At 57.1% G+C, this 227,093-nt stretch carries 230 protein-coding genes, 1 tRNA gene and 1 pseudogene (2 of these 232 only partly in view); 81 read left to right on the top strand and 151 right to left on the bottom strand.

What is annotated here, in order from left to right; genetic code table 11:
* Nucleotides 1-551, bottom strand: the 5' portion of a protein-coding gene (locus tag KIN_RS17470; protein ID WP_243144965.1) for a DMT family transporter. 346 nt of this gene lie to the left of the window's left edge; 551 of the gene's 897 nt are visible here — the first part of the coding sequence; its start codon is at nt 549-551; its stop codon lies beyond the left edge, outside the window.
* Nucleotides 552-818: 267 nt separating this feature from the next.
* Between KIN_RS17470 and KIN_RS17465 the strand changes: the two genes are divergently transcribed.
* The gene (locus KIN_RS17465; RefSeq protein ID WP_159809476.1) at nt 819-1,307 is read left to right on the top strand and encodes a hypothetical protein; all 489 of its coding nucleotides are present in this window, start codon (nt 819-821) and stop codon (nt 1,305-1,307) included.
* 160 nt (nt 1,308-1,467) lie between these two features.
* On the opposite strand, the gene rpoC is transcribed toward KIN_RS17465, so the two are convergent.
* The 8 genes from rpoC to secE form a co-directional block, all read right to left on the bottom strand.
* Entirely contained in the window at nt 1,468-5,706 is a 4,239-nt protein-coding gene (rpoC, locus tag KIN_RS17460; RefSeq protein ID WP_159809474.1) for a DNA-directed RNA polymerase subunit beta', read from the bottom strand.
* Nucleotides 5,707-5,755: 49 nt separating this feature from the next.
* Nucleotides 5,756-9,892, bottom strand: coding sequence for a DNA-directed RNA polymerase subunit beta (gene rpoB / locus KIN_RS17455; protein WP_159809472.1), 4,137 nt, complete (start codon nt 9,890-9,892; stop codon nt 5,756-5,758).
* Nucleotides 9,893-10,132: 240 nt separating this feature from the next.
* The gene (rplL, locus tag KIN_RS17450; protein ID WP_159809470.1) at nt 10,133-10,516 is read right to left on the bottom strand and encodes a 50S ribosomal protein L7/L12; all 384 of its coding nucleotides are present in this window, start codon (nt 10,514-10,516) and stop codon (nt 10,133-10,135) included.
* 69 nt (nt 10,517-10,585) lie between these two features.
* Nucleotides 10,586-11,104: a 50S ribosomal protein L10 gene (rplJ, locus tag KIN_RS17445; RefSeq protein ID WP_159809468.1), complete on the bottom strand. Its 519-nt coding sequence runs from the start codon at nt 11,102-11,104 to the stop codon at nt 10,586-10,588.
* A 241-nt stretch (nt 11,105-11,345) separates the two neighbouring features.
* Complete coding sequence (gene rplA / locus KIN_RS17440; protein ID WP_159809466.1) at nt 11,346-12,047, bottom strand: 50S ribosomal protein L1; 702 nt, start codon at nt 12,045-12,047, stop codon at nt 11,346-11,348.
* On the bottom strand, nt 12,047-12,472 hold the full coding sequence (rplK, locus tag KIN_RS17435) for a 50S ribosomal protein L11 (RefSeq protein ID WP_159809464.1): 426 nt from the start codon (nt 12,470-12,472) through the stop codon (nt 12,047-12,049). Before rplK ends, rplA begins: the two co-directional genes overlap by 1 nt.
* 102 nt (nt 12,473-12,574) lie before the next feature.
* Nucleotides 12,575-13,108, bottom strand: a complete 534-nt coding sequence (gene nusG / locus KIN_RS17430; protein ID WP_159809462.1) for a transcription termination/antitermination protein NusG — start codon at nt 13,106-13,108, stop codon at nt 12,575-12,577.
* A gap of 244 nt (nt 13,109-13,352) precedes the next feature.
* Nucleotides 13,353-13,547, bottom strand: coding sequence for a preprotein translocase subunit SecE (gene secE / locus KIN_RS17425; protein ID WP_159809460.1), 195 nt, complete (start codon nt 13,545-13,547; stop codon nt 13,353-13,355).
* Between the two features lie 155 nt (nt 13,548-13,702).
* Between secE and KIN_RS17420 the strand changes: the two genes are divergently transcribed.
* Nucleotides 13,703-14,239 carry a hypothetical protein gene (locus KIN_RS17420; protein ID WP_159809458.1) on the top strand — a complete coding sequence of 179 codons (537 nt, stop codon included), beginning with the start codon at nt 13,703-13,705 and terminating at the stop codon, nt 14,237-14,239.
* Here KIN_RS17420 and KIN_RS17415 read toward each other — a convergent pair.
* Nucleotides 14,236-14,853 carry a hypothetical protein gene (locus KIN_RS17415; protein WP_159809456.1) on the bottom strand — a complete coding sequence of 206 codons (618 nt, stop codon included), beginning with the start codon at nt 14,851-14,853 and terminating at the stop codon, nt 14,236-14,238. The two genes, KIN_RS17420 and KIN_RS17415, sit on opposite strands and share 4 nt — an antisense overlap.
* A 200-nt stretch (nt 14,854-15,053) precedes the next feature.
* Nucleotides 15,054-15,129, bottom strand: a tRNA-Trp gene (locus KIN_RS17410).
* Between the two features lie 447 nt (nt 15,130-15,576).
* Between KIN_RS17410 and KIN_RS17405 the strand changes: the two genes are divergently transcribed.
* Nucleotides 15,577-15,837, top strand: coding sequence for a hypothetical protein (locus KIN_RS17405; protein WP_159809454.1), 261 nt, complete (start codon nt 15,577-15,579; stop codon nt 15,835-15,837).
* Nucleotides 15,838-15,923: 86 nt separating this feature from the next.
* Here the strand turns inward: KIN_RS17405 and tuf are convergent, their stop codons facing one another.
* From tuf to KIN_RS17390, 3 genes are all read right to left on the bottom strand, one after another.
* Nucleotides 15,924-17,099 carry an elongation factor Tu gene (gene tuf / locus KIN_RS17400; RefSeq protein ID WP_159809453.1) on the bottom strand — a complete coding sequence of 392 codons (1,176 nt, stop codon included), beginning with the start codon at nt 17,097-17,099 and terminating at the stop codon, nt 15,924-15,926.
* 105 nt (nt 17,100-17,204) lie between these two features.
* Nucleotides 17,205-17,843 carry a hypothetical protein gene (locus KIN_RS17395; protein ID WP_207710144.1) on the bottom strand — a complete coding sequence of 213 codons (639 nt, stop codon included), beginning with the start codon at nt 17,841-17,843 and terminating at the stop codon, nt 17,205-17,207.
* A 96-nt stretch (nt 17,844-17,939) separates the two neighbouring features.
* Complete coding sequence (locus KIN_RS17390) at nt 17,940-20,246, bottom strand: DNA topoisomerase IV subunit A (protein WP_373281676.1); 2,307 nt, start codon at nt 20,244-20,246, stop codon at nt 17,940-17,942.
* Between the two features lie 151 nt (nt 20,247-20,397).
* Here KIN_RS17390 and KIN_RS17385 point away from each other — a divergent pair, with 151 nt between their 5' ends.
* The 6 genes from KIN_RS17385 (at nt 20,398) to KIN_RS17360 (ending at nt 24,329) form a co-directional block, all read left to right on the top strand.
* Nucleotides 20,398-20,679, top strand: coding sequence for a hypothetical protein (locus KIN_RS17385; RefSeq protein WP_159809449.1), 282 nt, complete (start codon nt 20,398-20,400; stop codon nt 20,677-20,679).
* Nucleotides 20,680-20,778: 99 nt separating this feature from the next.
* Complete coding sequence (locus tag KIN_RS17380; RefSeq protein WP_159809447.1) at nt 20,779-21,612, top strand: SDR family NAD(P)-dependent oxidoreductase; 834 nt, start codon at nt 20,779-20,781, stop codon at nt 21,610-21,612.
* A gap of 82 nt (nt 21,613-21,694) precedes the next feature.
* On the top strand, nt 21,695-21,904 hold the full coding sequence (locus KIN_RS17375) for a twin transmembrane helix small protein (protein ID WP_159809445.1): 210 nt from the start codon (nt 21,695-21,697) through the stop codon (nt 21,902-21,904).
* Complete coding sequence (locus KIN_RS17370) at nt 21,905-22,477, top strand: cob(I)yrinic acid a,c-diamide adenosyltransferase (RefSeq protein ID WP_159809443.1); 573 nt, start codon at nt 21,905-21,907, stop codon at nt 22,475-22,477.
* Between the two features lie 164 nt (nt 22,478-22,641).
* On the top strand, nt 22,642-23,403 hold the full coding sequence (locus KIN_RS17365; protein ID WP_159809441.1) for an electron transfer flavoprotein subunit beta/FixA family protein: 762 nt from the start codon (nt 22,642-22,644) through the stop codon (nt 23,401-23,403).
* Entirely contained in the window at nt 23,403-24,329 is a 927-nt protein-coding gene (locus KIN_RS17360) for an electron transfer flavoprotein subunit alpha/FixB family protein (protein ID WP_159809439.1), read from the top strand. The genes KIN_RS17365 and KIN_RS17360 overlap by 1 nt, the downstream gene beginning before the upstream one ends.
* Before the next feature lie 64 nt (nt 24,330-24,393).
* Here KIN_RS17360 and KIN_RS17355 read toward each other — a convergent pair whose 3' ends face one another.
* A complete protein-coding gene (locus KIN_RS17355) occupies nt 24,394-25,209 on the bottom strand; it encodes a DUF6473 family protein (RefSeq protein ID WP_159809437.1) in 816 nt (271 codons plus the stop codon).
* 161 nt (nt 25,210-25,370) lie between these two features.
* On the opposite strand from KIN_RS17355, the gene KIN_RS17350 reads away from it, so the two are divergent.
* Complete coding sequence (locus tag KIN_RS17350; protein ID WP_159809435.1) at nt 25,371-26,246, top strand: 3-hydroxybutyryl-CoA dehydrogenase; 876 nt, start codon at nt 25,371-25,373, stop codon at nt 26,244-26,246.
* Here KIN_RS17350 and KIN_RS17345 read toward each other — a convergent pair.
* The 7 genes from KIN_RS17345 to KIN_RS17315 form a co-directional block, all read right to left on the bottom strand.
* Nucleotides 26,243-27,133, bottom strand: coding sequence for a lysophospholipid acyltransferase family protein (locus KIN_RS17345; RefSeq protein WP_243144964.1), 891 nt, complete (start codon nt 27,131-27,133; stop codon nt 26,243-26,245). The two genes, KIN_RS17350 and KIN_RS17345, sit on opposite strands and share 4 nt — an antisense overlap.
* A 6-nt stretch (nt 27,134-27,139) precedes the next feature.
* Nucleotides 27,140-27,409 (bottom strand): HPr family phosphocarrier protein, encoded by a 270-nt coding sequence (locus KIN_RS17340; protein WP_159809433.1) that lies wholly within the window; start codon nt 27,407-27,409, stop codon nt 27,140-27,142.
* Complete coding sequence (locus KIN_RS17335; RefSeq protein ID WP_159809431.1) at nt 27,402-27,800, bottom strand: PTS sugar transporter subunit IIA; 399 nt, start codon at nt 27,798-27,800, stop codon at nt 27,402-27,404. The genes KIN_RS17340 and KIN_RS17335 overlap by 8 nt, the downstream gene beginning before the upstream one ends.
* Before the next feature lie 37 nt (nt 27,801-27,837).
* Nucleotides 27,838-28,707 (bottom strand): RNase adapter RapZ, encoded by an 870-nt coding sequence (rapZ, locus tag KIN_RS17330; RefSeq protein WP_159809429.1) that lies wholly within the window; start codon nt 28,705-28,707, stop codon nt 27,838-27,840.
* Nucleotides 28,704-29,126, bottom strand: coding sequence for an HPr kinase/phosphorylase (locus KIN_RS17325; protein ID WP_159809427.1), 423 nt, complete (start codon nt 29,124-29,126; stop codon nt 28,704-28,706). Before KIN_RS17325 ends, rapZ begins: the two co-directional genes overlap by 4 nt.
* Nucleotides 29,127-29,175: 49 nt before the next feature.
* Nucleotides 29,176-30,843 (bottom strand): sensor histidine kinase, encoded by a 1,668-nt coding sequence (locus tag KIN_RS17320; protein ID WP_159809614.1) that lies wholly within the window; start codon nt 30,841-30,843, stop codon nt 29,176-29,178.
* A gap of 78 nt (nt 30,844-30,921) precedes the next feature.
* Nucleotides 30,922-31,623, bottom strand: a complete 702-nt coding sequence (locus tag KIN_RS17315) for a response regulator transcription factor (protein ID WP_159809425.1) — start codon at nt 31,621-31,623, stop codon at nt 30,922-30,924.
* A 307-nt stretch (nt 31,624-31,930) separates the two neighbouring features.
* On the opposite strand from KIN_RS17315, the gene KIN_RS17310 reads away from it, so the two are divergent.
* Nucleotides 31,931-33,529, top strand: coding sequence for a phosphoenolpyruvate carboxykinase (locus KIN_RS17310; RefSeq protein ID WP_159809423.1), 1,599 nt, complete (start codon nt 31,931-31,933; stop codon nt 33,527-33,529).
* A gap of 21 nt (nt 33,530-33,550) precedes the next feature.
* On the opposite strand, the gene KIN_RS17305 is transcribed toward KIN_RS17310, so the two are convergent.
* Nucleotides 33,551-34,318: a sulfite exporter TauE/SafE family protein gene (locus KIN_RS17305; protein ID WP_159809421.1), complete on the bottom strand. Its 768-nt coding sequence runs from the start codon at nt 34,316-34,318 to the stop codon at nt 33,551-33,553.
* 160 nt (nt 34,319-34,478) lie between these two features.
* On the opposite strand from KIN_RS17305, the gene KIN_RS17300 reads away from it, so the two are divergent.
* Together KIN_RS17300 and KIN_RS17295 are read left to right on the top strand one after the other, a co-directional pair.
* A complete protein-coding gene (locus tag KIN_RS17300) occupies nt 34,479-36,170 on the top strand; it encodes an acyl-CoA dehydrogenase family protein (RefSeq protein ID WP_159809419.1) in 1,692 nt (563 codons plus the stop codon).
* A 35-nt stretch (nt 36,171-36,205) separates the two neighbouring features.
* Complete coding sequence (locus tag KIN_RS17295) at nt 36,206-36,592, top strand: META domain-containing protein (protein WP_159809417.1); 387 nt, start codon at nt 36,206-36,208, stop codon at nt 36,590-36,592.
* Here KIN_RS17295 and recO read toward each other — a convergent pair.
* The 12 genes from recO to folK all read right to left on the bottom strand — a co-directional run bounded on the left by recO (nt 36,585) and on the right by folK (nt 45,619).
* Nucleotides 36,585-37,301: a DNA repair protein RecO gene (gene recO / locus KIN_RS17290; RefSeq protein WP_159809415.1), complete on the bottom strand. Its 717-nt coding sequence runs from the start codon at nt 37,299-37,301 to the stop codon at nt 36,585-36,587. The genes KIN_RS17295 and recO overlap by 8 nt on opposite strands.
* The gene (locus KIN_RS17285) at nt 37,301-37,630 is read right to left on the bottom strand and encodes a DUF1491 family protein (protein WP_159809413.1); all 330 of its coding nucleotides are present in this window, start codon (nt 37,628-37,630) and stop codon (nt 37,301-37,303) included. The genes recO and KIN_RS17285 overlap by 1 nt, the downstream gene beginning before the upstream one ends.
* The gene (era, locus tag KIN_RS17280; protein ID WP_159809411.1) at nt 37,627-38,538 is read right to left on the bottom strand and encodes a GTPase Era; all 912 of its coding nucleotides are present in this window, start codon (nt 38,536-38,538) and stop codon (nt 37,627-37,629) included. Before era ends, KIN_RS17285 begins: the two co-directional genes overlap by 4 nt.
* On the bottom strand, nt 38,531-39,214 hold the full coding sequence (gene rnc / locus KIN_RS17275; protein ID WP_159809410.1) for a ribonuclease III: 684 nt from the start codon (nt 39,212-39,214) through the stop codon (nt 38,531-38,533). The genes era and rnc overlap by 8 nt, the downstream gene beginning before the upstream one ends.
* Before the next feature lie 14 nt (nt 39,215-39,228).
* Nucleotides 39,229-40,011, bottom strand: a complete 783-nt coding sequence (gene lepB / locus KIN_RS17270) for a signal peptidase I (protein ID WP_159809408.1) — start codon at nt 40,009-40,011, stop codon at nt 39,229-39,231.
* 55 nt (nt 40,012-40,066) lie between these two features.
* On the bottom strand, nt 40,067-40,480 hold the full coding sequence (gene acpS, locus KIN_RS17265; protein WP_159809406.1) for a holo-ACP synthase: 414 nt from the start codon (nt 40,478-40,480) through the stop codon (nt 40,067-40,069).
* Complete coding sequence (locus KIN_RS17260; RefSeq protein ID WP_159809404.1) at nt 40,477-40,917, bottom strand: hypothetical protein; 441 nt, start codon at nt 40,915-40,917, stop codon at nt 40,477-40,479. The genes acpS and KIN_RS17260 overlap by 4 nt, the downstream gene beginning before the upstream one ends.
* Complete coding sequence (locus KIN_RS17255; protein ID WP_159809402.1) at nt 40,914-41,657, bottom strand: pyridoxine 5'-phosphate synthase; 744 nt, start codon at nt 41,655-41,657, stop codon at nt 40,914-40,916. The genes KIN_RS17260 and KIN_RS17255 overlap by 4 nt, the downstream gene beginning before the upstream one ends.
* Before the next feature lie 87 nt (nt 41,658-41,744).
* Entirely contained in the window at nt 41,745-42,398 is a 654-nt protein-coding gene (locus KIN_RS17250) for a DUF2062 domain-containing protein (RefSeq protein WP_243144974.1), read from the bottom strand.
* Between the two features lie 43 nt (nt 42,399-42,441).
* On the bottom strand, nt 42,442-44,565 hold the full coding sequence (locus tag KIN_RS17245; protein ID WP_159809398.1) for a RelA/SpoT family protein: 2,124 nt from the start codon (nt 44,563-44,565) through the stop codon (nt 42,442-42,444).
* Nucleotides 44,566-44,595: 30 nt separating this feature from the next.
* Entirely contained in the window at nt 44,596-44,949 is a 354-nt protein-coding gene (gene rpoZ, locus KIN_RS17240; RefSeq protein ID WP_159809396.1) for a DNA-directed RNA polymerase subunit omega, read from the bottom strand.
* Nucleotides 44,950-45,019: 70 nt separating this feature from the next.
* A complete protein-coding gene (gene folK / locus KIN_RS17235) occupies nt 45,020-45,619 on the bottom strand; it encodes a 2-amino-4-hydroxy-6-hydroxymethyldihydropteridine diphosphokinase (RefSeq protein WP_159809394.1) in 600 nt (199 codons plus the stop codon).
* Between the two features lie 98 nt (nt 45,620-45,717).
* Between folK and KIN_RS17230 the strand changes: the two genes are divergently transcribed.
* The 7 genes from KIN_RS17230 to rnhA all read left to right on the top strand — a co-directional run bounded on the left by KIN_RS17230 (nt 45,718) and on the right by rnhA (nt 50,305).
* Nucleotides 45,718-46,281 carry a LabA-like NYN domain-containing protein gene (locus KIN_RS17230; RefSeq protein WP_159809392.1) on the top strand — a complete coding sequence of 188 codons (564 nt, stop codon included), beginning with the start codon at nt 45,718-45,720 and terminating at the stop codon, nt 46,279-46,281.
* Nucleotides 46,282-46,519: 238 nt separating this feature from the next.
* On the top strand, nt 46,520-47,167 hold the full coding sequence (locus KIN_RS17225; protein ID WP_159809390.1) for a VPLPA-CTERM sorting domain-containing protein: 648 nt from the start codon (nt 46,520-46,522) through the stop codon (nt 47,165-47,167).
* 77 nt (nt 47,168-47,244) lie between these two features.
* Entirely contained in the window at nt 47,245-48,195 is a 951-nt protein-coding gene (gene ispH / locus KIN_RS17220; RefSeq protein WP_159809388.1) for a 4-hydroxy-3-methylbut-2-enyl diphosphate reductase, read from the top strand.
* The gene (locus tag KIN_RS17215; RefSeq protein WP_159809386.1) at nt 48,192-48,806 is read left to right on the top strand and encodes a LysE family translocator; all 615 of its coding nucleotides are present in this window, start codon (nt 48,192-48,194) and stop codon (nt 48,804-48,806) included. Before ispH ends, KIN_RS17215 begins: the two co-directional genes overlap by 4 nt.
* Nucleotides 48,803-49,273 carry a DUF3429 domain-containing protein gene (locus KIN_RS17210; protein ID WP_159809384.1) on the top strand — a complete coding sequence of 157 codons (471 nt, stop codon included), beginning with the start codon at nt 48,803-48,805 and terminating at the stop codon, nt 49,271-49,273. The genes KIN_RS17215 and KIN_RS17210 overlap by 4 nt, the downstream gene beginning before the upstream one ends.
* A complete protein-coding gene (locus KIN_RS17205; RefSeq protein WP_159809382.1) occupies nt 49,270-49,860 on the top strand; it encodes a class I SAM-dependent DNA methyltransferase in 591 nt (196 codons plus the stop codon). The genes KIN_RS17210 and KIN_RS17205 overlap by 4 nt, the downstream gene beginning before the upstream one ends.
* Nucleotides 49,853-50,305: a ribonuclease HI gene (gene rnhA, locus KIN_RS17200; protein ID WP_159809380.1), complete on the top strand. Its 453-nt coding sequence runs from the start codon at nt 49,853-49,855 to the stop codon at nt 50,303-50,305. Before KIN_RS17205 ends, rnhA begins: the two co-directional genes overlap by 8 nt.
* Nucleotides 50,306-50,799: 494 nt before the next feature.
* On the opposite strand, the gene fmt is transcribed toward rnhA, so the two are convergent.
* The 4 genes from fmt to def (KIN_RS17180) are packed head-to-tail and all read right to left on the bottom strand — an operon-like array spanning nt 50,800 to nt 53,154.
* Nucleotides 50,800-51,699, bottom strand: coding sequence for a methionyl-tRNA formyltransferase (gene fmt, locus KIN_RS17195; RefSeq protein WP_159809378.1), 900 nt, complete (start codon nt 51,697-51,699; stop codon nt 50,800-50,802).
* Nucleotides 51,696-52,190, bottom strand: a complete 495-nt coding sequence (gene def / locus KIN_RS17190; protein ID WP_159809376.1) for a peptide deformylase — start codon at nt 52,188-52,190, stop codon at nt 51,696-51,698. Before def (KIN_RS17190) ends, fmt begins: the two co-directional genes overlap by 4 nt.
* A complete protein-coding gene (gene def, locus KIN_RS17185; RefSeq protein ID WP_159809374.1) occupies nt 52,187-52,639 on the bottom strand; it encodes a peptide deformylase in 453 nt (150 codons plus the stop codon). Before def (KIN_RS17185) ends, def (KIN_RS17190) begins: the two co-directional genes overlap by 4 nt.
* Nucleotides 52,636-53,154 (bottom strand): peptide deformylase, encoded by a 519-nt coding sequence (gene def / locus KIN_RS17180; protein ID WP_174239140.1) that lies wholly within the window; start codon nt 53,152-53,154, stop codon nt 52,636-52,638. The genes def (KIN_RS17185) and def (KIN_RS17180) overlap by 4 nt, the downstream gene beginning before the upstream one ends.
* 96 nt (nt 53,155-53,250) lie before the next feature.
* Here def (KIN_RS17180) and KIN_RS17175 point away from each other — a divergent pair, with 96 nt between their 5' ends.
* Complete coding sequence (locus tag KIN_RS17175; RefSeq protein ID WP_159809370.1) at nt 53,251-54,420, top strand: MalY/PatB family protein; 1,170 nt, start codon at nt 53,251-53,253, stop codon at nt 54,418-54,420.
* 103 nt (nt 54,421-54,523) lie between these two features.
* Nucleotides 54,524-55,483, top strand: coding sequence for an L-malyl-CoA/beta-methylmalyl-CoA lyase (locus KIN_RS17170; protein ID WP_159809368.1), 960 nt, complete (start codon nt 54,524-54,526; stop codon nt 55,481-55,483).
* 14 nt (nt 55,484-55,497) lie between these two features.
* Here the strand turns inward: KIN_RS17170 and KIN_RS17165 are convergent, their stop codons facing one another.
* Entirely contained in the window at nt 55,498-56,334 is an 837-nt protein-coding gene (locus KIN_RS17165) for an AraC family transcriptional regulator (protein WP_159809366.1), read from the bottom strand.
* Between the two features lie 120 nt (nt 56,335-56,454).
* On the opposite strand from KIN_RS17165, the gene KIN_RS17160 reads away from it, so the two are divergent.
* Nucleotides 56,455-57,417, top strand: a complete 963-nt coding sequence (locus KIN_RS17160) for an acetyl-CoA carboxylase carboxyltransferase subunit alpha (protein ID WP_159809364.1) — start codon at nt 56,455-56,457, stop codon at nt 57,415-57,417.
* Here KIN_RS17160 and KIN_RS17155 read toward each other — a convergent pair whose 3' ends face one another.
* Both KIN_RS17155 and KIN_RS17150 read right to left on the bottom strand, forming a co-directional pair.
* Nucleotides 57,418-58,026 carry a pyridoxamine 5'-phosphate oxidase family protein gene (locus tag KIN_RS17155; protein ID WP_159809362.1) on the bottom strand — a complete coding sequence of 203 codons (609 nt, stop codon included), beginning with the start codon at nt 58,024-58,026 and terminating at the stop codon, nt 57,418-57,420.
* Entirely contained in the window at nt 58,023-58,766 is a 744-nt protein-coding gene (locus KIN_RS17150) for a lysophospholipid acyltransferase family protein (protein WP_159809360.1), read from the bottom strand. Before KIN_RS17150 ends, KIN_RS17155 begins: the two co-directional genes overlap by 4 nt.
* Nucleotides 58,767-58,944: 178 nt before the next feature.
* Here KIN_RS17150 and KIN_RS17145 point away from each other — a divergent pair, with 178 nt between their 5' ends.
* Nucleotides 58,945-59,754 (top strand): zinc-ribbon domain-containing protein, encoded by an 810-nt coding sequence (locus KIN_RS17145; RefSeq protein WP_159809358.1) that lies wholly within the window; start codon nt 58,945-58,947, stop codon nt 59,752-59,754.
* A gap of 2 nt (nt 59,755-59,756) precedes the next feature.
* Here KIN_RS17145 and KIN_RS17140 read toward each other — a convergent pair whose 3' ends face one another.
* Genes KIN_RS17140 through KIN_RS17130 form a run of 3 tightly spaced genes read right to left on the bottom strand, consistent with a single transcriptional unit; the run spans nt 59,757 to nt 63,974 of the window.
* Nucleotides 59,757-62,360, bottom strand: a complete 2,604-nt coding sequence (locus tag KIN_RS17140; RefSeq protein ID WP_159809356.1) for a TIGR02302 family protein — start codon at nt 62,358-62,360, stop codon at nt 59,757-59,759.
* Nucleotides 62,361-62,394: 34 nt separating this feature from the next.
* Nucleotides 62,395-63,660, bottom strand: a complete 1,266-nt coding sequence (gene lysA / locus KIN_RS17135; protein WP_159809354.1) for a diaminopimelate decarboxylase — start codon at nt 63,658-63,660, stop codon at nt 62,395-62,397.
* On the bottom strand, nt 63,660-63,974 hold the full coding sequence (locus tag KIN_RS17130; RefSeq protein WP_159809352.1) for a DUF2834 domain-containing protein: 315 nt from the start codon (nt 63,972-63,974) through the stop codon (nt 63,660-63,662). Before KIN_RS17130 ends, lysA begins: the two co-directional genes overlap by 1 nt.
* A gap of 194 nt (nt 63,975-64,168) precedes the next feature.
* Here KIN_RS17130 and KIN_RS17125 point away from each other — a divergent pair, with 194 nt between their 5' ends.
* The 3 genes from KIN_RS17125 to KIN_RS17115 all read left to right on the top strand — a co-directional run bounded on the left by KIN_RS17125 (nt 64,169) and on the right by KIN_RS17115 (nt 68,558).
* Complete coding sequence (locus KIN_RS17125; RefSeq protein ID WP_159809350.1) at nt 64,169-65,821, top strand: electron transfer flavoprotein-ubiquinone oxidoreductase; 1,653 nt, start codon at nt 64,169-64,171, stop codon at nt 65,819-65,821.
* A 108-nt stretch (nt 65,822-65,929) separates the two neighbouring features.
* Nucleotides 65,930-67,639, top strand: a complete 1,710-nt coding sequence (locus KIN_RS17120; protein WP_243144963.1) for a tetratricopeptide repeat protein — start codon at nt 65,930-65,932, stop codon at nt 67,637-67,639.
* 1 nt (nt 67,640) lies between these two features.
* Nucleotides 67,641-68,558, top strand: coding sequence for a 4-(cytidine 5'-diphospho)-2-C-methyl-D-erythritol kinase (locus KIN_RS17115; RefSeq protein WP_243144962.1), 918 nt, complete (start codon nt 67,641-67,643; stop codon nt 68,556-68,558).
* Here KIN_RS17115 and KIN_RS17110 read toward each other — a convergent pair.
* Nucleotides 68,555-69,556, bottom strand: a complete 1,002-nt coding sequence (locus tag KIN_RS17110) for a polyprenyl synthetase family protein (RefSeq protein ID WP_159809346.1) — start codon at nt 69,554-69,556, stop codon at nt 68,555-68,557. The two genes, KIN_RS17115 and KIN_RS17110, sit on opposite strands and share 4 nt — an antisense overlap.
* A gap of 66 nt (nt 69,557-69,622) precedes the next feature.
* Here KIN_RS17110 and KIN_RS17105 point away from each other — a divergent pair, with 66 nt between their 5' ends.
* The 3 genes from KIN_RS17105 to KIN_RS17095 all read left to right on the top strand — a co-directional run bounded on the left by KIN_RS17105 (nt 69,623) and on the right by KIN_RS17095 (nt 70,852).
* Nucleotides 69,623-69,838 (top strand): putative signal transducing protein, encoded by a 216-nt coding sequence (locus tag KIN_RS17105; protein WP_159809344.1) that lies wholly within the window; start codon nt 69,623-69,625, stop codon nt 69,836-69,838.
* Nucleotides 69,839-69,841: 3 nt separating this feature from the next.
* A complete protein-coding gene (locus KIN_RS17100) occupies nt 69,842-70,594 on the top strand; it encodes a tRNA1(Val) (adenine(37)-N6)-methyltransferase (protein WP_159809342.1) in 753 nt (250 codons plus the stop codon).
* Nucleotides 70,595-70,687: 93 nt separating this feature from the next.
* Nucleotides 70,688-70,852 carry a YdcH family protein gene (locus KIN_RS17095; protein ID WP_159809340.1) on the top strand — a complete coding sequence of 55 codons (165 nt, stop codon included), beginning with the start codon at nt 70,688-70,690 and terminating at the stop codon, nt 70,850-70,852.
* A 62-nt stretch (nt 70,853-70,914) separates the two neighbouring features.
* On the opposite strand, the gene gcvA is transcribed toward KIN_RS17095, so the two are convergent.
* Nucleotides 70,915-71,850, bottom strand: a complete 936-nt coding sequence (gene gcvA, locus KIN_RS17090) for a transcriptional regulator GcvA (protein ID WP_159809338.1) — start codon at nt 71,848-71,850, stop codon at nt 70,915-70,917.
* A gap of 108 nt (nt 71,851-71,958) precedes the next feature.
* Between gcvA and KIN_RS22585 the strand changes: the two genes are divergently transcribed.
* Nucleotides 71,959-72,090, top strand: coding sequence for a hypothetical protein (locus KIN_RS22585; RefSeq protein ID WP_279285282.1), 132 nt, complete (start codon nt 71,959-71,961; stop codon nt 72,088-72,090).
* A gap of 69 nt (nt 72,091-72,159) precedes the next feature.
* On the opposite strand, the gene phbB is transcribed toward KIN_RS22585, so the two are convergent.
* The 3 genes from phbB to KIN_RS17075 all read right to left on the bottom strand — a co-directional run bounded on the left by phbB (nt 72,160) and on the right by KIN_RS17075 (nt 75,170).
* Entirely contained in the window at nt 72,160-72,885 is a 726-nt protein-coding gene (phbB, locus tag KIN_RS17085) for an acetoacetyl-CoA reductase (protein ID WP_159809336.1), read from the bottom strand.
* Between the two features lie 130 nt (nt 72,886-73,015).
* Nucleotides 73,016-74,191 carry an acetyl-CoA C-acetyltransferase gene (locus KIN_RS17080; protein ID WP_159809334.1) on the bottom strand — a complete coding sequence of 392 codons (1,176 nt, stop codon included), beginning with the start codon at nt 74,189-74,191 and terminating at the stop codon, nt 73,016-73,018.
* Between the two features lie 148 nt (nt 74,192-74,339).
* Nucleotides 74,340-75,170, bottom strand: a complete 831-nt coding sequence (locus KIN_RS17075; protein ID WP_159809332.1) for an EAL domain-containing protein — start codon at nt 75,168-75,170, stop codon at nt 74,340-74,342.
* Nucleotides 75,171-75,276: 106 nt separating this feature from the next.
* Between KIN_RS17075 and KIN_RS17070 the strand changes: the two genes are divergently transcribed.
* On the top strand, nt 75,277-75,861 hold the full coding sequence (locus KIN_RS17070) for a DNA-3-methyladenine glycosylase I (protein ID WP_243144961.1): 585 nt from the start codon (nt 75,277-75,279) through the stop codon (nt 75,859-75,861).
* A 9-nt stretch (nt 75,862-75,870) separates the two neighbouring features.
* Here KIN_RS17070 and KIN_RS17065 read toward each other — a convergent pair whose 3' ends face one another.
* The gene (locus KIN_RS17065; RefSeq protein ID WP_159809330.1) at nt 75,871-76,410 is read right to left on the bottom strand and encodes a CBS domain-containing protein; all 540 of its coding nucleotides are present in this window, start codon (nt 76,408-76,410) and stop codon (nt 75,871-75,873) included.
* Between the two features lie 310 nt (nt 76,411-76,720).
* Here KIN_RS17065 and KIN_RS17060 point away from each other — a divergent pair, with 310 nt between their 5' ends.
* On the top strand, nt 76,721-78,457 hold the full coding sequence (locus tag KIN_RS17060; RefSeq protein WP_159809328.1) for a BCCT family transporter: 1,737 nt from the start codon (nt 76,721-76,723) through the stop codon (nt 78,455-78,457).
* 95 nt (nt 78,458-78,552) lie between these two features.
* Here the strand turns inward: KIN_RS17060 and KIN_RS17055 are convergent, their stop codons facing one another.
* The 13 genes from KIN_RS17055 to KIN_RS16995 form a co-directional block, all read right to left on the bottom strand.
* Entirely contained in the window at nt 78,553-79,803 is a 1,251-nt protein-coding gene (locus KIN_RS17055; protein WP_159809326.1) for an Hsp70 family protein, read from the bottom strand.
* A gap of 137 nt (nt 79,804-79,940) precedes the next feature.
* Entirely contained in the window at nt 79,941-81,086 is a 1,146-nt protein-coding gene (locus KIN_RS17050) for a TRAP transporter substrate-binding protein (protein ID WP_159809324.1), read from the bottom strand.
* 22 nt (nt 81,087-81,108) lie between these two features.
* Nucleotides 81,109-82,143, bottom strand: a complete 1,035-nt coding sequence (locus KIN_RS17045; RefSeq protein ID WP_159809322.1) for a type 2 periplasmic-binding domain-containing protein — start codon at nt 82,141-82,143, stop codon at nt 81,109-81,111.
* A gap of 57 nt (nt 82,144-82,200) precedes the next feature.
* Nucleotides 82,201-82,341 carry a hypothetical protein gene (locus KIN_RS17040; RefSeq protein WP_159809320.1) on the bottom strand — a complete coding sequence of 47 codons (141 nt, stop codon included), beginning with the start codon at nt 82,339-82,341 and terminating at the stop codon, nt 82,201-82,203.
* A gap of 70 nt (nt 82,342-82,411) precedes the next feature.
* Nucleotides 82,412-83,362 carry a DUF5996 family protein gene (locus KIN_RS17035; protein ID WP_159809318.1) on the bottom strand — a complete coding sequence of 317 codons (951 nt, stop codon included), beginning with the start codon at nt 83,360-83,362 and terminating at the stop codon, nt 82,412-82,414.
* A 94-nt stretch (nt 83,363-83,456) separates the two neighbouring features.
* A complete protein-coding gene (pqqE, locus tag KIN_RS17030) occupies nt 83,457-84,536 on the bottom strand; it encodes a pyrroloquinoline quinone biosynthesis protein PqqE (protein ID WP_159809316.1) in 1,080 nt (359 codons plus the stop codon).
* Nucleotides 84,533-84,814: a pyrroloquinoline quinone biosynthesis peptide chaperone PqqD gene (gene pqqD, locus KIN_RS17025; RefSeq protein ID WP_159809314.1), complete on the bottom strand. Its 282-nt coding sequence runs from the start codon at nt 84,812-84,814 to the stop codon at nt 84,533-84,535. The genes pqqE and pqqD overlap by 4 nt, the downstream gene beginning before the upstream one ends.
* Nucleotides 84,811-85,566 carry a pyrroloquinoline-quinone synthase PqqC gene (pqqC, locus tag KIN_RS17020; protein ID WP_159809312.1) on the bottom strand — a complete coding sequence of 252 codons (756 nt, stop codon included), beginning with the start codon at nt 85,564-85,566 and terminating at the stop codon, nt 84,811-84,813. Before pqqC ends, pqqD begins: the two co-directional genes overlap by 4 nt.
* A complete protein-coding gene (gene pqqB, locus KIN_RS17015) occupies nt 85,563-86,459 on the bottom strand; it encodes a pyrroloquinoline quinone biosynthesis protein PqqB (protein WP_159809310.1) in 897 nt (298 codons plus the stop codon). The genes pqqC and pqqB overlap by 4 nt, the downstream gene beginning before the upstream one ends.
* A 23-nt stretch (nt 86,460-86,482) precedes the next feature.
* Nucleotides 86,483-86,584, bottom strand: a complete 102-nt coding sequence (pqqA, locus tag KIN_RS17010) for a pyrroloquinoline quinone precursor peptide PqqA (RefSeq protein ID WP_159809308.1) — start codon at nt 86,582-86,584, stop codon at nt 86,483-86,485.
* A 93-nt stretch (nt 86,585-86,677) separates the two neighbouring features.
* Complete coding sequence (locus KIN_RS17005; protein WP_159809306.1) at nt 86,678-87,103, bottom strand: response regulator; 426 nt, start codon at nt 87,101-87,103, stop codon at nt 86,678-86,680.
* Nucleotides 87,104-87,215: 112 nt separating this feature from the next.
* Nucleotides 87,216-87,821, bottom strand: coding sequence for a response regulator transcription factor (locus KIN_RS17000; RefSeq protein ID WP_159809304.1), 606 nt, complete (start codon nt 87,819-87,821; stop codon nt 87,216-87,218).
* Nucleotides 87,811-90,084, bottom strand: coding sequence for an ATP-binding protein (locus KIN_RS16995; protein ID WP_159809302.1), 2,274 nt, complete (start codon nt 90,082-90,084; stop codon nt 87,811-87,813). Before KIN_RS16995 ends, KIN_RS17000 begins: the two co-directional genes overlap by 11 nt.
* Nucleotides 90,085-90,509: 425 nt before the next feature.
* On the opposite strand from KIN_RS16995, the gene KIN_RS16990 reads away from it, so the two are divergent.
* Nucleotides 90,510-91,262 carry a Crp/Fnr family transcriptional regulator gene (locus KIN_RS16990; protein WP_159809300.1) on the top strand — a complete coding sequence of 251 codons (753 nt, stop codon included), beginning with the start codon at nt 90,510-90,512 and terminating at the stop codon, nt 91,260-91,262.
* A gap of 81 nt (nt 91,263-91,343) precedes the next feature.
* On the opposite strand, the gene KIN_RS16985 is transcribed toward KIN_RS16990, so the two are convergent.
* The 20 genes from KIN_RS16985 to fdhF all read right to left on the bottom strand — a co-directional run bounded on the left by KIN_RS16985 (nt 91,344) and on the right by fdhF (nt 115,168).
* Nucleotides 91,344-93,527, bottom strand: coding sequence for an NADP-dependent isocitrate dehydrogenase (locus KIN_RS16985; RefSeq protein ID WP_159809298.1), 2,184 nt, complete (start codon nt 93,525-93,527; stop codon nt 91,344-91,346).
* A 335-nt stretch (nt 93,528-93,862) separates the two neighbouring features.
* Complete coding sequence (locus KIN_RS16980) at nt 93,863-94,333, bottom strand: GNAT family N-acetyltransferase (protein WP_159809296.1); 471 nt, start codon at nt 94,331-94,333, stop codon at nt 93,863-93,865.
* Between the two features lie 265 nt (nt 94,334-94,598).
* The gene (locus tag KIN_RS16975; RefSeq protein WP_159809294.1) at nt 94,599-95,432 is read right to left on the bottom strand and encodes a LysR family transcriptional regulator; all 834 of its coding nucleotides are present in this window, start codon (nt 95,430-95,432) and stop codon (nt 94,599-94,601) included.
* 66 nt (nt 95,433-95,498) lie between these two features.
* Nucleotides 95,499-96,245, bottom strand: a complete 747-nt coding sequence (locus KIN_RS16970) for a proteasome-type protease (RefSeq protein WP_159809292.1) — start codon at nt 96,243-96,245, stop codon at nt 95,499-95,501.
* A 30-nt stretch (nt 96,246-96,275) separates the two neighbouring features.
* Entirely contained in the window at nt 96,276-97,079 is an 804-nt protein-coding gene (locus KIN_RS16965; protein ID WP_159809290.1) for a transglutaminase family protein, read from the bottom strand.
* Between the two features lie 3 nt (nt 97,080-97,082).
* On the bottom strand, nt 97,083-98,024 hold the full coding sequence (locus KIN_RS16960; protein ID WP_159809288.1) for an alpha-E domain-containing protein: 942 nt from the start codon (nt 98,022-98,024) through the stop codon (nt 97,083-97,085).
* Nucleotides 98,025-98,028: 4 nt separating this feature from the next.
* Entirely contained in the window at nt 98,029-99,456 is a 1,428-nt protein-coding gene (locus KIN_RS16955; protein WP_159809286.1) for a circularly permuted type 2 ATP-grasp protein, read from the bottom strand.
* Nucleotides 99,457-99,587: 131 nt separating this feature from the next.
* Nucleotides 99,588-99,752, bottom strand: a complete 165-nt coding sequence (locus KIN_RS16950) for a hypothetical protein (RefSeq protein WP_159809284.1) — start codon at nt 99,750-99,752, stop codon at nt 99,588-99,590.
* Between the two features lie 82 nt (nt 99,753-99,834).
* Nucleotides 99,835-101,472: a peptidoglycan-binding domain-containing protein gene (locus KIN_RS16945; protein WP_159809282.1), complete on the bottom strand. Its 1,638-nt coding sequence runs from the start codon at nt 101,470-101,472 to the stop codon at nt 99,835-99,837.
* 18 nt (nt 101,473-101,490) lie between these two features.
* A complete protein-coding gene (locus KIN_RS16940) occupies nt 101,491-102,708 on the bottom strand; it encodes a phenylacetate--CoA ligase family protein (protein ID WP_159809280.1) in 1,218 nt (405 codons plus the stop codon).
* Nucleotides 102,709-102,845: 137 nt separating this feature from the next.
* Nucleotides 102,846-103,673, bottom strand: a complete 828-nt coding sequence (locus KIN_RS16935; protein WP_159809278.1) for an ABC transporter ATP-binding protein — start codon at nt 103,671-103,673, stop codon at nt 102,846-102,848.
* A gap of 12 nt (nt 103,674-103,685) precedes the next feature.
* A complete protein-coding gene (locus KIN_RS16930) occupies nt 103,686-104,882 on the bottom strand; it encodes a patatin-like phospholipase family protein (RefSeq protein WP_159809276.1) in 1,197 nt (398 codons plus the stop codon).
* Between the two features lie 144 nt (nt 104,883-105,026).
* Complete coding sequence (locus tag KIN_RS16925; protein WP_159809274.1) at nt 105,027-106,301, bottom strand: ABC transporter substrate-binding protein; 1,275 nt, start codon at nt 106,299-106,301, stop codon at nt 105,027-105,029.
* Between the two features lie 68 nt (nt 106,302-106,369).
* The gene (locus KIN_RS16920; RefSeq protein WP_159809272.1) at nt 106,370-107,446 is read right to left on the bottom strand and encodes a branched-chain amino acid ABC transporter permease; all 1,077 of its coding nucleotides are present in this window, start codon (nt 107,444-107,446) and stop codon (nt 106,370-106,372) included.
* Nucleotides 107,447-107,842, bottom strand: coding sequence for a hypothetical protein (locus KIN_RS16915; protein ID WP_159809270.1), 396 nt, complete (start codon nt 107,840-107,842; stop codon nt 107,447-107,449). It abuts the gene before it with no gap.
* Nucleotides 107,843-107,845: 3 nt separating this feature from the next.
* Nucleotides 107,846-108,841, bottom strand: coding sequence for a branched-chain amino acid ABC transporter permease (locus KIN_RS16910; RefSeq protein WP_159809268.1), 996 nt, complete (start codon nt 108,839-108,841; stop codon nt 107,846-107,848).
* 95 nt (nt 108,842-108,936) lie between these two features.
* Nucleotides 108,937-109,491: a hypothetical protein gene (locus tag KIN_RS16905; RefSeq protein WP_159809267.1), complete on the bottom strand. Its 555-nt coding sequence runs from the start codon at nt 109,489-109,491 to the stop codon at nt 108,937-108,939.
* Nucleotides 109,484-110,305 (bottom strand): ABC transporter ATP-binding protein, encoded by an 822-nt coding sequence (locus KIN_RS16900; protein WP_159809265.1) that lies wholly within the window; start codon nt 110,303-110,305, stop codon nt 109,484-109,486. Before KIN_RS16900 ends, KIN_RS16905 begins: the two co-directional genes overlap by 8 nt.
* The gene (locus KIN_RS16895) at nt 110,302-112,233 is read right to left on the bottom strand and encodes an AMP-binding protein (RefSeq protein WP_159809608.1); all 1,932 of its coding nucleotides are present in this window, start codon (nt 112,231-112,233) and stop codon (nt 110,302-110,304) included. Before KIN_RS16895 ends, KIN_RS16900 begins: the two co-directional genes overlap by 4 nt.
* A 169-nt stretch (nt 112,234-112,402) precedes the next feature.
* Nucleotides 112,403-115,168 carry a formate dehydrogenase subunit alpha gene (gene fdhF / locus KIN_RS16890; RefSeq protein WP_159809263.1) on the bottom strand — a complete coding sequence of 922 codons (2,766 nt, stop codon included), beginning with the start codon at nt 115,166-115,168 and terminating at the stop codon, nt 112,403-112,405.
* Nucleotides 115,169-115,354: 186 nt separating this feature from the next.
* Between fdhF and KIN_RS16885 the strand changes: the two genes are divergently transcribed.
* Nucleotides 115,355-116,410, top strand: coding sequence for a saccharopine dehydrogenase (locus KIN_RS16885; protein WP_159809261.1), 1,056 nt, complete (start codon nt 115,355-115,357; stop codon nt 116,408-116,410).
* A gap of 1 nt (nt 116,411) precedes the next feature.
* Nucleotides 116,412-117,554 carry a saccharopine dehydrogenase C-terminal domain-containing protein gene (locus KIN_RS16880; RefSeq protein ID WP_159809259.1) on the top strand — a complete coding sequence of 381 codons (1,143 nt, stop codon included), beginning with the start codon at nt 116,412-116,414 and terminating at the stop codon, nt 117,552-117,554.
* On the opposite strand, the gene KIN_RS16875 is transcribed toward KIN_RS16880, so the two are convergent.
* From KIN_RS16875 to KIN_RS16850, 6 genes are all read right to left on the bottom strand, one after another.
* Entirely contained in the window at nt 117,551-117,868 is a 318-nt protein-coding gene (locus KIN_RS16875; protein WP_159809257.1) for a DUF3775 domain-containing protein, read from the bottom strand. The two genes, KIN_RS16880 and KIN_RS16875, sit on opposite strands and share 4 nt — an antisense overlap.
* Before the next feature lie 66 nt (nt 117,869-117,934).
* A complete protein-coding gene (locus tag KIN_RS16870) occupies nt 117,935-118,666 on the bottom strand; it encodes an SDR family NAD(P)-dependent oxidoreductase (RefSeq protein WP_159809255.1) in 732 nt (243 codons plus the stop codon).
* Nucleotides 118,663-119,226: a DUF3833 domain-containing protein gene (locus tag KIN_RS16865; protein WP_159809253.1), complete on the bottom strand. Its 564-nt coding sequence runs from the start codon at nt 119,224-119,226 to the stop codon at nt 118,663-118,665. Before KIN_RS16865 ends, KIN_RS16870 begins: the two co-directional genes overlap by 4 nt.
* A 5-nt stretch (nt 119,227-119,231) precedes the next feature.
* Complete coding sequence (locus KIN_RS16860; protein WP_159809251.1) at nt 119,232-120,473, bottom strand: MFS transporter; 1,242 nt, start codon at nt 120,471-120,473, stop codon at nt 119,232-119,234.
* Nucleotides 120,470-121,228, bottom strand: a complete 759-nt coding sequence (locus KIN_RS16855) for a DUF1365 domain-containing protein (RefSeq protein WP_159809249.1) — start codon at nt 121,226-121,228, stop codon at nt 120,470-120,472. The genes KIN_RS16860 and KIN_RS16855 overlap by 4 nt, the downstream gene beginning before the upstream one ends.
* The gene (locus tag KIN_RS16850) at nt 121,225-122,520 is read right to left on the bottom strand and encodes an NAD(P)/FAD-dependent oxidoreductase (RefSeq protein WP_159809247.1); all 1,296 of its coding nucleotides are present in this window, start codon (nt 122,518-122,520) and stop codon (nt 121,225-121,227) included. Before KIN_RS16850 ends, KIN_RS16855 begins: the two co-directional genes overlap by 4 nt.
* A gap of 250 nt (nt 122,521-122,770) precedes the next feature.
* On the opposite strand from KIN_RS16850, the gene KIN_RS16845 reads away from it, so the two are divergent.
* Nucleotides 122,771-123,283 (top strand): sigma-70 family RNA polymerase sigma factor, encoded by a 513-nt coding sequence (locus tag KIN_RS16845; protein ID WP_243144973.1) that lies wholly within the window; start codon nt 122,771-122,773, stop codon nt 123,281-123,283.
* Between the two features lie 6 nt (nt 123,284-123,289).
* Nucleotides 123,290-123,946, top strand: a complete 657-nt coding sequence (locus tag KIN_RS16840; RefSeq protein ID WP_159809245.1) for a ChrR family anti-sigma-E factor — start codon at nt 123,290-123,292, stop codon at nt 123,944-123,946.
* 27 nt (nt 123,947-123,973) lie between these two features.
* Here KIN_RS16840 and KIN_RS16835 read toward each other — a convergent pair whose 3' ends face one another.
* From KIN_RS16835 to KIN_RS16795, 9 genes are all read right to left on the bottom strand, one after another.
* Nucleotides 123,974-125,218, bottom strand: coding sequence for a DNA recombination protein RmuC (locus KIN_RS16835; protein ID WP_159809243.1), 1,245 nt, complete (start codon nt 125,216-125,218; stop codon nt 123,974-123,976).
* Nucleotides 125,215-127,041, bottom strand: coding sequence for a DNA mismatch repair endonuclease MutL (mutL, locus tag KIN_RS16830; protein ID WP_159809241.1), 1,827 nt, complete (start codon nt 127,039-127,041; stop codon nt 125,215-125,217). The genes KIN_RS16835 and mutL overlap by 4 nt, the downstream gene beginning before the upstream one ends.
* Nucleotides 127,042-127,092: 51 nt before the next feature.
* Nucleotides 127,093-128,403, bottom strand: a complete 1,311-nt coding sequence (locus KIN_RS16825) for a M16 family metallopeptidase (RefSeq protein WP_174239138.1) — start codon at nt 128,401-128,403, stop codon at nt 127,093-127,095.
* The gene (locus KIN_RS16820) at nt 128,400-129,743 is read right to left on the bottom strand and encodes a M16 family metallopeptidase (RefSeq protein ID WP_159809239.1); all 1,344 of its coding nucleotides are present in this window, start codon (nt 129,741-129,743) and stop codon (nt 128,400-128,402) included. The genes KIN_RS16825 and KIN_RS16820 overlap by 4 nt, the downstream gene beginning before the upstream one ends.
* Nucleotides 129,744-129,830: 87 nt before the next feature.
* Nucleotides 129,831-130,343, bottom strand: a complete 513-nt coding sequence (locus tag KIN_RS16815; protein WP_159809237.1) for a DUF3035 domain-containing protein — start codon at nt 130,341-130,343, stop codon at nt 129,831-129,833.
* A 36-nt stretch (nt 130,344-130,379) separates the two neighbouring features.
* Nucleotides 130,380-130,847, bottom strand: coding sequence for a signal peptidase II (lspA, locus tag KIN_RS16810; protein ID WP_159809235.1), 468 nt, complete (start codon nt 130,845-130,847; stop codon nt 130,380-130,382).
* A gap of 4 nt (nt 130,848-130,851) precedes the next feature.
* Entirely contained in the window at nt 130,852-132,435 is a 1,584-nt protein-coding gene (purH, locus tag KIN_RS16805; RefSeq protein ID WP_159809233.1) for a bifunctional phosphoribosylaminoimidazolecarboxamide formyltransferase/IMP cyclohydrolase, read from the bottom strand.
* Between the two features lie 28 nt (nt 132,436-132,463).
* On the bottom strand, nt 132,464-134,212 hold the full coding sequence (locus tag KIN_RS16800; protein ID WP_243144960.1) for a heparinase II/III family protein: 1,749 nt from the start codon (nt 134,210-134,212) through the stop codon (nt 132,464-132,466).
* A gap of 65 nt (nt 134,213-134,277) precedes the next feature.
* On the bottom strand, nt 134,278-135,588 hold the full coding sequence (locus KIN_RS16795; RefSeq protein ID WP_159809231.1) for an RsmB/NOP family class I SAM-dependent RNA methyltransferase: 1,311 nt from the start codon (nt 135,586-135,588) through the stop codon (nt 134,278-134,280).
* A gap of 38 nt (nt 135,589-135,626) precedes the next feature.
* On the opposite strand from KIN_RS16795, the gene KIN_RS16790 reads away from it, so the two are divergent.
* On the top strand, nt 135,627-135,809 hold the full coding sequence (locus KIN_RS16790; protein WP_159809229.1) for a DUF1674 domain-containing protein: 183 nt from the start codon (nt 135,627-135,629) through the stop codon (nt 135,807-135,809).
* Nucleotides 135,810-135,818: 9 nt separating this feature from the next.
* Here KIN_RS16790 and KIN_RS16785 read toward each other — a convergent pair whose 3' ends face one another.
* Together KIN_RS16785 and dapB are read right to left on the bottom strand one after the other, a co-directional pair.
* Entirely contained in the window at nt 135,819-136,184 is a 366-nt protein-coding gene (locus tag KIN_RS16785; RefSeq protein ID WP_159809227.1) for a dihydrodipicolinate reductase, read from the bottom strand.
* Between the two features lie 78 nt (nt 136,185-136,262).
* Nucleotides 136,263-137,063, bottom strand: a complete 801-nt coding sequence (gene dapB, locus KIN_RS16780) for a 4-hydroxy-tetrahydrodipicolinate reductase (protein WP_159809225.1) — start codon at nt 137,061-137,063, stop codon at nt 136,263-136,265.
* Nucleotides 137,064-137,141: 78 nt separating this feature from the next.
* Between dapB and rbfA the strand changes: the two genes are divergently transcribed.
* From rbfA to KIN_RS16755, 5 genes are all read left to right on the top strand, one after another.
* Nucleotides 137,142-137,537 (top strand): 30S ribosome-binding factor RbfA, encoded by a 396-nt coding sequence (gene rbfA, locus KIN_RS16775; RefSeq protein ID WP_159809223.1) that lies wholly within the window; start codon nt 137,142-137,144, stop codon nt 137,535-137,537.
* A gap of 1 nt (nt 137,538) precedes the next feature.
* A complete protein-coding gene (gene truB, locus KIN_RS16770) occupies nt 137,539-138,447 on the top strand; it encodes a tRNA pseudouridine(55) synthase TruB (protein WP_159809221.1) in 909 nt (302 codons plus the stop codon).
* A gap of 185 nt (nt 138,448-138,632) precedes the next feature.
* Complete coding sequence (locus KIN_RS16765; RefSeq protein ID WP_159809219.1) at nt 138,633-139,103, top strand: hypothetical protein; 471 nt, start codon at nt 138,633-138,635, stop codon at nt 139,101-139,103.
* A 39-nt stretch (nt 139,104-139,142) separates the two neighbouring features.
* Nucleotides 139,143-139,649, top strand: coding sequence for a DUF1643 domain-containing protein (locus KIN_RS16760; protein ID WP_159809217.1), 507 nt, complete (start codon nt 139,143-139,145; stop codon nt 139,647-139,649).
* A complete protein-coding gene (locus tag KIN_RS16755; RefSeq protein WP_159809215.1) occupies nt 139,646-140,530 on the top strand; it encodes an alpha/beta fold hydrolase in 885 nt (294 codons plus the stop codon). The genes KIN_RS16760 and KIN_RS16755 overlap by 4 nt, the downstream gene beginning before the upstream one ends.
* Nucleotides 140,531-140,603: 73 nt before the next feature.
* Here the strand turns inward: KIN_RS16755 and KIN_RS16750 are convergent, their stop codons facing one another.
* On the bottom strand, nt 140,604-141,245 hold the full coding sequence (locus KIN_RS16750; protein WP_159809213.1) for a LysE family translocator: 642 nt from the start codon (nt 141,243-141,245) through the stop codon (nt 140,604-140,606).
* Nucleotides 141,246-141,571: 326 nt separating this feature from the next.
* Between KIN_RS16750 and KIN_RS16745 the strand changes: the two genes are divergently transcribed.
* Nucleotides 141,572-143,044, top strand: coding sequence for a DUF1963 domain-containing protein (locus KIN_RS16745; RefSeq protein ID WP_159809211.1), 1,473 nt, complete (start codon nt 141,572-141,574; stop codon nt 143,042-143,044).
* A gap of 217 nt (nt 143,045-143,261) precedes the next feature.
* On the opposite strand, the gene KIN_RS16740 is transcribed toward KIN_RS16745, so the two are convergent.
* From KIN_RS16740 to KIN_RS16730, 3 genes are all read right to left on the bottom strand, one after another.
* Nucleotides 143,262-144,227 (bottom strand): SGNH/GDSL hydrolase family protein, encoded by a 966-nt coding sequence (locus tag KIN_RS16740; RefSeq protein WP_159809209.1) that lies wholly within the window; start codon nt 144,225-144,227, stop codon nt 143,262-143,264.
* 89 nt (nt 144,228-144,316) lie between these two features.
* Nucleotides 144,317-145,204 (bottom strand): YghX family hydrolase, encoded by an 888-nt coding sequence (yghX, locus tag KIN_RS16735; protein ID WP_159809207.1) that lies wholly within the window; start codon nt 145,202-145,204, stop codon nt 144,317-144,319.
* A 60-nt stretch (nt 145,205-145,264) separates the two neighbouring features.
* Complete coding sequence (locus KIN_RS16730) at nt 145,265-145,735, bottom strand: Lrp/AsnC family transcriptional regulator (protein WP_159809205.1); 471 nt, start codon at nt 145,733-145,735, stop codon at nt 145,265-145,267.
* A gap of 105 nt (nt 145,736-145,840) precedes the next feature.
* Here KIN_RS16730 and KIN_RS16725 point away from each other — a divergent pair, with 105 nt between their 5' ends.
* Entirely contained in the window at nt 145,841-146,626 is a 786-nt protein-coding gene (locus tag KIN_RS16725) for a phenylalanine 4-monooxygenase (RefSeq protein WP_207710143.1), read from the top strand.
* Between the two features lie 33 nt (nt 146,627-146,659).
* On the opposite strand, the gene KIN_RS16720 is transcribed toward KIN_RS16725, so the two are convergent.
* From KIN_RS16720 to rpsO, 3 genes are all read right to left on the bottom strand, one after another.
* Nucleotides 146,660-147,469 (bottom strand): spondin domain-containing protein, encoded by an 810-nt coding sequence (locus KIN_RS16720; protein WP_159809201.1) that lies wholly within the window; start codon nt 147,467-147,469, stop codon nt 146,660-146,662.
* Nucleotides 147,470-147,695: 226 nt separating this feature from the next.
* Entirely contained in the window at nt 147,696-149,834 is a 2,139-nt protein-coding gene (pnp, locus tag KIN_RS16715; RefSeq protein ID WP_159809199.1) for a polyribonucleotide nucleotidyltransferase, read from the bottom strand.
* A gap of 178 nt (nt 149,835-150,012) precedes the next feature.
* Nucleotides 150,013-150,282: a 30S ribosomal protein S15 gene (rpsO, locus tag KIN_RS16710; RefSeq protein ID WP_159809197.1), complete on the bottom strand. Its 270-nt coding sequence runs from the start codon at nt 150,280-150,282 to the stop codon at nt 150,013-150,015.
* 546 nt (nt 150,283-150,828) lie between these two features.
* Here rpsO and KIN_RS16705 point away from each other — a divergent pair.
* Entirely contained in the window at nt 150,829-151,386 is a 558-nt protein-coding gene (locus tag KIN_RS16705; RefSeq protein WP_159809195.1) for a hypothetical protein, read from the top strand.
* Between the two features lie 213 nt (nt 151,387-151,599).
* On the opposite strand, the gene KIN_RS16700 is transcribed toward KIN_RS16705, so the two are convergent.
* The 10 genes from KIN_RS16700 to KIN_RS16655 form a co-directional block, all read right to left on the bottom strand.
* Entirely contained in the window at nt 151,600-152,250 is a 651-nt protein-coding gene (locus KIN_RS16700) for a peroxiredoxin (protein ID WP_159809193.1), read from the bottom strand.
* A gap of 64 nt (nt 152,251-152,314) precedes the next feature.
* Nucleotides 152,315-153,733, bottom strand: coding sequence for a pyridoxal phosphate-dependent decarboxylase family protein (locus KIN_RS16695; protein ID WP_243144959.1), 1,419 nt, complete (start codon nt 153,731-153,733; stop codon nt 152,315-152,317).
* A gap of 137 nt (nt 153,734-153,870) precedes the next feature.
* Entirely contained in the window at nt 153,871-154,518 is a 648-nt protein-coding gene (locus KIN_RS16690) for an RluA family pseudouridine synthase (protein WP_159809191.1), read from the bottom strand.
* 40 nt (nt 154,519-154,558) lie between these two features.
* Entirely contained in the window at nt 154,559-157,000 is a 2,442-nt protein-coding gene (locus KIN_RS16685) for a GcvT family protein (RefSeq protein WP_159809189.1), read from the bottom strand.
* Between the two features lie 52 nt (nt 157,001-157,052).
* Nucleotides 157,053-157,523 carry a DUF2867 domain-containing protein gene (locus KIN_RS16680; RefSeq protein WP_159809187.1) on the bottom strand — a complete coding sequence of 157 codons (471 nt, stop codon included), beginning with the start codon at nt 157,521-157,523 and terminating at the stop codon, nt 157,053-157,055.
* Complete coding sequence (locus KIN_RS16675) at nt 157,520-159,967, bottom strand: GcvT family protein (protein WP_159809185.1); 2,448 nt, start codon at nt 159,965-159,967, stop codon at nt 157,520-157,522. The genes KIN_RS16680 and KIN_RS16675 overlap by 4 nt, the downstream gene beginning before the upstream one ends.
* Before the next feature lie 10 nt (nt 159,968-159,977).
* Nucleotides 159,978-160,352 (bottom strand): GFA family protein, encoded by a 375-nt coding sequence (locus KIN_RS16670; RefSeq protein WP_159809183.1) that lies wholly within the window; start codon nt 160,350-160,352, stop codon nt 159,978-159,980.
* A 13-nt stretch (nt 160,353-160,365) separates the two neighbouring features.
* Nucleotides 160,366-160,938, bottom strand: a complete 573-nt coding sequence (locus tag KIN_RS16665; RefSeq protein WP_174239137.1) for a helix-turn-helix domain-containing protein — start codon at nt 160,936-160,938, stop codon at nt 160,366-160,368.
* Nucleotides 160,939-160,996: 58 nt separating this feature from the next.
* Nucleotides 160,997-161,461, bottom strand: a complete 465-nt coding sequence (gene msrC, locus KIN_RS16660) for a free L-methionine (R)-S-oxide reductase MsrC (protein ID WP_159809181.1) — start codon at nt 161,459-161,461, stop codon at nt 160,997-160,999.
* A 9-nt stretch (nt 161,462-161,470) separates the two neighbouring features.
* Entirely contained in the window at nt 161,471-162,643 is a 1,173-nt protein-coding gene (locus KIN_RS16655; RefSeq protein WP_159809179.1) for a thiolase family protein, read from the bottom strand.
* An 86-nt stretch (nt 162,644-162,729) separates the two neighbouring features.
* On the opposite strand from KIN_RS16655, the gene KIN_RS16650 reads away from it, so the two are divergent.
* The 3 genes from KIN_RS16650 (at nt 162,730) to KIN_RS16640 (ending at nt 165,457) form a co-directional block, all read left to right on the top strand.
* Nucleotides 162,730-163,089 carry an STAS domain-containing protein gene (locus KIN_RS16650; protein ID WP_159809177.1) on the top strand — a complete coding sequence of 120 codons (360 nt, stop codon included), beginning with the start codon at nt 162,730-162,732 and terminating at the stop codon, nt 163,087-163,089.
* Entirely contained in the window at nt 163,070-163,564 is a 495-nt protein-coding gene (locus tag KIN_RS16645; RefSeq protein WP_159809175.1) for an ATP-binding protein, read from the top strand. Before KIN_RS16650 ends, KIN_RS16645 begins: the two co-directional genes overlap by 20 nt.
* A gap of 312 nt (nt 163,565-163,876) precedes the next feature.
* On the top strand, nt 163,877-165,457 hold the full coding sequence (locus KIN_RS16640) for a gamma-glutamyltransferase family protein (protein WP_159809173.1): 1,581 nt from the start codon (nt 163,877-163,879) through the stop codon (nt 165,455-165,457).
* Nucleotides 165,458-165,460: 3 nt separating this feature from the next.
* Here the strand turns inward: KIN_RS16640 and hspQ are convergent, their stop codons facing one another.
* Entirely contained in the window at nt 165,461-165,790 is a 330-nt protein-coding gene (gene hspQ / locus KIN_RS16635) for a heat shock protein HspQ (protein ID WP_159809596.1), read from the bottom strand.
* An 85-nt stretch (nt 165,791-165,875) separates the two neighbouring features.
* Between hspQ and KIN_RS16630 the strand changes: the two genes are divergently transcribed.
* Together KIN_RS16630 and KIN_RS16625 are read left to right on the top strand one after the other, a co-directional pair.
* The gene (locus KIN_RS16630; protein ID WP_159809171.1) at nt 165,876-166,757 is read left to right on the top strand and encodes an AEC family transporter; all 882 of its coding nucleotides are present in this window, start codon (nt 165,876-165,878) and stop codon (nt 166,755-166,757) included.
* Nucleotides 166,758-166,841: 84 nt separating this feature from the next.
* Nucleotides 166,842-167,426: a transglycosylase SLT domain-containing protein gene (locus KIN_RS16625; RefSeq protein WP_159809169.1), complete on the top strand. Its 585-nt coding sequence runs from the start codon at nt 166,842-166,844 to the stop codon at nt 167,424-167,426.
* On the opposite strand, the gene KIN_RS16620 is transcribed toward KIN_RS16625, so the two are convergent.
* The 4 genes from KIN_RS16620 to KIN_RS16605 all read right to left on the bottom strand — a co-directional run bounded on the left by KIN_RS16620 (nt 167,423) and on the right by KIN_RS16605 (nt 173,452).
* Nucleotides 167,423-168,019, bottom strand: a complete 597-nt coding sequence (locus KIN_RS16620; protein ID WP_174239136.1) for a LolA family protein — start codon at nt 168,017-168,019, stop codon at nt 167,423-167,425. The two genes, KIN_RS16625 and KIN_RS16620, sit on opposite strands and share 4 nt — an antisense overlap.
* Nucleotides 168,020-168,089: 70 nt before the next feature.
* On the bottom strand, nt 168,090-170,786 hold the full coding sequence (locus tag KIN_RS16615; protein WP_159809165.1) for a DNA translocase FtsK: 2,697 nt from the start codon (nt 170,784-170,786) through the stop codon (nt 168,090-168,092).
* A 15-nt stretch (nt 170,787-170,801) separates the two neighbouring features.
* Nucleotides 170,802-171,983, bottom strand: coding sequence for an aminotransferase class I/II-fold pyridoxal phosphate-dependent enzyme (locus tag KIN_RS16610; RefSeq protein ID WP_159809163.1), 1,182 nt, complete (start codon nt 171,981-171,983; stop codon nt 170,802-170,804).
* A 137-nt stretch (nt 171,984-172,120) separates the two neighbouring features.
* Nucleotides 172,121-173,452, bottom strand: coding sequence for an amidase (locus KIN_RS16605; protein WP_243144958.1), 1,332 nt, complete (start codon nt 173,450-173,452; stop codon nt 172,121-172,123).
* A gap of 47 nt (nt 173,453-173,499) precedes the next feature.
* On the opposite strand from KIN_RS16605, the gene KIN_RS16600 reads away from it, so the two are divergent.
* Nucleotides 173,500-174,762, top strand: coding sequence for a UbiH/UbiF/VisC/COQ6 family ubiquinone biosynthesis hydroxylase (locus KIN_RS16600; protein WP_373281673.1), 1,263 nt, complete (start codon nt 173,500-173,502; stop codon nt 174,760-174,762).
* On the opposite strand, the gene KIN_RS16595 is transcribed toward KIN_RS16600, so the two are convergent.
* From KIN_RS16595 to KIN_RS16575, 5 genes are all read right to left on the bottom strand, one after another.
* The gene (locus KIN_RS16595; RefSeq protein WP_159809161.1) at nt 174,759-174,941 is read right to left on the bottom strand and encodes a Trm112 family protein; all 183 of its coding nucleotides are present in this window, start codon (nt 174,939-174,941) and stop codon (nt 174,759-174,761) included. The two genes, KIN_RS16600 and KIN_RS16595, sit on opposite strands and share 4 nt — an antisense overlap.
* The gene (locus KIN_RS16590; protein WP_159809159.1) at nt 174,938-175,579 is read right to left on the bottom strand and encodes an LON peptidase substrate-binding domain-containing protein; all 642 of its coding nucleotides are present in this window, start codon (nt 175,577-175,579) and stop codon (nt 174,938-174,940) included. The genes KIN_RS16595 and KIN_RS16590 overlap by 4 nt, the downstream gene beginning before the upstream one ends.
* 26 nt (nt 175,580-175,605) lie before the next feature.
* Entirely contained in the window at nt 175,606-176,523 is a 918-nt protein-coding gene (gene trxA / locus KIN_RS16585; RefSeq protein ID WP_159809157.1) for a thioredoxin, read from the bottom strand.
* 49 nt (nt 176,524-176,572) lie between these two features.
* On the bottom strand, nt 176,573-177,361 hold the full coding sequence (locus tag KIN_RS16580; RefSeq protein ID WP_159809155.1) for an exodeoxyribonuclease III: 789 nt from the start codon (nt 177,359-177,361) through the stop codon (nt 176,573-176,575).
* A 212-nt stretch (nt 177,362-177,573) separates the two neighbouring features.
* Nucleotides 177,574-178,260: a response regulator transcription factor gene (locus tag KIN_RS16575; RefSeq protein ID WP_159809153.1), complete on the bottom strand. Its 687-nt coding sequence runs from the start codon at nt 178,258-178,260 to the stop codon at nt 177,574-177,576.
* A gap of 162 nt (nt 178,261-178,422) precedes the next feature.
* Between KIN_RS16575 and ribA the strand changes: the two genes are divergently transcribed.
* On the top strand, nt 178,423-179,499 hold the full coding sequence (gene ribA, locus KIN_RS16570) for a GTP cyclohydrolase II (RefSeq protein WP_159809151.1): 1,077 nt from the start codon (nt 178,423-178,425) through the stop codon (nt 179,497-179,499).
* Nucleotides 179,496-179,999, top strand: coding sequence for a L,D-transpeptidase family protein (locus tag KIN_RS16565; protein WP_159809149.1), 504 nt, complete (start codon nt 179,496-179,498; stop codon nt 179,997-179,999). The genes ribA and KIN_RS16565 overlap by 4 nt, the downstream gene beginning before the upstream one ends.
* Here the strand turns inward: KIN_RS16565 and KIN_RS16560 are convergent.
* Complete coding sequence (locus KIN_RS16560; RefSeq protein WP_159809147.1) at nt 179,984-180,640, bottom strand: YggS family pyridoxal phosphate-dependent enzyme; 657 nt, start codon at nt 180,638-180,640, stop codon at nt 179,984-179,986. The two genes, KIN_RS16565 and KIN_RS16560, sit on opposite strands and share 16 nt — an antisense overlap.
* 116 nt (nt 180,641-180,756) lie before the next feature.
* Complete coding sequence (locus KIN_RS16555) at nt 180,757-181,755, bottom strand: porin (protein WP_159809145.1); 999 nt, start codon at nt 181,753-181,755, stop codon at nt 180,757-180,759.
* 264 nt (nt 181,756-182,019) lie between these two features.
* Here KIN_RS16555 and KIN_RS16550 point away from each other — a divergent pair, with 264 nt between their 5' ends.
* The 5 genes from KIN_RS16550 (at nt 182,020) to KIN_RS16530 (ending at nt 187,210) form a co-directional block, all read left to right on the top strand.
* A complete protein-coding gene (locus KIN_RS16550) occupies nt 182,020-182,496 on the top strand; it encodes a DUF3576 domain-containing protein (RefSeq protein ID WP_243144956.1) in 477 nt (158 codons plus the stop codon).
* A gap of 73 nt (nt 182,497-182,569) precedes the next feature.
* Complete coding sequence (gene leuS, locus KIN_RS16545; RefSeq protein WP_159809141.1) at nt 182,570-185,110, top strand: leucine--tRNA ligase; 2,541 nt, start codon at nt 182,570-182,572, stop codon at nt 185,108-185,110.
* Nucleotides 185,097-185,582: an LPS assembly lipoprotein LptE gene (gene lptE, locus KIN_RS16540; RefSeq protein WP_159809139.1), complete on the top strand. Its 486-nt coding sequence runs from the start codon at nt 185,097-185,099 to the stop codon at nt 185,580-185,582. Before leuS ends, lptE begins: the two co-directional genes overlap by 14 nt.
* Nucleotides 185,582-186,604: a DNA polymerase III subunit delta gene (gene holA, locus KIN_RS16535; RefSeq protein ID WP_159809137.1), complete on the top strand. Its 1,023-nt coding sequence runs from the start codon at nt 185,582-185,584 to the stop codon at nt 186,602-186,604. Before lptE ends, holA begins: the two co-directional genes overlap by 1 nt.
* A gap of 18 nt (nt 186,605-186,622) precedes the next feature.
* Nucleotides 186,623-187,210 carry a glutathione S-transferase family protein gene (locus KIN_RS16530; RefSeq protein ID WP_159809135.1) on the top strand — a complete coding sequence of 196 codons (588 nt, stop codon included), beginning with the start codon at nt 186,623-186,625 and terminating at the stop codon, nt 187,208-187,210.
* On the opposite strand, the gene KIN_RS16525 is transcribed toward KIN_RS16530, so the two are convergent.
* Nucleotides 187,186-188,382: a TIGR03862 family flavoprotein gene (locus KIN_RS16525; protein ID WP_159809133.1), complete on the bottom strand. Its 1,197-nt coding sequence runs from the start codon at nt 188,380-188,382 to the stop codon at nt 187,186-187,188. The genes KIN_RS16530 and KIN_RS16525 overlap by 25 nt on opposite strands.
* Nucleotides 188,379-189,701 (bottom strand): mechanosensitive ion channel family protein, encoded by a 1,323-nt coding sequence (locus KIN_RS16520; RefSeq protein ID WP_159809131.1) that lies wholly within the window; start codon nt 189,699-189,701, stop codon nt 188,379-188,381. Before KIN_RS16520 ends, KIN_RS16525 begins: the two co-directional genes overlap by 4 nt.
* Nucleotides 189,702-189,770: 69 nt before the next feature.
* Between KIN_RS16520 and KIN_RS22485 the strand changes: the two genes are divergently transcribed.
* A complete protein-coding gene (locus tag KIN_RS22485; protein ID WP_243144972.1) occupies nt 189,771-190,073 on the top strand; it encodes an HNH endonuclease family protein in 303 nt (100 codons plus the stop codon).
* On the opposite strand, the gene KIN_RS16510 is transcribed toward KIN_RS22485, so the two are convergent.
* The gene (locus KIN_RS16510; RefSeq protein ID WP_159809129.1) at nt 190,070-190,687 is read right to left on the bottom strand and encodes an enoyl-CoA hydratase/isomerase family protein; all 618 of its coding nucleotides are present in this window, start codon (nt 190,685-190,687) and stop codon (nt 190,070-190,072) included. The two genes, KIN_RS22485 and KIN_RS16510, sit on opposite strands and share 4 nt — an antisense overlap.
* Before the next feature lie 80 nt (nt 190,688-190,767).
* Here KIN_RS16510 and KIN_RS16505 point away from each other — a divergent pair, with 80 nt between their 5' ends.
* The 5 genes from KIN_RS16505 (at nt 190,768) to lpxK (ending at nt 195,487) form a co-directional block, all read left to right on the top strand.
* Nucleotides 190,768-192,114, top strand: coding sequence for a TldD/PmbA family protein (locus KIN_RS16505; protein ID WP_159809127.1), 1,347 nt, complete (start codon nt 190,768-190,770; stop codon nt 192,112-192,114).
* The gene (locus KIN_RS16500) at nt 192,101-192,886 is read left to right on the top strand and encodes an inositol monophosphatase family protein (protein WP_159809125.1); all 786 of its coding nucleotides are present in this window, start codon (nt 192,101-192,103) and stop codon (nt 192,884-192,886) included. Before KIN_RS16505 ends, KIN_RS16500 begins: the two co-directional genes overlap by 14 nt.
* 65 nt (nt 192,887-192,951) lie before the next feature.
* Complete coding sequence (locus KIN_RS16495; RefSeq protein ID WP_159809123.1) at nt 192,952-193,197, top strand: DUF4170 domain-containing protein; 246 nt, start codon at nt 192,952-192,954, stop codon at nt 193,195-193,197.
* Between the two features lie 17 nt (nt 193,198-193,214).
* Nucleotides 193,215-194,504 (top strand): 3-deoxy-D-manno-octulosonic acid transferase, encoded by a 1,290-nt coding sequence (locus KIN_RS16490; protein ID WP_159809121.1) that lies wholly within the window; start codon nt 193,215-193,217, stop codon nt 194,502-194,504.
* Complete coding sequence (lpxK, locus tag KIN_RS16485) at nt 194,504-195,487, top strand: tetraacyldisaccharide 4'-kinase (protein ID WP_159809119.1); 984 nt, start codon at nt 194,504-194,506, stop codon at nt 195,485-195,487. Before KIN_RS16490 ends, lpxK begins: the two co-directional genes overlap by 1 nt.
* Here lpxK and KIN_RS16480 read toward each other — a convergent pair.
* The gene (locus KIN_RS16480; RefSeq protein WP_159809117.1) at nt 195,484-196,137 is read right to left on the bottom strand and encodes a DsbA family protein; all 654 of its coding nucleotides are present in this window, start codon (nt 196,135-196,137) and stop codon (nt 195,484-195,486) included. The genes lpxK and KIN_RS16480 overlap by 4 nt on opposite strands.
* 10 nt (nt 196,138-196,147) lie before the next feature.
* A complete protein-coding gene (locus KIN_RS16475) occupies nt 196,148-196,690 on the bottom strand; it encodes a DUF721 domain-containing protein (RefSeq protein ID WP_159809115.1) in 543 nt (180 codons plus the stop codon).
* A 79-nt stretch (nt 196,691-196,769) separates the two neighbouring features.
* Here KIN_RS16475 and mutY point away from each other — a divergent pair, with 79 nt between their 5' ends.
* A complete protein-coding gene (gene mutY / locus KIN_RS16470; RefSeq protein ID WP_159809113.1) occupies nt 196,770-197,828 on the top strand; it encodes an A/G-specific adenine glycosylase in 1,059 nt (352 codons plus the stop codon).
* Between the two features lie 53 nt (nt 197,829-197,881).
* On the top strand, nt 197,882-199,012 hold the full coding sequence (locus tag KIN_RS16465; RefSeq protein WP_174239135.1) for an alkane 1-monooxygenase: 1,131 nt from the start codon (nt 197,882-197,884) through the stop codon (nt 199,010-199,012).
* A gap of 83 nt (nt 199,013-199,095) precedes the next feature.
* On the opposite strand, the gene KIN_RS16460 is transcribed toward KIN_RS16465, so the two are convergent.
* The 3 genes from KIN_RS16460 to KIN_RS16450 form a co-directional block, all read right to left on the bottom strand.
* Nucleotides 199,096-200,196: a site-specific DNA-methyltransferase gene (locus KIN_RS16460; RefSeq protein WP_159809109.1), complete on the bottom strand. Its 1,101-nt coding sequence runs from the start codon at nt 200,194-200,196 to the stop codon at nt 199,096-199,098.
* Between the two features lie 105 nt (nt 200,197-200,301).
* Entirely contained in the window at nt 200,302-200,922 is a 621-nt protein-coding gene (gene rnhB / locus KIN_RS16455) for a ribonuclease HII (RefSeq protein ID WP_159809107.1), read from the bottom strand.
* 61 nt (nt 200,923-200,983) lie between these two features.
* Nucleotides 200,984-201,466: a hypothetical protein gene (locus KIN_RS16450; RefSeq protein ID WP_159809105.1), complete on the bottom strand. Its 483-nt coding sequence runs from the start codon at nt 201,464-201,466 to the stop codon at nt 200,984-200,986.
* 138 nt (nt 201,467-201,604) lie between these two features.
* Here KIN_RS16450 and KIN_RS16445 point away from each other — a divergent pair, with 138 nt between their 5' ends.
* Both KIN_RS16445 and KIN_RS16440 read left to right on the top strand, forming a co-directional pair.
* Nucleotides 201,605-201,895: a hypothetical protein gene (locus KIN_RS16445; protein WP_159809103.1), complete on the top strand. Its 291-nt coding sequence runs from the start codon at nt 201,605-201,607 to the stop codon at nt 201,893-201,895.
* Complete coding sequence (locus tag KIN_RS16440; RefSeq protein WP_174239134.1) at nt 201,867-202,568, top strand: winged helix-turn-helix domain-containing protein; 702 nt, start codon at nt 201,867-201,869, stop codon at nt 202,566-202,568. Before KIN_RS16445 ends, KIN_RS16440 begins: the two co-directional genes overlap by 29 nt.
* Before the next feature lie 2 nt (nt 202,569-202,570).
* On the opposite strand, the gene KIN_RS16435 is transcribed toward KIN_RS16440, so the two are convergent.
* The 4 genes from KIN_RS16435 to KIN_RS16420 form a co-directional block, all read right to left on the bottom strand.
* On the bottom strand, nt 202,571-202,972 hold the full coding sequence (locus KIN_RS16435; RefSeq protein ID WP_159809101.1) for a chemotaxis protein CheD: 402 nt from the start codon (nt 202,970-202,972) through the stop codon (nt 202,571-202,573).
* Between the two features lie 137 nt (nt 202,973-203,109).
* Nucleotides 203,110-203,757 carry a CheB methylesterase domain-containing protein gene (locus KIN_RS16430; RefSeq protein ID WP_159809099.1) on the bottom strand — a complete coding sequence of 216 codons (648 nt, stop codon included), beginning with the start codon at nt 203,755-203,757 and terminating at the stop codon, nt 203,110-203,112.
* A gap of 207 nt (nt 203,758-203,964) precedes the next feature.
* Nucleotides 203,965-204,930: an imelysin family protein gene (locus tag KIN_RS16425; RefSeq protein WP_159809098.1), complete on the bottom strand. Its 966-nt coding sequence runs from the start codon at nt 204,928-204,930 to the stop codon at nt 203,965-203,967.
* A 1-nt stretch (nt 204,931) separates the two neighbouring features.
* The gene (locus KIN_RS16420) at nt 204,932-206,455 is read right to left on the bottom strand and encodes a di-heme oxidoreductase family protein (RefSeq protein ID WP_174239133.1); all 1,524 of its coding nucleotides are present in this window, start codon (nt 206,453-206,455) and stop codon (nt 204,932-204,934) included.
* 107 nt (nt 206,456-206,562) lie between these two features.
* Here KIN_RS16420 and KIN_RS16415 point away from each other — a divergent pair, with 107 nt between their 5' ends.
* Together KIN_RS16415 and KIN_RS16410 are read left to right on the top strand one after the other, a co-directional pair.
* Entirely contained in the window at nt 206,563-207,000 is a 438-nt protein-coding gene (locus tag KIN_RS16415; protein ID WP_159809097.1) for a hypothetical protein, read from the top strand.
* Between the two features lie 106 nt (nt 207,001-207,106).
* The gene (locus KIN_RS16410; RefSeq protein WP_159809095.1) at nt 207,107-207,577 is read left to right on the top strand and encodes a Dps family protein; all 471 of its coding nucleotides are present in this window, start codon (nt 207,107-207,109) and stop codon (nt 207,575-207,577) included.
* Between the two features lie 46 nt (nt 207,578-207,623).
* On the opposite strand, the gene KIN_RS16405 is transcribed toward KIN_RS16410, so the two are convergent.
* From KIN_RS16405 to KIN_RS16385, 5 genes are all read right to left on the bottom strand, one after another.
* Nucleotides 207,624-207,881, bottom strand: coding sequence for a DUF1289 domain-containing protein (locus KIN_RS16405; RefSeq protein WP_159809093.1), 258 nt, complete (start codon nt 207,879-207,881; stop codon nt 207,624-207,626).
* A 62-nt stretch (nt 207,882-207,943) separates the two neighbouring features.
* Nucleotides 207,944-209,203, bottom strand: coding sequence for an imelysin family protein (locus KIN_RS16400; RefSeq protein ID WP_159809091.1), 1,260 nt, complete (start codon nt 209,201-209,203; stop codon nt 207,944-207,946).
* A 16-nt stretch (nt 209,204-209,219) separates the two neighbouring features.
* The gene (locus tag KIN_RS16395; RefSeq protein WP_207710142.1) at nt 209,220-209,714 is read right to left on the bottom strand and encodes a hypothetical protein; all 495 of its coding nucleotides are present in this window, start codon (nt 209,712-209,714) and stop codon (nt 209,220-209,222) included.
* Nucleotides 209,711-209,887 (bottom strand): hemin uptake protein HemP, encoded by a 177-nt coding sequence (gene hemP, locus KIN_RS16390; protein WP_159809089.1) that lies wholly within the window; start codon nt 209,885-209,887, stop codon nt 209,711-209,713. Before hemP ends, KIN_RS16395 begins: the two co-directional genes overlap by 4 nt.
* Nucleotides 209,884-210,036 (bottom strand): hypothetical protein, encoded by a 153-nt coding sequence (locus KIN_RS16385; protein ID WP_159809087.1) that lies wholly within the window; start codon nt 210,034-210,036, stop codon nt 209,884-209,886. Before KIN_RS16385 ends, hemP begins: the two co-directional genes overlap by 4 nt.
* Before the next feature lie 172 nt (nt 210,037-210,208).
* Between KIN_RS16385 and KIN_RS16380 the strand changes: the two genes are divergently transcribed.
* Nucleotides 210,209-211,864: an ABC transporter permease gene (locus tag KIN_RS16380; protein ID WP_159809085.1), complete on the top strand. Its 1,656-nt coding sequence runs from the start codon at nt 210,209-210,211 to the stop codon at nt 211,862-211,864.
* Between the two features lie 64 nt (nt 211,865-211,928).
* On the opposite strand, the gene KIN_RS16375 is transcribed toward KIN_RS16380, so the two are convergent.
* Both KIN_RS16375 and KIN_RS16370 read right to left on the bottom strand, forming a co-directional pair.
* Nucleotides 211,929-212,906 (bottom strand): extracellular solute-binding protein, encoded by a 978-nt coding sequence (locus tag KIN_RS16375; RefSeq protein ID WP_159809584.1) that lies wholly within the window; start codon nt 212,904-212,906, stop codon nt 211,929-211,931.
* 245 nt (nt 212,907-213,151) lie between these two features.
* Nucleotides 213,152-214,831: an FAD-dependent oxidoreductase gene (locus tag KIN_RS16370; RefSeq protein WP_159809083.1), complete on the bottom strand. Its 1,680-nt coding sequence runs from the start codon at nt 214,829-214,831 to the stop codon at nt 213,152-213,154.
* A gap of 252 nt (nt 214,832-215,083) precedes the next feature.
* On the opposite strand from KIN_RS16370, the gene KIN_RS16365 reads away from it, so the two are divergent.
* Nucleotides 215,084-217,444: an alginate lyase family protein gene (locus KIN_RS16365; protein ID WP_159809081.1), complete on the top strand. Its 2,361-nt coding sequence runs from the start codon at nt 215,084-215,086 to the stop codon at nt 217,442-217,444.
* 113 nt (nt 217,445-217,557) lie between these two features.
* On the opposite strand, the gene KIN_RS16360 is transcribed toward KIN_RS16365, so the two are convergent.
* Nucleotides 217,558-219,486, bottom strand: coding sequence for an acyltransferase family protein (locus KIN_RS16360; RefSeq protein ID WP_159809079.1), 1,929 nt, complete (start codon nt 219,484-219,486; stop codon nt 217,558-217,560).
* A 607-nt stretch (nt 219,487-220,093) separates the two neighbouring features.
* On the opposite strand from KIN_RS16360, the gene KIN_RS16355 reads away from it, so the two are divergent.
* The 4 genes from KIN_RS16355 (at nt 220,094) to KIN_RS16340 (ending at nt 223,812) form a co-directional block, all read left to right on the top strand.
* Nucleotides 220,094-220,741, top strand: coding sequence for a hypothetical protein (locus KIN_RS16355; protein WP_159809077.1), 648 nt, complete (start codon nt 220,094-220,096; stop codon nt 220,739-220,741).
* 98 nt (nt 220,742-220,839) lie between these two features.
* Entirely contained in the window at nt 220,840-221,676 is an 837-nt protein-coding gene (locus KIN_RS16350) for a polysaccharide pyruvyl transferase family protein (protein ID WP_159809075.1), read from the top strand.
* A gap of 155 nt (nt 221,677-221,831) precedes the next feature.
* Nucleotides 221,832-222,494, top strand: coding sequence for a hypothetical protein (locus KIN_RS16345; RefSeq protein ID WP_159809073.1), 663 nt, complete (start codon nt 221,832-221,834; stop codon nt 222,492-222,494).
* Between the two features lie 34 nt (nt 222,495-222,528).
* Nucleotides 222,529-223,812 carry a glycosyltransferase family 4 protein gene (locus KIN_RS16340; protein ID WP_159809071.1) on the top strand — a complete coding sequence of 428 codons (1,284 nt, stop codon included), beginning with the start codon at nt 222,529-222,531 and terminating at the stop codon, nt 223,810-223,812.
* 68 nt (nt 223,813-223,880) lie between these two features.
* On the opposite strand, the pseudogene KIN_RS16335 reads toward KIN_RS16340, so the two are convergent.
* A pseudogene (locus KIN_RS16335) lies at nt 223,881-224,594 on the bottom strand (DDE-type integrase/transposase/recombinase); the annotation flags it as partial.
* A 72-nt stretch (nt 224,595-224,666) separates the two neighbouring features.
* Here KIN_RS16335 and KIN_RS16330 point away from each other — a divergent pair.
* The 3 genes in view from KIN_RS16330 to KIN_RS16320 are tightly spaced (at most 11 nt apart) and all read left to right on the top strand, a layout consistent with a single transcriptional unit that may run on beyond the window.
* Nucleotides 224,667-225,716, top strand: a complete 1,050-nt coding sequence (locus KIN_RS16330) for a glycosyltransferase family 2 protein (RefSeq protein WP_159809582.1) — start codon at nt 224,667-224,669, stop codon at nt 225,714-225,716.
* An 11-nt stretch (nt 225,717-225,727) separates the two neighbouring features.
* The gene (locus KIN_RS16325) at nt 225,728-226,741 is read left to right on the top strand and encodes a glycosyltransferase family 2 protein (RefSeq protein ID WP_159809069.1); all 1,014 of its coding nucleotides are present in this window, start codon (nt 225,728-225,730) and stop codon (nt 226,739-226,741) included.
* Nucleotides 226,738-227,093: the beginning of a hypothetical protein gene (locus KIN_RS16320; protein WP_159809067.1), read on the top strand. Its footprint extends 781 nt past the window's final position; only the first 356 of its 1,137 coding nucleotides appear in the window; the start codon lies at nt 226,738-226,740; its stop codon lies off the right edge, out of view. Before KIN_RS16325 ends, KIN_RS16320 begins: the two co-directional genes overlap by 4 nt.

Below are 227,093 nucleotides of genomic sequence, written 5' to 3'. Positions count from 1 at the left end.
GTGACGGCCAACGAAGACGTCTGCGGATTGAGCTTGCGGGTCAGCACATCACGCACCGTCGCGCCCAAAACGGCAAGAAGCGCGTATCCGGCATGGATCGAAAAGCCATCAGCATCGGGTCGCACGATGATGAGCACCCCGACAAAACCCGCGAGAATTGCCGCGAACCTGCGCCAGCCAATTTGCTCAGATAGGAACATCCAGGCCGCGAATGTTACTGTCAGCGGCAACACCTGAAGGATGGCGCTGACATTGGCGATGGGCATGTTGAAAAGCGCCGCGAAAAAGAACACGGCTGCGAAGGCCTCGGCCCCTGATCTCAGCAGAACAATCCGCAGTTCCTGCTTTGGCAATCTCAACAGAGCGGGGCTGCGCAGCAGGAGAAATCCGCCGATTAGCAGTGTTGTCAGGACGCCGCGTAGAAAAATAACCTGAAACAGAGGCACTTCGCCTGCCAGCGCCTTCATACAGGCGTCGTTCACCGTGAATGCGGTCATTGCCCCAGCCATATAGAGGGCACCACGCGTATTATCGGTCATCGGGGCAGACATTGCGGCGCCATCCTTAGGCGGCATAAGGCACCGCGCATTTGAATAAACTGGCAGCTTTCGGCCAGCTTCGCGTCACGTAACGTTATTCGAAATGGAACGCTATCCCCGCTCGTATATTTCGAGCTGTGTTTTCAGGGTGTTCTAGGCATTCTCAGGGATCTGCTTGCCCTTTGAAGGCCGAATTTCTTGGAAACTTTCTGCTTGAGTGGGTGTTTCTCCCCCACGATGACCGCTTGAAATGCGGGCTTTAAAAGAAAGGAAAGCGTTATGCTCAAGAGTTTCATTTCCACAGGCCTTGTCGCTGGTACGTTGCTTGCGGGGACCTCCGCAATCGCGCTCACAGATATTGAGAGCGTGGATGTCAGTGTCGATCTTGAAGCCATCCAAAATGAGAAAGCAGCGCTGTACTGGACGTCCATTGCCGACGACCTTGAAACAGCAATTATCCAGCGCATAACGGACCGCATCGCCGACAAAGGCACGACAGTTGAGATCGACATAGATGAAGTCTCTCTGGCCAATACCTTTGAGTCCGTGCTTGATCTGGAACAGTCCACTCTTGTCGGTATGGTAGAAGTTGACGATTATCCCAACGCCGGCAAAAATCAGGAATATCAACTGACGGTCAGCTATCTTCAGGCGCAGCAGTTTTTTCCCGAGAACGTCGACATCTCAAAGATTACGGCGGATAGCCCCGAGTACTATGAAGGAATGATAGCGGCTTTTGCAGATCGCGTGGTCGAAAAGCTGCCCTGAGGGGTGGCCTATGTGCTGACGGCGTACCAGTGACACTGGCTTCGACCTGAAATGCTAAGAGCGGTGGCTGTCAGCAGCCACCGTTTTTTATTATCGATGCAGATCCAAAAAAAGGCCCCGCTTTTCTGCGGGGCCTTTTTGTTTTGTCCAAAGCCAGAACCTACTCGTCGCGGCTCTCGGCAGTATCCATCGCGGACTCCGCGATATCGGACATTGCGGCCTCGTCCGGTGCGGCCAGCGCAAGCGCTGCTTCCGCTTCGGCTTTACGGGCTTCAATAACGACGTTGTCACGATCCTGAGCGATCCGGCGCATTTTCTGCGTCGCACCACCTGTACCGGCCGGGATGAGGCGACCCACGATGACGTTCTCTTTGAGACCGATCAGCTTGTCCCGCTTCCCTTGCGTGGACGCTTCCGTCAGAACGCGCGTAGTCTCCTGGAATGAGGCCGCCGAGATGAAGCTGCGGGTCTGCAGCGACGCCTTGGTGATACCCAGCAGGATCGGCTCGCCTGTTGCGGGCTCGCCGCCCTTCGCGACCGCCTTCTCATTCGCTGCGTCGAACTCTGCCTTGTCGACATGTTCGCCCTTCAAAAGTGTGGTCGTCCCGGAGGACTGAATTTCCCACTTCTGCAGCATCTGGCGTACGATGACTTCGATGTGCTTGTCGTTGATCTTAACGCCCTGCAAACGATAGACGTCTTGGACTTCGTCGATCATGTAATCTGCCAGCGCCTCGACACCCATGATGGAAAGAATGTCATGGGGTGCCGGGTTACCGTCCATGATGTAATCGCCCTTCTGGACGAAATCACCTTCGGCAACCGGGATGTGCTTACCTTTCGGCACCATATACTCGACCTTTTCCATGGTCTCGTCCGCAGGCTCAATCGCAATCCGACGCTTGTTCTTATAGTCCTTGCCAAACCGCACATAACCATCGATTTCCGCAATGATGGCGTGGTCTTTGGGACGACGTGCCTCAAAGAGTTCGGCCACTCGCGGCAGACCACCGGTGATGTCCTTCGTCTTGGCACCTTCCCGTGGGATCCGTGCCACAACATCACCGGCTTTGATATCCTGCCCATCTTCAATGGACAGAATTGCATCAACCGACATCGGATAAGTTGCCGGGTTGCCGTTCTCAAGACGAACAGGTTCCCCATCTGCCCCTTCGATGATGATCTCGGGCTTAAGATCATTACCACGCGGTGCAGTACGCCAGTCGACCACGATCTTCTGGGTCATACCCGTTGCATCATCAGTCTCGTCGCGCACAGCAATGCCGCTGATCAAGTCAACGAAACGGGCCTTACCGTCTTTTTCGGCGATGATCGGCAGGGTGTAGGGATCCCATTCGAACAGCTTGTCGCCGCGTTTGACCTTTGCGCCATCCTTGACGTGGATTTTAGAGCCATAGCCGATTTTGTGCGTGGCACGCTCAACACCGTTCTCGTCGATGATAGCCAGAGACATGTTGCGGCCCATAACGACCTGCTCACCCGCCTCATTGCCAAGCAGGTTTGTGTTGGTGAAAGACACCGTACCTTCTTGGCTGGCTTCAAGGAACGACTGCTGACCACCTTGAGCAACACCACCGATGTGGAACGTCCGCATCGTCAGCTGTGTACCCGGCTCACCGATGGACTGCGCCGCGATGATACCGACGGCCTCGCCTACGTTCACCTGTGTACCACGTGCAAGGTCGCGACCGTAACACTTGGCACATACACCTTCTTCGGCTTCACAGGTCAGCGGGCTACGCATCCGAACGGTCGCGATGTCGGCTGCATCAATGGCATCCGCCTTGCGCTCGTCAATCAACTCACCCTCGGCCACCAGAACTTCATCCGTGCCTGGGACAAGCACATCTTCAGCTGCAGTTCGGCCCAGAAGACGCTCGCCGATCGAAGCCACAACCTCACCGTCGTTGATCGCCGCAGACGCGGTGATTGAGATGTCGGTTCCGCAATCCGGCATGCGCACGATGCAATCCTGCGCAACGTCCACAAGACGACGGGTGAGATACCCGGAGTTCGCAGTCTTCAAAGCAGTGTCTGACAGACCTTTCCGCGCACCGTGTGTCGAGTTGAAGTACTCAAGAACGGTCAGACCTTCCTTAAAGTTCGAGATGATCGGCGTCTCGATGATCTCGCCGTTTGGTTTGGCCATCAGACCCCGCATCCCACCGAGCTGCTTCATCTGTGTCACGGACCCACGCGCACCTGAGTGCGCCATCATGTAGACAGAGTTGGGTTCGGCCTCAGACCCATCCGCGTCGCGTTGGGTTGAAGAGATCGAGGACATCATCGCGTCGGTGACCTGATCGTTACACTTCGACCAAGCATCGATCACTTTGTTGTACTTTTCGCCCTGAGTGATCAGGCCATCCATGTACTGCTGTTCAAACTCTTTCACCTGACCGCGCGTTTCGTCAACGATGGTCCACTTGGAGTCCGGGATCAGCATGTCGTCCTTGCCGAAGCTGATGCCAGCCTTGAACGCTTCACGGAAGCCCATAGTCATGATCTGATCACAGAAGATGACGGACTCTTTCTGACCGCAGTAGCGATAGACTGTATCGATAACCTGCTGCACTTCTTTCTTCCGCAACAGACGGTTCACAAGACTGAACGGAGCCTTCGCATTCAGTGGCAAAAGCGCGCCCAAACGCACACGGCCCGGAGTGGTTTCGAACCGGGTCATGACTTCATTGCCCTCGCCGTCAATTTGCGGCAAGCGGGCTTGGATCTTGGCGTGCAGATGCACTTCGCCAGCGTCCAGAGCGTGCTGAACCTCCTCGATATCCGAGAAGATCATGCCTTCGCCCTTCATACCTTCACGCTCAAGCGTAATGTAATAAAGACCGAGGATCATGTCCTGTGACGGCACGATGATCGGTGCACCGTTCGCAGGGGACAGAACATTGTTGGTCGACATCATCAGGACACGCGCTTCAAGTTGCGCTTCCAGAGACAGCGGTACGTGAACAGCCATCTGATCGCCGTCGAAGTCAGCGTTAAAGGCCGAGCAAACCAGCGGATGAAGCTGGATTGCCTTACCTTCGATCAGAACCGGCTCAAACGCCTGAATACCAAGACGGTGCAATGTCGGCGCGCGGTTCAGCATCACAGGATGTTCCCGGATCACCTCATCGAGAATATCCCAAACCTCGGGACGTTCCTTTTCAACCAGTTTCTTCGCCTGCTTGACCGTTGAGGACAGCCCTTTTGCTTCAAGCCGGGAGTAGATGAACGGCTTGAACAATTCGAGAGCCATCTTCTTGGGCAGACCGCATTGATGCAGCTTCAGTTCTGGCCCGGTCACAATGACCGAACGTCCAGAGAAGTCGACGCGTTTCCCCAAAAGGTTCTGGCGGAAACGCCCCTGCTTGCCCTTCAGCATGTCAGAAAGCGACTTAAGCGGACGCTTGTTAGCCCCGGTGATCGTCCGGCCACGACGCCCGTTATCGAACAGAGCATCTACAGATTCCTGCAGCATCCGCTTCTCGTTCCGCACAATGATGTCCGGCGCGCGCAATTCGATCAGACGCTTCAAGCGGTTGTTCCGGTTGATCACACGGCGGTACAGATCGTTGAGGTCAGACGTCGCGAAACGGCCCCCATCGAGCGGCACCAACGGGCGCAGTTCTGGCGGAATAACCGGAACAACGGTCAGCACCATCCATTCCGGACGATTGCCAGACTCAAGGAAGTTTTCGACCAATTTCAGACGCTTGATGATCTTTTTGGGCTTCAGTTCGCCCGTGGCCTCGGCCAGATCTTCACGCAACTGATCGGCTTCCGCCTCAAGGTCGATGGCGGCCAGCATTTCGCGGATCGCCTCTGCCCCAATATTGGCAGAGAACGCATCGACGCCATAAGCATCCTGCGCGTCGTTGTATTCCTCTTCCGACATCAGTTGGCCGTAAGTCAGGTCCGTCAGACCCGGTTCGATCACAACATAATTCTCGAAATAGAGAATACGTTCCAGATCGCGCAGCGTCATGTCGAGCATGAGGCCGATGCGGCTGGGCAGCGACTTGAGGAACCAGATGTGTGCGACGGGTGAGGCCAATTCGATGTGGCCCATCCGCTCGCGACGGACTTTCTGCAGCGTGACTTCCACACCGCATTTCTCGCAGACAACGCCGCGATACTTCATCCGCTTATATTTACCGCAGAGGCATTCATAGTCCTTGATCGGCCCAAAAATACGCGCGCAGAACAGACCGTCACGCTCTGGCTTGAACGTCCGGTAATTGATGGTTTCTGGCTTTTTGATCTCACCATAGGACCAAGACAGAATGCGTTCCGGCGATGCCAAAGACACCTTGATCTCATCAAAAGTCTTGGGCGGTGCGACGGGGTTGAACGGGTTGGTTGTCAGTTCCTGGTTCATTTTGCGTCCTTAAACATTAGGGATGGGTGAAGTTGAGGCGCGAACCGCCTCAACCCTCTTCCTCCGCATCCAGGAGTTCCATGTTGAGGCCGAGGCCCCGGACTTCTTTCACAAGCACGTTGAACGATTCCGGCACGCCGGCTTCGAAATTGTCCTCGCCTTTGACGATGCTCTCGTAGACTTTCGTCCGGCCCGCCACGTCATCTGACTTGACGGTGAGCATTTCCTGCAGCGTGTAGGCCGCGCCATAGGCTTCAAGGGCCCAGACCTCCATCTCCCCGAAACGCTGGCCACCGAACTGGGCTTTACCGCCCAGAGGCTGCTGCGTGACAAGGCTGTAGGGCCCGGTGGAACGCGCGTGGATTTTGTCGTCCACAAGGTGGTGCAGTTTCAGCAGATACTTGACGCCGACGGTGACGGGACGCGCAAATTGCTCGCCTGTACGTCCGTCGAACAGCGTGGACTGTCCGGACTCGTCGAAACCAGCCCGCGCCAACGCGTCGTTGACATCTGCTTCTTTCGCACCGTCGAACACAGGCGTGGCAATCGGCACACCGCGGCGCACAGCCTCGGCACGTTCGATCATATCCTCTGTCCGCATGTCAGTGAAAGCCTCGGCGTAGGTCTCGTCACCATAGGCGGATTTCAAGGCGTCACGCACAGGTTCCGCATCGCCGGAGCGCTTGAATTCGTCGAGCGCCTCGTCGATTTTCAGACCCAGACCACGTGCGGCCCAGCCCATATGCGTCTCAAGGATCTGACCCACATTCATCCGCGATGGCACACCCAACGGGTTGAGGCAGAAGTCGACCGGCGTTCCATCTTCGAGGAACGGCATGTCTTCCATTGGCACAACCTTAGAGATGACACCCTTGTTGCCGTGACGTCCGGCCATTTTGTCGCCCGGTTGCAGCTTGCGCTTCACCGCCACGAACACTTTGACCATCTTCATCACACCCGGAGGCAGATCGTCGCCGCGGCGGACTTTCTCGACCTTGTCCTCGAACCTCGCTTCGAGGACACGCTTTTGCGCCTCGTACTGGCTGTTGAGCGCCTCGACGGCAGCGGCTTCGGTCTCTTCCTCAAGCGCCAACTGCCACCACTGACCGCGGGACAGGGTTTCCAGAAGCTCAGGCGTGATCTCGGAATTCGGCCTGATGCCTTTCGGGCCTTTCACAGCCGTTTTTCCAAGGATCATACCCTGCAAACGGGCGTAGATGTTACGATCCAAGATCGCGACTTCGTCGTCTCGGTCACGGGCGAGGCGTTCGACCTCTTCCCGCTCAATCTGCAGCGAGCGCTCATCTTTTTCCACGCCATGGCGATTGAACAGACGCACTTCAACGACTGTCCCGAAATCACCCGGCTTAACCCGCAGGGATGTATCCCGCACGTCAGAGGCTTTTTCCCCGAAGATCGCGCGGAGCAGTTTTTCTTCCGGCGTCATGGGGCTTTCGCCCTTCGGCGTGATCTTACCAACGAGGATATCACCCGGCTCCACATCAGCACCGATATAGACGATCCCAGCTTCATCAAGGTTGCGTAGCGCTTCCTCACCGACATTGGGGATATCGCGTGTGATCTCTTCCGGACCCAGTTTGGTATCGCGGGCGGCGACTTCGAATTCCTCGATGTGAATCGAAGTGAAAACGTCGTCACGTGCGATACGTTCTGAGATCAGGATCGAATCCTCGTAGTTGTAGCCATTCCACGGCATAAACGCGACGAGCACATTCTTACCCAAGGCAAGCTCACCCATATCCGTGGACGGACCGTCGGCGATCACTTCACCCCGACCAACAACATCACCCACTTTGACCAGCGGACGCTGGTTGATGCAGGTGTTCTGGTTGGACCGCTGGAACTTGCGCAGACGGTAGATGTCTACACCGGGATCGCCCGGTTCCAGATCATCGGTAACCCGTACAACAATCCGGGTAGCATCCACCTGGTCGATGATGCCACCGCGAGAGGCCTGAATGGCTGCACCTGAATCGGTCGCCACAACGCTTTCAATGCCGGTGCCCACATACGGAGCATCCGCCTGCAGAAGTGGCACGGCCTGACGTTGCATGTTCGAACCCATCAAGGCGCGGTTCGCGTCGTCGTTCTCAAGGAACGGGATCAGCGAAGCCGCGACTGAAACCAACTGCTTGGGCGAGACGTCGATCAGGTCCACGTTCTCGTTTGGCTGCAGCATGTATTCGCCAGACTGACGTGTGCTGACCAGATCGTTCACGAACTTGCCATCGCCATCCAGATTTGCGTTGGCCTGAGCCACAGTGTGCCGCATCTCTTCGGTCGCGGACATGTAGTGGACCTCGTCAGTCACCTGCCCGTTTTCGACTTTCCGATATGGCGTCTCGATGAACCCATACTTGTTGACCCGTGCAAACGTGGCCAGAGAGTTGATCAGACCGATGTTCGGACCTTCCGGCGTTTCAATTGGGCACATCCGACCATAGTGGGTTGGATGAACGTCCCGCACCTCAAAGCCTGCCCGCTCGCGGGTAAGCCCACCTGGGCCAAGCGCCGAGAGACGACGTTTGTGCGTCACTTCCGACAGCGGATTGGTCTGGTCCATAAACTGCGACAGCTGTGAGGAACCGAAGAATTCACGCACAGCCGCAGCCGCTGGTTTGGCGTTGATCAGGTCCTGTGGCATGACCGTGTCGATTTCGACCGAAGACATACGCTCCTTGATCGCGCGCTCCATACGCAGAAGCCCGACACGATACTGGTTTTCCATCAGTTCGCCTACGGACCGCACCCGGCGGTTGCCAAGGTGGTCGATGTCGTCGATGTCACCACGGCCATCCCGCAGCTCAACCAGTGCCTTGATGCAGGATACGATGTCCTCCTTGCGCAAGGTGCGCACGGTGTCTTCGGCGTCGAGATTCAGACGCATATTCATCTTAACCCGGCCCACCGCGCTTAGGTCATAGCGCTCGCTGTCGAAGAAAAGCGTATCAAACAGGGCCGATGCTGCTTCAACGGTGGGCGGTTCACCCGGCCGCATGACGCGGTAGATATCCATCAGCGCGGTATCGCGGCCGAAGTTCTTGTCCACGGCAACCGTGTTGCGAATGTAAGGACCGACATTGATGTTATCGATATCCAGAACAGGGATTTCGGTGACGCCATTGTCGAGAAGCGTTTTCAGCGTGCCGCCGACAACCTCTTCATTCTTGTCCAGCTCCCACGTCAGCTCATCACCAGCTTCGACCCAGATCTCACCGGTCTCTTCGTTGATGATGTCACGCGCGACAAAGCGGCCGATAATCCCCTCGAATGGCAGCAAGATATCCGTAACATCAGCGTCGTCGATCAGTTTCTTGACCGCACGTGGCGTTACTTTTTTGCCAGCTTCCGCAATGACTTCGCCGGTTTTTGCATCGACAATGTCAGCGACAGGCTTGGTGCCGCGAATCCGTTCCGGGAAGAACTTCGTAGACCAGCCGCCTTTCTTGACTTGCTTGAATTCGACCGTGTCATAGTAGGCATCCATGATGCCTTCCTGATCGAGGCCAAGGGCATAAAGCAGAGTAGAGACAGGCAATTTCCGGCGACGGTCGATCCGCGCGAACACGACGTCTTTTGCGTCAAACTCGAAGTCCAACCAAGAACCGCGGTAAGGGATGATCCGGCAGGCAAACAGCAGCTTACCAGACGAGTGCGTCTTGCCTTTATCGTGATCGAAAAACACACCCGGGGAGCGGTGCATCTGGGATACAATCACACGTTCGGTGCCGTTCACGATGAACGTTCCGTTTGGCGTCATCAAAGGCATGTCGCCCATGAAGACATCTTGCTCCTTGATGTCCTTGACGGATTTTGCGCCTGTGTCTTCGTCAATATCAAATACGATTAGACGAAGGGTCACTTTCAGCGGCGCGGAGTAGGTCATGTCGCGCTGCTGACATTCCTCGACGTCGTATTTTGGCTCTTCCAATTCGTATTTTACGAACTCAAGAACGGCGGTTTCGTTGAAATCCTTAATAGGAAATACGGATTGGAAGACACCTTTGATGCCTTCGCCATCCAGCGGCTCCAGCTGATCGCCGGATTTGAGAAAAAGATCGTAAGAAGATTTTTGTACTTCAATAAGGTTCGGCATCTCCAGCACTTCGCGGATTTTGCCATAATATTTACGGATGCGTTTCTGACCAACGTATGTTTGAGCCATGCTCGTCTCAGCCTTTCGGTTCCCGGGCAGCGCCACCCCGGGGAAGGGAAACGCTCCACTTGGATCAAGGGGGTCAGGTTCCATACCTGCGCACCGTCCCACGGGCACGCTCCCGAACCTTACCGCTCCTTAGAGAAGGTCGCGCGGATGCGGGGCCCTCTCTGAGACGCGGAAGGCCGGACCCGGGATTGTCCCGGATCCAGCCGTTTTTGAAGGGTCAGGCCTTGCGGCCCTGGCCAATTACTTCAGTTCGACTTCAGCGCCTGCTGCTTCCAGCTTGCCCTTGATCTCTTCTGCTTCGGCTTTCTCGACGCCTTCTTTCACGGCTTTGCCACCAGCTTCGACCAGCTCTTTTGCTTCTTTCAGACCAAGGCCTGTGATGCCGCGAACTTCTTTGATGACGTTGATCTTCTGTGCGCCAGCAGCGACCAGGATTACGTCAAATTCAGTTTGCTCCTCAGCAGCTGCGCCACCGGCGTCGCCGCCACCCGGGCCCGCCATCATGACTGCGCCACCGGCTGCAGGCTCGATGCCGTACTCGTCTTTGAGGATAGTTTTCAGTTCTTGTGCTTCGAGAAGGGTCAGACCGACGATCTCTTCTGCAAGTTTCTTCAGATCAGCCATTTTACTGTTTCCGTTCGTTTAAGATGTGTTCCAACGCAAGGTTTACAACCCACGATAGTCTCTCGTTGATTACGCAGCTTCTGCGCGCTCCTCGATGGTGCTGAGAATGCTTGCCACGTTTGAAGCAGGTGCGCCAATTGCGCCGGCGATGCCCGAAGCAGGCGCCCCGATGCAGCCCACGATGGAAGAGATAAGCTCCTCCCGGGACGGCATAGCGGCGACGGCCTTCACACCGGCGACGTCCAACGCGCTCTCCCCCATGGCCCCGCCAAGGATCGACAGTTTGTCGTTTTCCTTCGCATAATCGTTCACCACTTTCGCGGCGGCGACAGGGTCCTCGGAATAGGCGAGAACGGTCATGCCTTTGAGGTAGGTCGCAATGCTTGCGCATGGCTTGTCCTCTAGGGCAATTTTGGCGAGCCTATTCTTGGCGACACGCACGGACCCGCCCGCATCACGCATGCGTGCGCGCAGGTCTTGCATCTCAGCAACCGTGAGACCTTCGTAGTGGCTGACAACCACAACGCCAGAGCTTTCAAAGATCTGGCCGAGTTCCTCGACCACTTTTTCTTTTTGTGCTCTATCCACAGTTTCACTCCAATTTTGGGGCTTTCACCCCGGCTCAGTTTTGCCCCTGCAAGCAAGGGCGTTCGGGTCCAGTATCAGGGTCCCGAGGCCAAAATTGCTCGAGGTCGAAGCCTCGGAAATTCGTCTCGTTTCCCATCTCAGGAAGGAATTATGCGAAGCTATGCTTCGAACCCTCCATCTCGGACAGAACGAGGCGTTGCCACCCCGCTACTTGCCCCGGCGCGAACCGGAGCAAATCTCTTTAGTCGTTGCCCGTTGCGGACGAAATATCGATGGTGACGCCTGGCCCCATTGTCGAGGACAGGGACACTTTCTGCATATAAGAGCCTTTCGACCCGGATGGCTTGGCTTTTGACACCGCACCGACAAAGGCACGCACATTCTCGGTCAGGGCTTTCTCGTCGAAAGACGCTTTTCCGATGCCGGCATGAACCACACCGGCTTTTTCGACCTTGAACTGCACTTCGCCGCCCTTTGCGGATTTCACCGCTTCGGCCACATCCATTGTCACCGTCCCAACCTTGGGGTTTGGCATCAGATTGCGTGGACCAAGGACCTTCCCCAGACGACCGACGATTGGCATCATGTCAGGTGTCGCGATGCAGCGATCAAACTCGATTTTGCCGCTTTGCACAGTTTCCATCAGGTCTTCCGCACCGACGATATCAGCGCCTGCTGCTTTCGCTTCTTCAGCTTTCGCGTCGCGCGCAAAAACAGCCACGCGAACGGTTTTACCGGTTCCGTTCGGCAATGTGACGACACCCCGAACCATCTGGTCAGCGTGACGCGGGTCGACACCAAGGTTCATTGCAATTTCAACTGTTTCGTCGAATTTTGCCTTAGCGTTGTTCTTGACCAGCGAAACAGCCTCTTCGACCGAAACCTGGGATTTACCCTCGAACTGAGCGCGCGCCGACGTTGTGCGTTTTCCGTACTTTGCCATTACTTCACCTCGATGCCCATGGAGCGTGCAGAGCCCGCGATGATCAGCATTGCGCCTTCGATGTCAGTCGCGTTCAGGTCTTTCATCTTCGCTTCGGCGATTTCACGCACCTGCTTGGATGTGACCGTCCCAACTGTTTCGCGGGATGGGTTGTTTGCGCCGGATTTCACCTTGGCCGCCTTCTTCAGATAGTAGGACGCAGGTGGCGTCTTGATATCCATCGTGAAGGACTTGTCTTGGTAATAAGTAATCACGGTCGGGCACGGTGCACCTGGCTCCATTTCCTGCGTCTTGGCATTGAACGCCTTGCAGAACTCCATGATGTTGATCCCGCGCTGACCCAGTGCAGGGCCAACGGGCGGGGACGGGTTGGCTTGACCTGCAGGAACCTGCAGTTTCATCGTGCCAGCAACTTTCTTGGCCATCGGGCCTCTCCTCTTCTCAACATCTACACAACGCGTTGTGCAGATTTTCGGTTGGTGTGGTCCGGCCCGACGATCGCGATCGCAAAACCTCCCACATGATCATCAAGTCTGCTTGGCGACCTGAGTGAATTCCAGTTCGACCGGGGTTGCCCGGCCAAAGATCGAAACCGTCACCTTCAGGCGCTGGTTGTCGTCATCAACTTCTTCAACCATGCCCGAGAAGCCCTCAAACGGCCCGTCGGTTACGTTCACATTCTCACCGATGTCGAACACAATGGTCGAACGCGGAGCATCCTGACCTTCTTCGACGCGGTTCAAAATCGCGTTCACTTCGGCATCACGCATGGGCATCGGCTTACCTTGCGGTCCCAGAAAACCGGTGACCCGGTTAATGGAATTGACGAGGTGATATCCCCGGTCAGACATCTCCATCCGCACAAGTACATAGCCAGGCATAAACCGACGCTCGGCCGTCACTTTCTTGTTGCGACGCACCTCGATCACTTCTTCCGTTGGGACGAGAACTTCTTCGATTTCGTCCTGAAGACCCTCATCTTCAACGGCCTGACGGATTTGTTCGGCAACCCGCTTCTCGAAATTCGAGAGAACGCTGACCGAGTACCACCGTTTTGCCATCTTGCGTTCGCCCTCTGCCCTACCCGACCAAGCCGGTAATTTCCAATTCCATCAACGAGTTAAACACGCCCCGCCGAAACGAAAACAGCGCGCATCCCGAATCGATACGCGCCTTGCTTCCGTATGAGCGGTCGCTTTACGCCTCTCACCAAATGAATTCAAGGCATAAAGACCTTATTTTCAGGTTCAAATTTTGAAAATCTGCCTTGAGCAGCGCGCCGTCATCGGTCTGGCTACAGGGGTTTTAGAACAGGCCGAAGAGCCCGTTCAGTCCACTACGGATGCCCAAATCAACCAGCGAAAAGAAGAGCGCCGTAAGTGCCGCCATGATGAACACCATGACCGTCGTCAGGACAACCTCACGCCGACCGGGCCATACAATCTTCGACACCTCAGCGCGGACTTGCTGGATGAATTGTGCCGGATTGGTGATCGCCATATGTTTCGCCCTGTCTGTGCTGTACCGGCGGCAAATACGACCCGATTGCCAGTTTTGCAAGCCTTCGTCATTGAAAAACTTATCACCGAAGCTTGCGTGGCGTGAAATACAAAATGCACCTAGCGTGAGATCCAATACAATTTAGGAGATACGATATGGTTCGGATTTTTGGTGCGCTGTGGATCCTTTTAGGTATGACGACAGCAGGTTTGGCGCAGGGCAACGAAGAAATATCTGAGCCTCCTATGACGCTTCTACGCTTGGCCGAAATCATCACAACACTTGATCCGGCTTCGAAAACGAATGGCCGTCAGTTCCAGATGACGATCGAGGATGTTCCGGTAATCGTCGTGACCGATGTCGCCGCAGATCGCATGCGGGCGATTGTGCCCATTCGTGGTGCAGACGATATGACACCGGAAGAGATGGAGCGTGTGTTGCAGGCGAATTTTGACACAGCGCTGGACGCCCGATATGCCATTGCACAAGGTCAATTGTGGGCAACATTCATACATCCGCTTGCTGCATTGGAAAAGACCCAATTCATATCTGGATTGGGCCAGACCGTTAATCTGGCGCGGACTTACGGCACGCTCTTTACCGGCGGCGCGCTGTCTTTTGGTGGCGGGGACAGTGGCGCTTTGCAGCGAGAGTTGCTCGACCGGCTGCTTAAGAAAGGGGAAGAGATTTAACCGGCTTCTTTCAACTCGTTTCCCACGTCTAAAAGCATGGAGAAATGGTCCATAGCGCGTTCTATTTCGGATGCTAAATGCGCAGCATTCCCTTGAGCAAACTCGACCGGCGCATTTTTCCGCTTGGCCCGCTTTTTCATGAATTCAACGTCACGCATCGGCATCAGATCATCGTTGGTTGCATGGAAAACAAGGCAAGGCGGTGCCGCATCACTGATGCGCCAAGGTTGTGCCAATGCAGCACCAAAGGTCGCAATGACGTCCGGTGCACGAAAGCGGTCCTCTAGATCTTGCGGCGGGAAGGCCAGCCCTAAACCAGCGACACCACCAGCCCCAACGCCGAGCAATCCAAAGCCGGAGCACGTCAGTCGAAGTGACGGACCGTGCTCTACAAGGAAGTCAATTGCGCCGGAAATATCCCGCATGGCGGCGATATAGCCGGGACCGAAGAGCCTTTCGTCCATTTGCATCCCCGCCTCCAAAGAACGCGAAATGTACTCGGCAACGCGGCGTCCATCAGCGCTGGAAAGGTCATTCGCAGTAATCCGTCTGCGACACTTGACATCAGCAAAAGCAAAACCGCGGCTGGTAAAGGCATCGGCAAGATAAATCACGTCAATCTGTGATCCGTTATCGTCCTGATACTCCGCCGCGCCAGCGTAAAGAATACAGGCGGGCGCGCTCAAACTGTCTGGCAAGTAGAGATCCAGCGTCAGCTTTTCGCGGGTGTTGTATATGATGTCGGCCACATATTTCATGGCGTCGATCTACCGATCAGACCCTTATGTCGGGTTAAAAATCGTTGAATGAAAAATGGCAGGGGCTGAGGGACTCGAACCCACGACCCTCGGTTTTGGAGACCGATGCTCTACCAACTGAGCTAAGCCCCTGCACTATGCGATGTGATTACGAAAGCGCCCACATCTTTGCAAGCGCTCTTCTTGCACGACAGGCCATTTGCCTCAAAGGGATTCGCGAGCACTACAGAACGAGAAAACAGAAAGCCGTGACTTAAATGTCCAAGTTTGAGGATATCTGGTCGCTCCACCACCTTGTGAAGTTCTGCAATAAAGCGCCTTCCTCACATATCTGGTATTTTATGTCAGAAGGGAAAAGGCGATTTAGCGACCAAAAAGCAATATTTCTGCAGAAAAAACAAATAATTCTCCTATTCACGCGCATGGGTGTGGATTTGAGTTTCAATTCAACTATTCTTTCGCGTGAGTGCCTGTGAGCTTTTAGTGTGTTTACCAACACGCTAGGGTCCCGCATGGTTACTTTGCCAGCCCCGGGAAAACGAGGCGGCACAGTGAAGGTGAACTTTGAAAGGAAAGACCATGAACACGAAACTGCTTGCTCTTGCGACTGCAACCACGCTCGCATTTGCTGCACCAGCTCTGGCGCAGTCTTCGGCCAACCAAGGCTATGACATGCTGACCGGCGCGCTTTACAACTCTTTCAATGAGTTGGGTATCGACACATCCAGCCTGAACGAACTGTCCCTGAGCCAAGTTGCTCAGATCAAGAACGTTCTGGACGGCGACGAATCCGGTGGCGTTAAAAAAGACCGCATCGAAGCGATCATGAACAACAACTAAGCAACCGCTTAGAAGAACAAAGAAGGCCCCCAAGTTGGGGGCCTTTATTTTTGTGTGGCGGCCCGTTTTTCAGGGCCACTCGCTTTTTACTCAATGATGCCTGAGACGACGCCTGCTCCGACGGTGCGTCCGCCTTCGCGGATGGCGAAGCGGAGGCCTTGTTCCATCGCGATCGGGGCGATCAGTTCCACCTTGAACGACACGTTGTCGCCCGGCATCACCATCTCGGTGCCTTCGGCCAGCTGAACCGTACCTGTCACATCCGTGGTCCGGAAGTAGAACTGCGGGCGGTAGTTGGCGAAGAACGGCGTGTGACGGCCACCCTCGTCCTTGGTGAGGATATAGGCCTCGGCCTCGAACTTGGAGTGGGGCTTCACGGAACCTGGCTTGCACAGCACCTGGCCGCGCTCCACGCCTTCCCGATCAATGCCGCGCAGAAGCGCACCGATGTTGTCGCCGGCTTCCCCACGATCCAGAAGCTTACGGAACATTTCAACGCCCGTGCAAGTCGTCTTCTTGGTGTCGCGGATGCCCACGATCTCGATCTCGTCGCCCACGTTGATCACGCCGCGCTCGACACGACCGGTCACAACTGTCCCGCGGCCGGAGATCGAGAACACGTCCTCGACCGGCATCAGGAACGGCTGGTCCACGGCGCGTGCAGGCGTCGGGATGTATTCGTCAACCGCCGCCATCAGCTCCCGGATCTTCTCTTCGCCGATCTCGGGCTTGTTGCCTTCCATCGCCGCCAGAGCGGAGCCCGCGATGATCGGAATGTCGTCGCCGGGGTACTCGTAGGAGCTCAGAAGCTCGCGGATTTCCATCTCGACCAGCTCAAGCAGCTCTTCGTCGTCAACCTGGTCCACTTTGTTCATGAAGACGACCATGTAGGGGATGCCAACCTGGCGACCCAGAAGGATGTGCTCACGGGTCTGGGGCATCGGGCCGTCAGCCGCGTTCACAACCAGGATCGCGCCGTCCATCTGCGCCGCACCGGTGATCATGTTCTTCACGTAGTCGGCGTGGCCGGGGCAATCGACATGCGCATAGTGACGCGTGTCGGTCTCGTATTCCACGTGCGCCGTCGAGATTGTGATCCCGCGCGCTTTCTCTTCCGGCGCGCCGTCAATCTGATCATACGCTTTGAAGTCGCCAAAATACTTCGTAATCGCAGCCGTCAACGTCGTCTTGCCATGGTCAACGTGACCAATCGTGCCAATGTTCACATGCGGTTTCGTACGTTCAAACTTTTCCTTAGCCATACCTTTGGGCGCCTTATGATTATGGGGGCGACGAACACCCCGATTTCACATCGCGCGGTACCTATTCAGGATGCTGGAGAAAATCAAGCGGGAGTTGGATATTCCCTAGGTGGCAGGCACATCGGCATCGGTGGCGCCGTCCGGCAGGTTGTCTGGAATTTTCAGAACATCTTCTTCTGCCGCGGCGCGATCTTCTTCTGTGGGCGTCACGCCAAACCATTCTGAATTCGCCACTAGAAATCTGCCGATCGCAGCAGACATCTGGGTTGCAAGGTTATTCATCTGTTCTTCGCGGTCACGGGTAATGCCGGACCCAAAGACCGTGCCACCGTCAAGCTGCTCGAAGATGGTCAATTGCCGGGGCGGCTCGTTCAGCTTTTTGGCAGCTGCGTCGTCCCAGACCGTCAGGCTTATCACGAGAACCGATTTCGGTGACAAAAGCACAGGCACCCCCGGAACAGCCAGTGCGTAGCCATCAAGGTTGATCCCCAAATGATAGAGTTTATCGCCCTCATAACCGCCAAACTGTTTTTCGATTTCGCCTTCCAGCAAGGTTTCCCATTCCTCTGCGGTTGCCTCGCGCGTCGGTCCGATCTTCCGCGCGTTCTTTGTGACCACGATGTTGTGGCCCAATCTGAAATCTCCCAAATTGAGATCACGGGTGGCGTCCGGGTCTTTAACTCCGCAGGCCGTCAGCACAAAACAGGACAGTGTCAACGCTAAGAATGTTTTGATGTAGCCCATACCCTGTCCGCTCTTTTTTTGTTTCTACCTTGATACGCAAGACGCGTATTACGCGCAATCGCTACAAAACGCTGCGCGCAGGATTTCAGGAAAGCTTTAGGTGAACTTGTTGCTCCGTGGGAAACCGTAAGGCGGTCGCTTGCCCACGCCCGCGCGTTTTCCAAGCCATTCTGTTAGGTCAGGTTCATGCCGAGTTTTACCACCGCCCATCGACCAGGACAGGCCGTCTGACCAGTTGAAGGTCGTGACATCCGAGAGACCGCCATCCAGTTCAAGCGAGCCCTGCTTCCCGCGCGCCATATTATACTTCTGCAGCCTGACGCCCTTGCCTCGGCCCATCTCGGGCAGTTCAGACATCGGGAACACAAGGAATTTTCCGTTCTGAGAAACGATCGCGACATGATCGCCATCCGCTGGAACGCAGATCGCGGCGCGGGTGTTGTCTTTCACATTCAAAACCTGACGGCCGGCGCGCGTTTGTGCGGCAACTTCCGCCTCCGGCACGATGAAGCCGTCGCCCGCCGTAGACGCAACGAGCAGCTTGCGGTCCGGTTTGTGGATAAACAAATCAATGATCTCAGCTTCGTTTGGCAGATCGACCATCAATCGCAGCGGTTCACCCATGCCGCGCCCGCCGGGCAAATTGGACGCGGAAAGCGTATAAAAACGCCCGTTCGAACCGAACACCAACAGCCGGTCCGTTGTCTCCGCATGGAAAATGAAACGCGGACCGTCACCATCCTTGAACTTCAACTCACGCGCCAGATCGATGTGACCTGTCATGGCCCGGATCCATCCCATCTGGGAGCAGACAATCGTGATCGGTTCCCGGTCGATCATTGCTTCCAACGGAACATCGGCCACCTCAGTGGCTTCGCCAAACTGGCTGCGTCTTGCGCCGTATTCATGGGCCTGACCGAACAGCTTTCGGGTCTCGCGCAACTGTTCGGAAATCTTCTTCCACTGTGTCTCTTCGTTTTCCAACACATCTTCGAGGGCAGCCCGCTCGGCCATCAATTCATCTCGCTCGCGCCGCAACTCCATCTCTTCGAGGCGCCGCAGCGATCTGAGCCGCATGTTCAGAATGGCCTCAGACTGAACCTCCGTCAGCGAGGGCTCTCCGTCCCTTGCGCGCGGTCCCTTGTAGTCGCTCTCCGACCGGGCACGGGGATGGTCCAATGACCAGTCTTCGAACATGAGCGCGGATTTCGGATCATCGTCGTAGCGGATGATGTCGATAACCCGATCCAGATTGAGAAAGGCGAGAATGAACCCTTCGAGCACCTCCAACCGGTGATCAATCTTATCAAGGCGGTGTTGGCTGCGCCTTAGAAGAACGTCGCGCCTGTGATCGAGAAACGCCCGCAACACTTCTTTAAGTGAACAGACCTTCGGCGTTCTGCCATCAATTAGGACGTTCATATTGAGCGAGAACCGCACCTCGAGATCGGAATTCCTGAACATCATGCCCATAAGCACGTCCGGCTCGACATTCTTGGAGCGTGGCTCGAGGATAACGCGAATATCTTCTGCGGACTCGTCACGTACATCCGCCAGAATTGGTATCTTCTTGGTCTGAATAAGCTCTGCGATTTTCTCAATCAGGCGAGATTTCTGCACCTGATAAGGGATCTCCGTGACGACAATCTGCCACTGACCGCGCCCCAGATCTTCGACTGACCACGTGGCGCGCAGTCTGAAGGATCCACGACCCGTGCGATAGGCCTCCGCGATATTCTCACGTGGCTCGACTATCGTGCCTCCGGTCGGGAAATCGGGGCCAGGCACGTAGTCCAGCAACGTTTCATCGCGTGCGTTGGGCGCCTTGATCAGATGAAGACAGGCGTTGCATAGCTCTTCGATGTTGTGAGGTGGAATATTCGTCGCCATGCCCACGGCAATGCCAGAGGATCCGTTTGCAAGCAGATTTGGAAACGTCGCGGGCAGAACGACCGGTTCTTCCAACCTGCCGTCGTAATTGTCCCGAAAATCGACGGCATTCTCATTCAGTCCGTCCAGCAAAGCCTCCGCCGCAGTCGTCATGCGCGCTTCGGTGTAGCGCGAGGCCGCGGGGTTATCGCCGTCGATATTGCCGAAGTTGCCTTGGCCGTCCACCAGCGGATAGCGGACATTGAAATCCTGCGCCAAACGCGCCATCGCGTCATAAATCGCGGCATCTCCGTGAGGATGGAAATCACCCATCGTATCGCCGCTAATCTTAGCAGATTTCAGGAATCCGCCACCGGAATTCAGCCTCAGGCGGCTCATTGCATAGAGAATCCGACGATGCACAGGTTTCAATCCATCCCGCGCATCCGGCAGGGCTCGGTGCATGATTGTCGACAGCGCATAGGTCAAATAGCGATCGCCAATTGCGCGCCGCAAAGGTTCCGCAATCTCCATCTGGGGGCTATCGTTCGCTTCGACCATAGATGCTGTGTAGCGCTGAGGCTCAGGTAGGTAAAGCAGGGAAAAATTGGTTCAATTGCCGTATTTTTGCCTTCTCTTCGCTTTAGTCTCAAAGCCCGAGGATTTTCAACCCGGGAGGGTTCAGATGTTCAAATGGGTCGCCTGCCTCTGTGCAGCAATTTACGTCACACTGGTTTTATTCAGCGACGCAAAGATCGACGCGTCGGTCGAAGAGGCTGCGGTCATTCCCGCAGTGACCGAACCGGTCGAGGCGAAGATTGTGGTCGCCGTCCAACCTGCCGCGCCGCAACCTGCCGAAACGCCTCTGCCATCAGCGACACCGGTTGCCGCGATATCCGACATCACCGAAACAGAAGAACAGGCACGCCCTGTGATCATGTTCATTCCGCAAGAAGAGTCTCAATAGGCCTCCGCGCCTGTTGCTTTCCGAGCAACGCGCCCAACTTTATCCGCCGGACGTGACAGACATCTCGCGAACGTTTCTGATGTCGTTTACGCAGTGCACATGGCACAGAAATCCATCCTTATAACGGGCTGTTCGTCCGGCATCGGCTATGATGCCGCTCATTTCATGAAAAATGCCGGGTGGCAGGTCTTTGCAACGTGCAGGGCGGAGCCCGATTGCGCGCGACTTCGTGGCGAGGGTCTTGAAAGCTTCCCACTCGACTACACGGACACCGATAGCATGACCGCAGCGGTCGCGGAGTGCGTTTCGCGCACAGGCGGCACATTGGACGCCCTTTTCAACAATGGGGCGTATGGCTGCCCCGGCGCGGTCGAGGACTTACCAACCGAGGCACTCCGCGAAATCTTTGAAACAAACCTCTTTGGGTATCATGAACTGACCCGGCAAATCATTCCTATCATGCGGGCACAGGGCCATGGGCGGATTGTCAATTGCTCCTCTGTTTTGGGATTGGCTGTCATGCGCTGGCGCGGGGCCTACAACGCGACAAAATTTGCCATGGAAGGTCTCACCGACACACTCCGGCTGGAGATGCGGGGCACAGACATACATGTCATCCTGATAGAGCCTGGGCCGGTCACCTCGAAAATCCGAGAAAATTCAATTCCGCATTTCGAGCGCTGGATCGATTGGAAGGCGTCACCACGCAAGGACCAGTATGAACGCACCCTGTTGAAGCGTCTCTATGAGCCGTCGTCCGGCCCGGATCAGTTTGAATTACCCGCATCTGCCGTGTCAAAGAAGCTTCTTCATGCCGTAGACAGCCCGCGTCCGCGTCCGCGATACTATGTGACGACGCCGACATATGTGATCGGGTTTTTGCGCCGCATTTTATCCACGCGAGGTCTGGACTGGGTCTTGTCCCGCATCTGATCGGCCGGCTGCGGTTCGCCTTTTCGAAAAGCTCCGCTAGGTCTGCCCCTATACCGGCGATAAGCCTTCGAAGGACTATGATATGGCGAACGACCCTCTATTTCTCATTGCCGCACTGGCCTGCGGCGTTGTGCTTTTCATTCTGCTGCTCGGCATCGGCGGATTTGCGAAGGGCGGCGACTTCAACCGCAAGCACGCGAACCGTCTGATGCGCTACAGGATCGTGGCGCAAGCTGTCGCTGTCGCACTGATTTTGGCGTTTGTTTTCTTTCGGCGCATGGGGGGCGCGTAGATGGTCATTCTCAACAAGATCTACACCAAGACAGGTGACGCGGGCGAGACGGCCCTCGGGAACGGCGCGCGGGTCGCAAAGCATTCCATGCGGGTCAATGCATATGGCACAGTCGATGAGGCGAACGCGACCTTCGGCTTGGCCCGGTTGCATGCAGAGGGTGAAATGGACATTCAACTGTCCGCAATTCAAAACGATCTCTTCGATCTTGGCGCTGATCTTTGCCGCCCGGATATGGAGAAGGACGCCGAAGCAGAATATCCGCCCCTGCGCATGTTGAGCACCCAGGTAGATCGCCTCGAGGCCGAGATCGACGCGATGAATGATGCGTTGGAGCCACTCCGGTCCTTTATACTTCCTGGCGGATCACCCTTGGCCGCCGCCCTTCATATGTGCCGCACCATCTCTCGCCGCGCCGAGCGATTGACCGTTGAGCTTGCAACGATGGAAAACGTCAACCCCGCCGCCGTTCAATATCTCAACCGGCTCAGTGACTGGTGTTTTGTGGCCTCCCGCATCGCCAATAACGACGGCAAGGATGACGTTTTGTGGGTGCCTGGCGCAAACCGTTAAGTCGCCGATCAGCAACCCGGCGCGCAGGAAGGGAGACAAAACGCGGCGTCGTTTTCATCAAACGCGTCGATTTTTCACTGTTTCCGGCGAAATAGCTTCGCTACACCCTGTTGCAGTCTATTTGTCGCCCATCCGGCGACGTGTTTATCAGGGAGATACCGCCGATGAAGGTCCTCGTACCCGTAAAGCGCGTGATCGACTACAACGTGAAGGTCCGCGTGAAGGCGGATGGCAGCGGTGTTGATCTTGCCAACGTCAAAATGTCCATGAACCCGTTCGACGAGATTGCTGTCGAAGAAGCCATCCGGCTGAAAGAAGCGGGCAAAGCGGATGAGATTGTTGCTGTTTCCATAGGTGTGAAGCAGGCTCAGGAAACACTGCGGACGGCCCTTGCCATGGGCGCGGATCGGGCGATCCTGATCGTTGCGGCCGACGACGTGCACACGGATATAGAGCCGCTGGCAGTTGCCAAAATCCTGAAGGGGATTGTTGATGAAGAGCAGCCGGGATTGGTGCTCTGCGGCAAGCAAGCCATCGACAATGACATGAATGCCACGGGTCAGATGCTCGCAGCGCTGCTGGGCTGGAGCCAAGCCACCTTCGCAAATGAGGTCAATATCGACGGCGACAGCGCGGTCGTGACCCGCGAGGTTGATGGTGGATTGCAGACAATCAAGGTAAAGATGCCGACAGTTGTCACGACTGACCTTCGGTTGAACGAGCCGCGCTATGCGTCGCTTCCCAACATCATGAAGGCAAAGAAAAAGCCTTTGGACGAGAAAACACCCGCCGATTACGGCGTTGATGCTGCAGCGCGTCTGACAGTGGTGAAAACAGAAGAACCGGAAGCACGCAAAGCTGGCGTAAAGGTGGCGTCCGTCGATGAACTGGTTGCGAAACTGAAAGACGAAGCGGGAGTTATCTGATGGCTGTTCTTCTTATTGCAGAGGTCACAAATGGTGAACTCAACGTCGATGCGACATCCAAAGCGGTCACTGCAGCGACCGCTTTGGGCGATGTGACAGCGCTGTGCTGTGGCGCGTCATGCTCGGGCGCTGCCGAAAGCGCCTCTAAGATCGCAGGGATTTCAAAGGTCCTTTGTGCAGAACATGATCTTTACGGCCATCGCTTAGCTGAACCCGCTGCTGATCTGGTTGTAAGCCTTGTAGGCGATTACGAACACATCGTCGCACCAGCAACGACCGATGCAAAAAACCTACTGCCGCGGATCGCGGCCCTGCTGGACGTGATGGTTATCTCAGACATCACGGCTGTGGTAGACGGCAATACATTCGAGCGCCCAATCTATGCTGGGAACGCGATCCAGACTGTTCAGTCCACGGACGCGGTCAAGGTGATTTCCGCGCGGACCGCGAACTTTGATGCGGCTGGCGACGACAACTCCGCACCGATCGAAAAGATAGACGCTGCCAATGATCCCGATCTTTCGGAATGGGTCGAGGACAAGGTGGCTGAAAGCGATCGCCCCGAGCTCACATCCGCAGGCATCGTGGTGTCTGGTGGTCGGGGCGTCGGGTCCGAAGACGATTTCGCCATGATCGAAAAACTAGCTGACAAGCTGGGTGCAGCAGTCGGTGCGTCCCGGGCAGCGGTCGATTCGGGTTATGCGCCGAACGACTGGCAGGTTGGTCAGACCGGTAAGGTCGTGGCCCCGGATCTCTATGTCGCTGTCGGTATTTCAGGCGCGATTCAGCACCTTGCTGGCATGAAGGACTCGAAGATTATTGTCGCCATCAACAAGGATGAGGAGGCCCCGATCTTTCAGGTTGCCGACTATGGACTTGTCGCCGATCTTTTTGATGCTGTGCCGGAGCTGATCGAAAAGCTCTGATCCGTTTTCAGGAAGGTTATGCAGATTTAGAAGGCCCGCAGACAATTCTGCGGGCCTTTCTTATTCAGAGTGCCTTGACTAATTTCTTTGCAATCACGTCATGGATGTCGAGCCCAAACATCTCTTCCGCTGCGGCGGCTTCGAGTTGTGGGAACATCATCCCGAAGGTGCCACGTTTCGCCATGGAATTCGTGACATCAACCTCAACGATCCCGTCAACCATCTCACGGATTTCGTCGATCATGTCAGCGTCCACAAACAGCGGGTCTTGACCAAGAGGTTGATCAGCAAACATCCCACCTTCGCGCTTATCCCGCAGCCATAACAAGACCTTTTGGCCGGCAATGTTGCGCAGCATAAAGCGCATTCGCGCAACCCAAGCCTCCTTGAGCTCATCCTCGACGGCCGAGAATTTTTCCGGGGTAACTGACTTCAACGTCATCAGCAGGTGCCGCGTAAACGAAAACTCCGTAAAATCGATCTCTCTGAAGATCGTCTGGAACAACGTTGACGCTTTCAAGAACCGGTCATTCCGGCGTGGGTGAACCGAGTAGAAACGGTTCGACATGTTATGGGCGCCCATCACTTGAATGACGGTCGTTTTCGCATTGTCGCAGATCTTCAAAAGGGACGGATCCTTCACGAAGGCATCTATTCCTGCATTCACCGCACCAAAGTTCGCGACTTGGGTCCCAAGCTCATCCTCAACCAGACTGGCAAAGGGTTTCTCGATGTATTTCCCGAACATCTCTGTTCCGCCCAGAAAGGCGTGATAGGGTTTCTTGAGATCCTTCCGCGGGCCGCGAAATAGGATTTTCGATTGCCCATATAGGCAAAGCTTATAGTCCAGTGGACTTTCGTTCATTCCTTCGTAGGCCATTTTCCCACCTCATTTTTCTCACACCAGAGCAATTTGACTCCGATGGATTGCCAAATTGCTAAATGGATAATTTGAAAAGAATTTTGGGCGTTCCGAGGCCTTGCGTGCCCTGTTCCCGGCGTCCTATGCTTCCCACGGATTTACCAAAAAGGCGTGGTGTGATGGAGATCGGAAAAGTCGGCATTGTCGGCGCGGGTCAGATGGGCAACGGCATTGCGCATGTCTTCGCGCTTTCCGGATATAACGTTATTCTCAATGATATTTCTGAAGACGCTCTGTCTGCGGCCGTTCGCCAAATCGAAGGCAACCTAGAGCGTCAGGTCACGCGCGAAAAGATAACTACCGATGCGCGTCAGGAAGCGCTTGAGCGGATTTCTACAACGCTCAAGCTTCCCGATTTGGGCCAGAGCGATCTGATCATCGAAGCCGCAACCGAGCGCGAAACGATCAAGACAGCCATCTTCGAAGACCTGATGCCGCATCTCGCACCGCATACTATTTTGACATCGAACACCTCTTCGATCTCGATCACGCGACTCGCATCTCGTACGGATCGCCCGGAGAAATTCATGGGTTTCCACTTCATGAACCCGGTACCGATCATGGAGCTGGTCGAGCTGATCCGGGGTATCGCCACTGACGAGGAAACATTCAAAAGCTGCCTTGCCGTTGTTGATCGCCTTGGAAAGACCGCCGCGAGTGCCGAAGACTTCCCGGCTTTCATCGTCAATCGCATTCTGATGCCGATGATTAACGAAGCCGTCTACACGCTCTATGAAGGCGTAGGGAGTGTTTCGTCCATTGACAGCTCACTGAAGCTGGGGGCCAACCATCCAATGGGTCCATTGGCGCTGGCGGATTTCATTGGGCTGGACACCTGTCTCGCGATCATGAACGTCCTGCATGATGGCCTTGCCGACACGAAATACCGGCCGTGCCCTTTGCTGACGAAATATGTCGAGGCCGGATGGCTGGGCCGCAAGTCGAAGAGAGGCTTCTACGACTACCGGCAGGATCCGCCCGTTCCAACGCGCTAGGCTTGGTTTTTCAACGCGACCGTCTGCTCGCGAAGCCATGACACAAAGCCGCGAGGATTGCTCGACCATCTCTTGATGTCTTCTTCGGCGAAGGGTTCGCCGACCACAGGGGCTTGTGGTTTGTACAGAGCATGCCGCACTTCGTAGATCAGAAGCCCTTGGCGCAAGGTCGGTGAGATTCGGTTTGCGATCTGATACCAGCGCGAATTTTGTCCTGGAAAAAAGATCGGCACCACCGTGGCGCCGGATCTTTGGATCATCTTCGCGGTGAACGGGTTCCAGTCTGCTTCGATGGCAGGACCAAAGGGCGTTTCGGACGTGGCAACAACACCAGAGGGAAACAAAACGATCACACCGTCATTTCCCAAATGCTCCATCGCGGCGCGGCGCATTTCCAGGTTTTGCTTCAGCGCATCTTCTTCGTGTGGGAACGGTACGGGAATCATGAATTGGTCGATCGCGTTCACGCCAGTGAGCAATGATCGGGTCAAAATCTTGTAGTCCGTCCGGACGCGACCGATCAGGTCGGCAAGCACCATACCGTCCACAAGACCATGGGGATGGTTGGCAACAATGATGACGGGCCCCGTTTTCGGAATATTCTGAATCTGCTCAAGCGGTGTCTGAAGCTCGATCCCCATCACATCAAGCGCGTCACGCCAAAACCCTTGGCCAAATTGTACACCTCCACGTTCGAACTTGCGGATCAGTCGAAGCAGATGAAGTTTACCAGTGAGCCACTCCATCACTCGAATAGTGTTGGCTTTCCATGGATTTACGAAGGTATTCGCGTAGGACAGATTTCGTTTGTCATAAGGAACGTAGACCGGATCGTCACTTTGCTCAGTGCTGTCCGATTGGTCGTCGTGCGTGCTGAGCTCGACCACCGGGGTCTACATCTCTTCACCGAACCGGTTGGCAACCAGTTCGGCCAACGCCACTGACAGAGCATCTGCATCAGGCCCGCGGGTCTTTACCAAAATTTGAGTACCACGAGATGCGGCTAACATCAAAAGCCCCATAATGCTGTCACCCGATACGTCCATGCCGTCCTTGCTGACTGTGGCCTGAGCGTCGAATGTCTCGACCACTTCGACGAATTTCGCCGAAGCACGTGCATGAAGCCCCTTTTCGTTAATAATATTGCAGACCTGCTCAGCCATGACCCGCACGCCCGTTAAAACTGCTTATATACTTTCGGCCCGCTTCTGCTGCCATGTCAACGGCCTGATCAACTTCTAGGCCACGGGACTTGGCCAGCTTAATCAGCATCGGAAGGTTGGCACCGTATAAAATACGGCGATTTCGCGGACTACACGCCGTAAGCGACAGGTTGGACGGGGACCCACCGAACATGTCGGTGACAATCACGACACCATCGCCCGTGTCGACATCGTCCGCAGCCTCGCAAATTTCGTCCTGTTTGGCTTGCCGATCGTGATTTGCCTCAATGGTGATCGCTTGAATACCATCCTGCGCACCCACCACATGCTCGATTGCCGCAAGATATTCCCTTGCGAGTCCGCCATGCGCGACAATAACGATCCCTATCACTCGGTCTGTGTCCCTTGTACGGTCCCCGCGCGCTGCATCAAACGCGCCGTTCAAGCTCTCGATGACGTATAGACACTTGCCACCCCTTATTTGCAAGGGCTCTGCCAAGCATTTCCGCGACGGAAACAGATCTGTGCTTTCCGCCTGTACATCCGAAACTAACAGTAAGGTAGGACTTTCCTTCCTCGCGAAAAGCCGGAAGCAAATCGATCATCAGAGCTTCGATCTTGTCGAAAAAAGATGCAAAGCGCGGATCGCTTGAAACGTAGCTTGCAACCTCGTCTGACTGTCCTGTCAGCGCCCGCAAGTCTGGAACCCAATGAGGGTTTTGTAAAAACCTACAATCGAAAACCATATCTGCCCCCCGCGGTACGCCGCGCTTGTAGGAAAATGACTGGATCGACAAGGAAAGTTGCAGACTATCGCGCTTTGAAAACCAGTCTGCCAGTTCTGCTCTGAGATCGTGTGGGCTTAGGTCGGATGTATCGATCAGGAACTCGGCCTGCGATCTCAGATCACCCAGCATCAACTGTTCCCGCTCAATCCCGTCCTGCAGAGATCCGCTATCTGCCAAAGGATGCCGCCGACGGGTTTCGGAAAAACGTCGGATTAACACGTCGGGACGGCAGTCTATGTAGAGAAGATCAATGTGAAGGTCCGGCGAGCCCTCAAACCGCCCAATCAAATCAGAGAGAGCATTGGCGTCAAAATCACGGGTCCGCGCATCCACCCCGAGCGCAAGCGGCCGCTCTGGTGCCGGACCGTCCAGAATTCTGGGAATAAACGACAGCGGCAAGTTATCAATCGCTTCAAATCCAAAATCCTCAAGGGCACCAATCGCTGTCGAACGTCCAGCACCCGACGGTCCTGTAACGAGCACCACACGTTGCTCGATTGGTTCGCTCATCTGTCCATATCCATTGCCAAGATCGATTGCCTCTTCAGATAGTGAAATAGCGCGTAGGGGAAATGTAAGGTATCGGCTCTTTGCTTAAGCGGGACATTTTGACCCAGAATTTCGCAAGTGCGGTCTTCCGGCGACCGCGCGTCTTCGGCGATCACCATATCGACCACGAGTGACACGCGCGCCGGTGAGGACTGTTGGACGTCGATGAGGCCAAAGTGGCGCGCTTCGATCAGGGTAGGCAAAGAGATCGGACGTCGGACAACCAGATGCCCGCTGTCGCTTAGAACCTCGCTTTGATCATCGCAGATGAGGTCGCACCCAAGCGCCATGAGATGTAGGGCAAGCGACGACTTTCCACTGCTGGAGGGTCCTCTGAGAATGGCTGCGTGTCCGTCCAGCGCAACTGCCGTTCCATGCATAGTTATGCTAGAGATGTCGCTCGCAACAGGTCCCTGTCGCGTCAGCATGTCAGGTTGGGAGACCTACAACGAACCGCGCGCCCAGCGGCTCAGAGGTCAGATCAGCGTCCGTTGGTCGGATATTTTCGGCCCAGATAACGCCGCCATGGGCCTCGACAATCTGTTTGGATATGGCGAGGCCCAGACCGGAGTGGTTGCCAAACTGCTGTTCCGGTCGCTCGGAATAAAACCTGTTGAACACCTTGTTCAGCGCCTGATCGGGAATGCCCGGCCCGGTATCCTCGACGACCACCAAAACGCGATTATCCCGCCGCCGCGCCCAGACGCGAACGGCGTCGCCATCCTCGCAAAAGGACGTAGCGTTTGTGATCAAATTCACGAAAACTTGAGCCAGTCGCGCCTCTAAGCCCTGAATGACGATCGGTTCCTTTGGAACGTCCTTGATGAATTCAACACCCTTTTCAGCAGCTTGCTGTCCCAAATACTCCGTCAGGTTGTTGATCATTTTCATCAAGTCGAACGGTTCTTCATCCTCTTTGACCAGTTCGCTGTCCAACCGAGACGCGTTTGAGATGTCACTGACGAGCCGATCCAACCTGCGCACATCGTGTTCGATCACCTCAAGAAGCCGTTCGCGCTGCTCGACTGTTTTTGCGACATGCATCGTTCCAACAGCCGATCTCATAGAGGCCAGAGGGTTCTTGATCTCGTGTGCGACGTCAGCCGCGAACTGCTCGTTCGCATCGATCCGTTCGTAGAGTGCGGACACCATCCCGCGCATAGCGCCACTCAAACGTCCGATCTCGTCGGGCCGTCCGGTCAAATCAGGAATACGAACCCGGCTAGGGCTCATTTTGCGCACGTTCTTGTCGCGACCAAGCTCGGCGGCAGCGGCCAGATCCGAAAGGGGGTTGGCAATCGTACTGGCCAAAACGAGAGACAGACCGATTGAAACCAGAATTGCGATAACGAACATCTGCAAGACCTGCTCACGCTCTGCCCGGACCAGCATGTCGATCTGGCCCGCGACCGTCGTTAGGGCGACAACACCGATAGGAACGCCGCCAGCCTCAATCGGGGTCGCCACAGAAAATATGCTGCCGCCAGTTCCATCTTGGCCATCAATAAGTGTGGTTTCCCCGGCGAGGGCCGCGTCCAGAAGGCTGCGTACCTCTTTCTCACCATCCAGGTTGGGCAAAACGACTTCGGTCGATCCAAGGACGCCCGAGATTGAGGCCCAGACGGAATTCAGAAATCCAGTAATCAGCGTGCCGGTGGGATCGTTCTGCAGGGCTTCGAGTGCCACATTCCGCTTTGCCGGATTACCGCGGGTCGTCGCGACCACGGTCCCGGACGTGTTGAAAACATAGACCTCGACATCAGCCGAGATATCGAGACCAGTCAGGGTGTCTTCCAGCGCTTGGTTGCCTGGTTCTGAGAAGTCTTCTGCCCTAGCAACGGGAAGCTGGGCCTCGAAAACATCAGCGATAAGCTCAGCCTCTGTAACCAAGCCCGCCTGCCTCTGGATGACCAGACTGTCTCGGAACGGATTCAAAAAGAGAACGCCCGCAACCAAAACGATGAGTGCGAGCAAATTGAATGTAATGATCTTACGAGCGAGCGGCGAACGGTTAAGTGAGACGAACGTGCGTTTTCGCCTTCGCGATTGGATTTCAGCCTCGACAGCGTCGTCTGACGCTGTCCAGTCTTCCCCCATCACCAAGTTGTGTTCATCATCCAAACGTCCATCTGACGCCAAATCTTGTGCCACGACCGCTCTCTAACGAAGATGTTTTTATTCTTCGTTATACCTGTATCCGATCCCGTACAGCGTCTCAATCGCGGAAAAGTTGTCATCTGCAGTCCGCATCTTCTTCCGCAGCCGTTTGATGTGGCTGTCGATCGTACGGTCATCAACGTAGACCTGATCGTCGTAAGCGACGTCCATCAGTTGGTCACGGCTCTTTACGAAACCCGGGCGTTGGGCCAAAGCCTGCAGCAGAAGGAACTCTGTGACAGTCAGCGAGACGTCGTTACCTTTCCAAGTGACGGTATGACGGAGCGGATCCATGATCAGATCGCCGCGCGTCATCACCTGCGCAACTTCGCCTTCGCCGGCGTCATCTTTTGCAACGGCTTCCTTACGACGCAGAATAGCGCGGATGCGTTCGACAAGCAGACGTTGGGAAAACGGTTTGCGTACGTAGTCGTCAGCCCCCATGCGCAGGCCAAGCACTTCGTCAATCTCGTCGTCTTTAGATGTCAGAAAAATGACGGGCACTTCGGACTTCTGGCGCAGGCGCTGCAAGAGATCCATACCGTCCATCCGGGGCATCTTGATATCAAGAACGGCCATATCCGGCATTTTTCGAGTGAAAGCATCCAGCGCGCTTTGGCCGTCATTGTAGGTTTCCACCTCAAATCCCTCGGCCTCGAGCGTCATCTGTACAGACGTCAAAATATTTCTGTCGTCATCGACTAAAGCAATTTTCGACATTGGAGTTCCTTTATCCTGCCCATAACGTTTTTTTAACCACTTTTCGGCGTGTAAAAAACCGAATCAACGAAATTATGGCGAATCGACGCTCGGGTTGCCTTACTTAGCTCTTTTTCGTCCTAACGTTTGCCTAATTTCGCGCAGATTTCCGGAATGATAACGCTAACTCAGGCGATGTGCCTAGTTTCATGCGCGCTGCACCGTGGTATAAATGGCTTAGATATCCGTAGCTGATATTCGTCGCGGCATTAAAACTGCGCGACTTCGTTTTTTAGCCCTCGAGACCGCAAGACTTGGAGCATTTAAGATGACCACGGGACGCGTGAACCCAAAAAATACACTTCAACATCAAGGAATTGAAGGCTTGGGGGCCGTCTTCTATAACTATCTGGAGCCAGCACTCGTCGAAGAGGCGCTGAAGAGGGATGAGGGCACGCTGGGCGAAGGCGGCACGTTCCTTGTAAATACTGGCAAGCACACGGGTCGCTCCCCAAAAGACAAGTTTGTTGTGCGATCCGATAGTACTGAAGATACGATTTGGTGGGAAAATAATGCCCCCATGACCCCTGATGCATTTTCGCAACTGCATGCAGATATGTTGTCACATATGAAGGGGCGTGATTATTTTGTGCAGGATCTCTTCGGTGGCGCCGATCCAGCAAATCGCCTGGATGTGCGTGTGATTACAGAACTTGCTTGGCATGGCCTGTTTATCCGGCACCTGCTGCGGCGCCCTGAAGCCAATGAGCTTGAGAGCTTTGTTCAGGACTTCACAATCATCAATTGCCCGACATTTCAGGCGAACCCGGAGAAGCACGGCTGCCGCTCTGAGACTGTTATTGCACTGAACCTCGATGAGAAGATCGTACTGATCGGCGGGACGGCTTATGCGGGCGAAAACAAGAAATCCGTTTTCACCCTTTTGAACTACCTTCTGCCCGCGAAAGGCATCATGCCGATGCACTGCTCCGCCAACCATGCGACGGGGAACCCAGCCGATGCTGCGGTTTTCTTTGGTCTGTCCGGGACGGGGAAAACAACACTCAGCGCGGATCCTGCCCGCACGTTGATCGGAGACGATGAGCATGGTTGGTCGGACCGCGGCACGTTCAACTTCGAAGGTGGTTGCTATGCAAAGACGATCAATCTGAGTGCAGAAGCCGAGCCCGAGATTTACGCGACGACAAAGAAATTTGGAACGGTCATCGAAAACATGGTGTTCGATCCTGAGACAAAGGAACTGGATTTCAAAGACGACAGCCTGACCGCAAACATGCGCTGTGCGTATCCGATGCATTACATCTCGAATGCGTCTGATACCGCTTTGGGCGGACATCCGAAGAATATCATCATGCTGACCTGTGATGCCTTTGGTGTGCTTCCTCCGATCTCGCGATTGACGCCTGCACAGGCAATGTACCACTTTCTGTCTGGCTTCACCTCCAAAGTGGCAGGAACAGAACGGGGTGTGACCGAGCCGGAGCCCACATTCTCGACCTGCTTTGGCGCGCCTTTCATGCCGCGTCGGCCAGAGGTCTATGGAAAACTGCTGCAGCAAAAAATTGCAAAGCATGGGTCCGCATGCTGGCTTGTGAACACTGGCTGGACGGGCGGTGCTTATGGCACTGGCTCACGTATGCCAATTCGGGCAACGCGCGCGCTGCTGACGGCTGCTTTGGATGGATCACTTGCTGCCGGTGAATTCCGTAAGGATCCAAATTTCGGGTTCGAGGTTCCGGTGTCGGTTCAAGGCGTCGCTGACATCCTGCTTGATCCGCGTCGTACGTGGGACGACGTTTCGGCCTATGACGCGCAGGCCAAGAAATTGGTGACGATGTTCGCCGATAACTTTGAGCAATATGTGCCACACATCGATGATGATGTGCGCGACGCAGCCATCGGCTGACAGATTTGGCAGGCGCGACACTTAGAATGTCGCGCCACGCCCTACAAGGTTGGCCCCAATCAGCAAAAGCAATGCAAGCGTCGTTTTGCGATAGATTTCATGGTTCATCCGGTCACCAAATCGGAAACCAAACGCCATGCCAAGAATTGCGGGAATGACGAAGAAGGCCGAAAGACCCAAGGTTTTCTCAGTCAACAGGCCGGATTGTAGGTGACCGACGAGCAAAACGACGGACCCACAGCCGTAGATCACGCCCTGAACGATCATTTGCTTTGCCTTCGGTGTGTTGACCGCCAAGAGGTACAGGACCGTCGGCGGGCCCCATGACCCGGCCAGCCCACCCAGCACGCCTGAAGTCAAGCTTGCGACGGTTTCAAAGCCCTTACTGCTTTGATCCGAAATCTGGCATCTCACGCCCAACAGTTGCACAAAGGATAAAGCAACGATCGGGCCGCCAAGCAGCAGGTACATCATGCGGCTTTCCACATACATGATGAACTGAGACGAGACGATAACGCCAATGCAGACCAGCAGGATATAGCGCCAATGCTCCCGCAGCACGCTCAGCGCTGTTCTGAGGCCCCCACGAGCGATCTGGATCAGATTTGTCACAAGAAGCGGAAGAACCAAGGACGCGACAATCATCTTCGGGTCAGTAAGAAATGACATGCCCGATACCACGATCATGGGCATTCCGAAACCGGTCGCGCCTTTGAGGAAACCACCGATAAACATAACGCATACAGCACCAACAACGGCACCGTACGACAACACTAGATACGATTCCATGAAACCTAATTGTCGATTAAAAGTGTTCTCACTTTGTCCGAAAAATGCAATCTTCCGCTGCGACATAAAAGTTCATTTAGCTTCATTCATGTGAATTATAATTGCGCTGCAAGTGCGAAAGATTTATTCCAAAGCCAAGCTTTGAAAGAGGATTCGAACGATGGCGCACGACGGACAAGACATGCCCCTGCAGGCTGACAGCTCACCCATTCTCGCCGACCTTCTGACAAAAACAGCAGTCGCGGTCGGAGCCGTGCAGACCATACTCGAGACCGCAAAGACCAAGGTTCGCGACGTAGTCAGCCACGACGGTCGTGTCTCCGGCGCGCTCATCGAGCAGAACCAGACAGCGGCACACGGCCTAGCTTGGCTTGCGACATATACCGAAGCCCTCGGACAGATGCAGAAATGGGCCGAAGGGTTACAGTCGACCGGTCGCTTCGGTGAGACAGAACAACTCCTGCACCAGATCGCGTTCGGCGAATACCTCTGGCAGATCTACGGCGGAATCCCGATGTCACAGGGTGAAATCCTCCGCCTGCAAGACATCGGTCTAAGCCAGGATGATCAGCGCGCATTGATGACTGATGACGTTATGGCGTTGACCCAAAACGGCAATACACAGCAGGCCCGCACGCGGCTTGTCGAACTGATGCAAGAACAGTCTGCCAATATCACCGTAGGCGCATCGGGCCTCGACGAAGAACTTGAAATGATCCGGGAACAGTTCCGCAGGTTCAGCGTCGATCGTGTAGAGCCCCATGCACATGACTGGCATCTGAAAGACGAGTTGATCCCGATGGAGATCATCAACGAGATGGCTGAGCTGGGCGTTTTCGGCCTGACGATCCCAGAGGAATATGGTGGCTTTGGCATGTCCAAGACCTCCATGTGTGTGGTGTCGGAAGAACTTTCGCGTGGCTATATCGGCGTCGGCTCTTTGGGCACCCGGTCTGAGATCGCAGCCGAACTTATCCTGTGCGGCGGCACGGAGGAGCAGAAGCAGAAGTGGCTTCCGCAACTCGCGAGCGCTGAAACGCTTCCGACAGCGGTCTTTACAGAGCCGAACACAGGCTCTGACTTGGGTAGTCTGCGCACACGGGCTGTGAAAGACGGTGACGATTACAAGGTCACCGGCAACAAGACATGGATCACCCACGCGACGCGCACGCAGGTTATGACGCTCTTGGCGCGGACAGACCCGGAGACGTCTGATTACAAGGGGCTGTCCATGTTCCTTGCAGAAAAGACACCCGGAACCGACGAGAACCCGTTTCCAACGGAGAATATGACAGGCGGCGAAATCGAAGTTCTAGGATACCGCGGTATGAAGGAATACGAGCTGGGGTTCGACAACTTCCATGTGAAGGGCGAAAATCTGCTCGGCGGCGCCGAAGGGCAAGGCTTCAAGCAGTTGATGCAGACATTTGAATCCGCTCGCATTCAGACAGCCGCCCGCGCCATTGGAGTTGCGCAATCCGCGCTGGATATCGCGATGCAATACGCGCAAGACCGCAAGCAATTCGGCAAGGCTCTGATCGAGTTTCCACGAGTCTCCGGCAAACTCGCGATGATGGCGGTGGAGATCATGATCGCGCGCCAATTGACCTATTTCTCTGCCTACGAGAAAGACAACGACCGACGCTGTGATCTGGAAGCAGGCATGGCCAAGCTTCTGGGCGCACGGGTGGCCTGGGCCTGTGCGGACAATGGTCTGCAAATTCACGGTGGGAATGGCTTCGCGCTGGAATACAAGATCAGTCGCGTTCTGTGCGATGCGCGCATCCTGAACATCTTCGAGGGTGCCGCGGAGATTCAAGCGCAAGTGATCGCCCGACGCGTGCTTGGATAGTTCACCTTAATGCGAGGGGCTGCTACCCTCGCATCATGATCAGATTTGTCATGCTTCTCGCCGTTTTGAATGCCTGCCAGGGGGATGAAACCCTGACGGCCTATGGCGCAGCTGACACCATTTGGGCCGTCACCGAAATTGACGAGCAGGCGTTCGCAGCCTCAGCCACGATCAGCTTTCCGGAGCCGGGTAAGATTCGTGGGCAAGGTCCCTGCAACCAATACTCCGCCACGCAGACAGTGCCTTACCCATGGTTTAAGGCAGAGGCGATCGTATCGACCAGACGGTCGTGTGAAAACCTGGCGGCGGAAAACACCTACCTAAGAGCGCTTGCAGCGATGACACTCAGTGAAGTGTCCGGCGATAGCATGATCCTCAGCAATGAAGACGGCGCGACCATCGTGTTCGAAGCCGTCAGGTGAAGAAATCAACCAATCGCTGACGTGCGGGTGGCAAGGGCTTGTTGCCCAGTTGTGGCGCCATCCAGTTTTTCAAGAAATATCCAGTTGTACGCAAGCCTTCGCTCATCTCATCGAGCGACCCATCACCAACGCCCCGCAAGCAAGCAGGCAGAGGCAACAGGCGATCCGCCCACTCCCCCGCTGCCGAGCTCGACACCGCGCGGCCGGATTTAGGCGAAACGAAGGTCAGTTCTTGGGTGGTGCCGCTGACCGCACAACTCGACAGATCCAGGCCAAACCCCATATCCTCAAGAAGCGCCAACTCCCATTGCAAGTAGGCGAGTGGCCAATGGGGATTTGCACCAAGCAGATCAAAAAGAGCGATCGTCCGATCATAGAGATCAGGGTGCGGATCACGTTCAGCCAGGGCAAAGCTCAGCAAACCGCAGAGTGCGTTCAACCCAGCCAAGGCTTTTCGATCATCCATCACTTGCGCGGCACGCGATTTCAACGGTTCGATCGTGAAGGTGCCCAAATGATCCTCAAGGCGCGCGCGCCAACTGACATGCAACTGGGCACCTGGTTGCATCACTGGCGCCAGTTTGCGGGACGTACCGCCCCTGACGATCCCGGCGTGTCGTCCATGATCGGGTGTAAATACCTCGATAATCGCCGCGTTCTCTCCGTGGCGACGCACGGCGAGCAGAACTCCTTCCGACCTCCACTCCATCAGACCAGCCCCGGTTCATCCAACAGATGGCGCCCTGCTTTGTCTTCTACCTCGATCACCCAGACGTCCGGATCAAAGCTGCGCTGCCGTGTGAGAGAATCGTCAACAATGGCCTCAGGACCGTTGGCCAAGACGATCCAAGCCCGCTCGCCCGTGTTGAGATCGAATGACCTTTGATACGCAACAGCCTTGCCATCCAAAGTGTTCAACTTGATCAAAACGGCCCCGGCCGTGGTGTCTCCCTTCGCGACGACGAAGGCGGGAATATCAGAGAGCCGCAGTCGCGCGAGATATGCGCTTACCCAGAAGTCAGAGGTGAGCTTCGTCATGCATTCCCATCGCGGAAGTCGAGCCCCATTTCGGAGTACCGCTCGCTTTCCTCCAGCCAATTGGGCCGTACCTTCACTTGAAGGAAAAGGTGTACGGTCCGGTCAAGGAACTCTGCCAGTTCTTCCCGCGCTGCCTTGGACACCGCTTTGATTGTCTCGCCCTTGTTGCCCAAGACGATGCCCTTATGGCCGTCCCGCATCACGTAAATGATCTGATCGATCTTGGCGGAACCGTCTTTGCGCTCTTCCCAATTCTCTGTCTCGACGGTTAACTGATAAGGCAATTCCTGATGCAGGCGCAGCGTCAGTTTCTCTCGCGTCATCTCGGCTGCAATCATACGCAGAGGTAAATCTGCGATCTGATCTTCCGGATAGAGCCACGGCCCGGCTGGAACCTCTTCCGCAAGCCACTCTCGCAGATCCTGCACACCATGACCTTTCTCGGCCGATATCATGAACGTCTTCGCAAATGAGAACCGCTGGTTCAGATCTTCAGTCAGTCCAAGCAGGACATCCGACTTCACCCTGTCAATCTTGTTAATCGCCAGCGCCACTTTTGCTTTACCGACGCGTTCGCCCAATCCATCCAGAATTGCGCTAACCCCACCGGTTATCCCACGGTGAGCCTCAACCATCAAAACAACGATATCCGCATCGGAGGCACCGGTCCAAGCAGCTGCGACCATGGCACGGTCCAACCGCCTGCGCGGTTTGAAAAGTCCCGGTGTGTCGACAAAGACAAGCTGGGACTGCCCTTCCATCGCGACGCCGCGAATACGCGCTCGCGTGGTCTGCACCTTGTGGGTCACAATAGAGACCTTAGCGCCGACCATGCGGTTGAGTAGCGTCGACTTCCCTGCATTCGGCTCGCCAATCAGAGCGACGAAACCCGCGCGTGTGTCATCCATCTTCGAGAATCTCCAAAAGTGCTTTCGCGGCGGCCTGTTCGGCCTGCCGTTTCGCAGATGCAACAGCTTCCTCGGACTGTCCGGACGCAATTGTAACACGGACCCGAAATTTCGGAGCATGGTCCGGTCCATCTCGCTGAACCACATCGTAGCTTGGCGGAGCCTCACCGCGGGCTTGAACATATTCCTGCAGCGCAGTCTTTGGATCGCGCGCATCGACCTCAACGTCAGCAATGCGTTTTCCCCAAAGCCTCAGTATTGTCTGTCTTGCCGCCTCAAATCCCCCATCGAGATAGACTGCAGCTATAACGGCCTCCATCCCATCGCCCAGCAGCGCCTCTTTCCTGCGCCCGCCGGACAGCATCTCTGATTTCCCCAGCCGCAAAACAGAACCAAGATCAATCTGCCGTGCGACATCCGCGCAGGTCTCTTTCCGCACAAGCGCATTGAACCGTGGTGCCAGCACGCCCTCAGCCGCAGCTTTATCATCCGCCAGCAGGGCTTCGGCCATCACCAAACCCAGAACCCGATCGCCAAGGAATTCCAGGCGCTGGTTGTCCGGACGGGTCGAGGACGAAATTGACCCATGTGTCAGAGCGCGTGTGACAAGTTCGCTGTCGGAAAACTCATATCCAAGACGCGCGCAGAACGCGTGAACATCAGCGCTGATTTTCATACGCGCGATCTCATTCAGATCGCCTTGAAAAATCTGTCGGCCCGCCATGTCCAAAAGTACAGCATCCGCCCGCCCGCAGACGAGAAGATCACGCGGTCTGCACGACCCAATAGATTTTCAAAGGGAACAAATCCAACCCCGCCGCCCGACTGCGGAAAGCGAGAGTCGACGGAATTGTCCCGGTTGTCGCCCATGAAGAAGTAGCTCTCTTCAGGCACGGTATAGATCGGCGTGTTGTCTGGCCCAAATCCATCGCGGATGTTGAGAACAGCGTGGCTGGTCCCCCCCTCCAACTGTTCGATGGCGCGCTCCTTTACGCATTCACCGCCCAAAGGTACGGGTTCAGCGCAATTTGGCAATCCACCCACGGACCCTTGCGGTTCGTAGGTTTCTACGAATTGGCCATCGGGTGTCTGGTCCTGCCGCTGACCGTTCAGAAACAGCACGCCATTTCTGACCTGAACCGTATCACCCGGCAGTCCAACCAATCGCTTGATATAGTCCTGACCGTTGACGGGATGACGGAACACAACGACATCTCCACGTTCTGGCTCGCTGCCCAAAATCCGTCCGGAGATCGGACAGATACCGAAGGGGCAGGAGTATTGTGAATAGCCATACGCCATCTTGTTGACGAAGAGGAAATCGCCGACCAGCAGCGTGTCTTTCATAGATCCCGAGGGGATCCAGAACGGCTGAAAGAACAAGGTCCGGAAGATGCCCGCGATCAGCAGGGCATAGACGACCGTTTTGATTGTCTCGCCAATGCCTTCCGACTTTTTTGCTGTGCTCGCCATGCGTCCCGCCTTGTGTGCAATATCCCGCGCTATGTGCGGACTGCCCGGGCGCGAGTCAACCCGAAGCGGCAACCTCTGGCCGAGCCTCGATCACAACAAATGCTTGTGCCCAAGGGTGATCATCCGTGAGCGTGACATGGATAACAGCTTCGTGTCCGGCCGGTGTCATATCGGCAAGCCGTTCAGCCGCCCAACCAGTGACCTTCATGACCGGTTGGCCGGTTTCCAGATTGCTCACCGCCATATCCTTCCATGATATCCCCATGCGCAATCCCGTGCCCAACGCCTTGGAGCACGCTTCCTTTGCGGCCCATCGCTTGGCGTAGGTGCCAGCCACGTCTTTGCGGCGCTCGGCTTTGCGCTGCTCTGTCTCCGTGAACACCCGATTGCGGAACCGATCCCCGAACCGATCAAGCGTGTCGGAGATACGTTCGATGTTTGCAAGATCCGTGCCGACCCCCAGTATCATTCGAGGGACGCCGTGATATCGCCAGTCGCCTGATTGATCACAACACTCAGCTGTCGATCAAGAAACTCGAACCCATCAAATGTCTGGGCGGGCATTGTTACGGTCAGACCGACAGCGGGATCATAATCGGAATGTACCCGGTCAAGGTTAAGGCCACCAAACCCCAGCGTTTCAACCGGCGATATGCGGCGACATTGACGTCGACCGAGCGTGTCACGAGGCGGGGAAAGAACCACGAGATAAACCGACCCGGCAGCAGGTTCAATCGTATCGATCACCACAAGGCGCACATCTCCATTCGCGTAAGTCCGCGTGAACTTGTCCCAAGGCTCAGCAACGTTAGTGACCTGCATACGCGTATCGCAGCGCGCGATATCCATCGCGGCCACGGACAATGGGCAGAACGCAACCATGACGAAAAAGATCAGGCCTTTCACGCCCGCGCCTCATCCATCAGACGGCGCATTTCAGCAATCGCGGGTGTCAGGCCCCGGAAAATAGCCTCTCCGATCAGGAAATGACCGATGTTGAGTTCGCGCACTTCGGGGAATGCCGCGACTGGCGGGACTGTATCGTAGGTCAGACCATGGCCTGCATGCACCTCCAGGCCCAATCCGTGCGCAAACGCGGACATCTCACGAAGCCGCTCAAGCTCCGTGTCCCGCTCATCAAACCGTTCTTCGGCATGGGCATCACAGTAAGCACCCGTATGCAATTCGACGACTTCCGCGCCGATGCGTGCTGCTGCTTCTATCTGCCGACGATCTGCAGCAATGAAAATTGACACCCTACATCCAGCGTCCCGCAAAGGGGCGATGAAGTGCGCAAGTCTGTTTTCTTCGCGTGCAACCTCCAGTCCACCTTCTGTTGTCCGCTCTTCACGCCGTTCCGGCACAAGACAAACGGCATGCGGTTTATGGCGCAACGCAATTGCCTGCATCTCGTCGGTGGCGGCCATCTCAAAGTTGAGGGGAACGGTCAGCGTGTCCGTCAACGCTTCAATATCGCCGTCTGTGATATGTCGGCGGTCTTCACGCAAGTGCGCCGTGATCCCGTCCGCGCCAGCATCCTCCGCCAGTTTCGCAGCTCTCACAGGATCAGGAACGGCACCACCGCGGGCGTTCCGAACGGTCGCAACATGGTCGATATTGACCCCAAGTCTCAGCTTTTCTGACATTACGAACACCCCAACTGCACATCACTTCCCTAGACATATCATTCCGGCACGAAGCCGCAACGCTATGGAATGCGTCGTTCCGCTTCTCTATTCAATCGGCGCGGTGTCTTTGGCTTTCTTTGCGAGTTGCTTGGCGCGTATTTCATCGAACTTTGCTTTAAGCCGCCCCCGCCTACGGTTTTGGTAGACCGTAATCAGTGGAACACTGAGATAGTAACAGATCGTCGCGGCAATCAGTCCGGGGATAATACCGCCGATCATGTAAGGGAAGAAAACTTCGTCATAAAACCGCCCGAGACGCGCCCAATCCGCGACGTCGTCGGTAAAGATGGCATAGAAATTGTCTTTCAGTTCCCGGGCGGCGCCCGTGAATTGATAGGCAAGATTCATATCATCCTGAAACTTCGTTCCGAGAATGAAATGGCCAGTCTTCAGCGAGATGATCCCGATAGGCAGATAGGTCAGCGGATTGCCGAAAAAGGTCGCCATCAGCGAGGCGACAATATTTCCCCGCATGACGGTTGCAAGGACCGCTGCGATCACAAAATGAATTCCGTAAAACGGTGTGAACGTCGTAAAGACGCCCGCGAAAATCCCGCGAGATATCTTGCGGGGACTGTCGGGCAGACGCCGTACCCGGTGTTTTACGTAGTAAAATGCGCGCGCCCACCCGCCTTGCGGCCAGAAGAGGTGCAGGGCCCAGAGGGCCCAGCTTTTTGGCGTGCGGCGCTTGAACACCAAGGTACTCATCCTGTTCACATGCGCGGCCCGAAAGTCGCGCGGGTTACGGTTTGCGGCTCATATCGCGATGCCGCTCAAGTGATGCGACATCCGTATCCGCCTCGATCGCCGTCATGACGGCGTGCAGATGTTCCGCGTCACGCACATCCACATCAACCAAAAGGCGAAAATAGTCCGGCTTTCTGTCAATGAAGTGTAAATCGGAGATATTTGCCTTTTGTTCCCCGATCAATGTGCAGATACGTCCCAGTACACCGAAATCATTACCAATCGTTATATTCAGTGACACGGGATTTTCCGCGCCATGCTGTCCTGCATGCCAATGTAGATCAATCCAGCGATCTGTCTCTTCTTCAAGTTCGACCAAGGCATCACATGCGATCGCATGAACGAAGACACCGTCGCCCTTGTGCTTGATCCCAACGATCCGCTCCCCCGGCACAGGCTGACAGCAGGCCGCCCGTTTGACACCGACATCCTCCGGCAGACCAACCACTGCCCGGTTGGCATCCACCTTTGGGCCGCCCGTCTTCTCGGCGAGTTCCGGATATATGGCGTTGACAACCTCGCGGGCGGAAATTTCGGTAGACCCAACGAGCTCCAGCAGTTGCAAGGTGTTCTGCAGGCTGAGTTCTTTTGCCGCCGTTCTCAGCGCTTTATCGGTCGCCTTTTTACCCACATGCTCAAACGCGACCCGCACCAGTTCCTGCCCCAACTTAATAAAGCGGTCCCGATGCTCTTCGCGCAGCGATTTGCGGATGGCCGATTTGGCACGCCCTGTCACCGCGATGTCGATCCATGTGGGTTGAGGTTTTTGACCCTCGGCGGTGATGATCTCGACAGATTGACCGTTGCGCAGCCGCGTCCAGAGTGGCACCCGCAGTGCATCCACCTTCGCGCCGACACAAGAATGGCCGATCCGCGTGTGAATGGCGTAGGCAAAATCCAGCGGTGTCGCCCCCCGCGGCAGCTTCACAACCTCGCCCTTCGGCGTGAAGCAGAACACCTGATCCGAATACATCTCGAGCTTCACGGTTTCCAGAAAATCATCGTGGTCTTCGGCCTGATCGAACCGCTCCGTCAGACTTGCAATCCAGGTTGTCGGATCCACGGCGAACGGGTTTTCTACGCGCTCCCCGTCCCGGTAGGACCAGTGAGCCGCAACGCCAGCCTCCGCGACCTCGTGCATTTGGCGGGTTCGGATTTGCACCTCGACCCGCTTGCCGTCACGCCCCGATACAGTGGTATGTATGGATCGATAACCGTTGGTCTTGGGTTGACTGATATAGTCCTTGAAGCGACCTGGCACTGACCGCCACCGTCTGTGGATTGCCCCCAGAACGCGGTAGCAATCGTCCTCTGTCGCAGTAATGACGCGGAACCCATAAATATCGGAAAGACGGGAGAACCCCTGGCTCTTCTCTTCCATCTTGCGCCAGATGGAGTAGGGCTTCTTCGCCCGGCCCGATACGTCGCCGTCGATCCCCGAGCGATCAAGCTCCGACCGGATATCATCCGTGATCTTCGGCACGACGTCGCCGGTTTCCCGCTGCAGCGTAATGAAGCGGCGAATGATCGAGGCCCGCGCATCCGGTTTCAGAACGCGAAACGACAGGTCTTCCAACTCCTCCCGCATCCAGTGCATCCCCATGCGACCCGCGAGCGGTGCATATATGTCCATCGTCTCGCGTGACTTCTGAACCTGTTTTTCCGGACGCATGTGTTTGATCGTGCGCATGTTGTGAAGGCGGTCGGCCAGCTTGACAAGAATGACCCGAAGGTCTTTCGACATCGCCATAAACAGCTTGCGGAAGTTCTCGGCCTGCTTGGTCTCATTGCTGGACAATTGCAGGTTGGTCAGCTTGGTGACGCCATCGACAAGCTCTGCAATCTCGGCCCCGAACATCCGCTCGATCTCGGCGAAAGTCGACTTGGTGTCCTCCACCGTATCGTGGAGAAGTGCCGTGATGATCGTCGCATCATCCAGACGCTGCTCGGTCAGCAGCGCAGCGACTTCAACCGGATGCGTGAAATAGGGCTCACCCGAATGGCGGGTCTGCCCTTCATGCATAAGGCCGCCATAGTCATAGGCGGCCCGCAGCAAATCTTCGTTGGTTTTCGGATTGTACGTGCGGACCAGACTGATCAGATCATCGACATCAATCATTCAACGGTCTGCCCATCGTACAGTCGGCGCTTACTTTGGCTCTTGCGCTTCCATCAAAGCCCGCAAGAGCTTCTCTTCCGACATATCGTCTTCTGCAGGCTTGTCCTGCTCGACGCCCATCAGAAGCGCCATTGCGTCTTCTTCCGGCTCGTCCACCTCAATTTGGGTCTGGTTGCTTTCGATCATGCGTTCGCGCAATTCGTCCGCCGTCTGGGTTTCTTCAGCAATCTCACGGAGAGAAACGACAGGATTCTTGTCGTTGTCCCGATCTACCGTAATGGAGCTACCTGACGCAATCTCGCGCGCACGGTGCGAGGCGAGCATCACAAGGTCAAACCTGTTCGGGACTTTATCAACGCAGTCTTCAACCGTCACACGGGCCATAAGAGACTCCAATCATCGAATGGGAATATCAAAGGCTGCAGATACGCCCTCAAAGATCGATTTACAACAGCTAAAACCCAAATGTGTATGGCTTTATCGCGTCTTTTGACTGCTGCGGAAGGGCATCCAGCATGGCTTGGGCCGTTTTACCGGTGATTGGATGGCGCCAAGTCCGGGCGATATCACAAAACGGGACAAGCACAAATGCGCGCTCCGCCATGCGCGGATGCGGAAGCACAAGCTGATCAGGTGTCTTTTCGATTTGGTCGTCCAGAGGAAGCCCCGCCCAGGCCTGCGCGGTTCGCAAATCGGGCAGCACGATATCCTCGAATGCGAGGAGGTCGAGATCGAGTGTCCTAGCCCCCCAACGTTCGGCACGAACGCGCCCGAATTCGGCCTCAATACTATGTAAATTGGGCAGCAGTTCGGCTGGCTTTAATCTGGTCGCCACATTTACAACTGCGTTCACAAAGTCCGGACCGGAGCCCGCCGGAAAGGCCGGAGTGACGTAGAAACAACTTGTTGACGTAATCGAAACCGAGGCGCTGTCCAAAGCATCAAGTGACTGACTTAGCGTGACAAAAGAGGAGCGTAAGGATGACGTGGCGTTAGCGCCAAGCGCAATATATACAGAAGTATACTGTTCGAGGCGGGGACAGGGTTGCGGCATTGCTTTTAATCCTTATGGTCCCGCAGCGGTCGCGCCTGAGATGTCCACTCACACACTCACGGTTCTATCAGTCGCGTCTCTTATGGGAAGGACTATAAATGTTTTACAAAGACGAACGGCTTGCGCTGTTCATTGACGGCTCAAATCTCTACGCAGCCGCCAAGTCTTTGGGGTTTGATATAGATTACAAGCTCCTGAGGCATGAATTTATGCGACGCGGCAAAATGCTGCGTGCATTTTACTATACTGCACTGCTTGAAAACGATGATTACTCTCCGATCCGGCCTCTTGTGGATTGGCTTCACTACAATGGATTTACCATGGTGACGAAGCCCGCCAAGGAATATACGGATCGCGAAGGCCGGCGTAAGGTCAAGGGGAACATGGATATCGAATTGACGGTCGATGCCATGGAACTTGCGCCGCATGTGGATCACATCGTGTTGTTTTCAGGCGACGGCGACTTTCGTCCGCTGATCGAGTCGATTCAACGCAAGGGGGTGCGTGTCTCGGTGGTTTCCACGATCCGTTCAAACCCACCCATGATCTCTGACGAATTGCGCAGACAGGCCGATAATTTCATCGAACTGGACGAATTGCGCGACGTGATTGGCCGCCCGCCCCGCGAAGGCGACAGCGGCAACGACAGTCACGATAGCTAAAACTTGACTAAAAGGCATCGCGTCCGCCTCACTTGAGGCGGTGCGATGCTTCACCCTGTCTATTAGCGTCGGAGGACCCAAGGGCAGGCAATTGACCAGTCGAAGGGTATCTTGCCCCTATGCAGCAACCGGCAGGTTTGGGCTCAAATCACACAAATACAATGCGTCCGTTGACTCAATCGGGCACGCTAACCAACACTTTCACTGTTAGCTCGTTTTATCTTGAAAGTGATGCCTTATGAAAATCCTTATTCCCTTTTTCCTTTTCACGGTGGCAGCAGCCCCCGCAGCCGCAGCAACATTCACGTATGATGTGGTCGTGACTGTCAGTGATGACTTGTCTCCACCGCCCTTCGATGATGTTCCCGAATTCGACCTGCCCGACGTCGGCACCACGGGCACAGTCACGGTTGCTCTCGACAGTACAATCTTCGATGGCTCACCTCTGATCCCCGAAGAAACTCAAGATATCTCCAGCATACTGTCAGTGTCTGCGACAATCGGCGATTTGACGACCGATCTTTCGGAGCCCGCGATCCTCCCCTTTTTGTTCGACTCCGGTTTCAGGCTGGCGAATGGCGCGTTTTCGGCAATCGACATTTTTACCTCAACACCATCTGAGTCCGCTGCACTTGCAGGCGGGTTTTCCTTCACAGCCCCGGACGGCGTGGCAACGCCCACAACGCTATCGGATGTCTTGGCCATACTGGGCGATGAAGGTACGGGTCTTGTGTTTTCGTTCAACGGCGACATCAATGAGGAATTCGTCCAGTTTGCCGCTGAAATAGCGCCCAGCGTTCCGGCAATCCCCCTTCCGGCCGGGTCCGCACTTTTGCTGACAGGTCTTGCCGCGTTCGGGGTCGCCCGAGGTAAGCAAAAAGCCTGAACTTTCACACCCGCGCCCCAGCGACACTGGACCTTGGGCGCGGGAATGGCTAGCTCTGGGATACGCAGGAGTGTCCTATGACCAAGCCACCTCTTACCCTTTATCTTGCCGCCCCGCGCGGGTTTTGTGCTGGCGTCGACCGGGCGATAAAAATCGTGGAAATGGCGCTCGAGAAATGGGGCGCACCTATCTACGTGCGCCATGAAATCGTCCATAACAAGTTCGTCGTGGATGGCCTCCGTGCCAAAGGCGCTGTTTTCGTGGAAGAGCTGGAAGATTGCCCCAATGATCGGCCGGTGATTTTTTCCGCGCATGGTGTACCAAAGGCCGTCCCCGCCGAAGCGTCAAAACGTCAGATGATCTATGTGGACGCAACCTGCCCGCTGGTTAGCAAGGTTCATATCGAGGCGGAGCGACATCATCAGAACGGACTACAGATGGTCATGATTGGCCATGCGGGCCATCCGGAAACCGTCGGAACCATGGGACAGTTGCCCGAAGGCGAGGTGATCCTCGTAGAGACACCTGAAGACGTATTGCACATCACCCCACGCGATCCTGACAAGTTGGCTTTCATCACTCAGACCACGCTGTCGGTCGATGATACCGCAGACGTCGTTGCAGCACTTCAAAGTAGGTTTCCCGCAATTGTCGGGCCCCATAAAGAGGACATCTGCTACGCGACGACAAACCGGCAGGAGGCCGTCAAGGCAATGGCTGCAAAGACCGATGCAATGCTGGTGATCGGCGCACCGAACTCCTCAAACTCCAAACGGCTGGTTGAGGTCGGCGCGAAAGCAGGGTGCTCATACGCGCAGCTCGTTCAGCGCGCGGACGACATAGACTGGCGTGCGCTGGAAGGCATTGACAGTATCGGGATCACCGCCGGCGCGTCGGCGCCTGAGGTTTTGATCAATGAGGTTATCGATGCCTTTAAGTCAAAGTTCGACACGACCGTGGAAATCGTCGAAACCGCTGTCGAAAATGTTGAGTTCAAAGTTCCCCGTGTCCTGAGAGAGCCTGCATGATCTCCCTTCAGTTTCTGGCCACCGCCTTCGTTGTCGTGATCGCACCGGGCACCGGGGTGCTTTATACACTGTCCCTCGGTCTGGGTCAGGGACGTCGAGCGGCCATCTGGGCCGCTTTCGGATGCACTTTGGGGATCCTCCCACACCTTGCCGCTGCAACCTTGGGCGTCGCCGCAATTCTTCATACCAGCGCTTTGCTGTTCAACATCGTCAAATTCGCGGGCGTTGCGTATCTGCTTTATTTGGCGTGGCAGGCCCTGCAAAGCGATGGTGCCTTGGCAATCAGATCAGAACGGACGGGCGATCCGCTCTGGCGCATTGCGCGCCGCGGCGCGCTTATAAACATTCTGAACCCGAAACTGTCGATCTTCTTTCTTGCGCTTCTTCCACCGTTTCTCAGTGGCACACCAGAAAGGGCTACGGCTGAAATGATTGTACTTGGCGCCATTTTCATGGTGCTGACTTTCGCGGTGTTCGTGATCTACGGCATTTTCGCATCCGCTGCTCGGGAAAAAGTTCTATCAAGCATGCGTTTGACGCGCTGGCTCAACAGATCATTTGCGGCTGTTTTTGCAGGCCTCGCCGCGAGACTGGCATTCGAACGCGCATGAGAAAAATTCCGCGCTCCGCCCTGTTGCTTGGTCTGGCTGGTGTTCTGCCGTTTGCGCTGGCCGCCTTTTTGGCGGAGTTCCCGGCGCCGGAAATCGGTGGCGAAGCCTACATTCTGGTTCACCCGAAAGACGCGCCTGCGATACTCTCGGCATATGGCACCGTCATCCTTTGCTTTATGTCCGGCGTGCTTTGGGGCTTTGCAGCAAAAGGCCCGACCGAGCGCGCAACGCGCGGCTATGCGCTAAGCGTCGTCCCGGCGCTCTACGCCTTTTTTCTGACCACGCGCCATCTATTCGGCGTGAAATCAGATGTAGCAGCTATCCAATTCCTGATCGCTGGCTTTATCGGCGTACTCGCATTGGACTACCTCTTCTGGAAACAGGGTGACGCCCCCCCATGGTGGATGGCGCTGCGTGGATTGCTCACCGGTCTCGTCGTGTTCTGCTTGTGGATCGGATTGCCGTGACCGACAAACAAACAATCGATGCCTACAACACCCGTGTGAATGAATACGCTGAACTGACCCAGCGGGATCGTCCGGGCCGGTATCTGAAACGGTTTATGGACCGGCTTGCCCCATCTTCCCACGTGCTCGACCTGGGATGTGGCCCCGGACAGGCGTCCGTACATTTGCTGGCTGCAGGTCATCAGCCTGACCCCGTCGACGCGTCCGCCGAGATGGTCAATCTTGCAAACCGGGAAAGCGGGCTCAACGCGAGACAAGCGACCTTCGACGATATGTCAGGTCATGCTCTCTACGATGGCGTCTGGGCAAATTTCAGTTTGCTTCACGTCCAGAAGTCCGACTTTCCCCGCCATTTGTCCGCGGTCCATGGGGCGCTAAAGCCCGGCGGCCTCTTCCATATCGGCATGAAGCTGGGCGCAGGGGAAAAGCGCGATCGCCTTGATCGGTTCTACAGCTACTATTTAGAGGACGAGCTTTTGGGTCATCTCAGAGACGCGGGGTTCGCCCCCGACCAGATTGACAAGGGCGAAGAGATGGGTCTTGCCGGGGATATAGATCCGTGGATCATGGTCTTGTCCAATGCCTGAGTTGATTGCTTACACAGATGGCGCCTGCTCCGGAAATCCCGGTCCCGGTGGATGGGGCGCGCTGCTCCTCGCGCTGGACGGAGAGAAAGTTCTGAAAGAGCGCGAACTAAAGGGCGGAGAGCCGGAAACCACAAACAACCGGATGGAACTGCTCGCCGCGATTAACGCTCTAGACGCACTTGAGCGTCCCTCAACCCTGACGGTGATCACTGACAGCGCCTATGTGAAAGGCGGCATCACACAATGGCTGCACGGATGGAAACGCAACGGCTGGAAGACATCCACCAAAAAACCCGTCAAGAACGAGGATCTGTGGCGACGTCTCGATGAAGCCACGTCACGACACACAGTGACATGGAAATGGGTCAAGGGACATGCCGGACACCCGGAAAACGAACGCGCGGACGCACTGGCCCGTGCTGGCATGGCACCGTTCAAACGTTAAATGCCAAGGCGTGCTGGGGGCATCGATAGCCGAAACGTGACTAAATGATAGGTGCATAATCCCGATGAGACGCTATACTATCGCAGTATATGTTCAGAAGGAGCGGTTTGATGGTCTCTAAAAGTCTCATGAGAAGCTTCGCGCTTGGCCTCGCACTGATCCTGACATCTCCTGTTGCGCCCACCCACGCGGGATCGTTGGAGCTGAGACACTTAGAAACAGTCTCTGACGATAAACTGGAAAGACGTGGGAAGATCTTCTTCAAGTACTCCATCGGACGACGCGACCGGTTCTATGATCGCCCGAGATACCGCTATAAAGATCGTCGCCACTCGAGCAGAAGGTACTATTACGCACCAGCTCCGCAGCCAGCAAAACCTCTGAAACAACACCGTCTGCCCGGTCGTGGTGGACCGTCGTTCTAGATGAGCGTCACACTGGCCAACTGCTGAAAAAGAGCGCGCGGTCGCGCTCAATTTGACAGCGTCACCCGGCTAATCCAGACGCGCTGGCAACTCCGTTCCCTTAAGGAACTCTAGGGCCGTCATCGCACGTTTACCGTCACGTTGAGCTTCCAGAACTTCGATCGCTCCCGTCCCACAGGCGATGCGAAATCCGTCCAGAACCTTCCCGGGCTGTCCATTGCCGGATGTAAGCTTGCTGCGCAGCAATTTGACCCGCGCCCCATCTACCTCGCACCACGCGCCAGGAAACGGGGACAGCCCGCGAATTTTCCGATCAATTTCCTTTGCTGGCAGAGACCAGTCCACGCGGGCCTCAGCCTTGTCGATCTTCTCAGCGTATGTCACGCCATCTTCAGGCTGCTGGATGGGGGTCAGCACATCGAGCTTTTCCAAGGCTGAAACGATCAGCCTCGCACCCATGTCGGACAGCCGGTCATGTAAGTCGCCGGTCGTCTCTTCCGGACCAATCGGGGTCGCATCGCGCAGCAGAACCGGGCCGGTGTCTAATCCGGCCTCCATTTGCATGATACAAACCCCGGTTTCGGCATCGCCTGACATAATCGCCCGGTGAATGGGCGCAGCACCTCGCCAGCGTGGCAAGAGCGATGCGTGAATATTCAGACACCCGTTGCGCGGTGCGTCCAAAACAGTCTGCGGTAAGATCAGACCATAGGCGACAACAACAGCAACATCAGCATTCAACGCCGCGAACTCTGCCTGCGCCGCTTCGCCTTTTAAACTAATGGGATGCCGAACTGGCAAACCGTGCTCCTCTGCGGCCGCATGCACCGGAGACGGGCGCTCTCTTTTGCCTCGACCGGACCGGCGTGGGGGCTGGCAATAGACCGCAGAAATCTCATGTCCGGCCGAAATCAACGCCTCGAGAACAGGGACCGAAAATGCCGGGGTGCCCATGAAGACAAGCTTCATGACGCCAGCTTCCGCGCCTTCTTCAGCAACATATCCCGCTTGATCTTGCTCAGATGGTCAAAATACATCCGGCCATTGAGATGATCGATCTGATGCTGCACTGAAGTGGCCCACAGGCCCACCAGATCCTTGCGCTCGACAACCCCGTCTCTGTTCAGAAACCTCACCGTGACGGCCCGTGGCCGCTCTATCACTGCCGACACACCGGGCAGACACGGGCTGGCCTCTTCGTGAGTGCTCATCTGAGCCGAGGCATGAAGGATTTCGGGGTTGGCCATCAAGATCGCTTTGCCGCGCTCGTCCGAGGCATCCACAACGGCGAGGCGTTTCATCACACCAATCTGGGGCGCAGCAAGGCCCACGCCGGGCATAGCCTCCATCACCTCGACCATTTCCGCCCAGATTTCACGACTATCGTCAGTGATCTCATCGACGGGCCATGCGGCACGCGACAGACATGTGTTTGGCCACCGAAGAACAGCGCGGGTCATGACGGCACCGGATGATCAAGGATCAGACGACCGTCCAAATGATCCAACTCGTGGCAAACACATGCGGCAGCGAAACCGTCAAACCGCTGCTGCATCCGCGTGCCATTTAGGCCTGTCCAAGCCAGATCAACCCATGCGGGGCGCGCGACACGTCGCGACTGGTCAACGATCGAAAGGCAGGCCTCTTCGTTGATCTGCACCTCGCTCGATTGGTTTTCAATTTCCGGATTTACAAAAGCCTCCGGGCTCATGTCCCCATCCTTCCACGTCGTATCTGTCACGAACACCCGCAGCATGACGCCGATCTGTGGGGCTGCCAATCCTCGCCCGGGCGCAGAATACATCGTCTCGAACATGTCCTCGATCAAGCCATCCAGCAGCGCACCGTTCACTGGCTGGCACACCTCGCGCAACCGAGCGTCCGGGTGTTGAAGAATACTGCGTTTCATCCGCGGGCCAACTCGCGCTTCAGCTTCACCATCTTGCGGGTGATCAATTGGCGTTTCAACGGTTTGAGATAGTCGATGAACAGCTTTCCTTCCAGATGATCGATCTCGTGCTGGACACAGGTGGCCCAAAGGCCGTCGAACGTCTCTTCCTGCTCGGCACCCTCAATGTCCATCCATCGAACGGTTACCTCTGCTGGCCGCTCAACCTCAGCGTATTGTTCCGGGATCGAAAGACAGCCTTCATCGTAGATGTTCTTTTCGTCTGATGCCGCGATCACTTCCGGGTTAAACATGGCAATCGGGCGGGGCGCCTCATCTTCGCCCTTCACGCAATCGAGCACGATCAGGCGTTGCAGAACGCCGACCTGCGGCGCAGCAAGGCCAATACCCGGCGCGTCATACATTGTCTCGAACATATCGTTAGCGAGCGTTCTGAGCGTATCGGACAGGTCGTCCACGGGCGTGGACACCTTCTTCAGGCGTGGATCAGGGTGGATCAGGATCGGAAGCTTCATAAACTCCATGTAGGACAGCCTTGCGAAGGGTGCAATCGCACTTGCGGCCCGCTTCTGCAGCGCTACCCTGCGCCAAAGAGCACCAAGGAGAACCACATGAGCTTTGACACACCAATTGATCGCCGGGGCACCCACTGCGTGAAGTGGGACAAGATGGAGGATCTCTACGGGGTTTCAAAGGATGACGGCATCGCCATGTGGGTCGCCGACATGGAATTTCGCCCGCCTCAATGTGTGCAGGACGCAGTGAAGTCGATGTATGATCATGGAGTCTACGGATATTTTGGCGACGACAGCAAATACCTTGCGTCGATCCAATGGTGGATGCAGGAGCGTCACGACTGGGCGATCAGGCCAGAGTGGATTTTTACGACACACGGCCTCGTCAACGGCACGGCACTTTGCGTTGACACCTACACTCAACCGGGCGACGCGGTTGTTCTTTTTACTCCCGTTTACCACGCGTTTGCCAAGGTCATCAAAGCGAACGGGCGGACGGTGACGGAATGCTTGCTGACCAACACGGATGGACGGTACCAGTTCGATTTCGACGCCTACGATGCGCAGATGACGGGCGCCGAAAAGATGGTGATCCTGTGTTCGCCGCACAATCCGGGCGGTCGTGTCTGGACAAAGGGGGAACTGGAGGGCGTTGCCGCCTTTGCGCGCCGCCACGATCTGGTCCTCGTCTCCGACGAGATTCATCATGATCTGGTATTTCCGGGCAGCCAGCACGTACCGATGGCTCATATCGAGGGTATCGAGGATCGGCTGATCATGATGACTGCGACGACGAAAACCTTTAATATTGCAGGCTCCCACTCAGGCAATGTGATTATCGCGGATGACGCGTTGCGCGCGCAGTTTTCAGCGCGGATGATGGGGCTCGGAATATCCGCGAACTCGTTCGGGCTGCATATGGCGACCGCGGCGTATTCCCCAGCCGGTGCCGCTTGGGCCGACGAGTTGATCACGTATCTTGATGGCAACCGCAAGATATTCGACGACGGCGTCAATGCCATTCCCGGTCTGTATTCCATGCCGCTGGAGGCCACATATCTGGCCTGGGTCGATTTCGCGAATACCGGAATGGAACGGACCGAATTCACCAACCGGGTCGAGAGTTCGGCGAAAATTGCGGTCAATCACGGCCCGACATTCGGCAGTGGCGGGGAAAGCTTCCTGCGGTTCAACATTGCCGCGCCCCGCGCGGTGGTCGAGGACGCTGTGGACAGACTGCAAAACGCGTTTAAGGACATGCAATAGGCACCGTTAGAAAATTGCCGCAGCGCAGCGCTTGCATATATCAAGGTAACATAATAACACAAAAATCAAGCTGAACGACATAAAGTTACGCAAAGGATTCGCGATGAGCTTTCGCCTTCAACCTGCCCCGCCAGCCAGACCCAACCGTTGCCAATTGTTCGGCCCCGGCTCGCGCACTGCTCTGTTTGAGAAAATGGCAAGCTCCGCTGCGGACGTCATCAATCTGGATTTGGAGGACTCCGTTGCGCCCGATGACAAGGCGCAAGCACGGGCCAATGTTATAGACGCGATTGGCGACATCGACTGGAACACCAAGCATCTGTCCGTTCGGATAAACGGTCTGGATACACCTTACTGGTACCGCGATGTGGTTGATCTGCTGGAAAACGCGTCAGATCGGCTGGATCAGATCATGATCCCCAAGGTCGGCAACGCCGCTGATATCTATGCTGTTGACGCTTTGGTGACGGCCATCGAGGCCGCTAAAGGGCGCAAAAAGAAAATCGGGTTCGAAGTCATCATCGAAAGCGCGGCGGGTCTTGCCCATGTCGAGGAAATCGCGGCTTCGTCGGCGCGGATGCAGGCGATGAGCCTCGGCGCTGCCGATTTCGCCGCCTCCATGGGGATGCAGACCACCGGAATCGGCGGGACGCAGGAGAATTACTACATGTTGCAGGATGGTACGCGCCATTGGTCTGATCCGTGGCATTGGGCGCAAGCAGCCATCGTCGCGGCCTGCCGCACCCACGGGGTTTTGCCTGTCGATGGCCCTTTTGGCGATTTTTCGGATGACGAAGGGTATCGGGCCCAAGCTCGCAGGTCCGCCGTGCTTGGCATGGTTGGAAAATGGGCCATCCACCCGAAACAGATTGCTCTGGCCAATGAAGTCTTCACGCCCTCAGACGCACAGGTCGCCGAGGCGCGCGAGATCTTGGAGGCGATGGAAGAAGCCACGAAGAACGGCGAAGGTGCCACGGTCTACAAAGGTCGTCTTGTCGATATCGCCAGCATCAAGCAGGCCGAAGTCATCGTGCGACAAGCCGAGATGATCGGGGCGGCCTGACGCCGCCCCACCTTTCATTTCAACGGAACGCACACATCCGTCAGAAGTGCGTCCGGTTCGACCTCTCGGGGTGAGTTGAGATAGATCTCGATCGGCGGCGCGTTGTCCGGCTCTTCCCCTGAGGTGGGCAACCAGTTGCCATAGAGATGGTCATATGCCGCCTTCAGACCCGCATAGGGGCCCTTGTAGTGCATCACAGCATATTTTCCGCCGCGAATGGTAATCTCATCAAAATCAGCAGGCATGTCCATTTCAGAAGAAACTGCGATGCCCGCATGGCTGCTGAGATCTTCGGCGGCAATCGCATTGGGATCGTCATAGTAAACGCCGACCATGCCCTGCGCCTGTGGCCACAACTCACGCGTGGTAAAGAGCGTCGATGCTTTCTCGAACGTTTTTCCTATCTCTAGGTAGGGCCCGGTATGGGGGATTGCCGCAAGGCGGCGCGGGGGTTGATCAGTGACTTCAACGGGAAACATCGGATATTCTCCTTTTTCGGGTTTCGGCAACGGTGAGCGCAACTCACCGCGATTCCGGAACGCCGCAGGGCTCATGCGATACATCTGGGAGAAGGCGCGCGTGAAACTCTGCGGGCTCTGATACCCACATGCTTTTGCCACCTCCGCGACCGGCCCGTCCTTCTGCACCAGCCAGCATGCCGCACGATGCAGACGGATCCGCCGCGCAGCCGCGGCGCATGTCTCGCCGGTCATCGCATGGAATACTCTGTGCCAATGAAACCGGCTCATCGCCGCGATATCGGACAAGGCGTCCAGTGACAGATCCTCAGTGGGATTGTCATGGATGTAGTCCAGCACCCGCATCAGTCGGTCTTCGTAAGGCCCTTGCATCGCATACTCCCCTTTGGTCGTTCCAAGGGTGGCATGACACGGGCGGGCTTCACAAATCTTGCTGAGTTGCATCCCTCGAAGAGCGCGGCCATATAGGATGCCAATGGGACGGAGCAGGCAATGAAGAACTATCTGGAATTTGAGAAACCATTGGCCGAGATCGAGGGCAAGGCAGAAGAGCTGCGCGCACTTGCCCGTCAGAACGATGAAATGGATGTGGAAAAAGAGGCCAGCGCGCTTGATGCCAAAGCGGAAACGCTTCTGAAAGACCTCTACGCCGACCTGTCACCCTGGCGGAAATGTCAGGTCGCGCGCCATCCCGAACGCCCCCATTGCAAAGACTATATCGAGGCACTCTTTACGGAATACACACCTCTGGCCGGCGACCGTAACTTTGCCGATGACCACGCTGTAATGGGCGGGTTGGCCCGACTTGGTGATAGATCCGTTGTCGTGATCGGCCACGAAAAGGGCCACGACACCAACACCCGGATTGAACGCAATTTCGGCATGGCCCGGCCGGAAGGCTATCGCAAGGCCGTACGCCTCATGGATCTTGCGCATCGGTTCAATCTGCCGGTCGTGACGCTTGTGGACACCCCCGGTGCCTACCCCGGAAAGGGAGCTGAAGAACGCGGGCAATCGGAAGCCATCGCGCGATCCACGCAGAAATGTCTGGAAATTGGCGTGCCGCTGGTTTCTGTCATCATCGGTGAAGGTGGGTCCGGCGGTGCAGTGGCATTCGCGACCGCCAACCGTGTCGCCATGCTGGAACATTCGATCTACTCGGTGATAAGTCCGGAAGGCTGCGCTTCAATCCTCTGGAAAGACGCTGAAAAAATGCGGGAGGCGGCCGAAGCGTTACGGCTGACCGCGCAGGATCTGCATAAGCTCGGCGTCTGCGATCGGATTATCAAGGAGCCCTTTGGCGGCGCGCAGCGTGACCCAAAGGCAGCAATTGAAGCCGTTGGCAAAGCCGTAGAGGCGATACTGGATGATCTGTCAAAGCTGGACGGCCCAGCGCTGATCAAGGATCGACGGCAGAAATACCTCGATCTTGGCGCGCAAGGGTTGGCAGCCTAATCACCACATGGTTTTCGACGCGCGGCCAGCCCATTCCGCATCATAGGTTTCGCCGTCGAAGCTGCCAGATGTCATCTCTTTCAGAATGTCACCGACAGTAGGAAGCTCGGGATTCTGCCCGTCCCATTGCCAGATGCCTGACCGCAAAAGCGCGCGGGCGCATTGAGTGTAGATTTCGGAAATCTGTATGACGATCACGGATCGGGGCATCTGGCCTTTGCGTTCGAATTTTGCAATCAGATCAGGGTCGACGCTAACCCGCCCGGTCCCATTCACGCGGACAACATTGTTCGAGCCTGCCACGATGAACATCAAGGACAGCCGCCCGTCGGCCACGATGTTGCGCAACGAATCCATCCGGTTATTCCCACGCCAATCCGGCATCGCCAACGTCTGCGGATTAAGTTCTAATACGACCGGGCCATCATCGCCGCGAGGTGATCCGTCTGTGCCGTCCGGACCGACGGTCGTCAGGACGCAAAGCTTAGACGCCATGATCCAGTCGCGGTAGAGCGGCGTCATTCGGGCGGCGACTTTGACAAGTGACGCTTCACCGGGTGTTCCATAGAGCGCCTCAAGCGCAGCGATATCTTCGATGTAGTGGGTCACGTCGGCGCCGCCGGGGGGCTAAAACCAGCCTCAACCAAAAGCGCGTCAGACGCCGCTTCGACTTCACCCTCAAGGCGCGCCAGAAACTCTTCCCGTGGTAGGCCAGCCGGAATGGTCGGAAGAAACTCAACCACCGCCGTGCCGGGCTTACGGTAAATGCCGCGGCGCGGCCAAAAGACACCCGCATTTGTCGAGACGGGAACGCAATCATGGCCGAATTGTTCGTAAAGAACCGCCGTTCCGACCTTGTAAGGCATCTTGACCCCAGGTCCCACACGCGTGCCTTGGGAGTAGATCACCAGTTGTCCGGGCAGTTGATTTCCACGCTCGACATCGGCCACCATTTTCGCGATGGCTTGCCCCCGTTTGCCACGGCTGACAGGCACACATCCTATCCGGTAGGCAAATTGCCCAAGAATGGGAGCGTAGAGCAATTCTCGCTTCATGATGAACTTCCCATGGGGAATCTCGCTGTAGATCACGATGATATCGAGGAACGACTGGTGCTTTGCTGCAATCAAAACCTGATCTGTCGGCGGCGTCCCGCGCACCTCTGTTTTCAGGTTTACGATCCACCGGGCTGTCCATCGCACATAGCGGGCGTACGCATGGCAGCCCGCGACAGCGCCGTACGGGCTGAAAATAGCCCAAGGCATATAGATTAAGCCAACAATTGGCATCGCGATGTACATCTGTACGACAAAGATGATCGACCTGATCCATTGCAGCGCGTGTCCCAAATGCATCCCCTTGTCACACTGTTTGGCCCTGATCCCTGTCGCTGATCGACATCCATGTCAATGCAAGTCACAGATGTAGTTGGTTGAAAACACTAATGCTTGGAATAGAGAAAACGTCGCGATATGACTCTCTGAGACAAGTTTTTATGCGGCCGGGGCGGACGCGGGATAGGAAATAATGCGGCTCTCATGTCCGAATTGCGACGCCGAATATGAGGTGGAGGACGGCCTGATCCCGGAAGACGGTCGGGATGTCCAATGCTCAAATTGTACCACAACCTGGTTTCAGCGCCCTGACGCCGCCACGGCCCGCCCAATCGACGGCGAGGATGACGGAGACGCAGAGCCAACACCGGCGCCCGCCGCGACGAACATTCCCCGCCCGAAAACCGATCCCGATGCGCTGAAGGTTATCCACGAAGAGGTTGCCCGCGAAAACAAGGCACGCCAGGCGGAAGCGTCCGGTATAGAGGTGCAGACCGACATGGGGCTTGAAAATCAGCCTGCTGCGGAAACCCCACCGACGCCTAAAAAGGAAGAACCACCGGCTGAGACCACTGCACCCAAGCCACCGATCCCCCCGGTTCCCCCTGTCGTCCCCGCACCGGTGACGATGGCGGAGACGACTGACGAAGATTCAGACGAAAAGCGGCAACGCTTGCCGGATATTGAAGAGATAAATTCGACCCTGCGTGATGCACCCAAGCCATCGCCCGAGGAAGGCCAAGGCAAAGAACTAAGCCGGGTGGACAAGATCGTTCGCCGCCAACGAGGTTTTCGCATCGGGTTTGGCCTGACGCTTATCGCGGCCGTCTTGGTGTTGGCACTCTATGTCTACGCACCACAGCTGTCCCAAAACTTCCCGGATCAGTCAGAGCATTTGACGGGCTATGTCACATGGGTGGATCAGACGCGTGTCGATCTTGAGACGGCTGCGGGCAGGTTGATCGACCAGATCAACGATATGGTCGCAAGTTACACCAGGTAACGTTAGAAGCGATCCAGAAGCCGTTTAAGGTAATCCCGCTCAACCTCGGGACGTTCCTGTTCACCGGACCGGCGACGAATTTCGTCCAGAAGGTCACGGGATCTGCGACGCGCATCCTCGCTTTGCAGCATGTTGTCTTGAGACCCGATCATACCGTCTGAACCCGCTTCGCGGCCCAAAGGATCGCGCTGCTGACGCGAAGGCTGTCCGGCCTGTTGCCCTTGCTGACCACCCTGCTGTTGTTGCTCTTGGGCCAGCGCGTCACCCAGACTGCGCAACCCATCCCGCAGCGCTTCCATGGCGTCCGACTGCGCGCCAAGCGCTTCCGCCGTCTGGTCATCGCGCAATGCCTCTTCGGCCCGATCCATTGCCTCGCCCGCGCGTCCAAGCGCTTCACGCGCCGCGTCGCCTTCCGGCGTGCCTGTACCGGGAAGGTTCTGGCTTTGCCTGCTCAACTCGTTGCGCAATTCGCGCTGACGGTCCGCAAGCGATCCGCCACCCGGGCCTTCATTCTCGGCCTGCTGATTTCCTTCGCCACCCTCGCCTTGTTGCTGATCCTGAGGCTGGCCTTGGCCGCTTTGACCCTCATGGTCCTGCCCCCTACCTTGCCCGCCATTGCGGCCCTCGTTGCCTTGGCTTTCGCCTGCCTGTGCGCCCGGATTGAACTGTTCCTGCAAATCACGGAATGCCTCGTCACTCAGGCCCTGCTGTTCGCGCAGGGTATCCTGAAGACCTTCCATCGCTTGCTGACCCTCGCCCTGCTGACCTTGGCCAGGCTGACCTTGAGCGACTTGCATGTTCTGCATCATCTCCATCAGCTGGGACAAAAGCTGTTCGGCTTCGTCCATCCGGCCCTCTTCCATGAGGCGCTGAATTTCGTCGAGCATCTGCTGCAACTGGTCTTCGGTGACCTCCTGACCTTGCTGGTTCTGAGCCTGCTGCTGCTCGCCTTGCTGACCCTCTTGGGCAAGCTGCTGCATGTAGTCGCGCATGGCTTCGTTCAGCTCTTGCATCAGCTCAGCTATTTCTTCGTCGGTTGCCCCGTTGCGCATGGCGTCAGACAGCTTTTCCTGCGCCTGACGCAGTCGCTCAAGCGCATCAGAAAGACGGCCTTCTTCCAGCAGGATCGCCGCCTGCCACAGCATTTCTGCAAGCTCTTCCTGCTTTTCGACATCCAGACCGTCATATTCGCGCGCCAGATCAAGCCGCGTGATCGCCATTCGCAGGGTCAGGTAAGCCTGTTCGTTTGGAAAAAACCCGTCTGGCTCGTAAGTGATCGCGCGCAGCACCTGACTGACGCGGGTCGCATTCTCGCGGGACCACAGCAAATCGCGCCGTTGCTCAACCACAGCCTTCGCAATCGGCTGGAAGAACCGCCGACCGGGAAGCTCCGTCTCGATGACTTCAATCTCACTTATCTGGTCCGCGTCATCGCGAACCGTGAGATTGAACCTCACGTCAAGATTGGCCCAAGGATGCTGAGCAAGGTTCTCGATTAGAGTTTCGGAAAAATTCGCACGATCCCCGCTGAGCGGCATCGGCAAATCCAGTGTGAAACCTTCACGCGGCTCCGGATCAACGGCCAAACCATACCGACGGTCCAATTGATCAAGGTTAAGTTCAACCTTAGCGTTGCCCGCAGCGACCGCGTAATCGTCAGACGCATTGAAGCTCATCCGCATATCGCCGTTGGGACTGCGATCAATCAGCCCCTGGAACCAGACTTTTGGCGGCGCGTCGGCGGTTGCCGTGATATCCCAGCTTTCGTCCGTGCCCTCGATAGCGACAGTTCCATTCTGTTCGATGGGCAGGGAAAATGCGGTTTGAGGCGCTTCATCTTCTCCGGTCTCAGCAGGCGGAATGCGGCCAGATACGGTCTCAGACAACCCCAGATCGCCAATCTGTCCATAAAGACGAACGGTCAACTGGCTGCCGACCGGCACCGCGATCTGGTCCCGGGTCACCTCATTGAGATATAGCGTCGGCTTATCGGTGTATCGCGGCGGCTCGATCCAAGCCTCCCAAGCGGGGCCAGCCGCGACAGCTTCGCCTGCAAGCTGCGGGCTAAGATCGGACAGCGAGCCGGCCCGCCAAATGCTGCCGAAACCAAGCGCCACGACAAATGCCAGCAACGCCGCATAGCGCAGCGCGTAAGGATCACGGCTGGACAGCCGCAGGTCAGGCGATACGGCCTCAGCCTCGCTGAGCCGCGCTTCCATTCGGCGGACATGGGCATCCCAGACCGCTTGCGATTGTGGATCGTTGTCGCCGATTGCCTGTGTATCAAGCGCGGCAGAGATGGGACGACCCGCCATCGAGCGGTCTAGACGGTCCAATGCCTCGCCCCGCGCCGGTAAGCGGAATGTGCGTAAACCAAACAGCAGTGCGGCGATCAACGCAGCACCAGATGCCAACGTTACGACCCAGACGCCCTCCAAAGACAGCGCGCTTTGAAGATCAAACGCAATCGCGGCAAAGACGACCATCACGACAGCAGCCAACGGCCAGAAGGCCCGCACCAATCGTTCGCTTGTCAGCCCAACCCACGTCAGTCGCAATGGCCATTTCAAGGCCGATACGTCAGGTACACGAGGGTCTGTGGTCATAGAGCGCTCCAGATCGGCTGGATGCCCCATAGCATCACAACCAAGTTGGGATGGTATCGCGATTTATCATCTCGTCAAAGGTCGGACGTGCCCGAATGACGGCGAATTGATCCTCATGGACAAGAATCTCGGGAATCATGGGGCGTGTATTGTATTCGGAGGACATGACGGCCCCGTAAGCACCCGCGGATCTGAAGGCAATCAAGTCCCCAGTTCCGACCTGCGGCATGACCCGCTGCTTGGCGAAGGTATCGCCACTTTCACACACGGGGCCGACCACATCATACTTCACCTGCTCCCCACCCGGCGCGGGTTCCACGACGGGTATGATGTCATGATAGGCGCCATACATTGCAGGGCGGATCAGATCGTTCATCGCCGCGTCGAGGATCAGGAACTGCCGGTCTTCGCCATCCTTCACATAGATGACCTCGGCCACCAGCAATCCAGCGTTACCCGAGATCAGGCGTCCGGGTTCGATTTCGATTTCGCATCCCAGATGACCTACTGTTTTCTTTATCAATTCTCCGAATTCAATCGGTAAGGGCGGGGCCTCATTCGACCGCTCGTAGGGAATGCCAAGCCCGCCCCCCAAGTCCAAGCGACGGATGTCATGCCCATCTGTCCGCAGAACTTCCGTCAGATCGGCGACCTTCCGAAAGGCTAGCTCGAATGGCTCAAGCTGGGTCAGCTGGCTGCCGATATGAACGTCTATCCCAATAACCTCGAGCCCCGGCAAAGCAGCCGCCTGCGCATAAACCTCTCGTGCCCGACTGATCGGAATGCCAAATTTGTTCTCGGCTTTGCCCGTCGCGATCTTTTCGTGGGTTTTTGCATCCACGTCTGGATTGACCCGCACAGTAATCGGCACCGTTTTGCCTAAACTTTCAGCAACTCCGGAGAGACGCGCCATTTCGGGCTCGGATTCCACGTTGAACTGGCGAATTCCACCCTCGAGCGCGATCCGCATCTCTTCGGCGGTCTTGCCGACACCGGAAAAAACGATCCGTTCACCCGGGATTCCAGCCGCCTTGGCACGGAGGTACTCGCCCGCCGACACCACATCCATGCCCGCACCGAGATCACCCAACAGCTTTAGTACCGCTTGATTGGAGTTCGACTTCATCGCGTAGCACACAAGGTGGTCCGTCCCGGCCAATGCATCGTCAAACAGTTTGAAATGCCGGGTCAGGGTCGCAGAGGAATAGACGTAGAATGGCGTCCCAACCGAGGCGGCGATATCGGCAATTGGGACATCCTCGGCGTAAAGCGCGCCGTCACGATAGAGAAAATGATCCATCAGACAGGCCTTGTCCGCAGAAAGAGGTAGAGCGGCAAGCCACACGACACACCGATGCCAAAAGTTGCAGGGATCGCAACAAGAGCAAACCAGTTCTTACGGGTGTAGACCTCCGCGATGATCCAAACCGTCAGCGCGACGGCGGCAATTGTAAGATCCCAGACCAGCCCGCTGGTGGCGGCATTTACATGCCACGCGTCGACCATGGCCATCAGCGAGTAGCCGTTTTCATTGAACCACGCGATGAAGTAGCTCATCGGATGTATGGCGCCCCAGACGGCCAGCGCGAGGTAGATCATGCGGAGAACAGACATCGTGATCCTCTTCAATCAGTGCTTCGAAACCCTCTAAGATATATCTTCAGGCAGGAAAACCCGGCGTTTTTACTGAAAATTACTGCGATATCGGCGACGCAACGTCGCATTTGCCTCTTACATGGAGGCCTGCGAATTATTTAAAGAGTACTGAGCACCGGATTGCCGCGAGGCGCACGAGACAGGATGAGTTGATGGCTGAGATTGAACGCGAAAGCATGGAATACGATGTTGTGATCGTTGGGGCAGGTCCTGCGGGGCTAAGTGCTGCGATCCGGCTCAAACAGCTTGATGCGGAATTACAGGTCGTCGTGCTCGAAAAGGGCTCCGAGGTCGGGGCGCATATTCTGTCCGGTGCCGTGCTGGACCCGTCCGGCTTGGACGCGCTTCTGCCCGATTGGCGCGAAATGGGTGCGCCGATCACTGTACCGGTGAAAGAAGACAACTTCTACATGCTGGGCGAGGCCGGTCAGCTTCGTATTCCAAACTTTGTCATGCCGCCGCTGATGAACAACCACGGCAATTACATCGTCTCCATGGGCAATGTCTGCCGCTGGATGGCAGAAAAGGCCGAAGAGATGGGTGTCGAGATTTTCCCGGGCATGGCGTGCTCTGACCTCGTCTACGGCGAGAACGGCGAAGTGAAAGGCGTGATTGCAGGGGAGTTCGGCTTGAACCCCGATGGCACGCCAAGCGACAGCTACGAGCCGGGGATGGAACTGCACGGCAAATACGTTTTTCTGGGTGAAGGGGTGCGGGGATCCCTTTCGAAGAAAATCATTGAAAAGTTTGACCTGGCCAAAGACGCCCAACCGCAGAAATACGGCCTCGGCATGAAGGAGATCTGGGAAATCGATCCAGACAAGCATTCCGAAGGCACGGTCACGCATACAATGGGCTGGCCGCTTGGAAAGAACGCGGGCGGCGGGTCGTTTATCTACCACCTTGATAACAATCAGGTTTATGTCGGTTTTGTGGTCCACCTGAACTACGAGAACCCGCATCTCTTCCCCTACATGGAATTCCAGCGCTTCAAACATCACCCGATGGTGGCAGAGCTGCTGAAAGGCGGAAAACGCGTGGCCTATGGCGCCCGTGCGATCACCGAAGGCGGTTGGCAGTCGTTGCCGAAAACAGTCTTCCCGGGCGGCGCTCTGTTGGGCTGTTCGGCAGGAATGGTCAATGTCCCGCGCATTAAGGGGAACCACAATGCGATGCTGTCCGGCAAGGCCGCCGCAGAGGCAGCCTTTGACGCAATCGGTGCAGGGCGGACAGGCGACACGTTGGACGGGTATGACAGCGAAGTGCGCTCCGGCCCCATCGGGAAGGACCTCAAGCGCGTCCGCAACGTCAAGCCACTCTGGTCGAATTACGGCCTTACTGCGTCGCTTACAGTTGGCGGGTTTGACATGTGGACCAACAACCTGTTCGGCGCATCTGTTTTGGGTACCCTCGGCCACGGCAAGTCAGACGCCGACGCCACCGGTGAGGCCAGCAAGTTCCAAACGATTGACTATCCCAAACCAGACGGCACGCTGTCTTTCGATCGCCTGACCAATGTCAGTTTCGCTATGACCAATCACGAGGAAAACCAGCCAGCCCACCTCAAGCTAAAGGACCCCAGCATTCCGGTCGACATCAACCTGCCCAAATATGCAGGCCCGTCGGCGCGATATTGCCCGGCAGGCGTTTACGAATTCGTCGAGGAAGAAGGCAAAGACACCCGCTTTGTGATCAACTTCCAGAACTGCGTCCACTGCAAAACCTGCGACATCAAGGATCCCAGCCAGAACATTGTCTGGACCACACCGCAGGGGGGCGATGGACCGAACTATCCGAACATGTAGCGGATGGGCCACGGGCACCCGCCTATGTAACCCCTGCGCGCATGGACAACTTACGTGATGGTCCCTACGCTCTGCCAAATTCGTTTTTGAAACAGAACATGGATTGCTATGACTGCATCGTCGAAGTTTCGGGACCTCGTCTTCACCGCCGCACTGGCCGGCTTGCTCGCGCCAGGCATGGCGCCTGCACAGGGTGTATCCGGACCCTATCTGGCGGCCCGACAGGCGACAATCGCGTCGGACTATGACGACGCTGCAAAGTATTATCGCAAGGCGATCGACCGGGATCAGGGCAATCTTACGCTCTTGGAGAATGCCCTTATCTCAATGATCGCCTTGGGAGATATCGAAGGTGCGGTCGAAGTGGCTCGACGGCATCTGAAGGCTGGCGGTGAAAACCAGATCGTCGCGATCACGCTGAACACTCTGGCCATTCGGGACGGCAAGTTTGACGCCGAGATGGTCCCGTCTTCCGATCCTCAAGGGCTCACACCGCTGGTCGATGGGCTTATCAATGCGTGGATCGAGATTGGACGCGGGCAGATGTCCCAAGCGCTCGCGGCATTCGATGCGGTAGCCGAGACACCGGATTTCGCCAGCTTTGCAAGATACCAGCAATCCCTCGCGCTTGCGATGGTCGGTGACTTCGAGGCGGCGGACGACATCTTGTCGGGCGCAAAATATGGTCCTCTCACCCTAAGCACCCGTGGGATGGAAGCGCATGCGCAGGTTCTGGTTCAGCTGGATCGGTCCGACGACGCTTTGGCGCTGGTGAACGCGGCGACAGAACAGAGTTTCAGCGCAGAACTGAACGATTTGCGCGATCGTTTGAATGCAGGCGAAGAGATTGAGTACGATTTTGTTACGACCCCGCAGCACGGCGCGGCGGAAGTGTATTACAACATGGCCGCGATCCTGAATGGCCGCGCTGCACCTGAACACATTATGATCTATTCGCGCATGGCCGAATTGCTGCGCGAGGATCATGTGCCTGCCCTTCTGACCATCGCTGAAACACTAGACGACATTGGTCAGTACGACTTGGCTACAAAAGCCTTCGCGCGCGTTCCAAATACCCATCCGGCGTATTTTATCGCAGAAATGGGCCGCGCTGACTCGCTTTACTCCGCCGAACGCAAAGATGCCTCAATCGAGGTCCTGACTGCGCTCAGCAAAGCTTACCCTGACACCGCCGTCGTTCACTCAGCACTTGCGGACCTGCTAAGTCGGGAAGAGCGGGACGAGGCGGCCTTGGCGGCTTACACCCGTTCGCTTGAACTGCATGAGGCGAATGATCGTGACGCATGGCCCGTCCACTACGCACGCGGCATCGTGCACGAACGGATGGGCAATCTCGCCGAAATGGAAGCTGATTTCCGCACTGCTCTAGAGATGTCGCCAGATCAGCCGGACGTTCTGAATTATCTGGGTTATTCCCTTGTCGAGCAGCGCATCAAGCTGCCCGAGGCGCTTGAGATGATCAAAACGGCCGTCGAGCGCAGACCCGACAGCGGGTATATCACCGATAGCCTTGCATGGGTCTATTTTCGTCTGGGTCGCTATGAGGATGCCGTCGAGCCGATGGAACGTGCGGTCGAGCTTCTGCCCGTTGATCCCATCGTCAACGATCATCTCGGCGATGTGTATTGGAAAGTAAATCGCTTCCGGGAAGCGGAATTCCAGTGGAAACGGGCACTTTCGTTTGAGCCGGAAGAAGCTGATGCGGAACGCATCCGTCGCAAGATCGAAGTGGGCTTGGATAAGGTCTTGGCTGAAGAAGAAGCGGAAGCAGGCGAAACACAAACCGCGAACGACTAAGATGTTCGCGCCCGCGAAGGTCAACCTTTCGCTTCACATCGTGGGTCAGCGGGACGATGGCTACCATCTGCTGGACAGCCTCGTCATGTTTGCCACCATTGGTGACCATCTGAATATTTTTGATGCGAACACCCGGTCGCTGACGATAGAGGGACCTGAAGCGGCTGGCGTTCCGACCGATACGAAGAACTCGATTATGCAGGCGGCGGAAATCTTCAAGACAGAGCGTGGCGTGGCGTTCCTTCTGGCGAAACATTTACCAACCGCGGCTGGTATAGGGGGTGGCTCTGCGGATGCAGCCGCCGCCCTCCGCGGGTTGTTGAAACATTGGTTCGACATACCGCTGGACGACCTCCTTCAAAAAGCGCTCGATCCGGATCGTCTGGACGAAGATGAGATCGCCACCGTTTCGGCAAAGCTCAAATCACTGGGCGCTGATCTTCCGGTTTGCCTGTTCTCAAGAACGGCAAGGATGTGGGGTATCGGAGAGCAGCTGAGCTTTCTTCAAAACCTTCCCCAAGTCCCTGTTGTTCTGGTCAATCCACGCGTTCCTGTTTCAACCCCGGACGTGTTCGCCCGTATCGCGGTAAAAGCGAACCCTCCCATGCCAGACATTATTCCCAGCTTTGAAACCGTTGCTGATTTCGCGGCGTGGCTGGCAGAGCAGAGAAATGACATGCAGGACGCGGCCATCGAAGTAGCTCCGATCATAACCGACGTTCTTGCCGCGCTGGCGATGGCAAAGGGTTGCCATCTGGCACGCATGTCTGGGTCTGGGGCCACATGTTTCGGGATTTACGACACCGAGGACGCCGCGCAAGCTCAGGCAGATGTTTTGTCCGCACAACACCCAAATTGGTGGATCAAGCCCGCCATTCTTGGAAATTCTGCCGTAGGTCCAAAGCTGGCGACGGCTTAGGCAATCCGTTCGACAACGTAGTCTGCCAGATCCCTGAGCATGTCGCGCAACGGATCATCCGGAACCTCCTCAAGCGCAGCCTTTGCTTTTGAAGACCACATCAGTGCATCGCTGCGCGCCGCCTCAAGCGCCCCATGGCTCCGGAGCAAATCGAGAGCTGTCTCCAGATCGCCCTCGTCCTGCACACCTTTTTCGATGGTCTTCACCCAGAACGGACGGTCCTTATCGCCGCCCGCGGCAATCGCTTTGATCAGCGGCAACGTTAACTTCCGCTCCCGAAAATCGTCACCAACATTCTTGCCGGTCTGCGCCGATACCCCCCCAAAGTCGAGAATATCGTCCACGATCTGAAAGCTGATGCCCAACGCGTCGCCGTAGTCAAAGAAAGCTTGCACAACACGCGGCTCCACATCTGCAATCATACCGCCGACCTGCGTCGCCGCTGAAAACAACGCCGCCGTCTTGCCCCGGACAATCTTCAGGTAGGTATCTTCCGACGTCGACAAATCCTGTGCGGCGGTAAGCTGCAAGACCTCGCCTTCGGCAATAGTGGCCGCTGCATCCGACAAGACGCGCAGCACATCCAGACGACCGGTCTCGGTCATCAACTGGAACGATCTGGCGAAGAGGTAATCCCCGACCAAGACGCTGGACTGGTTGTCCCAAAGCAGGTTGGCCGAGGGTCGTCCGCGACGCTGTTCGCTTTCGTCCACGACGTCGTCGTGCAAAAGCGTCGCCGTATGAATAAACTCGACGGTTGCCGCAAGGTGAACGTGATACGGACCATCATAGCCGCACGCACGCGCCGCCGCCAACGTCATCATAGGTCGGACCCGTTTGCCACCGGCTTCCACGAGATGCGCCGTCACTTCAGGAATACGTGGCGCATGCTCCGAGGCCATGCGCGCGCGGATCAGGGTCGCAACGGACGCCAGATCGTCAGACAGGGCCGCTTGCAGCCGGTCATGTGGTTTGGTGGACGCATCATCCAAGCTCATCAACTCGCTCTGCCTCATATCGCCACAGACCTCGACAATCCGTCCGGCCTGTCGTTAGTTCACTGAATGAAAGAGCTTCTTCGCAGTAACGATCCGACGGTCATCGCCTTCGCCAAAGCACTCCTAGGTGGGGAGGATATAAGCGTCTTTGAAATGGACGTCCATATGAGCGTTCTTGAAGGATCCGTGGGCGTATTGCCGCGCCGCCTGATGGTGGTAGAGCGCGATCTGTTCATGGCCCGCGCGGTTTTGCGCGACAATGCGATCGATTTCGAAGGGTAGACCGTGCCAGCCGATGGAAATTGCCTGACGCGCGACGCTTTTCTCGGGGGCCTGTTACAGATCAACCAGCCCCGGCTCGGCTATCGCGCGACCGCAGATGCAGTCTTTCTTGCCGCCGCCTGTCCGGCAGAACGGGGCCAAACAGTTCTGGAATTGGGTTGCGGTGCGGGAACTGCGATCTTGTGTCTAGGAAAGCGCACCAAAGCATTACACCTAACGGGCGTGGAACTTCAGCCGGATTACTGCGCCCTCGCGCGGCAAAACGCAGATGAGAATGCCATTCCACTCAACGTTGTCGAGGCAGATCTGGCGAACCTACCACAAGAGATCAGCGGACAAAGCTTCGATCATGTCATCCTAAATCCACCGTTTTTCACCAGCGGCACACGGGCGGACAACAGCGGACGGGCGCGGGCGCGAAAGGAAGACACACCGCTGGAAATGTGGATTGATGCCGCCCTTAAGCGATGCGCCCCCAAAGGTCACATCACACTGATCCACTTGGCCGAGCGCTTACCAGATATTCTTGCACTGCTCAGGCCGCGGGCAGGTGCGCTTGAAATAAAACCGCTCGCCAGCCGAGCCAATCGTCCTGCCAGCCGGATCATTGTTCGGGCGAAGAAAGGCAGCAGATCGCCCGCGACACTATATAACCCGCTGATTTTACATAAGGGCGATGCACATGACGTAGACCGCGACAGCTATGCCGACGCGGCAAAGGCCATTCTGCGCCGAGGCGAGCCGCTCATATTTTAGGTATTTGCGCCGCAGTGCCGCATGTGAATTTCGTGACACATACCTATTTTTATGATGTCGTAGAGACACATTCAAACTTGCAGGAGGTATGCCATGACACTCAGTTCGCATTTGACGGAGCTGAAACGGAAACATGAAACACTATCCCAACGCGTTGAAGAAGCGCAACGCTGCCCCGGCACTGACGATCTGTCTATCGTGGACATGAAAAAGCAAAAGCTTAAATTGAAAGAAGAAATCGAGCGGCTCGCCAATTAGCGACCAATCTCGGGCAGGCGCGTTTTTTGACGCGCCCTGCCCTCCGACGACATTCAAGACACTTAGGTCCGATCAATTATTTCAACCGTATCGGCCAACCGCGCAATACTTGCCGTCTCCTCCAAAACCCAGTCGATAAATCGTGCCACATGGGGGCGTGTTTCTGTCCCGATGGGGCAAACGATCCGGTAATCCGCATGCGCCCAGATCGCCTGTTTGAGCGGCATGACAAGCCTACCCTCTCGCAAATGAGCCTCCGTCAGCGACGCCCGACCCAAAACTGCGCCAGCACCGGCAAGTGCAGCATCAACGGCGTGGTCTGCCTGACTGAAGCGCGTTCCTTGCCCCGACGCTGGACCAATGCCCACGGCATCGAAATACGCATCCCATGTCAGATCCGGCTTCAAAAACTGCGTGTCGTCCTGATGCAGAAGGGGAAGAGCCCGCAGATCCTCTGGTATCTTTACCTTGTGCGCTAACTCAGGCGTCATCATCGGTATCGACCATTCCTTGATGATGGGCCGCGAATAGAGCGATGCATCGTCTCCGCCCCGCCCGAAGCGGATCGCGACGTCAATATCATCACGCGCGAAATCCATGATGCGAAGACCCGCAGCAAATCGTAATTCGATGTCGGGATTCGCCTGCGCGAAGGAAAAAAGTCTGGGCGCAAGCCATTTCGCCGTAAAACCCGGCCCCGCTGTCACGGTAAGGATCGTTTCTTCCAAACGCCGTTTGACTGAGGACCACGCAAGTTGCAGCGCCGCAAACCCGTCCGACACACCAGGTTGAAGCAGGCGACCTTCTTCGGTCAATTCCACTGCCCGATTGAGGCGTTTGAACATCGGCACGCCGATGTGATCTTCAAGCGATTTGATCTGGAACGACAGCGCCGCTGGTGTGACCCGAAGCTCCTCGGCAGCTTTCGCAAAACTCATGTGACGCGCGGCAGCTTCAAAGGCACGCAAGGCGGTCAGCGGAGGAAGGCGATCAGACACTTCACACAAGTATTACTTATCTGAACACAGGGAAAGTCTCGTTTGTCAGAAGAAAACAGAAAAGCGATGTTGAGTTAAGTTAAGTTTCTCAAATCAAAGAGGTCCAAAATGTTCGAGTTGCAAACCAATACACCCACGATCGATGCGCAGCGCAAAGCCCACGAGGCCCGCGCTGCGGCCTTCACAGGATTGTTCCGGATGGTACCCAGACTTGTCTCTTCCCTGCGGCACAGCGGCTAAGACCATCTGAAACAAAAAGGGCGGCGGGTCGTGCGAGACCGGCCGCCCTGCATTCTAAAGTGTCTGCTTTTAGACCATGTACTGACCGCCGTTTGCAGACAGCGTCGATCCTGTAATGAACCCGCCATCGTCCGAGGCGAGGAACACCACGCAACGCGCGATTTCCTCTGCTTCGCCCAAACGACCAACCGGAATTTGCGGCAGGATGACTTCGTTCATCACTTTCTCAGGGATCGTACTCATCATCTCAGTATTGATGTAACCCGGTGCGATCACATTCACTGTGATACCGGCCCGCGCGCCCTCTTGCGCCAGAGCTTTCGTAAAGCCGATGTCGCCCGCCTTCGCTGCCGCATAGTTGGCCTGCGCAAATTGCCCCTTTTGACCATTGATTGAACTGATCGTAATGATCCGGCCAAATTTGCGCTCCCGCATGCCGGGCCAGACCGGATGGGTCATGTTGAAAACGCCCGAAAGGTTTGTGTTCATTACCTCGGACCACTGGTCAGGTGTCATCTTGTGGAACGGCGCGTCACGCGTGATACCAGCGTTGTTCACTAGAACCTCGACCGGGCCAAGATCAGCCTCGACCTGAGCGATCCCGTCTTTACACGCGTCGTAACTGGCAACATCCCACTTATAGGTTTTGATGCCTGTTTCGTCTGTGAAAGCCTTCGCTTTCTCGTCATTGCCTGCGTAGGTCGCAGCAACATCGTATCCTTCCGCTTTCAAAGCTTTCGCAATGGCCGCGCCGATTCCGCGAGATCCGCCAGTGACAAGGGCAACACGTCCCATAATTCATTCCTCCTCTTCGTGTATGAAAATAAGCTAGCGTGCGGATCACGTTTGCCCATCCGGGATGGTGATCCGCACTGTGATGTATCGCTTGAAAAGGCGGCAACGCCTTCAAGCGCGCGGTCGGTTTCTAGCCGCGCTCGACGCACATGGCGACGCCCATGCCACCACCGATACACAGCGTTGCGAGGCCCTTCTTGACGTCGCGACGCTTCATCTCGAACAGCAGGGTGTTCAGAACCCGGCAGCCTGACGCGCCAATGGGGTGACCGATGGCGATCGCGCCGCCGTTTACGTTTACGATCTCGGGATCCCAGCCCATATCCTTGTTCACGGCGCAGGCTTGTGCGGCAAAAGCCTCGTTGGCTTCAACCAGATCAAGGTCGCCCACAGACCATCCCGCCTTTTCCAACGCTTTGCGAGACGCATGGATCGGGCCAACCCCCATGATAGACGGGTCGAGCCCCGCCGTCGCGTAGGACGCGATCCGCGCGAGCGGTTCGATCCCCCGCTTTTCCGCGTTGTCGGCGGTCATTAACAGTGTAGCCGCGGCGCCGTCGTTCAAGCCGGATGCATTGGCCGCCGTGACCGTACCGTCCTTGATGAAGGCAGGGCGGAGTTTCTGCATGGCTTCGATTGTTGCGCCGTGGCGGATGTATTCGTCCTGATCAACGACAACATCACCTTTGCGCGTCTGAACGGTATACGGTGTGATTTCGTCCTGAAACTTACCGGCCTTCTGAGCCGCTTCCGCCTTGTTTTGGGAACTGACCGCGAACTCGTCCTGGGTATCCCGGCTGATCTGCCACTTTTCTGCGACGTTCTCTGCGGTCTGCCCCATATGGTAGCCATTGAACGCATCCCAAAGGCCATCGCGGATCATCGAGTCGATGTATTTCATGTCGCCCATTTTCTGGCCCGCGCGCAGATGCGCGACATGGGGGCTGAGGCTCATGCTTTCCTGACCACCCGCAGCGACGATATCAGAATCACCAAGCTGGATGTGCTGCGCACCCAATGCGACAGCCCGGAGCCCGGATCCGCAGACCTGATTAATACCCCACGCAGAGCTTTCGATCGGCAGGCCCGCGTTGACATGTGCTTGGCGCGCAGGGTTCTGTCCCTGCCCGCCGGTCAAAACCTGACCCATAATCGTCTCGGACACCTCGGACTTATCGACGCCGGCCCGCTCGACCACGGCTTCAAGGACTGCTTTCCCAAGATCATGTGCAGGTGTGGAGGCGAATCCTCCGAGAAAACTTCCAACGGGGGTGCGTGCGGCGGATGCGATTACGACATTGGTCATGAGATGTCCTTTCGGCCTCTATGTGGGCGTGTGCCTTCTCAACAGACTGACGCTGCGGCACACTGGTGAAGCCCTGCATTTACCAATGTCGGTTCAACTATACAACGCGGTTGGGAAACAGTCTGTTCTGCCCTTTGGTCGTATGGACTTATCCAGTCGCGTTCAAAGGTGCCGCGTGGTGATCGTCCTTCGGATAGGTCATCGAAGGCGCCGCGAAGTAATAGCCCTGCAGACATTCGACACCGATACTTGCGAGGTATTCCGCCTCTTCGCGGCGTTGCACGCCTTCGACCACGACGAACATTTCGAACTGGCGCGCGATAGAGACCATCGCGGCCATCAAAACCTGGTTATCCCGATCTTCGTCGATTCTCGTGCAGAAGCTGCCGTCGATTTTGACAATGTCGAAGAAAAAATCCTTGAAGTGCCGAAACGACGTATAGCCTGCGCCGAAATCATCCAGCGCAAAGGACACGCCCAAAAGATGCATCCGATCCATGAAATCCTTGACCAGATCGGGCATTGTCATGGCGGAGGTTTCAGTGACCTCGATAATCAAACGTTCCGCCACTGTTGGATTTTCAGTCAGCCCAGCATGCAATGTCACTTCCCACGCGGGGTATCCAATCGTACGGGGGGACATATTTATCGACAGCCGAAGTTGCGGATCGGCGGCCAGCGCGGCCAAACCATGCTTCAGCGCCAGACAATCCATCAACCGCCCTTCTTCGCGCGTTTCAATCGCTTCGATGAAGTCCTGAGCGGGTAGAATGCGTCCCTTTTCGTCTCGAATTCTGAGAAGCGCTTCGTAAAATGCAGGGCGTCCGTTGCCGCCGCTTCGAACAACAGGTTGAAACGCAAGGGCAACGCGATCAAGACGCAAGGCCGTTTTCACGGTCTCCATCATTCCTGCGTCGCGCATGGCAATCGCGGTCGCGAGCGGGCTCTCGCTTTCCGCAGGATGACCAGGTTGCCACATTGTCCGACCTCCGAAGTTTGTTGCTGCTGTCTACCGCCCAACCGTTTAAACGCGGGTTAAAGTTCTATCTTTGTTCAAATTGAAAAGATGCGGGAGGACGGGAAAAATGGCAGGGGCTAATATGGAGCGATGCAGTTGGTGCGGCACCGAAGATATCTACGTGGAATATCACGACGCCGAATGGGGCGTGCCCCAGCGAGACAGCCGGATGCTGTGGGAAATGCTCGTACTTGAAGGGTTTCAGGCCGGGCTCAACTGGATCACCATTCTCAAGAAGCGGGAGAATTTCAGGGAGGCATTTGAGGGCTTCGACCCAGACAAGATTGCCACTTGGGGTGAACCCCAGATTGAGAAACTACTTCAAAACCCCGGTATCATTCGCCATCGGGGGAAAATTGCGGCGACGATAACCAATGCACAGGCTTGGCAGGCGGCCGAGCAGAACGGCGGGTTTGATCGGTTCATCTGGGATTATGTCGATCACCAGCCGATCCAGAATGACTTCCAATCCATGTCTAATGTCCCGGCGGCCACCGATCTGAGTACACGAATGTCGAAGGACCTGAAGAAGGCGGGGTTCAAATTCTGTGGGCCGACGATTGTCTATGCTTTCATGCAGGCCTGCGGTCTGGTGAACGACCATATGACCAATTGCCCCCGCCATTCAGAGGTTGCGCGCCTGTCACAATGACCAACACGCTTAGATCGACCGCAGAACAATCAAAATCGCGACCGTGTAGATAAGAAGACCACCACCGATCAAATAGTAGTGGAAGTTCTTAGCGACGCTCGCCTTTGCCATCTGCCCCATCTGATACATGAGGTCGGGCCACGTGTAGGATACGAAGTCACCCTGAGTGAAAACCGCCTTTATCTTGCCGTCACCGTCGACCACGGGCAGGCGGCGGAAGCGCTCGTTTGACATCATGCGCAACCAATCCACGAAATCATCTTCCTCTCGCGCCAGACGCGGGTTCTCGGTCATCAGATCACGCAGCTTTGTCTTGCTGGCATCCAGCCCCTTGGCGACCAGCTTGTTCATGATGTCCCGCTCAGTGACCACACCGATGACCTGGTCTGCCGGATCGACGATGATCACACAGCCATAGTTCTTGTCAGACATCGCGGCGACCGCTTCCAAGACGCTGTCATCCGGCCCCCGGGTCAACGGTTTGGATTTACTGGCATATTCTGGCCTGTCTTTTAGCCGATTGCCGGGCCGTTCGGTGTCCTGCGTCATATCTGACCTCCTGACATTGTTCCTGTGAAATGACCTAGAACGATGTCGGATGGCAGCAACTCTATGGGTTCGAACGATACGATCTCTGTCGCCCTACACATCCAAAATACAAAGCCGGACGCGCGACTCATCCCAGCCCGGCACCGACGTTGGGCATTCGCATAAGCTGCTGGATTTGTTCTGAACCCGGTCCTCTGGTAGTCTGAAAGCAATCAACCGTGTCGTCTTCAAGCACTGTCGCGTCGTTTGACGAAGCATTCGCGCCGCCTGCGCGTTCTTAATATGACCGGTACAACACAGGGAGATGCACATGACGGACGTCAGTGGCGATCAAGGCATTCCGACCCCAGACGGGCACCACCATCCAATCGATACGGACTACGAGATTGGCACACATAACGTGGACGGATCTGTTGGGCCGTTCGGGTTTGACATCCACAACCCGGTTTTCATGATTTCGGGCATTTCGATTGTGGCCTTTGTTTTCTATACGCTCGCCCTGCCCGATATGGCAGGCGCGATGTTCTCGGCGATGTTTACGTTCGTAACCACGAATTTCGACTGGTTTTTCCTTTCGGCAGGCAACATCTTCGTGCTCTTCTGCCTCTTGCTGATTGTACTTCCCATCGGATCAGTTCGTCTTGGGGGCGCGGATGCAACGCCCGACTATGGCTACATCGGATGGTTTGCGATGCTCTTCGCGGCGGGCATGGGCATCGGGTTGATGTTCTACGGCGTCTCCGAACCGATGAGCCATTTTTCCAGCGCGATGGGCGGAACGGCCGTTGAAAACGGCGTGCGCACCGACTGGGCACCTCTTGGGGGTGCCGAAGGAAACGAAGCCGAGGCCGTCCGCCTTGGCATGGCCGCAACCATCTATCACTGGGGACTGCACCCGTGGGCCATGTATGCCGTGGTCGCACTGGCATTGGCGCTGTTTTCCTACAACAAGGGCCTGCCGCTGACGATCCGTTCGGCCTTCTATCCCCTGTTTGGCGAGCGGGTCTGGGGCTGGACCGGCCACGTCATCGACACGCTCGCTGTATTCGCAACGCTCTTCGGGCTTGCCACATCCCTTGGCTTTGGCGCGACGCAGGCAGCGAACGGACTGACGCTGCTTTTTGGGTCGGGCGTCGCAGAAGAAGGCACACGCTCCTTTCTGGGTATGGCCTTTGGCAACACCGAAGACAGTGGCGTGACGAACTCCGACGGATTGCTGGTCTTGCTGATCACAGTCATCACCGCCGTTGCGCTGATCTCTGTCGTGCGCGGGTTGGACGGTGGTGTCAAAATCCTGTCGGAAATCAACATGGGTCTGGCAATATTGCTGTTGCTCTTCGTTCTGACCGTCGCGCCTACCTTGGATATCCTGACCGGGTTCGTGAGTGCACTTGGCGCGTATTTCCAATACCTGCCTGAGCTTTCCATGCCCTTCGGACGCGAAGACACCAACTTCGTTCAAGGATGGACGGCATTCTACTGGGCATGGTGGATCAGCTGGTCACCCTTCGTTGGTATGTTCATCGCGCGGGTTAGCCGGGGACGCACGGTCCGTGAGTTCGTGATCTGCGTGCTGCTGATCCCATCACTCGTCTGCGTGCTTTGGATGAGCGTTTTCGGCGGTACGGCCATTCAGCAGGTGATCCAGGACGGCTACCAAGCAGTCACCGGCGCGCCGCTTGAGTTGAAACTCTTCCGGATGCTCGAAGCCCTGCCACTTGCCTCTGTCACCTCGCTTGTCGGGATCATTCTGGTGATCGTGTTCTTCGTGACATCGTCAGATTCAGGGTCGCTTGTGATCGATACGATCACTGCGGGCGGCAAGGTGGATGCGCCCCTGCCCCAGCGTGTGTTCTGGTGTACCTTTGAAGGGGCGGTTGCAATCGTACTGCTCCTGTCTGCCGGGGGGCTATCGTCGCTTCAGTCCATGGTGATCTCAACCGGCCTGCCTTTTGCGGTCGTGCTCCTGCTGCTGTGCGTCTGCATCTGGAAAGGTCTGCACAGCGAAAGGGCGGCCCTGCTCAGTCAAAGCAAACCGGCGGAATAACAGAGCCTGCACTTCTCTCGAAGCGGTCTGGCAAACGCGCACCGCTTCGGGAGGACGGGCATAAGAAACTGAAAAAGCCCGCCTGCTCTTCGCACCTAAACCTTTCCGGAAGCGATGGCCAATCCGTCCGTGACCGCTGTAAACACCTCGGTAAACTCGTGCTCGGCGTCGGGAAACTGGGCCTTCATTGTATCGGACACAATCGACATTAGGCTAGATCCTCCCACGTAGATGACCCGAGCCACTTGCCCCGTTTCCAAGCCCGCGAGACGCAGGATTTCCTGCGCCCCGCCCTGTAGCTGCTTGGCGTAAGGTTCAAGGATCTGCCTCAGGACGTCAGACGGCAGCGGCACAAAGAGGTCCCGCTCCACCTCGCTCAATTCAATGACAGCCGTCCCTGCACCACTGTTGGCCGCGATCTTCCCGCGCTCTACTACAAAGGCCAGATCATGACCCAGCTCATCTTCGAGTACAGTCGAAAGTCGGCCCAGTTTTTCTGGCACCTCCGCCAACCGTACCATCTCTTCGACCATCCGACGGTTCTGGCCGGTATAGAGAAAGGGAATTTTCTCCCACGTCGCCAGATCGTTGAAGATCGCAAACGGCACAGGCGACAGTCCGGGACCGATCACCTTGCGTAGTGCCGTTCCTTTGCCCAACAGCGGCATCACCCGATCAATGTTGATCGCCCGGTCAAAGTCCGTTCCACCGATGCGCACGCCGTAATTCGCCAGAATATCGACGCCGTCCGCGCCACTTCGGAACAGCGAGAAATCCGATGTCCCGCCCCCGATATCGACGATCAATCCAACCTCGCCCGATTGATCCAGCGCGCCGCTTGCGATGGCCGCTGCTGCTGGTTCTGCCAGAAACTCGACGTCCCGAAATCCGGCTGTCAGATAGCAGGCCCGTAAGTCTGCCTCAGCCTGCGCCTCACGCGGATCGCCCGCCCCGTGGAACACCACCGGTCGTCCCGACAGCGCACGGTCGAACACCAAGCCGGTCTCCAACTCGGCACGGGATTTGATCGTATTCAGGAACCGCGCGATGATATCAACGAAGGTCACCTGCTCGTTCAGGATCCGTCGTTTTTCGTGCATTAGACTCGTACCCAACACGCGTTTCAATGCGCGCATGAACCGGCCTTCCGCGCCATCCAGCAAAGCCTGATTTGCAGGCTCCCCGATTAAGGTCTGTCTGGTTTCGAAGTCGAAGAAAAATGTGGTGGGGATCGTCGTGCGACCGGGGGCAAGTTCGATAAGACGCGGCGCCCCATCCGCCAGAAAGCCAGCGGCAGAGTTGGATGTCCCGAAATCTATTCCAAGGACTGTGTTCTGACCGACCATGGCCACCGCTCCCGACGTGAAACAAAGCGCCGCGTCTAGGTGGGGGAAAGGCGAAGGTCAAGCGCGCCGTGATCCGAACGGCTTTACAAAAGGTCCCGCGACGGGCGCAAGTTGATGCAACCCGTCGCGGAAGAGACTTAAAGCTCCAGATGCTCGAAGGAGTAGTTTGACCACAGCGGCGTCGACCCGAACCGCCGCGCAAGATACTCCGCCTGATCAAACGGTGCGCCGCCAAACATCAAAGACCGGTGCGCATCAAAGCTCTCGAAAATGCGGCGCGCCAGATCGTCATCATTTGCAACGCCGGAGACAACCTCCATCGATTTCTTTGCAATGGCGTCCCACACATCATCGGGCAGGAGCGTTGGCTGCACACCATATTCGTTGATCATCTGCGTCAGCGCCAACCCGTTGTTGCCATAGTAATCCGCCGAGTGCAGGGACAGTTCAACATCCGTCGCCGTCTGAATGATCGATTGTTCCCGGCTGCTCAGGCCATCCCAGAATGCCTTGTTCATCCCCAGAGCCGCCATGGTCCCGGGCTCATGGAAACCGGGATAAACATACGTGCTCAGGATTTTCTGAAACCCGAAATGAAGGTCGTTGTAGGGCCCGACCCACTCGGTTGCATTGATCGATTGCTCAAACAGGGCCTTCACGATGCCGCCGCCTGACAAAACAACAGCCTCTGCGCCAAGCTCCGAGATGACCTGCCCGCCTAGACCCGGCATACGCATCGTCAAACCGTTGAAATCATCGACAGACTCGATCGGTTTGTCGAACCAGCCACCCATTTGAACGCCCGTGCCGCCGACGGGCAGGGATTTCACACCGAACTGCGCGTTGACCTCGTCCCAAAGTGCCTGTCCTCCGCCGTAAGTCAGCCAAGACGCCTGTTCCAGCATGGTCAAACCAAGTGGAACAGTGGTGAAAAAGTTCAGACCACGGTGCTTGCGCTGGAAGTAGTACTCGGCGGAATGATACATTTCGATATCACCGTTTCCGGCCGCGTCATGCACTTCGAGGGCCCCGACCAATTCGCCGGGACCGTAGACTTCAACACTCAGGCTGCCTTCACTCATCTGAGTAATTGTTTGGGCAACACGGGCAGCGCTGTCCGCCAGACCCCCCAGATCCTTGGGCCAAGAGGTCGCCATGCGGATCGTGCGCGCGCCACCTGTCTGCGCTACCAACGGTGCAGCAAGACCACCGGCCATACCCGCCAGACCAGCACCAAGAAGACCGCGACGCGTTGTGATTTTTTGAGATGTGTTATTCGACATAAGGGTCACTCCAAGTGCTGTATCACAGCACGTCTGACAGAACGCGTTTACGGCTTGCGAAATATGAGGCTTCGCCGATGTCACTCCATCCGGCGACATCCTTGAGGAAGTAGATATAGGCCTCGACAGCCTTCAGCCGTTTCTCGTCCAGCACCTCGATATCTTTGATGACCCCCTCCGCCGCAGCAACCTGCGCGTCCCAGAACGCAGGCGCAGATGTTGCTATGGTGATGTCTTGCGAAATCTCTGCGTAGGCCTTGGCGTTCAGATAGGCAGCCTGCGTGCGCACCTGTCCGTTATGGGCCGTGACGCATTTTTCCAGCAGACTGATTTCCGCCTCATCCATGTCCGCCAGCACATCGGTGTTGACGCCCAAGGAAATAGAAGAGTTCGGCAAGCCCGCACTCGGCGCATAAACATAGGGGAAAGCCTGATGGAGACCCCGTTTCACCATTTCATAGGCCGGGATACCTTCGACACCAAATGCGCTTGTCACATCATCGGTGTTCATCAGGGACATTGACGGCACGCCGAGCTTCTCCAGAAGCTTCAATCCGGATCCGACGCTTGCAATCGGACCGCCGACGCCCTCAACGGTCGAGATCGGCTCACGGCTCCAGATCGGCATGGGACCGGTGTCGCCTGCAAGGTAGTTCTTGATCTTGGAGTCCAATCCGAAAGAGTTCCAGACATCCGCGCCACCTGCGGTATAGACCCAAGCTTCCAACTCATTGGGGGCCATACCATTGGGCATCGCCGCGAACAGGGCCAGCGCAGGCTCTTCCGCGATAAAGTTCCCTTCGGACGACAGGTACATATCCTGACTGCCATTGCTCACAATCTTGCGGAGATCGACCGCGGAAGACGGCTCTACCACGGTAATTTCAAGCTGAATGCGCCCATCCGTCACCAACGCAAAGCGGTCAGCCAGCCGCGCGCCGTCGTCGGGAAGGTCCGTGATCAACCGCAGAACCCGCGCAGTTTGCGCCATCATCGGGGTCGCCACACCCAGACCTGCACCGACCGCCAATCCGGAAAGAATAGATCTTCTCTTCATTGCAAAAACTTTGCCCCCTTAGAATGCCCGACGGTCCGTCCACGGGCTGTCTTGATGTTAGTTGCTCGACTTCTTTTGCTCTGGCAAGACGCGTTCGCGCAGCACCACTTCCATGTGGTTGCTCATCCCGCCCAGAACGGCTTTCATGTTGGTGATCTCACCTTGAATTTTGGCACAATCAGGGCCAGCATATGGCATTGTTTCGAGGCGTCTTGGGCGCGCGTTAACCAAAAACCCTAAGCCCGCCATTTTCCTTGAAATATGCCGATTAAACTGCACGCGGCACACCGGGCACGCCCATGTCGCATTCCAGCGTTTTTCGGTCCCAATCGCCAGATTTCGCGGCTGCCACGTAGGTTGATGTCAAGAAATCCAACAGCGTTTTGTCCGGGTTTGGCGATGCCCGAACCGCCCCATAAGGCAGCAAGAATTCGCCGAGTTCCGCATCCCACCGAGTTGCATCGGGCGCGACGGGCTGCTGAGAAAACGTCTCGGGTGTCGGATAGGCGTAGGAATAGAACATCGGTTCACCGATACCCGCACCCGGCCAAAACCCTGCTGATGACACTTCGTGGCTATAGGCCTCCTGCGTCACGGTGTCTGGTAGATTGGGCACGCCGCCCGGATGCGGCGGCGCATCTGCCCCGGAAAACCGCGTCACGGCCAGATCGAAAGACCCCCAGAACAGATGAACGGGGGACACTTTCGCAAGGAAGCCGGTCCGAAACTGAGAAAACACCCGCTCGATCCGCACCAAAGCCTGATGAAACTGCAGAACAGCGGCGCCATCATAGGGGCGGGGCATCGTGTCTTCGGTGAACGGAACGGCATCCTTCATCTCATTCGGGCGCCCGTGGATGGAAAAGGTCCCGCCCACGGCGCGAACCGCGTCGCGAAGTCCGGCCTGAAACTGGGAAACGCCCATGGCGCCCAGCGGAAACGTCTCACGCGCCCCTGCGTCTGTCTCGACGACGCAAAGCCCGTCGTGGAAATCCAGCGCCAACGATACCATCCCGCTCTGATCCGGCACCAGCCCCGTGGTCAGTCCGCGAGGCGTCACATAGAGCGTCGCATGCCATGAATGGTTGAGCCACGGCGTATGCGCCAGCCGGTACTTCCCCATGATCTGCGTCCAGAGATGAAGCGCGACAGCGGTCTCCGCCCATGGCGCGTAGGGAATATCCGGCCACGGCTCAGGCGATGTGTTCGGGTGCGACATGCAGCGCGCCTCCTTCAAATTGTAGCTTCACGTTGGGCCCTGCGCCGGACGTAAACCCGTTGGCATAGGTGTTATGCGGCAGCCAGTGTCGCGCTCAGAGCTTCCGGTAGACCAGCGCATTTTCGACTGCCTGCTCGTCGGCAGCAAGACGTGCCTGAATGGCAGCGTTAAGCGGAGATTTATGGCACACGGGATCCGTTGCGGACGCATCACCCGCAAGCGCCATGGCCTGACACCGGCATCCGGCAAAATCGCGGTGCTTGAGATCGCAGGACCTGCACGGCTCCTGCATCCATGCGTCGCCACGGTAAGCATTGAAGGCTGGTCCATCATACCAGATATCCCTCAAAGGTGTGTCGCGGATGGACTGGAACTGCAGATCAGGAATGGTCTGTGCCGCATGACACGGCAGAACCAATCCGTCCGGCGCGATGTTCAAACCCACCATGCCCCATCCACCCATGCAGCGCTTCGGCGTCCCCGAATGGTAATCCGCCGGAACATAATCCAGCACCAACCGACCCTTCAGGCGCTCTCGCGCCTCAGCAACAACGCGCCCGGCCGTTTCCGCCTGTTCTTTTGTTGGCATCAAGGCCGCCCTGTTTTGTAGCGCCCAGCCGTGAAATTGCACGATCGCAACCTCGATCCGACGTGCGCCAAGTTCCAGCGCCATCTCTATTGCACGGGGAAGCTGGTGCAGGTTCTTTCGGTGCAGCACAGTGTTCAGCGTCAACGGAATCCCAAGATCGCTGATCCATCTGGCCGCCTGCATTTTGCGTTTGAACCCGCCATCGTAGCCGCCGATCATGTCCGCCATCTGCGGGTCGGTGCCCTGCAAGGACAACTGGACATGATCCAACCCCGCGTCGTCCAAGGCGCGCAGTCGCTGTTCCGTCAAACCGATCGCCGAGGTTATGAGGTTGGTGTAAAGTCCCGCCGCCCGTGCACCGGCGACCAGCTCGGTCAAATCACGGCGCGCGGCAGGCTCGCCCCCCGACAAGTGCAATTGCAATACGCCCAACTCTGCCGCCTGATGAAAGGCATCAAGCCACACATCAGTGGTCAATTCCTGCGACTTCTGGGTTAGCGCCACAGGGTTCGAGCAATAGGGGCAGGACAGAGGACAGCGGTGGGTCAGTTCCGCCAACATGGCAATGGGGGGCGGCGCACTCATCGCGCGATATCCAGAAACCGCCGATCCGCAAGGCCTGCAATATAGGCACTCACGTCCTCGGCAATTTCAGCGGTAGGGGCTTCGTACGTTTCAGCCAGACGGGCCACGATAGCCTCAAAATTCCGTATGCCATCGATTTCGCGGTGAATGGCCAGCGCAATCTCGTCGAGGCTGATGGTCCGCTCCGGGGCGAGCAAGACCCATCGGTCCCGCACCTTGTCGAAATGCAATCTGACCCCGCGAGGCATCACCGGCACGTCATTGGCCTCCAAAGTCATGATGCCTTTGCGGCGTGGGCCCGCAGATAGGTCCCCGGATCCCACGCCCCCGGCGGACGGCGCGCGGGCTCCACATAGGCCGCATGTAACGCATCCAGCTGCGCCCAAAGTACGTCGGTCTTGAAGATCAGCGCTGCCGCCGCTGCGTCCTGCTTTTCTGCCGTATCCGCATAATCTAGCACCCAGGACAGACCAAACGCCACATCCTTCGGCGCCTCGACAAGCCGATTTTTGAAGTAAGACAGGCTTCTCTCATTGGCGAAGGCATAGTTCGCCAACAGCCCTTCGATCCGGGCCGCATGTATCTTCGGCGCGAACAATTCCGTCAGGGACGCCGCCACGGCCTCCAACAAGCTCTTGTCGCGCACGAAGCGGACATAGGCGTCCACGGCAAACCGCGTGGCGGGCAGAACACCATCCTTGCTGGCGACATAGTCCCGATCCAGACCCACCGCATCGGCCAGCCGCAACCACCGCTCGATCCCGCCATCCTGCGCGTCGGTGCCGTCGTGATCCTCGATCCGGGACCGCCACGCCCGGCGCAGTGCCGGATCCTCGACCCGGCTCATGAAAGCAGCGTCCTTCATCGGAATACTGGCCTGATAGTAGAACCGGTTGATCACCCATGCACGCACCTGATCCGCAGTGCATCCGCCTGAGTGCAAAAGATGATGGAACGGGTGCTTGTCGTGGTAGCGCTGACGGCCAATCTCTCTCAGCCGATCTTCAAATGCTGTGCGCGAAGCCGTCATAGCTCGATCTCCATCCCGTCTTGCCCGATGGTCCACCCCCGCGCCTCGGCCTTTGCGCGTTCCGCAGCATCAGGGCGCAAGACCGGGTTCGTATTGTTCATGTGAACAAACACCTTCCGCCCGATCCGCAGCCTGTCAAAGGCGGCAATGGAACCGCGGGGACCCGCCATCGACATATGCCCCATACGCGCGCCTGTCTTTTGACTGAGCCCGGCCCGGACCATCTCATCATCTTCCCAAAGAGTACCATCGAAAAGAACCAGGTCCGACCCATCAATGCGCGTGCGCAAATCGTCGCTCAGCGCGGCGCAGCCTGGAATGTAGTGCACCGATTGCGCAGCGCTTTCCAGATGAACCCCTACCGTCTGTTCGCCCTGAAGCTGCGTGTCCACCACGTCCCCCTCTAGGTAGAGCGGCACCTTCCCCGGCACGGCATAAAGCGTCACCATAACACCCGGAACCAACTCGAAAGGCTGATCCAAGGCAATGGCGCGACGGTCCACAATACCAGCGGCGAGCGCATCGAAAACGGGGTTGGCCGCGATCACGTTCTGAATTTCCCGCGTCGCGAATAGGGTGAACGGCTGTTGTTCCCTCAGCGTGAGAAGGCCCGCGATGTGGTCGATATCGCCATTCGTCAAAAGGACCGATTTTATAGGGCTCACGCGCAGGTCCGTCGGATGAAGATGCGACGCCAGTCGAAGCTGATCGCGAATATCCGGCGAGGCGTTCACAATCGCCCAAGCCGCACCATCGCCAGAAACAGAAATTGAGGATTGGGTCTGCGCAGGTATCTCGCCTGCACGGGCGAGGTTACAATTTTCGCAACCGCAGTTCCATTGGGGCAGCCCGCCACCCGCAGCGGCGCCCAGAATATGCACGCGGAGGCTCACTCAGCTGATCCGCGTGCCGTTGTTCAGAACAGTGTGTCGCTTTCGCGCTCTTCGCCCTCAGGGCCATACATGTTGATTTCCATGCCGCATTCGATTTCGCGAATGACCGGTTTCTTCCACGCCATCATACATCCTCCGCCGTGTTTCAGATGCTCCACCCTAGGGAGCAGGCTGCCCGAGAGTCACTCCGACCAAGGTCTAAGGGATGCCCTGCCTCGTTATCCACCTGACGATCCGAAACCGTCCAACGCATCCCGCACCGCCGTCAGCAATTCCTGAGGTTGGTAGGGCTTGACCAGAAATTTGACATCCGACGTTCGGAAGCTGCGCACTTCATCAGCACTGCCCATCACAACGATCACCGGCGCAGTGATGCCTGCCTCGCGCAGACCGTCTATCAGCTCCTCAAGCGACATGCGCAGCAAATGGCGGTCGATGATCAGGCAGTCAGGATGTCGCACATCATCAGTGCGCGCGGCCTTGATGATAAGCGCTTCGGTCGCGTGGGCATGCACGGCGAAGTCCCATGAACCCAACAGCGCATCCATCGAGGATCGAACAGATTTGTCTGTCGCCACAAGCCAGATGTCCGGCGGTGTGTCAGGTGATCGCGTATCGGCAGTGTGGGTGGGTTCATCTTTCACGAAAACGGCGCAGACAGTCTGAGTCAGAGGGAAAAGCGGCTTCGCTACAATCCTAACGCACTGTATTTTCAGGGCATATTCGTGAAAAATGCGTACTTGGCACAGAGCCGTATCAGTCGATGGCCTGTTTGAGACGGATCAGATCGGCCAGCCGCTCTGCCTCCAGTTTCTCACGCACGCGCTGCCTGTGGACATCGACCGTGCGCGGGCTGATCCCCAAAGTGCGCCCGATGGACTTATTTGTCTCACCCAGCACGATCAGGTTGAACACTTCACGCTCGCGATCGGTGAGGCGGGTGAGCCTGAGTTCAGCCTGTTCACGGGATCGCTTCTTGTCGACAGTCACTGGCTTGTAACGAAGCGCAAATTCTATGGCCGTGACCAGAAGATCGGCGGTGAAGGGTTTTTCGATGAAATCCGCCGCGCCCGCCCGAACTGCGGATACCGCCATAGGAATGTCCCCATGGGCGGTGATGAAAATGATCGGGGGCGCGTCGCCCATCTCATTCAGCCGCTCCTGTAGATCCAGCCCGCCCATCCCGGGCATCCGCACATCCAGCACAATGCACTGCACGTCGCTGTCTTGCCCCTCGTCCAGAAAGGCCTCGGCCGAGGTGTAGGTTTGCGTGCGATACCCCATGGATTCCAGCAGCGCCGAGGTGGACTCAAGCACCGAAGGGTCATCATCTACGATCGCGACGCGCTTTTCATCTTTCATCGGAGCTCTCTTTCCCACTGGTCGGAATGGTAAACCCGAACCGAGCGCCTGTACCTGTGTTCTCGCCCCAGATCTGCCCGTTATGTGCCTCGACCGTTGAGCGACAGAGCGACAGGCCGATGCCCATGCCCCCTGCCTTGCTGGTCCGGAAGGCTTCAAACAGCGTCGGGACGAACTCCGGCGCGATCCCTGGCCCGGTATCCTCCACAATGACCTGCAACAGATGCGGGGACTTTAGGTCAGCAGAAACGGTGAGCTTTCGGTCCGGATGCCCTTCCATCGCTTCGACCGCGTTGCGCACGAGATTGAAGACAACCTGCTCAAGCTGCACCTTGTCGCCGTAGATCATAGGCAAGGTGTCGGATATATCCAGATCAAGTTCCACCCCGCCTTGCTTGCTGCTGGTCAGGGCCAATCGCGCGGCCTGTTCCAGCATGGTTTTCACGTCAAAATCCACGCGCCGCTCGAACCCGGGCCGCATAAGGTTGCGCAGGTGATGCACGATTTGGCCCGCGCGCTGCGCTTCGGACACGGCGTTGTCCATCAGATCAATCACCCTGCCCCGCTCCGAGGTCTCATCGTTGCTCAGCAGAATACGACTGGCCGAAACGAAATTGCTGATCGACGTAAGCGGCTGGTTCAGTTCATGGGCAATGGCCGCCGCCAGTTCCCCGAGCGAGGCAGAGCGCGCAGTGTTCAGAAGCTGATTGCGCAGTTCGGACTGCATCTCTTCCAGCTCCCGCTTGGCCGTTGTCAGGCTGATCGCGCGCCGGGATGCGATCAGCGCACGCAACGACTGGACGATCACACCAAAGGCCAGCGTATCATTTGCACTAAACGGGCGGCACTTGCCCAAGACCTGTTCGCTCCAACGCCCGAAGGACGCGCGCGGCTCCAGGATCGGACGCCCCTCGGTGTCGTATCCGGTGGGTTTGGTGGGTGCACCGGCCCATGCCACATTGCGGCGGAATTCCTGCCGGGCCAAGACGAAATACTCGTCCCGATCCGCATCAATCGAAAGGAATGCACAGCCCGAAACCTGACGGGCCACGTCTTCTGGCAGATCCATAAAATCCGAGAGCTTGTCCGTCACGAACACCCCGTCCGCGCACGCCTGATGCAGTTTCCGGAAATCCGCCTCGCCTCCGGACCAGTTCCACAGCGGCAACCACTGGTCGTTGATCCGGGCGGCAACGGCATCCAGCTGAAACCGTGTCCCGAGGCTTTCTGCGATCTCTGCCAAATCCACATTCGCAGAACCCGGCTTGGACAAATCGAACGCAAGCTCCTGCGCCTTGATCACCCACCGGTCCCGCTCGGTCCGGATGATGCTCTCGAAAAACAACTCAACGACCTGCGCCGTCAGCTCTGCGGCATGCAACTCGATCGCGGACAATGACTTGGGACCGTCATGGTGACAGACAAGCAAACCCCACAATTGCTCTTCGACCATGAGCGGCAGCACAAGCGTCGCGTCCACCCCCATGTTCGACAGGTACTTCAGGTGGATGGGCGACACCGCGCGCAGCTTCGAAAATGACAGATCCAGCTGACCTGCGCCCCGATCCGCCGCCCTGATGCCCACGGGTACGTCCTGAACATTAGCAATGATGCGCACCTTGTTCAGCGAGAACTGCCGCCGCGCCGGTTGCGGGATATCGGTCGCCGGGTAATGCAGACCCAGATAGCGGTTCTCCAGATCCGTATCCTCAGCAATCACCTCGCCGTGGCCATCGCTGTGAAACTTGTAGCACATCACCCGCGCATAGCCGGTTGTGGCCCGCAGAACGCGCACCGCCGTCTCACTGAAATCTTCCACGCTGTCGAGCGTCCGCAGCGCATTGATGGCGTGCTGGCGCATCTCGTATTGATTGTCGGGACGGCGCCCGGAGATATCGTTGAGAAAAATCTCCAGATACAGATGATCAGCCGCCAGATGTGTCAGATGGGTGACCCGCGTGTCTTCGCCGCCGTCGGGATGTTTCAGATAGGTCGTACGTGGCTGGACAAGCATGTCGCCCGGAAGGCGAACCGCCTCGTGCATGAGATCCTGCTGGCCTGCTTCCCCAAGCAGTACCGCCAACGGGGCGTCCAGCAAGGTGTCCAGCGGCCATCCCAGTTCCGTTTCGACATTCTCGCTGAGATGGGTAATCCGACCGGACGCCACATCCGCCACGATCAGACAACCGATCGGCTGAATGGATCCAATCAGGTGAACCTGCTCCAGGTCGCAAGTGTTGAGATCGTCTCGTGTGTAATCCATCGCGGTGCAAAGGCGGGTTCGCCTTACGGCCTTTCCGGTTAGATGGGATGCGCCGCCGTGAAGGCCCACCCTATGTCATATGCATAGTGCTACGTCATATGTATAATATACGTACGTGGTATCCACCTATAGATTTCAATGGAGCCTCCGACATTTCGCTTATGCAAAATGTTACAGATGGGACATTGATCCGCAGGACATTGCGGAAAAACTCAGGATTTACTGATCTATCACAGAGCCTTGCGCGGTTTTGCCTGCATCTGCAGACCACATATCATGGCCGACGGGTGCGGCTCTCCACCTAAGCGATCACGCCCGATCCCAAGTATCAAAATTGAGTATAAATTTGTTTGGCGAGAAGTCGGGGGCGTTTGTCTGCGCTGTCGATCTCTTCGCGAGTGTTTCATTACAATCGGCGGTTCGACGTGAAATCTGACGACTTACAGAGCGATGGTCCCATGGACGCGGTGTCTGACGGCACGGCATCCGACGTCATGAACGACGTGATCCCGCGGAAACGCCACATTGCGGCCAAATACGATATGCCACCAGATCATCTGGCATATTTGATGTCCCGCCCACGCCGGACAATCCGTATTGCCGCCGGGCGGACATTTGTTCGTCGTGGGACACACTTGGCGGACATGCTTTTGGTTGTCGACGGATGGATTGCGCGGTCCCAATATCTGACCTCCGGGGCCCGGCAGATCAGCGAATTCGTTCTGCCCGGTGATATCATCTTACCTTCGGCCACCGGAGACCAAGCAACCACGAGCAACATTGAGGCCTTAACAGACGTCACGGCAGATTTGATCCGGATCGATCTGGCAGATCAGCGGCTGGAAACCTTGGATATCTTCGTCCGGGTGCACGAGGCCGACGCGGAGGAGTTGCGCGTCTCCATAACTGATCTGGGGCGACGCAGCGCGGTCGAGCGATTGGCAAACATGCTGTGGCGCCTTGACGTCCGGCTCAGCGCTGACGCGTCAGCTGGACGAGATGGCCGCGTCCTGAACGTCACACAGGAAACCTTGGCCGATCTGGCAGGGCTGTCCCTTGTCCACACCAACAAAACCCTGAAATGGATGCAGGATCAGGGACTGGTCGAACGGCGGAACGGGAAACTCTTGGTCGCATCACGATCAAAAATGAAATCATTGTGCGAAGACATGCGGTAGCGATCTCCAAGCGCGCTACTGCCTTTTGCACAATGTAGCGCCTCAGCCAGCCACTCGGCTGAGGCGCGCACCAATATCGAACTAGTCGATCAGCCCGTTGAAGGTCTTGGACGGACGCATCACCGCAGCTGTCTTCTTGGGGTCGGTGTTGAAGTATCCGCCCAGATCAACCGGCGAACCCGCCCCTGCTTTCAACTCGGCCAGGATCGTCTCGGCATTCTCGGACAAAGCCTTGGCAAGGGGCGCGAAAGTCTCTGCCAACGCCGCATCTTCAGTCTGTTCAGCCAACGCTTCGGCCCAGTAGAGCGCAAAGTGAAAATGGGAGGCGCGGTTGTCATCCTGTCCCACTTTCCGGCCGGGGCTCTTCCCCTCCGCCAGCAGCTTTTCGGTCGCTGCATCCACAGCCTGTCCCATCACGGACGCCTTGGACCCTTCGGCAAAACGAAGGCTTTCGCCCAGCGCGCAGAATTCGCCCAGACTGTCCCACCGCAGATGATTTTCCTCGACCAATTGCTGGACGTGCTTCGGGGCGGACCCGCCTGCACCGGTCTCGAACAGACCGCCGCCTTGCATCAGTTTCACCACAGACAGCATCTTGGCGGAAGTGCCCACCTCAAGGATCGGGAAAAGGTCGGTCAGATAATCCCGCAAAACGTTGCCGGTGATCGCGATGCTGGTCTTGCCCGCGCGGATCGTCTCAAGCGACGCGCGTGTGGCCGGGATCGGCGCCATGATCTCGAACTTGTCCGAGACACCCTTTGCCGCAAGCATCGGTTCGACGTATTTGATCAGTTCCGCGTCATGGGCGCGGGTGCTGTCGAGCCAGAAGATTGCCTGACAATTCTCGGCGGCCTGCCGTTCAATCGCAAGCTCCACCCAGTTTTCAATCGGCGCCTTGCGGGCCGAGGCCATGCGCCAGATATCGCCCGCCTCGACCGCATGGCTCATCAGTTCCGTGTCGCCATTCATCACCCGGACCGTACCCGCTTCGGCGATCTCGAACGTTGTCGGGTGTGAGCCGTATTCCTCAGCCTTCTGCGCCATCAGACCGACGTTCTGAACCGTCCCCGCCGTTGCGGGATCAAGGGCGCCTGTCTCTTTGAAGTAATCGATCGTCTCGGAATAGACCCCGGCGTATGAGCTGTCAGGGATCACGCAGGTCGTGTCGTGTTCCTCACCATCTGGTCCCCAACCCTTGCCCCCGGCCCGGATCACAGCGGGCATGGACGCATCGATGATCACATCAGAGGGCACATGCAGGTTGGTGATGCCCTTGTCGGAGTTCACCATGTAAAGCGGTGGACGATCAGCCAGCGTCGCGTCGATCTCGCTCAGGATCGCCTGCCCGTTGTCCATCTCGCCAATCTTCTCCAGCATGACGCCAAGCCCCGCATTGGGCGTGACACCGGCGGCCTCAAAGGCCGCACCGTGCTTTTCGAACACGGGCGCCAGATACTGACGGACGCAATGGCCAAAGATGATCGGGTCCGACACCTTCATCATCGTTGCTTTCATGTGCAGCGAGTAAAGCGTGCCCTCTTGGGCCACATCGGCAATCGTCTTGTCATAGAAAGCCTTCAGCGCCTTGGCAGACATGAATGTGGAATCCACGATGGTGCCAGCGGGCATATCCAGACCGTCTTTCAGGACGGTTACGCCGTTGCCGGTGTCCAACTCGATCCGAAGGGTCGCGGCGTCGTCCAGCGTGACGGACTGTTCGTTTGACCGGAAATCATTCGCGCCCATGGTCGCGACCCGCGTCTTGCTGGCGCTGTCCCAAACCCCCATCCGGTGGGGGTTGGCCTGCGCAAAGGCCTTCACAGCGGCAGGCGCCCGGCGATCCGAGTTGCCTTCCCGCAGGACAGGGTTCACCGCAGAGCCTTTGACCGCATCATAGCGCGCCCGCACATCCTTTTCCGCGTCGGTCTGCGGATCCTCGGGGTAGTCAGGCAGCGCGTAACCCTGCGCCTGCAATTCCTTGACCGCCGCCACAAGCTGCGGGACCGACGCCGAGATATTGGGCAACTTGATCACATTGGCTTCTGGCGTTTTCACCAACTCGCCCAATTCGGCAAGCGCATCCGACTGGCGCTGCGCGTCGGTCAACACCTCCGGGAAAGACGCAATGATCCGTCCCGCCAGTGAAATATCGCGCGTTTCCACACTCAGATCCGCAGCGCTGAGGAACTTCTGAATGATCGGCAAAAGAGACGCAGATGCAAGCTGAGGTGCTTCGTCCACTTTGGTGTAGATGATATCGGCCATGAATGGTTCTCGCTTCGGTCTATGAATCTTGGTGGCGACTTACCCCAATTGTATACCGTCGTCTACAATGCAGTTGAGGCGTTAGCGGCACAGGAGAACCCTACCCGAAAAATTCAGAAGGTCGGACCCGCCTTTTGCACCCCACCCACTCGACATGCCTGCTTGAAACGTCAGCCCCCTTGAGCCATCCGCCGTGCATCGTCGGCAGACCGGAAATCCAGAAATACGAGCCAACTCAGCAAATAGTCGGAAAGAGCCCAAATCGCCAAATGCTGCGTACCGAACCAATGTCAGTTTTCGATCTGATGTAGCCAAGTTCAGTACAGAGCGTACCACTAAAACTTGATGATCATTCCCCACTTTTCGTCCGCGCTGAACCCGCACTTCTCATAGAACCCTCGCGCTTTAAGGCCCTTTCCAGTGAGTAGAACGATTGAGACAACATTCGCCATCCTAGCGATTTCGATCAAATGCTCCATCACCACTCTAGAAAGACCTTGACCTCGATGAGAGGCCAGCGTCACCACGTTCTCGATGCGCGCGTAGGAACGTCCGCTGAACGTCAGATTCGGACAAATGTGTAGAGTTGCGACAGAAACAAGTTTTCCGGATACCTCGGCTCCGAAGACATAAGTCCCTTCATGTTGAAGAATCTCCTTCAACTTCGCGCGTCCCGCGTTGCCGGAAAGGACAGGAAGGCCACCCGTCAGTTCAGAGTACAACTTCAATAGCGCGCTGAAGTCCCGCAATGATGCGGAGCGAATAATCGGGTCTGGCACGTGAATGTCCTGTTTCTGTTTTGCCATTGGTCATGATCACAGATAAGTTTTGTCTTTTTGATGGTGAAGGCGAAAGTCGATTCAGCCTTTGACCGAGTGCGAATGTCGGTTTTTGCCAAAAAAGCCGTCATTGGCACAATCGCAGCGAATTGGCGCTTCGTCCCGCATCACCAGCACTACTAAGCACCGCTGGGAACCTCCGTCAGGAACAGGGTCTCTTAGCTGAACTTTGCACGATCTGGGCCGGCAGTTTGGTCCAGAAAGCCAATGCTATCCGATCCACTATGCGCCGCTACGAGTGCTCTCGGTGCATCGACTGCAGAACCTTGTAGAGCCGGTCGACCGTGCGCCGAACCTCGGGGCTGAAACGATCATCGTCATGGACCACCAGCCATTGCTCGCCCTCAAGCGCGTCGATGGTCTGGCTGACCCGCATCAGCCCGGCTTGCGCGTCCCCAACGAATGTCGGCAGGACAACGCGCGCGGCACCGGCCACCGCCAGATCCAGCGCATTTCTGGGGCTTGTCACCTCGATGCAATCGCTGTCCCCCACATGACCCTTGAGCCAATCGGCCGAGGGCGTGCTGCCGGTAAATCGCGCCCACGCGCTGACACTCTCATTGCGGGCATAGGCGGCAAACCGAACGCGCCCCACCCGGCGCCCCGCAAGCCCCCGTTGATGGGGACGCTGGTTGCGGATGCCAATGACCGCCTCGCGCCGACCGATATCCAGAACCTCTTCGGCAGAGATGAGACGGATCAGGACCGCCTCTTCCGGCCCCACGATGGCGGTCATGTTTTCGCACAGAAACTTGCTCATCCATGTCCCCGCAGAGATCTTGACCAGCGTGCGCTTGCCCCGCGCGGGCGGCTTCCAAATTGTGAGCAAATCGGCCTCGAGCCGGGTGACCTTCTCGAACAAGGCCTGACCATCCTCGGTCAACTCATAGCCCTTGGGCAGCCGCCGGAACAGATCATGGCCAATGGATTTTTCAAGATCCAGCATCCGGCGGGACAGCGTCGGCGGGCTTTTTCCCGTGGCGAGACTGGCCTTGGCTAGTCCGTGCCCGCGGGCAACCGCGACAAACAATCTTAGGTCGTCCCAGTTTTCCTTCGTTTCACCCATGAAAGAAAGCTTACGGCAGGCACCGCAGGCGGAACAACCAAAACCATCCGGGAGCAAAAGAAAGACCTAGTCGAATTCTTCCGGAAACATGTAGGGCGGTAGTCCATGAAAGGCCTGTCGCAGGGCATCGCCCCAGCCTTCCGAGATTTCGCGATAATAGGGATCATCAGCCGCGATCCGGCCGCCGGTTTCCAGCGAATAGCTGTCTGAGCTGTAGATGCAGTAATCCAGCGGCAGATCGACCGAGAGGTTCGCCTTGATCGTGGAATCAAACGACAGCAGCAACAGCTTCATCGCGTCCTCGAAGCTCATCTCGGGATCATAGGCGCGCACCAGAATGGGCCGTCCGTATTTGGTCTCGCCGATTTGAAAAAACGGCGTGTCCTGCGACGCTTCGATGAAGTTGCCTTCCGGGTAGATCATAAACATCGTTGGCTCACCCGGTGAGATCTGGCCCGCGACGATCAGGGTGGCGTGAAACGAACTGTCGGCCTGTTGGCCCGCAACCGAGTGACCGGCGATCACCTTGCGCAATGTCTCCCCCACCAGAGAGGCCACGCGAAACATCGACGGTTCCCGCAGAATGGACGGTTGCCGGTCCTCAGGCCCTTTGGTGCGTTCGTCCAGCAAGCTGATCACAGCCTGCGTCGTTGCAAGATTGCCCGCGCTCATGATCATGATCGCGCGTTCGCCCGGAATGGTCCACGAATGCATCTTTCGAAATGTCGAGATGTTGTCCACGCCCGCATTGGTGCGCGTGTCCGACATCATCACCAGTCCCTTCGTCAGTCGCAGGCCAACGCAATAGGTCATCTGCTCTAGGTCCGTTCTTCTTTTTTCCGATTATTGCTGAACCTGAATATCCACGGAAAGTGTTTCTTTTCCATGATCCCCAAAACTGAGGCCGGAAATAGGCGCAGCGTCCATATAATCGCGCCCTGTGGCGACCCTGACGTAACGTTCGTCCGGTGAAATCCCGTTTGAGATGTCGAATCCGATCCATCCCACGCCCTTCACATGGGCCTCGGCCCACGCGTGGGCCGCGTCATGCACAGCCCCGTCCTCAGTCTTGAGGTAGCCGGACACATAACGGGACGGAAAGCCCATGGTCCGCGCCGCCGCCAAAAAGATATGGGCGTGATCCTGACACACGCCGCGCCCGACGCTCAGGGCGTCCTCGGCACTGGTGGCCACATGGGTCTCGCCCACCTCATATTTGACCTCGTCCAGAATGCGCCCCGACAGGGCGTGCAGCCGGTCAATGGGATCGCTGATGTCGCCGGTCAGCCCCTTGGTCAGCTTGCGGGTCAGATTGCCCGCCCGCGTCAGATCGGTAGAACCTTCAAAGTACCACAGCGGCGCGAAGCCCCCATGCTTTCCGATGATCCCGTAGGCATCCTTGGTATCGACCTGCCCGCTGGAGGTTATGGTGATCTTGTCCACCGGCTCGTCGATGCTGATCAGCATCACGTGGTTCATGTGGTGATCCTGAAACTCCGCTTCGCGCGTCGCGCCCTCAAGCCGGGTGTCCCAAGACAAAACCTCTTGCTCATCGCGGGTCTTCGGGATCAGCCGCAATTGTTGCAGCCCGTAGGTCACGGGGCGCTCGTAGGCGTAGGTCGTGCGGTGTTGAATGGTCAGCAGCATGGGTCAGCCATAAAAACGGTAATCCTTCTCGATCTGCATCGCCAATTCCTGAATGTCGGATTTGAAGTCGGTGATCATCTCATGCAGGCCGTATTCAAAAATGGAGTCGATGGGTCTAAGCCGCAGCCCCGTGCAAATGCCATGCACCCGGTCATGACTTGGATGGCGTGTCTCGTAATCGGCCTCCAGATATTTCAGATTGTCCTCAATCTTGTTGACACAAAACGCCAGCGACCGGGGCATCCGACCATCAAGGATCAGAAACTCCGCGATGCTTTTGGGGGTGGAGTCCCCGCCGTGCAGCCAACGATAGGCGCGCTGCCCGCCGACCGAGCGCAGGATCGTTTCCCACTGCACGTTATCAAGCGACGACCCGATATGCCGAATAGACGGCAGCAGCACGTAGTATTTCACATCCAAAATCCGCGCCGTGTTGTCAGCACGCTCCAGAAACGTACCCACCCGCGCGAAATCATAGACGTCATTGCGCAGCATCGTGCCATGCAGGGCGCCCCGCACAAACGCGCTTTGCTGACGGATCAGGCTCAGAACCTGCGGCAGATCGCGATCCCGCACGGGCCGCGACAGGGCCGCCCCCACGGACATCCAGCATTCGTTGACCGCCTCCCACACCTCACGCGTGATGGCAGTGCGCACCAGACGCGCGTTGTCCCGCGCCATCTTGATCGCGGAGTAGACGCTCGACGGGTTGTCCTTGTCGCGCACCAGAAAATCGATCACTGCCGTGCCGTCGACCGTCTCGTGGCGGGCCATGTAGGCCTCCCGCGCGCCGGCGGTGTCCAGCACGCTGGTCCATTCCTCCTCCGAGGTGTCCGGCCGTGTCAGCGCGATACGGAACCCGGCCTCGATCAGGCGCGCGATGTTCTCGCTGCGCTCCAGATACCGGAACATCCAGAAGACGCCCCCTGCGGTTTTGCCCAGCATACGTTTACTCCTCCAGCACCCAGGTGTCTTTGGTGCCGCCACCTTGGCTGGAGTTCACCACAAGCGATCCTTTCTTCAGCGCAACCCGTGTCAGACCGCCAGGTGTGATATCGACTTTGCGAGGTGAGACCAGCACGAAAGGCCGTAAATCCACGTGGCGCGGCGCCAGCCCCGCCTTCGTCAGGATCGGAACCGTCGACAGCGCCAAGGTGGGCTGCGCGATATAATTTTCCGGTCGCGCCTTCAGCTTTTTTCGGAACTCGCTCAACTCCCGCTTGGAGGCCGCAGGACCCACCAGCATCCCGTACCCGCCGGAGCCATGAACCTCCTTCACGACCAATTCCGCCAGATTGTCCAGAACGTAAGACAGCGCCTCAGGCTCGGAACAGCGATGCGTTGGCACGTTCTGTAGAATAGGCTTCTCGCCGGTGTAGAAATTCACAATTTCGGGCATGTAGCTGTAGATCGCCTTGTCATCCGCGATGCCCGTCCCCGGCGCGTTGGCAATGGTGATCCCGCCCGCCCGGTAGACATCCATGATGCCCGGCACGCCCAGCATCGAGTCCGGGTTGAAGGTCAGCGGATCGAGGTATTCATCATCCACCCGCCGATAGATCACGTCGATGGGCTTGTACCCTTGGGTCGTCCGCATGGCAATCCGGCCGTCCGTCACCCGCAGGTCATGCCCCTCCACCAGTTCGGCGCCCATCTGATCTGCCAGAAACGCGTGCTCGTAATAGGCAGAGTTGTGGATACCCGGCGTCAGCACCGCCACCAACGGCTTGGCCGAGGCACAATCCGGCGCGCAGGCCTCAAGCGATTTGCGCAGGCGCTTGGGATAATCGCTGACCTGCTGCACCTTGATCTTGGCAAACAGCTCCGGGAACATCTGCAGCATCGTTTCCCGGTTTTCCAGCATGTAGGACACACCAGACGGGGTCCGCGCATTGTCCTCCAATACGTAAAACTCATCAGGCCCTGTGCGCACCAGATCGGTGCCGACAATATGTGTATAAACCTCGCCGGGGGGTGAGACGCCCAGCATCTGCGGCAGGAACGCAGCGTTCTTGGCGATCAGATCAACCGGCACGCGCCCGGCACGCAAAATCTCCTGCCGGTGATAGATGTCATAAAGAAACGCGTTAATTGCGCGGACGCGCTGTTCGATCCCGCGAGAGAGCTTGGACCATTCGCGCGCCGCCAGAATACGCGGCACAATATCAAAGGGGATCAGCCGTTCATCCGCCTCGTCCTGTCCGTACACGTTGAACGTGATCCCCGTGCGGCGAAAGAATTCTTCCGCCTCGGCAGATTTGCGCCTTAGCCGTCCGATGTCATCGGATGAAAACCAATCGTGAAAGTCTTCGTATGGGCGTCGCGCCTGATCGGGGCGCTCGAAAAGCTCGTCAAAAAAACGGGGGTCTGTTTCCATGAAATAAGTGTAGCGGGCTATGCGCCACCCGCAACTCTTTTAGCCAAACCCATAAAAACAAAGGATTTTTTAAGCCTGCAAAACAGTGCACCTGCCTATTTTTCAGGCAGTTTCAAATTTCTCACCGACCGTCAGGCCAACAGATCCTCGTAAAGCCATGTGTGGCGACGGTGCTCAGACCTATCCCCCGAAAGCGCTTTTTTCGCGCGCAAATCACGAACTTCCGGGTTCTGGGAGGTCACCCGCTCGGGAAGCGTCTCCTGCAGATCGTCTTCCGAAATGACAGTTCCATCCATGATCAGCCCTTTCCATATTCAACCACCGATTGAACAAGATAGGACGGATCGTGTTCCCGGAAACAGGTGCGACCTTTTGGAGCTACCGCAGAACCGCATCCGCAAGCAGGCGCACGACGGTTGCCTGATTGAGATATCCGGTTTTTTGCAGGTTCCGCGCTTCCTGATAGCGGCGGATCGCACGGCGCGTCGCATCGTCGAATTCGCCGTCCACCTCACCGGGTTTCAGGCCTGCCTTGGCCAGGCGGTCCTCGACCACTCGCTTGGTGGACGTGTTGAGCCCCAGCCGGTCCTCGTTCCGACGTGCGGCTTCCAAGGCCTCGGCGTTGCGTGTCTCGAACTCCAACTCACTAAGCTTCGTGTTCGCCTGATCCGCGAACGCCCCCTCGGGATTGGCCTGCAGGTACCCGCGATAGGCCTCTGCCGTATCGGTCTCGACCGCCGCGTCCCAGTCTGCACGGTCCTGCACCTGCGCCTCTTCACGCCGGGCGGCTTCAAACGGCTCTAACCGGGCTTGGGCGATCTCGGCGAAAACACCATCCGGGTAGCGTTCCAGATAACTGCGCAATCCGGCTTCATCCCCTTCAGCGCCGGTCGCCTCCCAATAGGCGCGGTCCTTGCGCTCCAGTTCGGCCTGACGCTGACGGGCCTCCTCTTCCAGTTCCGCATTCCGGCGATCCGCCTGCAGCGCCAGCCTGTCGCGCATGACCTGCGTGACGAAGCCCGTGGCCTCCTGACCGTTCGCCTCTTGCCAATCGGTGATCGCAGCACGGGAACCAGGGCCGAAGATGCCGTCGATCCCCCGCGGGTCATATCCCAGCAGTGACAGCGCGCGCTGGATTTCCCGACGCGCGTCCCGGCTGAGGTTCAATGCGTCCTCGCGCGCTTCGGCCGCCCGTGTCGGCTGCGCATTGATCTCTTCGATCTGTGTTCGGGCCTCGGCGGCAAAAATTCCGTCGTCGTAGCGCTCCAGATAGGCCTCATATGCAGCAACGGTGCCGACCGCCTCGGTGGCCTGCCAGAACGCGCGCTGTGCCGCTTCCGGATCAGCCGCAGTCGCGGCGTCGCCGTCCGTGGTGAACGGAACCAGCGGCGCGAGGAACCCCTGCCCCACCAGATCGGACCAGCTTTCCAGCGAGGTCGCAAGGCTGGCCCCGGCGCGCGGGACCTCGTCCTTCGCAAAATCGGCAACGTCATCCGCAGGCCCCGTGATCACCGTCACGCCTTGCGGCACATCGAGGCGCGGCACACCACGTGACAGCCGGTCGCCCAGATCAATGTCGCGCTCTTCGGTGCCGATCAAGACCGCAGCCTTGCCCGGCGCGCGCGCCGCAATCTCCAAAAGAAGCGAAAGGTTCACACCCTGCGCGCCCACGGTGCCCAACCCCGGTGTGTCGGCATCGACGCCAAGCAGCCATGCCTGGCCATCACTGCGCACCACATGACCCGCGACCGCAATCACGATATGGCCCGTGCCGTCCGCCGCATCGCTTAGCTCTTCCAGTGCAGCGCCCAGATCCGTGGCGCTGCCATCCTCGACCGTGATGACCCGGTAGCCCGCATCTTCCAGGGCGGGCCCGGCATCCAGCATCTCGTCGGCGTCCGCGATGTCCCGCCCATTGGCGTAATCTTCATTTCCGATGATCAGGGCGACATCAGCAGCGGCGGCGGCTGGCATCGCGGCGCAGGCCGCAACGCAGAGAGTGTGGATCATGCGCATAAGGGGTGTTCCTTTAGGTCAGTCGTAGCTTCGTGTGTCCTCGATCACGAGGCCATCGTTGGGCAAACTGCCCGGCGCGACGACCTCGATCGTGCCGCGCAGCTTCAACACGTCCGCAACGGCTTCCTCATACAACGCCGGATCATCGACCTTTGTTTCAATCCGCACCGTCATGACATCCATCTCGCCGTCCCGCGCCGCGATCACCCGCGCACGTGTGATCTCGGAATGGCGCGCCACAAGGTCGGCCACCTGTTCTGGCCTAACGAACATCCCCTTGATCTTGGTGGTCTGATCCGCGCGCCCCATCCAGCCCTTGATGCGCAGATTGGTCCGACCGCAGGGACTTTCGCCCTCCATCACCGCGCTCATGTCCCCGGTGGCAAAGCGGATCAGCGGATAATCGGGGTTCAGCGTGGTCACGACGATCTCGCCCACCTCGCCCGCAGGCACAGGATCACCGGTCCCCGGACGCACAATCTCCACGATCACACCCTCATCGATGATCATCCCCTCCATCGCCGGGCTCTCATAGGCGATGTGACCCAGATCGGCAGTGGCGTAACACTGCAAACAGGCGATCCCCCGGTCCGCATAGGCCTGCCGGAGCGACGGGAACAGCGCCCCGCCGGACACCGCCGCCTTGGTGATCTTCAGATCCAACCCAAGATCATCCGCCTTCTCAAGGATCACGTTCAGATAATCCGGCGTGCCCGCGTAAGCTGTAATCCCCAGATGATGCGCTGCGCGCGCCTGCAACTCCGTCTGGCCAGTACCGGCGGGCAACACCGTGGCCCCCACAGCCCGCGCGCCGCTTTCGAACATCATCCCGGCAGGCGTCAGGTGATATCCGAAGCAATTCTGAACAATGTCATCCGACCCGATGCCCGCCGCATGCAGGAAGCGCCCGAAACGCCACCAGTCATCGGTGACGTTCCCCGGCTCATAAATCGGTCCCGGCGATTGGAACACATGGTCAAACCCGGCCAGCGGCCCCGCATACCCCCCCAGAGGCGAACCCGCCCCCTGTGCTGTGGTCAAATCCGACTTCCGCGTGAGAGGCAGAACCGTGAGCGTGTCGGCGGACGTGAATGACCCAGACTCGACGCCGGCCAGCGCCTGCCCATATCCTGGCAGATCTTGCGCCCGCTTGATCTGGGCTGGCAGCGCACTTGCCAAAGACGCGGCCCTTTCATCGGCCGTTCGTGTCTCCAGCGCGTCAAAATACGTGGTCATCCATATCCCTTTCATCCGGAATGCGGCCCCGGACGCTGTGCACACAGCCCCAAAGCCACCCTGTTATCCAATATCACGCCGTATGAGGCTGGTTTATGTCAGCCTGCACCGAACAGTTTTCTGATGACGCGCAAGATCTAGCTCAGCCAGCGCTTGCGACGGCGATAGGACCGCACATCGCGAAAGCTTTTGCGCCCCTCGTCAGACATCCCCAGGTAGAACTCCTTCACATCCGGGTTTTCGCGCAATTCCGCGGCTGGACCGTCCATCACCACGCGCCCGGATTCGAGGATATAGCCATAATGAGCGAACCGCAGCGCCACATTCGTGTTCTGCTCGGCCAGAAGGAAGCTGACGCCCTCGCGCTCGTTCAGATCCTTCACGATACCAAAGATTTCCTCCACCAGCTGGGGTGCCAGGCCCATGGACGGCTCATCCAGAAGAATCGTTTCGGGCTTTGACATCAGCGCCCGGCCAATCGCGCACATCTGCTGCTCCCCGCCCGAGGTGTAGCCCGCCTGAGATTTGCGCCGCTCCTTCAGGCGCGGGAAATAGGTGTAGACCTTGTCCAGATCCGCGCTCACATTCCCGTCGCGGCGCGTATAAGCGCCGGTCAGAAGGTTTTCCTCCACCGTCAGATGCTCAAAGCAGTGGCGACCTTCCATCACCTGAATGACGCCGCGCTTGACCATGGCCGCCGGATCAAGGCCCTGCACCCGCTCGCCCCGATACTGGATCGACCCCTTGGTGACCTCGCCCCGTTCGGAATGCAAAAGGTTGGACACCGCCTTCAGCGTGGTGGTCTTGCCCGCGCCATTGCCCCCCAAAAGCGCGGTGATCCCACCCTGCGCCACTTTCAGACTGACGCCTTTCAGAACGAGGATCACGTGGTTGTAGATCACCTCGATATTGTTCACCTCCAGCAACGTCTCCGTCTTTGCATCGGTCTGCACATCATCCAGCATGGCCGGTCTCCCTCAAAATTCCTGCGCGGCAGCGCGCACCTCTGCCGGCCCTTTCCAACGCACGGGTTGCGCCAGAGCCAGCTTTTCACCTTCTTCAAACAGCCTGCGCGTGATGCAGGCGGAAAAAATTTCGTCATCGGGCGGGCAGCCCAACGTGTCGTAATCGGGCGCCTTGACCGCGCGCAGCCGCCACCCGGCCCGCTCAGCTACAGTCACGCTGTTCAAAAGCGAGGACCGCAAGCCCTCGTCGATCACCAATTCGAAACTCCGTTCTGCGATGTCGACCAGTTTTGGCTCCACCGCATCGGGCCGCACCCGCAGATCCGAGTTGATCAGGAGATAGGCTGTCACGCGCACATCCACGTTGAACAGCGCCTCGCCTTGCGCCAGCCCCCGCTCGATCCCCTCCAGAAAGATATGTTCGCGAATGCCCGCATCCGTATAGAGCGCTCCATTGATCTGGCGCGGGGGGAACAGCCCTGGAATGGCACTTGTCGCCAAAACCGCGCTTGTCACACAGGCCTCCCGCGTGGCCATGGGCAGATCGCTCCGGGCGGAAAACTTGCCCACATCCAAAATGTCGAAGCGGCCAGAACTGAGGTTGGTGGCCCCGATCAACAGCTCGTTCTCCGCCTCCCACCGCGCGCCAATCGTCTCGATCAACGGGGCATCGACAGCCGCCGACACCAGCGCCTCGAACGGCTCGGTCCGGTAAAGCGCTGTGGCCCCGCCCAAAAGCTCAAGGAAGGACCGGCGGCGCACCACATCATCCTCACCGATCCCGGCGTTCAATCCCAACCGGTCGTCAAAGGACGGCCCTGCAAACGCCAGAGGTGCGATCACCCCGCCCGCGCTTGCCCCGGTGACAACGGAAAAATCAGGGCGGGTCCCCGACTTGCTCCACCCCGCCAGAAACCCGCTCGCAAAAGAGCCATACTGCCCCCCGGTAGAAATCGCGAGAATGTTGAGATCAATGACCCGGCCCGGCGCGGGATCAGGGGCGGCAGGCGGGCGCGCGTCCATGTCCCCCTCCAGCACCCGCAGCATCATCTGACCGATCATGTCGCCGTCGCCATCGTGACCACGGGAAACAAGCGGCGCCGTTCCATCAAGGGGTGAGACCAGACCCGGACATTGAAGATCGGCAACCGGGGCAGAGCTACAGCCCGCCACCACACCCGCCAGAATCATCGCCCAAAGGGATCTCACCGTCTCACGCCTCCCTCATGCCTCTGCGCAGCACCGATCTGGTAAAAGAGCAGGCCCCGAAAGGCCCGCCCGCTTCTTTCTGGCAAAAATACTCAAACGGCCCACCGGCCAGCCACCTCAGACGGCCAGCCGGAAATATGCGCCTTACGAGCAGCCCGCGGTGATATTGTTCTCTGCAGCGAAGGCTTCGCTATCGGCTTTCACCAGCGGGGCAATGATCTCTTCATCGGGCTCGATGAAGTCGGTCAGAACCTCCCAGGTTTTCGCCTCAGCGTTCCATTGCTGCACCAGTCCCTTACCGGACCCGCCATGGTCTTCACACGAGACCGAGAACACCGGACCAACACCCGGCATGCCAAGTTCTTCCATCCGCGCATCTGTGATTTCCAGCGCTTCCATCCCGTCGCGCATCTGTTGCGGCGTGATGTCGTCGACACCGTGGATTTCCTGCGCCTTGCGGATCGCTTCCGCGGTCAGCATCGCAGCATACATCCCGCGGGTATAAAGCACCGAACCAAGGTTCGATCCGTCACCTGCGTTCTTGCCCGCATCAATCACCGTCGCCTGAATTTCGGCAAAAACAGGCATGTCCTCGACCGCATTCATGTTCAGGGACTTGTAGCCGTTGGCCGCCATGCCCGCAGGGGTCACGTCATGCTCTGCACCGGCCCACCAATTGCCGATGAAGTTTTCCATCGGGTAGCGGATGTTGGCGGCTTCCTGGATGGCAACCTGGTTCATCACACCCCAGCCCCACATCAGAACATAGTCCGGACGCTCCCGGCGGATCTGAAGCCACTGGGATTTCTGCTCCTGACCGGGGTGGTCAACGGCGAGCGTGTTGAGGTTGAAACCGTGCTTCTTCGACAGCTCTTCCAGCGTGCGGATCGGCTCCTTGCCATAGGCGGAGTTGTGATAGACCAGCGCGATGTCCTTGCCCTCGATCGAGCCATCGTTTTCCTGCATCAGGTATTTCACCGCGACCGAGGCCGCATCCCAATAGTTCGCAGGGTAGTTGAACACGTTGCGGAAGATCGCCCCGTTGGCGGCAGAGGTCCGGCCATACCCCAGCGTGTGGATCGGGATACCATCCGCCGTGGCCTTCGGGATCAGCTGATAGGTGATGCCCGTGGACAACGGCTGATAGACCAGTGCCCCTTCGCCCTTGGTCGCTTCGTAGCATTCCACACCTTTTTCGGTGTTGTAGCCCGTTTCGCACTCGATCACCCGGACCGGCACGCCGCCGATGCCGCCATCGCGCTCATTGAGGAGCGTGAAATAGTCCTGATACCCGTCAGAGAACGGAATGCCCCCCGCCGCGTATGGCCCGGTCCGGTAACTCAGATCGGGGATCACCAGATCTGCCAAGGCCGGGCTCGCCGCCACGGCGGCCGCAAATGTGAGTGTTGTCAGTTTCATTCGGTATAGTCCTCCCATTGGATATGTCCGATTTTGCCGGGTGTCCCGGTCGTTGTATGAGGCTTGCCCTAGTGCGGGAACGGCCACAATCTCAGCTTCTCCTTCGCCAGACGCCACAGCTGCGCCAGCCCGTGGGGCTCAAGGATCAGGAACATGATGATCAAACCACCGGCGACGATGAAATTCAAATGCGCCGCCAGATCAGTGGGCCAGCCCAGACCGCCCACAAAGATATTCTTCAACAGCACCGGCAGCAGCACCATGAAGGCCGCGCCCGCGAAAGACCCGAAGATCGAACCCAGCCCGCCGATGATGATCATGAAGAGCACAAGGAACGACTTGTCGATCCCGAAGCTCTCGCCGACCTCCGCCGCGCCCAGATAGACCGCGAAGAACAGCGCCCCCGCGATCCCCACGAAAAAGCCCGACACCATGAACGCCGTCAGCTTCGCCTTCAGCGGGTTCACCCCGATGATCTCGGCGGCAATGTCCATATCGCGAATGGCCATCCACGTTCGCCCGATGGTGCCTCGCGTCAGGTTCCGCGCGATCACCGCGCAGATCGTCACGAAGATCAGACAGACCAGATATTTGGCCCAGGCTTCCGTGTTGGGACCCGTGACCACGATGCCAAAGACCGAGCGTTCGGGCGCACTGATTTGCCCCGAGGCCGAGTAATTGTAAAACCACGGCACCTTGTTGAAGAGCCACACGAGGAAGAACTGAGCCGCCAGCGTCGCCACCGCCAGATAGAAGCCCTTGATCCGCAGGCTCGGCAATCCGAACAGCGTCACGACCGCCGCGGTGATCCCGCCCGCCAGCATCACGTGGATCAGGATCGAAACCTCGGGAAAGGCCGTCATCAGCTTGTAGCAGGAATAGGCCCCCACAGCCATGAACCCGCCCGTCCCCAGCGAGACCTGCCCGCAATAACCCGTCAGAATGTTCAGCCCGATCGCCGCGATGGAATAGATCAAAAACGGCACGAACACCGCGTTCGCCCAGTAGTCATTCATCACGAAAGGCAGCACCAGAAAGGCAATCGCCAGAACCACATAGTACCGATACCGGTCAAACTTGATCGGAAAGGTCTGACTGTCCTGCGGATAGGTCGTGCTGAAATCACCGGCTTCACGATAGAACATCTACGATACCCCTTCTTTTATTGGCGATAGAACAAGCAATAACGCCGCTGACGGTATCGCGAATAAGAGAGTTCCGTAAAAAACCTGTTCCTGCAGTTTGCCACCGAGGCTAGGGGTCACAATAAGCCCGATGAAAAGCATAGAAATCGACCATGCAATCTCAAGAGAACGCTGAGTGACAGAGGTCTTAATGTTGGACCTGTATCGACGGATTTTCGACCAACCCAGATAGATCCCAGCCAGTGCGAAGACGGCCAACATTACAGCGGCAACCATCATCATCTCATTGCCCACACTTGCGTTTTCCAGAAAAACGGCGACGCAAGCAAAGATCCAAAACGCAAGTGACACCATGCCGAGAACGACAAATACGTTTTTTAGGAGATGAAGCGTCACGTCTCAAACCCGCTCAATGATCTTCTCCCCAAACAGGCCTTGCGGGCGGAAGACCAGAAACAGAAGCGCCAGCACGTAGGCGAACCAGTTCTCCGTCGCGCCGCCGACCATGGGGCCGATGAAGAACTCGAACAGCTTCTCGCCCACGCCGATGATCAATCCACCCACGATGGCGCCCGGAATCGACGTGAACCCACCCAGCATCAAGACCGGCAGCGCCTTGAGGGCGATCAGTGACAGCGAGAACTGCACGCCGGACTTTGCGCCCCACATGATGCCCGCCACCAACGCGACGAAGCCCGCGATGGACCAGACCAGCACCCAGATGAAGTTCAGCGAAATCCCCACGCTCAGCGCCGCCTGATGGTCGTCGGCCACGGCCCGCAAGGCACGGCCTTGCTTGGTGTATTGGGAAAATGCGATCAGCACCGCCACCAGAATAATCGCCACAATCGTCGCTGCGATATCCAGCCGGTCAATGAAGAAACCGAAGAAACCCTCGCCGCCCAACCATGCCGTGTTGTCCTCGACCCAAAGGCTGGCGCCCTGCGGCAACCCGATGTCCAGCGTCTTGATGTCGGACCCCCACATCAGATCGCCCACTCCTTCAAGGAAATAGGCCAGACCGATGGTCGCCATGAACAGAATAATCGGCTCCTGATTGACCAGATGTCGGAAGATGAACCGCTGCACGAGCCACGCAAACAGCACCATAACCGCCATCGTCATCAGAATCGCGAGCAGGGCCGGAACGTGCCAGCCAAAATGGTGAATGTCCGTCCCGAAGATCGCGTTGATCAGGTGCGAAAACGGCACCTGCCCTTCCATGATCCCCACCAGCGTCAGCGCCGCGAACAGGGCCATAACCCCTTGGGCGTAGTTGAAGATGCCCGACGCCTTGAAGATCAAAACAAAGCCCAGCGCGACCAGCGCATAAAGAACCCCCGCCATCAAACCGTTGAGCGTGACTTCTATCGCAAAAAGAAGCTGATCAGGCATAAGGTGCGTGACCTTTCGTGCTGAGGTGGTGGGGGTGAGATAGCTGCAGACAGACCATCCCGATTACCGGTGCGGATCGTGAGAAGACGGCGCAGTCAGCTTTCATAATCAGTCTCCGAAATGCCGTAAACCACGACGCGCGGGGCATCGGTGATCAACCGGACGAACCGCAGCTTCGGCTCACGCCAGACCGTGCTGTGGTAAGCTGGCCCCAGAACCGATCCCGCGACCTCGTCATAGCGCTCGGCCTCAATCTGCACCTGCAGCCACGCATCAGCGGCCCGCTGGTCTGCGGCATCCGCTGCCGCGCCGCGTCCGACGACCATGCATCCGGAATAGGCGCGATCAGACGGCGCGATGACCATCAGCTCAAGCTCTGCCGCTGGAAAGGTATAGACCGCGTTGGCATCGGCCGTCTGTGCAAAGCCCTCGCCAAGCTGACCAAAGATCGTGGCCGCCCCCTTGGTCAGTCCAGACAAATCCGGGCGTTCGACCGCCTCGAACGGGGCAAGACAGCGCTGCTCGAACTCCGACCATGCGCCTGCAACAGCACCAGAGGTCGTCAAAAGCATCGCGCAGAACAGTCCGACGGAAGTCCGATAGAAGTCCGACGATAGTCCGAAAGTGGTTTTTCGCGTGTTTTCAATCATGTGCGACCCCCAGATAGGCGTCGATCACTTCCTGATTGTTGCGCACCTCATCCGGCGTTCCGTCACCGATCTTCTTGCCGTAATCCATGACGACCACTCGGTCGCTGAGGTCCATGACAACGCCCATGTCATGTTCGATCAGTGCGATGGTCGTCCCGAACTCGTCGTTCACATCAAGGATAAAGCGGCTCATGTCCTCTTTTTCCTCGACATTCATGCCCGCCATCGGCTCATCCAGCAGCAAGAGCTTTGGCTCCGCCGCCAAGGCCCGTGCCAGCTCGACCCGCTTTTTCAACCCATAGGGCAACCGGCCCACGGGTGTTTTCCGGATTGTCTGGATCTCCAGAAAATCAATAATTTTTTCAACAACTTCCCGGTTCTGGGTTTCTTCCCGCTCGGCCTTCCCAAGCCACAAGGCCTGCGCGAACATGCCGGATTTCATATGCGTCAGCCGACCAGTCATGATGTTGTCGAGAACGCTCATCCCCTCGAAAAGCGCGATATTCTGGAAGGTGCGCGCGATCCCTTGCTGGGCCACCTGATAGGGCTTCATCGGCGGGCGCTTTTTGCCGCGGAACCAGACCTCGCCCTCTTGCGGATTGTAGAACCCGCTGACCACGTTGAGCATCGAGGATTTCCCCGCCCCGTTCGGCCCGATGATGGCGCGGATCTCCCCTTCGTGAATGTCGAAAGAGATATCCTTGATCGCCACCACACCGCCAAACCGCAGCGTGATATTTTTCATTTCCATCAAGGTGTTGCCGATCTTGCGACCGTCCGCCGTGGTGTAGTTCCCGCCGCTCATATCGTTCATTCGGCGGCCTCCAGCGTCTTGGCTTCAACTGCGACTGTCTTGGCATCTCGTATCTCAAGAGTCGCCTTGATTTTGCCCTTCCGACCGTCCTCGTAGGTGACTTCCGTCTCGGTGTATTGCTCGGTTGATCCGTCGTAGAGGGCCGTGATCAGATCATCAAATTTCTCTTCAATGATCCGGCGGCGCACTTTCTGGGTCCGGGTCAACTCACCGTCATCAGCGTCAAGCTGTTTGTGGAGCACCAGAAACCGGTGCACCTGACACCCTGCAAGCATCGGATCTTCGGCAACGGACTGGTTCACATCCTCCACATGGCCCTGAATGATCTCCAGAACCTTCGGGTGACCCGCAAGCTCTTGATAGGACGAGTAGGCGATGTTGTTTCGCTCGGCCCAGTTGCCCACGGCGGTCAGGTCTATGTTGATGAAAGCGGTACATTTTTCCCTTCCGTTTCCGAAGACCACTGCCTCCAGAATATTGGGGAAAAACTTGAGTTTGTTCTCGACATATTTCGGCGCAAACAGTGCGCCATCGGCCATTTTGCCAACGTCCTTGGCCCGGTCGATGATCCTCAAATGGCCGCTATCTTCTTCGATGAAGCCTGCGTCCCCCGTGGCAACCCAGCCTTCGCTGTCCTTTGTGCTGGCCGTGCTTTCATCATTCTTGAAGTATCGCACAAACACGCCGGGTGAGCGGTAAAACACCTCGCCGTTTTCGGCGATTTTCAACTCCACGCCCGGTGAGGGAACACCCACCGTATCGGACCGCACCTCGCCATCAGGCTGCTGCGTGATAAAGACCGACGCTTCGGTCTGACCATAGAGCTGTTTTAGGTTGATGCCTAAAGAGCGATAGAAATCAAAGATTTCCGGCCCGATCGCCTCACCGGCAGTATACCCCACCCGGACACGCGAAAACCCAAGCGTATTCTTGAGCGGCCCATAGACCAGCAGATCACCCAGCTTGTATTTCAACCTGTCGCCGAAACTGACGGATTTCCCGTCAAGGATATCGGGTCCCACCTTCTTGGCGTGATCCATGAAGTGCCGGAACATCCACTGTTTGAAACGCCCGGCATCCTCCATCCGGATCATCACCTGCGTGAGTTGAGTTTCGAACACCCGTGGCGGGGCAAAATAGTAAGTCGGGCCGATCTCACGCAGATCCGTGTGCATCGTTTCGGGACTTTCGGGGCAGTTGACACAGAACCCGGTCCAGTAGGCCTGCCCGATCGAGAAGATAAAATCACCAACCCAAGCCATTGGAAGATAGGCCAGAATTTCGTCGCCCGGTTCGAGATGGTCAAACTCTGCCGAATTCTTGGACGTCTCGATGATATTCCTGTTGGACAATACGACGCCCTTGGGCCGCCCCGTCGTACCGGAGGTGTAGAGCATGACGCAGGTGTCATCATAGCCCTGCGCATCCTGCCGCCGCTTCAGCTCTGCTGGATCGCCTTGGTCTCTGCCGCGGGCCTGTATTTCGTCGAAGCGGCTCAGGTGGGAGTGATCGTATTTTCGCAGACCCCGAGGATCGAGGTAGACCATATGCTCCAACCCCGGAAGCTGATCCATCACCTCGATGACCTTGTCGACCTGTTCTTGGTCTTGAGCAACGACAAAGCGCGCGCTGCAATGATCAAGCACGTAGGCGATTTCTTCCGCGACCGCATCTTGGTAGAGTGGGACTGGCACCGCACCGCATTTCTGCGCAGCCACCATTGACCAATAAAGATATGGCCTGTTGCGTCCAATGATGGCGATGTGATCGCCTTCTTTCACACCAAGTGTGAGCAGGCCAAGGGCAAGTGTTTCTATCTCAGCTGCGGCTTCGGACCATGTCCAGCTTTGCCAGATACCGAATTCTTTTTCACGATAGGCAGACTTATCGCCAAACTCAGCGACGTTTCGCGCCAGAAGACGCGGCATCGTATCCGTCCCAGCCGAGGCTGTTGTGGGTATCGCCAAATTTTCCTCCCGAGCCGGTTGTCCAGCTTCCGAACTTAAGTTCGTGTTGAACCATATAGTGCGGCTCGATTAGCGGAGGTCAAATGATTTTTATGAACAAGCGTTCAAATAATAGGTGTGAATTATTGTCCTATTCTGCAGTGACCTGCGCATCGATCTTTTCGACTTTTACGGCTGCGAACTTGAACTCCGGAATTTTTCCGTAAGGATCAACCGCTGGATTGGTCAGGATGTTCGCGGCCGCCTCCACATAAGCGAATGGGACGAAAACCATGTCAGGGGCAATCGCCCGGTCCGCCCTGGCCATGATCTCAATGCTTCCGCGCCGGGTGCTCAGGCGTAGCATATCACCCGGGTTCACCCCTAGCCTCCGCAGCGTCGCGGGGTGCAATGAACAGTTCGCTTCAGGCTCAAGCTGATCCAGAACAGTCGCGCGGCGAGTCATTGACCCGGTGTGCCAATGCTCAAGCTGGCGTCCTGTCGTCAAAATCATCGGATAATCTGCGTCAGGCGTCTCGTCAGGCGCGATCACATTTGCTGGCGTGAACTTCGCCCGACCCTCAGGCCGCGGGAACCCCTCGCCAAACACGATGGCCTGACCGGGATCCTCTAGCGAGAGCGAGGGATAGGTCACCGCATTCTCGCTCTGTAGCCGTGCCCATGTGATATTGTCGAGGCTCGCCATCGTCTGCTTCATCTCTGCGAAAACCTCCGACGGGTCGGTATACGTCCAAGGCAAACCGATGCGTTTCGCCAGTTCGACCTCAATCCACCAGTCTTCTTTTGCATCGCCCGGTGGAGGCACAGCAGGCCGCCCCATCTGGACCTGACGGTTCGTGTTCGTAACTGTGCCCCATTTCTCTGCGAAGGCAGAGGCTGGTAGGATCACGTCGGCAAAGTTCGCGGTCTCCGTCAGAAAGATGTCTTGAACTACGAGATGATCGAGTTTTGCCAAGGCATCCCGTGCATGGTCTACATCCGGGTCACTCATCGCGGGGTTCTCACCCAAAACATACATCGCCCTGATATCGCCTGCATGCACGGCGTCGAGGATTTCCGTGACTGTCAGACCTTTTTCCGCGCTGAAGTCATCACTGCTCCAGACCTCGGTAAATTTCTCTCGGATGTCGGGATCGGTGACGCTTTGGTAGTCTGGAAGGAACATTGGAATAAGACCGGCGTCTGACGCACCTTGGACGTTGTTCTGACCGCGAAGGGGATGCAGACCGGTGCCGGGGCGACCGACCTGACCCGTCATTAGTGCCAGAGAGATCAGACACCGGGAATTATCAGTCCCGTGAATATGCTGGCTGACGCCCATACCCCAAAAAATCATCGCGGATTGGGCGCCCGCAAACGTATGAGCGACATCGCGCAGGGTCTCGGCGTCGATACCGCAGATGTCAGCCATCTTCTCAGGGGCAAAATCTTTCAGATGATGTTTCTCGGCGTCCCAGTTCTCGGTATAGGCGTCGATGTATTGCTGATCGTACAGCGCATCTTCAACGATCACATGCATGATCGCATTCAGCATCGAGACATCGGCTCCGGGCCGGAATTGCAGCATATGTGAAGCGTGACGCTTGAGCGCCTGACCCCGCGGGTCCATCACGATCAGCTTGCCACCTCGTTTGGCGAACTGCTTGAAATATGACGCTGCGACCGGATGGTTTTCCACCGGATTCGCACCGATGACGATGGCGACATCGGCATTCTCAATCTCGTTGAACGTGGCAGTGACCGCGCCGGAACCGACATTTTCCATCAGAGCCGCAACAGAGGACGCGTGGCAAAGCCGCGTGCAGTGATCGACATTGTTGTGCCCGAACCCCTGACGGATCAGCTTCTGGAACAGGTAAGCCTCTTCGTTTGTGCATTTGGCACTACCGAACCCTGCGACCTCTCGACCTCGCCCTTTTAAGCCACGGGCCGCGGCGTCCAACGCCTCGTCCCATGTGGCCTCCCGGAAATGCGTGGCCAGATTTGCGGGATCGACGTTCAAGCCCTTCGCAGGTGCATCATCCCGGCGGATCAGCGGTTTGGTCAGACGGTGGGGGTGGTGGATGTAATCGAACCCGAAGCGGCCTTTGACGCACAGCCGCCCCTCGTTGGCGGGACCGTTGATCCCCTCGACATACCTGATCTTTCCGTCCTTGACCTTGAGCGAGACTTGGCAGCCCACACCGCAGAATGGACAGATGCTTTCAGTCTCTGTGTCGAAATCCCGACTGTCGCCTACTTGCTTGGCATCAGTCACAGTCGCGGGCATCAATGCGCCGGTCGGGCAAGCCTGCACACATTCGCCGCAAGCAACACAAGTCGACGCCCCCATTGGGTCGGCAAAGTCGAACGTCGGATAGCTGTCATGACCTCGACCGGCCATTCCGATCACATCGTTGACCTGAACGTCGCGACAGGCTCGAACACACAGACCGCATTGTATACACGCATCCAGATTGACGCTCATGGCAATGTGGCTGTCATCAAGCAACGGAATGCGACCGTCTTCCAATTTCGGAAAGCGACTTTCCGGAATACTATTTGCTTCCGCCATGTCCCAAAGGTGCGCACTTTTGTCATGGGCCGCATCACGGGGCGGCTGATCTGCAAGCAGCAGCTCGACCACCATCTTGCGCGCAGTTTCTGCCCGGTTCGAATTTGTCTTGACGACCATCCCATTCGATGGCTCCCGAATGCAGGATGCCGCAAGCGTGCGCTCCCCTTCAATCTCGACCATACACGCGCGGCAATTGCCATCCGGACGATAGCCCGGCTCCGGCTTATGACACAGATGGGGGATCACCAGTCCGCGTCCGTGCGCGACCTCCCAAATGGTTTGGCCAGGCTCTGCTTCGACGGATGCGCCATCAAGCGTGAAGGTGATCGTGTCGGACATCTAAGGCTCCCTTTCATCCTAGATAACCCATTGACGACCCAATCGAAGACTTCACCCGCGACGTGACGCGCGAAATTTGCGGCAAGCTGTTTCTGATACGACCCGGCTGCATCCCATAGGGCGACGGCGCAGGCCCATTGTGAGCCTCGGTGCGTTGGCCTAGACATTCAGGAGGAGGAGCGGGATATGGTGCATCTTTGGGTTCGCGCAGAGCAGCGCGCACATGAAAAACGCGTTGGTCTGACGCCAGCGGGCGCAGCAAAACTGATCGCGCGCGGCTTCGACATCAGCGTCGAGGACAGCGCCACGCGAATCATCCCGACGGAGGGATACCGAGAAGCTGGATGCACTATCGTTGCGGAAGGCAGCTGGCCCGATGCGCCGCGCGACGCAATTATCTTCGGCCTGAAAGAACTTCCAGATGATGGCACGCCCCTTCTTCATCGCCACATCATGTTCGGTCATGCGTTCAAAGGCCAACCGGCCGGTCGCATTCTACTGGATAGATTCAAAGTAGGCGGTGGTGCGCTTTACGATCTCGAGTACTTGGTTGACGAAACAGGGCGCCGCGTGGCGGCCTTCGGCTACTGGGCAGGGTATGCAGGCGCGGCGGTGGCCTTAAAATGCTGGATGGCCCAGAAGACGGGTGGGATCGCAGGTCCGGTTGGCGATTACCCGTCGTCACCGCATTTGCTTGCCGACTTGCAGGAACAGATGGTCGGCATCGGGACCGAACGGCCAACAGCGATTGTAATCGGCGCCTTGGGTCGTGTGGGCTCCGGCGCGTCTGATCTTTGCACCGCGATGGGCGTTCCAACCACTGCCTGGGATATGACCGAGACTGCGTCCGGTGGACCATTTCCCGAGATTCTGGGCCACGACATTTTTCTCAACTGTATTCTTGCGCGGCCCGGCACACCCGTCTTCGTTCCCGCCAGCGCGAAAACGGCGCAAAGAAATCTGACGGTTATCGGGGATATCGCCTGTGACCCGGACAGCGATTTTTCCCCAATCAAGGTATACGACCGGGCAACCACATGGGATGCGCCTGCGCTGCGGGTCCATGACACGCCGCTTTTGGATGTCACCGCGATTGATAACCTCCCTTCCATGTTGCCCCTTGAAGCGTCGGAAGATTTTGCCGAGCAGTTGTTCCCCTCTCTGCTCGCTTTGGCAGAGCTGAACAACGGTGTGTGGGCGCGGGCCTACTCCATCTTCAACGACCATATCGAAAGGCTGTGAAATGACGATCCATTGGTGTGGAACAGGTCTGTCTGCCATTCCCGGGCTGCGACAGCTGATCGAGAACGGGCACGACATCACCGTCTGGAACCGAACGGTAGAGAAAGCCGAGGATGCCGTGGGCGATCTGACGGACCAGATTGAAAAATTTGACATAGATAAGCTGAATGAGACGCTTTCAGCCGGGGATGTTGTTGTGTCGATGCTTCCCGGCGACTGGCATGTCCCGCTTGCAAAGATCTGTATTGAGGCAAAGGCGCATTTTGTCAGTTCCAGCTACATCTCGCCGGAAATGCGTGCCTTGGACGAAGAGGCTGAGCTTGCCGGTGTTCGGCTGGTCAATGAGGTCGGCCTTGATCCGGGCATTGACCACATCATGGCTCATTGGCTGGTTGTGGATTACCGGGCATCGCGGGCCTATGATGTGGGCAATGGGATTTCCTTTATCTCCTACTGCGGTGGTATTCCGAAAGAACCCAACGCCTTTCGCTACAAATTCAGTTGGTCACCTCTGGGGGTTCTGAAAGCGCTCAAATCGCCGTCACGCTCCATCAAAGCCCATGCGGAACTGAACATTACACGACCGTGGGACGCGATCAGCACCTACACAGCGCCGTTGCGTCAGCCAGAAACCTTTGAAGTCTATCCCAACCGGGACTCCCTACCATTCGTGGAAGAATATGGCTTTGGCAAAGGATGGAAGATCAAAGAGTTCGTGCGCGGTACGCTGCGCCTGAATGGTTGGAAAGACGCGTGGTCAAACGTTTTCGCCGAGATCGAAACGCTTGAAGGGGATGCGGGCGAGGCCCGGTTGCGAGAAATGTCGGATCAGTTCTGGGCAGACAACGCCTATGCAGACGGTGAGCCTGATCGGGTCGTGCTGTGCGTTGGTCTGAAAGCCGAAGCTGAGGGCACCCCCGTATATCACAAAACTTATGTCATGGACGCATACGGCGATGCGCGCGGGACCGCGATGGCGCGGTTGGTATCCGTCCCCGTCGCCCTGGCGGTGGAGGCTGTCATCAACCGGGAAATTCCTGTGGGCGTCACAGCTGCGCCAAGCGATCCGAAGCTTGTCAAACGCTGGTTGGAAACGGTCGACCGTCTGTCACAGTTCGAGCGCGTGGTGGATCATCTGGCCTAGCGTAGATCATCCTCTGCTGCGGTTGCGTTAATCCCAAGCGCCTCCAGTCCGTTTTCAAGATGATCTGCCAGATGGGGTGTGCCGATGAGATAGTCCGCGGTTGGGGTTGTCGCTTCCGCGTACGCCATTGAAAGGGCCTCTTTCAATTCATCCGGGCCATAGCTTTCCCGTCCGATCCACATCACCGCGACTAGGCTGGCCGCTTCATCTTCATTCAACGTATCTAGAAATGATCGCAATTCGTTTTCTGCGCGTTCCATTTCATGGGCCAGCAAGATGACTTGGGCCACCTTGTCTGTCGATATCTCGAGCATAGCAGTCCTCCGGATTTTCCCGAAGTCTCACATGGGGCTTAAGCACCTGCTCTGACCTGCATCAATTCACGAAAAAATTCGGTAATATGCCCAGTCTGGAAGGAACTGACTGGCCCGGAACATCAAACCGAACCCGAACGGAAAGCTCTTTTTGAATGCACCGCTTCTCATGTGATCAATCACATGCTGCGCCGCTTCTTCGGGTTCCATGATAAAAGGCATCTTGAAATCGTTTTTATCTGTCAGCCGCGTTTTGATGAAGCCAGGGTTTATCAGTTGCACGTCAACCCCGGTCGACCGCAGATCCGCGCGCATGCTTTCGGCCAGATACATCACACCAGCCTTACTGGCGCCGTATCCGATTGTGCCCGGTAGCCCGCGAAAGCCGGAGAGGCTGCCCGTCAGAACGATATGGCCTTTGTCCTGCTCAATCATCTTGGGCAACACAGATCCCACGACCCGCGCGGCCCCCGTAAAATTCACGTCACACATCAATGTGACCTTTTCGGTATCCCATTCATCGGACGCCATCGGCCAGTAGACGCCAGCTAAGTAGACAAGGCCATCGACATCGCCGACCTCTTTTGCCGCACGGGTCACATCGTCGGGGTCACTCACATCCACGGTGACATAAGACGACTTTCCGGGCAGCTCCTCGCAAAGTTCTTTCAGGCGGTCTTCGCTGCGGGCCGAGACCACGACCTCGACGCTGTTCTTGCTCAGCTTGTGAGCAACCGCGCGCCCCAGACCTTCGGACGCGCCAACCAGCCAATACCGCTTACCACTCAATTCACTCACGCAGCTTCCTTCCGACGCATGGTGGCTACAAGCTCCGCCACCTTGATCCCGTATTTGCGAAACTGTGAGCGGTTCATGATGGTTCCATTCTCAACGAGATACATCCAGTCAACGGTGTCGAGCACATGTCCGCCAGAGTTCTCTGGCAGCTTGATGCGGTACTTGAGTTGAACCGCTGGCCCTTTCTGGACGCCTTCCCCTGAACCGATCACGTCAGGGGCCTCGGCTTTGATCGAACCGTCGTTTCCAAGCGTCAGGATCCAATGGCGGTTCTGCGTCTCGCCGCTGTCGTAATGGAAGGTCTCTTCCATCCGTCCGACATTGCCTTCCCAAGATACGTCCATGTCCGCAACGAAACGGGATGTGACACGGCCGGTGGGACCATAGATCAAGCCTTCGCATTGGATGGGGCCCCGAAGATGTTCCCGCAAATCAAACTCGGGACCTAGGCCCGCATAGTCTTCGGGTGTCTGTGCCGGGAAAGACAGTTTGTTGGTCCAGACCAAGAACAGGGCGGACATCAGCCCCATGCCAAGCAAGGTGTAGGCGAAGATTTCCATATTCGTCACTCCTCAAGTTTGGTGGCGACCAAAAGCGCGATCGCAACCAGTTTCAATGCGCACGGAACAAGCGCGTACAGGATCGTAAGTGTCATCAACGCGTTTTCGGGATTGTCAGCTGCTCCGGACTGGAACCCCGCGTAGTCGAGTGTGGGCAGCAAGATTACGGCTGCGAATGCCAAGGTGAATTTCGACACCAGCGACCACAGACCGAAGCCTTGGCCACCGTTTGGTGAGATAGCCGCCATCCGCCGCGCGAACAGGGCAGGCAGCAAAGTCAAATCGGCACCAATCGTCGCACCTGATGTTATGCAGATGATCGCGAAGACCCAGACGTCGCCGGCCCCCAGCGGCAGAACAAAAGCAAATGACAGAATAGCCAGGACCATGGCAGCAAGCAGAGTTCGCTTGGACCCGATCCGATTTGACAGCGCAGCCCAGAGCGGGCTGGACACGGCGGCGGCGAGGAAGAACAGCACAAGAAGCGGACCTTCCCAACCCGGCGCGTCCAGTCTGCTTTCGACAAAGAACAGGAACAGCGTTGATGAAACAGCAAGCGGCGTCGCGTTGACCAACGCAAGAATAAGAAGTCTGCGGGCCAGTTTGTCCTTGAGGATGGTCCGGATCGCAGTCGGTTCGTTTTCAACCTTGCCTGACCACTCGGGCGCCATCGCAGCCACGGCAATAATCGCAACACCGGCAAACCCCAGGGCGAATACAGCGAACGGCGCGTCCGATGTGCTTTCCAGAAGTGTTGGCGCAACAGCAGCAAGACAAACACCCAGCAGTGCCCCTGTTTCCCGCCATGCGGCGAGCCGAGTGTGACTGCCGTCTATGCTGCCAGCCTTGGCGATCCCTTGGGCGTAGAAATTGATGGTCAGAAAGCTGAAGGCCGTAAACAGTCCGGTGATCGTCAGGCCAAACCAGATAACAGGCGAAATGGGTGGCGCAACGGCAAACAGCCCAACCATCGACAGACCCAGAACGATACCCACAAAAGAAACGGCCCAACGGCGCGCGGCGCCCAGACGTTCACTGATCCAGCCCAACACCGGGTCCTGAACCACGTCGAAAAGACGGAGCCCGAAAAGAACCGCTGCCAACGTGGCGAGGCTGACACCGTAGTTGTCCGCATAGAATTTCGGTGCGTAGATATAGATTGGAAGTCCGGCGCCCGACAGGACAGCTGCAAACAGCGAATACGCTGGCAGTCTGTCCGAGACCCGTTCGAGCGCCACGGCAGTCATCTGGAGATGTCCTCGGCCGGCGGTGTCGGACGCGCATTGTACTTCGCGCCCTTCCACCAAAGCTTTAAAGCCTGCCAGTGGATCAGACCGAGCACCCGGCGCGAGCCTAATGGACGTCGCAGACACGCCCGCAAAATTGATCGATTGGTCAACGGCTTTCGTTTTCCAGTCAGAGTGGCAAGAACACCATCCGGCCCAGACTTGTAATCGATCCAGATACCAATACGGCTTTCAGAAATATCAAATCGAAACGTGTAGTCCCCCTCGACGGCCTGAAACGGCGACACGTGGAAAATCTTTCGAGCGGTCAATGTCTCTTCCGCCGTGATCACCCGCAGATCATCATGCGCGCAAAGATATGAGTGTCGGTCACCAAAGGTGTTTGTCACCTCCGGGATGACGGCGCGTAGGTTGGTTTCAACATCATAACACAACCAAAAACTTACCGGATTGAAGACATGCCCCAACATTCGCGGTTGGGCGAGCAAATCGATCTTTACAACCATCTCATCCAAACCGTGCGCAGAAAGAACATCCCGCACCCACGAAGTGCCACGACCCGACCGCGGTGTGCCGCCGTGGTCGCTGTCGTGCAACGATGTCAGATTGCGCCCATTTCTAGAAAACAGCACCGGACCTTTCACGTCCGCATCCGGATCTAACAAAACGTAGTCCACGCCATAGGTGAACGCATTTTCGATCTCGCCCTTACGCCCGTGATAGGTGCGGCCTTCGATATGATAGATCGATCTCACGCGGCCGCCTTTTCCATCCCGGTTCGGTTGATGGCGTCCACAACATCCACAGCACTGCCGAAACCGTCCTCGTGAAAGCCGTTTTTCATCCAAGCGCCGCAGAACCAAGTCCGGTTCGTTCCGTTCATAGCGCGGATCGTCTCTTGCGACCGCAAGGCCGCCATGTCGAAAACAGGGTGGCGGAAGGTCGTCTGGTCGTAAATAAGCTCTTCCCTGATCCCGCGGGTCGAGTTCAGTGTCACAAACATCGGATCGTCGTGGGGAATAGGTTGAAGAGAGTTCATCCAATAGGTCAGATCAATCTTCTCGTCGGTTTTGTCCGCTTCTTCACAGTAGACCCAGCTTGACCAGACCTTCCGGCGCTTTGGCATCATCCGCTCATCCGCGTGAAGAATGGCCTCATTGGGCTGATATCGCACTGCGGACAATGCAGCAGTTTCGGCCTGCGAGGCATCGCCCAGCATCGCGAGACTGTCATCCGAATGCGTGGCGAAAACCACCTCGTCGAAATACTCGACGGTGCCGTCACGTGGAAGAATTTCCACAGAGTCATTCGCGCGGGTGACCGACTTGATCGGTGCCCCGATCCGAATGGTGACGCCCTGATCTTTAAGTGTCGCTTCAAGGCGGCGCACATACTCAATAGATCCGCCCTGAACCGTATACCACTGATGCTGCCCGGCGTAGCTCATCAGGCCGTGGTTCATCATGAACCGCACCATAGCTTCAGCCGGAAAGTCCATCATTCGGTGGATCGGTGTGGACCAGATCGCGCCCGTCATGGGCAGAAGGTAGTTGTCACGAAACCATTTGCCTGTGCCCAAAGTCTTGAGGAAGTCCGAAATGCTTTGATCACTTCCCGCGCTGACCTTCGGTGCCCGGGCGTTGAAGCGCATAATGTCGCGTAGCATTTTAACGAATTTCGGGTTTGCTAGGTTGCGCCTCTGGGCAAATATCGAGTCCATGCTGGCCAAACCGTATTCCAGCTTCCCGCCATTTAAGGACGCCCCAAAGCTCATATTGCTTTCAGTGATAGGCACGTCGAGATCTTTGAAAAGCTTGGTAAGATGGGGATAGTTGGCCTCATTATACACGATGAAACCGGTATCGACCGGCTGATCGCCGTTTCGGCCCGCAATACGAGTACGGGCATGGCCGCCAAGCCGCTTGCGACCCTCGAATAAGGTCACGTGATGGGTTTTCGACAAAAGATATCCGGCCGCCATCCCAGATATTCCACCGCCGATTACAGCGATGCGCTTGGGCGCGGTCGAAAGAGGTTCAGATGGCATTCAGGTCTCCAGCACGTTTTTGTTTGTTTTCGTTCTATACGTTCGGGTGTCTGCGTCGGATTAAAGGAATGTAAGTGATCCAAGGGAAGCGTTGCGCCGTAACTCTGACATGTTGGTCGCTGAAACAGCTACGGAAATCACTACACGACCGTTTGGTCGCGTTCCCTATTTTGCGGAAACGCCGCATAAGGGGAAAAATGAGACGTGCAAGAAGGCAGCGAGACGAGTGACTGAAGAGACGCGATGGGTCATGATGGTCGGATACATCCGCGACAATCAGGACCAAAAGGCCTTCGCAGAGCTGTTCGGGCATTTTGCACCGAGGGTTAAGTCATTTTTGATGAAGTCCGGTGCAGATGCGGGAATGGCAGAGGAATGTGCGCAAGAGGTGATGGCCACGTTGTGGCACAAAGCGCACCTTTTTGATCCGACGCGGGCGAGCGTTGCGACATGGGTTTTCACGATCGCGCGGAATAAGCGGATCGACATGTTGCGAAAGCAACGCCGGCCAGAGCCGGATGAATTGACATGGGGTCCCGAAGCCGAGCCAGATGCGGCAGAGGTTGTGGAGATCCAACAAGAAAGCGTCCGGTTGGCTGCTGCCCTTGCGGAGTTGCCGGAAAAACAGAGGGATTTGGTCCAGAAGGCATTCTTCGGCGATTTGTCGCACAGCGAAATAGCGGAAGAAACAGGTCTTCCCCTTGGGACGATCAAATCAAGGATTAGGTTGGCGCTCGAACGACTGCGCCATGCAATGAAGTGACAGGCAATGGATAACATTAATCATCATCTGACAGACCAACTGCTGCTGAGTTACGCGGCGGGCACACTACCCGAGGCTTTCAGCCTCGTGCTGGCAACCCATATCTCCATGTGTGACGAATGCCGCGCACGTTTAGGCGCGTTTGAGACTGTGGGTGGCGCTATGCTTGAAGCTTCGGTCGACAACGCAACTGAAGTGGATCTGGCCTCAACGCTTAAGTTAATCGCAGGCGGACCCAAAGATCCCATATTGGTCAAGCCATTGGCGCAGAAACGCGAAAGCCGTGTTTTCCCGCAGGCTTTGACCAATTATGTCGGAGGTGACCTTGCATCGGTAAAATGGCGGTCCGTTGGGATGGGAGTGCGTCAGTCGATTCTGAAGACAAGCGGAGAAGCCACTGTGCGACTTTTGCATATCCCAGCAGGCTGTGCCGTGCCGGATCACGGACATCGGGGCTTGGAATTGACGCTGGTCCTGCAGGGTGCCTTTCGCGACGAGACCGATCGCTTTGCAAGGGGCGATATCGAGGTTGCGAACGAAGATATGGAGCACACGCCTGTTGCAGAGGAAGGCATGGATTGCATCTGCCTTGCCGCAACGGACGCGCCGCTCAGATTCAACGGTATTGTACCGCGTATCGCGCAGCCCTTCCTGCGGATTTAAGTGACAAGCAAGACAATCTAGAGAGGGTCAGCCTTGCGCTGGCCCTTTCTTTTTGGGCTCTAGCGCAACTACTGCATCGCTCTGATCGCGATCCTCTACCTCTTCAAACTCGAAACTGTCGAGCCTGCGGGCCCTCGTACCTGCTTTCTCTGCGGAAATCTTGATCTCTGCTATATCCTTTGAGGCCTGTCCAAAATGCCGGTCGAGGTTCTCAACCCGCGTGCCAAGGCGGTCCACATCCTTATAAAGCAATCCAAGCTCTTTCCTGATAGCGCCTGCTTGCTCCCGCATTCGGGCATCTTTCAGGATCGCTCGCATCGTGTTCAGCGTCGCCATGCAGGTCGTCGGTGATACGATCCAAACGCGCGCGGCGAACCCTTCCCGCACAACGTCCGGAAGTCGCGCATGAAGTTCTGCATAGACGGCCTCGGACGGAAGGAACATCAAGGCACCGTCCGCGGTTTCCCCTTCGATCAAATAGCGTTCCGAGATCGCGGCGATATGCGCCCGAACGGCCTGCTTCAGACCAGACAAGGCGCGGGTCGCGGCCTCCTTTGTCTCTGCGTTCACCAGCGCTTCGTACGCTTCCAGCGGGAACTTCGCATCAATCACGATCGGACCAGGCGGGTTCGGCAGGTCGATCAGACAATCCGCCCGACGCCCATTCGAAAGGGTCGCCTGAAGGGTGTAGCTGTCAGCGGGCAAGGCTTTTGAGACGATATCATTCAGTTGGATTTCGCCGAACGCGCCTCTTGTCTGCTTGTTCGACAAGATGTCCTGCAAGCTGAGAACATCCCCTGATAGCTTCTCGATGTTGGTTTGCGCCTTGTCGATTGTTGCCAGACGTTCCTGTAACTGGGTCAAAGACTTCGTCGTTTTCTCGGATGAGCCATGAAGCGTGTCATTCATCTTTTCCTGCAGATCCGACAGGGACCGCGCCGACCGCAAAGCCGAGGCTTGCAGCGTTTCGTTCATGTTCTGCTGCATCTGTGCGAGACGTGTATCCATCGCCTGAGTTGATTGCGTCTGGAATTGCGACACGGCTTCCAGACCACCGGTCAAACGCTCTTGTTTCGCGCCAAGGCCTTGCATGGCCGCGTTGAGGACACCGACCTGTTGGGCCAAAGGCTCAGCCATTCGAGCCGCGCGTCCGGCAGACCTGACGGTGATAATCAAAAGAACCAGGATCAGCAAAACCAGACAGATTCCAGCTATGCCGATCAGAACAAGCGGGTCGTCCAAATCCAGGGACAGAGCACCAATCTGGATCATGTGCGTCCGAAAAGTCGCTCAATGTCGGAAAGCTTCAACTCCACATATGTCGGGCGACCGTGGTTGCATTGCCCTGAGTGGGGTGTCGCTTCCATCTCACGAAGAAGGGCGTTCATCTCTTCTCCACGCATCCACCGACCGGAACGGATGGAGCCGTGACAGGCAATCCGGCTGAGCACGGCTTCTATGCGATCATGGACCGACTGCGTCTGCCCAAGATCATCAAGCTCGTCCAGAACATCGCGCACCAATGCTTCGGCATTGACCGTGCCAAGAATTGCTGGGGTTTCACGGACGGCGACGGCGCCGGCACCGAACGCTTCGATGGTGAGCCCAATTTGAGCCAGACCGTCCGCCTGCTCAAGCAAGCGTGCTGCGTCAGCTTCAGACATTCCGACAATCTCCGGGATCAGCAACGCCTGCGCCGCCACGCCGTTTTCCGCCATCTGACGTTTAAGTTTTTCATAGACAAGGCGCTCATGAGCCGCGTGTTGATCAACGATGACCATACCGTTTGACGTTTGGGCAATGATATAATTCTCGTGAACCTGTCCGCGCGCAACGCCAAGGGGATGGTCCGGCTCATCTGCTTGTGGCTCGACGGCCTCTGGCGGCACGAAGGTCGGTGCCGCTTCTCCGAAGCCGGGTGACATAAACTCGGTAGATAGAGGAGCCGGACGCGATTTCAGATCCATCTGATAACTACGAGGTGTCGCAGGTTCGGGCTGAAACGCACCGAGGGTCGCGGCAGACACTGTCGTCGACGCCCGGTGACCGGCATCGGCGAGCGCATGTTTCAAAGCGGAGACGATCAAACCTCGCGCCAAACCCGGATCACGGAACCGCACTTCAGCCTTCGCAGGATGCACGTTCACATCAACTCGGTCCGTCGGACACTCCAGAAACAACGCGCATGCAGGATGCCTGTCGCGGCTGAGGAAATCCGAGTAAGCGCCCCGCAGTGCACCGACCAAGAGTTTGTCCCGGACAGGGCGTCCATTTACAAAAAGATATTGAGCAACGGCGGCCCCGCGCGAATACGTCGGCAAAGCAGCATAACCGGTTAGGCAAAGGCCCTCGCGCTCAGCATCAATCAGCAGTGCATTTTCCCGAAATTCCGCCCCCATGATCTGCCGTAGCCGGTCCCCCAAGGCATCGAAAAGATCGCCCGTTTGCGCGTCGGCCCGGAAGGTAACCCGACCGCCATCATCCTTGGAGCAATCACGTATCGTGAAGCCAACATAGGGTTCAGCCATGGCGAGGCGCTTGATCACATCTGAGATCGCTTGGGTTTCAGCGCGGTCCGACCGCAGAAACTTGAGCCGCGCTGGCGTCGCATGGAAAAGATCCCGCAACTCCACCAAAGTTCCCTTGCTCAGGGCCCCCGGTTTTACTGGTCCAACACCCCCCGCCGCCACGGAAATGGTCGACGCCGCATCCGCCCCGATCGCGCGCGAGGTAATGGTCATCCGCCCCACAGCTGCCATGGATGGAAGCGCTTCCCCCCGGAAACCAAATGTCTGAATATTCAAAAGGTCAGAGCCGTCGATCTTCGATGTCGCATGGCGGCTCAACGCGATTGGCAACGCTTCAGCAGGCATTCCGTGACCGTCGTCGCTGACACGGATCAAGGAGCGTCCCCCGTCCTTTATGGTCAAATCAATCCGTGTAGCGCCAGCATCAAGCGCATTCTCTACCAGTTCTTTCACAGCAGATGCAGGGCGCTCTATAACTTCGCCCGCTGCGATGCGATTGATCGCAATCTCATCCAGTTGACGGATGACAGGTAGTTCAGAGCTTATATTGCGGTTGGGCGCGTTCATACCGCAAGGGATAGCACGCCCGCCCGCGATTCTACCACTGGCAAGTCTGCTTTAGTTGGAAGCAGATAACCCCTCCGGCTGCCCAACGACAACGAAATGCAGTTCACCCGGCTGCATGATCCGCGCTGCAACACGCTTGATATCGTCAAGTGTTACGGCATCGACCTTATCGTTCCGCGTGTCGATATACGTGATTGGTAGCTCGTCCATTTGCATGCCTGCAAGGATACGCGCGATTGGCGCATTCCCGTCAAACCGAAGCGGATAGGCCCCGGTCAGATAGGTCTTCGCCGCATCAAGTTCTTCTTGGGTGACACCTTCAGTGGCCATCTTTGCCCACTCGTCTTTTATCACTTCGATAGCCTGGGCGACCCGATCATTTGAGGAGGCTACACGACCCATATACAGCGCCGCGTGGTCCTTCGGGACGAGATAGGTGTAGACGCCGTAGGTCAGGCCGCGTTTCTCGCGCACCTCGTCCATAAGACGGGACCCGAAACCACCTGCCCCAAGAATTTGATTCATCACGTAAGCCGCGAAGAAATCAGGATCATCGCGCGCAAGCCCCTGATGACCAAACAGCGCGACGGATTGAGGAGTGTCAAAAGAAACAACTGTCTTACCGCCATCCAGCAGATATTCTGCTTCGCCGGGCATCGATGCGCCAGTCGCCGGTAAATCACCCAAAAGCTCGTCAAGCAGTATGCCCAGTTCATCGGCTGTGATGTCGCCGACAGCGCCGATATATAAGCGGTCCCGAGCGACCGTGTCTTGGAACGCGGTCACGATGTCATCACGGGTGAGCGCGGTGACACTTTCGATCGTTCCTGTCGTCTTCGAGCCATAGGGATGCCCGCCAAACGCCAACGCATCGAACTTGGCGCTTGCGATATCGTTGGTGTCTTTCAGGCTGGACGAAATGCCAGACAGCACTTGACCACGCACGCGCTCCAACGCCGTCTCGCTAAATCGAGGCTCTGTCAAAGCAAGTTTCAGCAATGCGATAGACTCGTCGCGATTTTCCGTCAGGAAGCGGGCTGAAACTGTTAGGCTATCATCATAGACATCGAAGCCATAGCTTGCCGCCAACTCTTCCCGGGCGGCCGCGAAAGCGGCCGCGTCCATGTCTCCGGCGCCTTCTTCAATCATGCCCGTCATCAAATTGATCGCGCCTCGCTTCCCCTCGCGGTCAAGGGACGCGCCACCGGCGAAATATATTTCCAGGGCCATGAATGGGATTGATGGCTCTTCCACAAGCCAAGCCTTTATCCCGCCCGGCGAGACGACTTCCTGAATGTCGACGGCCCGCGCAGGCTGGCTGAACACGACGGCCAGACAAGCGGCCAGAAACAGACGGATCATTGTGTGACCTCCTCAGCCAATGGTTTTCGGAACCAGCCTGTTACGGCCTTATCGCGATCAAACACCCGTTCGGCAGCTGCCATGATGTCCTCAGCGGTAACTGCGTTCAGAATATCTGGCCAAGCTTGAACATCTTCGACCGTGAGGCCAGAGGTCAGCGCAGCACCATAACGCCGGGCAACCCCACTTACATTGTCATCATCATAGATTTCAGACGCCCGCAATTGAGACTTCACCCGGGCAAGCTGTTCCGCGTCTACTCCGTCTTGCATGAATTGCGCCACCGCAGCGTCCAACTCGTCCTCAGCCTCTTGCAGCGTCAGACTTGGGTTCGGCACCATCAAGATACCAAAGGTCGTGTCATCGTAAGAAATACCTTGATAAAACGCGGTGGCGTAAACGGCTTTCTGTGTATCGATTTGGAGCGCACGGGACAAAACCGAGGTTGTGGGACTTCCGCCCAATATCTCTGCCAGCAACGTGAGGGCAGCGGCTTCCTCCTGTGCGCCGGGGTCTCGCTCCGGCGCGAGATATGTCCGGATGACGTAAGGCTGCCCGACACGTGGATCCTCATAGAGTATTCTGCGTTCTGCCAGATGGGGCGGCTCTGCCGGGCGCTCGCGTTCGGGCAACCCGACGGTTGGCTCAAGTGGACCGTAGTACTTCTTTGCAAGCTCCTCGACTTCGGCAGGGTCAACGTCGCCCGCGACGATAAGAATAGCAGCATTTGGCGCGTAGAACGTACGGTAGAAGTCGAGTGCGTCCTCCATTGTCAAACGCTCCATCTCATGGCGCCAGCCGACGATTGGGATTCCATAGGGATGATTGAGAAACTGCGCGGCGCGCCTTTGTTCGGCGAACAGAGCCCCGGCGTCGCTGTCTGTTCGTTGGGCCCGTTCTTCGAGGATGACGTCCCGCTCCGTTACGATATCTTCTTCCGTCAGGCGGATATTTCTCATCCGGTCCGCTTCCATCTTCATCATCAGATCAAGGCGATCCGCAGCAACCCGCTGAAAATATCCGGTATAGTCCCATGAAGTGAATGCGTTGTCCGATCCGCCGTTTGCCTCGACAATTTCCGAGAATTCTCCGGATGCCAGCGTGTCGGTGGCTTTGAACAACAGATGTTCAAGGAAATGCGCCACGCCGGACACGCCGGGTTTTTCATCAGACGACCCGGCCTTGTACCACAGCATATGAACGACGACGGGGGCCCGGTGATCCTCAATCACAATAGCCTCCAGGCCGTTTTCCAACGTGAAGGTCGTGATGTTTTCGGCGGCCTGCAGGTTTGCTGTCCCGAGGCATGTAAAGACCAGAGCGGTCAGGAGACGGCGCATAATTGTCCTTTCGCGAATACTCTGTGTTGAGAAATGGTTTGAGCAATTCTCATTTCAACGTCACACCACAATCACGTGAGACTTGTGTTATTCAGCGGCACCCTCTGGTGGGGCCGAAACTGTTCGCACACCGCGCCTGCGCAAACGGTCCAATTCTGCGTGTTGATCCAGCGACTGATCGCTATACGCCTCGTAGTACACATTCACGTTAAAGAGCCGCTCCAGAAGTCGGCCATCGTTGCGACGACGAAATTCCAGATCTTCGGATGCGAGCGTCGTGCGGATGTTTGGATCTGTTCCGTACCGGCTGGCATAGGCAACCAAACCACCGTCACTGATACCCCCATTCGGGTTGCCACCCAACGCGCGGGTCGCGTCAGCTATAGGATCTATGTCAGCGCGGTTTGCCGCCCCGGGCGTGGGCTCGGGGAGTGCGTTGTATGTGTCCGGCAAGGTAAGCGGCTTGTTTGGCAGAACCGCGAACTCATCGGGGCCTTGCCCATCAGAGCGAACGTTCAGAAGACGCGGATCACGCTCACCTGAGCAGGCAGACATCGTCAAGGCGCAGACACCCAGAACCATGATCATTTTCGTCCGCATCACTTCAATCCTTACCTTGCACACTCGCGTATTTTCTCATGCAATCTTTGTGTCGTCAAACGCGACCAGCACAAACGCACCGGCGAAAATCGCAACGTCGGCCAAGTTGAATGTATAGGGATTGGTAATCCCGCAACAGGACATGTTCAGAAAATCTGCCACCGCGCCATAGATCACGCGGTCCAAAGCATTTGCGAGCGCACCGCCGATGATCAGACCCGCGCCCGTCAACGTGATGCGGCGACTGAGAGTCCTGCGGGACCACCAGACCAACCACGCCGAGATCACAACCGCCAACCCAATGAGAACATACCGCATGATATCGGGGCTCGACGAAAGAAGGCCGAAGTTGATCCCGGTGTTCCAACCCATACGGAAATTCAACAGCGGCGGCAGAACATCTATCCGCAAGACCGTCTTTAAATCCATCACATGCACGACCAGCAACTTAGAAAGCTGATCAATCGCAAAAGCAAAGAAGGCCGACAGGGTCAGGATACGCATGGGATCAGTGCCGGAAATGACGCATGCCGGTGAAGACCATCGCAAGACCAAGCTCATCCGCCGCCGCGATTACCTCTTCATCGCGCATGGAGCCACCCGGTTGGATCAGCGCTGTTGCGCCAGCCTCAGCCGCCGTGATCAGGCCATCCGCAAAAGGGAAAAACGCGTCGGAGGCTACGGCCGCGCCCTGCGTTGGTGACCTATCAAGTTTCAGAACGTCCGCCATATCCAGTGCTTTTCGGGCGGCGATACGGGTAGAGTCCACACGGCTCATCTGACCCGCACCGATCCCAACAGTCGCCCCGTTCTTCGCGTAGACGATTGCGTTGGATTTGACATGCTTGGCGACTGTCCATGCGAACAGCAAATCCTCCATCTCCTGCTCGTTTGGCGCGCGCTTGGTGACGGTCTTCAGGTCGCCCTTCTCGATACGACCAACATCTTTGTCTTGCACCAGTATTCCGCCCGCAACCTGCTTAAAGGTGAGACCCGCGTTCTGATCAGGCAAACCGTCGGTGATCAGCAGCCTCAGGTTTTTCTTCGCCGCAAACACCTCTCGGGCCGCTTGATCTGCGCCGGGGGCAATCACGACTTCGGTAAAGATCTGCGCGATTTCGTCTGCCGTCTCGCCGTCAAGCGGTTGGTTCAGGGCGACGATGCCACCGAATGCAGAGGTCTGATCACAGCGGAATGCGTTCGCGTATGCCTCGCGCAGTGTTTCGCCCCGCGCAACACCACAGGGATTTGCGTGCTTGATGATTGCGCAGGCGGGCCCAACTGCGGGATCAAATTCAGCCACCATCTGAAAGGCCGCATCTGTGTCATTGATATTGTTGTAGGACAATTCTTTGCCCTGCAGCTGGGTGGCAGTCGCGACACTGGGATCGCGCGTGCCATCAACGTAAAACGCAGCGCCTTGATGGGGGTTTTCCCCATACCGCAGGGTCTGGGATAGTGTTCCCGTAAAGCTCTGCCGCCGCGCTGTTGTCCCACTTTTGGTCGCGAGCCAAGTTGACACTGCGGTGTCATAGGCAGCGGTGCGTCCATAAGCAGTCAAGGCAAGGCGTTGCCGAAACGCATAACGCGTCGCGCCTTCGTTTGCCGCCATCTCGGACAGCAAAGCCTCGTAATCCTCCACATCCGTGACGACATTCACAAACTGATGGTTTTTTGCGGCAGACCGCAGCATTGCCGGGCCACCTATATCGATGTTTTCAATCGCCATCTGATAGTCCGCGCCTTTCGCGACGGTTTCTTCGAACGGGTAGAGGTTCACGACCAGCAAATCGATCGCCCCGATGCCGTGGGCGTCCATCGCATCCGTGTGGTCGCTGTTGTCGCGCAGAGCCAAAAGCCCACCGTGCACAATGGGATGCAACGTCTTGACCCGCCCGTCCATCATCTCAGGAAACCCGGTCACCTCGGAGACGTCCCGAACCTTGAGGCCTGCATCGCGGATCGCCTGCGCTGTTCCGCCGGTCGACAGAAGCTCGACCCCCTGATTGCTGAGGGCTTGGGCAAGGTCTATCAGCCCCGCTTTGTCGGAAACGGAAAGCAGCGCGCGGCGCACGCGGACGAGGTCGGTCATTTTTACCCTTTCGCAGGCTCGGAAGTCGTCAGTCCTGTGCCAGCTCCGGAGTGTTGACCGCCCCACATGTCTTTGCGTTGGAAGACTGCGCGTGCGTCAGATTCCAGCTGACGTCGCTCGCATACTCCATGACGCGGCCAGATAAAACGATCTGTTTGGTCGCGCGGGGCCTCAATCTGCCTTTTTCGAGGTAAACGCTCTGCTCGACCGACAATGCAGCGGGTCCATCGAAGCGGAACACCCATGTCTCGCCGCATGGCGTCACCAACGACACCATTGCCCCACCGCAGTCCAACTCGACGGATACATCGGGGTGGGTATGGAAGCGGATCGCGTAGGCCACGCCTTCAAAAAGCGTTTCATTCATGTGGTCTTCGAAGCGTCGTTTCTGGCTGTCCGAAAAAGCCTCGAACCGATCAACGCCACACAACATACTTCCATTGTGGCTCATCCCGATGCCGCGGTGGTGTACCAGACCGAACTGAGACGCATAGCCGTCATGGGAGGCCGCTAGATGAAGACCCGCACCGTCATCGCTTTTCGACAGCGTTACAGTTTTGGGACCTTTGTTGAGGTATTCGCCGGAGCCATGCTGACTGATCAACGCCGATGACACACCGTTGACGCTGAGCGTACTGTGTGACGGAGTTGCCCGACCGGCCCTGCGCCAGTCCTGTCCAAAGCTGGCACCACTGCCGCAATTGACGATGATCGGGCAGCGACCGGACGTCATCTCGAAGGCTAAGGCACTGGCATGAGCGTTTTGAGATGCCGCCGTGGCCGGCGCCTGACCCGCATCCAAGATTACCGTGCTTTTCCCAGCAGCAAGACAAGCGAACCCCATTGCCGTGTCTTTTTCCGGTGCAGGCAGATCGCCGCAATACGCGAGGCCGTAGGTCAGCCGATCTTCGATGCCGCGTCCGCCGCCGTGAAACCGCGCGAGCGCCCCATCCGCGTGACGCAGGCGTTTCAAGCAAGGCCCAATCCGAGAGATTGCGTCAAGATGCGCGGCGGACGGCTGATGCTTGGCTTCCCGCAAGGCAATCTCGGCCCAAATCAGAAGTGTCAGAACTTCCAGCAATTCTTCAGGATTACGGGTGGGCAACGCGCCTTCACTGTCAATCTGATCTCGGCATTCGCGATCCAAAGCATCCGTCGCGACCTTGATCAGGTCACTCATGCCTTCAAGACTGAGACCGGCATGGAGCAGGCCGGTGACCGCTTCGAATTTCGGCAATCCCTGTCCAGCACCGGACCAACGACGGGCGAGAAACCCGGCTTGGTGCGTCAGCGACCTGAAGAAATCTTCACTCGCAGCAGAGTTCTGGCCACGCAAAAGCAGGGTTGCGTGGTTGATCCAGCGGATCATCCTGCGACCGGTCAGATCGGGGCGCCACCCTGCGCCACTACCAGTGTCGAACCGCGCGATCCATTCGGCTGTCCAGTTTTGCGCAATCCGGCATGCGTCCTCGTCGCCTACGGTTGCCAGATCATCGAGCCAGCCAAATCCATGCAACTCAAGATCGACGGAGCTGTCGGTCGAGGTCAGATCCCAGATACTTTGACCCGGCGCTTCGATAAGCTGACCGCCAAACAGGTAGTTTCCTACCTTCAGTTGCATCCCGCGTGCATGGGAGCCAAAAGTTTGAATCTGAGGTTGTGATACGAAGGCTGTGGCTGGTGCTTCCCGCGCGCTCAGTCGCGCATGAAGTCTGTCCATAAGCGCACTGACACTCTCAGCGCCCACAAACGACGTGAACTTCGACTCGATACCCATTGGTTTGCCCCGACTTTTCGTCTATTGTTGTTGTTAACCATTTTATCCACAGGCAAATCAGCCTGTCAGCATGAAACTGGTTTTTTCAACACAATCATGAAAAATCCGTCTATTCCGCCACAGATTTGCCACAAATCCGGGCGCGTCCGCAGACCTCCGCCGTCTCTTACCCAAGTTTCCGGAACGCCTAGCGCGTCAATTTCAACTGGGAGTTGTAGAAGGCCATGCCGTTCTATTGCGAGCTTGGCTTGTCGCTCGCCTTCTTCGGTCAAAAGCGAACATGTACAGTAGAGCAGACGGCCCCCCGGTTTGAGCAAATCAACAGCCCTGTCAATCAGATCTGATTGCAACGCGAAGACGTCATGAAGCTCTTTCCCGGTCTTCACGAATGGAAGGTCGGGATGGCGCCTGATGGTGCCCGTGGCCGAGCATGGTGCATCCAAAACGACCAGATCGAACTGTTCTTCAGCTTGCCATTCAAGCGCATCCGCGACGACAACTTTGGCGTCCAGATTGGTGCGGCGCATGTTCTCGCGCAGGCGTTTCATCCGAGATTGTGAATGGTCCAACGCAGTCACCTCGGCACCGCCCGAGATCAGTTGTAATGTCTTCCCACCTGGCGCGGCACACAGGTCGAGCGCTGTCAGACCTGACACATTCCCCAACATGCGAACCGGCAGCGCGGCGGCTGCGTCTTGCACCCACCAACTGCCATCGTGATAACCCGGTAGATCGGTGACCTGCGCCGAGCGATCGATGCGCAAGGTGCCAGTCGGTAAAATCTCAGCTTGTAGGCTTGCGGCCCATTCGACCGGATCCAAGTCATTCTTTAGCGTCAAATCCAGCGGAGCCCCGCGCAGATGTGCGGCTTCGATATCTCTAACGATCTGCTCATCGTAGATGTGGACGATCCGCCGCCGCAACCACTTTGGGAGAGTTTGCGGGGGTAGCTCAGCCCAAAGTTCTGCACCCTCATCTGCAATCTTGCGCAAAACCGCGTTTGCCAGCCCAGTCATCTGGCCGCCTTTGCGGTTTTTGCGCATGAGCGTGACTGCGCTGTCCACGACACCATGGGCCGCCTCGCCTAGGACACAAAGCTCTACCGCTGCCAGCCTGAGAATATTGCGTGCGGGAACGGGCGGACTTTTATCCACATAGCGGTCAATCAGTGTATCCGCCTGTCCGAGATGTCGCAGAGTCGTCGTCGCCAGGCGCTGTGCGCGGGCGCGATCCTCGGGGGCAAGGCCAGAGAGGAAACCGGAAGAGGCAACAAGATCCGACATTTGGGTACGGTCTTCGAGCACCCCGCGCAAAATCTGGAGGGCAGCGCGCCGTGCAGCTAAACCGGGCTTTCCCGTCCGCGCGCTGTCAGTCATCCCTTGTCTCCTTTTCCCGCGGGCGTATATCAGAGCGTATGGATGAACAAGACACGACCCAAGATCTGCCACCTGCGGCGCAACGCGCGCTGAAGGAGGCCGAAGAACGGCGAAAAGCAGCAAAGAAGCTTGAGCTGCCGACGGAGTTGGGAGGGCGCGATGGCCCCGAACCCATTCGCTACGGCGATTGGGAAAAGAAGGGAATTGCTGTCGATTTTTGACCTTGCGCCTTAGCGCACGGTCAAATCTGCGTAGCGGCCGTTTCCACGATCAGACGTGAAGCGGACCTTGTTACCGCGTAGTTTAACTTCTTGGCAATTCGGGCCAAGATCGCGGCTACCCCAGTACAAGCTGCGGCAGAAGTAGCCATCACGCCATTGCCATTGGCCGGACACGGGTCTGCCATACGCACGGCCCTTGATTTGGCCGTCCGGCATTACGGACACGTTAATCGCGAAGATGGTCAGATCTTTGCCGGCCACGGCATCCACAAATTCAGATTTGCTTTCCACTTTCTCAAACGCATAGGCACCAAGCGGTGCCACTATGACGGAAACGCAAATCGCAAAGATTTTCAAAAGACGGTTCGAAGACATTGCACGATCTCCTTACACTCACTGATTACAATACGCTGTGAGACAGGATATGGTTCAATAATTAAGAAATCACGGCACTCAGAGCCCCAGCACATCCATCATATCATACTCTCCAGGACCTTGGGTCTGCCCCCAAAGCGCTGCCTTCAGTGCCCCCCGGGCGAAGATGCCGCGATCCGTTGCCAGATGGCGCAGGACCACCCGCTCACCGTCTGCCGCAAAGATCACATCATGCTCGCCGACGACATCGCCGCCACGGATGGCCGTGAAACCAATATCACCGGTTCTGCGCGCGCCCGTTATCCCGTCCCTGCCGCGATCTGAGACGTCCGACAGTGAAACGCCGCGCCCGTCGGCTGCGGCTTCACCCAGCATCAACGCAGTGCCCGATGGAGCGTCCACCTTGTGACGATGGTGGGCTTCGACGATCTCGATGTCGAAATCCTCGTCTAACGCTTCTGCGACTTTCCTGGTCAGTTGAACAAGCAAGTTGACCCCAAGGCTCATGTTGCCCGCGCGAATAATCGGCGCGTGTCGTGCCGCAGTGGCGATCTTTTCCAAATGGTTATCGTCCAGCCCAGTCGTCCCAATCACATGAACGGCACGGGCTTGCGCGGCCAGTTCCGACAGCGCCATCGTCGCGGCGGGTGTGGTGAAGTCGATGATCGCCTGCGCGTCTTTCACAACATCGATCGGATCAGAAACAACTGGCACATCCCATGTGGTACCACCCAAGGCTTCGCCCAGATCCTGACCGACCCAGTCATGACCGTAGCGCTCTGTTACCCCTACAAGCTTTGCTTTGCTGCTGGCGCGAACCGTATCAATCAACATGCGGCCCATACGACCAGATGCCCCGGTGATCACAACTCCAACCATCTTCGCACTCCCGACAAGAAAATCCCGCTGATCTATGACCCATTGCGCGTGTGAGACAAGGGCCTTACATCACCGCCCATGGCAAAGAATTCTCACTTTTCAGGCGCAGGCCCGTCACAGCGGCAACTGCGGGTCGGCGAATTGATCCGGCGCACGCTTGCGGATGTGCTCAATCGCGGCGACGTGCATGATCCGGATCTCAATCGGATGTCCATCACCGTAAGCGAAGTCCGCACCTCGCCCGATCTGAAGATCGCGACCGTTTATGTCCTGCCGCTGGGTGGGGACAACCGGGAGGCTGCGATTGCAGCGCTGAAAACCAACAAGGGCGAGTTGCGCCGAGCGGTCTCGAAGAACATGGCGCTGAAATACGCCCCTGATCTGCGGTTCGTCATTGATGAGACCTTTGACCGGATGGATGACACCCGCCGTCTGTTTGAAAGCGATACCGTAAAGCGCGATCTGGAAGACTGACATGGCACGCAGAAAAAAGGGCCGCGATGTTCACGGATGGGTGGTCATCGACAAGCCTGCCGGATTGTCGTCCAACGCCGTTGTCGGCAAGGTCCGCTGGGCGTTCGATGCCAAAAAGGCCGGCCACGCAGGCACATTGGACCCTGAGGCAACGGGGGTGCTGGCGATTGCACTGGGCGAGGCCACAAAGACGGTGCCCTATATCACGGACGCTCTGAAGGCCTACGAATTCACGATCCGCTTGGGGCAGGCGACCAATACTGACGACGCCGAGGGTGAAGTGATCTCTGAAAACGACACCCGGCCGAGCGATGTCCAGATCGCGAACGCGCTACCTCAATTTGTAGGTGACGTTCTACAGGTACCCCCACAATTTTCCGCGGTGAAGATTAACGGACAGCGGGCCTATAAGCTCGCGCGAGATGGGGAAAATGTCGAGATCGCGGCCCGCCCTTTGTTTGTCGAAAGTCTGGAGATGATCCGCCGGGACGATACTGATCACGTCACGTTTGAGATGGTCTGCGGCAAGGGGGGCTATGTTCGGTCAATTGCACGGGATCTGGGCGAGGCACTGGGATGTCTGGGGCACGTCAGAAGCCTGCGGCGTGTCTGGTCGGGGCCGTTTGACCTGGAAGACGGGGTATCTCTGGAGCAGATAGAGGCGGAGGCTAAATCAGCAGATCTCGATACGTATCTCATGCCGTTGGAATTGGCGCTTGAAGATATTCCAGAGCTTCCCACCACGCCAGAGGGGGCCGCGCGGTTGAAGAATGGCAATCCAAGTCTCGTTCTCGCCTCGGACGTGTCCTACGGCGATGAGGCATGGGCCTCGCTGAACGGTCAGGCCATCGCTGTCGGGCGCTACAAGGCGGGCGAACTTCATCCGTCTCGCGTCTTTGTCCGAGACTGATTGTAACAATTCTCGAACTCATCTGTGCATTTATGCGGATTTTTTTCTCGAAACGTAAGAATGCCGCGTTTGCGCACAGATTTCGTAACAGCCCTTAACCCTTCCGTGAGGGGGGTATCTTGGTGCGGCAGGCTGTCGCTATCCATTCACTCAACGGATCGCAAACACCCACAGGAGACAGCCCAATGACCCGCCAATTCTGGACCATCTTAACCGCAGGCGCTCTCGCCACAGTTGCTTTCGACCTTTTCGGTCAAGGACTTGCGCCTTTCTTCGGCTTTGCAAAACTCGCCCCGGTCGGTCTTGCAACCGGTACGCTGAAAACCGTTTTCGGCGCCGTCCCGAAAGGATCAGGCGACATTCTTCACATTCTGACCGGGCTCTTTGTCTACACGCTTGGCTATGTTCTCGTCGCCAGACCATTGCAACAAAAGATCGTTCCCGCCCTGCCCTGGATCGTGACGGCTGTCGCCTATGGTATCGGCCTCTGGATCTTCGCGCTCTACGGCGTTGCGCACTTGATTGCGGGCAACAAACCGTTCCTCGGCTTTACGGGCATCACATGGGTCGCGCTTTGGGGGCACATCGTCTACGCGATTGTCGCGGTTTACCTGATCGAGAAACGGCCCTTCACGAAAGCCGCCTCGACCGCCTGAGCCTTGCCGATCTGATCATGGCCTGCCACAAGACGGGCCATGATCACCCGCACTCACCTGAAAGACGATGCCGACAGCATCGCGGTTTACTCCGATTGTGAACGCTACCGCTACACGCTAACCCGCACGTGGGACACGACAGGTAAGAAGGTGGCGTTCGTGATGCTAAATCCCTCCACTGCAACAGAAATTCAGAACGATCCGACGGTCGAACGGTGCGAGCGCAGAGCGCGGGCCTTGGGTTACGGCGCGTTTCGGGTTTGCAATATCTTCGCATGGCGCGACACGGATCCGTTCCAGATGCGCAAGGCCGCTGAACCAGTCGGCCCGGAGAACGACGCAGCTATTCGGGAGGCGTGTTTCTGGGCCGATGATGTCGTCTGCGCCTGGGGCACCCATGGGGAGCATCTGAGCCGTGGACCTAACGTCGAAACGCTGATGCGCGACACCGGGAAACCGTTGTATCATCTGGGTCTTTCAAAAGCTGGACATCCAAAGCACCCGCTTTACATCGCCTACGCCAAACAGCCGGAGATCTGGCCATGATAGACGGGTTCACCCAGCAGAAGATTACGGTCGATGGAGTCACGCTTTCGGTTCATATCGGCGGCGACGGTCCGCCGTTGGTACTGCTACACGGATACCCTCAGAACCACATGACATGGGCACGCGTCGCGCCGGGTTTTGCCAAGACGCACACCTGTATCATCCCTGATCTGCGCGGCTACGGTGAAAGTGACGCGCCAATGGATGATCCTGCCCACGAGACATACTCCAAACGGCGCATGGCCCGTGATATTATTGGGATTTTAGACGCATTGGGCTATGAGGGCGCCGCTGTTCTAGGCCATGATCGGGGCGCGCGTGTGGCTTATCGGATGGCCTTGGACCATCCCGAACGCGTACATAAGCTCGGCATCATCGAGATCGTCCCCACCGGGGATTTCTGGGCCGACTGGTCCGCCGATTTGGCAATGAAAGCGTACCACTGGACCTTCCTCGCCCAAGACGCGCCGTTGCCCGAGCGAATGATCGGAGCGGATCCCGTAGCATATATCGACTGGACGCTTGAAAGCTGGACATTGGACAAGTCATTGGCGGTCTTCAGCCCCGATGCACTGGCCAGTTACCGGCTGCAGGCGCAGGATCCGGAGCACCTTCACGGCATGTGCGCGGATTACAGAGCAGGGGCAACCTTTGACCGCGCGTTGGATGAAGCAGACAAGGCCGCCGGGCGGCAGATCACGTGTCCCGTCAGGTTCCTTTACGCGGAAGGCGGGTTCCCGGCGCAGACAGGCGATCCCGCGGCAGTCTGGCGATCGTGGGCCGCTGATCTGACAACCCGCTCCTGCGTCAGCGGTCACTTCGCGATGGAGGAAAATCCGCAGGCGGTTCTGGACTGTTTCACCGAGTTTTTCGAGGCGTAATCGGCTTTCGGACTTCTATCGGACTTTTATCGGAAACCCGTCGGACTTCGTTGGCGGCAGCGTCTTGGCCAGATCAGCTGCGGCTTGTGAGCAGACGCAGGCCAGCGAAGGCGAAGACCGTCCCGAGGATACCTTGTATGCCCCGTCGCGCCTTGCCGTAGAGGCGCACCATGACGGGCGTCGAAAACGCGAGCGCGTAAAGCAGATGGATGATCACTGACAATGCGAAGGTGCCCAGCACGATGGCAGCACCAACCCAAAGCGGTGCATCCTCTTTCAGCCCGAGCGAGATAATCGCGATCCACGACAGGGCCGCCTTGGGGTTGGTCATCTGAATGAGATATCCGCGCCGGAAATACCCCGCAGGACTGCGGCGCCCGCCCGCAAGCTCTCTGGCTTCAATGTCGTGTCGGGATGCGGCCGACTTGAAAGATTTGTAGGCCAGCCACAGCAGATAGAGACCCCCGAAAATCTTGATCGCCAAGAGCGCGGAGGCGTAGGTCGCCAGCAGGGCGGACAAACCGAAAATAGTCAGAAGCGCCCAGGTGAACGATCCGATGGCCACACCCATTGCCAGCGAGATACCGGATGATCGCCCCACGCTCATGGAGGTGCCCATAACGGCCAGAACATTCGGACCCGGACTGGCAATGGCCACCATAAAGGCCGAGTAGGCCAAAAGTATTCCGGGAAGATAAAGACTGACATCCTGCATGGCACGCTCCTTCCGGCTTTATGTTCTCACTATGTTCTGATACGGCTACTCTGGCAACGAAAATCTGCAAGAACCCAACCGCACGCCTTCTGCAGCTCGAGCGGCTGTGTGAGGTCAGCAGAAAACCAAGCCATGGATCCGTTCGTACTTGGCACGCTTTTCCACCAAGATCGGATAGGCGACCAGAATGCCAGTGATGCGAAGCGTTCGACTATCTGCTGCCGATCTAACGGACAGATCTCGATCAGCAGTTAAGCTACGCAGCAGCTTTATCCCAAATTCAAGGTTTCTATTCCTCTAGGGATAGCATTTTTGTACTGTATTTTATGTCATACAGCATCAATCAAATAGCTACGTTTTCAGTCTTATTACTATCGATTGCAATTGTCGTGGTCGTAATCTTCAAGTTAATTAAAAGACTGCGGTCTCACCAACCACCAGCTATACCAAGCCCCCCTGCAGAGTTGGAGCCCACGGCAGCAGTTTTGCGTGAAAAACAGCTCGCAGACTCCTTTACAACAAAACTTAGCAATGCTCCTAAACCGTCGCTTCAGAAGTTATTACCTATTGGAGAACCTGACACTACATTACCACCAAGCGCGCAAGAAATGCGTGAACTTATCAAGACATTGGCCAGAGACGTCATCTACTTTCCAAGAATTTTCCCGCCTGTTCATCCAATGACATCACTCAGCTTCTTTGGAGGCGCTCCAATAGGTCCCAACGACTTTGGGTGGCCCCGTGACAACAAAACTGGCGAACCGCGATTTTTCATGTGTCAGCTCGATCTCAGCACTTTACCAGATACAAATGTATCGCAATGCTTGCCTAAATCAGGCGCACTATACTTTTTCAAACATGCTGAAGGAGGTGCAGGGAACGACCTCGTGATCTTTCACGATGGCCCGACTGAGGACTGGGTTGAGATCACTCAACCCGATGATATGCCTCAAACATATTCGGACAGCCATAGATGGAATGACTATAATGGCGGTCCTGGTACAACTTTCCCAAAGTGGGAAGTCCGACCAACCAAAGCATTGCAATACCCCCATTTTGACCGGCTCAGTCGGGATTGCAGTTTCGATAGCAGCGATGAAATTAAGAACGCACTCTACGAAAACGAACAAGCACGTATGATGCGGGAAGACAGGGAGCGGGTGTTTGGTTCGGCCACTATTTGGCCCGATGGAATACAACAGGATTTCAATGCGGGGGGTGCACGGATCCTAGAGGCGTTGCCGCCAGTCTGGCTGGCTGTTCAGATAGTTTTGCGCGGCAAGCACTACAACACACGGGCACGAAAGAATTCCGTCGAAGAAAACGCCATGCCGGAAGAAGTTCAGGTCTTTGAAGCGTATCAAAAGCTCCGTGATCGGTTGTGTATGCTTTCCAGGCGTTTCGAACCGATGGATGTTATGTCAACTCAATACCAAACTGAATTTATATCGTTCTTGGACCAATCATCGTTTCCTCAAACGCTGTGGGATGATGCTGTAAATTTCACGATTGAAAAATGCCTCAGCCACTCCGCCGAAACCGCTGAGCTTATCAGCTCAGATCAAATTGAGCATGTGCGGCATCGGCTCGATCATAGGGCACACCAATGCGGCGGGTTCCCGGGAAGCGTACAGGGCTACAACATCGACAATGATTACGACCACGTGCTCCTAATGCAGTTTAACCCTGACCGTGGCCAACACTGGGAATTTGACCAGCTCTCTCAATACTGGGTGAAGGAGGATGATCTAAGGCAACAGCGGTGGGACAAAATATTCGTTACCTGTGAAGGGAGCTAGGCTCGTCATGCTGTCCTTTTCCCAATCCTATCAATCCTCAATAAAAAGAATTGCTGGTCAGATTGGCGATCAACGCGTTCGAATAGCAGCCATTCTGAGTTCGCGCTAGTAAGCATTCCTTCGAGAACTCAGGATCTAAGCAAACGGATCCACCTTCAAACGAAAGGCGTGGTCTTCTGACATCTCGAATGGAACGCACCGCCGCGCCCCACTCTGGCTATGCCTTGCGGCGGCGGGTGACGAGGGCCAGGCCTGCGAAGGCCACGAGGATCATCGGTGCTGTGGCTGGCAGGGGGACCGGGGTCAGTTCGCCGGTGATCTGCGCGCTGACGCCCTCGGCAATGGAAAAGTGGGCCGTGCGGGTCGGGTGTACCCCGTCGATGAACAGGTACGGATCGGCACCTTCCACGCTGTCTGGCGAGCAGTTGAAGACGTCCTCGATGTAACATGGGATATCGGTGACAGCGTAGCCCAGCTCTCCGTTCAGGGCGGCGTCGAACAGGATATTGCTGTCATAGCTGAATACGTTGATCCCGTCCGCTTCGAGCCCGGTGATATTCGTGGCCAATTGGCTGTTGAATGCCTCGGTCACGGCGGCGGCAGCGGCGATGCCCGCAAAGGCAGGGGTGCTGGCAAGGTTGGGCAAGCTGACGATCACGAAATCATCGAACAGGAAACCGCTGTCATTGGCGATCTCGCGTACGCCTTCGGTCACGGCATCTGCCGCATCGCGGGCGTCCTGTAGCAAGGTTGGGCTGGCGGCCCCCAAGGCGGCGAAGACGTCATTGGCGCCGAACCAGACCGAGGTCAGGGGGTTGTCGCCTGCGTCGATCAGGCCAAGGTCGTCGAGATCTTCAAAGGTGCCAATCTGGCCGCTGAAGGTGCTGAGCCGTGCAAAGGGAATTTCGTTGTCCCCGCCCTGCGCGGTTGCCCCGCCAAGGGCGAAGTTGGCGGTTTGCACGCCCGCATCGGAGAACTCGTCCTCGATCACTTCGGCCCAGACAAGACCGTTGGAAAACCGGCCCTCGAAATAGGGAAGAAGCGCGGGAGCGACCCCTTTGCCGTCGTCCGACAGGCTGTCGCCAAAACTGTAAAACCCGGTGTAGGTGTCGGTCAGAGTTGAGGCCTGCGCGGAAGCCGTCAGAGCCAGCGCGGCTGACAATGTGATCAATGTTGTTTTCATGTTTCCCCCCATGATGTGCCATCAGATGAGCAGTCAAAGCGGCGGTCAGGCAAGATATTTCCCGCCTGACCTAACGTCACAGCTGTCGCTCAGCTCAGGTGCGTCGCGAAATGCGCGAGCGTCCGCTCCCATGCCAGGGTCGCGGCATCTTCGTCGTAACGGGGCGTCGTGTCGTTGTGAAAACCATGGTTGGCCCCCGCATAGATATGCGCCTCGTACGTCTTGTCGTTGGCTTGCAAGGCGGCTTCGTAGGCGGGCCAGCCTGCATTGATCCGCTCGTCCAACTCGCCGTAGTGGATCAGCAAGGGTGCCTCGATGGCGGGGACATCTGCTGCATCCGGTTGGCGTCCGTAGAACGGCACGGAGGCCGCCATGTTGGGATAGGCTACGGCCAGTGCATTGCAGACCCCGCCTCCGTAGCAGAAGCCCACGGCACCGACTTTGCCGGTCGAGCCCTCGTGGTCCACGAGGAATTCGAAGGCGGCGAAGAAATCCTCCATCAGCTTGGCGCGATCCAGTTCCTTTTGCATGGCGCGGCCGTCGTCGTCGTTGCCGGGATAGCCGCCCAAGGGGGTCAGACCATCGGGACCGAAGGCCAGATATCCGGCTTTCGCCGTGCGGCGCACGACATCTTCTATATAGGGGTTGAGCCCCCGGTTTTCGTGAATGACCAGAACCGCCGGCAGCTTGCCCGTGGCCCCTGCGGGCTTAGCCATCAGGCCCCTGATTGTGCCGTGGCCCTCGGGGCTTTCATAGGTTGCGGTCATGGTTTCGATGGATGGATCATCGGCGGGCACTTGCTGGGCCAGAGCGTAATTGGGCTGGAGGCTTTCCAGAACGGCCGCCGCAGTTACCCCGGCCGCTGCATATTTCGTGGCATTCTTCAGAAAGTCCCGCTTGGACATCTTGCCGTGAACGTAGCCGTCATAGAGTTCCAGCAGGCGTGGATCGAAGTCAGAGGCTTTTTTGCGCTTCATCGAAGATACTCCCTATACGTCGGTAACCGGAAGGTTAGAGCAACGGGGCTAAGACGCAAATCAATCCTCCAATCGCAGCGGCAGGGCTGTCGTGGATTTGATCTCTTTCAGGACAAAGCTTGATTGAACCTCGCGCACGAACGCGCTGCGCAGCAGATTCTGGGTCATGAAGCGCTCGTACGCCTCGACGTCGCGGACGCGGACCTTAAGGATATAGTCCGCGCTGCCGGAAATGGCGTGACACTCGAGGATCTCGGGATGGCGGGTGACGAGCTGTGCAAAGCCATCCACCGCGGCCTCGGAGTGATCCTCAAGCCGGATGCTGGCCAGAACGCACAACTTACAGCCCACGCCGTCGGGCGCCAGCAAAGCGACGCGCCCGCGAATTATGCCAGCCGCCTCAAAATCCTGAACGCGGCGCCAGACGGTGCTTTGGGCCATTCCCACCCGCTCGGCCAAGGCCGCGAGGGACAATGTGCAGTCTCGTTGAATCTCATCAAGGAGACGGTGATCTTGGATCGTGAATTTCATATTTCTTCTGAATATGAGTTATTTTTTCCAGAATATCCGATTTACCCGAAAATCTGGAAATGTTTTTCATCTGGCTGGGCGTATTCTCGTGACAGGAGGATGCCCATGCCACTCAACACTGCCTATGTCTCAAAAACGCCCGATCCCAACGGGATTTATACTTATTCAAGCGACGAAACCGCAGTCTGGTCAGAGCTTTACACGCGCCAGATGGCAGACTTGCGAGACCACGCGTGTATGGCCTATCTGACGGGTCACAAACTGCTGGGCCTGTCGCCAGATACCGTGCCGCAGGTGGCAGATCTGGACCGACGGCTGAGCACGCTGACCGGCGCAGGGGTCCAGGCCGTAGATGCGCTGATCCCGCAAGACGCGTTTTCCAATCTGCTCAAGGCACGGCGGTTTCCGGTGGCCACGTTCATTCGCCGGCGCGAGGATATCGATTACATCGAGGAGCCGGATATCTTTCACGAGGTGTTCGGCCATTGCCCCATGCTGACCGATGAAAAGTTCTGCCGGTTCATGGAGCAGTTCGGCGCGCTGTCTCTGGAGGTTGGACCCGAACACATCGAACGGCTGTTTCGCCTGTTCTGGTTCACCATTGAATTCGGTCTGATCCGCGAGGCAGGCAAGACAAAGGCCTTTGGCGCAGGCATCATGTCGTCGCCCGCCGAGCTGGCCAACGTTGTCTCGGGGGGTGCGGCGGTCGTGCCGTTCGATCTGCTGGAGGTTTTGCGCACGCCCTATCGGATCGACATCGTTCAGCCGGTCTACTTTGAGATCGAGAGTTTCGCGGCGCTGGCTTCTCTGGGCCGCGACCGGATCAAGACCGCCTTGGTCGAGGCCGCCCGTCCGGGGGACAGACCGGCGTTGTTTGATAAGGCGGCATGAGGGCGGGGCCGCGTATCAGGCGGCCCCGGGGGTTCAGCGCTGTTTGCGGCGGAGCGCGGCAATGCCGCCCATCCCCGCCAGCAACAACAGACCGGAGGCCGGAAGCGGGATTGGCGCGACCTCTGAGATCGTGATCGTGGCCAGCGAGAAACTTGCCGGATCCGAGAAAAAATCGATCTGCGCGGCATCGCCCAGAATGTCCCCCGTTGCGAGCGTTTGACCGGCAAATACGGACAAGTCGCCCCCTGCTGTCACAACACCCCCTTCATCTTCGCCCAACGCGATGTCCTGCCCCTGAACGAACGCGGCCCCCTCCAGCCCGTTCACCTCTGTCCCGGCGTCATAGATGTCGTTGCCGGTGATCTCGATGGTTTGGGCACCAAGGAAAGCACCGCTGTCGTCAAAGAGCTGATAGGCCAGTGGGTTGTCATTGCCGATGAACGTGTCATTCGATGGCAGAACCATGGAGAGGAAGGTGAAGAACAGCGCCTCGTTGGCGACGATATCCAGCGTGGCTGTGATCGTCTCACCCGGCTGCACGGGCGGCGGACCATCGGGGGAGGCCAAGACAACGGAGGAGGAGTCCGGATCCATAGCAAGACGCTCGTCCCGGACGGCGGACGGTGCGCCGGTCTCGGCGATCAGTCGCACCCCATCGCTTGCCGCTTCGCCCACGGTAAACGCATCGAACGTCCCGTCATGGATCGCGGTGTAAAGCGGCGTGAGCGACAAGCCGCCCTCGGCCTGATTGTTGGTCACCGTAATGCTGAGCGTGGTGGCGGAGGCCACCCCCGCCACGCAAAACGACGCGCAGACCAGCGCCGTTGTCTTGAAAAAGGTCATCTGTAGATCTCCCATTTGATCATTGGACCGGTGCGTGTGCCGCCGGTCGCGTAGACGCTAGCCCGGCGCTTGATCACAGGGGTGACACGTCCCGGTGAGGCGAGGAACGCTCCGCAAGATGTGAAGGGGGCGGGTTTTCACAGAGCCGTGATCCTGGCCGTCTGCCATAGAAAAAGCCCCGGCCGTTTCCGACCGGGGCTTCTGAGTTCTCTAAAGAATGCTGCGCTTATTCTTCGGCAGCAGCTTCTTCTTTCTTGATCTCTTCGCCGGTTTCCTGATCGACGACTTTCATCGACAGGCGCACCTTGCCGCGATCATCAAAGCCCAGAAGTTTGACCTTCACTTCCTGACCTTCTTTCAGAACGTCAGATGGATGGTTCAGACGGCGGTTTTCGATCTGGGACACGTGCACCAGACCGTCGCGCTTGCCAAAGAAGTTCACGAAGGCCCCGAAGTCGACGATCTTGACGACCGTGCCGGTGTAGACCTGACCTTCTTCCGGCTCTGCCACGATCGAGTGGATCATGTCGTAGGCTTTCTTGATCGACTCTCCGTCCGGCGATGCAATCTTGATGACACCGTCGTCGTTGATGTCGACCTTCGCACCGGACACTTCCACGATCTCGCGGATGACCTTACCGCCCGACCCGATCACTTCGCGGATCTTGTCGGTGGGCACCTGCATCGTTTCGATGCGCGGCGCGTGAACGGAGAATTCCGAAGCCTCGGTCAGCGATTTGGCCATCTCACCCAGAATGTGCATCCGGCCTTCCTTGGCCTGTGCCAGAGCGGTTTTCATGATGTCTGGCGTGATGCCGGCCACCTTGATGTCCATCTGCAGCGACGTGATGCCGTTTTCGGTTCCCGCCACTTTGAAGTCCATGTCGCCCAGGTGATCCTCGTCGCCAAGGATGTCTGTCAGGATCGCGTAATCGCCATCGTCTTCCAGAACCAGACCCATCGCGACACCGGCCACAGGGGCTTTCAGCGGAACACCCGCGTCCATCATCGACAGGGAGCCACCGCAGACGGAGGCCATCGACGAGGAGCCGTTGGATTCCGTGATCTCGGAGACCAGACGGATGGTGTAGGGGAAGTCGGTTGCCGCAGGCAAAACGGCCTGAAGCGCGCGCCATGCAAGCTTACCATGACCAATCTCGCGACGACCCGGAGGTCCGAAGCGCCCAACCTCGCCCACGGAATAAGGCGGGAAGTTGTAGTGCAGCAGGAAGTTCGAGCGATACGTCCCTTGCAGCGCGTCAATCATCTGCTCGTCATCGCCGGTGCCCAGCGTGGTGACCACAAGGCCTTGCGTTTCGCCGCGGGTGAACAAAGCCGACCCGTGGGTCCGGGGCAGGAAGCCCGTTTCGCACTCGATCGCGCGCACCTTGTCCAGCGCGCGGCCATCGATCCGCTTCTTGTTCTTCACCACATCGCCGCGCAGAACCGTGCTTTCCAGCTTCTTCAGCGCGGAGCCGAGGTTTTCGTCTTCCAGTTGCTCTTCGGTGAGGGCTTCCTTGACCGCGTCTTTCGCCGCGGCAACGGCTGCGGTGCGCTCTTGCTTGTCGGTGATCGCATAGGCGTCGCGCATCTGCTTTTCGCCGGCCTTCTTCACGGCCTCGTAGAGGTCGGAATAGTCCGGTGCAACGAAGTCAAACGGCTCTTTCGCGCAGTCTTCTGCCAGATCGATGATCAGGTCCAGAACGGGCTGGATCTGCTCATGTGCAAAGGTCACCGCGCCCAGCATCTCGTCTTCACTCAGCTCATAGGCTTCGGATTCGACCATCATCACGGCGTCTTTGGTGCCCGCCACAACCAGATCGAGCCGCTGCTCGGGGTTGTTGCGCAGATCGTGCATATCGTCGATCTCGGGGTTGAGGATGTATTCGCCATCCTCGTAGCCCACGCGGCAGCCCGCGATGGGACCCATGAACGGCGCACCGGAAATGGTCAGCGCGGCGGAGGCTGCAATCATCGCAACCACGTCGGGATCATTGACCAGATCGTGGGACAGCACGGTGCAGATCACCAGAACTTCGTTTTTGAAGCCCGGCACAAAGAGCGGGCGGATCGGACGGTCGATCAGACGGCTTGTCAGCGTCTCTTTCTCGGTCGGACGCGCCTCGCGCTTGAAGAAGCCACCGGGGATCTTGCCCGCGGCGTAGTATTTCTCGTTGTAGTGAACGGTCAGCGGGAAGAAGTCCTGACCGGGTTTTTGCGACTTCGCAAAGGTCACGTTGGCCATGACCGAAGTTTCACCATATGTGGCGATGACGGATCCATCCGCCTGACGGGCGACCTTGCCCGTCTCGAGTGTCAGGGTCTCTTCACCCCATTCGATCGATTTTTTCGTCGTTTTAAACATCTATTTTCCTATGATGACCTGTCCCGGGCGTATCCCGGTTGGGTCGTGTGCCCCCTTTGGGCGTTACGTAGGGGCCGCATTGCCCCTGACCCTTGTCTGAAGATTACGTCTGCGGCCGGGTCCATCCGCAGAATATAAAGAAGCGCCCGAGGGGGCGCTGCTTTGGTCTGTTGTTCTCTTAGCGACGGATGCCGAGCTTGCCGATCAGGTCGGTGTAGCGCTTTTCCTCTTTCGCCTTGAGGTAGTCGAGCAGTTTCCGGCGCTGTGCGACCATCTTCAAAAGCCCGCGACGACCGTGGTTGTCTTTCTTGTGGGTCTTGAAGTGTTCGGTCAGCGTGGTGATGCGCGACGTCAGGATCGCAACCTGAACTTCCGGCGAACCAGTGTCGCCGTCTTTGGTTGCGTATTCTTTCATAAGGCTCGCTTTGAGCTCTGGTGTGATCGACATCGGGGTCTCCTTTTCAAAGGTTAGAGCTATGGCGCAAGCCGGGATGTCGTCCAGCAGGGCCCATGGAGGTGTCCGCAGTCCAACCGCGGATGCGCGCGTATAGGGGGAATCGCGCGGAAAGGAAAGGGAAAACGCAGGTTGAAGAGCCAGAGCCCGCCACCTGCGACGTCATGCTAAACCTATAAAGCTTGAGTCCGTATCAAGTTCCGACATCCCCACTTCGACCTAATATGGAAGTGTTAGGCTGCTATACACAGCAATCGTAAAGCTTGAACCGAGACGCTATACAGAACTGAACACTTCTCGGAAGTCTATATGCAATTTACACTTAGTATATATCTGCCTTCGAATTTCGCTAAATCCATACTGTGTGAAACCATTCATTTAACCGCATTGAACTCGTAGAAGAAAAGTAGACCTCGGCAGAAATCCATCAAAAGATACATGGTTTCAATAACCTAGATCACATGTAGAAAATTATTAGCGTAAAAATTCTATTTTGTGATAGTCTGACTAATACTTTATTTTTTATTTTGGAGAGTAATTATGGCCTCGTTTGCAATTGATGACGATCTTGGATTGAATGGACCAGAGGTTGGAGCGCCTCGACCAACGAAGAAAAGCACAGAAACACTTGGACTACCCGACTTACCATTTTTTGACGTTGTTCAGCATGAAATCAAAGTTGATGCAGATGTCGAGTTAAACGGACTGGCTAAGTTATTCGATCTTTCGGCAGGAAAACGACATTTTTTGATCCTTCGCGATATACGCCGTTTTCGCATTATCGCTGTCGATGGAAAAGAAGTCCGCGAAGGCATCGCTGTACGTTTGACTGTCAACGCCAAAAATCTGAGTGCCAAGGTGGGCTTAAGTGTGCCAAATATCGCTGCGCAAGTTCAGATCAGCAATGCTACAGCGCAAGCTTCACTCCGTGTAATTGGATACAATGGACCGCTTGCGGGTGAAGTCCAATTTGAAGACGATTTTGGTGTCAATTCATACGCGAAGCTTGCCGAAACTATGAATCGAATAAAAGATATAATGTTTCAGGAAAATAATCGCATCTACTGGGACCCAAAACCTCTCGCGTTCGATACCTGAGTATGATCTCGGTTCTCAACTGCAAGAGACAAGCTATCAGGATATCTTGTATTGCTAAGTAAAATGGGCACCAATCCGTTTACGCACAAGGTTATTGGGTCTTAATTCGTAGCTTTGCGTTGTTATGTTGCGGTCTTACTGTAGACACCAAGCTGGCCAAACAAAGCCCCCGCAGATGATGCCGCAGGGGGCATTGTTTCGCCAACGCTGTGATCAGTCCGGCAATTTGGCTTTGCGCAGGTAGGGCAGGACGGTTTCGAACTCGCCGAATTTCGCCTTGGCGTCCTCGTCGCTGACCGTGGCGGGGATGATGACGTCGTCGCCCACGTTCCAGTTGGCCGGGGTCGCGACGCCTTTGGCAGAGGTTTGCAGTCCATCCAGCGCGCGCAGGACTTCGGCAAAGTTGCGGCCCACAGTCATCGGATAGGTCATGGACAGCTTCAGCTGCTTGTCTGGACCGATGATGAAGACCGAGCGCACGGTGGCGCTGTCGGCAGGTGTGCGGCCATCGGGCAGATGCGCCTCGGCGGGCAGCATGTCGAAGGCTTTGGCGACTTCAAGACCGTCATCGGCGATGATCGGGAACTGCGCGGGGGTGCCCGCCACTTTCTCGATGTCGCCTTTCCAGCGCTTGTGATCATCCGCGCTGTCCACGGACACACCGATCACCTTGGTGCCGCGTTTGTCCCACTCGTCGGCCAGTTGCGCGACCGCACCGAATTCGGTGGTGCAAACCGGCGTGAAGTCCTTGGGGTGCGAGAAGAGAATGGCCCAGCTGTCGCCGATCCACTCATGTAACGAGAAAGTGCCCTGATCCGTTTCCACCGTCAGATCCGGGATCGTGTCGTTGATACGCAATGCCATGGCATGTCCTTTCTTAAGAGATCTTAACTCTCATATAGGGACGATCCGGCGACCGGTGCAATGATCAGATGGCGGCGCGGACTTCGCGTTCGACCGCCGCAATGGCAAGGCGGATGTCATCTTGCGTGCAGCGGTGGTTCACGATTGCCGCCCGCAGGCAGGGCTTCCCGTCCACAAGCGTCGTCGAAAAGACCGCGTCGCCAGACAATTGTAATGTGGCCGCTATCTTGTCGGGATCACCTGCTTTCGGCCAGAAACAGCAGACATTCGACACCACTGGGCGGGCCAGATCCAGCACCTCGGAGCCTGCTGCAAGCTGCCCCATCAGCGCGGCCTGCTTGCAATTGTCGGTCACGTAAGCGCCAAGCGCGTCCGTCCCGATGGTTTGCACGACGGTCCAGACCTTGAGCGCCTTGAAGCCGCGGGACAGCTCCAAGCCGTAGTCGCAGAACCACAAATCACCCCCGGCAAGCCCCGCGTCCTGCGAGGCAAGATAAGACGGGCGGGCGGTAAAGGTCGCACGGTGCAGGTCCCGGTCGCTGATAAGGCAAGCACCGCAATCATAGGGAACCGACATCCACTTGTGCAGATCGCAGGCGATGGAATCCGCCTGTCCAATGCCCTTCGCCAGATCGCACCACGGGGCATCAGCCAGAAGCGCCCAGAACCCGAAGGCCGCATCGACGTGGAACCAGATGCCTTCCGCCTTGCAATAGCTGGCGAGATCGTCCAGCGGATCGAAATAGCCCAGATTGACGGAGCCTGCGGTGCCGACCACAGCCAGCGGTTCCAGCCCATTGGCGCGGTCTTGGGCGATGGTCTCTTTCAGGCGATCCATATCCATCTGGCCACTGTTCAGGACGGGTATCTTGGTCAGGCTTTCGCTGCCATAGCCCAGCACCTCAAGCGCCTTGGCGATACAGGAATGGCCCCCGTCGGCGACATAGACGCGGATGTCCGGATAGGCCCGGATCCCATTTTTCAGAACGTCCGCGCCAAATTTGCGCCTGCGGGCAGCCGACATGGCGAGGATGGTGGCTTGGGAGGTGCCGGAGGTCAGAATGCCGAAAGCGTCCTGCGGCATATCGGCGGTGCGACACAGCCAGTCTATCACTGCGCGCTCTACCTCCGCGGCGCCGTGGTCCCGCCCGCCGCAATTGGAATTCATGGTGGCGGCGACCATCTCTGCGCCTACGGCCACAGGCGTTCCCGTGCCGTGAACCCAGCCGAAGAAGCGAGGATGGGTGTTGCCCGTGGCGTAGGGCATGATCTCGTCACTGATGCGGTCGAAAACTTTCGCCGTGGGCGTACTGCCGGCGATATCGCGCAGCGCGACGCCGTCCCGCATATCGGCGGGCTTGGGTTGCCATGGCAGGTCACGGGCGGATTGCATTCGGGTCAGGCAGGTGTCGAGCAGGTCGTGCATCTCTTGGCTGAACGCTGTCCAATCCTGCGGGTCCAACCTCTGTCCTTCATCCGCCATTGTGCTGCCCTCTCTGCTTGGTCGCGAAAGCTAAATCGCGACAATCGGGGAACGTCAACCAAACGTCCTTCGCCCGTCATCGAGTTTCAGAAGATCGGAAGGTGCACTTGCGCATATCCTTGCGGTCGAGACAGGAATCAAAACGGACAGGGCGCCCGGAAGGTCATGCCGCGCCCGCCCTCAGGGTGGCGCAGGCGCAGTTCTTCGGCGTGGAGCATCATCCGCGGGAACTCCAGCGCAGGCCCAGATGCATAAAACGGATCGCCCAAGATGGGGTGTCCGATTTCCTTCATATGAACGCGCAACTGGTGGGACCGCCCGGTCTGCGGTTTGAGCCGGACGCGGGTGGTGCCATCCTCAATGCGGATGCGGCGCCACTGGGTCACCGCCTCTTTCCCGGTCTCGAAATTCACGTGTTGCAGGGGACGGTTGGGCCAGTCCACGATCAGCGGCAGATCCACAACCCCGCATTTGTCCTGCACCTCGCCCCAGACCCGCGCGACGTAGATCTTCTTTGTCTGACGTTTTTCGAACTGCAGACCCAGATGACGCTGCGCGGCCTTCGTCTGCGCAAAGATCATGACGCCGGAGGTGTCGCGATCCAGCCTGTGGATCAGCAGCGCCTGCGGAAAAGCCGCCTGTACTCTCGTTATGAGACAATCACTTAGGTGGTCACCCTTGCCGGGCACTGACAAAAGACCATGGGGCTTGTTCACGACAAGCAGTTCCGCGTCCTCATGGAGGACCTCCAACGGGACATCTGGCGGCCTGTACTCTGAGTCCATCTACTCAAATACTCTTGAACCCGCACAATTCTGCGGGCGGCTATACTTTCACACGCTCGGACTTCGGATCATAGAATGGTTTGGAGGACACATCAGCGCAGACGCGGGTTCCCGCCACATCGATCTCATAGGTGCTTGCAAGGACATTAGCGAGGGCTTCGCCTTTGCAGGGGACGTAGCCCATACCCAGCGCGGCCCCCAAGTGGTGACCGTAGGCGCCGGAGGTGAGGTAACTGACAACCTCGCCATCGCGCAGGATCGGTTCGGCGTGATAAAGCAGTGGCTCCGGGTCGGTCAGCTTGAACTGTAACAGCCGCATGGACAGCCCCTCATCCTTCTTGCGCAGCACGGCGTCGCGGCCGATGAAGTCGGGCTTTTCGGTTTTCACTGCAAATCCCAGACCGGCCTCAAGCACGTGATCCTCGCACGTGATGTCGTGGCCAAAATGGCGGAATGCCTTTTCGATCCGGCAACTGTCCATCATATGAAGGCCGCAGAGCGTCATGTTCATATCCTGCCCGGCCCTATGCAGCGTCTCAAACACATGGGCCGCCTGATCGGAGGAAACGTAGACCTCCCACCCCAGTTCGCCCACATAGCTGACGCGGTGGACCCGGGCGAGACCCATGCCGATTTCAACCTCTTGAGCGGTGCCGAACGGGTTCGTGGCGTTTGAGAAATCGTTGGGCGACACGCGTTCCAACAGTGTGCGTGCGTTTGGCCCCATGACGGCCAAGACCGCCTCAGCCGCGGTCACGTCTGTGATCACCACGTTGAAATCACCCTGATGGCGGCGCATCCAGGTTTCGTCCGCCAGCCGTGCGGCGGCCGGTGTCACGACCAGATAAGCGGTCTCGGACAGGCGGGTGACGGTGACATCCGCCTCGATCCCGCCTGTTTTATTGAGGAACTGCGTGTAAGTGATCTTGCCAACCGGGCCGGCGTAGTCACCCCCGCCAATATAATTCATGAAGGCTTCTGCGTCGCGGCCTTCAACGCGGATTTTGCCGAAGGACGACATATCGTAGAGCCCGACATTCTCGCGAATGGCGCGATGTTCGGCGGCGATGTTTTCAAAGAAGCTCTGACGTTTCCAAGTGTAATCGTACTGCGCTTCCTGGCTGCCGCGCGCGAACCAATTGGCGCGCTCCCACCCGGCAAACTCGCCCATAACCGCGCCTTCGTTCAGCAAATGCTGATGCAATGGTGACCGGCGGATGCCCCGCGCTGTTTCCTTTTGGCGGAACGGGTAGTGGTCGGCATAGAGCAGGCCTAGCGTTTCCTTGGAGCGTTCGTAGAGATAGGTTTTATTGCCTTGAAACGGCTGCATCCGGGCAATGTCCACGTCACCCAGATCGAAGGGTTTTTCGCCCGTGTCCATCCACTGAGCCAGCGCCATACCGGCCCCGCCTGCGGATTGTATACCGATGGAGTTGAAGCCAGCGGCCACCCAGAAATTGTCCAGTTCCGGCGCCAGACCCAGATGATAGGCATCATCGGGCGTGAAGCTTTCGGGGCCGTTGAAGAATGTATGGATCCCGGCCTCTGCCAGCATGGGAAGCCGCGCCACAGCGGATTCCAAGATCGGCTCAAAATGATCGAAGTCTTCGGGAAGCTGGTCGAACTCGAAGTTCGACGGGATGCCGTCCATGCCCCAAGGCTTGGCGTTTGGCTCGAACGCACCGAGCAGCATTTTTCCGGCGTCTTCCTTGTAGTAGGCGCATTCGTCTGGCACGCGCAGAACCGGAAGTTGTGTGAGGCCGGGGATGGCTTCGGTCACGATGTAGAAGTGCTCGCAGGCATGCAGCGGCACGTTTACCCCCGCCATCCGGCCCACCTCATGGCCCCACATGCCCGCGCAATTGACCACGTGATCGCAGGTGATCTGCCCGGTCTGGCCTTGTGTTTCCCATGTGATTGACGCGGCGCGGCGCCCCGCGCGGGTGATCTGCGTGACACGCGCGTCCTCCTTGATCAGCGCGCCGTTTTGGCGGGCGCCTTTGGCCAGTGCCAGAGCGATATTGGCCGGGTCGCCCTGCCCGTCTTTTTCCAGATACACGCCTGCCTTGACGCCATCGATGTTCAGATGCGCGTAACGGGCCTTCACCTCGTCCGGGGTGATCCGCTCCACATCCACGCCGAAGGCGCGGGCCATGGCCGCTTGGCGAAAAATCTCTTCCTGCCGTTCCTCCGTCAATGCCACCGTGATCGAGCCGCATCTTTTGAACCCGGTGGCGATCCCGGTCTCAACCTCAAGCCCGCCGTAAAGCTCCTGGGAGTACTTGGCGAGCTTCGTCATGTTCTTCGTGGCCCGCAACTGCGCGATCAACCCTGCGGCGTGCCACGTTGTGCCAGAGGTCAGCTTCTTGCGTTCCAGAAGAACGATGTCGGTCCATCCAAGCTTGGCGAGGTGATAAGCGACGGAGCAACCGATCACACCACCCCCGATGATCACGACGCGGGCATGGGAGGGCAAAGTCATTGGGCGATCTCCAACTGAGCGTCACACAAACGGGGGGCCGGGGTATCGCGGATCATGGGCGCGCGGGGATGTCCGGCTCGCCCATACTGCGGGTCAAAGGGCCCGCGACGCGGCCTGCAATCTGGCGCGTGGCGAGGATGTGGCCGGGCATCACTGCGGTCAGATAGACCCGACCCAGCAGGCTGTTGAACCAGATCGCCGTCGTGACATGGACGACCGGTTGCACGATCCGGGTTGCGATTGTGAAGGTCAGATGCTTGTCCTCAAGACCGGTCTCGTAGTGTTCTGGCGTGTCGATAACGACAGGCATCCGCTCCAGAAAATGGCCTGCGCCGGGCAATTCGCGCTGCAGACCAAACGGTGCAACCGCGATATTTCGCACCGCCATAGCCGCCCCAAGCCAGAGGGGTGGGTTTTCAAGGGCCCTCAGGAACGTGGCCTTGGCCGACAATGAGGGGTCGCGCATCGGTCCGCTGACCGTGTCCGCCCAATCGGGCGCGCGGTCCGGGCGCAGGTCGTTCATGCCCGGATCCTTTCGTTTTTCGGATCCCACAAGGGTTGGTCGGGTTGCACGACGGCGCGGTGACGTTGGCCGTAGATCTCGACCTCAAGCTCCGTGCCTTCAGTGGATTTATCCGTGCGCACCATGCCCAGGGCGATGGACTTGTTCACCCGATATCCCCAGCCGCCAGACGTCGTTTCGCCCACCACGTCATTGCCCGCCCAAACCGTCGACATAGCGGGTGCATCATAGCCGTTGGCCTCAACGGTCAGGGTGACGAAGCGCTTTTGGATGCCTTGCTGCTTCTCACTGAGAAGAGCCGCCTTGCCGGGGAAATCATCGGGCTTGTCGAGTTTGACGAAGCGGTCAAGTCCGGCTTCAAGGAGGGAGTAGTCGCTGGACAGATCACCCTTCCAAGAGCGGTACCCTTTTTCAAGGCGCATGGCATTCAGGGCATACATGCCGAACGGTTTGGCCCCGGCATTGGTAACCGCATCCCATATTTTAGGCGCGTCGGTCGGGTTGCAGTGCACCTCCCACCCCAGTTCGCCTGCGAAGGACACGCGGAAAAGTGTTACAGGGCAGCCCACGACATGCACGTCGGGCTGAACCGTCAGCCAACCTTTGGTCAGGTCGGCGTCGGTCAGGGGACCAAGAATATCGCGGGCCTTGGGACCGGTGATCAACAGACACTCACCTTCGTTAGACTGTTCGAGAACCTCGATGCCCCCCGGCGCCTGGCGCCACAGATGTTCGGTGTCGTGCCATTGGGCAAAGGCTGCGGTGATCAGGCCGACCTCATCCTCGCTGCGCACAGTGACGGACATTTCGGTGACGATCCGCCCGCGGCTGTCGGCGAAATAGGCCAGCCCGACGCGTCCGGGATTGGGCAACTGCGACGCAGTGAGGCTGTCTATGAAGGCGCGCGCGCCTGTGCCTTTCACGGTGATCCGGGTGAAGCCTGAGATGGCCAGAACCCCGCAATGATCACGCACCGCCTCGCACTCTTCCCTGATGCGCGGCTCCCACGGTCCGGAGCGGGACCACGTTTGTGTGGCGTCGAAGGAGATGTCGTCCCCCTCCTTGGCAAACCAATTGGCGCGCTCCCACCCATTGTAGGGTCCCATGACAGCCCCCGCATCGATCAACCGGTCGTGTAAGGTGGAGGGCTTTTTGTTCCGTCCGGCAGGCCATTCCATGTATGGGAAATGCATCCCGTATTCATGGCCGTAGACCTCAAGCGCTTTCTGATGGCAGAAGTCCTGATCGGTGTAATCGGTGTAGCGGCGGGGATCGACGGCCCACATGTCCCATTCGGTTTCACCCTCGGTGACCCATTCGGCCAGCACCTTGCCAGCACCGCCCCCTTGGGTGATGCCAAATGTAAAGACGCAGGCCTCGTAGGCGTTGGGAACACCGGGCATCGGTCCGATCAGTGGCAAGCCGTCAGGCGCATAGGGGATCGGGCCGTTGATCACGCGCCCGACGCCCGCCGTGCCCAGAATCGGCACACGGTTCATCGCGTCCTCGATGTACCATTCGAGCCGGTCCAGATCGTCCGGATACAGCTGGAAGCTGAAATCCTCGGGCATCGGATCGTCCGGCGTGACCCAGTGGGCCTTGCAGTTGCGCTCGTAGGGGCCAAGGTTCAGGCCGTTCTTGTCCTGTCGGAGGTAATAAGAGCTGTCGACGTCGCGCAGAAGCGGGATCTTGCGCCCATTCTCTTCGCTCCACGCTTTGAGTTCGGGGATTTCGTCCGTCAGAAAATACTGGTGGCTCATGGTGACCATCGGCACTGTGCGCCCACCATACGGCTTGAACCATTCGCCCACCCGCTGCGCATAGTAGCCCGCCGCGTTCACAACGTTCTCGCATCGGATGTCGCCCTTGTCCGTGTGGACAATCCATTCGCCACCGTTGCGGGACACACCTGTCGCCGGTGTAAACCGCTGGATCGAGGCGCCCATCTGGCGCGCGCCCTTCGCCAACGCCTGGGTCAGTTGGGCCGGATCGATATCCCCGTCATCCGGATCATAAAGCCCGCCCTCAAGGTCGTGCAGTTCGATAAACGGGTACTGCGCCTTGATGTCCTCCAAGGACATCATTTCGATATCGAGGCCCTGATAGCGGCCCATGCCCCGGGCGCGCTCGAACTCCTGCATCCGCTCTTTCGTGTGTGCCAACCGGATCGAGCCGGTGACATGGTAGTTCATCGGGTAGTCGACCTCTTCAGCGAGGCCGCGGTAAAGCGCTAGCGAGTAGCGCTGCATGTTCATGATGGCCCAGGACGTGCTGAAGGACGGACAATTGCCCGCCGCATGCCATGTGGATCCGGCGGTCAATTCGTTCTTTTCCAGAAGCACGCAATCCGTCCAACCGGCCTTGGCCAAGTGGTAGAGCGCGGAGGTTCCGACAGCCCCGCCGCCGATAATGACAACCCGCGCGGTGCTCGGAAACTCTGACATGACCGTACCCTTATGCTTGATGTTGCGGCACGTCGTCCGCGATGTCGTAGTAGTCGCCCTTGTCGGCCACGAAGATATGCTTTTGCAGCGTCAGCCCTGTCGGACCGTCAAGGGCGCCCATGCTGAAGCTGATCGTGTCTTCCGCATTGTGCTTCCAGAACAGGAAGGCGCCGCACGTGCCACAAAACCCACGCTTGGCGGTATCGCTGGCGTGATACCACTTAGGCGTCCCCGTGATGGACAGCGCAGCATCTTTGCAAACCGCCGAAGCCCAGACATGACCCGACTGCCTGCGACACTGACCGCAATGACAGACCGCCACGCTGGTGACATCACCGGTCACTTCAAATGAAATCTCGCCGCACAGACATGATCCCTTGAGCATGGGCAAACCTCCGTCAGTAAATGGGCGGGGCGATGGCCCAGATCACGACGGCGACGGTTTCGTAGGGATTGGCCCAGCGAAACGGCTCGCCGCGGATGCGGAAACTGTCGCCTTCGTTCAGATTGAAAAGTGTACCGCCGATCACGACATCCAGCTTGCCCGAGATGATATAGCCGACCTCTTGGGTTGGGCGGCTGACATCCTCATCCAGAACGGCGCCGGGTTCGAAGGTCGAATGCACGAGCTCGAAATCATCGGTCAGATCTGGCGACAAGAGCTCTTCCCTGAGCCCGGCCTGCCGCGACCCGATGGGGCGGCGCGCAGATTTGCGCACGACGTAGCCTTGTTCTGCGGCGGGTGTGACGTCTGACCCAAAGAGGCTTGAGATGGAAATATCCAGCACAGTCGCAATCTGGCGCAGATCCGAAATCGACGGCTCCGACTTGTCGCGTTCAACCTGACTGAGCCACCCGACGGACCGGCCCAAGGCTGCCGCCAAAGCGACCAGCGTGAACCCCCGCGCCTTGCGCAGGGCCCGGATATCGGCCCCAAGGGTACGTTTGGATGTTAGCGACTCATGCAGCATGCGACTCTCGTGAAATTTTTCCGGATAATTTCACGAGATAGGTAGTTGATCAAGTCAATTATAAACGAGGTGGTCGCGCGAAGGTCGCCTCTAAAAGTAATTTCATCTGCGCTGCGTCCTCTTCGGCGAAGGCATCGGGCTGATTGCTGTCGATATCGAAAACGCCCAGAAGATCGCCTCCATGGTCAAACACCGGCAAAACCAGTTCTGACCGGGTCGAACTGGCGCACGCGATGTGACCGGGGAAATCGTCGACGTCAGGAACAAGCTGCGTTTCACCCGTGCGCGCCGCGGCGCCGCACACACCGCGCGAAAACGGGATAACCAGGCAGCCGTGACCCCCTTGATACGGGCCGATCTTTAAAAGCTCCGGCTCCGTGACGCGGTAAAACCCGGTCCAGTCAAAGCGGTCATCGGCGTGATGCACCTCGCACGCGACAGTGGCCATCAAAGCAACGGTATCGGTCTCCCCATCCGTCAGCGACGCGACAGTTTTCTGAATATCCGGATAGTTGATCTTCACGTTCGCATCCTAGGGTCGTTCGATTGCGATGGCCGTGCCCTCACCACCACCAATGCAGATGGCCGCAACACCGCGCTTGAGGTCGCGCTTTTCCAATGCGTTGAGAAGCGTGACCATGATCCGTGCACCCGACGCGCCGATCGGGTGGCCCAAGGCACAGGCGCCACCATTGACGTTCACTTTATCGTGGCTGACATTCATCTCTTGCATGAAGGCCATCGGCACGACGGCAAAGGCCTCGTTCACCTCCCACAGATCTACGTCATCCACGGACCACCCCAACCGTTTGAGCAGCTTTTGCGCGGCGGGCACAGGGGCGGTCGTAAACCAGCCGGGTGCTTGTGCATGGCTGGCATGACCCAGAAAACGCGCGCGGATTGGCATATCTGCTTCTTTTGCAGCGCTCTCGGCTGCCAGAAACAATGCCGCCGCCCCGTCCGAGATTGAGGATGCATTGGCTGCCGTCACCGTGCCACCCTCGCGAAACGCAGGTTTGAGCTGCGGGATCTTCTCAGGGCGCGCGCTGGCAGGCTGCTCATCCTCGTTGATTGTGACGGTGTCCTTACGATGACGCACCATGACAGGCGCAATTTCAGCGTCGAACGCATCCGTCCTCTGGGCCTCCAGCGCGCGTGACAGCGACGCCAGCGCGTAATCATCCTGCGCCGCACGGGTGAACTGGAACTTCTCGGCGCAATCTTCCGCAAAGGTGCCCATCAGGCGCCCCTTGTCATATGCGTCCTCCAGCCCGTCGAGAAACATGGAGTCCTGCACACCCTGGTGACCGATGCGCGCGCCGCCGCGCATCTTGGGCAAAAGGTACGGCGCGTTCGTCATACTCTCCATTCCGCCTGCGATCATGGTGCTGGCGTGGCCTAAGGCGATTTGATCGAACGCCATCATGGCAGCCTTCATGCCCGAACCACACATTTTGTTCAGCGTGGTCGCGGGCACATCTTCGCCAAGACCCCCTGCGAAAGCAGCCTGCCGCGCCGGTGCTTGCCCCTGCCCCGCGGGCAAAACGCATCCCATGAGAACCTCATCAGTGGTCTGGGCTCCCGCCCCATCGAGCGCACCTTTTATGGCCGCACCGCCCAAAGCCGGAGCGTCAACGGAGGAAAACGCGCCCTGGAACCCGCCCATAGCAGTCCGGCTGGCCCCGGAAATGACAACTGATCTCATCACGACCTCGCTCTTGGTGTCTGATCAAAACGACTTGGTAACCTTTTCCTCTTAACGATTGGATCAAGTTAAAAGGAGGTAAGGCAATGGACCTGAGCCGTGAAACACACGATGACGTTTTAGTTCTGACCGTGCAAGCCGAACGCATCGATGCAGCGAGCGCCATTCAAATGAAAGACTGCTTCCGTGAGGCCATCAAGGATTGGGATCAGCGCGTTCTGGTTGACCTCAAGAACGTAAATTTCATGGACAGCAGCGGGTTGGGGGCCATGGTGGCTGCCCTGAAATGCCTGAACGGGCGCCCTCTTGAACTGACAGGCATGACACCGGCCGTCGAAAAGGTCTTTTCGCTGACCCGGATGGACAAGGTATTTACGCTGCACGACAGCCGCAAAGACGCACTCGGCGCTGGAGAAAGCAGTAAAAATGACGCAACTGCCGCCTGATTTACCGGATGGCACCCATCTTGACCTGCTAACAAAGACCCCGACGTTCAGCCTGTCCGGTACGGCAAATTTCGCAACGATCCGAGAGATGGTTCAGACCCTGTGCGAGCGCGTCGAACCGCTGGTCGGCAGCACGCCGAGCCCGCGGATTGAACTGGAACTTGTGACCGCAGAGGTGCTGACCAACATCGTGCGCCATGGATACAGAGACATCTCAGGCGGGATGATTGAACTTTCCGCCTACGTCTCAGACAACGACGTGACCATTCTGACGCTGGATCGCGGGCACCCTATGCCGGGCCTTGCCGTTCCGGAACCGAAGACAACACGTGTCGATGTCCCGCTCTATGACTTGCCGGAAGGTGGATTTGGCTGGTCCCTGATTCATCAAATGACGTCCAGATGCGACTACAGGCGGTACAACGACGCGAACTATCTGATCTACACAATCGCGCGCTCTGATGCCGAGCGTTGACCATTTGCCCGATCTTGTTTCCCCAGTGGCGACAATAGGCAGGCGGTAGATTCATTCGACACGATGCGCGCCTCCGTCATCAGAGTTTTATCGGGCGGCCATGGTTTTTCCTCATTTGCACCCAATCCGCGCCATCAATTGCGGCGACCTTGGTTTTGTAGCTGCATGGCTGCCCTCGGTGCTGCGTTTATCAGCCCCCACCCAGATACGTAGTGCCGAGGACTACCCTGCATTTTTCCAAAAATTCGAATGATGGACACCGCCGCTGGGTGACCTAAAGTTGCGATCACACTCAACTTCAGGATCTCTTTTATGCGCGACTTTCATCTGCCCGGCCGGTCTACCGTGTTTGCGACAAACGGTATGTGTGCCACATCCCACCCGCTTGCCGCGAAAGTTGCGGTCCAGATCCTTGAGTCCGGCGGAAACGCAGTCGATGCATCCATTGCCGCCGCGGTTTTGTTGGGAATTTGCGAACCACAGATGACCGGGATCGGCGGCGATTGCTTTGTGCTCGTTGACGTGCCGGGGGAGCCCGACATAATTGCGCTGAACGGATCGGGGCGTGCGCCACAAGCGGCGAGCGCACGGGCCCTGCGGGGCAAGGGTCTTACCGCAATTACGCCCAACAGCGTCGACGCCGTCACGGTCCCCGGCGCGATCGATGCATTTTGTAAACTGTCCGCCGATTGGGGCCGCAAAAGCCTGGCGGACGTTCTGGCACCTGCGATCCGCTACGCCGAAGCCGGCGTTCCGGTTGGCCCCCGCACCAGTTTCGACTGGAAAGAAGCTGAAGGCGCGCCCCAAGGCGTGGCCCAGAACCACTACCTGGTTCAGGGCAAAGCGCCTGAGCCGGGCGTCTTGTTCCGCTGCCCCCAGCAGGCAGAGGTTCTGCGCCGGATTGCGCTTGACGGCCGCGATGCTTTTTACGAAGGCGAGATTGCGGAGGATATGGTGGCGTCTCTGCAGGCGATGGGCGGACAGCATACGCTGGATGATTTCGCGGCGACCGCCTGTGACTACACAATGCCGATCTCAGGCACATATAGCGACATGGATCTGGTGGAGCATCCGCCCAATGGCCATGGGGCGACGGCACTTTTGATGAACAACATTCTTGCGCAGTTCGATCTGGCCAGCCTTGATCCGGCGGGTGCAGACCGCGCGCACCTGGAGGCAGAGGCCGCCAAGCTTGCCTATGACGCGCGCAACAGATTTTTGGCGGACGCGGATCACACGACCCGCTTGGATCACATGTTGTCCATGGACACAGCGCAGGCGCTTGCCGCGCTGATTGATCCAAAACGGGCTATGCCGGACCCGCACGCCATCTCAGAACAGGTTCACAAGGAAACGGTCTATGTGACGGTGGTCGATAAGGATCTGATGTCCGTATCGCTGATCTATTCGATCTTCCACAGTTTCGGTTCCGGCATTGCCTCGGACAAGTTCGGCATTCTGTTCCAGAACCGTGGCGCGGGCTTTACGCTGGAAGAGGGCCATCCGAACGCGCTTGGCGGCCGCAAACGCCCGATGCACACGATCATACCCGCGATGATCCGCCAAAACGGCGAGGTTACGATGCCATTTGGCGTAATGGGCGGGGCCTATCAGCCGAATGGCCATGCGCGGTTCATCACGAACCTCGCTGACTATGGCATGCATCCACAGGCCGCCATCGATGCACCGCGCAGCTTCTCGGACGCGGGCGATATGAAGGTCGAGCGGGGGTACAGCGATGCCGTGCGTCAGGACCTTGCGGATCGGGGGCATCAGGTCTCGATCCCCGACACACCCATTGGCGGCGCTCAGGCGATCTTCATTGACCGGGCAGCTGGCGTTTTACACGGGGCGTCGGACCCAAGAAAGGACGGATGTGCACTTGGCTATTGAGGATCAGTTGAAGTCAAACTGAAGTGGATATTTTCCGATACCGTCATAATCGCCAAACATGGCGGGCAGGTCCGGGTGATCAACGGGCTCGCCCGTCATATCCAACGCCAGGTTCTGCTCTGACACATAGGCCACATAATAGCTTTCATCGTTCTCGGCCAGAAGGTGATAGAACGGTTGATCTTTGCGCGGACGGCTGGCCTCTGGAATGTTGTCGTACCATTCCTCAGTGTTCGAAAACTCTGCATCCACGTCAAAAATCACCCCTCGGAAGGGATGTTTCTTGTGACGGACGATCTGTCCAAGCGTGTATTTAGCGTGAGTTTTCAGCATACCGTTGCAACCTTTACCACCCATAGTTAGACCCGCAACCGGCGTTTTGTCCATTGAGCACCCCTAAAATTCAAGGAAACAGTTTGTGAACCTGATTCTAACAGTGCTCGAAATCGTTGCGCCGGTTTTCCTTCTGGCAGCCATCGGATTTGGCTGGGTCAAGATGGGTTTCGAGTACAAGGTCGAGTTCGTCACGCGGCTGGCCATGACCCTTTCGGTGCCGTGCCTGATCTTCGTGGCCCTGATGAATACCGAGATTTCGCCAGAGGCCTTGACCACCCTGTCGCTCGCGGCGGCGTTGGCCTATGGTCTGGTTACGCTGGGCTGTTTCCTGATGGTCAAAATCGCCCGGCTGGACGTCAGAACCTATCTGGCACCGCTGATATTCGGAAATACCGGCAATCTCGGACTGCCCCTTGCGCTTTTTGCCTTTGGAGACCAGGGGTTAGGCTATGCGGTCGTCGTTTTCGCCATTATGGCGATCTACTCTTTCACGTTCGGTGTCTGGCTTGTCTCGGGCGGTGGATCCATCCTGAAAGTCCTCAAGGAACCTCTGGTCGCCGCGACATTGCTGGGCGCACTGTTCCTGTGGCAAGGCTGGGAAACACCCACATTTCTGACGAATACACTACAATTGATCGGCCAAATGGCTATTCCACTGATGTTGATTACCCTTGGCGTGGCCGTGGCCCGGTTGAAACCTATGAGCATCACCCGCGCCGTTGTCCTGTCGCTCGTCAAAGCGGCGATCTGCATCGCAGCCCCCGTGGCCGTTGGCTTGTGGCTGGCCTTGGATCAGATCGCATTCGCCGTTCTGGTGCTTCAAGTTGCCACGCCAGTTGCCGTTACGTCGTATCTGCTGGCGGTAAAATATGAGGCGGATTCCGAATCTGTGGCGGGGCTCGTGGTGGTCTCGACCCTGCTTTCAGTGGGCTACATCCCTCTGACACTCGCATTTCTGATTTAAACCCAAACTCGTGACTTTGCGGAACTGGGATTTTGAGGTATTCTGCTTGAAACGGGTAAAAGCCCAAGCAGACAGGCATTTTCTATGAACAAAGTATTTCGCGCAGTCGCGCTGTTCCTTCTTGTCGCCAGTTGCAGTTCTGGCGTGCAATCTCCGCCCCGCAATCTCGACAACGCGTGCTCTATCGCGTCGCAGCGGCCCAGCTGGTTCGCTGATATGAAACAGACCGAGCGCAAATGGGGCATCCCGGTCCATGTGCAGATGGCCACCATCCATCAGGAAAGTAAGTTCGTGGGCGATGCACGAACGCCACTGCGCTACACGCTGGGCATTATCCCGATGGGGCGCCAGTCCTCGGCCTTCGGATACAGCCAAGCCCTGGACGCGACATGGGACGAATACCGCGATGATCAGCGACGCAGACGTGCCAAACGGGACAATTTCAGCGACGCCGTGGATTTCATGGGTTGGTACATGAATGGCAGCACGGAGCGTTTGGGCATTCCGCGCTCGGACGCCCGCAACCAGTATCTGGCCTATCACGAAGGGCGCGCAGGCTTTGCACGTGGCAGCTACAATCGGAAAAGCTGGCTTTTGGGCGTGTCCTCCCGCGTTGCGACGCGGGCTGACATGTATCGCAATCAGTTGATCGGCTGCGGTCGGGCCTAGAAGCCGCGGCGGGTGATTTCCTGCGGGATGCTGAATTTACCGGCGCCGATCCGTGCGCCGGTGTTCAGATCCCCCAGGATCACTGTCGTTTGAGCGCCCGTGTCATTGGTGATGACCCACTGACGCAACTCCACCGGGTTGTCGGTGAACTTCAACTGGATGTTTCCGTATTCCGGGTTGGCCGGATCCTGCACCGTAACGGTCGTCGCATTGCCGTCCTGCCCGTGGCCCACCACCATGTTGGAGCGATTCAAGTTGACCCGCTCGGCCAAAATCAGGTTGAGCGGCGTGCGGGACAGGGGAAACTGTTCCGGGGGTACGTTTGATTTCGGATCAAACACAGCCACTTGACCGCCCCCGGCAATCACAAGGCTTCTGTCCGGCGGGGCATATTCGAACCGAACGCGACCGGGCCGGCGGATGAAAATATCGCCCGTTGTCACCGTCCCGTCAGAATTGATCTGCGTGAACTCCCCCGTCGCGGACGTCATCGCGTTCATGTAGTTCGAGATCTTGGACAACGGAATCCGGTCGGCAATCGCAGGTGCCGCCAAAGCAAGCACGACGATCGGTGTCAAAAGCAGGTGTCTCATCATGCTCTCCAAGTTAAACGACCGGGCGCGGCTTTAAACCCCCACACCATCACAACCGCGAAACCGAATGTTACTGCTCTGGAACGAGGATTTCGCGCTTGCCCACATGGTTGGCAGGCGACACAAGGCCCTGCTCTTCCATTTGCTCTACCAACCGCGCGGCTTTGTTATATCCGATGGCCAGTTTCCGCTGAATGTAGGATGTCGAACACTTCCGGTCCTTCAAAACAACCTGAACGGCAGTGTCATACAGCGCGTCCTCGCCATCCGTGTTGCCGCCCAGCCCGAGGACCATGTCTATGTCGCTCGATTTCTCCTCATCCGGGCCTTCAACGACACCAGACATATACGAAGGTGGCCCGAAGGATTTCAGATGCGTGACGATTTCCTCGACCTCTTCGTCGCTCACGAATGGCCCGTGGATCCGGGTGATCTTGGAGCCGCCCGCCATATAGAGCATGTCCCCCATGCCCAAAAGCTGCTCGGCCCCCTGCTCTCCCAGAATAGTGCGGCTGTCGATCTTCGAGGTCACTTGGAAACTGATCCGGGTCGGGAAGTTGGCTTTAATCGTACCGGTGATCACGTCGACGGATGGACGTTGCGTCGCCATGATCAGGTGGATGCCCGAAGCCCGCGCCATCTGCGCCAGACGCTGAATGCAGGCTTCAATCTCTTTGCCCGCGACCATCATCAAGTCTGCCATCTCGTCAACGATGACAACGATATAGGGCATCGCCTCTGGTTGGAACTCCTCCGTTTCGAACACCGGTTCGCCGGTTTCGTCGTCGAACCCGGTTTGAACAGTACGGCTGAACAACTCACCCCGCGACAGCGCATCTTTCACGCGGCCGTTGTAGCCGTCGATGTTGCGCACGCCCATCTTGGACATCTTGCGATAGCGCTCTTCCATTTCGCCCACGACCCATTTCAGGGCAACGACCGCCTTCTTGGGATCGGTCACAACCGGGGACAAAAGGTGGGGGATGCCGTCATAAACGCTGAGTTCCAGCATCTTCGGGTCGATCATGATCAACCGGCATTCCTCGGGCGTCAGCTTATACAGCAAGGACAGGATCATGGTGTTGATCGCAACTGATTTACCGGATCCGGTGGTCCCGGCGATCAGCAGGTGGGGCATCTTCGCAAGGTTGGCGACGATGGCCTCGCCGCCGATGTCCTTGCCCAAGGCAAGAGGCAGTTTCTGATTGCCGTCGCCGAAATCACGGGCCGCGAGGATTTCCCGCAGCACCACCATTTCGCGTTTCTCGTTTGGCAATTCGATCCCGATGACGGACCGACCTGGCACGGTGGAGACCCGCGCGGACAGGGCCGACATGGACCGCGCAATATCATCGGCCAGACCGATCACGCGGGAGGCCTTAAGGCCTGGCGCTGGTTCCAGTTCGTACATGGTGACGACGGGTCCGGGCCGCACGCTGACGATTTCACCTTTGACACCGTAATCATCCAGTACGGCCTCAAGCATACGTGCGTTTTCCTCAAGGGCCTCGTCGCTGAGAACATAGCGTTCAATCGTCGTCGGATTTGCCAGCAGGTTGAGCGGTGGCAGCTCGAACCCGTCCCCATTGGTCTCATCGAATTGAAGAGCCGGTTGCGCCTCGGCCTGTGCCTTTTTGGACGGCGTCGGAGCCTTCCGGGCCGGGTGTTGGACCACGGGCTTTGTGATGGGCGCCGACTGAAGCCGGTTCGTGGGCGCACTCAGATACTCTGGCATGTCCATCGGGTCGTCTTCGTCGACATCCGCCTGCAGCGGGGGTTCGGCACGGTCCCGTGTTAGAATTGGCTCTGCGCGCGGAGCGATTGGCGCGTCACGTTCGGCGACCAGCCGGTTACCACGGTTGCGGACCACATCTGAGATTTTCGACTTGATCCGATCCTCAGGGCTCATCGTGTCATGATCGACCTGCCCCTCGTAGGCATTTAGCTCTTCAGGGTCCGGGCGTTTCACCAAAGCGGGGATGCGAGCCAACAAACTTGGCTTTTTCGGTGCTGTCGGCACAGGCGCGGACAGGCTTGGACCTTCGATTGGCTCATCATCGACATAATCGTCCGTGTGGCTACGAGCCGCGCGCGCCCTTGCAGCACTGACGCCGCCCCATATCAGGGACCGCAAAACGCGCATCAGGCTTGCATAGGTCAGGATCGTGCCGACCAGCATGAAGCGGCCGATACGCAGCAATTCGTGTCGTTCAAAACCCAAGACGAACAAAGAGAATGCGATAAGTGTCGCGAACACCAGAAGCGCCACGATTTTCAGACCAAGCGTCGCGCTGATTGGTGCAATGGTGAGGATCGCACCCAAGACCGTTTCGCCAAATAGGCCCCCGGGGCCAAAAGAATGCGCCCAGCCTTCAGGCGGAAGATGTGTTGTTGCATAGACCGAGGCCAAGGCCACGGCCAAAGGCGCGAAAATCATCCGTCCAAACGCCCGATCTGCGCCCATATGGAAGGTGAACCGAACACCCCACACACACAGGATAACGGGGATGGCCCATGCGCCGAACCCCACAATAATGAAGAGTGGGCTTGCCAAGGACGCGCCGAACCGACCAAGCCAGTTTTTCGCAGGCTCGTCAGTGGCGGAAAGCCAGCTTGGGTCCTCGGGCACGTAAGAGATCAAAAGCATCGCCGTCAAAATGCCGATGGCCAGCATCGCCAGACCAACAAGCTCTTTCCCGCGCTTCTCGATCGCCGCTTGCATATCACTGTCCAGAAATGGATCTCTTGGCCGTGCCTGAAATGCCATCTTCGTTACCTCACATTATCCGTAGACGCAGCTTTTGAGGGCCGTAAGCCCTTTCTGCAGTTCATTGATTGGGGCGACCAAGGCCGCCCGGATGTATGTCTGACCTGGGTTTTTCCCGTCATACTCCCGGCCGAGATAGGACCCGGGCAGCACCTTAACGCCGCGCTCTGTCCAAAGCTGTTTTGCGGTGGCCTCACCATCGTCCACCGGAAGCCAGAGGAAAAACCCGGCCTCGGGCGCGACGTAGCCGTCGATCTCGGCGAAAAGCCCATCCGCGTAATCCAATTTCTCACGGTAGAGCTGTCGGTTCGCCTCGACATGCGCCTCGTCCGCCCACACTTTTTCCGCTGCCCGCTGCAGCGGCTTTGGCAACGGGGCCCCTGCGTAGTTTCGCAGGCTTTTCATTCTTGCGATGTTTTCAGGACCGCTGGCCGCAAATCCGGAGCGCAAACCTGCCAAATTCGAACGTTTTGACAAAGAGTTAAACAAAACAACACGTTCCGGGTCAGCCTGAGCGCGACCCGCGGCGGTCAACGCCCCAAGTGGCGCCACATCGCGGTAAATCTCAGAATAGCATTCATCTGCGAAAATTTTGAAATCATAGGTTTCGGCAAGATCCAGCAAATCAATCCAGTAAGACGCGCCTGCCACAGCGCCCTGCGGGTTGGACGGAGAGCAAATGTAGGCTGCAACCACCCGGTTTAAGATCTCGGGCGACAGGCTCCGATAATCCGGCAGGAAGCCCGTTTCACGTGTCGCAGGCACATAAATCGGCTCCGCATCCACTGCGAGCGCTGCGACCGCATAGACCTGATAGAACGGGTTCGGTGTCAGAATAACTGGGCGCTGGTTGTTTTTCGTCTCGGCACATAGCGCGAGTGTTGCGTTGAACAGGCCTTCGCGTGTGCCATTTAGCGGAAAGACCTGAGTGTCCGGATCAAGGGAAATCTCGTAGCGCGCACTTGCCCAGTCGGCGATGGCGTTGCGCAGTTCCGGCGTGCCATCATTTGGGGGATACCCCCCGAAATCATCCGCGTGCTCCATCAGAATATCGAGAATCCAGCGGGGGAAGGGGTGCATCGGGGATCCGATGGTCATGTCCACGACATCACCGCCCGGCTCCAGACCAGACAGCAAGCTCCGCAGCCGCGGAAACGCATAAGGGGGCAGGTTCGAAAACCGTGCAGGGAAGGTCATAGGACCGCCAATATTGCCTCAGAGTTCGGGATCATATCGCCCCGATTGCCCTCAAACTACCGGGCCAAACCCTGTCGGTCCAGAACTTCACCTGATTTTGTCAGGCCGCGTCGGCAATAATGTGTCTTTTTCGCCCCTTACGACAGCGCCTGCTCTGCGGCCGCGCCAATCCGAAGCAGTCGTTCTTCGGAAAATGGCGCGGACAGGAACATGATGCCCGTGGATGGAACACCCGTCGGCAGCGTCAATCCGGACAGTCCCATCAGGTTCCCGATCCGCGTGTTGCGCAACGTCAGAAGGTTTTCGGTTACGTAAAAATCCGGATCGCTCATCAACCGATCCAGATCCGGTGGCAATATCGGCGACGTCGGCAGGATCACCGCGTCAAAAGCAGAGGTTTGCTTGATCCATTCTACGCGAATGTCCTCCAGCCGGAACCACGCCTGAATGTAGTCTTTGGCCAAGACATCCGCCCCACCCCGGAAGCGCTTCAATATCTCCGGGAACATCAGATCAGGGTTTGCTTCTATCACATCGGCCCATTGCCCATAGGCTTCACTGGAAAACAGCACAGCTGACAGGCTGAGGGCCTCATCGACTTCAGGTATCCACAGGTCCGCAACCTGTGCCCCCGCGTTTTGCAATCGCTCAACGGCGCTTTTGAACGCGGCTTGGGGTGCATCGCGGATGTCGTCAAACGCAGCGGTGCGCAGTATGGCAAAGCGTGCGCCCTCAAGACGAGCACCGGTCAGATCAATGGATGGGCTGCCTTCCAGCGCGGAAAGCAGGTGGGCGGCGTCTTCGACCGAGCGGCACAATGGCCCCACTGTATCAAATCGTGAAGACAGCGGGACACTGCCCTTAACCGACAGACGACCCAGGGTGGTTTTGAGACCCACCAAATCGTTCCAGGCCGCAGGAATACGTACGGAGCCGCCAGTGTCCGACCCGATGGCCCCCGCCGCGATCCCGAACGCCACAGACGTCGCCGCGCCGGACGAAGACCCACCTGCGACGGCCGCTGTATTGTTCACGCAGGGCGGCGTGGCTGTGATCGGGTTCAACCCAAGACCCGAAAACGCAAGCTCCGACATATGTGTCTTTCCGAGGCAGACTAAACCTGCCGCCGTGGCATTCCGCAGGACCTCGGCATCTGCCGTCGGAACGCGGTCTTTCAACAGCGCGCTGCCTGCTTCGGTCGCAACGCCGGCCGTATCGAACAGGTCTTTCCAAGAGATCGGTACGCCGTCCAGAAAAGAAGCGCGCAATCCGTTCTTTGCCCGTGTCGCGGCGGCTTTTGCTTCGGCCCGAGCGCGATCTTCGGTCATTCGGGCGTAGATACGCGGGGTAATCTCTTGGACTTGAGCTGCATCCAAGTACACCTCAGTCAATGCCACTGGGTCAATGTCCCCCTTGGCAATCCCACGGCCCAGATCGCTTGCAGTCATCGTTAGCCAAGTCTCTGACATGAAACGCCCCTTTTTGAATATGCAGAACGATAGCGGCACTCCGGCACATGGACAATGTCGGGATCATGCGCATATTCAGTTGCATGAAAAACCGGTATGACATCGCGATTGTGGGAGGCGGGTTAAACGGCTGCGCCTTGGCTTTAGCCCTTGCGAGCGGCGGTTTTACAGTCGCGCTAATCGAAGCACATAAAACGCAAGGCTCAGCGAAAACCCAGTTCGACGGGCGCAGCTATGCGCTGGCCCTTGCCTCAACCCGGCTTCTATCTGTAATCGGCATTTGGGATCAGATTGCAGAACACGCCCAGCCGATGCTTGAAATTAAGGTGACCGATGGGCGGCCCGGCGAGGGGCCATCCCCTTTCTGGATGCACTTTGATCACGCCGAACTGGAAGAAGGCCCGATGGGCTACATGATTGAGGACCGCCATCTGCGCGATGCGTTTCTTGCGGCGATCTCAAATCAGCCAAACATCACGCATTTCACGGGCGCCCCAGTCATCGGTCAGAAGGGGCTCGGCGGTGCCGTCGAGGTTGAGATCGAGGGTGAGGAAACGGTAAACGCCTCTCTTCTTGTCGGGTGTGACGGGCGCAAAAGTGGAACCGCTCAACGTGCCGGAATCACGCGATCCTTCAAGGATTATGGTCAAACCGCACTTGTCGCGGCCATCGGTCATGAAAAACCCCATGGCGGCATTGCGCACCAGTTTTTTCTGCCCGCCGGACCGCTGGCGATCTTGCCGCTGACCGGCAACCGAAGTTCCATCGTTTGGGCGGAGAGCCATGACCGCGCGGCAGAAATTTCTGCGCTGCCGGATGAAGGTTTCATCGAGGCACTGCAACCTGCGTTCGGTGATTTTCTTGGGGCATTGTCTGTGGCTGGCGCGCGGTTTTCATATCCGTTGAACCAGACACTTGCGGATCAGCTGACTGCTGATCGCCTGGCTCTGATTGGCGACGCGGCGCATGGAATTCACCCCATTGCAGGTCAGGGGTTGAATCAGGGTTTGCGAGACGGGGCAGCCTTGTCCGAGGTGCTTGTGGACGCGAAGCGTCGGGGTGAGGACATAGGGGCAGCGCCAGTTTTGGATCGTTATGCGGATTGGCGGTCCTTTGACAGGACAACGTTGGCCCTCGCCACCGATACGTTCAACTCTATGTTTTCAAATGACAATCCGCTGATGCGACTTGGTCGTGATATTGGAATGGGATTGGTCAACGCAGTGCCCGGTCTGCGACGTGGGTTCATGCGGGAGGCTGCAGGTTTGACCGGGGATGTCCCACGTCTTTTGCGTGGTCAGCCGCTTTAGTCTGACAGCTTGCGGGCCTCATCAATCAGCATGATCGGGATTCCGCCGCGGATCGGAAAGGCCAGATCTGCGGCTTCTGAAATCAGCTCCTGAGCATCCGCATCGTATCGCAATGTGCTTTGCGTGAGCGGGCAAATCAGCCCCTCCAGCATGTGTCGCTGGGCGTTTGGTTCGCTCATTGGATCACCTCGTCGGCCATCCCACCACGCAAGGCAAATTCGATCAGCGTTATCAGCGTTTCACGCCGTGTGCTCAGCGATGGAGCTTCGAGAAGCGCCTGTTTTTCTTCGGGGTCAAAAGGGCACAGCATCGAGATCGAATTCACCAGAAGCTCGTCTTCAGCATCCTTTAGACTGTCCCAATCCGTCTCAAGGCCGTGATGCACAAAATATTTGTGGAGCAGTTCCAGAAAGTTTGTCCGGTCGAAATTGGTATCCGTCTCGGTGGGCCCCAAATCGCGGCCGAACCCCTCCCAACTTACATCGGCCCGCCGATACGGGCAGAACCCCGTCGTTTCCTGCTTGATCCGGAACCGGCTGATCCCCGACAGCGTAATCATGTAACGGCCGTCTTCGGTCTCGGAAAATTGAGTGATCCGCCCACCGCATCCGATTGCATGAAGCTTCGGCTTCCCGTCCGGGCCGTCATGGGGCTGCACCATACCGATCAGCCGGTGCGGCGTCTTCAGAGTATCTTCAAACATCTGAAGGTAACGGGGCTCAAACAGATGCAGCGGCAGTCTCGCGCGCGGCAAAAGAAGCGCGCCCGGCAAGGGAAACACGGGGATCGTGTCGGGCAGGTCTGCGGCTCTCATCATATTCAAAAGATAGCCCGCAGGCCGGTTCAGGCAAATATCATCGAAGATAACTTGCGCCGCCCATTCAGGGCGATTGGGTCCTCGGCCTTCAGCGCTTCAAATATTGTAAAAAGCTGCGCTTTGGCCGCGCCATCATTCCAGTCGCGATCCCGCCGAAACAGTTCAAGAAGCTGGTCGACAGCCGCCTGAGTGTCTCCGTTTGCATGGAGCGCGGTCGCGAGATCGAAGCGGGCCTGATGGTCATCCGGAGCGCCGTCGACCTTGGCCGTCAGATCGGCGACAGGGCCTGCATTTTCGGCCTGTCGGGCCAGTTCGATCTGAGCGCGAACGGCCTCGATTTCGGGAGATGTCGCGATATCTTCGGGTGCATTGTCCAAAAGGGCTTGCGCCTGATCGACCTCACCAAGCGCCAAATGGGCGCGGATCAGGCCAGAATAAGCGGCGGCATTAGACGGGTCTTCGCCAAGGACCGCCGCGAAGGTCTGGGCCGCATCCGTCACTGCGCCCTCGGCTAGCATCGCCTCTGCCGCATCGATGGCATCCTGCAAACCGTCGCCGCCTTCGCCACCGGCGGCCGTGATCAGCTTGTCGATAAATGCCTTGATCTCACTTGCGGGCAAGGCCCCTTGAAATGCATCAACCGGCTGGCCTTGATAAAACGCGTAGACCGTGGGGATCGATTGGATCCGAAGCTGGGCCGCGATTTGCTGGTTCTGGTCCACATCGACCTTCACCATCTTCACTTTGCCACCCGCGGCAGTTACCGCGGCTTCTAGCGCAGGGCCCAATGTCTTGCACGGGCCGCACCACGGTGCCCAGAAATCCACGATCACCGGAACCTCTTGCGAGGCTTCGATGACGTCCTGCATGAACGTGGCCTCTGTACTATCCTTGATCAGATCGCCGGGGTTCGTGACGTCGCCGCCTGCATTCAGTTCCAGCATACTATCCTCGTCTTCTAGGTTCCGTGCGCCCTATATGTGGGCGCGTGCGTCAAAGATCAAATGTCGCAAAGACAGGCGCGTGGTCCGATGGCTTTTCCCATCCCCGCGCGTCCCGCACGATGCGAGAGCCGTGAGCCGCTGACGCAATGTCCTTTGTGGCCCAGATGTGGTCCAGTCTACGCCCCTTGTCAGCGGCATCCCAGTCGCGCGCGCGATAAGACCACCACGAATAAAGCTGGCCTTCGGGGATGTCCGTACGGGTCACATCCACCCAGTTGCCGGCGTCCTGCGCTTCGCCCAGATGTTCAACCTCGGTGGGCGTATGGCTGACCACCTTCAAAAGCTGCTTGTGAGACCACACGTCATCTTCGCGAGGTGCAATGTTCAGATCGCCAACGAGAATGGATTTCTCTGGCGCGTTTGCATGAAACGCATCGCGCAGGTCTGTCAGGTAGTCGAGCTTCTGGCCAAACTTCACGTTCACCTCCCGATCGGGCACATCGCCCCCGGCAGGCACATAATGGTTGTGGATCGTAACGCCGTTTTCCAAACGTGCCGCGATGTGGCGTGCGTGGCCAAGACCAGCAAAATCCTCGGCACCGGCCTCTTCCAACGGCAGTTTCGAAAAAATCGCCACGCCATTGTAACCCTTCTCGCCCCGGGCCACCATGTGCCCGTAGCCAAGCGCCTTGAACGCCTCGAGCGGGATCTTGTCCACCGGGCTCTTACATTCCTGCAGGCACAAAACATCGGGCGCCTCGGCTTCCATCAGCTTGCACACCAGTTGCTCGCGCAGGCGCACTGAGTTGATGTTCCAGGTGGCAAGCGTGAAAGCCATTGTCATTCCCTCCGCGTCGGCTGATTTGGCGGGACCGTACTGCCGCGTCTTCCGCAGCGCCAGCAGGATTTCAGGTCCAGGCGGGCAGCGCGGTACGTAAAAAAGCCCGGACCATAAAAGGTCCGGGCAGTCCAACAGGGAGGCGCCATGTCTATATCCCGATATGGCAAGGGATCGTACGTCGGACCCGACAGCGTTGCCGGACCCTGAGTTTAACCGTTCAGCCGATACCCGCCTGACTCGGTCACCAGCAAACGCGCGTTGGACGGATCTGGTTCAATTTTTTGACGCAGGCGATAAATATGCGTCTCCAAAGTATGGGTCGTCACGCCTGCGTTGTATCCCCACACCTCGTGCAGCAGCATGTCGCGCGCCACGACGCCGTCGCTGGAACGGTAGAGGAATTTGAGAATATTGGTCTCTTTTTCCGTCAGGCGAATTTTCTTGTCATCTTCGGTAAGCAGCATCTTCATCGCTGGCTTGAACGTGTACGGGCCAAGCTGGAAAACGGCATCCTCGGATTGCTCATGCTGGCGCAGTTGCGCGCGGATGCGGGCCAGAAGCACTGGAAATTTGAACGGCTTGGACACGTAATCATTCGCACCAGCATCAAGACCAAGGATCGTATCTGCATCGCTGTCATGGCCTGTCAGCATCAGAACCGGGCATTTCACGCCTTGTTTTCGCATCAGGCGGCACAACTCGCGGCCATCGGTATCTGGCAGTCCCACGTCCAGGATGATCAGATCGTAGATCGCTTCTTTTGCCTTCTCCATCGCGTGCGCGCCGTTCTCGGCCTCGAACACGTCAAAGTCTTCGGTCATCACAAGTTGCTCTGACAACGCCTCGCGAAGATCATCGTCGTCATCAACCAACAGAATTTTCTTAAGCGTCGCCATATGCTTGTTCCTTCCCTTGTCCTCTCTAATTTGGGAACACATGTGACATCTCACAACTCACGGGCCCGTTATTCACGGCGACGTGTCAGGATCACGCTAAATGTTTCAAATCCGAAACGATCGAGGTAGGGAGAGACGCTGTTTGTTACAGAAGTTGAGGCTATGGGACTCGCACTAACATCCTCCGAACTGATTGCGCGGGCGCGGGGCGATCTGCGCGCTGGCGCGCCTGTCGTTGTCGGCAATCATCTGGTGATCGCTGCGGAGGTTCTGGCCAAGCATCGGTTTGAAGCACTAAAGAGCCTGAACTGTCCCCTGACCCTCGCGCTGTCCCGACACCGTGCCAATACACTGAAAATTCGAAGCTACGACGGCGATGTCGCCCGGATGATCGTTCCGGCTGACGCCGAAAGCACTTGGGTGCGAGCGATGGCCGACCCAACGCTTGACCTGCGCCATCCGATGAAGGGGCCGGTGTCCAGCATTCGGGACGGCGACGCCGCTGATGCCTTGTGCGCAGTTGTGCTGGTCAAGTCAGCCCGTTTGTTGCCTGCCGCTATGTTGGCGCCCGTTGCAGCTGTGGCCCCAGAGGACACCAGTGGTTTGTGTCATCTGTCGCTTGATGCGCTTCGATCGGAGGCAGTCCGACAGCATATCTTTGAGCCGATTGTTTCGGCCAAACTGCCCCTGTCTGCACATCCCGAGGGACGGCTTCACGTCTTTCAAAGCGATGATGGAACGGAAGAACACTACGCGATTGAGATCGGGGCGCCCGATCGGTCTGCGCCTGTACTCAGTCGCCTACATTCGGCATGCTTCACAGGTGATCTTTTGGGGTCATTGAAATGCGATTGCGGACCTCAGTTGCGGGCAGCCCTTGCGATGATGGGATCGGAAGGGCACGGCATCCTTCTCTATCTCAATCAAGAGGGACGGGGCATCGGGCTAACCAACAAGATGCGGGCATACGCGCTTCAGGATCAAGGATTTGATACGGTTGACGCAAATCACAGGCTTGGGTTTGAAGATGATGAGCGGGATTTCCGGATCGGTGCATCCCTTCTCAAACGTCTGGGTTTTCATGCGGTTAGGCTGCTGACGAATAATCCGGCAAAGATGAAGATGCTTCAGGAAAACGGTGTTGGGGTGGTAGAGCGCGTTCCGCTTAAGGTTGGTCTAACGAAAGAAAATGCCCGATATCTGGCAACGAAGGCTGAACGATCGGGCCACTTGTTGTGAAACCGCATGATCTGGTCGTTACCCCATGGTCCTGTCGGTTCATGGGTCGCCGGTTCCCTTGCAGCATTGGGCGGGGCGGTCTGACAGACGACAAGCGCGAGGGCGATGGCGCGACGCCAATCGGCACGCACCGGATCGTCGGCATGCTCTACCGTCCAGACCGGATGGCGCGACCTGCCGATTGGGGCGTTGCGATTGGGCCCACTGACTTATGGTGCGATGACGCCAGCCATGAAGATTACAATCTCATGGTGAAGACCCCGTTCCCCGCGTCTCACGAGCGCTTGACCCGCAGCGATCCGCTGTATGATCTGGTGATCTTGACGGATTGGAACTGGCCTTATGCGCAAAAAGGCAAAGGGTCCGCGATCTTTATCCATACGTGGCGGCGACCACGATACCCGACAGAGGGCTGCGTCGCATTTGACAGATGTGATCTGCTCTGGATTGCCGCGCGCATTCGGCATCAAACCCGGCTGATCGTTCAGGCGTCTTCGTAAACGCGTTCTCCAAAAATAGCCGAACCCACGCGAATATGCGTTGCGCCAAAGGTGATCGCTTTTTCAAAGTCTGCACTCATGCCCATGCTGAGGTTATCAAGCCCATTTCTTGCTGCGATTTTCGCGAGCAGTGCGAAATGCAGTGCCGCTTCCTCGTCGACCGGTGGGATGCACATAAGGCCTATGATGGGCAAACCTAACTCTTTGCAGTGATTGATGAACGCGTCGGCTTCACCGGGGGGAATGCCCGCTTTCTGTGGTTCTTCTCCGGTATTGATCTGGATGAACAGATCCGGACATTTACCCAACTCATCCTTGAGGGTCGCGACCTTCCCGGCAAGTTTTGGACGATCCAGCGTGTGGATAACATCGAACAGCTCCATCGCTTGGCGGGCTTTGTTTGTTTGCAAAGGTCCCAAGAGATGCAATTCGATGCCGGAATACGTTTCGCGAAACGCAGGCCATTTGCCAGCAGCTTCCTGAACGCGGTTTTCACCGAAGCTGCGGTGCCCGTCGTTCAGAACGGCTTCGACCCGCTCGTTGGGCTGGATCTTGGAAACCGCAATCAGATGGGTTTGCCCAATCCGATCCACTGCAGCTTCGGCCTGAGCGATACGGGACTTGATATCTGCCAGTGACATGGGTGTGCGCTCCAACCGCTTATCATTTCTGACAGTTTTTCAGAAGCGAGAGGGGAGCACAAAAGAAAAGAGCGGGCCGAAGCCCGCTCTTCCTAACACATCTCTTCTAAGAAAACTTAGAAGCTCAGGCCGAGGCCCAAGGAGAACGTGGAGAAGTCTGCGTCGTCGTCGTCGAAGTCGCTGTCGCCGTAACCAGCGTGAACAACTGCGCCACCGCCGAGGTCGTAAGCTGCGGACAGACCGAAGCCTTCTGCTTCGGAGTCGTCACCGTAATCATACTGACCGTAGTTTGCGTGCAGAGTGATCGCACCAGTCGTGTAGCCGATGCCAACGCCGATGTGATCGTCGCCTTCGTCGTCGCCGTCGAACTCACCGTCGAGATATGTGATGCCAGCAGCCAAACCATTATCGAAGGTTGCTGCGATCGAAAGACCGATGCCGTCCAGATCGTTGTCATCGCCGTCAACATCAACTTCTTGGTAACCAAGGCCGAAGTTTACAGTACCTGCTGCGATGTCGAGACCGTAGCGAACACCAATCGCGAAACCGTCGGATTCGTCTGATTCTGTCCGCTCATCACCGAAGTCAAAATCTTCAAAGTCAGTGTCGCCCTGCTCATAAGAGATAGCAAATCCAAATGCACCGGCTGTGTAGTTGTAGCGCAGGATCTGACCGTCGTTACCGCCGTCACCGTCAAGGTAGGAGCCGTTGTAACCAGCATGCTCGGTTTCATCGTCGTTGATGGAACCACCATTGTTGTTGTTGCCAGCGTCGCTCAGCGCCCAGTCCAGAGCGCCGTCTGTATCACCCATAGTGACCGTACCAAAGCCACCGGAGATGAAGATCGTTGCGCCACCATCGTCCGAGTTGTCGTCGGAAGCAGCCGAACCGTCGCCACCTTCATCGAGGTCAACGGATGCACCGAAAGCCAGACCGCCGTCTGTTTCACCGGACATGGTGAACGTAACGTCGATGTCGGTGAAGAACTGTGCGCTAATGTCATCGGCGTCACTGTCAACAATACCCATTTCGGCACGGCCGGACAGGGACACATCGGCAGCTGCAGCGCCGCAGAAGGCGACGATCGCTGTGGATGCAAGGAGAATCTTTTTCATGGTTTTCCCTCTATTCTCATTGGTTCAACTCAATCCAGTGAGTCCGAATTGGGTCTGTGGTTAAATCCTACGACTGGCTTTTCTTTTCAAGTCGATGTGAGACACCCGGCCCCCAACCCGAAATATTGATGCAATGGTGCCACAGTGACGGAACCCGCTCCGCCGTTGATCTTCGGGAATAGAACTTGTCGCTCTCAAGCCTGCGTTATATGACGGCGAGTGTGACCAATGGCCTTTCCGGGCCGGGGTAAGCGGGAGAATTCGGTGAGATTAGCTTTGAATGCCGTTTTGGCTTTGGCGCTGGCAGGTGGCGTGGCTGCGTGTGGTGGCCAGAACGATACCGGATTTGAACGGGATTTTGACAGCGCAGCGCGGACCGATGCAGCGCAGCGCCGAGATTCCCTTTTTGATCTGTTTGATGCCCGCGATGATCCGAATACCACGCTTGAGGTGAACAAGTACCTCTGGAACGCTTCGCTGGACGTGCTGAATTTCATGCCACTTCAGGCCGCGGACCCGTTCACCGGCACCATCGTTTTGGGATATGGTAGCCCGCAAGGATCCTCCCGAGCCTATCGCGCGACGGTCTACATTAGTGATCCGGCTTTAGACGCACGATCCCTGCGTGTGGCGCTTCAGGGCCGCAATGGTGCTGCGGTTGATCGGGAAACCAGCCGTGCCGTGGAAGATGCCATCCTGAACCGGGCACGTCAGCTCCGCATCCGCGACACCAACCTCTAGACCGTCGCCCCAGTTGAACTTATGACAAACGCCGGGTCTCAAGGCCCGGCTTCTTTGCATCCAAGGAATAGAAATGTCCCGCTACAACGCCCGCACCGTAGAGCCGAAATGGCAAAAAGCATGGGAAGATGCCGATACCTTCCGAGCTGTCCGGAAGGACAATCGCGATAAGTATTATGTCCTTGAGATGTTCCCCTACCCGTCTGGGCGGATCCATATCGGACACGTGCGCAACTACACCATGGGCGACGTAATCGCGCGATATAAATCTTCCTGTGGTTTCAGCGTGTTGCATCCAATGGGCTGGGATGCGTTCGGGATGCCAGCGGAAAACGCGGCTATGGCATCTGGCGGTCACCCGAAGGACTGGACCTACGACAATATTGCGGTCATGCGCGAGCAGATGAAACCTCTGGGCCTCAGCATTGACTGGTCCCGCGAATTCGCCACATGCGATCCGGACTATTACGGTCAACAGCAAGCCCTGTTCTTGGACATGTTGGCGGCCAATCTGATCTACCGGAAGGAAGCCACAGTCAATTGGGACCCGGTCGACATGACCGTGCTGGCCAACGAGCAGGTCATTGACGGCAAAGGGTGGCGGTCCGGCGCCGATGTGGAACGGCGCGACCTGACCCAGTGGTTCTTCAAAATCTCGGATATGGCCGAAGAGTTGTTGGACGCCATCGACGGGCTGGATAACTGGCCTGCGAAGGTCAAGCTGATGCAGGCCAACTGGATCGGAAAATCGCGCGGCTTGCGCATGGCCTTCAACCTGACCGAAACCATAGCTGATTTTGACAATATCGAAGTCTACACCACACGCCCTGACACTTTGGCAGGTGCAAGCTTCATCGCCATTGCGCCGGAACATCCCTTGGCCCGCGCTTTGGCAGAACAGGATACGAAGCTTGCCGATTTCGCCATCGATGTGCGGAAGGGCGGAACAACAGAAGAGGCCTTGGAGACAGCAGAAAAACTGGGCTATGACACGGGCCTCACTGTCAAGCATCCTCTGTATGATGGCCAAACACTGCCTGTATGGGTCGCCAACTTTGTTCTGATGGACTACGGGACAGGCGCGATCTTTGGCTGTCCGGCTCATGACCAGCGAGACTTGGATTTTGCGCGAAAATACGACTTGACGGTGATCGATACGTTTGTCGCAATCGACGATGACACCCGTGTCGAGAGCACAGCGTTTGTTCCACCAAAGACCGACACCGTGAAATGGATCAATCAGCCTGCTGGCGTCGACGTCGCGACGGGTCAGGAAGCAATCGACGCGACAATTGAGTGGGCCGAGACGCAAGGCATCGGTACGGGCGAAACTCAGTTCCGCCTGCGGGACTGGGGTTTGAGCCGCCAGAGATATTGGGGCTGTCCTATCCCGGTTGTGCATTGCGAAGACTGCGGCATCGTCCCGGAAAAGAAGGAAAACCTGCCGGTCGAGTTGCCCGATGATGTCAATTTCGACATTCCCGGCAATCCACTGGACCGCCATCCGACATGGCGTGACACGCCGTGCCCTGCCTGCGGGAAAGCCGCGAAACGTGAAACCGACACGATGGACACATTTGTGGACTCATCCTGGTATTTTGCGCGGTTTACGTCCCCGGATGCAGAAGACCCGACAAACGCCGATGACGCGGCCTACTGGATGAATGTCGATCAATATATCGGCGGCGTCGAGCACGCGATCCTACACCTGCTCTATTCCCGCTTCTTCGCGCGGGCCATGCATTTGACCGGTCACCTGCCCGCCTCTGCCATTGAGCCGTTCAATGCACTCTTCACTCAAGGCATGGTCACGCATGCCATCTATCAGACGCGCGATGGTGCGGGACGACCCGTCTACCACCTGCCCGAAGACGTGGATGAGGCTGCGAAAACGCTGCGCGCCACTGGCGAGCCGATTGAAGTGATCCCCTCGGCCAAGATGTCGAAGTCCAAGAAGAATGTGGTCGATCCGGTGGATATCATCGACCAGTACGGCGCCGACACGGCGCGTTGGTTTGTCCTGAGTGACTCCCCCCCCGAGCGGGACGTGGAATGGACGGCGGCCGGCGCCGATGCCGCGTGGAAATTTCTGGGACGTGTCTGGCGGCTGGCCACTGACTTACCTGAAGGATCAGACACCGATCCCGCGCTGGAGCGTGCGACCGCGCAGGCCATTCATGAGGTCACCCAAGGCATTGAAACCTTTGGCTTCAACAAGTCGGTTGCAAAACTGCATGAGTTCGCCAATACGATCCAGAAATCGGACGCGGGCCCCGGTGCCAAACGGCAGGCCATCAAGACGCTGGCCCAACTGATGTCACCCATGACACCGCATTTAGCTGAAGAAATCTGGTCCCATCTAGGCGGTGAGGGTCTGATTGCCAATGCATCGTGGCCGAAAGCGGACGAGGCGCTTTTGGTCGAGGATACGGTCACGCTGCCAATCCAGGTGAACGGCAAACGCCGTTCTGAGCTGACGGTGCCAAAGGACACGCCCAAGGAAGAGCTTGAAAAGCAGGCGCTTGCCGACAATGCTGTGATGCGGGCGCTTAATGGCGCTGCACCGAAAAAGCTTATCATTGTCCCGGGCCGGATCATCAATGTTGTCGTTTGACAGACGCTTCTTTCTCTTTGCGGGTGCAGCCGTTGCCGGGTGCGGGTTTGAGCCGGTCTATCAATCCGGCAACGCAACCTCCGGCCTTAGGCGTGACATCGGTGTGCGCGCACCCGATACCCAGCTGGAGTTTACGTTCGTCGAACAGATGGAGTCCCGTCTCGGTCAGGCGACGGCGCCTAAATACGTGCTGGACTACTCGATCCGCACATCAGAGAGCGGGCTGGCCATTCGCGATGCCAACGACATTACGCGCTACAATGTTCTTGGCACGCTCAGCTACACGCTGCGGGATGCGCAGACGCGTAAGCCTCTCATCGATGGCACGATCAACACCTTCACCGCCTATTCCGCGTCCGAGCAGCCGGTGGCCACATTGGCCGCCCAGCGCGATGCCTCTGACCGGTTGATGGTTTCCTTGGCGGACAAGGCAATCTCGCAACTTCTGGTGCGCTCGGACGAATTCACCTGATGAAACTTCCCCCCCGCGATGCACGCAGTTTCTTCGAAAAGCCCGACCTAACGCGCACAGGGGTGCTGATCTACGGCCCTGACCCAATGCGGACAGCTTTGAAGCGCCAACAGCTGATCAGCGCCCTGATAGGCCCCACAGGCGAGGATGAGATGCGCCTGACGCGTATTGCAGCCAGCGAGATGCGCAAGGAACCGGCGCTTTTGAGCGATGCGATCAAGGCCGTCGGGTTTTTCCCCGGCCAGCGTGTCGCTTTTCTGGAAGAGGCGAATGATGTTCTGGCTGCCAGCGTAACGGCGGCCATCGATGACTGGCAACAAGGGGATGCTTTTGTGGTGATCACCGCAGGGCAACTCAAGCCAACGTCGAAGCTGAGAAAGCTCTTTGAAGCCCATCCGAACGCCTACGCGGCAGCGGTCTACGCTGATCCACCGGGACGTGACGAAATCGAGAAAGACTTGCGCGATGCAGGTCTCGGCCAGGTAGCGCCCGACGCGATGAGCGATCTTATGGATCTGGGACGCATTCTTGAGCCGGGTGATTTCAAACAGACGGTCGAGAAGCTCAGCCTTTACAAGCTTGGCGACGAGACGCCGGTATCCCCCGAAGATATTGCGTTATGCGCCCCAGCAACGGCTGAGGCTGCCTTGGATGACGCTTTGGACATCGTCGCCGAGGGCCGCGTTCAGGAAATCGGGACGATCCTCAGCAAACTGGAGGCGCAGGGGGTTGCAGCAGTTCGGCTGTGCATCGGCGCATCCCAGCATTTTCGTAAGCTCTATCTCGCGGCCAGTGATCCCAAAGGCCCCGAAGCTGGTCTTGCCCGCGCCCGACCGCCGGTCAATTTCAAGCGGAAAGACCGAATGGCGCGTCAGGCCAAAACATGGGGCGCCCGTAAGCTGGAGGCTGCGTTACGCGTGCTGACCGATACGGACCTGCAATTGCGTTCGTCTCAACCCGTCCCGCAGATGGCACTGATGGAACGGGCCCTTATTCGATTGGCAATGATGGCACGACGGTAACCGCCTGGAGGAATCGACATGTATAAAGTCTTCGGAACCGTAAAAAGTCGCGCTTTCCGCGTGCTCTGGGCGTTGCAGGAACTGGATCAGCCCTACGACTATGTCCCGTCCCTGCCGGGCGATGCGGATGTAAGGGCGATGAATGGGACGGGAAAAGTGCCTGCCATGCTGGATGGTGATGTGCAGATGACGGATTCCACCGCCATCATCACCTATCTTGCCGATAAGCATCAAAATTTGACCCATCCTGCCGGAACAAAAGAGCGCGCCGCGCAGGATGCGTTGACCCACACGGTTCTTGATGAATTCGACGCGATTTTGTGGACAGCCGCCAAACACAGCTTTGTCTTGCCCGAAGATCGTCGGGTACCTGCGGTCAAAGAAACCTTGAGATGGGAATTTGAGACCAACGCGGCGCGGATGGGCGCAAGGCTCGGCGACAAGGCATTCCTGATGGGCGACCAGATTACCGTGCCGGACATCGTCCTGACCCACTGCCTGGGATGGAGTATCATCGCAAAGCTTGGCCTGAATGACCCTGCTCTGTCCGACTATCTGAGCCGGATGAAAGCGCGCGACGCCTACAAGGCCGCCGCCGCGTCCTGAGCCTTCGCCCACTCGGCCGCGTGGTCCCCAGCCCATCTGCCCGTCGCAAGACAAGCCGTCAACAAATAGCCTCCAGTCGGGGCTTCCCAATCCAGCATTTCGCCCGCTGCGAATACACCCGGCGCAGATTTCAGCATCAAACTGTTGTCCAAGGCATCAAGGACGATCCCACCGGCAGTGGAGATCGCGCCTTCCATCTCCATCGGCCCGTTCAGTCGGACTGGCAACGACTTGATGATGGCAGCGAGCGCCTCCGGCGCTGATGGCAAGGGGCGTGCAAATTCCTGAAGCAAGGCTAGCTTTGCCGGTGGCAACTTCAAAGTTTTCCGAATGTGGTTGGAAAGAGACGCCTTGCCTCGCGGGCCGGACAGACGGTCAGTGATTTGAGCCGGGGTCAGGTCGGGCAGAAGGTCCAAGGTAAGTGGGGCTCCATCCCGCAGCGGACGGGACACTTCGTAAATCCCGCCGCCTTCGATCCCCTGCTCCGAAATCACAACCTCCCCGCGTGTGCGTTGAGATCCCGCGTGGAGAGCAATGTTTTTCAAAGGTGTTCCAAAAAAGCCCGCCATGTGATCCGACCACGTTACGCGGAAGCCTACATTCGCGGGCTGGAACGGCGCGATGTCGATCCGGTCGCCCATGTGCGTGGCCCATGCCCCGTCCGATCCCAACCGCGCCCAGCTTGCCCCGCCCATCGCAAGAACGGTAACCGAAGGGGTGACCCGTTGCGGTCCCTCTGGCGTGTCAAACATGCAGTCCTGTTCCGAAAAGCCGGACCAGCGCCATCTCACCCTGCGCTCCACCCCCAAGTCGTCGAGGCGTGCGAGCCACGCCCGCAGCAGGGGCGAGGCCTTCATGACCTGCGGAAACACGCGGCCGGTGGATCCTTTGAATATCCCTTGCCCTAGTGCTTCCGCCCACGCGATGATGGCGTCCGGTCCGAAGTTTTCGATCATTGGTTGCAACAGCGGCGTGGCTTCTGCGTAGGCGGCGTTGAAGCGGTCGCGATCCTCGATTTTCGTCAGGTTAAGCCCCGACTTGCCCGCCATTAGAAATTTGCGCCCGAACGACGGTTTCTGATCGGCCATGACGACGGGCAGCCCCGCCGCCGCCAATCGGTCCGCCGCCATAAGACCGGCGGGGCCCGCGCCTATCACCAAGGCGGGTTTCACGCGGTCAGATCAGCAGGCACGGCACCTTTGAGTTCCACAACGCGGTGTGGATAAGGAATTTCGATGTCGTGTTCTTTCAACGCGTTCCAGATCAAGAACATCACATCTGAGGCATATTTGTTCTTACCGTCGTCGATGCCATTCACCCAAAATTCTAGGCCGAACTCTACCCCGCTGTCACCAAAGGCCTTCAGTTCGCAGTCTGGCCCATCCGGCTCGTTCAAAATATCCGGATGAGTGGCAACAGCTGTGGTCACTATATCAGGGACCTTGTTGATATCGGTGTCATAGCTGACGGAAAACTCGACCTCATACCTGTTGGCTGACCCGGCGTCGGAGTAATTTATCACGCGCGTGGTGATGAAGTCTTCGTTCGGCACAACGATCCAACGGCCGTCAAAGGTTTCAAGGATCGTGGCGCGGGCGGTCATCTTTACAATTGTCCCCGCCTCGCCGCCATCCAGTTCCACGAAATCCCCGACTGTGGCCTGACCTTCGAGCAGAAGGATCACGCCCGAGATGAAGTTTGATGCGATCTTCTGGAGACCGAAGCCAAGGCCCACACCAATCGCACCGCCCAGAACCGCGAGCGTGGACAGGTTGATCCCCATGATGTTCATCAACAGCAAGAACGCCACGCCGAAAATCACAATCTCAGCGGTCTTGATGGCAAGCTGCCGCGTGGCCGGCCGCATCTCGTCTTGGTTGCTTAGGTAGCTTGCACTGCGGTCGTTCGACCAGCGTCCCAGCCAGAATAGCAACGATCCGGCGATGATTCCGCGCACGAGCGAAATGGCGCTGAACGAAATGTTCCCGATGCCGACGGTTGTCTCGGTCAGGTACAGCGTTACGGGTTCGAGCAGTCCTAGGGCATAGAGGGCTGCGATGGGCAGCAGGATGTACTTCGCCAAAAGCTTGAGGAACGGATCAGTAACGATGTCCCGGGCCAACCTGCGTGCGGCAATGAACATGAAGACGCGTTTGCCAAAAGCGATGACCGCCCCGGATTCAAACAGGGACCGGACAATTCCCTCACCGACGGCTGTGAAAACATAGGCAAAGAGTGGCAATAAAAGCGGCAGGAAACGCAGCACGAACAGCCGGATCTGGGCAAAGAGGGACGTGGCCCCATCCGCTGGGGTCAATAGCCGCGTCAAAACCCGCCCCACGTAGCTGGAGGTCACGATTGCCGCGAGAAACGCCGCGACCAAAAGGGCAAACTGGGACCAGGCCGCTGGGCTCGTAAGCCACTTCAGCGCAAGCTCCGTTCCGGTGTCCACATAGCCCGCCAATGGGCCCAGATACTGCGTCAAATCCATTGCTGTTCTTGCCCCTCACCACTGGTGAAGCATTCTTAAGCATATGAATTTCACAAGGAAAGCCACGTGATCCCTGAAGATGTGCCTCTTTGCCCCTTATGTGGCCGCCCTATCCCGCCACATGCGAAACAAAGCCTCCATCATCTGACACCAAAGCTGAAGGGTGGAAAAGGTGGCCCGGTCGTTCTGTTGCACCAGTTGTGCCACAACGAAATCCACGCGACGCTAAGCGAGGCGGACCTGGCGCGAAACTACAATTCCATCCAGGCTTTGCGCCTGCACCCGAGGTTAGAAAAGTTCATCCGCTGGGTCTCGAAGAGACCACCGGACTTTCATTCCAAAACGCCGGGACCGCGGCGGAAGGGACGTTAGGTTTGGTTTATCAGTGCTTTAATGGCATGGGTATGGTTAGGCTGTGCTGCGAGTAGATCCGCCGAGAGGCGATCAATCTCAGCGTTCTGGTCCTCAAGTGCGACGATCCGGTCGACAAGCCCCCAGGACAACGCCTGATCTGCCGGGATCTTCTGACCGGACAGCAGGATCATCTTAGCCCGAGACAGCCCGCAGAGGCGAACCAGACGGCACGGATCGCTTGGCTGCGGCAGAAAGCCAAGTGCCATCACGGGATAAAAGAACTTGGCAGTCGGGACACAGATCCGCAAGTCGCACGCCAGCACCATGCCCATCGCACCTCCAGCACAGGTGCCGTTCAGCGCAGCAATTGTAAGACCCGGAAACGCAGCAATTGCACCGGACAAACGTTCCCAGACCGGGTCAGTCGCCAAACCAGCCTTTGCATCGGCAAGATCGGCACCTGCGCTGAATACCTTACCCGCACCGTGCAGCGACAAAACCTTGGCTTTGTCCTGCGCGTCTTCGGTGATGGCTGCGATGTCGTTCAGCATCGCGCGGGTTAGGGCGTTCGCCTTATCCGGCCTGTTCAGCGTGATGCGCCAATGGTCCGTGTCACGCTCAAGATCAATCATATCAGCCTCCACCATCCCATATGGTTGCGCCGGGGGTATCTTGGCACTAGGTCAACACGCAAGCCGCAAAAGGATGCGCCATGCCCCGGAAATTGTCTGACCTGACCGACCAACTGCTGACCGCTGCCCTGAAAGCAGGGGCCGACGGTGCTGACGTCATCGCGGTGGACGGCACAAGTGTTACCATTGATGTGCTGAAGGGCGCGCTTGAACACGCAGAGCGGTCCGAAGGTCTCGACATCGGGTTGCGGGTGATCGTGGGCCAACGTCAAGCGTGTGTCTCGTCGTCACTGGCAGACCCCGAGACGCTGAACACGATGGCGGACCGCGCGGTCGCGATGGCCAAGGAAGCACCGGATGATCCAACGATTGGCTTGGCTGATCCGGAGCAGTTGTCGAATGGATGGGACCCCGCCGCGCTCGACCTTTACGATCCCGCAGAAGAGCCGCCCGCCGCTGAGCTTGAAGACCACGCCCGCCGGGCGGAGGCCAAGGCGCTTGAGGTAGACGGCGTTAGTCAAGTTCAGTCCGCGTCCGCCAGCTACGCCCGTCGGCGCATCCATCTGCAAGCGAGCAATGGATTTTCGGACGGCTACACGCGAACCGACAGTAGCCTATCCTGTGTCGCGGTGACTGGTACAGGGACGCAGATGGAGCGGGATTATTTCGGCGACACCCGGATCTACCGCGACGACCTGATGTCACCGGAAAAGATCGGACGGATAGCAGCAGAGCGGACCGTTGAGCGCGCGGGCTCCCGGAAACCTAGAACCGGCAGCTATCCGGTCGTGTTCGATGAACGCATTTCATCCAGTCTGCTCGGCCACATCCTTGTGGCCAGCAACGGTGCGTCGATTGTCCGCGGTTCGTCTTGGTTGCGCGATCAGCTGGGCGCGCAAATTCTGCCGGATGGGATTGATCTGATCGAAGAGCCTCACCGCGCGCGGACGTTGGGATCCCGACCGTTCGATGGGGAAGGTCTGCCCACATCCGGGCGGCACATTGTGGAGAACGGTGTCCTTACCGGTTGGACGCTGGATCTCGCCACGGCGCGGAAACTTGATATGGAAAGCACCGGAAACGCAGCCCGCGGCACGACGGCCCCACCCAGCCCGGCTGTCAGCAATGTCAGCATGACGCAAGGCACACAAAGCCGCCACGAGCTTATCCGCGACATGGGCACCGGGCTGCTTGTCACATCGATGATAGGATCCACCATCAACCCAAATACAGGGGATTACTCGAGAGGCGCCTCAGGCTTCTGGGTGGAAAACGGCGAGCTGCAATACCCGGTCAACGAATGCACGATCGCCGGCAACCTGCTGGATATGTTGAAAACCATCCGCCCGGCAAACGACGCGCGCCTGCATTTGTCGCGCGTGGTACCCAGCCTGCTTGTTGAAGGCCTGACACTTGCCGGAGAGTGACCTCGACCTTCTGATCGACGCCGCCAAGGCAAGCGGTGCAATCGCCCGGAGGCATTTCAAAGCCTCGCCGGAGATCTGGGAGAAATCCGATGGTGCGGGGCCTGTGACGGAAGCGGATCTTGAGATCGACAGAATGCTCCGGGCTGAACTTTTGTCGAGTCGTGCGACCTATGGCTGGCTTTCGGAAGAGACGGAGGATGACGCCGCGCGGCTTGAGCGGGATCGGGTTTTCATTATCGATCCCATCGATGGCACGCGGACCTTCATCGCAGGCGAGAAAAGCTTTGCGCACTCTCTGGCCATCGCGGAAAATGGGCGGGTCACCACCGCTGTTGTGTATCTGCCCCTGCTGGATTTGCTCTATACCGCCAGCGAGACCGAGAGTGCCCAACTCAACGGTGAAACCATTACCACCAGCGCCGCCCTCGAAATTGAGGATGCGACGGTGCTGGCAGCAAAGCCGAACCTAGACGCCATGCACTGGGTCGGGGCCGTGCCGTCCTTCACGCGGAAGTTCCGACCCTCCTTGGCGTACCGGCTGTGTCTCGTAGCACAGGGTCGCTATGACGGTATGCTGACCCTTCGCGACTGCTGGGAATGGGACATTGCGGCAGGCGATCTGATCGTCAGGCAGGCCGGTGGGCGTGTGACGGACCGTCATGATGATCCGTTGGTCTTCAACAGCACCGGCGCGAAGACGAAGGGCTGTCATGCGGCTGGCAAAGACCTTCACACCGCACTACAGGCTAGGCTCAGACAACCAGCCGCCTAAACATTATTTCCTGTCGTGATCGGGATGCATGGCTTAGAAGGCCCCCACAGAATACGGAGTTTCCAATGACACAACGTTTGCATCTGGTCTTTGGCGGCGAGTTGATCGACCCCACCAAGAATGCCTTCAAGGACGTGGATGATATTCATATCGTCGGTATGTTCCCGGACTATGCGACGGCCTACGATGCATGGAAGTCAGAGGCGCAAAAAACGGTCGACAACGCGCACATGCGCTATTTCATAGCCCATATTCACCGTCTGCGTGATGAAGAAACGGCGGCCAGCTCGACCGAGGAGTTGGGTGACTGATCGTCACGCAACACACCATGCCCGTCTCACCTGTCCTTGCAACCTACCTCACCGTATCGAGGTTTCTTGTTCGGTTTGCGGACCGGACGCTGAAACGCAGGTTGCAAGCGGGAAAAGAAGATCCAGACCGCATCAACGAGCGCCGGGGCATCGCCGAGCGGGCCCGGCCTGATGGGCAACTCCTATGGTTTCATGCCGCCAGCGTCGGGGAATCCCTGTCGGTGCTTGATCTCATAGAGATGATTCTCGACGATCGCCCGGATCTGAACGTTCTGATCACAACAGGCACGAGGACATCCGCTGAATTGCTGGAAAAGCGGATCACAGATCAGACGATCCACCAGTTTGTTCCTTTGGACGCGCGCGCATTTGTTGTCCGCTTTCTGGATCATTGGAAGCCCGACATCGCGGTCTTCACGGAAAGCGAACTGTGGCCCACTCTGATCTGCCAAACGCACAAGCGCAGGATCCCAATGGTGTTGCTGAACGCGCGGATGTCATCCAAGTCCTTCAAGAGATGGCGCTGGTTTCGCGGTGCGGCGCGCGGTGTGCTCGGATGCTTTTCGTACATTTTGGCTCAGGACAAAGTGACGAAATCGCACCTCGTTTCTTTGGGCATCAAATCAGGCGCGGTTGAAGTCACTGGTTCGCTTAAAGAAAGCGGCGGCGCCTTGCCGCATGACGAAAGGGAACGCGCGGATATCGCGGAAAGCCTCAAGACCCGACCAGTTTGGTTGGCCGCATCCACCCATGAAGGGGAGGAAAGCGCGGCGGCGGATGCCCATCGGATCGCGCGGCGCAGGTCGCCCCGGCTTCTTCTCATCATAGCGCCACGCCACCCGGATCGCGGCCCGGAGATTGCAGCCGCACTACGCGCTGACGGTTGGTCCGTCGGATTGCGGTCCGCCGGGGAGTCCCCAGACGAAAACATTGATATATACGTTGCTGATACCTTGGGTGAGATGGGGCTTTGGTATCGCATTGCCCCGGTCAGCTTTGTCGGCGGATCGCTTGCTGAGATCGGGGGGCACAATCCGTTTGAACCCGCGGCCCTTGGTTCAGCGATTGTGCACGGGCCCCATATCTCCAGCGCCGCAGAAGCTTATGAGCGTTTGTCCGATGCGGGCGCGGCGCGCCAAGCGGCGAACGCGCGGGAACTGGGTGACATCATCGTCGAGCTTCAAGAACCCCACGAGACCGCAGCTATGGCGCACGCCGCGTGGGAGGCGACGACGTCCGGCGCAGAGGCTATCGAACGGGCGCGCGCCCTGCTTTTGGATCTCCTGACACGCACCGAGAGCAAGTGATGCAGGCGCCCCGCTTTTGGCACAGAGACAAGGGCCTGCGGGCAACCCTGCTACAACCTATCGGGCAGGTCTACGCCTACGCTACTGCGCGCCGCATTGCGACCGGTACCCCCCTAAAGTTGTCCATCCCGGTGATCTGTGTCGGAAACATCAACGTCGGCGGAACCGGGAAAACACCAACGGTTATCGCTCTGTGTCAGCGGCTTCTGGACAAAGGTCACACACCGCATGTCCTGTCCCGAGGATATGGCGGCAGTCTGAAAGGACCGGTGCTGGTCGACCCACAGATCCATAGTGCCGGCGACGTGGGGGATGAGCCGCTTTTGCTATCGGCCTTTGCCCCGACATGGGTGTCTGATGATCGCCGTGCAGGTGCACAAATGGCCGTTGATGCGGGGGCAGGTGTTCTTGTCCTCGATGACGGATTTCAAAGTCCGGCATTGGTAAAAGATATGTCCATTGTTGTCGTGGATGCAGCGCGGGGCTTTGGGAACGGTTGTGTTTTGCCGGCGGGGCCCCTTAGGGAGCCTATCAACGTGGGTCTCGCGCGCGCTGATCTTGTTCTGAGTATCGGGCCGCCCCAAACACAGACCCATTTTGTCCGTACTTGGGGCGGGAACATCGCCCTGCCCCATGCAACGGGGCATCTGGAACCACTTGAAACCGGCATGCCGTGGACGGGCCTTCGCGTTCTGGCCTTTGCGGGGATTGGACATCCTCAGAAGTTCTTCGCAACGCTCAGTTCACTCGGTGCAGATGTCGTGAAGTCCGAAGCCCTGAGCGACCATCAAGATCTGTCGCCCCCCTTGATGGAGAGACTTCAGAGAGAAGCCGCAGCAATGAACGCGCAGCTTGTGACCACCGAAAAAGACGCTGTGCGCCTGCCGCCCGCATCGAGGCAGCAGGTTTTGACGGTTCCGGTCCGACTGGAGCTGGACGACTGGTCGGTCCTTGATGGGCTGATGGAAAAAATCCTGCCCTAGAGTTCTGCGTCGAGAATTTCTTTCATGTCCGCATAGCTCATGTTGCTGTGCGTTGTGCCATTAATTACAAAGGACGGCGTCGCGCGAATGCCATCGGCCTGTGCGTTTTGCTGATAGAATGCTGTCAGAGCTTTCGCCTTCTCGGCATCTTGCAGGCAGGCATCAATCGTTTCCCCATCCATACCCGCAAGCAGACCCATCTTTTTCAGATTGTTGGCGATGTCGACATTTTCGCCCTGCGTCCACTGCTGCTGGGTTTCGAAGATCATATCGACAATGCCAAAATAGCGGGATCCACCATCGCATCGCGCCACCATTCCGGCCCAAAGACCGTAGCGATCGAAATAGACCTCCCGGAAAACGAACTTAGCCTTGCCCGTGTCGATGTAGTCTGCCTTCAACTGCTTGAAGGCGTTCTCATGGAATGTACGACAATGCGGACATGTGAAGGACGCGTATTCGACAATTGTGATCGGCGCGTCCTCCGCCCCGATGGTCATGTCTTGCACGCCGGAGATATCGACATCACCTGCCGTTTGGGCCTGTGCGGGCGACACTGGCGATTGCTGCGCGCCGCTGCCCGAAAAGAACATGGCACCTACCCCAATAGCGACCGCGACTGCGGCGCCAATGACCAAGGTCTTATTCATAATGCGTTCCTCATGTCTTTGGATCGGCCTTCCGGCCAAGTACGTTTTGTCCGAGTTGTTCCAGCGCGTGTCTGAGACTGTCGCTTTCGACATCCCGCGCCAATTCTGCCGTTTTGTTGCGTAATTCCGGGCTAACTGCCGGCTTGGGTGGCCGCGGCTCTGCATCAAAGCTCAATCGGCCCTCTTCAAATCCAACCGGGGCCGTTTGCGTAATGCGCACATTCGAAATGGCCGAATAGCCGTAGACCGAATTCACCCGCTCGCGGATTTTTGGCAATTGCGCCTGAACCATCGGCGCATGCGCGCCTTTCGTCAAAATGGTGAGCGTCGCCCCGAAACTGTCGCGGCTGTACCCCACCTTCACCGGCTTCGCAATCGTGGCCAGATCTGGCCCCACAATCTCTGACCAGTGGGTCAAAAGCCGCATCACGGCAAATCCGCGTTTTTCGCCAGCCTTGCGAACCTGACCTTGGATCATACCTGCAACCGCGCCAAACCCGCGTCCACGGGGCGCAGGTTTTCGGGGTTGCGAGGGGTAAGGGTTCCGGGTCATGTCATCCTCTAAAGTGGGCGCACTTTACCTGCCCAGCCACCCTGCGCCATCTAAAACACACCACACGAGGCAGTAAATTTTGTGTGAAACGCCACAGCCCGAAGACCTGCTGACGTGGTATGATCGCCATGCCCGTATCATGCCATGGCGCGTCTCACCGGAAGATCGCAAAAGCGGCCATCGACCGGACCCTTACCGCGTTTGGCTCAGCGAGATCATGCTACAGCAAACAACCGTCGCGGCGGTGCGGTCCTACTTTCTCAAATTCACAGAACTCTGGCCGACCGTTTCTGACCTGGCCCGCGCAGAAGACGACGACGTCATGGCCGCATGGGCCGGGCTGGGCTACTACGCTCGGGCACGCAACCTTCTAAAGTGCGCCCGCGTGGTGACAGAGCGCTACAACGGCATTTTCCCGTCCGATCGCGCGGCGCTGCAATCTCTGCCGGGAATTGGCCCCTATACATCTGCGGCGATAGCCTCCATCGCGTTTGATCAGCCAGAGACCGTCGTTGACGGCAACGTAGAGCGTGTCATGGCCCGTGTTTTTGCCGTCGAAGAACCGCTGCCACCCGCCAAGGCACGATTGACAACGTTGGCGGAAAGCCTAACGCCCAAGAAACGACCGGGTGACTATGCACAAGCTGTCATGGATCTGGGTGCCACGATCTGCACACCGAAGCGCCCGGCTTGCGGCATCTGCCCTTGGATGACCGGATGCAAGGCACGCGACCTTGGGATCGCAGCGGATTTGCCTCGCAAACTGGCCAAGGCCGCGAAGCCCACCCGCAAGGGCGTCGTCTACGTGGCCCGTCGGTCGGACGGCGCATGGCTGTTGGAGCGGCGGCCCGATAAGGGGCTGCTGGGCGGAATGCTGGGTTGGCCGGGATCCGACTGGTCGGACGCGCCGACCGCATCTGCCCCTATTTCAGCGGATTGGACGACGCTTGATGCGGAAGTCCGTCACACTTTCACCCATTTTCATTTGATCCTAACCATTCAAACTGCATGGGTTGCAGTTGAAGAAAACCCGTCAAACGGCCAGTACATACCCCATCGGGATTTCCGACCGACGGACCTGCCAACGGTCTTCCGGAAGGTTTTTGACGTAGCGTCGCATGTGTTCTTGAATGATTGAGGCAATGAAGTCGTATGGCTATCGTTGACGCTAACCTGATCGGGAGGCCGCACATGAACACCGCAAGTCTTGATAAGATGACGTCCGCACTGCCCTTTTGGTTGTCGCTCAGCATGATCCCTCTGGCGATTTTCTCAGCGAGCCAAGGCGGCTGGTGGCTTGCACTGATCCCCGCATACAGCTGGGGCATCTTCATCACGCTGGATGCGTTCGTCGGCCTCGACCTGGAAAACGCGGATCCTAACACCGAGACGGATAAGCTGTTCTGGTACCGCCTCGTCACGCTGATCTGGTTTCCCGTCCAGTTCCTGACGATTTTCGGGATGATCTACTATGGTGTTCATGTCAGCACCCTGTCCGGTGGCGAGCTTATGGCATTGTTTTTTGGCGTTGGTGTGATTTCGGGGACCGTTGGGATCAACTATAGCCATGAACTGATGCACCAGAAAAACAAGCTGGAGCGTTGGTTGGCTGACCTTATGCTTGCTAGTGTCCTCTATTCCCATTTCCGCTCGGAACATCTTCTGGTGCACCATCGCTATGTGGCCACCCCGAAAGATCCCGTCACCGCGCGTTACAACGAGGGCTTCCACAACTTCTTCCCCCGGGTTCTAGTCGCCTGCCTGACATCGTCTTGGGACGCCGAAAAGAAAATGCTGGCGCGCAAAAATCTGCCCGTTACCGATCTGAGCAATCCTTTCTGGCGTTATGGCGCGCTGCAGCTTGGAATGTTGGTGCTGGCTTTTGTGATAGGCGGTTGGGTCGGTGTCGGCCTGTTCGTTTTCCAAGCGTTCGTCGCGATCTGGCAACTGGAACTGGTGAACTACATTGAGCACTACGGCCTGACCCGTAAACATCTGGGCGAAGGGAAGTATGAACATGTTCTCCCACGCCATTCCTGGAATGCATCGCAGAAAGCGTCGAACTGGCTTTTGATCAACCTGCAACGGCATTCCGATCATCATTATAAGCCAGATCGTCGCTTCCCGTTGCTTCAAACCTATACGCAATCGGACGCGCCGCAGCTGCCTTATGGCTATCCTGTGATGACCATCGCCGCGATGGTGCCACCCGTGTTTCGGCGCATTATGAATCCCCGTGTGCGCAAATGGCGTGAGACCTATTACCCCGAGATCACGGACTGGAGCGCTTATAAAACAGCGTCCAATCCGATGCCACGCTGACAAAAAAATGCCCCGCGACCTATAGGTGCGGGGCAGTTATGTGCTGCGGAATTGGCCGCAGGCACAGGCGGTAACTTGCGGTATCAGTTCATTTCTGCGCGGATCTGCTGCCTGAGCACATCAATGGACACATTCTTTCCGTCGCGCTTGAAGCACCAATAGGTCCAGCCGTTGCAGCTTGGGGCGCCCTCAAGCGCCGCTCCAACCTGATGGATCGATCCTTTGACGTCATCACCCACCAGGGTTCCGTCGGCCCTGATCTTTGCTTTGTGACGTCCGTTAAGCGACCAGAGTTCTTCACCGGGGTTCAGCATCCCGCGTTCAACCAACTGGCCGAAGGGAACACGGGGCTCCGCCCGCTTTGATTGCGTCACCTCAAGGGAAGAGCGGTCAAATTTCCGAACAGACTTCAAACGTTTTTCAGCCACAGCGCGGTAGGAGGCTTCGCGCTCAATGCCGATAAAGTCCCGGCCCAGCTTCTTGGCGACAGCCCCCGTTGTTCCCGTGCCGAAGAACGGATCCAAGATGACATCGCCCGGCCGCGTTGTCGCGACAATCACCCGGTGCAACAAGCTTTCAGGCTTTTGCGTGGGGTGCGCCTTCTCGCCCGCCTCGTTTTTCAGACGCTCATGACCGGTACAGATTGGCAAAACCCAATCGGATCGCATTTGCACACCCTCGTTCAGCGCTTTCAACGCTTCGTAGTTGAAGGTGTACTTGGACTCTTCGGATTTCGACGCCCAGATCAGGGTTTCATGGGCATTGGTCAGACGCTTCCCCCGAAAGTTTGGCATCGGGTTGGATTTCCGCCAGACGACATCATTGAGCATCCAGAACCCGGCGTTCTGCATGGCAGCGCCAACCCGGAAAATATTGTGATAGGACCCGATCACCCAGATGGCGCCGTTGGGTTTCAGCAGCCTGCGCGCGGCGCCCAGCCAGTTGGCGGTGAACTTGTCATAGGCCGCAAAACTCGCGAACTGGTCCCAAGCGTCATCCACCGCATCAACCTTGGAGTTGTCTGGACGGTGAAGATCACCTTTCAACTGCAAATTGTAGGGGGGATCCGCAAAGATCAGATCAATCGAAGACTCGGGCAGACTGTTCATCATATCGATGCAGTCGCCGTCCAATATCGTATCGAGAGGCAGCGCTCCACGCGCAACCTTGGTGTATTTTCCCATGTGTCTGCCTCGACTGTTGCGCTTTTGCGCTTTTTATTCCGTTGAGCCGAAGATGAGTCACGGACGGGAAACGGTCAAATTCTTTATGATTCAGGATGTTAGAATTTAATCTTGATACAATATATTGTGCACCGGCTTAAACGAGACACGATGGTGTGGGGTCACACCAAGTGTAGACAGTGCAGAAATGTGACGCTTTGTCGGGTAGCCCGCATTCCGATCCCAGTCGTAGCCGGGATATTGTTGCGCCAAATCCACCATGTGTCTGTCCCGCGCCACTTTGGCGAGGATTGATGCGGCGGCGATTGACTGCGATTTGGTGTCGCCTTTGACAATCGGCGTCGCAGGGCATGGCAAACCAACGGGACATTTGTTCCCGTCGACCAGAACATGCGAGGGCGGTGCGGGAAGCGCGAGAACGGCACGTCTCATGGCAAGGTGAGCGGCATGATAGATGTTGAGTTGATCTATCTCTGACACCGTCGCTACACCAATCGCCCAAATTGCAGTGGCTTTAATCTCGACCTCAAGTTCGATGCGTCGGGCAATGCTCAATTTCTTTGAGTCATTCAGCCCGCTTGGTATGCGCGCAGGGTCAAGTATGGCGGCAGCCGCCATGACAGGACCCGCCAATGGTCCCCGTCCAACCTCATCTACGCCGGCCACGGTAGCTGAACCCTTGGCCTGGAGCTGTTCTTCGAGTGAATAATTTGGATACAATTTCATAGCACTTAAAAGCATCGGGCCTGCCGCGTGGCAAGCCCGACCTGCGATCTTCCGCCGGTGCTTAAAGTGTCCAGCCGTTTCGGCGAAGGCACCTTTGAGTGTAAAAGCGGCGCGGACCGGAGTCTGTCTGCGAGCGGCGCAGGCAATCGCGGGGCGGCCTGACCCGGGCCCGATCTTCAAGACATCTTGCGCCATAGACATCGCGCCAGCTGCGACGGGTCCATTGCTCTCTCAGGCAGCGGCGCGGAGCGATCTTGCGGCGATGCTTGGATGAGCGGTGGTCGCGCTTACGATACCGATCGTCGTCATCATCGCTGTCGTGTCGGAAGTGTCTGTCATCATACCGTTTTGTATGTCGCTTGGCCTTCTTTGTCTTGTTTTTCCGATCATCATCGCGGCCTTCTAGCGCCTTGCCCAGAATAAATAGCGTCGCCAGTCCGGCTGCGATTTTTGCGACGTCGTTATCCGCCCTCGCAGGGGCCGCTGCGACCGGCGACATGGCAATCGACACTCCGATCAAAAGGGTAAGTAGAGTGTGTTTCATTTGGTGGCTTCCTCCTTCGGATACTCTCCGGACCAGAGGACACAGAAGCCTGGCGACGCACAAAGACAGCCAGTGGTTATCGACTGACACTTGATTTGATATTGAATAACCCGTTTTGGGCACTCATACCTGACCCCCATGAACCGCCTCTTCACCATAGCCTTTCTGGCGACAGCATTTTTTGCGCAAACTGCGCAGGCCGAGTGCTATGCCGATTACAAGGCCAAGAAGGACAGGCCGCTTCAGTTGCATTACGGTGTCATTCAACTGGATCAGTCAGATTGCGGGTCACGTCGTGATGCCGCGCGTGCGGCGTCGCGGCGCTTGGAGGCCGGGGGCTGGACACTTCTCAACATTCTGGACATCTTCGGCGCGGACCAGCTTGAACGGAAGGAACGGGATGCAGGATCCTATTTCCTCCGGTTCTAATCGGCTCAGCCCAGGACAGTTCATCGCTGTTGGCGTCTCTTGCGTTATCCTGATCTTGGCGATTGCAGCGATTGTCCTGTTCACGAACCTGCCAGATGCAAACGCCTTCAACGCTCAGGTGGAGCGGATCTTCATTGAGAACGATGCCATGACGGGGGCTGGCGAAATTCGCTTGCTGGAAATCTTGGCCCAGTCGGGCACGGCGTTCTCGGAAACTTTAGCCTCTTATCGGCTGATAATTTTCGTCCTATTCGTCTTTGCCACAGCATTGCTCTGTGCCGCCCTCATCTTTCTGATCTTCCTCGTTACCCTGTCGCGTCGCATCTCACGGATCGAAAAGTCCGGTATTCAGATCAGTTCCCTGGTCGTCAGCAGGGAGCAGCGCATGGTTCAGATCAATGATATGGAATTCAAACTGACCGAGGCAGCCCTCGAAACGCTGTCAATCCTCGCTGAGGCCCGTTTAGACGACGACATTCTGTCAGGACTTGAGATTGAGGCCATGATTTCGGGCAAAGACGAAGCAGATTGTGACGAAGCCGCAGGTGCCACTCGTATCAAGCGGCTGCGTGATCATCTGGGCAATCAAATGATGTCGGAATTACTTATCAAGAATATAGCCCGAAAGGGATATGTGCTGGCCGTTGAGCCAAAAGCCATCAAGATGATCTGAGCTCAGTCGTCGTCGAAAAGGATTGCCCCACGCTGCCGCGGCCGCGTGCTTGGTCGCACGATCTGCAGTGGATCGGCTTGCATTTCCATTCCGGGCACCTTCAATTGTTGCGCGGCGCCGGTACCGGGCCAAAACCTGACCCGTCGCGCATGAACCCCGTTGAGCGATGCCGCGACAATCGGGATATCTTCGTTTTTCAAAAAAGATCTGGCAAAATCGGCGTTCAGTTTGCCAATGTTCTTCAACCCGTTCTGCATATCAGCACCACCGAAAATCTTCGCTTGAAAGGTGGCCTTGGATGCCCCTTTGTGCAGCATCTGGTTTATAAGCAACTCCATCGCATGGGTGCCGTATTTTCGGTTTGAGAATTTGATGCGGTCCCCCGGCAGCAGGAAATGGTTCATTCCCCCAATTCCGCTTACCGGATCGAAGAGGCACACCGACACGCATGACCCAAGCAAGGTGGACAGGCATAGATTAACGTCATCGGAGCTCATGTAATCGCCCTGAAGAAGAGTTTGCGTCTGCTGTTGCGGTGCTCTCATGGCTCCGCCCGGCGGCGCAACTTACTTGGCAAGCAGGCTTTCAGTGTCTCGCCTGCAATCTTTTGCAAGGGCACCTGTCTGGTTACGCCCCCGACCCTCAACGCAGTGCCCGGCATGCCATAGACCAGCGATGTTTCTTCGTCTTGGGCAAACGTCGTCGCACCGCTCTGATACATCTCAAGCATGCCCAGAGCACCGTCACACCCCATTCCGGTCAGGATCACGCCGACGGTATGGCGTCCGTGCGGAACGGCTGATCGAAACAGTGCGTCAACGGACGGACGGTGTCGCGAAATTGGCGGGCGGTCGACGAGACGCAGTCGCAAGGGCGTGCGCCGCGCGAGTTCAAGATGGCAGCTATTGTCCGGCGCAAGGTAGGCGTGGCCGACCCTCAGCGGCTCTAGATCGCCTGCAACTTTGACGGTCATCTCGGTTACGCCATCCAACATATGTGCCAGTCTGCTGACGCGATCCGACTTGGTGTGCTGAACGATGACGACCGGCGGTGTATGAGCCGGAAAATCGGCGAGCACTTTTGACAAAGCTTCAATCCCGCCGGTGGATGCACCGATGCAGATTACCTTGTCCTGTTCAAATTCGGGCCACCGCTGGGGGCTTGCAAAGGTCGTCAACAAGTTCGGCACTTCGAAGCCCCCAGAAAAGCTACAATCAACGCCACGCGGTTCTGAATTCCGCGCACAGGACGTAGAGACAGCCAGACGCTAGGCGGGAAGTCTTAAAGTGCTCTGAAACCAAAAGGTTTTTCTGCCGCGATGTTTGGCTTTTTGCATGAAAGGACCCGATTTGATGGGCACAATTTGAATTGCATTCAAATCATTTGCTCAAATGCCTCAGTCACCATCCAGTGCATTGAAACCGGCTCTGACACCGAGGGCTGCGCCAATCTCCTCTGTGACAACAGCTTGAAGGTCAGCGACTTTTTGTTGGAGAACTTCCACTTTGAACCGGGTGCTCGGGTCTGCCACGCCCTGCAATGCTGGATCATCCAGTCCGCGAGCGCGCTGCGAGGCCTCAAGGAATGCGGCATCCGTTCGAGGAGTCTCACCGGTGGCGAGGATTGACGCAAGATCGGCCAGCACCGCCAAGCTCAACTCGATGTTCCGCTGACTGCGCGCGGACCGCCACGCCTCTGCCCGCTTGGGTCGAGGCCGGTCAAAGGAACCAAGAGGGCGGCCCAATCGCTGATCGTGAAGAAATTCGAGGCCCGTTGACAAGGACGTATAAATCACCCGCCGCACCTCGGCTTCGGATTGATATGCAGAACCGTCCGAGCCAGCCCCGCGCAAGGTCTCGGCATGACCATCAATCCATGCGTCATTCAGTGTTGCGGCATGCCGTGCCAGCTGGGTTGCGATGGCATCAATTAGTGCGCAGCCGTAAGTGCCCTGCGGAGGTGCCTCGTAGAGCATATATTCCAATGCAAACAATCCTTGAGCCGCAACAGACACTTCAGAGAATGCTTCGGCATCTGCGACTGCATCGTCTTGATCCAGGATCAGACGTCCCAAGGTCTTGGCGGTTTGATTTTTCGGATCGGGCCAAAACGCGATTGCGAGGCTCAGACCCTGCATCTCGATTGGACCGAATTGGATATGGCTGACCCCCATCCACGCGTCAAAAGCTGCATGATAGGTAGGCTCAAGTTTGGCGGGATCGCAATCCCCGGAGACGTCCGCCAGCGTTTGCGTTTCCGCTGCGAAAGTCGCGTAGCCCGGTAAGATATGTGTGTCGATCAACGTGTCGGTATCAGCAAGCGAGACGGACGGAATAATCAAAAGTGGAAGAAGAAGCTTCATATTACAGGCTTTCGAGGAAACGGATCAGGGCATCGCGGTCGGATGTCGGCATACTGACCACATTGTTTTTTGCAGTTTCAGCCTCGCCGCCATGCCATAGAATGGCTTCCAGCAGCGATCGCGCGCGCCCGTCGTGCAGGAAGTAGGTGTGTCCCGACACCTGCTTTGTCAGACCGATGCCCCAAAGAGGTGGTGTACGCCATTCCCGACCCGTCGCGCGGGCTTCTGGTCGATGGTCCGCCAAGTCCTCGCCCATGTCGTGCAGAAGCATGTCGGTATAAGGCCAGATCAACTGAAAGCTCTGCTCGGGCTGCCCGTCCAATCTGTGAGTTACAAATTTTGGTGTATGGCAACTGGTACAACCACTCTCGTAGAACATTTGCTTGCCGCGCAGAACTTCCGGATCAGCAATATCGCGCCGCGCCGGGACACCGAGGTTGGACGCGTAAAAGCTGACCAGCTCTAGCGCCTCCTGACTGATCTCGGCGTCGTCGTGAGCAGGTGTATTGCCGTCGGGCGCAGACTGACAGGCCATCTGCAGATCTGTGCAATCGCCATGCCCGGCGCGGTGGAGTATCGTCGATATCCCGATATCCCCGTGAAATGCGCTTGCAGACTGCTCCCATACGCTCGGCTCCCCTGCTTTCAGGCCGAACCGGCCCAGCATCGGCACGCCGTATTGCGCGGAGAGCACGATGTTTGGCCTGCCAGAGATGCCGTCCCCATCTGCGTCGTCCGGGTCTGCACCGGCCAAGATGTCTGCCGCTGGAATGGCGTCCAGAAGGCCCAACCCGATCATCTGCGGCGCGACCCGGGCACTGAACATGGTGTCAGGATGCAGCGGTCCATAGCCCAGATCTTCAAGTCCCAAGGCAGGTTTTCGCAAGCTGACCTCTGTGCCGTCTGACAGGGTGACGACCTCTTCGTCATAGGTGATCGCAAGATTCGCTTCGGCCGGATGTCCGGCGATGCCGAAATCCTGAATTTGGCCGCCATAGCTGGGCTCAGGTTGGGTCTTCAGATAGTCCTGAATACTGTCAGAAGGTGCCTCATCGCCTCTGGGTATCGAAATACGGACAAGCAACGATACCGCACTGTCATCGGGTCCTTCAGGCGGATGCCCTCTGCCGTCTTTCAAATGGCAGCGCTGGCACGATCGCGCATTGTAAAGCGGACCCAGACCATCCGATGCAAGGGTTGAGGACGGCGACGAGACCCACAGTTTTCGGAAGAGACCGTTGCCAATCTTGAAGTCCAGTTCTCGTTCAAAACTGATATTGCCTGATGCGCTTGAAAAGGCGTTGGAGGTATCAGTGACACGAACTGTCGCGGCACCCGCCGAACGCCACTCGAATTGTTCCGGTGCAGAAAAGTCATCTGTCGGCCGGGCCACACGGGCAATGCGGTCTCTTTCGGATTGCGTCCGTTCGACCAGCGGTAAGTGCAGATCTGGAAGGTCACGGGCTCCCGACGCACCCGCCCCAATGACAAGATATGCCAGAAATGTCAGACAGGTTTTACGCACGATCTTGTGTCCCCAATTGCACCGGACTCTTATTTCAGATAATTATACTCAGGAATAGAGTTGATGCGAGTCTCCTTCGTCAGAAACACTGGGAAAGAATGCGAGATATGCTGCCACTGCATAAGACGACCCAAATCGACATTCGACCGCGCGAAGAGGTGCAAGTTGGTGAATTCAGCCCCGGTGCTGGCGAGATGCTGCAATGGCTGAGACTGGTCGCCCTCGACTGTCGTGCCGCCGCGCGCACCGATCTCTTTGACGCGTGTGCTGTGCTGTCGACATCCGAGACCGTTGCAAAGACGGCTCATGCGGAAGTGCTGATGAGGTGCCTTTCCCAAGCGCTCCAGAAAGAAGCGGTTCTCTATCGTCCTGGCGTAGAGGCTGTTTCGTTCGACGAAGCGTGGCTTCTGAGGGCCGCCGAGGCCGCCGCTCAGGCTAACTGGAGCAGCTTTGAATTTCTCCTGCGCTCGCGCGTTCCAGCATCCGTGCGCCGCAACCTCGGGTCACTTATCGTGACCATCTCTAGCCAATTTGCCTTGACTTAGAATTATTCTAAAAAATTCTTGGCTTTTTCGGCGGACGGATTAAGTTCTGGTCCTAAGCCAGCCAGCGACATGCCAGCCAGCAATCACCATCAGTTGGAGAGGTACCATGACACAGACCGCAATCGCGCTGTCTACAGACGCACAAACAGAGATCGTTGAAGCCCTGAACCAGTCGGTGGCCGAAACCGCCGTGACAACCATGCTGGCGCAAAACTTCCACTGGAATGTGACGGGCATGGCCTTTGCGCCGCTGCACGAGCTCTTCCAGAAGATATATGAAGACCACTTCATCGCTCAAGACGATCTGGCCGAGCGGATCAAGGCACTGGATGGCCACGCTGAGGGTACCCTTGCAGGCATGCTCAAACGGTCCAAGGTCAGCGAACACGAGGGTGACGCGTCGGACAAAGAGATGATCAAGATGATGCTCGCTGCTCAGGAAACACTTGCAAAGACACTTGCCGGCTGCGGCGAGTTGGCGTCCAAACATGGTGATACCCTAACCGAGGATCTCTGCATTGCACGTGGTCAGGAGCACGAGAAACTGGCGTGGTTCTTGCGGGCGCATCTGCGCTGACCGGCTTTGCCCTCTGGCTGACGTCTATCCCTCCATATGGTAGGCGTCAGGTCTGCCCGGACAAAAAATCCATCGGTTTGATTTTCTTCTTCTCGAGCTTCTTCAAATAGCTTGGACGCCAGTGGCCATACTTCCCCATACAGTCCTGCTGGGCTGTCAGCATCTCAACGAACGCCTCCCTGTGGGCATCCTTCTTGAGACCTTTGAACAAAGATTTCTGCGCTTTCGTCATTGAACATCCGATGCAATGGCCCCTGCGCTTGAATTTGCAAACGTCGATACACGGGCTGGGAATTTTGCTCATCTGGCCGACCTCGTGAAAGGGGCCAGCGAGCCGGCCCCCGGTATAGCTAGGTGTCTGGAGTTTTATTGAAAGACGGCTTCGGGATCATCGAGACTGTCGGATCCCTCGAACGAAATGGTATCTACGCCAAGCACGTCAACCGCGCGCTCGATGGAACGGGTCTGATCAATCAGTGCATCAACGGCGCCCATGATCAGCGCCTCACCCTGTTCGTTGCCACGCTCCAGCATCTGGTCATAGGCAAAGCCTGCTTCGGCCGCGGTTTTCAGCTCTGACATCTCAAACATCGTCGCGTTCAACTTTGCCGTCAGTTCCGCATCAATGTCCGGACTTGCCACCGCCACGAGAGACGACAGGCTTGGACCGGATGTGACGGTTCCATCAATCCCGGTATAGCTGCCCAAATAGACGTTCCGAATTCCAAGCGCGTCGTAGAAATGATCGTTGTGTGTGTTGTCCGCGAAACAGGAATGCTCTTCCTCGGGATCGTTGAGCATCACGCCCAGCTTCATCCGCTCACCGGCCTGTTCGCCGTAGGACAGCGATCCCATGCCAGTCAGGATGGCCTGAATACCGGCGTTTTCGTCTGCGGTGAGTTGGGTGCGGGCCATGCCGCCGTCCTGCCATTGCGCAACCATCCATTCCAGATCGGACACGAGCAGATCAGTGGCCGCCTTCAAATAGTCGCCGCGGCGGTCGCAGTTACCGCCTGTGCAATCGTCGCCTTGAGCATAGTCAGTCCAAGGTCTGTTGCCTGCACCGGGGCCGTGACCGTTCAGGTCCTGCCCCCATAAAAGAAACTCTATCGCGTGGTAACCTGTTGCCACATTGCTTTCGACCTCGTCGGCTTCATGAAGGGCGCCCTCCAGCAACTCTGGCGTGATTGCGCTCGCATCAATCGTTTCGCCAGACAACACAAAGGATGGGTTCGCCACGACATTCAAAACAGCGTACTCGTTTTCGTCCGTCGCGCCCCCGTAAGTTGCATCGACATAGTCGATCAAACCCTCATCCAACGGCCACGCATTCACCTTGCCTTCCCAGTCGTCCACGATTGCATTGCCGAACCGATAGACCTCAGTCTGTTGATAAGGCACCCGAGACTGCAGCCACGCAAGCCTTGCCGCCTGCAGCGCTTCGGCCGATGGCGTTTCGACAAGCGCATTCACGGCATCCTGCAAGGTCTGTGCGGTCGTGAGGCTATCGCCATACGCCGCAAGCGCAATGTTGGCATAGGTGTCCAACACGGCCGTTTTGTCCGCGAAGGCGGGTGCCGCAATCAGCATGGTGGTGCCAAGAGCGGCTGCAAAAGTGGTCTTCATCGGCTGCGATCCTTTGTTACTGCAACGTTTTTGAATGCAAATGAACGACGACCCCGGAAAGGGCGTCGGTCTTATGGGCATGGTACTGCGACATCTGGCGCGCGGATTGCCCGACCTGTCCGGCCAGAAGCGCCACCTGTTCAGCGTGGGCCGCGGTCACCAACAGGGTCGCAATCAGGGATGCTTCTCCCAAGTCCCCGTCACTTGCCGTGGCAACTAGATGCGCGAATACGCTTTCATCAGCACCCACGCAGGCGCACCCGACACTGTGACGAACCAGCGGGCGGTGTGCATGGCGGATAAGCGCGCCGACCAGCGCTTCAAAAGCATGCATCTCGTCGGCAGCCGTGCCCCTTGGTAGAGACGTGGCGAATGAATTCCAGACCTGCGCCTGACCGACGGGACCTTCACACCAAAGGCGCAGATTAAGGATCAGATCCGCTTCCCATGGCTGCAGGGTATTGATCACACCAACAGATGCGCCGCCCCGCTTGTAATGTGTCGCGTTCATTTTGTGAGGATCAACTTGCCGGCACGGGTAATGCGCAGAAAATAAGACTGGCCATCTAAAACCACACGAGCCTGAACGCCGTCCGCAATCAGGTCACGGGCGTCGTAACTTGGCATATCGTCACCGGGACGCGGTGCGGCATCCAGCTTTTGGGGGCGGGAAAAGGCGTTCATGGCATCCTCTCGAAGTGATCGAACACCTCTTCAATCGTCTGATCTGGCGCCGAAACGCCGTCGAATGCATTTTGAAGAATCTCAATCCAACTGGGTTCGGGATCTTTCGGATCGGCGGGAAAAGCCGGGGTCTCTAGATTTGGGTCCATCTTGGCCTCCAGATATCTGTATGGCTCCGGGCTGCCCTAAAAGGAGTGGCTAGGATTCTCACTTCATTCTTGACTATATTAGTAAGGATAGTCAATTCCGACAAAAACAGTCAACTGAAAAAGAGAGACTGTTTGCCGATCGCACAATCGGCTAGGACATCTCGGATCGGCAGTGAGTGAAAAAACAGTGCAGGCGTTGAAAACCAAACTTCCAGAGCGCGGCTTGACGTTTGCGGCGGTGTTGATCGCTTTGATCTGCGCCTTGCCGCATATCGGCGTAACAACCGTAGCGCTTTCGGGATCGTCAGACACGCTTTCGCATCTCATTGACACGGTCTTAGGGCGCTACACCGCGACCACGCTGACGCTTGTCGTTCTTGTGGGCTTCGGGACCTGTGCAATAGGTGTCGGGGCTGCTTGGTTTGTCTGCATGACGGAGTTCCCAGGGCGGCGAATTCTTGAGGTGGCACTGGTTATCCCGCTGGCCTTCCCTGCGTATGTGCTAGCCTACGCCTATACCCACGTATTGGACCACCCCGGCATAGTGCAGTCCACATTGCGCGATATGATGGGCTGGGGTCCGCGCGATTACTGGTTCCCAGAGATCCGGTCACTGGGCGGTGCGGCGGCGATGCTGACGCTCGTCCTCTACCCTTATGTGTATCTGCTGGCGCGTGCGGCATTTCTGGCGCAGAGCGCGACCCCGTTTTTCGCAGCGCGTGCCTTGGGCAACACGCCGTTTCAAGCGTTCTACAAGGTCTCTTTCCCGATGGCCCGCCCGGCAATTGCGGCGGGCGTTCTGCTTGCCACGATGGAAACGATCGCCGATTTCGGAACCGTCTCCTACTTTGGCGTGCAAACTTTCGCGACGGGCATCTACACAAGCTGGTTTTCCATGGCCGACCGCGTTGCCGCGGCGCAGTTGTCCCTTGGGCTGCTGACCTTCGCCCTTATGCTCGCAATGCTGGAGCGGTTCACCCGGGGCAGGGCGAAGTACCACGGCGCGCGGCGCCAAGAGGTGATGGCCCGGATGACACTGAGCGGTCCTGCAAAGCTTGGCGTCTTGGTACTCTGCGGTCTGCCAGTTCTGCTCGGCGTCGTCCTTCCGGTCATCAGCCTGTGGGTCATGGCTGTGGGGTCCGAGCAAAACCTATTAAGCAGTCGATACCTCGGCTTCATTCAAAACACCCTGACCCTCGCCGTGATTGCTGCCGCGGTGACAGTCTTTGCAGCTATTATTCTGGGGACATTTCAACGGACAAATGCAGGTCGTCTCTCCACGATGGCCGCCCATTTGGGGCGCCTTGGCTACGCTGTACCGGGTGGAGTTATCGCGGTCGGGCTTCTTGTGCCATTTGCCGCTTTCGACAACGCTTTGGATGCATGGATGCGGGCGAATTTCGATATCTCGACTGGATTGCTGCTGACCGGTTCAATCTGGCTTTTGATCGGCGCCTATATGATCCGGTTTCTGGCGGCAGCGCTCGGCGCCTACGAGGGCGGCATCTCGGACGTCAACGAGAACATGGACGCAGCGGCGCGGGTATTGGGTCACGGCGTCTGGGGCGTGATGCGTCGCGTCCACATTCCAATCCTGACACCGCGTCTTTTCACAGCGGCACTGATCGTCTTTGTAGATGTGATGAAAGAACTGCCTGCAACTTTGATTATGCGTCCATTCAACTATGACACATTGGCCGTTCAAGCGTTTCGTCTGGCGTCGGACGAGCGGCTTGAGGGCGCAGCGGTTCCAAGTCTTGTCATCGTGTCAATCGGACTGCTGCCGCTGATCCTTCTTTGCCGAACTGTGGCAGCAGGACGGTCCTAAAAGACGTTCGGTCAAAGAAAAGGGCGCATCCGAAGATGCGCCCTTTGATGAACGTCTGATCGGGTTACTCCCAGCCGACCTCGTTAAAAATTCGCTGAGCGACAGGCACGTTTTTCGCGACCGCACTCAAGCTCACCTCATCCGCTTTATAATCCCCAAGCTGCGCGACGCTTTCACTCAAAGCGACGGTGGGAACCACAGGAAACTCATCGTTCCCGGCCGAGAAGTATTCTTGTGCCTGATCAGACGCGAGATACTCCATGAATTTGATCGCGTTCTCACGGTTGGGCGCGTTGGCTGCCACACCGCCACCGGACAGGTTCATGTGGGCACCTTCGGCGTCTTGCGCGGGAAACACCCAGCCGATCTGATCGACCGCAGAAGATACCCCGTCGACATCTTTTCGCAGTGCACGGGCAAAATAGTAGGTGTTCGAGATCGAGATATCGCATTCGCCCGATACGAGCGCTCTCAGTTGATCTGTGTCGCCGCCCTCTGGTGGCCGTGCGAAGTTATCAACGACGCCCTGCGCCCATGTTTTGGCGGCCTCTTCGCCGTGGTTTTCAATCACGGCGGCCAGCAGTGTTTGGCTGTAAACGTTCGATGAGGATCGGTGACAGACCATTCCGTTGTACTTTGGGTCAGCCAAAGCAACGTAGTCCATCGGTGGCTCCGTCACATCCGCTTTGTCGTAGAAAATGATCCTCGCCCGCTGGGAAAAACCAAACCACTGGTTGTCGCTGTCCTGCAGATTTGCCGGAATACGCTCTTCGAGCACCGAGCTGTCGATCGCTTGCAGCACGCCTGCATTCTTGGCGCGCTCAAGGCGAGAGGTATCAACTGTCAGAAGGATGTCCGCCGGAGAATTGACACCCTCGGCTTCCATGCGGGCAATCAGTTCGTCGGCCTTGCCTTCGATCCGATTGATGGTGATGCCCGTCTGATCTGTAAAATCCGAATAAAGCCGCTCATCCGTGTCGTAGTGGCGTGATGAATAAAGGTTCAACTCACCCTCCGCCAGAACAGCCACCGGCGATCCCATAAGGGCCGCAGCAGCCAGCGCAATCGCGGATGTTTTTGAAGTCAGCGACATGACAGTCTCCCTGAATTAATTCCTACTGTTTTACTCAATTAACTAATTTCAGGAAGAGCACAAGTAATCTTGATAGATTTTGTCGGAATTTTATTGCCGCCATAGGAAAGCAGTTGGCAGGTGCACTTTTTGAACCCCTGACAGAAGTCCCGAGGTGAAGTTTTGAGTTTCAGCGATAGAGTTTGGCTAGGGTGTTAGCCTGCGTCATCCTCCAAGCCGCTCAGATAGCGGTGCACATCGCTGACGCAGACAGATCCCTCGCCGACGCCAGAAGCTACGCGTTTCACGGACCCTGCCCGGACATCACCGACGGCAAAAATGCCAGGCGTCGATGTTGCAAAGGAAGACCCACTCGCGGCATCGACGGGTAGGCCAGTGCACACAAACCCTTTCTCGTCCAACTCGACGCAGTCCCCCAGCCACTTGGTATTCGGCACCGCGCCGATCATCACGAAAACATTGGGCACATCCATCTTCTGCTCCGCCCCTGTTTGCCGGTTTCTCCAAGTGACCTGTTCCAGCGTTCTGTCGCCATGCAACGCACTGACCTCAGTATGGGGATGCAATGTAATCCGCGAAGACTGGTCGATACGTCGCACAAGATAGTCCGACATGCTGTCGGCGAGACCAGACCCACGAACAAGAACGTGCACGTGCGATGCGTGGCTCGACAGGAAGACGGCTGCCTGTCCTGCTGAATTACCGCCGCCGATGACAACCACTTCGGTACCGGCACAAAACTGCGCCTCTAGCGCCGTCGCGGCATAGTGAATGCCTTGCCCTTCGAACTGCTCATAATTTTCTAGATCCAGCGTCCTGTATGTCGCGCCACATGCCAGAATGACCGCGCGAGATTTAACGGTGTCTCCGCCATCCAGAGCCAGTGTGAACGTATTGTTCTCTTCTTCGATCCCGACCGCACCGCGGGCAATCGCGAATGTCGCGCCGAACTTTTGCCCTTGTATCCATGCCCGCCCCGCAAGTGCTTGGCCTGAAATACCTGTCGGGAAGCCGAGGTAGTTTTCAATTTTCGAACTGGTTCCGGCTTGGCCACCCGGAGCTTCCGCCTCAATCACAATCGTATCCAACGCCTCAGACGCGCCGTACACACAGGCCGACAAACCTGCAGGACCCGCCCCAATGACCGCCAAATCATAGACATGCCCGTCGACCAAGTCCTCTGTCAGCCCCAAGAGATCCGCAAGTTCCAATGTTGATGGGTTATGAACCGCATGACCGTCCGGCGTACAGACGATTGGTAATGCGCTGCCCTGCTGCCCGATGATCCGATCGGCCTCCGACGTGCCAGGTTCAAGCAATGTCAGGGGGTAGCCGTTGCGGGATAGAAACCGGTTGATCCGGATCACGTCGCGGTCGTTCTTTGGCCCGACCAGCGTCACGCCCGCTTCGGAATGCACAATGAATGCCGTCCGCCGTAGAATGAACGCGCGCATGATGATCTCGCCAATGTCCTGCTCCGTGCTCGACATGCGGCGAAACTGCTCTCGGGTAAGACGCACAAGACGGCTGTCCACGCCCGTCCGTCCGCCGACAAGAATTTTCCGTTGATTGAACAGATCCAACTCACCGGTGAACTGGTGTCGCCCATGAACCGTAATTGTCATTTCATCACCGTCAGGCGTGCTGTCGATGATCTCGATCGAGCCCTCTAGGATGAGAAAGAAATCGACCCCCCGCTGGCCACGTTCAAAAAGACTGGTGCCCTTTGGCACATCTTCAACCGCCCCGTAGGCCGTCAGACGTTTCACCTGATCATCGGTCAGAACCGGAAACGTCTGCTGCTCGCGCGCATAGGGATCACTTGAATCGACCGACTGGCGGGCGGCTTCAACTGCTGTCTCGTCTTCGGCCATCATACATCCTCGGGTTTGTTCATCCTCCAAGATATGCGGGCCGGTAGCGCTGTGTGAAAGGGTTAATGGGCTTTTTGATGAAACTTCGGTGATTGATCCGCACAGGTTGCACTGGCGGGATTTCGCCTGAACAGCCTTACAAAGTTAAGTCTTACGCCCACATGCGTGCTCGGCTAGATATCACCAGACCCATTGGACGAAAACAGCATTCAAATGGCGCCGCCCGCGCGACGCAAGCAGTGAGACGCATCGATGAAAGCTAACCCCAAAGAGCTATTTCAGAAATTGAAGCAACGCCTGCGGATCGCGGGCACTCTGGAAAGAATTCTATGGGTTCTTGTTCTATTGCCCTTTCTTCCCATTCTTTTCGTCGTTCTCGTGGCAAAGGGCTTGAAAAAACGCAGACTCCGCAAATTGCGGAAAGGGCAGATGTTTGTGCAAAACACAGCCGCCGCACCGCAACCAGTAGTGGATCCAACCGCAGAAGCAGCGATACGGCAGCGCCCTTCAGACTACGCATTCATAAGGATCATCGGCAATGATCTGCCACCGCGGCATCAGACGGGACAGTCGCTGAAGAACGTCCAGTTTATATTGGAAAATGAGCCAGATTTTCCAAACTGCGAGAAGCTTTGGCTTTTGAACCGCATCCGAAACCAAGACGATGAAGTTGCTATAGTGCAGGCACTCGAAGCGGCTGGGCATGAGTACATAAAGATCCCGTTCTCACTTGATGAATACGCGGCGGCGCCTTTGGATTTTTCGTTATTTCCTTCACATCAGTACATATTTGGTCGGGAATTCCATGATCTGGATTTGCCTGCGCAAGATAGAGGGATCACATCTATCTATCGGCATCGGAACAACTACGCGATGAACAACAATGGCGCACGAAACGCCGCGTTGGAATGGGGAAGATCACGTGCAAAATGGGTTCTGCCTTGGGACGGAAACTGCTTCGTGACAGGTGAAGACTGGGACCGTTTCGTTTCAGATATAGCGTCCCAAGAAGATCACCGATATTTTGTCGTTCCAATGGTGCGGCTCGCGTCAAACGATGTAGCACTGGACCGGATGGATCCGGACGACGCGACCGAAGAGCCGCAAATCGCGTTTCGCTGCGACGCTGGCGAGATGTTCGATGGAAGTTTCCCCTATGGCCGCAGACCAAAGGTCGAGCTGCTGGTACGGCTTGGCGTTGAAGGGCCATGGCGCTGGAACAAGCTGGATCCTTGGGATTTGAAGGCGAACAAGCCTGTCCCGGACTCCCACCTCATCGGGAAAGCTGGGATGGTGCGTCGTTTGGATTCGGGACGAAATGATCTTGAGATCGGCGGGAAGGAAGGGCGCGAAGAGCGTGCTTTTGCACGCAACGACGCCATCGTAGACGTACTTCGTGTACTCGACAAAGAGGTTCTTGACACCAGAGGCTATGACCCGAAGCGCCCCGTTTTCTTTGGTAGGGAAACTTTGGAGCATCTAGGGGCTGGGAAGACATCCATCCAGACCCAGCAAGTGCGTCACGCTGCAAACGAAGCTCTTGGACGTGGTCCGTTTTCAGTATTCGATAAAACTGAACTGCCGCCAAGCGGAAACAAGGCAGATTATTTTCACCCGGCCCCATATTGGTGGCCCAATCCAAAGACAAAAGACGGCCTCCCCTACGTCAAACGAGACGGAGAGCGGTTGCCTGGCACAGTTCTCTATGCCCCAGAAAGCAAGGCATATGATCGGACACGGCTCCAGTTTTTGTTCGATGATGCAGTCTCATGTGGATTGGCATGGGCCGTGTTCGGCGACAACAAATACCGTGATCACGCGAAACGCTTGGTTGAGACGTGGTTTTTAGAGGAAGAGTCTGCGATGACCCCTCATTTGCGCTACGCTCAGTTGCGTCGCGGTCATGACAACGATGAAGGGGCAAAGAGCGGAATAATCGAATTCAAGGACATCGCATACCTGCTGGATGCAGTTCGGTTGATTGATGATCCCGCTTTAACCGATCAGCTTGCAGATTGGTTGCGCCACTACCGGGATTGGCTGGTGTCGAGTGAACAAGGGCAAGGTGAGCGGCGCGCCCTGAATAATCACGGTGTCTTCTTTGATCTTCAGCTCGCGTCAATCGCTGCTTTTCTTGGGGACGCGGACACTCTTCTGGATTGTTATTTTGCGTCAACGGGTCGCCTTACCGGTCACTTCGAGGAGGACGGGCGCCAGCCCCATGAGTTGAAAAGGTCCATGACGGAGCATTACTGCGCGTTCAATCTTCATGGTTGGCTTAGTCTCTATATGCTCTATAAGTCCTGCGGCTTTCCAGTGGAACATCAGCCCGAATTCGCGCGAGTTGGGCAGGGGGCAACTTGGTTTCTTGGGCATCGCGACGCTCCGTGGCCCTACGAACAAATCTCCGAGTTCGATGATGACCGCTACGCGGCTGTCGTTCTTTTTGCATCCGCTCTCGATCTTGGTGTCAGCACAGAACCGCGTGACCTCAACTTGGCAACACAGAAACCGCTCTTTCATCCACACGATGGGGTTCCGCCATTCTGGTCGCTAATGGTAGCGCCAGACACCTCAGACGCTGAATTAAATCTGGAAGCGGAAGATGCGTAACGCAGATGATCGACCAGAAGTCATATACTAGGTCAGGAGTCAGACAGCGCAAGTGGGGTAACGGGTCCGTTTTTGAAGGTCTAATCCGGCTGTCATTTATGCGTTTGACGTTTTCAACGAAGTCGTGGAGCCAAATGTTTTATAAGGCGTTCGGCGCCCAGAACATTTGGATGGTTTGTGTCAAAATAGAGGGGCAAGCCGTTCTGCGTTGCTTCGCAATACTGAGCGTCACATAAAGCCTCCGCAGCATCGATAAGCGTCACTCTCGGGATAGTCCGAAGCCTATCAAAATAACCGGATGCCCGTGTATTTCGCGCATCATATGTCGCGCGGGGGATTCTGACTTCGGCTTCGTCTGGTTTTCTGTGAAGCGCCTTTCTGGGAACGTCCCATCCAATCTCAGGGATACTGGTCAACACGAAGATGTTCAGTCCCAAATCGCTCAAGGCACGAGCATATTCGATCATCTGGGTTTCGACCGCGTGCGATCGATGTTCGAACGCGCGCACCGTGTTCTTATGGTCGATGTGATCGTAGATCACTTCTGGGGTACCGCCCAGTTCTACACCGCCCAGACCATTGTCGAACCTGGTTGAGTTCAGGTATAGCGAAAATCTTGCGTTTATGAAGACGTTCTCAATCCTGCGGGACTTCAAAATGTCCAGCGCAGTTTTGTATTTCTCGTGGCACCGCATCCCATAATTCAGATCGTGACGCCAAAGATCCAGCGCCGGCGGACAGCCATTGACTGTGTGCACAATTGCGGCTTCCCCCTTAGCACGGAACAGGTCATCTAGCGCGTCCAGAAGCGCGTTGACATGACTGTCGCCGAGTACGATCCAATTCGGTGCGACAGCTTCCAAACCGAGCCGATCATGCTTCAAAGCCCTCTCTTCGCCCACTTCGATAATCGCCAATTGGTCAGTCGAAAATCTCGCTTTGGGAAATCCTTCCTGAACAACGCCGATGCCCCCGAGCAGTGCGACCAGAGCCAACGCTGATCCAGACAGCGCGATAACCGTGCGTCGTGATAGGAAAGATCGCTGCCTAAAAGGACGCTCCACGAAGCGCCAAGTAAGAAAGCCAAGGCCGAAGGAAAACGCGCCAAGGCTTAACAGCAGTCTGGGATCAGGGAGGTTTTCGCCTGAGATTCGAGCAAAAGCGTAAAGCGGTTGGTGCCAAAGATATGTGCTGTAGCTGATCAATCCGATAGCGACGAGCGGTTTGGTTGCCAACAGACGGCCCGTGAATGTCTCCTGCCCACCGTAGAATATTATCAGGACAACGCCAATCACCGGAAGCAACGTAATGACGCCGGGCCAAGCTTGGTTCTTGTCAGAGATAATCAATGACAACGCAACGAAAACCAGACCAAGAAACGCAAGTCCGTTATGGTCTTTTCGATCAGACCTCGCTGTAGCGCAGGCTACCATCGCACCGGCAAAAAGTTCCCACATTCTCGATGGCAGGAGATAGAAATTGGCAGCAGCATCGACTTCAGCTATCCACAGACACCAAACGATACTTGCAGCGCTGAGAGCTGCGATGATCCAAAAAACTGGGCGCAATCCGAAGCGCCACGTGGCCATCAGCATCAGTGGGAAGAAAATATAGAACTGCTCCTCAACTGCGAGGCTCCACGTATGCAAGAGAGGGAGTTCTTCTGCGGCTGAGGAAAAATATCCGATGTCCGACCAAAAGTAGAAATTGGACGCGAAAAGAGCGACCGAGATGAGACTTTCTGAGAAATCTTTGAACTGGTTGGGAAGCAGCCAGATCCACGCCATCGGGATGCAGAAGAGTGAAACGAAAACGAGAGCCGGTAGTATCCGGCGGGCGCGCCGCTCATAAAACTCGGTCAGTCGAAAATCACCGGTTTCAAGATCCTTCAGTATCAGCGAAGTGATCAAATATCCGCTTATGACAAAGAATATATCTACACCGACAAATCCTGCCGAAAATGCTTCGATTCCTGTATGAAACAGCACAACGGGTACAACCGCAATCGCGCGCAAACCATCGATTTCCGCTCTGTACTTCACTCAGGCACCCGTTTTCCTAACGATTCATTACCGAATAGCTCATGCTATACAGAACCAATTCGAAGCACGTTTTTTCTCATCGCTTCAGAAAGCATAAATAAATAAATCAGTTCCGGTGGCGATACCGCCTCCCGAGAATTGACGCAAGATGAAGCGCCAATGTCATCGCCTGATGACCGTTCAAGCTCGACCAGCCTCTAAGATGTGAAGCCTGCGTCAGCTGGTTGCCCCACACGCTTGTTCGATCACGTCATCCAAGCCATAAGGCTCGCGATTGCGGCATCGAAACTACGTGAGGTCTGAAAAAATGATGCGGTTCCTTTCAAGGCATCAGACGTCAGAGACACAGATGTTCTCGGGCGCCTTGAACCAGACGGCGTGTAAAAACCTGTTCAATCCATCGTTTGCGCAACGCGAGGGTGGATTTGACATAGCGTTCCGAGCGCTGCCTGCTAACGGCGAGAAACCATTCCACGCCTTCTTTCAACGTATTGACACAAGCGGACAACTGGACGGGGATCTGGTTGATCTTTCCACTAGGTTTCAAACCGAACTCGGGTATCCGGTTGCCGACCCCAAGATATGCACGCTGGACAATGAGACATGGTTGACCTTCAACACAGGTCATTTTCAGCGACCCAACAATATTTACCTCGTTAGGTTATCACCCGAACCGTCGCAACTTTACCGAGTGGATTATTTTGAACGGAGGAATATCGAAAAGAACTGGGCATTTTTTCTGCGCGACGGTGTGCTCCATGCGCTCTATGATCTAGACCCACTTACAGTTCTGCGGGAAAGTAATCGCCGCGATGGAGTGATCTCTTTTGAACGACTTCAGGCGCGAAACCTTTCAGGCGAAGGTCCTGATCCGAAGGCCTCCAAGACACCGAAATTGACCATCGGAACACAACTCGCCGGTATTGGCTCGTCACCCGATAGCTACGTTCTCGTTGCGCATCGACGTTTTTACTGGCGTGGGAAGCGGATCTATCTTGGTAAGCCTGTACGCTTCGACGCCGGTCGAGATGGTTTCAGTGTTCGTTTCAGCCCGGATGTTTGGGCCCACAGCCTGTCTGCACTCGCCGGATCAAAACCCAAACACAATCCCAATCTTCTAAGTTGTACGTACTTTTCAGGGATCATGGTTTCCAACGACCACGCGACCCTCGGGTATGGCGTGAATGATGTGGGGCATTCCATTGCCCAGATACCGCTCTCTCGCTGGCCAAAGGCTCACTCTTCTGCAATCTAACCTTCAGATCTAGCAGGCGATTGCGACTTACACCTTTAAGCTGTAGGTCATCTCAAGCGGTAAAGTCGTACAATGTATGAAAGGGCTCAAGGTCTAAGATGACAGATGTTCGCACCTTTTATTGGCATGATCGTGTAAAGGGCCGCCGCAAGCTCTTTTGGGACAAATACGTAAAGAAGCGCAAGTCAGCTTGGAAAGACTTTGCTATCGGCAATGCTGGCGACATCTTCGCCCGAAACCTTGTCTCGTACTTCTACCCAGGAGCCAACCCGGTTAATGTGAAAGACGGTCCGCGCATTCTGTGCGTTGGTTCGATTGGTCACAAACTTCAGCCCGGTGACGTACTCTCGGGGATCGGTTGCAAAACAACAGAGCTTCCGTCTAAGCATGCGCCGGATGTCATGGTTCATGGACTACGCGGCCCCATTTCGTTTGATGCCTACAAGGCGGCAGGTTTTGACGTGTCGCGAGTGGCGTGGCTGGCGGATCCTGGGCTGCTGATTGCCAAAATGCTCAAACCGGCGAAAGCAAAACCCGGACGGGTCTCGTTCATTCCTCATTACAGGGAGCGCGAAGAAATCCGAAAGCTGATGCCCGCCGGAATGAAGATTATCGACATCGACGATGACCCACTTTCCGTTGGAAAGAGCATTCAAAAGTCAGAACTAATTTACACGTCGTCGCTGCACGGAGCAGTCTTTGCCCACGCGCTGGATCGGCCAGTCGTCTTGATAAAGCCGGCAACAGAAGAGCCGCTGTTGAAATACGAAGATTACTACTTGGCAGTGGGGCTGGGCAAACCAGTCATGCTGGACTCGATTATTGATGCTGATTTTGCGACCGCACCGAATTCACCGGCGTCGCTGACTCTGGATATCGACACTATTTCTTTCCCGGCTGAAGCGACCTTGCGGGAGAAAGGGATCCTTCTGTGAGCGAAATTCTGTCAGACCCGTCCCGCCTATGCATCTTATCCGGTCGCTTTCCGCCCAGCGAATTCCTCTCAAGTTGGAACCACCGCGCGTACGCGAAGAGGCACGGGTACACCCACATCAACTGTGATTGGCCAACAGGTGCTACTAATCCGTACATGACGAAATTCTTCTTCGTTCTGCACTACATAAAAATCTTCGACTATGTATTCTGGATCGACGACGATGCATTCTTCATCCAACAAGACCGTGATCTGACATCGCTTATTCCGGACGAAGGCAAACTTGTCACATTTTGTAGAAGCCCGACAAACAAAAAGATTTTCACCTATCTCAGCTCAGGTCAATTTCTTATCCGAGGCGGTGCCGCTGGTGCGGAATTTGCGAACGCAGTGATTGATACGTCTTTGGAGCGCGTTGAGGAATGGTGGCGTGAAGACTTGGGTATGTTTACGAAAGGCGATCAGGACGCAATTGTTTATCTGTTGCATGAAGATGCCCGTTTCAAAGACGCGGCTGCTTTGCACGACTATACAAGCTTCAACAGCCGCATTGCAGATTTAGAGAATCACAAAGAAGAGGTATTTCTTCTTCATTTCACCGGACCTCGCGAAAGAAAACGCTCCGACCACGAACTTGCTATGAACCAGCTTCAGACCGGACCATCGCTGCTGTCGCCTGATGTCGAAAGTGAGCTTCTTGGCGGCCGATCCCGATCATCTGTTCTTTCGTCTTTTCCGCGTGTCAGCGTGGGCAAGAGAAAGAGGAAACTGTCCCAGAAGATCCGCAGAGAACTCAGGAAAGTGTTTCGCAGTCGTTGACTCTGACGCTTTCGAAATTCACTTTGCCAGCCTGATGTATAACCCGCTGGCCATCAAAACCCGGGACGGGGATCAAGGTGTAAAGATGTCCGATATGAATTCGTTGAGTTCTCGCCTGGAAGCGCTGTTTCTTCCAAAGCGTCACCAAAAAAAAATAGCCCGGGAAAGAAAAAAAGCGGAACAAGCCGCTAGGACCGCACCTTCCCCCGTGCCGGAAACGGCACAATACACCACCAAGCTTCGGGGTCTGATCGGCGACAAGACTGTAAAGCTCCTGTACTGGCCAAGCTATACCAATCCTTATCAACGTTTGTTTTATGGCCATCCAAACGAATGGTTCGACCATTCCGCAGGGACAATCGACGCAGCTTTGGATCAGTTGAAGTCGAGCGAGAACGAGACGGTCGTGTTCCATGTCCATTGGCTCAATTTTCTAGAGCCTAGTGAAACCAGCCCAGACTATGGAACAAACTGTCAGCAGTTTATCAAGAAATGCGCGACGTTTCGCGATCTTGGAGGACTCCTGTTCTGGACAGTGCACAACCTGATGGAACACGATACGCCGGACGCCGCGATCGAGACTGACTTACGTCTGAAACTTCTGGAATTGTCTCACGCCGTGTTCGTGCACTCTGAAGCTGCCAAAGAAGCTATCGCTCTGCAGAGCATGTCCCCGACTGACAATATTCACACAATCGAGCATGGAAATTACATAGGCGTTTACCCCGATGCGGTTTCCCAAGATGTGGCGCGGGGAAAGCTCGGATTGAAAAACTCTACAACAGTTTTTCTCAATCTTGGCCTTATCAGACGCTATAAAGGTCTTGATGCGTTGGTAAGCCAGGTTGATCGCCTCGCAGAAGACGGGCGAGACTGCGTGCTTTTGCTTGCGGGTAGGAAGACAGTAGCGGACGCCGGGATGCTTGGTGAACTTTCTACCACTAGCACAAATCTGATATCGTACGACGGCTGGATTGCTGATTGGGAGATCCAGAACTACATGAACGCCTCCGACTTTATGGTTGTCCCATACAAGCAGGCGTTGACCTCTGGGTCTGCGATGCTTGCGCTCTCTTTTGCTTTGCCCGTCGTCGCACCAGCGCTCGGAAATCTGCCCGACCTGATTAAGGATGGTGTCAATGGATTTCTCTACGATCCGGATGACGCCAATGGTTTGGCGAAATCACTGAGGCGCGCGACCGACACCTCCAACCACGAGCTTGCAGAAATGCGGTATAATGCCCTCGTGTCGGCGCAGAACTTCAGCTGGCTCTCTGCCCGTTCCGTACTTCTCCGGAAGATTTCCAGTCTGAGCTGACAGGATTTCAACACACACCGACGAAGAGCAATCATCAATAAATCGAGTGAGCACTAGAATACAGCCTAGGCAACAAACTCTGGGCCATTGTCAGAACGAATGAACGACGGCACACCGCGCAGGATAAACAGGTCGCTCAAGGCATCGATGACATTGCCTGAGTTCAGCTTGCGATCCACCCGAATGGACAGGCATTCTCGGCTGTGCTCGTCGATGATGTTTAATGTCCGGAATGCCCTTCCGTCATCGGTCCGGCAATGCACGAAGTCATAAGACCAGACATGGTTGCGATACTCAGGCCGTAGCCGGACACATGACCCATCGTTCAGCCAAAGCCGCCCTTTCTTCGGTTTCTTCATCGGCACTTTCAGCCCCTCTCTTCGCCACAGTCTTTCGACCCGCTTGTCGTTGACATGCCAGCCAGCATCTCTCAGCAGCGCGGCGTTCCGAGACATTCAGCCCAGCACGAACACGATCAATGCAGGTACGGCGACGAGCGGGGCTTAGAAGTTTCCCTTTGCTGCTTCCGCCAAGATCAACTTGTCCAAGGTTAGATCGGACACGGCCCTGCCCAGTCGTTCGTTTTCTTGTTGCATGCGCTTCAGTTCCTTCAATTGGTCCGTGCCCATTCCACCGTATTTCTTCTTCCAGCGGTAGAACGTCTGTTCAGTGACACCAATCTGCCGGATCGCATCCAAACGCGGCATCCCTTGCCCCGTCAGAACCACAACCTGCCGTAATTTCGTGACAATCTCTTCGGGCTTCGGTCGCTTGTCTGTCATGTGTATCCTCCGGTTGCCTAAACATAGCGGAGGACCACTTCAGAGGGGGAGGATCATGGGCTTTCAGGTGAAATCATCGTCGCGGACAACGGCTCGACCGATGGAAGCCAAGAGATCGTCCGAGCAGGCGGCGCGCGGGTGGTTGATATTCCGGAGCGCGGATATGGGGCCGCACTGATTGGCGGCTTTCAAGCGGCACGCGGCAAATATCTGGTGATGGGCGACAGCGATTGTTCCTATGATTTCGTCGAGAGTGTTCCGATGGTGGCCGAGTTGGTGAACGGCGCGGATCTTTGTATGGGGTCGCGGTTTAAGGGCGAAATTCGGGACGGTGCGATGCCGTGGAAAAACCGCTACATCGGCAACCCGGCTCTGTCTGCCATCCTACGCTCCCTCGTCAAAACCAATGTAAACGATGCCCATTGCGGCCTGCGCGCGCTGACCCGCGATGCCTTTACACGGATGCAACTGACGTCGACAGGGATGGAGTTCGCGTCCGAGATGGTGCTGAAGGCAGCGATCATGAAGCTCGACATCGCTGAACTGCCGGTGACGCTTTCCCCCGATAAGCGCGGGCACGCGCCACATCTCAATCCATGGCGTGATGGGTTCCGGCATCTCTTTTTCATGCTGATGTTGTGCCCCGCGCCATTATTTTTCGCACCCGCCGCTGCACTTTTCCTGGCCGGACTTTCGGTTCTGACCGCGTTGATCCTAGGCGGCGGAATGGTGGAATTCGCAGGCTTCTCCATCGGCGATCACTGGGCCGTTGCGGCAAGCGCGTTCCTAATCCTCTCGGTGCAGATCGCCTGTTTGGGCTTGATTGCCTTCGCTCAGGCGTTCAGGGACGGGATCCGTTTGGCCGATGGTCTGTTGGGCGCGTTCTTAAAGAATTCGGCGCTTCACCATTGGCTGCTAAGCGGCACAGGGGTCGCGTTGCTTGGTTTGGTCTGGGCGGCTACAATTGCAGGTGGCTGGATTTCATCTGATTTCGGCTCGCTTGACGCGATACGTCCTCTGATTGCCGCCTTCACAGCAGTTGTTATGGGCGTACAAATCGTATTCACTGGCTTTCTGTTGTCGATCGTAACTGGGAACAGGTTGAACCATTCACCGGTCTGAACGGACGGGACATGTCTGCAGCACCTGACAAGTCGCAAGGCGCGAGCCCGAAGCCATGGCTTTCGGTGATCATGCCCATTTACAACGGTGCTGAGACACTTCCAGACACGCTTGCATCCCTCGAAGGTCAGACCGAGGGTCTGGAAATCTTGGCCATCAACCAAGGCTCAGCCGACAATAGCCGCTCACTGCTTGAGCGAGCGTCGCAGCGGTTTCCATTGCGCATCATCGACAACCCGCACAGCAGTGGCTGGACTGAAAATACGAATTTGGGTTTCGCCGAAGCGCAGGCGGATCTGGTCACGATGTTGCATCAGGACGATGTCTGGACTCCGGACCGAACAGCCATCTTAAAAGCTATGGCCGAGGCCGACGACAGCGTAGACCTGTGGTTGCACGCGGGATCGCTGATCGATCTCTCCGGCCGTCGATTGGGTCGTATGGCGCCACCCTTTGGGCGAAACACCCGGCGCGTGACTTCAGAAGAGGCACTTTCGACGCTGTTCGTCCAAAATACCGTCGCGCTACCTGCTGCGATGATGCGCAGGTCTGCGGTCATGGAAATGGGTCTCGATACATCATTGTGGTACACAGCGGACTGGGACCTATGGCTCCGTCTGGCGGACAAAGGGATATACTGGAACCCGACTGAGGCCGCATCATTTCGCATTCACGCCGGTTCGCTGACCGTGACAGGGGCGCGTGACAAAACCGATCTAAGAGCCCAGCTCGCAGCGCCCGGTCAAACACACGCATCACGCCTACCTCGGGACTCCCGCGCGCATGTTCAGCGACTTGCAAACGTCTCTATCGAAATAAACCTCGCTCTGGCAGCGGCACTGACGGGACAAAAAAACAAGCTGCTTCCTGCAATACTGAAAATGTTAAGCCTCGGATTAAATCTACCGGAGTTTCTGTCAAAGTCTCAGTTGCGCGCACGCCTGATGCCCCGCATGCGACTGGCTCTGCGGGGCCGGTTTACGCCAGCACCGATAAAGGCTTCAGTACCGGATACAATGAGATGAGCATGCAGACGGCCACGTGCCACACGGCAGCAAAGCCTGGGACGGCCTTGCGCGCCCTCTGGATTTACATCGCACTCAAGTTGGCAGTTCTAATTTTCTTCGCGGTCAACACACGCTTCGTCATGGACGAATTCTGGCATTTCACACAGCCGGTTTGGCTCTTTGCGGGGACATTCGAGACGATTTGGTCGGCCAAGGCGGTAGGATATGTACTATTTTTCGAGATTGCCCATGCAATAGGCTGGGATGCGACATCCATGCTAATCATTGGGCGGCTCACAATGGCCGCACTTGCGATCGCGCTTGTTTACATCACCTACCGAATGGCCCGCGCCTTAGGCCAAGACAGGCT

The organism is Litoreibacter roseus, assembly GCF_009811795.1.
GTDB classification, from domain to species: domain Bacteria; phylum Pseudomonadota; class Alphaproteobacteria; order Rhodobacterales; family Rhodobacteraceae; genus Litoreibacter; species Litoreibacter roseus.
This window is presented reverse-complemented; position numbering and strand designations above follow the sequence as displayed.

What these genes read in the sequence shown, in the direction of transcription:
- KIN_RS17465 (WP_159809476.1), top strand. Translation starts at nt 819, where the DNA reads ATGCTCAAGAGTTTCATTTCCACAGGCCTTGTCGCTGGTACGTTGCTT.
- rpoC (WP_159809474.1), bottom strand. Translation starts at nt 5,706, where the DNA reads ATGAACCAGGAACTGACAACCAACCCGTTCAACCCCGTCGCACCGCCC.
- rpoB (WP_159809472.1), bottom strand. Translation starts at nt 9,892, where the DNA reads ATGGCTCAAACATACGTTGGTCAGAAACGCATCCGTAAATATTATGGC.
- rplL (WP_159809470.1), bottom strand. Translation starts at nt 10,516, where the DNA reads ATGGCTGATCTGAAGAAACTTGCAGAAGAGATCGTCGGTCTGACCCTT.
- rplA (WP_159809466.1), bottom strand. Translation starts at nt 12,047, where the DNA reads ATGGCAAAGTACGGAAAACGCACAACGTCGGCGCGCGCTCAGTTCGAG.
- rplK (WP_159809464.1), bottom strand. Translation starts at nt 12,472, where the DNA reads ATGGCCAAGAAAGTTGCTGGCACGATGAAACTGCAGGTTCCTGCAGGT.
- nusG (WP_159809462.1), bottom strand. Translation starts at nt 13,108, where the DNA reads ATGGCAAAACGGTGGTACTCGGTCAGCGTTCTCTCGAATTTCGAGAAG.
- secE (WP_159809460.1), bottom strand. Translation starts at nt 13,547, where the DNA reads ATGGCGATCACCAATCCGGCACAATTCATCCAGCAAGTCCGCGCTGAG.
- KIN_RS17420 (WP_159809458.1), top strand. Translation starts at nt 13,703, where the DNA reads ATGGTTCGGATTTTTGGTGCGCTGTGGATCCTTTTAGGTATGACGACA.
- KIN_RS17405 (WP_159809454.1), top strand. Translation starts at nt 15,577, where the DNA reads ATGAACACGAAACTGCTTGCTCTTGCGACTGCAACCACGCTCGCATTT.
- tuf (WP_159809453.1), bottom strand. Translation starts at nt 17,099, where the DNA reads ATGGCTAAGGAAAAGTTTGAACGTACGAAACCGCATGTGAACATTGGC.
- KIN_RS17395 (WP_207710144.1), bottom strand. Translation starts at nt 17,843, where the DNA reads ATGGGCTACATCAAAACATTCTTAGCGTTGACACTGTCCTGTTTTGTG.
- KIN_RS17390 (WP_373281676.1), bottom strand. Translation starts at nt 20,246, where the DNA reads ATGGAGATTGCGGAACCTTTGCGGCGCGCAATTGGCGATCGCTATTTG.
- KIN_RS17385 (WP_159809449.1), top strand. Translation starts at nt 20,398, where the DNA reads ATGTTCAAATGGGTCGCCTGCCTCTGTGCAGCAATTTACGTCACACTG.
- KIN_RS17380 (WP_159809447.1), top strand. Translation starts at nt 20,779, where the DNA reads ATGGCACAGAAATCCATCCTTATAACGGGCTGTTCGTCCGGCATCGGC.
- KIN_RS17375 (WP_159809445.1), top strand. Translation starts at nt 21,695, where the DNA reads ATGGCGAACGACCCTCTATTTCTCATTGCCGCACTGGCCTGCGGCGTT.
- KIN_RS17370 (WP_159809443.1), top strand. Translation starts at nt 21,905, where the DNA reads ATGGTCATTCTCAACAAGATCTACACCAAGACAGGTGACGCGGGCGAG.
- KIN_RS17365 (WP_159809441.1), top strand. Translation starts at nt 22,642, where the DNA reads ATGAAGGTCCTCGTACCCGTAAAGCGCGTGATCGACTACAACGTGAAG.
- KIN_RS17360 (WP_159809439.1), top strand. Translation starts at nt 23,403, where the DNA reads ATGGCTGTTCTTCTTATTGCAGAGGTCACAAATGGTGAACTCAACGTC.
- KIN_RS17355 (WP_159809437.1), bottom strand. Translation starts at nt 25,209, where the DNA reads ATGGCCTACGAAGGAATGAACGAAAGTCCACTGGACTATAAGCTTTGC.
- KIN_RS17350 (WP_159809435.1), top strand. Translation starts at nt 25,371, where the DNA reads ATGGAGATCGGAAAAGTCGGCATTGTCGGCGCGGGTCAGATGGGCAAC.
- KIN_RS17340 (WP_159809433.1), bottom strand. Translation starts at nt 27,409, where the DNA reads ATGGCTGAGCAGGTCTGCAATATTATTAACGAAAAGGGGCTTCATGCA.
- rapZ (WP_159809429.1), bottom strand. Translation starts at nt 28,707, where the DNA reads ATGAGCGAACCAATCGAGCAACGTGTGGTGCTCGTTACAGGACCGTCG.
- KIN_RS17325 (WP_159809427.1), bottom strand. Translation starts at nt 29,126, where the DNA reads ATGCATGGAACGGCAGTTGCGCTGGACGGACACGCAGCCATTCTCAGA.
- KIN_RS17320 (WP_159809614.1), bottom strand. Translation starts at nt 30,843, where the DNA reads ATGGGGGAAGACTGGACAGCGTCAGACGACGCTGTCGAGGCTGAAATC.
- KIN_RS17315 (WP_159809425.1), bottom strand. Translation starts at nt 31,623, where the DNA reads ATGTCGAAAATTGCTTTAGTCGATGACGACAGAAATATTTTGACGTCT.
- KIN_RS17310 (WP_159809423.1), top strand. Translation starts at nt 31,931, where the DNA reads ATGACCACGGGACGCGTGAACCCAAAAAATACACTTCAACATCAAGGA.
- KIN_RS17305 (WP_159809421.1), bottom strand. Translation starts at nt 34,318, where the DNA reads ATGGAATCGTATCTAGTGTTGTCGTACGGTGCCGTTGTTGGTGCTGTA.
- KIN_RS17300 (WP_159809419.1), top strand. Translation starts at nt 34,479, where the DNA reads ATGGCGCACGACGGACAAGACATGCCCCTGCAGGCTGACAGCTCACCC.
- KIN_RS17295 (WP_159809417.1), top strand. Translation starts at nt 36,206, where the DNA reads ATGATCAGATTTGTCATGCTTCTCGCCGTTTTGAATGCCTGCCAGGGG.
- recO (WP_159809415.1), bottom strand. Translation starts at nt 37,301, where the DNA reads ATGGAGTGGAGGTCGGAAGGAGTTCTGCTCGCCGTGCGTCGCCACGGA.
- KIN_RS17285 (WP_159809413.1), bottom strand. Translation starts at nt 37,630, where the DNA reads ATGACGAAGCTCACCTCTGACTTCTGGGTAAGCGCATATCTCGCGCGA.
- era (WP_159809411.1), bottom strand. Translation starts at nt 38,538, where the DNA reads ATGGATGACACACGCGCGGGTTTCGTCGCTCTGATTGGCGAGCCGAAT.
- rnc (WP_159809410.1), bottom strand. Translation starts at nt 39,214, where the DNA reads ATGAAAATCAGCGCTGATGTTCACGCGTTCTGCGCGCGTCTTGGATAT.
- lepB (WP_159809408.1), bottom strand. Translation starts at nt 40,011, where the DNA reads ATGGCGAGCACAGCAAAAAAGTCGGAAGGCATTGGCGAGACAATCAAA.
- acpS (WP_159809406.1), bottom strand. Translation starts at nt 40,480, where the DNA reads ATGATACTGGGGGTCGGCACGGATCTTGCAAACATCGAACGTATCTCC.
- KIN_RS17255 (WP_159809402.1), bottom strand. Translation starts at nt 41,657, where the DNA reads ATGTCAGAAAAGCTGAGACTTGGGGTCAATATCGACCATGTTGCGACC.
- KIN_RS17245 (WP_159809398.1), bottom strand. Translation starts at nt 44,565, where the DNA reads ATGATTGATGTCGATGATCTGATCAGTCTGGTCCGCACGTACAATCCG.
- rpoZ (WP_159809396.1), bottom strand. Translation starts at nt 44,949, where the DNA reads ATGGCCCGTGTGACGGTTGAAGACTGCGTTGATAAAGTCCCGAACAGG.
- folK (WP_159809394.1), bottom strand. Translation starts at nt 45,619, where the DNA reads ATGCCGCAACCCTGTCCCCGCCTCGAACAGTATACTTCTGTATATATT.
- KIN_RS17230 (WP_159809392.1), top strand. Translation starts at nt 45,718, where the DNA reads ATGTTTTACAAAGACGAACGGCTTGCGCTGTTCATTGACGGCTCAAAT.
- KIN_RS17225 (WP_159809390.1), top strand. Translation starts at nt 46,520, where the DNA reads ATGAAAATCCTTATTCCCTTTTTCCTTTTCACGGTGGCAGCAGCCCCC.
- ispH (WP_159809388.1), top strand. Translation starts at nt 47,245, where the DNA reads ATGACCAAGCCACCTCTTACCCTTTATCTTGCCGCCCCGCGCGGGTTT.
- KIN_RS17215 (WP_159809386.1), top strand. Translation starts at nt 48,192, where the DNA reads ATGATCTCCCTTCAGTTTCTGGCCACCGCCTTCGTTGTCGTGATCGCA.
- KIN_RS17210 (WP_159809384.1), top strand. Translation starts at nt 48,803, where the DNA reads ATGAGAAAAATTCCGCGCTCCGCCCTGTTGCTTGGTCTGGCTGGTGTT.
- rnhA (WP_159809380.1), top strand. Translation starts at nt 49,853, where the DNA reads ATGCCTGAGTTGATTGCTTACACAGATGGCGCCTGCTCCGGAAATCCC.
- fmt (WP_159809378.1), bottom strand. Translation starts at nt 51,699, where the DNA reads ATGAAGCTTGTCTTCATGGGCACCCCGGCATTTTCGGTCCCTGTTCTC.
- def (WP_159809376.1), bottom strand. Translation starts at nt 52,190, where the DNA reads ATGACCCGCGCTGTTCTTCGGTGGCCAAACACATGTCTGTCGCGTGCC.
- def (WP_159809374.1), bottom strand. Translation starts at nt 52,639, where the DNA reads ATGAAACGCAGTATTCTTCAACACCCGGACGCTCGGTTGCGCGAGGTG.
- def (WP_174239140.1), bottom strand. Translation starts at nt 53,154, where the DNA reads ATGAAGCTTCCGATCCTGATCCACCCTGATCCACGCCTGAAGAAGGTG.
- KIN_RS17175 (WP_159809370.1), top strand. Translation starts at nt 53,251, where the DNA reads ATGAGCTTTGACACACCAATTGATCGCCGGGGCACCCACTGCGTGAAG.
- KIN_RS17170 (WP_159809368.1), top strand. Translation starts at nt 54,524, where the DNA reads ATGAGCTTTCGCCTTCAACCTGCCCCGCCAGCCAGACCCAACCGTTGC.
- KIN_RS17165 (WP_159809366.1), bottom strand. Translation starts at nt 56,334, where the DNA reads ATGCAAGGGCCTTACGAAGACCGACTGATGCGGGTGCTGGACTACATC.
- KIN_RS17160 (WP_159809364.1), top strand. Translation starts at nt 56,455, where the DNA reads ATGAAGAACTATCTGGAATTTGAGAAACCATTGGCCGAGATCGAGGGC.
- KIN_RS17145 (WP_159809358.1), top strand. Translation starts at nt 58,945, where the DNA reads ATGCGGCTCTCATGTCCGAATTGCGACGCCGAATATGAGGTGGAGGAC.
- KIN_RS17140 (WP_159809356.1), bottom strand. Translation starts at nt 62,360, where the DNA reads ATGACCACAGACCCTCGTGTACCTGACGTATCGGCCTTGAAATGGCCA.
- lysA (WP_159809354.1), bottom strand. Translation starts at nt 63,660, where the DNA reads ATGGATCATTTTCTCTATCGTGACGGCGCGCTTTACGCCGAGGATGTC.
- KIN_RS17130 (WP_159809352.1), bottom strand. Translation starts at nt 63,974, where the DNA reads ATGTCTGTTCTCCGCATGATCTACCTCGCGCTGGCCGTCTGGGGCGCC.
- KIN_RS17125 (WP_159809350.1), top strand. Translation starts at nt 64,169, where the DNA reads ATGGCTGAGATTGAACGCGAAAGCATGGAATACGATGTTGTGATCGTT.
- KIN_RS17120 (WP_243144963.1), top strand. Translation starts at nt 65,930, where the DNA reads ATGACTGCATCGTCGAAGTTTCGGGACCTCGTCTTCACCGCCGCACTG.
- KIN_RS17115 (WP_243144962.1), top strand. Translation starts at nt 67,641, where the DNA reads ATGTTCGCGCCCGCGAAGGTCAACCTTTCGCTTCACATCGTGGGTCAG.
- KIN_RS17110 (WP_159809346.1), bottom strand. Translation starts at nt 69,556, where the DNA reads ATGAGCTTGGATGATGCGTCCACCAAACCACATGACCGGCTGCAAGCG.
- KIN_RS17105 (WP_159809344.1), top strand. Translation starts at nt 69,623, where the DNA reads ATGAAAGAGCTTCTTCGCAGTAACGATCCGACGGTCATCGCCTTCGCC.
- KIN_RS17095 (WP_159809340.1), top strand. Translation starts at nt 70,688, where the DNA reads ATGACACTCAGTTCGCATTTGACGGAGCTGAAACGGAAACATGAAACA.
- KIN_RS22585 (WP_279285282.1), top strand. Translation starts at nt 71,959, where the DNA reads ATGTTCGAGTTGCAAACCAATACACCCACGATCGATGCGCAGCGCAAA.
- phbB (WP_159809336.1), bottom strand. Translation starts at nt 72,885, where the DNA reads ATGGGACGTGTTGCCCTTGTCACTGGCGGATCTCGCGGAATCGGCGCG.
- KIN_RS17080 (WP_159809334.1), bottom strand. Translation starts at nt 74,191, where the DNA reads ATGACCAATGTCGTAATCGCATCCGCCGCACGCACCCCCGTTGGAAGT.
- KIN_RS17075 (WP_159809332.1), bottom strand. Translation starts at nt 75,170, where the DNA reads ATGTGGCAACCTGGTCATCCTGCGGAAAGCGAGAGCCCGCTCGCGACC.
- KIN_RS17070 (WP_243144961.1), top strand. Translation starts at nt 75,277, where the DNA reads ATGGCAGGGGCTAATATGGAGCGATGCAGTTGGTGCGGCACCGAAGAT.
- KIN_RS17065 (WP_159809330.1), bottom strand. Translation starts at nt 76,410, where the DNA reads ATGACGCAGGACACCGAACGGCCCGGCAATCGGCTAAAAGACAGGCCA.
- KIN_RS17060 (WP_159809328.1), top strand. Translation starts at nt 76,721, where the DNA reads ATGACGGACGTCAGTGGCGATCAAGGCATTCCGACCCCAGACGGGCAC.
- KIN_RS17055 (WP_159809326.1), bottom strand. Translation starts at nt 79,803, where the DNA reads ATGGTCGGTCAGAACACAGTCCTTGGAATAGATTTCGGGACATCCAAC.
- KIN_RS17050 (WP_159809324.1), bottom strand. Translation starts at nt 81,086, where the DNA reads ATGTCGAATAACACATCTCAAAAAATCACAACGCGTCGCGGTCTTCTT.
- KIN_RS17045 (WP_159809322.1), bottom strand. Translation starts at nt 82,143, where the DNA reads ATGAAGAGAAGATCTATTCTTTCCGGATTGGCGGTCGGTGCAGGTCTG.
- KIN_RS17040 (WP_159809320.1), bottom strand. Translation starts at nt 82,341, where the DNA reads ATGCCATATGCTGGCCCTGATTGTGCCAAAATTCAAGGTGAGATCACC.
- KIN_RS17035 (WP_159809318.1), bottom strand. Translation starts at nt 83,362, where the DNA reads ATGTCGCACCCGAACACATCGCCTGAGCCGTGGCCGGATATTCCCTAC.
- pqqE (WP_159809316.1), bottom strand. Translation starts at nt 84,536, where the DNA reads ATGAGTGCGCCGCCCCCCATTGCCATGTTGGCGGAACTGACCCACCGC.
- pqqD (WP_159809314.1), bottom strand. Translation starts at nt 84,814, where the DNA reads ATGACTTTGGAGGCCAATGACGTGCCGGTGATGCCTCGCGGGGTCAGA.
- pqqC (WP_159809312.1), bottom strand. Translation starts at nt 85,566, where the DNA reads ATGACGGCTTCGCGCACAGCATTTGAAGATCGGCTGAGAGAGATTGGC.
- pqqA (WP_159809308.1), bottom strand. Translation starts at nt 86,584, where the DNA reads ATGGCGTGGAAGAAACCGGTCATTCGCGAAATCGAATGCGGCATGGAA.
- KIN_RS17000 (WP_159809304.1), bottom strand. Translation starts at nt 87,821, where the DNA reads ATGAAAGATGAAAAGCGCGTCGCGATCGTAGATGATGACCCTTCGGTG.
- KIN_RS16995 (WP_159809302.1), bottom strand. Translation starts at nt 90,084, where the DNA reads ATGGATTACACACGAGACGATCTCAACACTTGCGACCTGGAGCAGGTT.
- KIN_RS16985 (WP_159809298.1), bottom strand. Translation starts at nt 93,527, where the DNA reads ATGGCCGATATCATCTACACCAAAGTGGACGAAGCACCTCAGCTTGCA.
- KIN_RS16980 (WP_159809296.1), bottom strand. Translation starts at nt 94,333, where the DNA reads ATGGCAAAACAGAAACAGGACATTCACGTGCCAGACCCGATTATTCGC.
- KIN_RS16975 (WP_159809294.1), bottom strand. Translation starts at nt 95,432, where the DNA reads ATGGGTGAAACGAAGGAAAACTGGGACGACCTAAGATTGTTTGTCGCG.
- KIN_RS16970 (WP_159809292.1), bottom strand. Translation starts at nt 96,245, where the DNA reads ATGACCTATTGCGTTGGCCTGCGACTGACGAAGGGACTGGTGATGATG.
- KIN_RS16965 (WP_159809290.1), bottom strand. Translation starts at nt 97,079, where the DNA reads ATGCTGCTGACCATTCAACACCGCACGACCTACGCCTACGAGCGCCCC.
- KIN_RS16960 (WP_159809288.1), bottom strand. Translation starts at nt 98,024, where the DNA reads ATGCTGGGCAAAACCGCAGGGGGCGTCTTCTGGATGTTCCGGTATCTG.
- KIN_RS16955 (WP_159809286.1), bottom strand. Translation starts at nt 99,456, where the DNA reads ATGGAAACAGACCCCCGTTTTTTTGACGAGCTTTTCGAGCGCCCCGAT.
- KIN_RS16950 (WP_159809284.1), bottom strand. Translation starts at nt 99,752, where the DNA reads ATGGATGGAACTGTCATTTCGGAAGACGATCTGCAGGAGACGCTTCCC.
- KIN_RS16945 (WP_159809282.1), bottom strand. Translation starts at nt 101,472, where the DNA reads ATGCGCATGATCCACACTCTCTGCGTTGCGGCCTGCGCCGCGATGCCA.
- KIN_RS16940 (WP_159809280.1), bottom strand. Translation starts at nt 102,708, where the DNA reads ATGACCACGTATTTTGACGCGCTGGAGACACGAACGGCCGATGAAAGG.
- KIN_RS16935 (WP_159809278.1), bottom strand. Translation starts at nt 103,673, where the DNA reads ATGCTGGATGATGTGCAGACCGATGCAAAGACGGAGACGTTGCTGGAG.
- KIN_RS16925 (WP_159809274.1), bottom strand. Translation starts at nt 106,301, where the DNA reads ATGAAACTGACAACACTCACATTTGCGGCCGCCGTGGCGGCGAGCCCG.
- KIN_RS16920 (WP_159809272.1), bottom strand. Translation starts at nt 107,446, where the DNA reads ATGTTCTATCGTGAAGCCGGTGATTTCAGCACGACCTATCCGCAGGAC.
- KIN_RS16910 (WP_159809268.1), bottom strand. Translation starts at nt 108,841, where the DNA reads ATGCCTGATCAGCTTCTTTTTGCGATAGAAGTCACGCTCAACGGTTTG.
- KIN_RS16905 (WP_159809267.1), bottom strand. Translation starts at nt 109,491, where the DNA reads ATGATTGAAAACACGCGAAAAACCACTTTCGGACTATCGTCGGACTTC.
- KIN_RS16900 (WP_159809265.1), bottom strand. Translation starts at nt 110,305, where the DNA reads ATGAACGATATGAGCGGCGGGAACTACACCACGGCGGACGGTCGCAAG.
- KIN_RS16895 (WP_159809608.1), bottom strand. Translation starts at nt 112,233, where the DNA reads ATGCCGCGTCTTCTGGCGCGAAACGTCGCTGAGTTTGGCGATAAGTCT.
- fdhF (WP_159809263.1), bottom strand. Translation starts at nt 115,168, where the DNA reads ATGTCCGACACGATCACCTTCACGCTTGATGGCGCATCCGTCGAAGCA.
- KIN_RS16885 (WP_159809261.1), top strand. Translation starts at nt 115,355, where the DNA reads ATGGTGCATCTTTGGGTTCGCGCAGAGCAGCGCGCACATGAAAAACGC.
- KIN_RS16880 (WP_159809259.1), top strand. Translation starts at nt 116,412, where the DNA reads ATGACGATCCATTGGTGTGGAACAGGTCTGTCTGCCATTCCCGGGCTG.
- KIN_RS16875 (WP_159809257.1), bottom strand. Translation starts at nt 117,868, where the DNA reads ATGCTCGAGATATCGACAGACAAGGTGGCCCAAGTCATCTTGCTGGCC.
- KIN_RS16865 (WP_159809253.1), bottom strand. Translation starts at nt 119,226, where the DNA reads ATGGAAATCTTCGCCTACACCTTGCTTGGCATGGGGCTGATGTCCGCC.
- KIN_RS16860 (WP_159809251.1), bottom strand. Translation starts at nt 120,473, where the DNA reads ATGACTGCCGTGGCGCTCGAACGGGTCTCGGACAGACTGCCAGCGTAT.
- KIN_RS16850 (WP_159809247.1), bottom strand. Translation starts at nt 122,520, where the DNA reads ATGCCATCTGAACCTCTTTCGACCGCGCCCAAGCGCATCGCTGTAATC.
- KIN_RS16845 (WP_243144973.1), top strand. Translation starts at nt 122,771, where the DNA reads ATGATGGTCGGATACATCCGCGACAATCAGGACCAAAAGGCCTTCGCA.
- KIN_RS16840 (WP_159809245.1), top strand. Translation starts at nt 123,290, where the DNA reads ATGGATAACATTAATCATCATCTGACAGACCAACTGCTGCTGAGTTAC.
- KIN_RS16835 (WP_159809243.1), bottom strand. Translation starts at nt 125,218, where the DNA reads ATGATCCAGATTGGTGCTCTGTCCCTGGATTTGGACGACCCGCTTGTT.
- mutL (WP_159809241.1), bottom strand. Translation starts at nt 127,041, where the DNA reads ATGAACGCGCCCAACCGCAATATAAGCTCTGAACTACCTGTCATCCGT.
- KIN_RS16825 (WP_174239138.1), bottom strand. Translation starts at nt 128,403, where the DNA reads ATGATCCGTCTGTTTCTGGCCGCTTGTCTGGCCGTCGTGTTCAGCCAG.
- KIN_RS16820 (WP_159809239.1), bottom strand. Translation starts at nt 129,743, where the DNA reads ATGCGCCGTCTCCTGACCGCTCTGGTCTTTACATGCCTCGGGACAGCA.
- KIN_RS16815 (WP_159809237.1), bottom strand. Translation starts at nt 130,343, where the DNA reads ATGCGGACGAAAATGATCATGGTTCTGGGTGTCTGCGCCTTGACGATG.
- lspA (WP_159809235.1), bottom strand. Translation starts at nt 130,847, where the DNA reads ATGCGTATCCTGACCCTGTCGGCCTTCTTTGCTTTTGCGATTGATCAG.
- purH (WP_159809233.1), bottom strand. Translation starts at nt 132,435, where the DNA reads ATGACCGACCTCGTCCGCGTGCGCCGCGCGCTGCTTTCCGTTTCCGAC.
- KIN_RS16800 (WP_243144960.1), bottom strand. Translation starts at nt 134,212, where the DNA reads ATGGGTATCGAGTCGAAGTTCACGTCGTTTGTGGGCGCTGAGAGTGTC.
- KIN_RS16795 (WP_159809231.1), bottom strand. Translation starts at nt 135,588, where the DNA reads ATGACTGACAGCGCGCGGACGGGAAAGCCCGGTTTAGCTGCACGGCGC.
- KIN_RS16790 (WP_159809229.1), top strand. Translation starts at nt 135,627, where the DNA reads ATGGATGAACAAGACACGACCCAAGATCTGCCACCTGCGGCGCAACGC.
- KIN_RS16785 (WP_159809227.1), bottom strand. Translation starts at nt 136,184, where the DNA reads ATGTCTTCGAACCGTCTTTTGAAAATCTTTGCGATTTGCGTTTCCGTC.
- dapB (WP_159809225.1), bottom strand. Translation starts at nt 137,063, where the DNA reads ATGGTTGGAGTTGTGATCACCGGGGCATCTGGTCGTATGGGCCGCATG.
- rbfA (WP_159809223.1), top strand. Translation starts at nt 137,142, where the DNA reads ATGGCAAAGAATTCTCACTTTTCAGGCGCAGGCCCGTCACAGCGGCAA.
- truB (WP_159809221.1), top strand. Translation starts at nt 137,539, where the DNA reads ATGGCACGCAGAAAAAAGGGCCGCGATGTTCACGGATGGGTGGTCATC.
- KIN_RS16765 (WP_159809219.1), top strand. Translation starts at nt 138,633, where the DNA reads ATGACCCGCCAATTCTGGACCATCTTAACCGCAGGCGCTCTCGCCACA.
- KIN_RS16760 (WP_159809217.1), top strand. Translation starts at nt 139,143, where the DNA reads ATGATCACCCGCACTCACCTGAAAGACGATGCCGACAGCATCGCGGTT.
- KIN_RS16755 (WP_159809215.1), top strand. Translation starts at nt 139,646, where the DNA reads ATGATAGACGGGTTCACCCAGCAGAAGATTACGGTCGATGGAGTCACG.
- KIN_RS16750 (WP_159809213.1), bottom strand. Translation starts at nt 141,245, where the DNA reads ATGCAGGATGTCAGTCTTTATCTTCCCGGAATACTTTTGGCCTACTCG.
- KIN_RS16745 (WP_159809211.1), top strand. Translation starts at nt 141,572, where the DNA reads ATGTCATACAGCATCAATCAAATAGCTACGTTTTCAGTCTTATTACTA.
- KIN_RS16740 (WP_159809209.1), bottom strand. Translation starts at nt 144,227, where the DNA reads ATGAAAACAACATTGATCACATTGTCAGCCGCGCTGGCTCTGACGGCT.
- yghX (WP_159809207.1), bottom strand. Translation starts at nt 145,204, where the DNA reads ATGAAGCGCAAAAAAGCCTCTGACTTCGATCCACGCCTGCTGGAACTC.
- KIN_RS16730 (WP_159809205.1), bottom strand. Translation starts at nt 145,735, where the DNA reads ATGAAATTCACGATCCAAGATCACCGTCTCCTTGATGAGATTCAACGA.
- KIN_RS16725 (WP_207710143.1), top strand. Translation starts at nt 145,841, where the DNA reads ATGCCACTCAACACTGCCTATGTCTCAAAAACGCCCGATCCCAACGGG.
- KIN_RS16720 (WP_159809201.1), bottom strand. Translation starts at nt 147,469, where the DNA reads ATGACCTTTTTCAAGACAACGGCGCTGGTCTGCGCGTCGTTTTGCGTG.
- pnp (WP_159809199.1), bottom strand. Translation starts at nt 149,834, where the DNA reads ATGTTTAAAACGACGAAAAAATCGATCGAATGGGGTGAAGAGACCCTG.
- rpsO (WP_159809197.1), bottom strand. Translation starts at nt 150,282, where the DNA reads ATGTCGATCACACCAGAGCTCAAAGCGAGCCTTATGAAAGAATACGCA.
- KIN_RS16705 (WP_159809195.1), top strand. Translation starts at nt 150,829, where the DNA reads ATGGCCTCGTTTGCAATTGATGACGATCTTGGATTGAATGGACCAGAG.
- KIN_RS16700 (WP_159809193.1), bottom strand. Translation starts at nt 152,250, where the DNA reads ATGGCATTGCGTATCAACGACACGATCCCGGATCTGACGGTGGAAACG.
- KIN_RS16695 (WP_243144959.1), bottom strand. Translation starts at nt 153,733, where the DNA reads ATGGCGGATGAAGGACAGAGGTTGGACCCGCAGGATTGGACAGCGTTC.
- KIN_RS16690 (WP_159809191.1), bottom strand. Translation starts at nt 154,518, where the DNA reads ATGGACTCAGAGTACAGGCCGCCAGATGTCCCGTTGGAGGTCCTCCAT.
- KIN_RS16685 (WP_159809189.1), bottom strand. Translation starts at nt 157,000, where the DNA reads ATGACTTTGCCCTCCCATGCCCGCGTCGTGATCATCGGGGGTGGTGTG.
- KIN_RS16680 (WP_159809187.1), bottom strand. Translation starts at nt 157,523, where the DNA reads ATGAACGACCTGCGCCCGGACCGCGCGCCCGATTGGGCGGACACGGTC.
- KIN_RS16675 (WP_159809185.1), bottom strand. Translation starts at nt 159,967, where the DNA reads ATGTCAGAGTTTCCGAGCACCGCGCGGGTTGTCATTATCGGCGGCGGG.
- KIN_RS16670 (WP_159809183.1), bottom strand. Translation starts at nt 160,352, where the DNA reads ATGCTCAAGGGATCATGTCTGTGCGGCGAGATTTCATTTGAAGTGACC.
- KIN_RS16665 (WP_174239137.1), bottom strand. Translation starts at nt 160,938, where the DNA reads ATGCTGCATGAGTCGCTAACATCCAAACGTACCCTTGGGGCCGATATC.
- KIN_RS16655 (WP_159809179.1), bottom strand. Translation starts at nt 162,643, where the DNA reads ATGAGATCAGTTGTCATTTCCGGGGCCAGCCGGACTGCTATGGGCGGG.
- KIN_RS16650 (WP_159809177.1), top strand. Translation starts at nt 162,730, where the DNA reads ATGGACCTGAGCCGTGAAACACACGATGACGTTTTAGTTCTGACCGTG.
- KIN_RS16645 (WP_159809175.1), top strand. Translation starts at nt 163,070, where the DNA reads ATGACGCAACTGCCGCCTGATTTACCGGATGGCACCCATCTTGACCTG.
- KIN_RS16640 (WP_159809173.1), top strand. Translation starts at nt 163,877, where the DNA reads ATGCGCGACTTTCATCTGCCCGGCCGGTCTACCGTGTTTGCGACAAAC.
- hspQ (WP_159809596.1), bottom strand. Translation starts at nt 165,790, where the DNA reads ATGCTGAAAACTCACGCTAAATACACGCTTGGACAGATCGTCCGTCAC.
- KIN_RS16625 (WP_159809169.1), top strand. Translation starts at nt 166,842, where the DNA reads ATGAACAAAGTATTTCGCGCAGTCGCGCTGTTCCTTCTTGTCGCCAGT.
- KIN_RS16620 (WP_174239136.1), bottom strand. Translation starts at nt 168,019, where the DNA reads ATGAGACACCTGCTTTTGACACCGATCGTCGTGCTTGCTTTGGCGGCA.
- KIN_RS16615 (WP_159809165.1), bottom strand. Translation starts at nt 170,786, where the DNA reads ATGGCATTTCAGGCACGGCCAAGAGATCCATTTCTGGACAGTGATATG.
- KIN_RS16610 (WP_159809163.1), bottom strand. Translation starts at nt 171,983, where the DNA reads ATGACCTTCCCTGCACGGTTTTCGAACCTGCCCCCTTATGCGTTTCCG.
- KIN_RS16605 (WP_243144958.1), bottom strand. Translation starts at nt 173,452, where the DNA reads ATGTCAGAGACTTGGCTAACGATGACTGCAAGCGATCTGGGCCGTGGG.
- KIN_RS16600 (WP_373281673.1), top strand. Translation starts at nt 173,500, where the DNA reads ATGGACAATGTCGGGATCATGCGCATATTCAGTTGCATGAAAAACCGG.
- KIN_RS16595 (WP_159809161.1), bottom strand. Translation starts at nt 174,941, where the DNA reads ATGAGCGAACCAAACGCCCAGCGACACATGCTGGAGGGGCTGATTTGC.
- KIN_RS16590 (WP_159809159.1), bottom strand. Translation starts at nt 175,579, where the DNA reads ATGATGAGAGCCGCAGACCTGCCCGACACGATCCCCGTGTTTCCCTTG.
- trxA (WP_159809157.1), bottom strand. Translation starts at nt 176,523, where the DNA reads ATGCTGGAACTGAATGCAGGCGGCGACGTCACGAACCCCGGCGATCTG.
- KIN_RS16580 (WP_159809155.1), bottom strand. Translation starts at nt 177,361, where the DNA reads ATGGCTTTCACGCTTGCCACCTGGAACATCAACTCAGTGCGCCTGCGC.
- KIN_RS16575 (WP_159809153.1), bottom strand. Translation starts at nt 178,260, where the DNA reads ATGGCGACGCTTAAGAAAATTCTGTTGGTTGATGACGACGATGATCTT.
- ribA (WP_159809151.1), top strand. Translation starts at nt 178,423, where the DNA reads ATGGGACTCGCACTAACATCCTCCGAACTGATTGCGCGGGCGCGGGGC.
- KIN_RS16560 (WP_159809147.1), bottom strand. Translation starts at nt 180,640, where the DNA reads ATGTCACTGGCAGATATCAAGTCCCGTATCGCTCAGGCCGAAGCTGCA.
- KIN_RS16555 (WP_159809145.1), bottom strand. Translation starts at nt 181,755, where the DNA reads ATGAAAAAGATTCTCCTTGCATCCACAGCGATCGTCGCCTTCTGCGGC.
- leuS (WP_159809141.1), top strand. Translation starts at nt 182,570, where the DNA reads ATGTCCCGCTACAACGCCCGCACCGTAGAGCCGAAATGGCAAAAAGCA.
- lptE (WP_159809139.1), top strand. Translation starts at nt 185,097, where the DNA reads ATGTTGTCGTTTGACAGACGCTTCTTTCTCTTTGCGGGTGCAGCCGTT.
- holA (WP_159809137.1), top strand. Translation starts at nt 185,582, where the DNA reads ATGAAACTTCCCCCCCGCGATGCACGCAGTTTCTTCGAAAAGCCCGAC.
- KIN_RS16530 (WP_159809135.1), top strand. Translation starts at nt 186,623, where the DNA reads ATGTATAAAGTCTTCGGAACCGTAAAAAGTCGCGCTTTCCGCGTGCTC.
- KIN_RS16520 (WP_159809131.1), bottom strand. Translation starts at nt 189,701, where the DNA reads ATGGATTTGACGCAGTATCTGGGCCCATTGGCGGGCTATGTGGACACC.
- KIN_RS16510 (WP_159809129.1), bottom strand. Translation starts at nt 190,687, where the DNA reads ATGATTGATCTTGAGCGTGACACGGACCATTGGCGCATCACGCTGAAC.
- KIN_RS16505 (WP_159809127.1), top strand. Translation starts at nt 190,768, where the DNA reads ATGCCCCGGAAATTGTCTGACCTGACCGACCAACTGCTGACCGCTGCC.
- KIN_RS16495 (WP_159809123.1), top strand. Translation starts at nt 192,952, where the DNA reads ATGACACAACGTTTGCATCTGGTCTTTGGCGGCGAGTTGATCGACCCC.
- KIN_RS16490 (WP_159809121.1), top strand. Translation starts at nt 193,215, where the DNA reads ATGCCCGTCTCACCTGTCCTTGCAACCTACCTCACCGTATCGAGGTTT.
- lpxK (WP_159809119.1), top strand. Translation starts at nt 194,504, where the DNA reads ATGCAGGCGCCCCGCTTTTGGCACAGAGACAAGGGCCTGCGGGCAACC.
- KIN_RS16480 (WP_159809117.1), bottom strand. Translation starts at nt 196,137, where the DNA reads ATGAATAAGACCTTGGTCATTGGCGCCGCAGTCGCGGTCGCTATTGGG.
- KIN_RS16475 (WP_159809115.1), bottom strand. Translation starts at nt 196,690, where the DNA reads ATGACCCGGAACCCTTACCCCTCGCAACCCCGAAAACCTGCGCCCCGT.
- KIN_RS16465 (WP_174239135.1), top strand. Translation starts at nt 197,882, where the DNA reads ATGAACACCGCAAGTCTTGATAAGATGACGTCCGCACTGCCCTTTTGG.
- KIN_RS16460 (WP_159809109.1), bottom strand. Translation starts at nt 200,196, where the DNA reads ATGGGAAAATACACCAAGGTTGCGCGTGGAGCGCTGCCTCTCGATACG.
- rnhB (WP_159809107.1), bottom strand. Translation starts at nt 200,922, where the DNA reads ATGAAATTGTATCCAAATTATTCACTCGAAGAACAGCTCCAGGCCAAG.
- KIN_RS16450 (WP_159809105.1), bottom strand. Translation starts at nt 201,466, where the DNA reads ATGAAACACACTCTACTTACCCTTTTGATCGGAGTGTCGATTGCCATG.
- KIN_RS16445 (WP_159809103.1), top strand. Translation starts at nt 201,605, where the DNA reads ATGAACCGCCTCTTCACCATAGCCTTTCTGGCGACAGCATTTTTTGCG.
- KIN_RS16440 (WP_174239134.1), top strand. Translation starts at nt 201,867, where the DNA reads ATGCAGGATCCTATTTCCTCCGGTTCTAATCGGCTCAGCCCAGGACAG.
- KIN_RS16435 (WP_159809101.1), bottom strand. Translation starts at nt 202,972, where the DNA reads ATGAACCATTTCCTGCTGCCGGGGGACCGCATCAAATTCTCAAACCGA.
- KIN_RS16425 (WP_159809098.1), bottom strand. Translation starts at nt 204,930, where the DNA reads ATGAAGCTTCTTCTTCCACTTTTGATTATTCCGTCCGTCTCGCTTGCT.
- KIN_RS16415 (WP_159809097.1), top strand. Translation starts at nt 206,563, where the DNA reads ATGCTGCCACTGCATAAGACGACCCAAATCGACATTCGACCGCGCGAA.
- KIN_RS16410 (WP_159809095.1), top strand. Translation starts at nt 207,107, where the DNA reads ATGACACAGACCGCAATCGCGCTGTCTACAGACGCACAAACAGAGATC.
- KIN_RS16405 (WP_159809093.1), bottom strand. Translation starts at nt 207,881, where the DNA reads ATGAGCAAAATTCCCAGCCCGTGTATCGACGTTTGCAAATTCAAGCGC.
- KIN_RS16400 (WP_159809091.1), bottom strand. Translation starts at nt 209,203, where the DNA reads ATGAAGACCACTTTTGCAGCCGCTCTTGGCACCACCATGCTGATTGCG.
- KIN_RS16395 (WP_207710142.1), bottom strand. Translation starts at nt 209,714, where the DNA reads ATGAACGCGACACATTACAAGCGGGGCGGCGCATCTGTTGGTGTGATC.
- hemP (WP_159809089.1), bottom strand. Translation starts at nt 209,887, where the DNA reads ATGAACGCCTTTTCCCGCCCCCAAAAGCTGGATGCCGCACCGCGTCCC.
- KIN_RS16385 (WP_159809087.1), bottom strand. Translation starts at nt 210,036, where the DNA reads ATGGACCCAAATCTAGAGACCCCGGCTTTTCCCGCCGATCCGAAAGAT.
- KIN_RS16375 (WP_159809584.1), bottom strand. Translation starts at nt 212,906, where the DNA reads ATGGGATCGCCGGTGGCTGTTCTGGCGGAGGGTGAGTTGAACCTTTAT.
- KIN_RS16370 (WP_159809083.1), bottom strand. Translation starts at nt 214,831, where the DNA reads ATGGCCGAAGACGAGACAGCAGTTGAAGCCGCCCGCCAGTCGGTCGAT.
- KIN_RS16365 (WP_159809081.1), top strand. Translation starts at nt 215,084, where the DNA reads ATGAAAGCTAACCCCAAAGAGCTATTTCAGAAATTGAAGCAACGCCTG.
- KIN_RS16350 (WP_159809075.1), top strand. Translation starts at nt 220,840, where the DNA reads ATGACAGATGTTCGCACCTTTTATTGGCATGATCGTGTAAAGGGCCGC.
- KIN_RS16345 (WP_159809073.1), top strand. Translation starts at nt 221,832, where the DNA reads ATGACGAAATTCTTCTTCGTTCTGCACTACATAAAAATCTTCGACTAT.
- KIN_RS16340 (WP_159809071.1), top strand. Translation starts at nt 222,529, where the DNA reads ATGTATAACCCGCTGGCCATCAAAACCCGGGACGGGGATCAAGGTGTA.
- KIN_RS16325 (WP_159809069.1), top strand. Translation starts at nt 225,728, where the DNA reads ATGTCTGCAGCACCTGACAAGTCGCAAGGCGCGAGCCCGAAGCCATGG.